Below are 230,686 nucleotides of genomic sequence, written 5' to 3'. Positions count from 1 at the left end.
TCGACGTCGAAATCGATCTCATCCGCCGAATACGCACGAAAGATCGCCAACATATCCGGCACCGGCCGCACATACACTTCCACGCACTCACCATCCGCGGAACGCGAGAACACTTCGGCGGCCGTAGGAAACGGCAAGCGCGCGAACCCTTCCCGATATTCGCATCCCCACTTGTTCTCCCGAAACAGATCGAACAACGACTGCCAATCCTCGACAGACGTGCCCGGTACATGGACATCAGGGAGAACGCCACCGTCACGCGGGTCGAAATGGGTTGCTACGTCTTCCCATGACAGGCTCGTCGCACCCGCGCAGTGCCCGACCGAGCTCATCGGCGTGACCTCCTGTGGCGGGGAAGCGGCACGCACCCGCCTTCTCTCTTGACCCGACACCCCACCTGCCGCCCTTTCCGGTGCGCCTCCCGGCGGTGGGCACCACCAGCAGGAAGATCCTCGCCCGCGTTGTCCCTGTCATTCCTCATGCTCAGGTTGGACGCACCAACCCCGCGTCGGGTTCCATCACTTCTCCTCACTACCTGGGGAGACTTCGGCGCAGCACCTGCCCGATCCCGCCGCGATCGCACCGGCTCTTTCCACCGGTTGAAGTCCTGCGTGTTTGAGGGCTGTTCGCGATATGTGTTCTGGCAGACTTGTGCGGTGCTCGTCACGAGGGGGACCACACCATGGTGTTGACCGCGCGATTCCAGCCGGGAGCTTCCAGCCGCCCGTTCGTCGACCGTGTTCCGGTCCTGACGCGATTCGACCAGCTGCTGACCGAAGCCGCCGAACATCCCCGGGTCATGCTGCTCAGCGGTGTCGGGGGAATCGGCAAGTCACGGCTGATCACCGAGCTGCGCAGGCGGATCGACAAGAAGCATCCCGCGGCCGTGCTCGATTTGCAGGTGCCGAGTCACCGTCAGGCGGCCGAAGGGCTCGCCGTCCTGCGCGTTCAGCTCGGCGCGCAGAAGATCAAGTTCCATCGGTTCGACATAGCGTGCGCGGTGTTGTGGCAGCGATTGCACCCGCATCTGCGCCTGACTTCCGAGTCGCTCGCGCTCGCCGAACACAGCGAGATCCTCACCGAAATCCTCAACGACGCCACGGGGATTCCGGTTTTCGGCACCGCGACCCGGTTGCTCGATCTCGGCGCCCGGCGGGCTGTCCGCACGCACCGGATACGCCACGATCCGGTCCTCCAAGAGCTCGACCAGTTGAGTCTGGCGAGCCTGAAGCAAGCCGTTTCGTACCTGTTCGCGGAGGACCTGAAGGCCGGTACTCAGGGCAAGGAACCCTACGTCATCTTCCTGGACGCCTATGAGGCATTGATGGGCGGCACCGATCGTGAGGGTCGCGCCGCGGCGTCGGATGCCTGGTTACGCGACGTCGTCGCGCAGCTGGACACCGGCCTGGTCGTGATCGCCAGCCGCGAGCCGTTGGGTTGGGAGCGCCACGATCCCGAGTGGACAGCCCGCGTCCGGACCGTGCGGGTCGACGATCTGCCCACCGACGCTCGATTCGAACTACTCGACTCATCGGGGATCGACGGCTCCGCGGAGCGCGCGGCCATCGCGAGATCGAGTGCGGGAGTGCCGTTCTACTTGCACCTGGCCATCGATGCGTGGAATCGAGCGGGATGGGTGGCGCCCGCCGAACTGGTCTCCCCGGAGGCGATTCTCGAACGCTTCCTTCAGCATGTGCGCCCCGAGGAGGTGCGCCTGCTGGAATTGCTCGGTCTGCCAAGAACTTTCGATCAAGAGATATTCACCTCGATCGCGCGGCGGTTCGAGTTACCGGGTCACGTCGCCGCGTGGAAATCGTTGATCGCGTACTCGTTCGTCTACGCCGCGGACGAGGGTGATGGCGGCGAGCGCTATCAACTGCACCAGCTTATGGTGGCGGCGCTGCGGCGGCGCTTGGACGCCGAGGTCGCGCGCACTCTGCACGCGGTTCTGCACGACCTCTGGCTCGCGCGTGCGGAACGGCCGACGGGACGAGACTTGGCATTACGGGAGGCGGGATACCACGGTGTTCGGGCCGGAACGCTTTCCGCCGTAGCGCTGCTCGAGTACACCGATCGGATCGTCGCGGTAGGCGGGAGCCAGGGCATCGGCGGCGTTATCAGCGATCTACACAGCCATCTGAGCGACTCGCATGAGAATCTGGCACGTATGGCGGAGCTCTCGGAACTCGAGCGGTGCTTGGAAGCGGAAGCGGCGCTGTTGATCGGTGACGCCAAGCAAGCCGAGCGGCTCACCCGCGATGTCCCCTTGGACCGGAGCGGCTCGATCGCGGAGCGGCTAGCCGTCGCCGCGGCGAACGCGCGCCGCATCCTTGGCGATACCGACGATGCCTTGGCGATCTACCAGGAAGTATGGTCCCGGGGATCGGGTCGGGCCCGACTCGACGCCGGACTGTGGGCGGCGGACCTGCACATGTGCCAGGGGCGATTCGGCCAGGCACTGTCCCTGTGCGAGGAACTCGTTGCCATGGCCGACCACGACGACCACGCGTTCCTGGGGGATGTGGCGCGGTTGCGTCATCTCGCCTACCGGCTGTCGTTCGATACCGACCGGGCCGCCCAGTATCTGGCCGAGGCCGACGCGCACTACCGAGCAGCGGGCAGCGTCGTCGGCCAAGCCAACGTCGCGACCAACGTGGCAGAACTCCAGGCCCTCACCGACCCGTCGCTGGCGATAGATGCCGCCGCGACCGCCATCGCGCGACAACGCGAGCTCGGCGCCCTGCATGAACTCGGAAAGGCATACACCGCACTCGGTTTGGCGCGATTGGCGCTGGGCGAACTGGACGCCGCTGAGGAGGCACTCGCCGACGCGTGCGAGATCCTCGAGCGGGCTGGGTACCGATCGGGCCGTGCCAGGGCCGAACTGTTCCGCGCCGGGGTCTTCGCGCGTCGTGGAGAGCGCGAGGCAGCCCTGCGCAGCGCGCGCTGGGCGATCTCCGAGTTCGAGGGCGCGAACGTCTACCCGGGACTCGTGCTGGTGGCACGAGCGGTACTGGCGCTGTTCGGCTGGACGGAACCCGATGTCTCTAATGCGGCCAGCGCCGCCCGGATGCGCATCCAGCCGCCGACGCCTGGTCTCAGGATGGATCACTGTGCCGCACAGCTCATCTCGCGAGTGCTGGGCGTCGATGCCGATGAGATGTATACCCGAGCGCTCGCGCAATCACAGTCCGCCGCTGGGTACTACAACCACAACGTCCGACTCGACAGCGCGATCGGCGTGGTGAATGTGCGGATCGCCGTCGACGGCGCCGACATGATGGACCTGCGGCAGTGGCCCGAGCCCGCGGTCCTGATGGCGATCGAGCCGTTCGTCGCGTCGGCGCCGCGGTTGCGGTGGGAATCGGTCCAGCCCGCCTACCAGATCCACGACCACATCGACGGCGACCTGCTGGACCGGATCGCGCCGCGCGGCACGGCTGTTCCGGCCCATGTGCCTAGCGACGTGGCGATGCTGTTCGCCGAGCTGGGGCGTATTCCGCGCGAAATGCTGCCGCCGGTCGAGGACGGCTGGAGCGATGATCCGGCGGCGTTCGGTCGGCGGTTGTCCGCGGTCACCGCCCAGGTGTATCGCGAGAGCAGTCCGGCTTTCGGCGAGCTGTACCGGCGATTGGGTGTGCCCGAACGGCCGCTCGACGGCGTTGTCGACGCATGGAACTCGCTCGAGGCCAGGCCTTTTCGATTGGTGCACGCCGACGTGCATCGAAAGAACATGATCCTGCGAGACGGGCGCGTCGTGTTCCTCGACTGGGAGCTCGCGGTGTTCGGCGACCCGCTGTACGACGTGGCGACTCACCTACACAAGATGGGCTACCTTCCCGAGGAGCAGGAGGCGTTTCTTACCGCGTGGACCGCCGCCGAAACCGAGGCCGCCGGCGGCGAGTGGCTGCGTGATCTGCGGATCTATCTAGAGCATGAGCAGGTGAAGTCGGTCATCGTCGACGCGGTTCGGTACAGCAAAGTGATCGCGCAGGGGAGCGCGGGCGCGGCGAGGGAAGCGGCGTTGGTGGCGAGTATGGCCGGGAAGCTGCAGCTGGCTCGGGAGGTATGGGGGCAGAGCGAGCCGGTCGATGAAAACGTGGTGGAAACCGCTCTGCGCGAACGATATTGAGCCACGCAAAATACTGGCGTCGAAGGAGTGCGGAACCCTTGCCCTAATCGCGGTATACGGTGCGGCGGAGGTGGCTGGACACCCGCCCGGGCATGCAATGCAGTTCGACTGTGATCGTTGGTGGTCCGGCGTGGTCGTTCGCCTGATCCCTCGCGAACTATGCTCCACCGATCCAAGTTCTGTCGATCGGAACTCAAAAGGGGTGGGATGTTGTCTGGCAGATCAATCCTTCGCGTGCTCGCGATGGTCGGTGCGACTGCGCTGCTCAGCGCATGTACGACGCACGAATCCGAGGACGGGAAGCCCGACAATTCGGCCACTGGTCCCGCGAACGTCGTGTCGCTGGCGCCGCATTTCGCGGCGGCGCCAGAGATCGGCCTCGGTGGACCACTCTTATCAGTTGCCACCGGATACCGCGACCATGTCCAGCCGACAACAGCTCTGGCGGATCTCGTCGTACTCGACGAGATGCGCACCATCGACCCGTGTGGCCTGATCGACGAGACGTCGATCTCTGCTGTTGGGCCCGCCCGGATCGTTCCGGCTGAACCTCTCGAACGATGTGTCGTGATGTTCGACTGGCCGACCGAGGGTAAACGGGCCAACGATGTGACCGTCGATATCGAACTGGTGTCGCCCGTACGCGCGCGATCGTCGGATCAACGGCCGATCGAGATCGCCGGGCGGAACGCGAGCGCACTGACCGCCGGCCTGTGCCAATTCTCGATTCCGATCGGCCAACTCACCGACGGTTCCACGGCCGCGATCGTGTACACGCAAGAGTTGGATCCCGATGGGCGGGCGGACTGTTCGGTACTCGAGCAGATCGTCGGAACATCGGTTCGGCTTATCGATACGAAACCGGCTCCGGCGGCGGCGGTTCGCGGCCTGGCGGCGACCGCGGACCCGTGCGCGGCTCTGGCGGCGTTCGTACCGAACCACACACCGTACGTGGTCGATGGAACCTCGCCGTACGAATGCGCTTTCATTCTCGACCGCCCGGATCGATACGCCGAAAAGATCCGAATCCTGCACTCCAACACCAGCCGTGACCAGGCGACAAGTCCGTCGTACCCGCTCTCGAACGGGAAGCGACGGGTCTTGGTCGACGGTGTCCCAGCTGTGGAGGACACCAGCACAGGCTGGTGCCGAATAAAGGTTTTCGTGGGACTACTTCGCCCACTACCTCCAGTGGACTCCAGCATCGTGTACGACATGAATGCTGTGGAAGTCGTCGGCGGTAGCTGCGACAAGATCATCGCCGTGACCCAAGCAGCGGTCGCCGTCTTCCGGGGTCGGTAGGTCAGCGCGGGAAACGTCCGATTGGGCCCAGAGTCGTCCGCCCGATAGGCGGTTCTTCGCCGCAGGGCAGGCGTGAACGGCGTTTTGCGACGTCAGACGTTGGCCGCGACACGGTGGTGCGACAGGTGGGTGAGGATGGCCTGGTTGGCCTCCCAGCCGTCGGGGAATTTCACGGGAACGCCCAAGTGCACGGGTTCGGCGGAGGGATGGGCGTCGAGGAGTTCTGGGATGCCGGCGCGTCCGACGAGGATGCAGGCGTGACGGTGACGGGAGGCGAGGACGCAGAGACGTCCCGCTTCGAGGTGGAACGCACTGGCGTCCCGGCGGCCGGACAGTGGGTGCAGGACCACGGTGACGTCGTATTCGCGGCCTTGCAGGCGGTTGGCGGTGTCGACGGTGACTGTCTCGGCCGGGGTGCCGCGCAGTGCGGTGCGCACGGCATCGGCCTGGTCGCGGTGGGCGGTGCCGACGGCGACTCGTTCGGCGGTCACCGGGCGGGAGCCTTGTTCGGAGTGGGCGGTCGCGCCGCGTTCGAGCAGGCGGCAGGTGATCTCGGCGATCGCGCGGACGGCTTCGCTGTCGGTGCGCAGGGTGTGCCGGGCGGGCAGTTCGTACCAGCCCCAACCGTGTTCGGCCGCTTCATCGAGCACGTCATCGATCGGACCTCGCAAACCGGCTGCCGCGAATTCCATTCGGCGATCGTGGATGCCGGTTCCCGCTCGGAATTCGTTGAAGGGGTAGAACGCCTTCGAGACCACCGGCGCCGCAGTCGCGGACAGCCGCCAGGACACGGGCAGGCTGTGCACGGGGATGTCGTCGTTGTTCGCGAGCATCACTGTGACCGCACTCATCGTGGGATCCCAGTCCAGGCCCGCCCACCGACCGACCTCGACGGTCGCGAACGGATCGAGCTGACCGGGGTCACCGACGAACAGTCCGTGGTCGAAGCGATTCGCGATGCGCAGCAACATGTCCGACCGCATTTGATACGCCTCGTCGACGATCGCGTGCGGCCAGCGACCGTCGTCGATTGTCGCCCATTTGGCGGCGGTGCCGATGAGAATGGTGCTCTCGGTGAGGTCCGTGACCTTCTGTCCGACGGTCACGTTGGGCCGATCGATGCGTTCCGGCTTGAGATAGCCGGTGCGGGAAAGCCTTCCGATACGCAATGCCGGATCGGCGGTGGCGAGGCGGTCGATGAGGTCGTCGACCTGCTCGTTGGTCTGGGCTACGACGATGTGCTGCCCACCGGATTCGGCGAGCTGTCGCGCCGCACGCACCACGAGCGTGGATTTGCCCGCGCCGGGCGGTGAGTCGACCACGACGGCGCGGTGCGAGGTGTCGGCGAGGTCGGTGAGGATGCCGTCGACGGCCGCATCCGCTGTTCGCATCACAGTTCCTCGAGGGGTTCGGAGTCCGGCGTCCACTCCGGCGGCGGACCGCCGTGCGTCCACGGAGTGTCTTCGCGGGCGGGAAGCTTCGCGGGCGGCCCGCCACTACCGATCTTGAAACCGGCGAAGCGGACGATGGCGCCGAGGTCGGGGACGGTCCCTGGACGGGCGGCCTTCCCGGTGCCCATCCCGCCGGACAACTCCAGCACGATGTAGTCGTGATCGCCCTCCACCGGCAACACCGTTCCCGTTTGGCTGGGATTGTCGACATTGCAGAACTCGTCGCCCTCGACCGCGATGATCGGATCGGCGGTGCGCACCTGAAGAATCGGTCGCAGCAGGGGACGGTTCTTCTCACTCATCACCACACGGGCCGGATCGACACCGATCACGGTCCCCACGAAAGCCGTTCCGGTCAAACGGTGTTCGAGCATAATCCGCGGATCGTCGAACGCCTTTTCCGCCTCGTACTTCTCGAGTGCTCGCTCGCGGGCGAGCAACTTCCGCACGGCCGACACCGCCGAATCCCGCCGCGCTTGCGGCACACCTTCGGACACCGATCCGGCGAAGTAGGAGAACGACCCGACGTCCTCGTTCCACCGCCGGGCGACTCGCGCACCAGCCGGGAGTTCACGCAGTAGCGCGAGCCCCTGCCACATGAGCTGCCAGGTCGGCTCGACCTGGGCGTGCAGCGCACGCTCGACGCGTCGTGCCGCAGCGGATTTCGTCGCGTCGTCCTCGGCCGCGTCGTAGGCGGCGATGAGCGGCGCGAGCTCTTCGTTGTCGAAGCCGGGGTCGGTCGCGGGACCGGCAGGCGGCACCGACAGCGGGTCTTCCGCCCGCGCAGCGGCTTCGGCGCCGGTGCTGCCGGGCGGGGGAGCGATCCACCCGAGCAACGCGGCGAGGTTCGCATCCTCGAGGGCGGATTGGCCGGTCGCCCAGTGCGCCGACAGCGCCGAAGTGAGGGGAACCAGCGTGCTGGAGCCGGGATGCTCGGCGCGATCGCAGAACCAGGTGAGCCAACGGCCGAGCAGCGGAATCGATGCTGGGACAGGGTTATCGCCGTCGGTTCGATGAAAACGCACCGAGCGGCCGAGCAGTTTCAGGAACCCTACCCCGCCCGAGTTCGGCACCCACAGCTGAGGTGCGTCGAGGCACCGCTCGTAGGTTTCGCCCGACTTGGTGGTCAGCTCCTCGGTGTTCTCGGCGTAGGTCGCGAGGTATGGGAGCACGATCTCGGCGAGTTCGGCGAGGAAACCCAAGCGCAGCAACCGGTCTCGTGGCTGCGGCACTATCAGCAGTACCGGTGCGGCGGGATCGGTGCCCACCATGATCGCCAGCGGTGCGGCGGCCTCGCCCGCCAGCTTCAGCGGAACCAGGACGAGCGGATTGTCCGAAATGTGGGTGTGGCGCACGTCGGCGATCGGCTGGGCGCGGCCCGCGCGTACCGCGTGCAAGCGAGCGAGGGCGGTCAGGACACTCATTTCCGCGGCTCACCGTCGCCGAGCGTCGGCATGCGTGTCGCGCACCGGCGAGCGATGCACTTGCTCATGCGCCGCTTCCTGATCGGTTCGCCCCTGCCTGCACGTCGCCGACACTCAGTTCCGGCATGTGCGTTGGCACATTGATTCGCTCACTCCGTTTGCTCATCCCGCGATCTCCAGCCGAAGCCGGTCGGCTTCCCTCAGCATCCGGGTGATGTCGGCGAACTCGGGCCCGAGGTCGCGCGAACCGTTCGCGACGGCGAGCACGGTATCGATGTCGTCCAGGCCGCCGAGATCGTCGCAGACACCGCGGCCGAGTACGTCCACCGAGCCGTTCGCCCGCGCGGCGTCGCGGCACGCGAAAGCCAGCTCACACGACGACATACATTCGGGGGCGTAGCGGGCGGGAATATCGGCGATCGTTTTCGCCAGGTGCTCACTGGGCGCGAACGACGCTCCCTCCGAGAGGGTTTCGATCAGCTCGCTGATGGACGTCAGCCGCGACAGCTGACGCGAGATGACCGCGATCTGCTTGCGCAGGTCGACCAGCTCGGCGGTGGGCCGGTTGGTGAAATCCTTGGTGCAGACCAGGATCGCATTGTGCGACACCAGGTCCGGTGACTCGCCGATCTCGGCCATGAGTTCGCGCAGCGCGATGACGTAGACGGCGGACTGCCGCGCGGCGGCGGCGACCTGCACCGGATCGGCCTGGCCGTCGACCACCGGGAACGACTTGATCTCCACCACGTGGAAGCGACCGCCGATCTGCAAGGCGACCACGTCCGGCTCCAGATAGGCCGCGGCGCCCGCGATATCGAGCCGCAGCATCGGATGGTCGAACAGGGTGCCTTCGCCGGAGTTGATCGCGTGGGCGAGCAGCTGACGGGTCCGCTTGTAGCGCACGGCATTACCCGCGTTGTCGCCGACAGAGTTCAGATCGTGATAGCCGACCTCGGGAATCGGGAGGTTCAGCTTGTCGCGCAGCAACGCGAGCAGCTCCGCGCAGCCGTTCTCCTTCACCATCACCTCGAACGCGTTACCGCGCGTGATCGCGAACTGCGACTGACCGAATCGGGGTGGAAAGCCCAGCTCCCTGGCGATGGCGGCCTTGTCGGCCGCTGCCGCGTCCAGCAGTGCGCGCCGCGCGCAGCCGGGGTTCGCCGTCAACGCCGCGATGGTGCGGGCGTTGTGGCGGCACGCCGGCGCTGCACCGCGCAGTTCGTCCAGCCGTGCCGAAAGTGTGTTCATCCCACCTCGTTTCGTCTTCTATTGGCCACGCCGAGCCGGACACCGAACAACCGGGCGGCCTCGTCGAGCTGCTGATTCGCGCGTCGCGCGGCATCGGCGCGGCGGCGCGTGTCCTCCTCGCGGTGGACCTCGAGTTCTCTGGTGGCGGCGTCGATCACCGCCGCATGGTCGATCGTGTCCGGCGAACCCTGCACGCCGGGAACGGTAACCGCCAGCTTCCACAACACCCGCCGTGCACCGGCGCCGCAGTCGGGCTGTGCGGCGATGTGTTCGGCGAGCCGGATTGCCACGCTGAGCAGATCCACGCGCGGGCTGAGTGGCCCGATCATCCGCTGCGCCAACGGCCAAGAGCTCACCGCCATCAGCCCGCGCGCCGGGGCGAGATGATCGGCGGTGAGTGCCGCGCAGATGTAGTACGGGCGCGTGAACGGCGAAGCGCGGAACGAGCGCTCCTCGTCGCGGCGAAGGCTGGTCAGCCGAGCGGGAGCGACGACGCCGGAGAAGAACGATTCATGGACCGCGAGAACCAGTTTCGGCGACGCGGGCACTCCGAGCAGTGTGAGTGCGCGGTGGACGTGCTCGCGGATCGGCATCGCGGTCGCTTCCGTTCGTTCCACGGACTCCTCGATTTGCGGCGCTTCGGCACCCAAAACGGTTGAGTCCCAAGCATCCTCGGTCCGCCGCAACTCGGCTCGAAGTTGACGGGCGGTCGCGCGATCCCCAGCGGTCACCGCTTGCCGCACCTCGGCGCGCAGTTCGGCGATGCGCGCCTCCAGCTTCTCGGCGGCGTCGGTCATGGCGCGAGCGTATCCATATCTTCCAGTGAAATCCAGTAACTTCCAGCATTTGCCCGATGGTGGAACTCGGTGACTGCGGAAGGATGCCCGCACCGTATCCGCAGGGGCCGACAACTTTGTTTCTCCGGTGTGCGCGGAGTTCGCCGTCGGGGGAGGGGTGCCCGCGCCGAAGCGGGCACCCCTGTCGTTCACTCGCAGCCGATGCCGTTGCCGTCGCGATCGAGGCCGTACTCATCGGGACCGATGACCTGGACGCGACCGGTGTAGACGGGACCGTTGCCGCTGCCGCCTTCGCAGTCCACGTCGCTGACGATGGGCAGGCAGGGGATGTAGGAGTCGTGGCAGTTGGACGGTTCGGCGGTGGCCGTCTGCGGGGTTGCGAGAGCGAAGCCGAAGGCGGCGATCGCGGCGGAAGCGAGGGTGACGATGTACTTCATTGTTCTCCATCCAGTTGTGTTGCGGTCGAGAGTTTGCCACGTATCTGCCCACGGATCATGCAGTACCGGGCGGTAATTCACCCCGAACCATCGAGCGAATCGATGTGCTTGTGAACGCCGACGTGATGGCCTCGAATCGCGGACAAACAGCGCCTCCCCCCGACGGGAACAACACCGCACCGGCCCGTTCGCTGCACCAGCCAACTTTCTGCGGTTTCGACGGGATCTGGTAGGGCGCGCATCAGTCACCACCATGCCTGCCGGGCTCAGCACAGGCGGTGACCTGGCGGGCTAGGGCGATCACCGAAGTCCGCGACGGTGTCGTCCTCACGGTCACCGGCTCCGACACCCATTACCACCAGTCGGGTGATCGGTCATCGGAAGCCACACCCGCTGATCGGATTCCAGGATCCGAACCCCGCGTTCTTCGAGCTGGGTCAGCATGTTCGCGCCGAGTTTGCCGCCCCACGCCGGACCAACCGGGAAACCCATTCCCGTTGCGGCCGTGGGTAGCTCACGATCGGTATCGCCGCCCACCGGGTCTGCCTCCTCGAGGACGGCATGCCTTGAGCGCCGAGCCCGGCGGGCATCGTCACCGCGCCCAGGGCGATGAGCGACACTCGCCCGTAGATGCACGGACACCGCCAACCCCAACTCGCGATACACATACGCCACTTCCTGAGCGGAATGGCAACGCTCGAACATCACCGCGCCTCCCTGTGACGCCCCTCGACTCTGGCGCAACCCGTACACGCGATCTGTAGCCGCGGCGTTTCGACTCCGGCAATTGGGCGTCAGCGCGGCCAGCTTTCGCCGCGGCGCTGAACGCGATGATGGACAGCAGCCAGCCGGGCGGATGCGGCTGAACTTTGAGATGGCCGTCCTGTCGGTAGAGGACAGCGAGTGTGGTCATGCGTGCTCCTGGACTATTCGATATTGGAATAGAGACGGCGTGGGTTGTGGCGTACGGTCGGCGCGCGCCAGTCGGCGTGCACTGGATCGAGAGGAGAATGCTGTGAGCGCGACAGCGACCGAGCGGCACAAGCTGGTCGGGGACGTACACCTGGTGCTGGTCGACGAGCAGGGGCGGTACCTATTCGGGCGCCGGGCCAACACGGGATACGAGGACGGGGCCTGGCACTTACCGTCAGGTCACCTAGAGTCCGACGAATCGATCGTCGACGCGCTCGTCCGTGAGGCCGCTGAGGAGATCGGGGTGGTGATCGCTACCGAAGACGTGCGATTCGCGCATGTGATGCACAACTCCAGCTCCGGCGGCCGGGCAGCATTCTTCTTCATGGTCAGCACCTGGGCCGGCACTCCAATCAACCAGGAACCGGACAAGTGCGATGCGCTGGGATGGTTCGCGCCCGCCGAGCTGCCCGATCGGATGATCGGGTACTGCCGGGCGGCGCTGAGTTCGATCGCTGTTGGCGAACCTTTTTCGGTATACGGCTGGTAGGCGGGCGGGTGCCGACCGTGGCACCCGATACCCGTGTCCGACGCTGAGCTAGAGGACCATCCAATCGATGAGCTGGTCGATCACCTCTCGCATCCGTTCGCGCGACATCCGCTTGTTTCGCGAATCATCGTCCGATTCCTCGGCGGCGCCGTACTGCCACCAGGCCGCGCCGGTTGCCGCGTCCATCACGAGGAATCGGTCAGCCACCGCTGGCCTGCGCACCACCAACGACACCGTTCCGGGGTCGGCGACAACGGCGTGGATGGCCTTGTGGCTCAAGGTGTAGGACGAGCCGACGGTCTCCTCGCGAATCTGCACTGCGTGCAGTGTTCCGGGGTGGAGCGAGGAGTCGAGTTCGGCGTCTCTTCGTAGAGCCGGTGAAGGTATCGGTTTCGCAGGATGCGGCTGGACTCTCGAGTTCGTTGAGGGCGCCGACCTACCGGGAGACCAACCACGACAGGTGGCACCGCAGCCGAGCGCGTTCTCGTCTCAACGGCCAGTGGGTTCTCCCCGTCGGCGGTCAGTTGTTCTTCCGGTGATGTGTCGCGGCCACTGATCAATCCCGGCACGACCGGCACACGCTGTGCACACCGGCGCGCGGACCTCCCGTGATTTCCTCCCTGAACCGAAGACTCCCGCACTTGCAGCGCTCCGCGTGTTCCCCGGTGCCCGGCACCCCGGAAATGGTTCGCCGCAACAGTTGGCGATGGACCCCGTCGGCTAGCGCAGGAAGGTCGGTGCGCAGAACCGGGCCGGTGTCGCGGCCGAGTATCGGCCCGGTCGCCGACCACACCACCGAGTCGACCACGACGCATGATTCCCGCACCGGACGCAGCGGGTGCAACGTGGTGTGGTGGTTTCGAAGTGGTGTTTCGACAAGCGATTCGCTGCCCCGGTCGTCGGGTTTGTACCAGATCGCTATCTTCACTTCTTCCGCTGTGGCGAGCAGAGTTTCGACAATGCGACGGGTGAACGGTCCGTCGGTGGCTGCAGTGAAGATGTCGATGCTGCTGGTCGCCCGGGCAAGATCATCGAGCAGGCGAACCAAGTCCGACTCCAGCTCGGCTGGCCCAGCGGCAGAAGCGACCTGTCGCCACTTGCGCACCTCGGCGTATTCGGTCAAGTGGGTGAGGAATTCGTGTACCGGAGTTTGCGGCGGGCAATTCTGGCGCAGGAAGAACATGTCGGCCAGCAAGATCGCTTGTTCGCGGGCACGACTCATCGCCACATTGAGCAGGCGAACACCCTCGCTGCCCATATGTGTTTCGGTGAACCAGCGGTGTGGTGCGAACGAACTGCCTGTGCTGTCGACCGCGTCATAGACGACTACGTCGGATTCGCCGCCCTGGAATCGGTGCACCGTCGATGCCAGAAGGCGTGGATCCTTGGCGGGAGCGAGACTCTGCAACAGGCTGGCTTGAGGCGCGAAGGGACTGATCAGACCGACGCTTGCCGGTTCGCTGGCATCGCGGCTCGCTTGCGCGATCGCGTTCGCGGCAAGTTGTGCGTGCATCAGGTTGTAGCGGGACGCGCTGCCACCTCGGCGAGCGACCGGAGCGAGTAGCCCGGTTGTGTCGACGACGACCAGCTGCGGCTGGTCGGCCGGGATCGTGCGTGCGGACCGTTTGTGCACGCTGGGAGCGGTGCGGAGCCCCGCTTCGGGGTAGAACGCCTCACCGATCGCGTCGCCGATTTGCCGCCGCATGCGGTGCTGTTGATTCAGTGCCACCAGATTCGCGGGCGGTCGACCGGCTCGTACTGCGTCCGCCATGCCCGACTTCTCGAAGACGCTGAGTCCCAACCATTCCCGAGCCTCGGACGTCGTGGCTTGCACGATCGGCGGGAGTTGGCGAAAGTCTCCGGCGATCACCGTATGCCCTTCGCCGGCTCCGGCGACAAGCATAGCCATCGCCGCGGTCACCATGCTGGCCTCATCGATCACGACGGTGTCGAAGTGCTTGCGGTGCAGGTCACGCAGCAGTGCCTGATGGGTGGTGCAGGCGATCAGTTTGGCGTCGCGTATCACCTGATCGCGGAGATCCTGAACCAGTCTCTCGAGGCCCTGCCGGAACTCCGACAAATCAGCGATCTTGCGCGCCAACGCCTGGATCTCAACGGATTTTCCGTCCACGGTGTGAGCGCGCTCACGCAACTCGGTCAGCGATGCTCGCACCTCGACCAGGCGACGCGCGGGCTCCGCTCCGGCCGCGGCGGAGATCTCGTCGAGCACCACCGGCGCACGGAGACCGAGCAGCGCCGGATCGTCGGTGACGCCGATCCGCGCCAGCTCGCCGACGGCGAAACCAGGACTACGAGACAGCAGCGCCTTCAACGCGACATCCACGGCGGCGTTAGTGGGTGCGGTCAACAGCACAGACTTCCCAGCGTCGAGAAGTTCCCCGAGCAGCGCCGCCAGTGTCGTCGTTTTGCCTGTGCCCGGCGGCCCCCACAGCCAGGTAATGCGCGGTTGCAGCCCGTGCGCAACCGCGAGTTGCTGACTTTCGTTCAGGCCGGCGACGGGGTGCGGCGCGATCGGCGGCACCGAGTCGAGCAGGCCGCCGGGTCCGACAGGGCTCAACGCGGCAGCAGTATGGAAACCAGGTGCGCCGTTGCCCGCGAGCTCGTTCAGCGCGGTGACTTGCCGGGAGACCAGCCAGGACAGGTCGCATCGTAGCCGAGCGCGTTGCCGAAAGATGGTGTCGGCAGGTAATTTCAGCGTTATCTCGGGCCCGTATTGGGTGAGCACCTCGGCTTCGACCGCCTCACCGCGTGGTACGGCGCCCTCTTCGGAGACGAGAGTGGCGATGAGACCTTCGCGGACATTGTCGCCGCTTTGGATCTCGTAGCGAACGATCATCCGCGTCGGCGCTTGTTCGATGAGTTCACCTGCCACCAGCGGGATTTCCTGCTGTGACCGGTGGCTGGTGACCGCGTGAAGCTCATGGATCAGAGCTGTCCTCGCTGTCGCGGCTACCGTCGGCCAACTCGGATCGACGGGGTGTCGCGGGGGCTCGGATTCGTCGGACGGACGGAGCACACTGTCGCGTAGGGTCTCGAGCTCACGACGCCGGTCGATGCTGAGCGCTCGGGTCCGCTGTTCCCGCAGTCGTCGTGCGGTATGTCGTGCCGGTTGTGGAGCTTCCGACGTGACGACCGTACCGGGGGCCAACCATTTCCCCGTCGAGCTATCGAAATCCGCGAGGCGATATTCCGTGCAGAGAAGGTACAATTCGCTACTGTCGATACGCAATCCTCGTCCTGCGAGGTCTGCGATGAATTGCTCCGTCGTCAAGGGCCCGCTCGCGATAACCGATTGGATCGCTTGCTGTTTGCGACCGGTTCGGGATTTTGCCACGTGGAACTCCAAAGTTCGGAACATTCGAAGTCGATCTTGCCAGGCAGTTGCAGAGCTCGCGGCCGAATGACTACACCGCACAGCCGCGAAGAGCCACAGGCGCACACGCGGTTGTGAGTCGCCTGAGGCTCCCCGACTGGCCTGTACCTGGTCGGTGCGCACCCTCGTCGTCGCCTACCACACCTTGACATGAAGCTGGCGCAAAGAATCCATCGACTCTGCGGTTTTGGCGCACTACGCCCGCCAGAGCGTTGTTGACGGTGATATCGGTGGCCGACATCAGTAAGACGCGAGGGGCGCCTGCGTCATGGCGGGCGCCCCTTTCGTTCACTCGCAGCCGATGCCGTTGCCGTCGCGATCGAGCCCGTACTCGTCGGGCCCGATGACTCGGACGCGGCCGGTGTAGACGGGACCGTTGCCGCCGCGGGCAGTTCTCCGCGATCTCGATCTATCGGACGCCTATCTCGCGATGGCTGATCTCGACGGCGTAAAACCTCGCGGGAGCGACCTCGACCGGACCACGTTGCTCGGTACAAGCCGCGAAACGCGGACCTGTTCGGTGCCTACCTCCACAAGACCGAGGCTGACGGGTGTGAAGGAGAAGGCGTAGACCACCTATTCCGGGCCAGCTTCGTGAAATCCGCCCTGCGCCAGCGATCTGCGTGCGTGTGGGCTGAGCTGAACCAACCTTCGGCAGGCTGATCTTCGTGGTGCGGAACTCCGATGATGCCATTTCGGTCCGATGGACACCCGCATGAGTGAAGCGCAGCTGTCGATGCCAAAGTCGCTGATGCCCGCGGTGAGGTGCGCTGCCCGGTGCTGGTCGACGGTTGACTCCTTGCGGGTCCGCAATTGAAGGAGTGGTTTGCCGCCATGGGTGCCCCCTACGTAGGCGTGGCGGGGTGACAGCTCCCCTGAACGCGCACCAGGGCTTCGGCGAGCCGGTCGATCGCCGCGCCGAGTGTTTTCTGTGTGCAGAGTCGCGGTGGGATCCGGGACGGGTCAATCATTGGCCGCCTAGACGTCCACCGTGAAAACGAATTTCACTCTGCTATAGCGATTTCACCTGGCGAATTGGAGAGGTGGTGCCGACGCAGCAGCTCCAGTTGGTGGGCGAGCCGCGTCAGCGGGCGACGCCGACGCGATGGCCGCGCGGGCGTATTCAGGACACCCTCATCGCGGTCGGCCATGCCGACGAGAACTTCGCCAATCCACGCCCGTCAAGGTTGCCGAAACGCTATCTACCGGCTGCCCACCGAACAGATCGTCGCCAGAGTCGCCAAGCCCGGCCAGCAACAATCGCCTAGCACTGCAACTCCGCTCGAGTGGTTCGGTGCTGGTACACGTGTCCGGCGGAGTTCCGTCCAGCTGAACTATTTGCCGTGGCCCGCGCGGGTCGGTCTGTTGGCGAGCTGGTTTCGTGTCGAGGCGGCCGCGAGCGCTGCTCGATCGGTCATCGTCCACCATCCCTGCGCGGTTGCGGCGCTGCTGCGTATCAGTCGGCGCGGATCCTTATTATTCCGTTAGGCCCTGCTGAACATCACCGAAAGTGCTCCCATGCAGTTCGACCATCTGGATTCGCTGCGTAGGCACCACCCCGCATGGCGCCTGCTTCGCGCAGACAACGCCCCGCTGGTGCTGTCGTTCCTGGGTACGGTCTTCGTGGATGACAATGTCCGCGCGATCTCGGCGACGGAATTGGCGAGCAGGCTGGACGACGAGCTGTATGCGCTGAACGAACAGCTCGGCGCGGGCACCTTCCCAAAATCACCCATGAGCTACCTCAACGACTGGTCGACACCGGAGGCTGGTTGGTTGCGAAAGTACTATCCGCCTGGTTCCGACGAGGTCCACTTCGACGCGACCCCGGCCGTCGAGAAGGCACTGGCGTGGGTGAAGACTCTGCAAGACCGCGCATTTGTCGGCACTGAGTCACGATTGAACACACTGTTCGAACTGTTGCGGCAGATGGCGTTCGGTGCGGAGGCCGACCCCGAGGTGCGGTTGGCGGAGCTGCGGCGGCGTCGCGCCGCCATCGACGCGGAGATCGATGCGGTCAACGAGGGCCGTTTCGCGCTGCTGGATTCGGCCGCGCTGCGCGACCGATACCAGCAGTTCACCGCGACCGCCGGGGAACTACTCGCCGATTTCCGCGAGGTGGAGGCCAACTTCCGCCAGCTCGACCGGGATTTGCGCGAACAGATCGCGACATGGGCAGGTTCCAAAGGGGCACTTCTCGACGACATGCTGGGCAGTAGGAATGCGATCGCCGATTCTGATCAGGGCCGCAGCTTCCAGGCGTTCTACGACTTCCTGCTCTCGCACGACAGGCAGGTCGAATTCACCGAGATGCTGGCCAAGGTGCAGGACCTGGAGGCCATCGGCGAACCGGACCCACGGATGCGACGTATCCACCACGACTGGCTGGACGCGGGCAGCCGGACCCAGTCGACTGTCCGGCTACTCTCCGAGCAGCTGCGCCGGTTCCTCGATGACCAGGTGTGGCTGGAGAACCGCCGGGTGATGGATATTCTGCGCAGCATCGAATCGAACGCCTTGCGGCTGCGCGAGGTTCGCGAGCCCACGGTGGACTTCGAGATCGACCTGACCGCCCCGTTGATCGTCTTGCCGATGGAGCGTCCGCTGTACCGGCCGCGAGACACCCAGCTGTTGGACAGCGCGGGAATCGCCGACGCGTCCGAGAGTGTGGACGCGGATCTGCTTTTCCAGCAGGTGTTCGTCGATCCGGCGCGACTAGCCGACAACGTGCGCGGTGCGCTGCGCAGCCGGGCGCAAATCGGGCTTGTGAATCTACTCGAGGAATGCCCGCTCGAGCAAGGTCTGGCGGAATTGGTCACCTACTTCTCGTTGACCGATCCGGCCTTCGACGTCATATTCGACGAGGCGAACCGCCAGCGCGTGCAGTGGTGTGATGAGGCGGGCGCCGAACGCAGCGCCGAGATCCCGCGGGTCACCTTCGCCCGCAGCACAGGGAAAGAGGTGTGATGTCGGCCGAGCCGGATCTCTCGCTGGTGGTCGTTCAGCTGATGAAGGGGGTGCTGTATCGCGAAACCCATGACAAGCAGTGGCGGCACCTGCTGGCGTTGCAGACACAGGTCCGCGACTACGTGCGGGTTATCGGGCTGACGGTGATCATCGACGAGTCCGAAGGCTACGCGTACCTGCGTTCGCGCCCAGAGGATGATGATTCTCCCGCCGTACCGAGGCTAATCCCGCGCCGAGCACTGTCGTTCCACGTGAGCCTCTTGCTGGCGCTGTTGCGTAAGAAGCTGGCCGAACACGATGCGAAAGACGGTGATGTGCGGGTGATACTCACTCGCGAGCAGATCGTGGAGATGGTGCGGCTGTTCCGGCCGGAGAGTAGCAACGAAGCAAGGCTTGTCGAGCAGATCGATGCCCAGTTGAACAAGGTGATCGAGCTGGGATTTCTGCGTCGACTCAACGGTCCGGGCGATCAGCAGGTCTTCGAAGTGCGGCGGATTCTGAAGGCATTCGTTGACGGACAGTGGCTTTCGGAGTTCGATCAACGCCTGGCCGAATATGCCGACACCCTGGCGGGAGGAGAGGGCCGGTGATCGAATCACTGGATGCGCCCGAGCCCGGATTTCGGCTCGACCGGCTCGAGGTTTACAACTGGGGTACCTTCGATCAGCGGGTGTGGGCATTCGAACAGCGCGGTCACAACGGCCTGCTGACCGGTGACATCGGTTCTGGCAAGTCGACGGTGGTGGACGCCCTCACTACCTTGCTGGTACCCGCGCACCGCATTTCCTACAACAAGGCCGCGGGTGCGGAGACCAGGGAACGCGACCTGCGTTCCTATGTGCTCGGGTACTACAAGTCCGAACGCAACGAAACCACCGGCGCCAGTAGGCCGGTAGCGTTGCGAGATCGCCGATCGTTCTCGGTGATTCTCGGTGTGTTCGCCAATCGCGGATACGACTCGGTAGTGACTCTTGCCCAGGTCTTCTGGTTCAAGGACCAGGCGGGGCCAGGGCAGCCGGATCGGTTCTACGTCTGCGCCGACGAGGGATTGGCCATCGCCAGCGATTTCGCTGATTTCGGTGGTGACATCACCACGCTCAAGCGCCGACTGCGCAAATCCGGTGCCAACATTTGGGACGGGTTCCCGCAGTACGGCAAGGATTTCCGGCGCCGCCTCGGCATCGAATCCGAGCAGGCGATGGAGCTGTTCCATCAGACGGTCTCTATGAAGTCGGTGGGCAATCTCAACGATTTCGTCCGCAATCACATGCTGGAGCCTTTCGACGCCCAAGCTGCCATCACGGGCCTGGTCGACCATTTCGAGGACCTGACGACGGCGCATGATGCGGTGGTCCGGGCACGCGAGCAACTTGTGCTCTTGGCGCCATTGCTGAGCGACTGCGATGAATACCGCAGGCTTGGTATGGAAATCGAGTCGCTACGTGCCCGCCGAGACGCTCTGCCCTACTATTTCGCCGACCGCAAGCGTGAACTGCTGACGGCACTGATCGACCAGCGCACCGCTAGCCTGGACGAGCTCGTCGCCGAACGGCGCCGGGCAGGGGATCTGGTGACGAGTCTACGCGGCGACCAGCGGCGGCTCGAGCTGGAGCGGGCCGGGCACGGTGGCAACCGGCTCGGCGAGATCGAGCGCGAAATCACCGATTGCGCGAAGAGCCGTGACGAACGCCAGTATCGGGCGAAGCGCTTCGGCGAACTGCTCGGTAAGGCGGGGCTGCGGCCGGTCGAGGTAGCCGAGCAGTTCACCGCGCGCATGCAGGATATCGGCGCGCAGGCGAATACAATCGAAACGCGTAAGGCTGAACAACAGAACCTGCTCACCGAGGTCGCGGTCGCTCTCCGGGATGCCGAAAAGGAGTCCGGAGAGGTCAATGCCGAATTGCGTAGTCTGCGTGAACATCCGAGCAATATTCCGGCGCAGCAACTGCGGTTGCGCCAACGGTTGTGCGCTGAGCTGGGTTTGGACGACACCGATCTTCCCTACGCGGGTGAGCTGATCCAAGTCCATGCCGAGGAGAGGATCTGGGAGGGTGCGGCGGAACGGCTCCTGCACGGTTTCGGCCTGTCCATGCTCGTTGCGGGCGAGCACTACACATCGGTATCCGATTGGATCGACACGAATCACCTCGCTGGGCGGCTCGTCTATTTCAAGGTGCCGACGACCTCCGTGCTCGAACGGCCCATCGAGACCTCCGCGCGCTCGCTCTACTCCAAACTGGAGATCAAAGATTCACCGTTCGCCGAGTGGCTGGATCGGGAGCTGCGGCACCGCGCGGACTATGAGTGTGTCGACTCGATGGCCGAATTCCGCCGCGCCAAGACTGCGGTGACCATCGCCGGTCAGATCAAAGGTGGCCGCGGCAGGCACGAGAAGGACGACCGGCACCGCATCGATGATCGCCGCAACTACGTGCTCGGCTGGAGCAACCAGAGCAAGATAGGTACCCTGCTGGCCGAAGCGACCCGACTCACAGCCGTCCTTGAAGATCTTCGAACCCAACGTGTCGAAGCCAGCGGTGCGCTGGCCGGTCTGGGAAAACTGTCCGAAGTCTTCGCGAAACTCGAGGAGTTTCACAGCTACGAGGAGATCGATTGGGTCGCGATGGTTGGCCGGATCGGTGATCTGGAGTCCGAGCGCGAACAGATCGAGAAGTCATCGGGTGAGCTGCAGCGCCTTTCCGTAATGCTGGAGACGGTCACCGCGCAACTGGAGGAAGCCGATCTCGCGGTGACCGAACTCGACAATGCCAAGGGCGCAGTCGGCAGGGAGATAGAGCAGGCCGAGGCCACGCTCGCCGACGTCGATGCCCTACTGGCGCAAGCGGAATGTCATCAGGCACGCGAACTGTTCCCCGCGGTGGCCGAAACGGCACGCCGCTATCCCGCAGACTCCATCGCCGCCTGCGACGACTCTCGTACTCGACTTACCGCGGACCTCACTCGACGCATCGACACGCTGGGCAAGGAACAGCGTGCCGCAGGTAACCGCGCGATCACCAAGATGACTGGCTTTCGCAGCCGCTACCCCTTGGAAACCGAAGAGCTCGACGACAACCTGGAATCCGCCGACGGCTACCGGGCACTGCACCACAGACTGGCCGACGACGACCTGCCACGTTTCGAGTACCAGTTCAAGACTTACTTGAATACCAATACGATTCGCGACATCGCAGGTTTCCACGCTCAATTGGACAAACAAGTGACCCTCATCAAGGAGCGCGTCGCCACCATCAACGACTCCCTATTCGGCATTCCCTACAACCCTGGCCGCTACATCCGGCTGGAGCTGCAGGCTACCGTCAACGTCGAGATCCGCGACTTCAAAACCCAACTGCGCGAATGCACCAGCGGCACCCTCGATGACAGTGACCAATATTCCGAGCAGAAGTTCCTTCAGGTGAAGGCCATCATCGAGCGGTTCCGCGGCAGGGAAGGCCAGACCGAGGTCGACCGCACCTGGACCCGGCGGGTCACCGACGTGCGCAACTGGTTCGTCTTCGCCGCCTCCGAACGGTGGCTGGAGGACGACACCGAACACGAGAACTACACCGACTCCGGCGGCAAATCCGGCGGTCAAAAGGAAAAACTCGCTTACACCATCCTCGCCGCCTCCTTGGCTTACCAGTTCAAACTCGACTGGGATGTGGAGAAATCGAAGACGTTCCGGTTCGTGGTGATCGACGAGGCATTCGGCCGCGGCTCCGACGAGTCGACCCGGTTCGCGCTCGGGTTGTTCGGCAAACTCGGCCTGCAGCTGCTGATCGTCACGCCGCTGCAGAAGATCCACGTGATCGAGCCGTTCGTGTCGTCGGTGGGATTCGTCGACAACAAGAGCGGCGCGTACTCCCGTGTACAGACCCTCACGATCGAGGAGTACCGGCAGCGCCAACTCGCGCACGCGTTGCGGGCCACCGAGCGCGGGCAGTAGCTTATGGCAGCTTGGACTACGCGTGTCGATGTGATCGCCCGGCTACGCCGACGATGGGATTCCGGCGAGCTCCTCGTCGCATTCGCCGGCGGCACAGCACTATTGCCGCTCGATGTCCCGCTGCGGGGACCAACTGCGCGAGATGTCGCTGCGGACTTCACCGCCGTGCGGGAGTGGGTACAAGGGTGGCGCGCGTCGGATGGGCTGCGCGTCGAGTATCAGGCCGTTGGCGGCAGGGTGGTCGGGGTCAACGAGCTGCCCCGCCGGGTCTGGGTCGATGACTGGAGACGGTTGTGGGCGCTGCTGGGTGTCGGGCGAGCGGTGCGCCTGTTCACCGAGCTGCTCGATGACACCCATGCGGTAGCGCCAACGCTGGCGGAGTGGATGCTCGAGAAGCCGCACGAGGTGCTTGCGCTGGCCGAGGAGTGGCGAAGGATTGTCGAGACCGTGCTGTGGATCGACAGCAAAGCCGATCCTGGTATCTACCTTCGTCAAGTCGATCTGCCCGGCGTCGATACCAAGTTCATCGAACGGCATCAGAAGGTGCTCGCACGGTTGCTGGACAGGCAGCTCGACCCCTCGAGAATCGACTTCGATTGCCCACCTGCGGATTTCATCGGGCGATACGGGTTCCGTCGTAAACCGCGGTATGTCCGGTTCCGCTGGCTGGATCCGGCGGCACGCACCGGTGGATTCACCGAACTCACCGTCCGCGCCGATGAACTCGCCGCGGCACCCCTGCCCGCCGACACAGTCCTGATCGTCGAGAACGAGACGACCTACCTGGCTTTGCCACCGGTTCCCGGAGCTGTGGCGATCTTTGGTGGCGGGTACTCGTTGACCAGACTCGATGAGGTGGGGTGGCTTGTGGATCGCAGGGTCCACTACTGGGGAGATATAGATACCCACGGGTTCGCGATACTCGACCGGTTACGTTCTACGTTTCCACACGTCGAATCGGTGTTGATGGACCGGGAAACGCTCCTGGCTCACGAAGAGCACTGGGTCCAGGAAAAGGCGCCCGTGGTCGCGAGGCTCGAGCATTTGCGTCCGGTGGAAAAGGAGCTGTATCGGGACTTGGTGGAGGACACGTTCGGTGTGGCAGTACGGTTGGAACAGGAACGGATTCGGTATGGCGTAGTGGAGGAAGTTCTTCGGTTCGACCGCAGGGTGAGACCGTAGTCATCGGCGTTGGCCGCGCGTTGCCGACACCGGGGCCGACGGACCGGCAACGACCATGGGACCTGGAGATCCCACTCGACGGATCCCGCGCCCGAACGATCGTCGCAACGGTCGGCGTCGACAACGGCACGTTCGCGCAGTTCCTCAACGATGGGTGTATCGCGGTCGGCAACGACGGTACCGCTGGCAGTCCCGATCCGAGCCCGACCACGCCCGGCCGCCAGGCCGGGCGAGAATCGGGCTCGAGTTCGGTCGAGGGCGACGCCCTACAGCCCGGCAGGAGCCTTCCGGTACCACCCCGCGATCACGCCGACCAAGTGGACGATATTCTGGGTCCGCATGATCGGGGCCGATGCATTCGGTTCGAAGTCGACGTCGGCCGCTGTGGTGCGCCACAGGCTGGTTTCGGTGACCGGTGCGGCCATGTGGGGGTCGAGGCGCTTGAAGAACTCGGCGATATCGCCGAGTTCGGCGGGGGCGTCACTGCTGCGCAGCTCCCGGAACACCCCGCCCAGTACCCGCCACATACCGACCGAACCGAGCAGCGAGCTGCGGCGCAGCTGCTGCGAGAGCGATTCACCGGCGCTGCGTGCCGCCGCCGGATCCTCCTCGGTGATGGCCGCGAGATCGGAGAAGGCTACGGACATGGCGTCGAGGAAGTCCTTGACCTGCTCGATGACCTCGCCGTCGGTCAGCGTCTGCTCGGCCTTCTTGCTGATCCGGCCACCGGCACCGGCAATCACCGCGCGGGTGATGTCGGCGACATGCTTGGCGCCCATCAGGTTCGGATTCTTCAGGGTCATCCGGTCCTGTTCGGCATCGACGCGCCCTTTCAGCAGCGGGTGGTCGATGACGTCGGACAGCGTGCGGTTGGCGACCTTGTAGTTGTCGAACCGAGCCCGGACTGCGCTGCTGATGCCCTTGGCATTGTCGGCGACGTCGACGAACATCTGCTGCGCTTTGATCGGATCAGGTTCGACATAGATGTCGATGCCGACGTACTCCTGCTTCAGCCGGTCCATCTGCCGCACCAGCTTGTCGCGCTCGGCCTGCAGTTTGGCGGCCCGGTCGACGCTGACCTTGCGGGCCAGTTCGCGGTCGATGGTGGAGATCTCGTCGGTGATGCGCTGCTTCTCGATCGAGACGCCGAGGACCCGGTGCTGTCCGTCGATAGTGCGCAAGGTGGCGATGCCGCCGATTGCCCACGGCACGGTGAGGTAGCCAACCCGGCCCTCCTCGTCGGCCTTGGTGAAGACGCAGCCGCCGCCGTCTCGGGCCAGCAGCGTCGGTGCTACCCAGTCCTGCTTGGTGTCGAGGTACTGACCGAACTGCTTGGCGTGCAGGCGATCTACCTTGCGATTGTCCTTGTCGACGTTGTTCGGATCGGGCACGGGCAGGATCGTCGGCAGGTCGAGCAGCGGAACACGGGTGGAGTACACGGCGCGCCCGCCCTGGATCGTTTTCAGAGCCAGGTAGGTGCTGGAGTCCTGCGGCCTCGAGAGCAGGCGGTGGTCGATGGAAATGGTCATGGCGTCTCCTCTGTGTCGTTGTGATGGGGGGTGGTCGAAGCGGTCATGTGGCTTCGAACACGCCAGCGGTGAGCAAGGCAGCTCATCGCTGGCACTGGGACCACCAGACGGTCACGCCGCGTCCGGCGTTCTTCAGTACCGCGTCGAAGTCGGCCTCGGTGAGACTGTTGCCGACCGAGTAGGAGTAGATGCGGCCGACTCGTTTGCCGTTGGAGATACGGTCTCCCGCTGCGACGGCGCCGCACCGGCCGCTCGCGAAGGTCAGGACGATGCGACAGTCGTGCACCGGCGCACTCGATCCGGTGGCCGGCGGGATCCGACGGTCGCAGTTGGTGATCGCGACATGCTTCGCGTCTTCGGGGTCTGCGTAGTTGAATGCGCTGTGCAGCAGCTCGTTGCCAGCGGACACCGCTACAGCCGTCCACCGCGGTGCGTCGGCGTAGGCCGGACTGGCGGCTGCCGTAACGCCGGCGATACAGGTCAGCAGGATTCCGGTGCTGATCGAGATCTTCATCAGTGCGACTTTCGTTGTAGTAGAGGCCATCGGATGGGAAGCGGGCAGCAGCGTCATTTGACGGCGACGCGGGCGCCGCCAGAGAACATCGAGTCGTGAAACTCGATCGCGGCAGGCGAGGTGCCTTTGGGGACGTCGAACGCGAGGATCACCGAGATCTTGTTGCCGGGGTTGATCTCCGATACCAGATGCTCGTTCAGGTTCATCTCGGCGCGGGTGTCATTGCCGAACACCCGTCCGTAGGCATCGACAAGCTTCTGGTTGTCGCCGAAGTAGGTCTGCGGTCTGTCGGCGGTGTTGGTGACCTCGATGTGAACCAGTATGTATTCGCCCTGGGCCACCCGCTTCAAGAACTGGTTGTCGCCCACGGTCTTCACCGGCGCATCGACCTGGGTGACGACAAAGCTGAATTTGCCGTCTCGTACCTCGGTGCCGACGGGCGCGGCGACCGTGCGTTCGCTTTCCTGCTTCGCCACTTCGTGTGCGGCACTGCCGATCAGCAAGGCGCAGCCGCCGAAGAGCAGGAAGATGCAGGCGAGGAAGCCGCCCAGCACCCAGGGCCAGACGCGCCGCTTCTTCTGGGGCGGGTACGGGTAGAACGGTGCCTGCGGCTGGCCGGTCGAAGGCTGCTGAGGTCTCTCCGGGTTGGTCATGATGATGGTGATCCCTTCGTGTCGTGGTGAATTCAGGCAGCACCGCTGTCGAGGATTTCGGTGACTGAGACCGTGAGCCGGTCGTCCGGTCCGCTGGTGCTGACGCCCTCTTCGTCCGCGATCCGGTAGCTGACTTCGTCGGCGGAGTCGCCGCGGGTGAATGTGAAGTTGTTGATCTGCGGACCGTCCTCGCCGCCCCGGATCTCGTAGACCACCGTCCACTTCTTTCCAGCCGGGATCTCCTGTTGGAAGCGGAAATCGGGATCGACGTGGACGTCGACAAGACAACCGGCCGAGCCGAAGCAGCTCTTCTTCACAGTCGTCAGGGATAGCGAGATCTGGTCAGGTGCCGGATGGAACGCCGGCTTCGGTGTTGCTGTGGCCGTCGTAGATCGGCCGGACTGTGTCGTGGACGGCGCCGTCGCCATGCTGGCGGTGTCGGCATCGCAAGCTGACAACGTCGCCATCAGCAGAGCCGCGGTGGCGGCCGAAAGCCGAATCGCGGTCCGCCGCTGGCGCGCTGACCGAGCGGGTTCAGTCCAGGGCAGGCTTGAACCACGATGTTCGAGCATTTGCGATTTCCTCCAAATTTCTGCTACAGAAGCTTGCGACTCTTGATTTCGCGTGTCGTACTGCCGGTTCCGGCGCAGGCGTCATCGGCACTGAAGGGATCAGTGCTGGCAAAGGGGGTACGAAGGTGTGGAACTTGTCGGCGACCGTTTTGGTACCGACTACGTGTGCTGCGAGAAGCTGTTCCTCGCAACCGCAGATATGTGTCTGCCGAAGCTCTTCGGGGGCGCTTTCTGATCACCCCGGGGTGGTGTTGCGATGACTATCCTCGCATGAGGATGTCGATTTTCGCAACTATCCAGGTGGGAGGTGAATTCGATCGCAGCTTGTCGCAAGTTCCGGGTCAGAAAGGGCAGCCTGGTACGACCGGTTCGTACAGCTGCTCTTGTACCGCAAAAAGTTGCCGCTCAACGGTTTCGGCAAGGTTGGGGTTGTCGAGGAACAGGCCGAACTCGACGTTGCGATGTTCGGCGCTCCGCGAGAAGTTGGCGCTGGTCGCCAGCAGGAAACGGTGGTCGATGACCAGGAGTTTCGCGTGATTGCGAACATACTCGCCGCCGTATGTAGTGGTGCGATAGACGGCGGCAGGGCGCAGATGCGAGGCGACTTCCGTTGTCGTCGGCGACCCGGCTTGGGGCGTCTGGTCGGCAGCCCGGGTGTCCAAGTAGATCCGTACGGACACCCCCGGCCGCCGCGCGGCCCGCTGCAATGCGGTCCAGAACCCGGACGAGCGCTGAAAGTTGAAGGTGGAGCAGGTGATCGATTGGCGAGCACCGTCCATCAGCCGGGTCACCTCGCTGGTGAGACGGCCGGACCGGGCCAACTGCCCAGGTAGCGTCCATAACGGGTCGACGGTGGGGCGGATCGACCGCGCACCCTCGATCGCCCGCAACACTGGAACCACAGCCTGTGGCTCCAACGTTTCGAGTATCGCCCCGACGATCGACCGTCGATTCGGCACGATCATCCGCAGGGCCGAGCTCAGCGTGCTGCCGGAGGCCAGCCGGTCGGCGAGATCCTGGGCCTCGGTGCCCGTGAGTAGTTGGCCGAGATTGCGCGCCGGGTCAGCTGGTGAACTCGAAGAAACCAAGGCTGCTCCCCGGCAGGTCGATCAGGAAGCGGCGGTCCAGGAAACGATTCGCACGCTCGCAGGAGGTTTCCGATGCCATGGCACAGCAGTGGCACGCGGCACCGTGCAGGAAGTCCTCCGGATCCTTCGGGGTGCGGGTGGCGCAAATCGGGTCGGACGAACAGCGTTGTGCCCGCCGCAGTGCATTGCCGACGATCTCGTGCAGCCGGTCTTCTTTGCTGAGTTCCACCAGGCCGCCCAGCGTTCCATCGCTGTCGGAGGCGGTAGTGCAGATCAGTAGGCCCGCGGCGGGTTCACGGCCTTTGGCTGCCTGCCAGGCGTAAAGACGCTCGCTCAGACTGGCGGCGTTGTAGCCGCAGGTCATCGCCATTTCCCGAATTAGGATGTGTGAGAAGGTGTGCAGGAGCCAGTAGCGAGGCGGGCGTAGGCGGTCGTCGGGTTTGAGGTCCTTGGCTGCGGTTTCGGAGTAGCGGTTGGTGAAGTTGCGGGCGTGGGCGGCACGGAGCGCAGCCCACAAGGCGCTCTTCAGAATTTGCTGTTCCCAGGCGTCGACTGCCTTCTCGTCGAACTGAAGGAAGATGCCTTCGCCGCGGTCCTCGGTGGCCACTGTCCACTTGGGGCGAGTCGATCGAGTGAGTGGAACCATTCGGTCGGGGAGGTCGTCGACTCGATCGATCTCGTCGATACGGGTGAAGCCGACCAGCGCGTTGACTTTGCGCAGTGATTCCACCGCCAGCACTCGGTCGATTTGACTCGGGAGCGCAGCGTGCTTGTTCCGCCGGGACAGGGTCAGTCCGCTCTGCGAATCCGGGTGCCGATCTCCCAGCGGATCGGACTGCAGGTAGCGCCATTCCGGAACCAAGAGGTCGATCGGGTCCCACCGTTGTTGTTGCTTGTCTGCTGCGGACTCTTCCGGGGGCGCCATTGCGAGGTCCATCAGCTGCTTCAGCCGGTCGTCGCTGTATCCCGCAACGCCGAATCCCTTTTCCTGCAGGATGTCTCGGGCGAAGTCGAGGTTCTCGGCGTACCGCGCCAGCTTGTCGCCCAGCGCGACCCGGATACGGCTGGCGATTTCCTCGTCGAGCATCTCCTCCTGCTCTGGCATCACGATGACCGACTGGGTGGCCGGAAACCACAGGTTTGACGCGCCGACCAGGATCAGCCGGACCTCGTTTTCGCACGGATAGAAGGCGTCGAGGTGTGCATGCCTCCCCCTGCAGCGGGGCAGCTTGTCGCGCGCTGCCTCACCCTGGGCTTCGTTCATCGCCCGGGACAATCCGCAGGCACCGCATTTGATGGTCGCGACGGCGCCCCTACCGAACGACCGGTCACTCATCGTCAGCGGTGCGGTGCCCTGGACGGCCTCCGTGCATGCTCGGCCACGATGCACCCACAGTTCGTACGGGAATTCGTCGACGTGTCCGTCCTCGCAGGCGAGCAGGTAGCGTGCGGGCACCGCTGGATGTGCACTCGCCTTCTTGTGGCTACCTTTCCTGCCACGGCACTTGTGCTCGAACTGGGCCAGGTCGGTCCGGAATGGGTGGGTGTTCACATAGTTGAAGTAGCCGAGGGGGCCGAGGGTGTCGCAGCTGGTGCAGCGCAGCCACTGCGGGAAGATCCGGGCGGGTACGCCGAGATCGTTTCCCTCTTTGCCGAAGTTGCTCCTACTCGCCTGCCACGGGAAGGGACGCAGCTCGATGTCCCGGTGCGCGCCCTTGATCAGCCGCCGCACCGCCTCCCGCAGTCGGGGCGCGTGGATCGTGGGAATGCCGTCGCGGCGCTGCCAGATCCGGTCCCACTCGTCCAACCCGGTGGGCATGATCGTGAAGTTCGGTAGATCCATGACCGAGCCGGGCCCGTAGGTGTAGATCAACGACGACGGCCGCGCGGAGCCGACCTTCGCCCGGTTCTTCAGAGTGCCCTGCGATTGCGCGGATTCCACATCGCCCAACGGGTCGACGACTTGGGCCTCGTCGAAGATCGGTTCGGTGGCAGTGGCTTCGATGGTCATGTGCGCTCCTAGTCCTGCGCCTCGGGCATGTCCCACTGGGGTGCAGATGCGGGGGCGATATAGGGCAGCCGGTCGGGCAGGGGACTGACCAGCAGGTTGATCTCGGGCTGGACCTCGCGCATCGAGTTGGCGACCTCGAACGGTGGGATATCCAGTGACCCGCGCAAGCCCCTCGCATTGTCGGGGCTGATCAGCAGGGTGCCGACGTGATCGTTCGGCTTCTTGTCGTAATTGAGGGTCTTTCCACGGTCGATGAGATTGGCCCTACGTTTGGTCCAGTTGTCGAGGCGGTTGTTGAGCAGTCTTTCAGCCTGTTCCGCCGCGCTTTCGTCCTGCGCGGCCCGCTTCATTCGCTCGACGAGCCGTTCGATGAGGTCTTCAACATACCCGTGCTCGTTATCGATGTTCCCGGCACCGGCTTCCGGCGACATCCCATCGGTGCGGGCTGCATCGCGCACCCGCGCCGCGCTCACCAGTACACCGTCCACCCCGCGCTCCATCGCGGTCAGTGAATACGGGGTCACCGACAGCGCTTCGACTTTCGAGTAGAAGGTCTCGTGGTAGTGCCTGAACTGCTCGAAGTGGGCGAGGTCGCGGGGCCGTGCCCAGTTTCCGAGCGTCACGACCAGTCCAGGGCGTTCCGGGTCTCGGCCGACGCGGGAGGACGCCTGGATGTATTCGGCGGTGTTCTTCGGCTGGCCGACCACGAGCATCAGCCCGAGTCGGGTGACGTCGACACCGACCTGCAGCATCGAGGTGGCCAGGACCGCGTCGTATGGAACAGCGTCCCGCTTGGTGCCTTTGGCGCCGGTTGCGTCGATCGCCGGATCGAACGAAACCGCCATGCTGTCCAGTACTTTGGTGATGTCGGCGCTGCCCACGCGGGAAGTCAGCTCGGCCGTCCTCAGCTCGTCGAATCCGGTGCCGAACCGCCGCGGCAGCCGTGACCACGGACGCCCCTTGCGCAGCATGGTCTGAATGTCGTCACCCATGTACCGGGCCATGCCGGCCAGCTCACGGGTAGCGCTGAAATAGCCCACCAGTGTCATGTACGGGTCGGCACAGATTCCCGAGGTGTTGAGCAGCAGTTGGCCTGCGGCCATAAGCACTTCGGCGACACGGATCTCGGCGGTGGTCACGCGGACGCCGGTGGTGCTGATTCCCACGTACCGGCGGCCTGGCTTGTCCTCCGACACCGGTTCCGCCTTGGAGAAGAAGGTGTCGCCGGCATCGAGGACCTGCGGCGGGAAGATCGTGACATCGCGCCCGTACAGTTTGCGCACCTGGTCGCCTGCTCGGAAAGCCGTTGCCGTGGAGGCGACGAGCAGGGGGCGGACGGGAGCGCCGGAGGGCGTTTGCCAGCTTGTGATCACATCGACGGCCGCCTCGAACAGGCCGACAGTGGTGCCCAGGGCACCGGTGATCAGGTGCAGCTCGTCCTGGATGATCAGGTCCGGTGGGCGCAGCCGACCAGCCGGTCGCCGGGCCGCCGCGGGGTGAATGCCCTTGGCATTGTGCCTGTTACCGTCCTGGAGCGCACACTGATTGTAGTCGGGGTGCACGTAGCCGTGCCGGTCGCAACGTTCGGAGACATAGCCGAACAGGGCGGCTGCTTCACCTTCCCGGGCCAGCCGAGCGAACTTGTCGACCGTGGCGATCACGAACGACGGTGCGAGCCGGTAGATCTCCTCGTCGACGGTGAGCACCGGAAGTCCGTCGTCCACGGCACCGCCTTGGGAGAACGGGCACTCGGCGAGATCGTCGCTGCAGTAGACTCGCACCCGTCGCTGGACTTCATCGGTCTTCACATCGGCTGCTTCGATCCTGTTGCCGCACCACGGGCAACGCTGGATCTGCAGGGCCGTGAGCCGGTGGCCGCGGCCTTCATTGATGTTCTTCAGCTGGTCGCGAGCTTCTTCGAACCACTTCGGGCTGACCTGGGTACCCACCCACAGCCCAATCCGGAATGGCTCGGTGCCCCAGATTTTTTCGTCTTTGCGGCGTGCTACCTCCGCAGCGCAGACCAGAGCGGTGGCGCGCTGGAACTGCTGGGCGGTCAGCAGCCGCAGGGTGTATCGCATGAGCACGGCGACTCCGGAGAGACCATTCAGCGGCCCCTCGGAGCTCTCGACAACACCCTGCCGACGGCGGACCGCGAAGGTGTAGGCCGCCAAGCCGAGGTAGGCCTCGGTCTTACCACCACCGGTAGGGAAGAACAGCAGCTGTGCTTTGGCGAGGCCACTATTGGTCGAAGAGCCGGAGCGGCGCTCCGCGGTGGGGTCGGTCAGCATCGGCAGCTGCATGAGGATGAATGCCAGCTGGAAAGTGCGCCAGGAATGAGCCAGAGCACCCTTGCTTTTCAGGACCGCGGCACGAGCTTCCTCGATGCTCTCGTCGCGATACTCCTTCTTGGCGCGGCGTTCGGCAACCTGACTGTGGATACGCTGCTCGGCCATCACCTCGTTCATGAACTGGAAGCACTGCAGGGCGGTGTCGTCGGTGAGGAGGTGGAACAGGCCTTCGGCGAGCTGCTGGTGAACTTCACGCGCGTCGGCGACAGCCTCGAGTGCTACCGTCCGCAGGTGCGGAGGCAGTTTCTTCGCCCGCTGCTCTTCGCCATCCAGCCATACCGCGTAGTCGGACACGATCGGCTGCAGGCCGGCCCGCAGCTCGCCTTTGGTCGCCTGGGCCAGCAGCGTCATGTCCAGCAGTGCTTGCACTTCGCCGGCTGTGGTTTGTGGAGTTTCGGTGACTGGGAGCCATGTGGTCCACACCTTCCGCGCCCGCGGGGAGCGAGTTGCGGTGTCCCACTGCTCTTTCGCCCACGTGTCGACCTGCCAGTCGACCGAGCAGGTGCGACCGACCGCGTACTCCAGATGCTTGCGGTATTGAAGGTTCAGCCGGGCGCGGTCGTCGTCCAGCTCCTGGTGAACATCGGTTAGCGGGTCGGATGCCGGTAGGAACACATCCGCACCACCCGCATCGATTTCCAGCCTTGTCTGGTACAGCCAGGCCTCGGTGGGGATGTGCCGACCGGTCTCTCGGTCGTTGCACAGCGCGACCTCGACGAGCAGGCGGTCCTTCTCCCTGTAGCTATCGATGCGCAGCACGACGGTGTCACGCAGGGGCTCTTCTATCGTCTCGCCCGGCTGGAGATCGGCAACGGGGATCTTAACGGGGAAGATAAAGGGGGTGCGTTGGAAACGTGGAGTCTTGCGAGGCTGCTCCTGGTCAGTTGCATCTTCGATCTCGCGCGAGACCCGGTTGTATTGGCCCCAAGAGGCGGTAACGGTGAACGACTCCAGGTCGGCTGGGATCTGGAACCGCAGACCCATGGATGCGGGAATCACCAAGCCGCGCTTGGGCGCCGCGTCCTCCGAGTCGTTCGAACCGGAATCCTCGTCGGCTGCGGTGCTGCTGTCATCCACCGCGGTCACCGGGACGCCGCGGGACTGCTGCGCATCCAGGTCGTCACCGACATCGGTGTCTGGCTGGTCGGTGTCCTTGTCGGTCGGAACACCGCGGTCGGTAATCCGGACCGGGGCGATACGGCCGATGAGGTAGGCCTGGTCGGGAGTGGTTTCGAGTATTTCCTTGTCGCCGTTGGCGGGGCCGAGGAGTTCTCGCTGGAGGATGTCGACCAGGTTTTCGCGGGCGGTGTAAGAGCGGGAATTGGGGGTGTGGGTGAGGCGGTAGGCAGTCGCCGCCGAGGGAGTGGGCGTCGTGGCGTCGTCGATCGAGGTTGTCACTGCTCCCTCTCGGTGAATTCGTCGTCGGCTTGGCCCGGGTCAGGTGTCGACGCTGCGCCCTGGGCTGCTGCGCGGCGGTGGTTTTCCTCAAGCAGACGATCCAGGATTTCTACGCGGGCGGCGGGGCTGACGGTCCAGCGTTGCATTTGGCGGTAAGTGTGGAAGCCGTGGTCGAGGGGGACGTCGGACCAGCCGTATGCGGCCATCACCGCGTGGTCAAGTTCGACGTGGATCTCGCGGAGACGGGTGATATCGGGGTCTGATGTGATGGCGGCGTCGTTGGCGAGGTTATAGAGCTTGGTGAGGCCGATTTCGCGGCGGAGCATCATTTCGCGGCGCTCAGAATCGAGCGTGCGGCCGATGGCGTCGAGGAACTCGGTGGGGACTGGGTGAGGGAAGGTGTCGGCAACGTCGGAGGGACTGTAGTTGACGTCTGTCCGCATCGTCGAGCCAAATTTGATCGCCCACATTTGGTGCACACTGGACGACAACACAGCCTGATCGGCGTGGCTTCGAGTTGCAAAGATCCCTAGTTTGTTGCTGAAAACCTGATCGGTATGGACCCTCATCGGCATGACGGTCTTGCTGACCAGTGCGATGACCAATACCTCGTCGAGGTCGGCAATGGCTCTCCGCATGGCAGGGCGCGGGCGGTGAAACAACCACCATGGTGCCTCACGGACAGCCTTCGATTTGCCCAGCCGCTCCCGTTTCACCCGGTCCAGCAAGCGTGTATAGGGCAACTCGTAGGCGGCCGCTACGTTCTCCGGCTGGTCGTTGAAGTCGATCACCCACCGCGATGCGGACGAATCTGGCCGCGAGTTGAGGTCTTCGCCGTTGAGGTAAGGGAAGAGGACATCGCCATTCCTAGGGTCTACGGCGAGCCAGTCTGCTGCCTCGTCGGGCTCCAATATGAAACCCATGCCGGTGACGTCGCAGCCTTTGAACACCGTCCCGCTGTTCTCGGCGAGCCGCATCGGATTTCCGTCCACCCGCCCAGCAGGTTCCAACAGGGGCGAGATCCGCCGGGCGGCGATGCCATCGGCGATCCGTGGAATATCGTCACCGACCGTTACCCGGGTGCCCCAGACGGCGGCGAACTCAAGGTTCGCGCTGGCAGAGGGCCACCTGCGGCTTTGGGTGGCGCGGGTGAGCGTCAAACCGTCGGAGACGAGGGTGTCGAGACCGACTTCGCGGGTGTCGCCTTGAGCGATGGTGTTGGTAGCGATCAAGCCGAGGTTGCCGCGGGTGGTGAGCATTGACGCGGCGCGTAGCAGGAAGTAAGCGACCAGGTCCGCACTGCCGCGCTGACCCGCAGCAAGGACGTTGACGAACCAGTCCCGCACATCAGTGCCCATGGCGCCGGTAAGTTTGTGGCCACCCAGGAAAGGAGGGTTACCCACGACCGCATCGAACCCGCCGTGGTCGAAGACGTCCGGCACGGCAAGAATCCAGTGCAACGGCCGCCACCGTGAATAGTCTGTCGCCACGGTCGGCGTAAGCCCGTCGGACAGAATCCGATCTAGCATCGCCCGATCACCCGGTCCACCATCAACCGGATAGGCATCCGACACAGCCACATCCAGGTTCTGGTACGCAGCGGTCAGCGCGCGCCCAGGCTTCCCGCCATAGGCCAGCCCAGCAGCCACAACCCCATCTGCGATGGTGGTCAACTGCGCCACCAGCTCCTGGTAGTCCCGCCACTGCCGCCGTTTGGTCGTGGTCGCCCGCTGCGGGTCCCGGTCATCGACCTCTGACGCTAGTGACTGCCGCAGAAGTGCCGCCTTCGCCAGCGTCCCATCCACGTCCGCCTCGAAAAACCTGTGCTGGCCTGACACCTCGTCCGGGTAGATATGCAGGGCCTTCAGCTGCCGCGCATCGGTCAATCCCAGCAGCGCGTTCCCCAGCAGCACCTTGTCGTCCACGAAGGAGAACGGCAGTTTCGGATCCAGCGACACCAGCCACAACGACAGCTTGCACATCTCCACCGCCATCGCATTGATGTCGGCCCCGTACAAGCAGTGCGCCACCACCTCACGGATGGCGTGCAACTGGATCTCATGTGGTGTCCCGAAGACACTCCGGTCCTGCTGCCATGCTTCGACCAGTCGCGCCGCAAGGTATCTCGCGGCGGCCACGAGGAATGCTCCTGAGCCGCAAGCAATATCGGCGATCTTCAGGTTCAGAATCGCTTCCGGCCGAATCAGCTTCCACTCACTCTGATCGGCAGTCTGATGCGGCCCCGGCGAATACACCAGCGGTTCCAGCGCATACCGCACCACTTCTTCCGCCAGGGACCGCGGCGTGTAATGTGCGCCGGCGGACGCCCGGGACGCAGTCTCCACCACCACCACGCCACCAGGCAACACCACGTACGGCTTGTTCCGCAGATCGCGCCGGATGATGCCGATCAACGGCCGCAACCGATTCCGCAACTCCTCGTGCCGGGCTACCGACAGCAACGCCCGCTCGGCGTCCTCCACCTCGCCCACACCACGAATCGCCTTGGCGAGAACAGTTTTCGAAACAGACTTGGCGGCTGGCTGATCCTTCTTCGCCCATGCGATAATCGCGTCGGCCAGCTTCACCGGATCGGAATGCCGTGCCGCAAGCTCTTCCAGCGTGGCGAGCGGGATCTCCGGTTCGGCCCCCTTGGCACCGATCAGACCGACCGTGATCTCCTCGACGGTTTCGGTCGAATAGCCCAGCAGACCTTCGTAGATGTACCCGATCTGCTCGACGTCGATGTCGCGGAAGGAGATTCGCCGCGCATCCTGTCCGCGAGGGGTAGCCACCTGCACTGACCGCAGCACCTCCAGCATGACCCGGTCGGAGACGCTGATCGCCAGCGCACCGGATTCGGTGAGCGCGGTGAGGAATCCGAACCGGTCCGGATCGAACAGCGACCCACCGTAGGACGGGATGCGAATGTCCTCGAAGGAGGCGCCCCGGTACAGCGCGTTCGAGGTGGCGAGGAGTCGATGCCAGGTGTGGAAGGTGCCGTCGAGTGCTTCGCTGCCCTCCAGCTCCTTGCGCTGGTCCAGCTCGTCCAGCTGGTCGCTCAGGCCGTACCCGAGGGTGAACAGCTCACCCTGCGGCAGCAACCCACGCTCCTCGGCGAACAGCAGGAATACCACCCGCATCATCACCGTCACCGCGGCCTCGTACACCAAGGACTTCCGCTTTGGGAGCGGATCCTCCAGTCCCTCGAAGACTTCGGCCAGCGCCGCCTCGGACATGGCCTGCACTAGCAGTTCCACGGCCTGGCGCACCTGCACACCGAGTGCCTCGGTGATCTCCTCAGCGGCGGCGACCGACTCCCCGAACAACTCGGTCAGCCGGTCCTCGGCCTTACCGCCGATCAGGCAGCGTCGCTGTAGCAGTTCGACGAACGCGTTGCGGGTCTGCGGCTCCTCGATCCACGTCTGCGCGTTGACGATGCCGGAGGCGACCATGGTGTCCGGGCGAGCGGACACAATTGCCCACCATCGGCCGTCGGTGACCACGCCGATGCGCACATCGGAGGCACGCAGCAACTCTTCCATCCGGTCGACCGGGCCGGCCGCCCACCCGTCGTCGAGCGGATCCCGCAGCGACGACACCGGATCGGTGACCAGTACCAGCGCCCCGATCATCTCACCGCGGATGAGTGCTCCGGTGGCGGTGACCGTGACCTGGTGGTTCGGGGACTTCACCGCGACAGCGCTGCCCGCGGTGTACATCTGCGCCCACCCGAGAACCTCCCGCAGCACGGTGTCGACCCAGGTGTCCCGCGCCGTTCGATACCGCTCCAGGACCGCGTCGTTGTCCCGGTCGGAATCCCATTCCTCCCAAGCCTTCTCGAATGCGGGCTTGGCCTCACGCAGAACGGCCAGCGCCTCGGCATTCATCGCCGGCATGCCGTTCTCCCAGACCCGCTTCAAGGCGGGGATGGACAGGAACGGGCCGTCGGTGTCGACCAGTTCCAGCCATTCGCGGTGCATATCGGCCGCGGTGGAGGTGCTGCGGCGACGGGACTTCTTCAGGGCGGTGGTCATCGCTGCAGTGCTCCGGGTTCGGCGTCGGCGGGAGTCAGGGCGAACACGACGGCCGCCACCGACACGTAGGGCTTGATGTCGGCGTAACGCTCGCCGACGGCGGTGATTTCGCGCTGCTCTTCCTCGTCGAGATTGTCGCGGCGCTGCTGCATCACGTCGATGTCGCGACGCAACTGTTTGCGCTGATCGTCGGTGAAGAACTGAAGTTCCAGTTCGGCTTGCTGCTCGCGCAGCCGCTTCAGCGAATCGTCCAGGTTGTGCCGGAACGCGGCGTAGATCTCGCGGGTGCGGCTGGCGTCCGCGGCGTGGCGTGCCTGCAGGGCCTTGGCTACGTCGTCCTGCTTGCTTTCGGCGCGACGGTTCATCGCGTTGAGCAACCGGCTCTGCAGGCGAGAACCCTCGACGTTCCACAGGCTCGCCAGCGTGGAACGAACCTGCGGGGATGCCAGTTTCAGATCCGTGTTGTCGAGCGTGGCTTCGAGCAGGTTCTCGACCTTCTGCTCGGCCATGTCGTTACCACGGATACGGATGCCGGTGAGGAACACCTCCTCGTGCAGCCGCAGGCCACCGCGGCCCACCAGCACGAGGCGCGATACCACTGCCACACACGACTGCGGCAGGTCATCGACGACTACCGCGGTCACCCGGCTCACATCCGAGCCGACGCCGAGCAGCTTGCTGCGCAGGATTCGCGCCGATCGCTGCACGAGACCGTGACCGAGATGCACGTGGACCAAGTCGTCGCGGTTCTTCGCGGTGCGGTCGTCGAAGGTCACCGGACGCCAGATGCCGGGTGCGAGGTGGGTGTCCAGTCCACGCAGGGCTGGTTGCCACGCCCCACTCAGGCCGGGGATATCGAAGACCTGGCCGGCGCCGGGCGCGTCCTGAGGATCCAAGGAGTCCGGTTCCTCGAGGTCGAAGACCTGCTCGATGTCGGGGTCGATTGTCTCGATCAGGGTCGGCTGGGCCGTCAGCTCCAGGGCGGTGTCCACCACACGGCGCAGGTTCGCAGGCGTGATGTGCATGCGGAACTTGGTTTCGGTGTAGCTGTTCGCGAGCTCGGTAAGGCGCCGATTGAGTTCCCGGCTTCCGGCCATCATGCTCGAGATGGCGGCGGCGGCACCGTCGTCGGGAACCGACTTCTTGCGCCCGCCACGGCGTTTCGCGACGGTCGGGCTGAAATGCTGCTGCACCTCGTCATCAATCACCTGGTTGACGGAACCGAGGTCGCTGTGGACCGTGCCGACCTTCTCTGCGATGCGGCGCAGAAAGTCCTGGTCGGCACCGAACGTGCTGGAAGTGCGGTCCGGGGCGAACTGGTAGATCAACGGCGTCTGCTTCTGGCCGTAGCGATCGATGCGGCCGATGCGCTGCTCGAGCCGGGACGGGTTGAACGGGATGTCGTAGTTCACCAGCCGGTGGCATTGCGCCTGGAGATCGATGCCCTCGCCCGCGGAGTCGGTGGCGAGTAGCACGCGGACTGGTTCCTTGCTCGGGTCGGCGCTGAACCGGGCCCGGATCTTCTCGCGTTCCTCAGCGTCGGTGAAACCCTGGATCACGGCCAGGCGGTCCTTGTAGCCGCGCTGTTCGAGCACGCCTTTGATCCACTCCAAGGTCGCGGCGTATTCGGTGAACACCACCACGCGCTCGTTGGACCAGACCTTGCGGTCCGGGCGGCACACGCTGTCGAGGAACTCGACGAGGGCCTTCAGCTTCGAATCGGGGCGGTGCGCGAAACCGTTGCCCCAGCTGACCAGCCCGGTGATCTCCTGCGGGGCCGCGGCACTCAGCGGGTCCGATCCTTTGCTGCGGCGCAGCGCCGAGAATTCCGGCTGCTCCGTCTCGCCCTCTTCCTCATCCGACTGGCCGCTGCCGAGCACCTCCTGGTAGTACTCGTCGTCATCGTCGTCCATGGTCGGCAGCCGCCCCGAGGAACCCGCTTCCTCGTAGCGTTGCATCGTGAGCGCGAATGACCAAGGGCTGGACAGGAATCGCTTCTTCAACAGCATTGCGACGATATCGCCGGAGCGGCCGCGACCATTGCGGCGGGCGCTCTCGGTGAGGATGCGGTCCAGCACGCTGAACTTGTCTTGCTCGTCGTCGTCCGGGGTGAACGTGATGGTTTTCAGCTGCCGGGTTTTGAAGTTCTTCTCCGGGATGTCGGTCTTGAGTCGGCGGACGGCGACATCCTTCAGCGCGGTTTCGTCGAGGACGACGCCGCGGGTGAACCGGCGGCCGTCGATCATCTCCAGCAGAGCGGTGAACGACTCGGAATACCCGTTGTGCGGAGTCGCCGACAGAAACAGGCGATGCTCACAGCGCTGGGCGAGTTCCCGAGTGGCGATGGTGCGGTTGCTGTCGACCGCGTAACCACGACGGCCGCCCACTGCGGTCGGGCTTGCTGGCGCTACATGGTGCGCCTCGTCAACCACCAGCACATCGAAGGAATACCGGCGGGCGGTGGACGCCTTGCCTGCCGAGGCATACACCTCGCGCAGCATCTGTTGAGCGCGCAGGGATGGCAACCACGCCATGCTGACGATGACCCGCGGAAACAGCCGGAACGGGTTGGCGTTGAGGCCGTGGCTGCGCCGGACCTGGCGAATCAGGTCGCTGTTGACGATGGTGAAGTCCAGGCCGAATTTCTCCCGCATCTCGTCTTGCCACTTCAACGCCAGGCTGGGCGGGCAGACGATGATCACCGAGCGGGCGCGATGCCGCAGGAGCAGTTCCTGCACGACCAGACCGGCCTCGATGGTCTTGCCGAGGCCGACATCGTCCGCCAGCAGCAGGTTCGTACGGGCGGACTGCAGGGCACGGCGCAGTGGTTCCAACTGGTATGCCTCCACGTTGGCGCCACTGCGGTAGGGGGACTGGAAGGCATCGGCATCCGCGGAGGTGACAGCGCCCCAGCGGACGGCATCGACGAATGCGGCCAGGCGGTTCGGGTCATCGAAGTTCTCCGCGGCGATCTGCTCCGGGAGGCCCTGGTCGGGGGCGACCGTGTGACCCACCTCGAGCTCCCACACCACCTCCAGCTCGTCGCCGAGCCGGTCCTCGGCCAGCGACTGCAGCCCGACCACGTGGGTCAGCCGAGGGTCGCCCTCGTCGGCGGGACTACGGGGCAGACCCTGCTGACGGACATCGGTAACCGCCCAGGTCGAACCGCGAACCGTGACGATCTGGCCCGGTTCCGGCACCGGCGGGAGTGTGCGCCGATCGGCAGCGAAGTGGTGCGGGCTCGCGATCGTCATCCTCGGTCAACCTTCCATGCTGTCCATCGGTGCTGCGCTCACTGGGCGGTGCCGCCCCAACCGACCGCAACGGTGCAGGTCACTGGGTGAGTCGAACACGCCGGACACCATAGTGGACCAGTTTTTCGATTATCGCAAGCCGCCTGGGATACCATCCCTCTGTGTCGAGCATTCCAGATCGCGTCCGGGAGATGATCCAGGAGTCGGGTCTGAGTCAGCGTGAGTTCGGCCTGCACATCGGGCTGGACGATTCGAAGCTGTCGAAATCCCTCCGCGGGACCCGTCGGTTCTCCTCTGTCGACCTGGCGCGGATCGCCGAGCTGTGCAACGTCACCGTCGACTGGTTGGTCACAGGCGACGACACTCAGATCGCTGTGGCGGCCCGAACGACCGGCGGCACCGCCGGTACTGCACTCGAGATCGCCAAGCGCTACGGCACATTGCGTACCGATATGGCGAGTCTCGGATATACCCAGCCATGGAGCGGGTCATCGAACCTCTCCGAGGCGGGGTCGTTTCAAGCGCAGGGTACTCGACTGGCGAAAGCCGCTACGAAACGTTTGGCGGTAAAGGGAAGTTCCGTGCTGCAGCCGGACTTGGCGTCGGCAATCGAGTCGGCATTCGGCGTGGATGTTGCCGTGGTGGCACTCGATCAGGATTTCGACGGGCTGGCGGTGTCCTACCCCGACGTTAAGCTGATCATCCTGGCTGCCAGCACAATTCCGGCGCGGCAAAGGTTCACACTCGCGCACGAGTTGGGTCATCTGCTGGCAGGCGACGATCAAGGCGTCCACCTGGACGAGGACGTTTTCGGCAAAGCGCAAAAGCGTGATGGCAGCGAGCTCCGTGCGAACTCCTTTGCTGCGGCGTTTCTCATGCCCGAAGAAATACTGCGAGAGCGATTGATACCGGCGAAATTCAGTGAGGAGTCTTTCGCCGGTCTCGCCTTCGATCTGATGGTGACACCCTCTGCTTTGGCATTCCGATTGCTCGATCTGCATTTGATCGATGCCGGCTTGTGTGACCGGTTCAAGCGCCTCACCGCGGCCAAGGCCGCGAACCTCGTCGGGCGCGGTGTCGCGTTCGGTGAGCGGGTCGTAGCTGCCAGCACGCCACGGGCGCCTGGTCTTCTGGTCAGAGACACCTACGCGGCATACGACTCGGGTGCTGCGACGCTACGTCCGTATGCCAATCTGTTGGACATCGACGTCGAGCAGCTGAGAGAGTCGTTGGAGTCCGACAGGGGGGCGTAGCAGTAGTTGTGAGCGAGTTCCTGTTTCCCGACAGCGCCGTTCTCGGCAACTTCGTGCGGGTGGATCGCCTGGATCTGTTGAAATCGATTCTCGGTACCCGAGGTGTGTGGACCTCTGCGGTGGAATACGAGGTGGCCCGGACACTGCCTGCCAATTCCCAGGCCACTCTCAACGGATGCATGGGCGAACCTGTCGATATCGATGATCCGGCCGAGATCTGTGAGGTCCATCGCCTGCGGCGCGTCGTCTTCGGCGGAGCCGAAACGCGGTCGCTGCAGAACCTCGGGGAGGCCGAGACCTGCTTCGTGCTCACCAAGCGCAAGGAGTTCGCCGGATCCAGGTGGGTTACCGACAACCCGGACGTGCTGCGGTACGCCCAGCACCGTGGCATTGCCACCTGGCGAACTCGCGAACTGATGTCCGAAGCGGTGCTCAACGGGGAGATCGCGCCGGACCAGGCACGGGACATCTTGATCAGGATGCGCAGTCGCAGTTGATCTTTCATGCTTACCGGCTTCTCGGCTTACGCGGCGCTCAAGAGACTCGTCAGTGCTAGCCTTGATCAGTCCGGTAGCTGGGTCATCGCTGCCGGATTGTGTTGGCTCGGAGGCGTACCAGCGCCGGGAAAGTCGGGTTTGCCGAAGGGGGTCGTATGGCGAAACTGGTGATCGACAAGGACTTCCTGCTCGACCTCGGCGCACTGGAAGCGTCCGTGCAGCGCAACGTGCGAGACGTGTTCGCGAAGTTCGCGGCAAGTACCCACACCGGGCTGCACCTGGAGAAGCTCCGTACCGCCTGCAACGATCGATACCGATCGATTCGCATCAACCAGTCGATGCGCGGCATCGTGCTGGCACCTGCTTCCGGCGATACGTATGTTCTGCTGAAGGTGCTTCCGCACGACGATGCGTATGCCTGGGCGGCACGTCGCGACGTCTCGGTCAATCCCGCGTTCGGTGTCGTCGAGATCTGGGATGGTGTCGGCGCCGCCGAAACCATTGCCGCCTTGCCGGAAACGACACTGTCCGAGCCGACGCTGTTGTTCGCCGAATTCGGCGACGCAGTGCTACGCAGGCTGGGCATCGACGACCGGGTTCTTAAAGTCACCCGGTCTCTCACCGACAAGTCGCAGCTGGAGGCGGTGAAGGAGTTCCTCCCCGGTACCCAGTGGCAGGTATTGTCCGGTCTCGCCGAGGGATTCACCCCGGACCAGGTCTGGGAACTACTCGCCGCCGAGCTGACCGCCGAGCCGATCGATCCCGACGACCTGGATGCGGCCATCGCGCGCAGCGGTCATCGGCTGGTCTCGGTCGAAGGGCCTGAGGAGTTGCTCGCAGTTCTCGAGCGCCCGCTGGATTTCTGGCGGGTGTACCTGCACCCCACCCAGCGAGCGATCGCCGACGCCTCGTACCGCGGTCCCGCCCGCGTGACGGGTGGGCCCGGAACCGGCAAGACCGTGGTCGCTCTGCACCGTGCCCATGTCCTTGCGAAGCGCAACGATGGCCGCGTGCTGCTGACCACCTTCACCTCGACACTGACCGATATATTGCAAGCCGGGCTGAACCTGCTGATCGAGGACGAGCGCGTCCGACGGCGAATCGAGGTCGTGAACGTCGACAAGCTTGCCAACAAGATCTTCCGTGAGCATCGCAAGTCGCCGCACATCCTGTCGTCGTCAGAGGAGCGGCAGATCTGGGCATCGGTTATCGAAGACCTGGAACTGCCCTTCACGCCTGGCTTCCTGGGCGACGAATGGCGAGAGGTAGTGCTGGCTCAGCAAATCCAATCAGCTGATCAGTACCTTGCCGCCAAGCGCCGCGGCCGCGGTCGAGCCATGAATGCGCAGACGAAAGCCGCCGTATGGCTGGCGATCTCGGACTTCGAGCGGCGACTCACCGAGACCAGGCAGTGGACCTACGAGACCATCTGCCGTGAAGCCGTCCGTATCATGGAGACGGTCGAAGATCCGATGTACCGACACGTCCTCGTAGACGAAGCGCAAGACCTCAGCCCTGATCAGTGGCGGCTACTGCGGGCCTGCGTACCGCCTGGGACCGACGATCTTTTCCTCGCCGGTGACACCCACCAGCGCATCTACCAAAACCGGGTGACGCTGAAGGACGTCGGGATCCAAGTCGCCGGGCGGTCCACTCGGCTGACCGTCAACTACCGCACTACCGCGGAGATCCTCCGCTGGAGTTTGGAGCTGCTGCGCGGTGAGCGCATCGATGACATGGACGAGGGACTGGATTCCATCGCCGGCTGCCGTTCCGACCTGCATGGCCCCGATCCGGTCATACGCGGATTCGCCTCCGTCGAGGACGAACTGACCCACCTGGTCGAGCAGGTTCAGGGTTGGATCGAACGTGGGGCCGCGCCCGACGAGATCGGGATCGCAACCCGTGCCAACGATCTCGGCACCAAAGCTCGGGCAGCGCTGCGGCACGCCGACATTCCGGTCATCGAGCTGTCGGCAGCGACGGCGGGCGGTGTCGGCGTCGGCAGCATGCACCGGATGAAAGGACTCGAATTTCGCTACCTGGCGGTACTGGGCGTCGGAGAGAAGCAGGTGCCGCCGCCGGTCGCGATCACCTCGGTGGCCGAAGATCCGCACGCTCATCAGCGCGATCTGCAGCGCGAACGCTGCCTGCTGTTCGTCGCCTGCACCCGTGCCCGCGAGGAACTGGTCGTAACGTGGCACGGCGCTCCGAGCGACCTACTTCCGGAAGCCTCGAATGTAGAAAGGTCGTCGTGACGCGCCTGTCCACCCTGCTCGAACAGATCGATGCCGGTACTGTGCTCCTTCCAGAGTTTCAGCGCGGCTATGTGTGGAATCGCGACCAGGTCCGTGGGCTCCTGCGGTCGCTGTACTTGGAGCACCCGGTCGGTGGTTTGTTGTTCTGGGAGACCGATTCCGACGACATCTCGTACCGGGGTGATTCCCGTGCAGCCGCAGGGCCGCGGCGGTTGTTGCTCGATGGACAGCAGCGGGTGACCACCATCTATGGGGTCGTGCGAGGGACCCCGCCACCGTTCTTCGAGGGCGACCCCAAGACGTTCACCGCGCTGCACTTCGATGTGGAAAACGAAGTGTTCGAGTTCTATTCAGCGGCGAAGATGAAAGACAACCCGTTCTGGGTCGACGTCACGGAGCTGTTCAAGCGCGGACCGATGGCCTACCTGCGACGATTCTCCCCCGAGACCCATCCGCAAGTCGATGATGCTCAGCTGGATGTCTACCTCGACCGGCTGAACAAGGTCCGGCAGATCATCAGGTTGTCGTTCAACGAGGAAAAGATCACCGACTCCGGCCGAACTGTCGATGACGTCGTCGAGATCTTCAACCGGGTGAACTCGGGCGGCACGAAGCTGTCGAAAGGCGATCTGGCCCTGGCGAGTCTGTGTGCGCGGCGGCCCGAGGCACGGCAGGAACTGCGCGAGAATCTCGACCGATGGAGCCAGCTGGGGTACAGCTTCAGCCTCGATTGGCTGCTGCGCAACGTCACCGCCGTCGCGACTGGACGCTCTGTGTTCGACGCGCTCGGTAAAGTGACACCGGAGGAGTTCGAGCGTGCACTGCGGTCCGCGGTCGGTCATATCGACACCTTCCTCGATGCGGTTTCTTCCCGGCTCGGACTGGACCACGCCCAGGTGCTGATGGCGCCGGCCTCGCTGCACGTAGCGTCCCGTTTGCTCGAACTCAACGGTGGCCGGTTCGATGACGATGCCCACCGTGATCGCGTCCTCTACTGGTACGTCCATGCCGCATTGTGGGGTCGGTACACCGGTGCGCCAGAGACCGCCCTGCAACAGGATTACGAGGCCGTGGCTCGGGGCGGCGTCGACGCCCTCATCAAGAATATCGAGCGTACCCGGGGTGGCGAACTCGTAATTCGCCCCGATGATTTCACCGGCGCCAATCGTGGCGCCCGGTTCTACCCACTGCTGTACACGTTGACCCGCGCCTGTGGAGCCCGCGACCTCAGCAGCGGACTGGAACTGCAGGCCGAGAACCTCGGCCAGCAGGCCGCATTGGACATCCATCGTCTGTTCCCGAACGAGGAACTCCGCAGGGCCGGATACGAACGCGGCCACATCCAGAACCTGGCCAACTTCTGCATCCTTCCCGCGAACACGGTCGACCTGCTGAAGAAGCGCGCACCGGCCGACTACCTCGCCGAAGTTGAGAGAGATCAACCTGGCGTTCTCGAATCCCAGTGGATTCCAACAGATCCCAAGTTGTGGCGGGTCGATAGGTATCTGGAGTTCCTCCAAGCTCGCCGCAGGCTGGTCACTACGGCGGCACAGAAGTTCCTCGAAAGCCTGCGGGCCGGGGCCGCCCCCAGTACGAACTTGAAGCCGATTCGAGTCCGCGACGAGAGCGAGAACCCGGCCGTCGCCCGCCTCCGTGCTGCGGTCGAGGAATTGGTCGATCAAGGATTCGTCAGGCCGAAACTCGATGTCGAGGTCACCGACCCGCGCACCCGGCGCGAGCTCGTGGTCGCCGACGCGTTGTGGCCGGACGGCCTGCAGCCGGGAATCGGAGACCCGGTAGTTCTGATCAGCGACGGCGACGATGTCGATCTGACCCGGTTGACGCGACTCGGTTACCAGGTCTTCACCTCCCTGGACGAGCTGATGGCCTATGCCAATCGGGGAAGCGAGACGACAGAAGAAGCCTCGGGACCGGATGATCCCGAACCTGTCGAGTCGGTGGTGTCGGTCACCGCGACCGACGTCACCGCCGAGTTCACCGAGACGGTCAACGACGCGATCGCCCGAGCGGTCAACGAAACCGGGTACCGACCGGGGCAGTTTCGTCGGATGGTCGCCGAGATGGGAGCTGTTGCCACCGCGCGCAAGCTGCTGGCGACCAAACAACTCTCCGAGGGCTTCTCCACCTTGTGGGAGTTCGAGCGCTTGGATCTGACGGTGGAAGCCGCAGTGCTCGATGAGCGGTTCGCGGAACTCTTCACCGATCAGGAGCGCGAGACAGCACGGTTCAGGCTCGAGCAGTTCGGGTTTCGTGGATAGCGGAGTTCACCGAGAAACGTAGCCCTGATGGCCATATCCGGCCGAACGATTACTGAATCATGTTGCGCAGTACGGTATTTCGAGTCGATTGTGACTGAATATCGCGTATCGTCGTGCTCGACGGTGCAGACAGCATCGGAGAGCGCGGGGGTTGCTGATGGCGGGTATCGATCGTGAACGCCGAAACCGGTGGGTGGAGCGCAAGCTTGCTACATTTTCGTCCTTGACCGCACATCAACGCAGGTGCCTGTCCGTTCCGCTGGCCGAGCAAGGTTGGCAACTCTTGATCGATCGTGCGGCGGGTGAGGCGGCGCGAGCTACGGCATTTGCGATCGGTCGGACAGGGGTGTTCGCTCTGGTCTTCGCCGGTTCGGTGCCGGATCGGCGCGGGCTGCTTCGCATTCGCAAACATGCCGAGGAGGCGTTCGCGAGCGTGGCCTTCGACCGCGAGCAGTTTGTTCCGCACATGCTCGATGTCGTGGTGCTCGTGGATTCGCCTGCCCGAACCGGATGGCACGACCAGTTCTTCGTCGCCGATGAAGCATCCTTGCGCACCCTGTTGACCGATCGGGACCGCAAGTTGTCGCCACGTCGGGCCCGTGACGTGGCAGCCTCGGTCACCGACCGGCTGAATTCCTACGACTGGATCTCCTCCGATGATGCGCCGCAGTCCGCCACGCCGGAATCCGAGGGTCTTTTCGGGGCGACGGAGCTGCGCGAAGAGGCGCGCGGCGGTGCGCTGACGCGCCGGTTCCAGGATTGGATGATCTTTCTCGATCCCGATCAATTGGCACTGGTCGACGCGAACTTCACCGGACCGGCCCGCTTCAGCGGTCCCGCGGGTACCGGCAAGTCCGTTGTCGCGCTGCACCGCATGGCGCGTTTCGCCAAGCGAAACCCGGGGCGCCTATTGTTCACGAGCTATGTCAGAACCCTGCCCACGTACCACAAATCCGGGTTCGCCCGGCTCGCCCCGCATGCCGTGGACCGCGTGACGTTCGTCGGCCTGCATTCGTGGACGCTGGGCTTCCTCGCCCGCCGTCATGTGCCGTTCAACCTAGATGACGGTGCGCAGGAAGACGCCTTCGCGCGGGCGTGGCAACATGCGCGCGACGTCCTGGGTCGTATCGAGGGCACTGATACCCAGTATTGGCGAGATGAGCTCGACCGGGTGATCAAGGGGCGCGGCCTGAAATCACCGGAGGAGTACCTGGGAATCAGACGCACCGGCCGTGACGGTATTCAGCTGCACGGTAATCGACGGAAGTACGTGTGGGACAACCTCTATCTCCCATACCAGGACAAGCTGCGCGAAAAGAAGGTCGACGACTTCAACGACGTGATCGGCAAAGCACTCGATGAGCTGCGCGTCCGTCCGCTCGACGACACCGAGGACTTCGCGATGGTCGTCGTCGACGAGGTGCAGGACTGTACCTTGACGCAACTGCGCTTGATCCACCAGATCGCAGGCGGTCAGCCGGACGCTCAGTTGCTGCTCGTCGGAGACGGCCAGCAGCAGGTGTACGCGGGTGGTTGGCGGCTCTCCGACGCGGGAATTCCCCTTCCCGGTGGACGCGGCCGAGTGCTGCGTACCAACTACCGCAACCGCGCTGCGGTGCTGGGACTCACCCAACGCATCGAGGCGGGCAATACCGTCGACGACCTCGACGGCGGACCGGGTTTCGTGCTGCGCGATAGCAATTCTGTCCTGGCAGGTGGCACCGCCATCGAGAAGGAAGTGCGCCGCGCTGACATCGATGGCGAACTCGTCCAAGCGATCATCGATTCCGGCCACGCGACCTCGAACACCGCCGTCATCGTGAGCACTCGCAAAGACAGCACGCACTATCTGCGTGTGCTCGAGAAAGCCGGCTTCGCGGCGCTGCCTCTGGAGAAGTACGACGGCACCCAACCCGAGCCCATCAAGGTCGGCACCGTACATCGGGCGAAGGGCATGGACTTTGCCGCCGTTTTCCACATCACGGAGCCGCCCGCCGCGATCGGCTCGCTGACCGGGGGAGCCAGAGATCGCGCGGAACTGCTGGCGCGCCAGAGACTGGTTGCGGCGAGCCGACCGAGAGACTATCTGTGGGTCGCCTACCTGACGGATTGATGAGCGGCTGACGCAGATTCCGAATCATTGGCTGTCCCGGCGGCAACAGGATTCCGAGATTCAGCCGGTGGAATCGACACCGGCACAGATGGTGGGCGCATAGTGTAGTTGGTTGCGCTTGGTAGGGTTCGAACACCTGCCGATGCAGCTCAGAAAGGCGATGAGCCCGGGCGGGTTCGGGGTGAGCGGATAGCAGGGCGAAGGAGCAAACCGACCATGACCACCAGCTTGGGAACCACGCCGACGGCACGGGTCTTCGAAGTCGAGGAGATCGTCGCCATGGTTCGCGAGGGCAAGGTGCGCATCCCGGAGTTTCAGCGTCCGTTCCGCTGGGGTCTCGAGGACGCGCGCCGCCTGTTCGACAGCATCATGCGAGGCTACCCGCTCGGCAGCCTCTTGCTGTGGTCACGGCCCGCTGATGAAGCGCGTATCACGCTGGGTGCGCTCCGTATCGACGCGACCGCGATGGACAACGCGTTGTGGGTCGTCGACGGGCAGCAACGAGTCACCACTCTCGCCAACGCGCTGTCCCCGGAATCACTGGGCGACGAACGGTTCGCCTTGAGCTTCGACCCGGTTTCGGGGCAGATCGTTCCGACGAACGGCGCGAAGAGCCATGCGATTCCGCTGCCGACACTGTTCGACCTGCAGAATCTGATGACGTGGTTCCGCGACTACCCAGACGCAATGCGGCATTTCGACGCCGCGACAGCGGCAGCAAAGAAGATCCGCCAGTTCAAGATCCCGGCGTCGGTCGTCGAAACCCAGGATGAGTCGGTCCTACGCGACATCTTCGACCGGCTCAACAGCTACGGCAAGCGTCTCACGCGAGCTGAAGTCTTCACCGCGTTGCACCCGGCCACAGCGAACGCCGAGCACTCGACGTCGACGGCCATCGAAGGGATCATCGAGCACATCAGCGCCGATCTCGGGTTCGGCACCGTGGACGGCAACACGATCTTCAAAGCGGTGCTCGCCCGCCGAGGCCCGGACGTCACCCGCGAGATGCGCACGGAGTTCGAGGACCGTCGCTCAGGTGAGTTCCCAGGTGAAGACGCCAGCGAGGCGTACCGGCGCACACAGGATGCTCTGGACAGCACCGTGACGTTCCTGCAACAACACGCGGACACACCGCATTTTGCTTTCCTTCCTTATCGGCATTTGCTGGTTGTGCTGACCCGTGTCTTCGGGCACCATCCCGTGCTCGACGCACGACAGACTCAACTGCTGCGGCGCTGGTACTGGCGTGCCGCGGCGGCCGGGACGGCGCTGTTCCCCGGTGGCTCCACCGGAACGACGCGTGCCTTGTGCGCCAAGGTGAACCCCGCTGATCCAGATGTGACGCTCGCCGGTCTGCTGGAGGCGGTTCCGCCGAGCCGGATCAGTTGGCCTGACGTGCGTTATTTCCGCACCAATCACGCCAGCGGAAAAATCATCGCCTGTGCGATGTGGAATCGCCGCCCGCGGTCGTTGCGTGACGGCCGTCGGCTCGATCGCAACGATCTGGTGGATGTGCTGGGCGACGCGCAGACCCCCCGCCCCGCCCTGACCGCCGTGGTATCACGGCGGGTTGCCGCTGCTCTGAAGCAGGATTCGGCCGCGCGATGGCTGCTCGTTCCCGGATTGGAAGCGGCGCCGTCGGAGATCCCGGCCGTGCTCGCCTATCGGCCGATCGACATGGGGGAGGACCCGTGGCAGCGCACTCTCGAATCGCACACTATCGCGCCGGCCATCGCCTCCTGGCTCGATGAGGGACGCGCGCGCGATTTTGTTCAGGTCCGGGAAGGCGCGCTGGCCAGCGTCGTCCAAGATTTTCTGACAACAAGGATGGAACTCGGTTTCGAGGACACCCCGCCGTTGGATCACCTCATCCTCGATGACCTGGAGGCGGAAGACGAATCGCTCGATGAGCCGGGCTGGGACGCCGATGAGTGAATCGGCCCGCCACGCGGTCTGGTTGCACGACCGACGAATCGGCTGGTTGTTCCACCACGACAACTACACCTGGTTCGAATTCACCGAAGACTATCTCGCCGATCCTGTCAGGCCGGTGCTCGGTCTGCGCTTCGAGGAGCATCCTCGGGGCCGTTTCGCCGCCAACGTCCGTCTGCCGCAGTGGTTTTCGAACCTTCTGCCGGAGGGTGCGCTGCGCCAGTGGATCGCGGCGGACCGCGCCGTAGTGCCGGAGCGGGAGATGGAGCTGATCGCACAGGTCGGGCACGATCTGCCCGGAGCAGTGCGCGTGCTGCCCGCCGAACTTGACACGGTGCCTGATGTTGCGGACATGCTCGAGTCCGCGTCGATGTCGGCGGAGCCGGTGCACGGTGACCAACCGTGGAAGTTCTCACTCGCGGGCGTCGGCCTGAAATTCTCGACCCTGCGAGATGGGCAGCGGTTCACCTGCAGCGCGACCGGAGAAGGTGGTGATTGGATTCTCAAGCTTCCGGACAGCCACTACTCCGACGTTCCCCGCAACGAGTACACGATGATGAGGCTCGCCGGAGCCGTCGGGATCGATGTTCCAGAGGTTGCGCTCGTGCACCGCGACAATATCAGCGGTCTCCCCGCGGACGTGTGGCCGTCCGGCGAGGAGTTTGCTTATGCGGTCCGGCGATTCGACCGTGACGAGCAGCGACGGCTGATCCACATCGAGGACTTCGCCCAGGTTCGAGGCGTCTATCCCAGCCAGAAGTACCACGGTAACCTTGAGACCGTCGCGTCACTCGCCTATCGTGGCCGCGATACCGCCGCGCTCCACGAGTTCGTCCGCAGAGTCGTCTTCTTCGTACTCATCGGCAACGGCGACGCTCATTTGAAGAACTGGTCGCTGATCTATCGGGACCAGCGGATGCCGTCGCTTTCTCCTGCTTACGACATCATGTCGACCGAGGTCTACGATATCGGAGACCGTCCGGAAGACCTCGGGCTGAAATTCGCACGCAGTAGGCGCTTCGACGAGGTGCGTGTCTACCGGTTCGACCGGCTGGCCGAGAAGCTCGGGTCCGCTGAGTCACTTACCTCGACTGCGGTGGACACGATCGACAGGGTTCGTGAGCACTGGCCCACGTTCGCGGCGGAACTGGAGGATCTCAGACGGATACGCGAGCGAATCGATGCCGCGATAGCCGCGCGCGCTCACTCACTGTTGCGGAACAGGTGAACAAGCGCGGCGGGATTCGATGTCGGAGATGGGGGCAGCCCCGATTGTCCAATGAACCAGCGACGCGGACGTCCACGCGGACGCGGCACTCCCGCTGGCGAAACTCTAATTCACCCCACACAGTTCGTCAGTGAACTCGCCGCAGCACTTGGGCCCTTTTCACACCGAAGCTGGCGTAAATGCGACTGTCCTGGCCGAGGTTTATGCCCGGTGCGGAAAGTCGCCCGTGATTGAAGCCGCTCGTCAGGACGAGGCTTCCGTTTCCAGGCACTGGCCATACCCGGACTGATCCTGCCCGCGTTGACTCGTCTAAAACTAGGCTGATCCGCGCCGATACATCCCGACGAGTGAAGCAACCACTTCCGAGGCCTGTGGAACTCAGCAGCCAATCCGCTGAACGGGCCACACCGGCAGGGATGAAACCCGGCAGGGCGCCGAAACCGTCCTTGAGTCGTTGGAGAAACTGGCTGAACTTCTCGGTGTGGTCGCTAATACACCGATCTCGACGAAGGACGGCCGCGAATACCAGTTCGCTCGACCTGCCCTAAGCGTAGTGGGTGAACTGCCCTGTGAGTGAACAATTTCGGGTGGATTTGACCGAACTCGACGAGATCGCCACCCATGTCGCCGGGTTCGTCGAATTCCTCAACGAGAGCCTCACCGGGATACAGCAACGAACCACCGTGTTGCGGTCGAAGTGGATCGGGTCGTCCGCGACCGCCGCCATCGAGGCGTTTGCCCAGTAGCTGACCGGAGCACAACGGCCCCGTTCCGGACGGACCGCAGTAGGCGTAACCTGTTGCGCGATCCCGCCATTCGCGCTCAACTCCCGAAGCGGGCGAGGACGGAGGAGGCTTCTTGGGAAGCAGTGCCTTCCTCGGCGAGATGGGCCATGGTGGGGGCGATTTCGCGGCCATGGTGGGCCATCGCCTGGGCGTAGAGGCGGCCTGCGCGGTAGGAGGAGCGGACGAGGGGGCCTGCCATGACTCCGGCGAAGCCGATTTCTTCGGCGACCTTGGAGTGCTCGACGAATTCCTCCGGCTTCACCCAGCGGTCCACGGGGTGGTGGCGGGGGGAGGGGCGGAGGTACTGCGTGATGGTGAGGATGTCGCAGCCCGCCTCGTGCAGGTCGCGCATGGCCTGGGTGACTTCCTCCGGCGTTTCGCCCATACCGAGGATGAGGTTGGACTTCGTGACCAGGCCTGCTTCGCGGGCGGCGGTCAGGACGGCAAGGGAGCGCTCGTAGCGGAACGCCGGGCGGATGCGCTTGAAGATGCGCGGAACCGTTTCGAGGTTGTGCGCCAGGACTTCTGGGCGTGAGGAGAAGACCTCGGCGAGCTGGTCCGGGTCGGCGTTGAAGTCCGGAATCAACAACTCCACGCCGGTGTTGGGGTTCAAAGCCTTGATGGCGCGGACGGTTTCGGCGTAGAGCCAGGCGCCGCCGTCTTCCAGGTCGTCGCGGGCGACGCCGGTGATGGTGGAGTAGCGCAGACCCATGGCCTGGACGCTTTCGGCGACGCGGCGGGGTTCGTCGCGGTCGAGGGCGGCGGGTTTGCCGGTGTCGATCTGGCAGAAGTCGCAGCGGCGGGTGCACTGTTCGCCGCCGATGAGGAAGGTGGCCTCGCGGTCTTCCCAGCATTCGAAGATGTTGGGGCAGCCCGCTTCTTCGCACACGGTGTGCAGACCCTCGCGCTTCACCAGGCCCTTGAGTTCGGTGTACTCGGGGCCCATGGTGGCGCGGGTGCGGATCCACTTGGGTTTGCGCTCGATGGGGGTTTCCGCGTTGCGGGCTTCGATGCGCAGGAGTTTGCGGCCGTTGGGTGCGGACGCGTTGTGCGGTGTCGGGGTGTCGACTGAGGTCACTTGATCGACCTTACGCCTCGGGTGTCGGCCGCCGTCGGGGTGGCGGGAGCCGCGCTGTGGGATGCGTCGATGGCGCGGTCTGGTGTCGAGGCGGAGGCCGCGGCCGCAGGCTCGGTGCCGTTGTCCGCGACCTTCACGTCCGCGGTCGAACTCTTCGGTGCCGCGGAGTCTGCGGCAGCCTCGCCTGCGCCGTCGGCGGCTCTTATGGCGGTCGTGGTCGCCGTGATGCCGGCGGCGGGGCTGGCCGCGGGCCGGTTGATGTCGTGGTCGCTGACCGGGAGATCGCCGTTCAGCGCGCGCACGATCGCATCGGCGACCAGTGGCTTGATTTCGGCGACGGTGACTTCACGGCCGAGTTCGCGGGTCAACGTGGTGACGCCCGCGTCGCGGATGCCGCAGGGGACGATGGCCCCGAAACCGTCCATGGAATTGCAGTTGAACGAAAGGCCGTGCAGGGCAACGCCGCGCTGCACGCGCACACCGATGGCGGCGATCTTGCGTTCGGGGGACCAGTCGTTGGCGGGCAGCCAGACGCCGGAGCGGCCCTCGACGCGGCCGACGATGAGGCCGAGTTCGGTGCACACCGAGATCAGCGCCTCCTCGAGGCGACGCACGTACTGGACGACGTCGACGGGCTCCGCAAGCCGGATGATCGGGTAGCCGACGAGTTGTCCTGGACCGTGCCAGGTGATCTTCCCGCCGCGGTCGACCTGCACCACGGGGCTGCCGTCGATCGGCAGGTCCGCGTCCTCGGTGCGGCGGCCCGCGGTGTAGACGGAGGGGTGTTCGAGGAGCAGCAGGTGGTCGGAGCCGAGGCCTTCGGCACGTTCGGCGGCGATGGTTCGCTGCAGGTCCCAGGCGGCGTGGTAGTCGATGAGACCGAGATCCTCGACGACGATCGGGGTGCGATCGAAGCGGGCGGACCAAGTGGTGCGCGTGTCGTTCACGCCGTTGACGGTACGCCCCGCGGTTTGGAGGCCGGTAGGGACTGGGTGTGCGGTATGCCACAGGCTTGCGGTGCCGCCCGGGTGCGTCCCGTCGGCCGCCGAGGTTCGGGCTCATCCGCCCGAGTGAAATGGTAGGTCCGGACGGAATCGTCAGGGCGCCGCGGGACGTGCTTCGCGCTGCGGGGTGCATCGCCGGAACGGATGGCTCGGTCGGGCTCGGGAGCTCCGCGGGGAAGGGCTTGTCCGGAGCAACTCCGTTCCAGCTGTGAGCATGCCACGGGTCCGGCGAGCGAGTCGCGATGTGGCGTGAGCGCGAGGTAGCCAGCGCGCTGGCAGGGTCTGAAGCGGGTTGGGTGAGTTCTCTCGGTAACGGCGTGGTCGGGAACGGCGGCAGCATCGTCGGCGCGGTGGTCCGTTACGCGGTGACCTAGTTACGACCGAATTCGTGTACGCCAGGGGCTTACCCCGTCAGCTGAAACGGTGCCCGCCTCGATCGGCAGGCAGCGGTCGCCCGCCTCGATGTTGCCGAGGTGGCCGGTGGGCCAGACCTGGTAGTCGGCGAGGGAGCCCGCATCGCCGAGGGCGTCGATGATGGGACGGTTCATCCTAGCGGGCAGCAGACTCTACGGATTTGCCGCGATCCGGTGACGCGGTGGATTCAGCCCACCTCGACCGGCAGCGTCAGCTGCATCAACGTCAAGTCCATCCAGCGGCCGAATTTGTGTCCTACCTCCGGCAATTGGCCGACCACCATGAAACCGAATCGCTCGTGCAGGACGATCGACGCGGCGTTCCCCGATTCGATGGCGGCGATCATCGCGTGCACGCGCCCGGATGTCGCGGCGCGGTCGATCAATTCGGTGAGCAGGGCGCTGGCCAGGCCGCGGCGTTGGAAGCGGTCGGCGATGTAGACCGAGTTCTCCACGGAGTAGCGGTATCCGACCTTCGGCCGCCACTGGCCGTAGCTGGCGTATCCGGCGACTTCACCGTCGACCTCGGCGACGAGGACGGGCATGCCCGCCTCGACCCGGGAGCGGAACCAGGTGTGGCGCTCGTCGATGCCGACTTCGTCGATGTCCCAGATGGCGGTGGAGGTGGCGATGTTGGCGTTGTGGATGTCGAGGATCGCGGGCAGGTCACCTTCGCGCGCGTCGCGGATGACGGTGGCGTGGCGGGTGTCCATGGCGGTCAACGGTGTGCTCCGTGGTTCGGCGAAGGAGGTCGGCGGCGAGCGCGGTGTGTGCGGGCCTACCGTCGGTGTTCGAACCCGATCATCGCGCGTCCGGGAACCTGCGGCAATGCGGGCTGGATCACCTGTCGTCCCCATCGCGGCCGATGGTTGCCGCCAACGCCGCACCGATCGTGGGGTGACGGAAGGGATACCCCGCCTCCTCCAACGCCGTCGGGATCGCCCGCGGCCCGCGCAGGATAGCCTCGTCGGCGAACTCCCCTATGAGCCCACGCAGCGCGAACGCGGGCAACACCAGCGGGGTGGGGCGGTGCAGCGCGCGGCCGAGTGCGCGATTGAATTCGGCGTTGGTGACCGGGGCCGGGCCGACCGTGTTGATCGGCCCGGACACGGTGTCGTTGGTGAGCGCGAAGACGATCGCGCCGATCTCGTCGTCCAGCGAGATCCACGGGGTGTACTGACGCCCGTTGCCCAGCCGTCCGCCGAGGCCGAGCCAGTACAGCGGGTGCAGCATGCCGAGCATCCCGCCGTGCTTGGACAGCACGACGGCGCTGCGCAACAGCACCGTGCGCACGCCCGCGGCGGTGGCGGGACCGGTCGCGGCTTCCCAGTCACGGCACAGCGTGGCGAGGAAACCCGAACCGGCGGGGGAGGATTCGTCCACGACGCGGTCGCCGGTGGCGCCGCCGTAGTAGTGCACGCCGCTGGCGTTGACCAGCACCGGCACGCCCGCGGCGGCCACCTTGTTGGCGAGGACGTCGGTCGGGGTGATGCGGCTGTCGCGCAGCTCCTGTTTGTAGCTGCCGTTCCAGCGGCGTCGCCCGAGGCTCGCCCCGCACAGGTTGACCACCGCGTCCGCTCCGCGCAACGCCCGCTCGTCGAGCTCGGCGCGGGCGGGATTCCAGACGAACTCGTCCGGGGCGGCGGCGGGACGGCGCACCAGCCGAGCCACCTCGTGCCCGTCGCGGCGCAGTGCCGCGACGAGCGCCGTCCCGATCAGCCCGGACGAACCGGCGATCACGACCTTCATGCGGGACGAACCTTCCCCGGGTCAGAGGCCCAGATCGGCCTCGAACGCGGCCTCTTCGAGGCGGTGGCGGATCGTGGTCAGGAAGCGACCGGCGTCCGCGCCGTCGATGAGGCGGTGATCGTAGGTGAGCGGCAGGTAGCACATGGAGCGCACGCCGATCGACTCGTTGCCGGTCTCGTCGGTCACCACCACCGGGCGCTTGACGATCGCGCCGGTGCCGAGCATGCCCGCCTGCGGCGGAAGCAGGATCGGGGTGTCGAACAGCGCGCCCTGGCTGCCGATGTTGGTGATGGTGAAGGTGCCACCGGCAAGCTCGTCCGGCTTCAGGCCACCGTTGCGCGCCCGGTTGGCGATGTCGGCGATGGCGCGGGCCAGACCTGCCAGCGACAGGTCGCTGGCGTTGTGGATCACCGGGGAGAGCAGGCCCTGCTCGGTGTCGACGGCGATGCCGAGGTGCACCGAGGCGTGGTAGGTGATCTCCTTGGTGCTCTCGTCGTAGGACGCGTTGACGTTCGGGTGCACGCCGAGCGCCTCGACGACCGCCTTCGCGAAGAACGGCAGGAACGTCAGGTTCACGCCCTCGCGGTCCTTGAACGCGCTCTTGGCCTGCGCCCGCAGCGCCGCGATCTTGGTGACGTCGGCCTCGTGGACCTGGGTCAGCTGCGCGGTGGTCTGCAGCGATTCGCGGGTCTTGGTGGCGGTGATCTGCCGGATCCGGTTGGCCTTCTGGACGGTTCCGCGCAGGTGCGCCAGCTGCGCGGCGGCCGGAGCCGACGGAGCCTTGGCGGCGGCCGGAGCGGGCGCGGCGGCCGGAGCCGGGGCCTTCTTGGCCTCGGCGGCGGCGAGCACGTCCTGCTTGCGGATGCGGCCGCCGACGCCGGAACCCTGCACGGAGGCCAGGTCGACGTTGTTCTCCTCGGCGAGCTTGCGCACCAGCGGGGTGACGTACGGGGTGGCGCCGTTGCCGTCGGCGGCCGGAGCCTTGGCCGGAGCCGGGGCGGGCTTGGGGGCCGGGGCGGGAGCCGGGGCGGGCTTGGGAGCCGCGGCGGCGGGGGCCGGTTCGGGCTTGGGCTCGGGAGCCGGGGCCGGGGCCGGAGCCGGTTCGGGCTTGGCTTCGGGCGCGGGGGCCGGAGCGGGCGCGGGGGCGGAGGCGGCGGGGGAACCGCTGCCGATCACGCCGAGCTGTCCGCCGACGGAGACCACGTCGTCTTCCTGCGCGGTGATCTCCAGCAGGGTGCCCGCGACGGGCGAGGGGATTTCGGTGTCGACCTTGTCCGTCGAGACCTCGAGCAGCGGCTCGTCGACCTCGATCGTGTCGCCGACCGACTTCAGCCAGCGGGTGACGGTGCCTTCGGTGACCGACTCGCCCAGCTCGGGCATCTTCACCGGAGTGCCGTCGGCGGCGCCTGCCGACGCGGCGGCGGGCTGCTCGGCGGGAACCGGTGCGGCGGGCTCGGGTTCGGGTTCGGCTTCGACCGACTCTTCGGCGGCGGCCGGTGCGGCGGCTTCGGGCGCGGGCGCGGTTTCGGCTGCGGGCGCCTCACCGGCGTCGCTGATCACGCCGAGCTCACCGCCGACCTCGACCACGTCGTCTTCCTGGGCGACGATCTTCGACAGCACACCCGCCGCCGGGGACGGGATCTCGGTGTCGACCTTGTCGGTGGAGACCTCGAGCAGCGGCTCGTCGACCTCGACCGTGTCTCCTTCCTGCTTCAGCCACCTGGTCACCGTTCCCTCGGTGACGCTCTCACCAAGAGCCGGCATCTGGACGGAGAAGGCCATGTCCGTTGACTCCTCTGACTGCTCGACGGGTTCTACAACAGTTGATCTCTGGCGGGTCGCCCTCCGCTGGTCGCGGTGAAAACCCGGAAGCCACCATCATTCTGAGTGGCACCGGAGATCTGTGCGGTTCTTGTACCGCGGTCCATCCTTGCACTCGTCCGCGTGGCGTGTAGCACAGGGCATGTCTCTACCGGGAAGCTGGCAGTATGGGAGGACCGGGTGTGAGCATTTGTCCGGTGTACAAAAGGAGGTCGGCGTCGATGGGTTTGCTGGATCGTTTCCGTGGCGCTCTGAACCGGGGCGGTCCCGCCGCACGTGCGTCGACCTCGGGCAACGACGACGCCCGCTACCTCGCCGACTGGGTGCGCACCCACATCGGTGTCGAGGGGTACTTGGAGCCGAAGACCACTATGACGGATGTCACGGTGGTGTTGGTCGCCGTCGACGGGGAGTGGACGCGACGGATCGTCGGGGAGCGCGGGGCTCAGCGGTTGGCGCGTGATCTGAGCATTCCGGTGTACGAGGTGCGCAAGACGGGGTATCCGCAGCGGATGCGGGATTACGACGCTCGGAAGAGGATTGAGCGGCAGCGGGCGTTCGAGGAGGAGTTGCGGGATTTGTGAGTTCGGCAGTACTGGGCGCGTCGGGTGCCGTACCCGGCTTACCTTCCGCAGTCATTGTGCGGGGGTGCGGCTTCCGGCCGGGTCGACCGGCTCTGGTTGCGTTCAGAGAGCTTTGTCGAAGTGAGTGCCCTTACCTTGTAAACCCCTGACCACCATTTGCCTACTTTCGATTGAGAAATGGATTCGACGGTAGTCATTTGGCGGCAATTGAAGATCGAATAGTAGCCGTTTGACTACCGTCGATTTTCGACGTGTTTCTCCGCCCGCGTATTTCGCCCGTCGCCAGCCTCACGCGACTGGGCTCGTCGAGCAGCTTCGGCGAGGCCGCCAGTATGTGACACTTGCGGCCAGCACCGTTGGCGCAAACCCGGATAACGTGCGCCATTCGCAGGTTCATTCGAGAAACAACGTCTATCAACGCACCGACCGGCAGACACGACGATCGAACGACCGACCCGACCCAAGAAACGCAACCACAGCCGGTCGACCACGGCGCGCTCACCGACTGCGGGAGGTAGGTCGCGTACGGCTCCCAGCGCGCCCAGTCCTGTTCGAGGAATACCTTGGGACGTAATCGATCTGGACACGCATACGCTGGGTGACGTCGCGAACAGCACCGCGCCGGAATTGCTCGCTTTGCCCCCGCCTCGCGCGAAATGCTCGCGGAGCGCGCCGGAATTGCTCGTTCCGCCCCGCACCGCGCCGGAATTGCTCACGCAGCGCGTCAGGACGACGCGGTCAACCCCCGCACCACAGCAGAGAACGAGGAGTGCGCCGCCCGAGACAACCCGAACGGCGCACCCGAACTCACTCCCCGACGATGTCCTCGATCACCGCGATCAACGTCCGCACCGGCACACCGGTCCCACCCTTCCCGATGTACCCGAACGGCCCACCCGTGTTGTACGCGGGCCCCGCGACGTCCAGGTGCGCCCACTCCACGCCCTCCGGCACGAACTCCTTCAGGAACAGCGCCGCGGAGAGCATGCCGCCCCAGCGGTGTTGCGCGACGTTGGCGAGGTCGGCGATCTTGGAGTTCAGGTCGGCGCGGAGTTCGGCGGGAAGGGGCATGGCCCAGCCGTTTTCGCCGACCTCGCGGGAGAGGCGGGCGACGCGGTCGCGGAAGTCGTCGGTGCCCATCACGCCCGGGGTGCGGGTGCCGAGGGCGACCATCTGGGCGCCGGTGAGGGTGGCGACGTCGATGAGGTAGTCGGGGGAGTCCTCGGCGGCGCGGACGATGGCGTCGGCGAGGATCAGGCGGCCCTCGGCGTCGGTGTTGAGCACCTCGACGGTGGTGCCGCCGTACTGGGTGAGCACGTCGCCGGGGCGCTGCGCGGTGGCCGACGGCATGTTCTCGGCCATCGGGACAGTGGCGGTCACGGTGATCGGCAGGCTGAGTCGCGCGGCGAGCAGGGTGGTGGCGATGACCGCGGCGGCGCCCGCCATGTCCGAGGTCATGTTCTCCATGTTCTGCGCGGGCTTGATGGAGATGCCGCCGGTGTCGAAGGTGATGCCCTTGCCGACCAGCGCGATCTTCTTCGGCCCGCCGGAGTAGCTGAGCCGAATCAGGCGCGGCGGCCGCGACGAGCCTTTGCCGACGCCGAGCACGCCGCCGTAACCGCCCGCCTCCAAGGCCTTTTCGTCGAGTACCTCGACCTCGAGACCCGCGGCTTCGGCCAATACCTGGGCGCGCGAGGCGAATTCGGCGGGGAACAGGTGGCTGGGCGGGGTGTTCACGAAATCGCGTGCGGTGGCGACGGCTTCGGCGATCAGCTGGGCGCGGAACAACGCCTCCTCGCCGAAATCCGCTTCGGGGACCAGGAATTCGATGCGGGCGACCGGCTGTTCGTCCGGCTTGGGCGCGGACTTCTCGGACCGGAACGGATTGAACGAGTAGGCGCCGAGGTAGAAGCCCTCCGCGGCGGCGCCGAGATCCAGGCCCGACAGCGTGGTCGCCACCAGTTCGGTGCCGTTGAGCGAGCGACCCGCGACACCCGCGGAGCGGCGGATCTGCTCCGCGTCCACTTTGTCGGCGGCGCCCAGCCCGACGGCGAGCACGCTGGTGACGTTGTCCAGCCCGGCCGGCGCGGGCACCCTGGTCAGCTCTTCGGCCTTGCCCTTGGCGCCCACCGCGCCCAGCTGGTCGAGCAGCTCCGCGCGGACCTCGGCGGTGAGCACATCGCCGAACAGGTCGTCGGGCGCGATCGACGGACCGTTCTCCGAAGACGTCAATCCGATCACCAGCACGTCGGTGTCCGGCCCGATGGTCAGGGTGCGCGCCAATTCCGGTCCGAGTGAGCGATCTGCAACAGCGGTCATTGGCACAGGCTATTCGGTCTGCTTCGACAGCCGCATGGCGACGCCGTCCAGCAGCAGTTCGACGCCGGTGGCGACCAGCGCGTCGAGGTCCAGCTCGGGGCCGGGCGGCCCGTCGGCGAACAGTTTGCGCATGGTCGGCCGGGTGTCGACAAGTTCGGCGAATTCGGCTCGCAGCGACTCGGGCAGCGTCTCGAACTGCTCCCCGCGATCAGAACGCAGCAGCGCCAAGCCTTGAACCAGGCCGGAGTAGGCGAGATAGACCGTGATCACCTCGTCACGAGTGAGGCCGCTGGCGTCCAGCGCGGTGAACGCGCGCTCGAGGACGTCGAAGAGGGCGGGTCCGATCGGCGGTTTGGTGCGGGCCAGCACCGGCAGCACCCACGGATGGCGCTGGTAGAGCAGCCACTCCTGCTCGGCCTCGTGGGTGAGCGCGGCACGCCAGCCGGTCGGGGTGATCGGGGGCGGCGGGCTTTCGGCGAGGACGAGTTCGGTCATCGCGGTCAGCAGCGCTTCCCGGTCGGGGAAGTGCCGGTAGAGAGCGGCCGTCGCGACGCCGAGCTCGCTGGCGAGGCGGCGCATGGTGAGACCGTCGATGCCCTCGCGATCGGTCAGCTCGACCGCGGTCCGGGCGATCGCGACCGCGGTGAGCCGGGCGGGACGCGGACGCGCGGCGGGCACGCGCCGGTCGCGGCGAGCGCGGTAGGCACGGGCCTGACAGGAGCGTGAACAGTAGCGGCGTGACCGGCCGCGGCTCGGCTGGGTCAAAGCCTGTCGGCAGGTGGCGCAGGCCGGTGATTTCGACACACCAACAAGTGTGACGAAATGGTGGCTGAACCGCACCGTGCTCCATAAATTGGCGAACGTTGACGTCGTTCACAACGGGAGGTTGATCATGCAGCCCACAGTTCGCCGAGCGGGAATTCAGGAGATCGACGCCGTCGCGGCCGCCTTCGCGAGAGGGTCAGCAGACGAGGCGGTGACGGCCTGGGTGGTCGCCGACCACCCCGAGGTCGCGGAGGCTTTCCGCACCGAACACGCGCCGCACCTCGTCGAACGCGCGATCCGCGACGACGAGGTCTGGCTCGCGGGAACCGGCGACGAGATCTGGGCGGTCTCGCTCTGGCAGAAGGTGACCTCGGCCGATCGGGTGCTCGCCGAGGCGGCCGAGGCGCGCGCCATGGCGAAGGCGGTCCCGAACGTTCGTCCGATGGAGAGTTTGGTGGCGGTCACGGCGCTGCTCGCGGAACATCATCCGCGCGAGTTCCCGCACCGCTACCTCCAGGCGATCGTCACCGTGCCCGAACACCGCGGCAAAGGCGCGGGCGGCGCCATCCTCGCCGACCGGATCAAGGCGTATTCCGACGCCTCCGAGACCGCTTTCCTGGAGGCGAGCACCGAACGCTCGTCCCGCCTCTATGCCCGCAACGGGTTCGTCCGCACCGGGATCACGCATACGTTGCCCGACAACGGCCCGACGCTGATCCCGATGTGGTTCCGAGGCTGACCAGCAGTGGAGGCGTGCCCCGATTCGTCGAGACCGCCATCACAGATGACTGACGAAATCACCGTTGTAGACGCGGGCGACCCGCAACCTTGGTTGGCCGAAGCTTGCAGCCTCTCCGGTATGGATCGCGATCAGCGAATCCGGCCCTCGCCACCAGGTATCGGCAAGGCCGCGAACATCGGGCACGGGTTCGAAGTCGCGGGGCGGCAGCTGATCGATCGCGTCACCGCGAATTGTGGTGATCTGTCGAGCTCGAGTCGATGCGTGGTGAGCCAGCGCGACCGATTCGATCCAGCCTTCGATGCTCGCGTGCAAGGGCACCCATTGATCTGCGTCGATGCCGAATTCCCCTGCGGGACCGATCATGAACGCGTAGCCCATCGACACACGCTGCACACCCGCGTCGAACCACCCGACACGATCGGGCTTCCCCGCGGGCAGGTCGCCCCACAGCATCTTCGGCCCGCCGTCGTAGTCCACCGACGGCGGCAGGACCAGTCCACCCCAGCGCTTCTGAAAATCCAGGATGCGATCGACCTGTGTTGCGGGAATGCCGAACTCGAGCCACTGGTCCCCCAGCTTCTCGAAACTGGGCGTTTCGACGCGAACACACTGCGTCGAAACAAACCACTCACCCCGACGCGTCAGAGGCTCAGCCGAATCGATGACGGGCCGCATGTCCACGCGACCGACGGTAACCGACTCGCGCGAACACGCGCTGCTGCCGCCCTCCCCGCGAACCTGAACGGTTCCCGTTCGTTGCCGCTGGCACACCCCGAGGTGCGATGGGTTCCCCGGTCGACCCGCGCCCGGCTGTTCGGGTCGCCGTGGCGCGTGCGCCGAGCGGTTAAGCTCGCCGGGTGACCGAGACGAACCTGCTGCAAGGCCCGATTCACCGAGTCCACGTCGAGTTGGGCGCGACGTTCGCGCCGTTCGGCGGGTGGGAGATGCCGGTCTCGTACGCGGGGACGGTCGGGGAACATCAGGCGGTGCGGACTGCCGTCGGGTTGTTCGACGTGAGTCATCTCGGCAAGGCGACGGTCGCGGGTCCCGGTGCGGCGGCGTTCGTGAATTCGGCGCTGACCAACGATCTCGGCCGGATCCGTCCCGGCAAGGCGCAGTACACGCTGTGCTGCACGCCGGAGGGCGGCGTGATCGACGACCTGATCGCCTATTACGTCAGTGACGACGAGATCTTCCTCGTCCCGAACGCGGCCAACACCGCGGCGGTGGTCGCGGCCCTGCGCGCGGCGGCGCCCGAGGGGATCACCGTCACCGACGAGCACCGGGAGTACGCGGTGTTCGCGGTGCAGGGCCCGCGCTCGGCCGAGGTGCTCGGTGCGCTCGGCCTGCCCACCGACATGGAGTACATGGCCTACGCCGACGCCGAGTGGGACGGGCGTCCGGTCCGAGTCTGCCGGACCGGCTACACCGGCGAGCACGGCTACGAGCTGCTGCCGCGCTGGGCCGACGCCGAGGCGGTGTTCCGCGCCCTCGCGGCACAGGTGAAGGCCGCCGACGGCCAGCCCGCCGGTCTCGGCGCGCGCGACACCCTGCGCACCGAGATGGGCTACCCGCTGCACGGACACGAACTGTCCCTGCGCATTTCGCCGGTGCAGGCGCGAGCGGGCTGGGCGGTCGGCTGGAAGAAGCCGGAGTTCTGGGGCAAGTCCGCACTGGAACAGGAGAAGTCGGCGGGACCGCAGCGAACCCTGCTGGGGCTCAAGGCACTCGACCGCGGCGTGCTGCGTCAGGGACAGTCGGTGCTGCGCGATGGCGAACTCGTCGGCGAGACCACCTCGGGCACTTTCTCGCCCACGCTCAAGGTCGGCATCGCGCTCGCCCTGCTGGATACCGATGCCGATCTCCAGCCGGGTGAAGAGGTGGAGGTGGATGTGCGCGGCCGCCGGTTGCGCTGTGAGGTCGTCAAGCCGCCGTTCGTGCAGGCGCGTACCGCCTGAGCGCCGGGCATCCTCGGGCTCGCCGCGCGCTGCGTGTGGTCACTCGGGGCCTACGGTCCAACTGAGGGCGTGACGGCGGGAACCGCGTGGAGGCCGAGCCGAATCCCGACAGGTGGACGGACGCGAATCGGGCACCGATAGGATCACCTGCATGACCGTTGCCGCACAGTTCGCCCATGTTCCCCATCCTGCGCCCGCACCGGCGCAGCGGGTACAGGAGATTCTGGCGGCGCCGGGGTTCGGCCGGTTCTTCACCGATCACATGGTGTCGATCGACTACACCGCGGGTGAGGGCTGGAGCAACGCGCGGGTCGAGCCGTACGGGCCGCTGCCGATGGACCCGGCCACCATGGTCTTCCACTACGGCCAGGCCATCTTCGAGGGGCTGAAGGCGTACCGGCAGAGCGACGGCAGTGTCTCCTGCTTCCGTATCGACGCCAACGCGACCCGCTTCCGCAAGTCCGCGCGCCGCATGGCGATGGCCGAGCTGCCGGAGGAACTGTTCATCGAGTCGGTGCGCCAGCTGCTCGCGGTCGATGAGCGCTGGGTGCCCGCCGCGGGCGGCGAGGATTCGCTCTACTTGCGGCCCTTCATGTTCGCCACCGAAGCGGGACTCGGCGTGAAGCCCGCGGCCGCCTACAAGTACCTGCTGCTGGGATCGCCCGCCGGAGCGTACTTCCCGCGCGGTGTGAAGCCGGTGCGGGTGTGGCTGTCCACGGAGTACGTGCGCGCCGCGCCCGGTGGTACCGGCGAGGCCAAGGTGGCGGGCAATTACGCCGCCTCGCTGCTCGCCCAGGCGCAGGCCTCCGAGAAGGGCTGCGACCAGGTGGTGTGGCTGGACGCGTGCGAGCGCCGCTACGTCGAGGAGATGGGCACCAACAACCTGTTCTTCGTCTTCGGCTCCGGCTCCGAAGCGCGGCTGGTGACCCCCGAACTGTCCGGCTCGCTGCTGCCCGGCATCACCCGAGACTCGCTGCTGACCCTCGCCGCCGACGCGGGCTACCCCGTGGAGGAGCGCAAGATCTCGGTGGAGGAGTGGCGCAAGGGCGCCGAATCCGGCGCGATCACCGAGGTTTTCGCCTGCGGCACCGCCGCCGTGATCACCCCCGTCGGCTGGGTGCGTTCCGCCGAGGGCGAATTCACCATCGGCGGTGGCGAACCGGGTGAGGTCACCATGGCGCTGCGCGACACGTTGACCGGAATCCAGCGCGGTACCTTCGCGGACATCCACGGCTGGATGCGCGGTATGTGAGGAAGACTCGCCCTGAGGGCGGGCCGTAGGGCTCCGGCTGTTGGACAGCCGGGGATTTGGGGATGGGCATCGTGCGTCGATCGATGGTTACCGGAATCGCGTTGCCGAGTCTGGGTGTTTCGGCGTGCAGGGGGTGACGCGTCGGTGCCGGACAACGCAGCACCACCATCGTTGCCGCGCCGACCAGCACCGGGCGTCCCGCCAATCCCGAACCGGTGTGGTCGAAAGCGGCCCTGGGGATCGGCAATTCACCGCTCTCGTGGATCTCGACGGCCGGTGATGCGGTGCTGGTCCCGGCTCAGGACGCGCTGGTCGCGGTGAATCGATCGACCGGTTCCGAGCTGTGGCGCAGGGAACCCAAGCGGCCCGAGAAGTACTCCTACCGGGTGAGCGGCGACGCCGTCGTCTTCCTGGAGGACCAGGGCAAACCCGGCGACCCGGCGTTGATGGAGGTGATCGAGGCCGTTGCCGGATCCTGGCGAGTGGGACGGGAAGCCGGTGCTGGAGTTCCATCGCTGAGCCGGGAAGGTCACCCGCCGCGTTCTCGAGCCTCGGTCGCCGTTTCGTGGTGGCCGTTGCGTGGCCCCCGCCTCGGCGGTCATGCCCGACGCCACCAGGCCCGAATGGGCAGCGCGGGCCCGCTGGACGGCGGGCGTGGCCGGGGTCCGAGGGCGACGCGGGCGGCGGAACGCCACGTCTCGCCGTAGGGCGGCCGAGCGGCCGATGTCGTCGGGTACCGGCAGCGCGGGCCGGCCGAGGATGCCGATGCGTCGCGCGGGCTCAGCCCGGCATCAGCATCTGCCACTGCTCCAGCGTCTGCGGGCGCATGACGTAGTTGTTGTCGCGGATGCTCGACAAGGCGGCGCTGGGCTCGTGGGAGTACCAGTGGCCGGGGTAGACGACCGGGTCGCCGTGCAGGCCGGCGAGGTAGCGCAGGCTGCGGAACATCTCGTCGGAGTCGCCGCCGGGGAAGTCGGTGCGGCCGCAGCCGTCGACGAAGAGGGTGTCGCCCGCGATGAGGCGGTTGTCGAACAGGAAACACTGGCTGCCTGGCGTATGGCCAGGGGTGTGTAATAGCTCGATCTCGAACGCGCCGACCTCGACCTTGTCGCCGTGCTCGTGGCCGGTGAGTTCGCTGGGCGCGATGCCGGTGACGTTGGCGACCCAGGCCAGTTCCTTGTTGTTCACGTGCACCGGGACGCTGGTCTTCTCGAGCAGTTCGCGTACACCGCGCAGGGTGAAGCCGAGCATGGTCCCGCCGACGTGGTCGGGATGGTGGTGGGTGGCGAGGACGCCGGTGAGGCGCAGGCCGTCGGCCTCGGCGATGGACACCAGATCGCCCGCGGCGTACGCCGGATCCACCACAACGCATTCGCCCGTCTCCCGATCACCGATCAAGTAGGCGAAATTTCGCATCTGCGTCGCGATCGGATCACCGACGGCGTAGTCCCGTCCGGACAACAGTTGCCGAAAATAGAGGCGCTCGGAAGACATACCGCACACATTAGATCCTGACCCAGACGGTTCGTGCGCCAAGTGCGTGAAAGATTCCGATAGGTCGGATCATGGCGTGCGCAAACAGGTGGCGAGTGGGTAGGGTCGCCGTCTTCGGGCGCGCGGTGCAGGCCCTGATCGTCGTCGCGCTTGTACCCTGCCGCCACACCGGCGCCGACTTCGGTTGTCTGCCAAAGGTTTTCCGGGCTTGCGCGCCATGCGAGCGAATCGGGCCGCGCGTCGCCGCACCGCGCGACTCCGCCCGAGCCTTCCCGAAAACAGTGGTCAGCGAACCGCCCCGCAACGCCATGCGCCCATTCTCGACGCTCGGAGAAGAGACGAAGTTCATACACTGTCCAACAAGATATGAATTCGCGTGATACCGACGGTTACGTGAATTCGTGAATTATCCGGCGAGCGAGAGTCCGACAGCGGAGAGGGTGACCGAAATCTCGATCGCCGCGCCGAGCACGTCACCGGACAAACCGCCGAACCGGCGCAGCATGTGCCGCACCACCACCGCGGCGATACCGACCGCCACCGCGATCGCGAGCGGTCCGAGCCAGGGATGCTCCGGCACCGCGACGACGCCGCACGCCAGCGCGACGATCACCCACGCCGCCCCGGTCAGCGGGGACTGGGTGTCCGCCACGAGCGCGCCGAAGGCGGTGCCCGGCGCGGCGGGAATGCCGCGGCGACAAGCCAGGACGACGACGACCCGTCCGATCGCGACGGCCAGCGCCACCGCGAACCACCGTCCCGCGTCGGCCAGCGCGGCGAAGGCGAACGCCTGCACCCCGATGGCGAACACCAGCGCGGCCGCCCCGAACGGCCCAACCCCGCCGCTCTTCATGATCTGCCGCGCCCGCTCCGGCGGTCCGTAACTGCCGAGACCGTCCATCGAGTCGGACAAGCCATCGAGGTGCATGCCCCGCGTGAGCAGCGCCAGCGCTGCCACGGTCAGCAGTCCGGACAGCGGGGCGCTCGCCCCGGCCGAGGTCAGCGCCCACGCCAGCCCCGCCGCGATTGCACCGAGCAGCGCACCGACCAGCGGGGCGAGCGCGATCGCGCGGCCCGCCGCGGCCTGATCGACGTCGTCCGGGCCCCGCACCGGGAGCACGGTCAGCCACGAGACGGCCAGGCGAACCCCGGGCGTCATTTGGTCAGATCGGGCGCGGCCGGGATCTCGGCGTCGGAGGTGCTGACGCCCGCCTCGCCGAAGGTGGCCATCTCGGCGAGCGCGGCGACCGCAGCGCGCAGAATCGGCAAGACCGTGAGCGCGCCGGAGCCTTCGCCGAGTCGCATGCTCAGGTCGACCAGCGGTTCCATGCGCAGCTGTTTCAGCGCGAGGTTGTGCGCGGGTTCGGTGGAGCGGTGCCCGGCCAGCCACCACGCGCTCGCGCCCGCGGCCAGATCCTCGGCGACCAAGGCCGCCGCGGTGACCACGACGCCGTCCAGGATCACCGGCGTGCGCCGGGTCGCGGCCTGCGCGAGGAATCCGGCGATGGCGGCGATGTCGGCGCCCGCGGCGACGCGCAGCAAATCCACCGGATCCTTCAGGACGGGCCGAGCGCGGCGCATCGCGTCGCGGATCGCCGCGACCTTGCGCGACCAGCCCGCGTCGTCCACGCCGGTGCCGCGTCCGACCGCGACCACCGGCTCGGTGTCGGTGAGCGTGGCGATGAGCACGGTGGCGGGCGTGGTGTTGCCGATGCCCATGTCGCCCGCGACGAGAAGGTCGGCGCCGCCGTCGATCTCCTCGTCGGCGATGGCCCGGCCCGCGGCGATGGCGGCCTCGACCTCCGCCTGGCTCAGCGCGTCCTCGCGGTCGATGGAACCGCTCGACCTGCGCACCTTGTGCTTGCCCACGAGCGGATCGGTCTCGGCGTCGACCGAGATGTCGGCGACCCGCACGGTCGCACCCGCGACGGCGGCCAGCGCGTTCACCGCCGCGCCGCCCGCGAGGAAGTTGGCGACCATCTGCGCGGTCACCTCGCTCGGATACGCCGACACACCGTGCCGCGCGACGCCGTGATCACCGGCGAAGACGACGACCCTGGCGCGCTCGAACTGCTTCGGCGGGCAGACGCCCTGGCACGCGGCCACCCAATTGCCCAGCGTTTCCAGGCGGCCCAGCGCGCCAGCGGGTTTGGTCAGTTGCGTCTGCCGCTGTTCGGCGGCCGCGCGAATCCGCGCGTCGGGGGGCGCAACCGGTCCGAATCCGTGTGTCACTGTCGAGCCTCTCCGGTCGGGCGGCGTCCGCCGCACGTGCTTCCGACGCCCAATCTTGCCCGGAGCGCGCCGCCCACACCGCACCAACCTCCACCACCGACCGTCGTTTCGCTACCTAGCGAACTCATACGGATTCGACGGGAGCCGCTCGGATCTACTTCAGGCGGAGGGGCAGCCCGGCGACGACGAGGAACGCTTCGTCGCAGACCGCGGCGAGGCGCTGGTTGAGGAGGCCGATCTCGTCGCGGAACAGACGACCGGAGCGAGTCGCGGGGATGACGCCCATGCCGACCTCCGGGCTGACGATGATCAGGCGGTCGCGGTAGTCGGCGACGGCGGAGACCAGGGCGTCGGCATCCGGGCCGACGGTGCCCCGCGGGGAGTCCCAAGCGTTCAGAGCATCGATGCGCGCGGTCAGCCAGGTGCCGATGTCGTCGACCAACGTCGCGGCTCCGGGCGCGGGGTCGGCGAGAACCGCTGCGGCGTCGGCGCTTTCGACCACCGACCAGTCGCCGGGTCTGCGGTCGCGATGGCGGGCGATGCGTTCGGCGAAGTCGTGGTCGTCGGGATCGGGGACCGAGGTCGCCAGGTACCGCACCGCACCCGAGGCCGCGGCGAGTCGCTCCGCGAACGCCGACTTTCCCGAGCGAGCCCCGCCGAGCACAAGCGTCCGCGGAGGACGCGCGGTTCCGGAATCCTGCGACACCCCCGCACGCTATCAACAGGCTTGCCCGAGCCATCCCCGCGACTTTCGACGGAGTGCTGGCAGCCCCGCTCGGGTGTAGCGGCTCGCCCGGCGTCGCCGAGCCGGATGCGGCGATTTCGCGCACCTTTGTGGACGCGGCACTAGCCTTGCCGGGACCTGGCGGCGAGCCCGAGGGCTCGACCTGCTTGCCATTGCCTCGATCGTTGAGCTCGCTGATTGTGGGAGGGGATATGCGGCCATCCGGGCCTGCTGTTCGCCATCATCGGCCCGATGCCGGTGGTTGAGCCGCCGAGGGCGGTGGGCGGTCCCGAGCTAGCTGATCCGAACGTGCCGCGCGTGTCGCACGTTTGCTGATACCGGCTGAGCGGTGCCGAGCGTGAACGGCTGCTCCCGAGACAGGACGGGCGCCGCCGGTCGCAGGCGTCGAAGCGAAACAGGGGAAGGGCGAGCACCCCCGGAACGTCGTTGCGGCCCAAGCACGGGCAGCGGATTCGCCTGCTCCGGTCGCTGTCGGACGGACTCGTCCGCTAGCGGTCGGGCGAATGACTCAGCTAGTCGACGCGGTGGCCCCGAAGCGGCGGCGGTATTCCGTCGGGGAGATGCCGACCAGGCGTTGGAAGTGGTGGCGGAGGAGCGCGCCGGAGCCGAAGCCCGCTCGGGCGGCGATCTGTTCGAGACCCTGTTCGGTGTCTTCCAGCAGGTGCTTGGCGTAGAGGACGCGCTGGTTGGTGAGCCATTTCACCGGTGTCGTCCCGGTCTCGGCGGCGAAGCGGCGGGCGAAGGTGCGCGTCGACATCATCGAGCGCGCGGCCAGGTCGTCGATGGTGTGCGGCAGATCCAGGTTCTCGCTCATCCATTGCAAGGTGGTGGCGAGACTGTCGGAGGTGCAGGCGGGGACCGGGCGTTCGATGAACTGGCGTTGTCCGCCGTCGCGCTGGGGCGGCACCACCATGCGGCGGGCGATGCCGTTGGCGGCGGCGCTGCCGATCTCCCTGCGCACCAGGTGCAGGCAGGCGTCGATGCCCGCGGCGGTGCCCGCGCTGGTGATGAGGTTGCCCTCGTCGACGAAGAGCACGTCCGGGTCCACGGTGGCGGACGGGTAGCGAGCGGCGAGCTGGTCGACGTAGCGCCAGTGCGTGGTGCATTTGCGTCCGTCGAGCAGCCCGGCCGCGCCCGCGACGAACGCGCCCGAGCAGACGGTGAGGATGATCGCGCCCGCCTCCGATGCCGCGCGCACGGCGTCGACGATCCGGGGGTCGAGTCCGTCGGTCAGCGCGGTGGCGGGAGCGGCGGGGATGGCGACCAGATCCGCCTTGGGCAGTTCGTCCAGCGCGAACTCCGGTGTGATCGTCACGCCGGGGGTGGTGGAGCGAAGCGCGCGGCCTGGTTCGGCGCCGCAGACCTTGAAGTCGAAGCCGGGCAGTCCGTCGGCGGTCCGGTCGAGCCCGAAGACCTCGCAGACCACCCCGAACTCGAACATGGCCAGCTTCTCGAACAGCACGACGGCGACCTTCGACAGCATGGTCCGAGGGTACCTGGCTGGATCTTTGCGAACAATGGCTTGGCTGCCACTTTCGGCGGAAAGTTTATAGGCGAAAAATTTCTGCCATGTTGACTTTCCTTCTCATCGCGATCGTCGTGGTAGCTGTTTCCGTCTTCCCGGCGCGCGGGCGGGGACTCGCCGGCTCCGCGCATGTGGTCGACCGGGACGCCCAGCGCCTGCAAGCCGAGCTGAACGCCATTCGCTTCTCGCACCACCGCTGAGAACGAAAACGGGCCGTTCGCGGCACTCGCCACGAACGGCCGAACTTCGGAGTGCCTATGCGCTGCCGGGCACAGTCCGTCGACGGACCGCGCATGGCCGGAGCGAAGGCGGAGGTACGCCTATACGGCCTCGCCGGGTGAGACCCGCGGCTTAGGCGCCCGCATCTTGCGGATCTGCGACGCGCGGACGAAGGCGTACCAGCCGAGACGGAAGCCGGTGTCGGTGTTGTCGGGGAACCGCTCGCGAACCCGGTTGTTCACGATCCGGCCGAGGACGACGCCCTCGATGGCCATGAACAGCATCATCACCAGCATGGCCAACGTCACGATCGTCTGCAGACCGGGCGCGGCGAACATCGACATGATCAGCACCAGCGCCATCGGCATGAACAGGCCGACCAGGTTGCGCCGGGCGTCGACGAGATCGCGCACGTAGGCGCGGACCGGACCCTGGTCGCGCGGCAACAGGTACTTGTCCTCGCCCGCGAGCATGCGGGCCCGGCGCTCCTGGGCCGCCTGCCTACGCTCGGCGCTCGCGGCCTTGCGCTCCTCCTTGGTGCCACGGGTGGCCTTACGGCGGGCCCTGGCCTCCTTGGCGGTCAACGGCGCTGGCGCGACCGGTCCGCGCCGCTTGCCTTCGGCCTCACGGCGTTTCGGGGTGGGGCGGCCCTTGCCCGGGGTGAGCGTGGGGGGCGTCTTGGTGGTGATGGCGGTCGAGCCGCCGTTCGCGTCCGCCGTGCTGTCGGCGGTCGCGTCGGTGGTGCTGGACTCGCCGCGACGGAACAATTTCACAGCAACCAGGCTATTCGATGTGCCAGCCAGCCGGAAATGCGGCCGTGAGTCCGGCCACCGAACACCGAGGTTGTGTCAACGCGCGAGGGGCCGAGTGGCAAGATGGGGAATAGCAGCCCGCTGAGTGGTGTTGACTCCACGAGCCGTGCGCTGTTCACGGGTTGACCCACAGCTGTCCTTAGGAGAGTTCATGACTGTGCCGAACGAGACGACCACCCACGGTGTGACTCTGACGGATGCCGCCGCCTCGAAGGCCAAGGCGCTGCTGGATCAGGAGGGCCGCGACGACCTGGCGCTGCGCATCGCCGTGCAGCCGGGTGGTTGTGCGGGCCTGCGCTACCAGCTCTTCTTCGACGACCGCTCGCTCGACGGCGACCTGACCGTCGACTTCGGCGGCGTCACCCTGGCCGTCGACCGGATGAGCGCCCCCTACGTGCAGGGCGCCTCGATCGACTTCGTCGACACCATCGAGAAGCAGGGTTTCACCATCGACAACCCGAACGCCACGGGCTCCTGCGCCTGCGGCGACTCCTTCAACTGACCCGCGAAAGGCGAACGTCCGCCTTCGCTCCGGCCATGCGCGGAAATCGACGGCCTGTGATTCGGCGCGCAGCCGAGCCGAGCGTTAGCTCGGAGTATGCGCGGCTGTCGACCACCCGCGTGCAGCCGCGCGAGCTGACGCCAGTGCCTCTGTAGCGCACCGCGGATCGGCTACGGTGGGAGCGGGATCTCGATCTCCGCTTCCACCGCCTGCCGCCTACCGTTGAAGGGCTCAGCCTCGTGTCTATCGCCGTGTCCGCGTCCATCGCGACCGACCACCTCATGCGTTTCCCCGGACGGTTCGCCGATGTGCTCCTGGCCGATCAGCTCGACCATGTCTCGCTGAGCTTCCTCGTCGACGACCTGCAGATCCGCCGCGGCGGCGTGGCGGGCAACATCGCCTACGCCATGGGCGTGCTCAACCGCGAGCCGCTGCTGGTCGGCGCGGTCGGCGCCGACTTCGCCGACTACCGCGCCTGGCTGGAGCGGCACGGCGTCGACTGCTCGACCGTGCACATCTCCGATCGCGCGCACACCGCCCGGTTCGTCTGCACCACCGACGACGACATGGCGCAGATCGCGTCCTTCTACCCCGGCGCGATGAGCGAGGCTCGCGACATCTCCCTGGCCGAACTCGCCGAGACGAAGCGGCTGGATCTGGTGCTCGTCGGCGCCAACGATCCCGAGGCGATGCTGCGCCACACCGAGGAATGCCGCGAGCTCGGCATCCCGTTCGCGGCCGACCCCTCTCAGCAGCTGGCCCGCCTGGACGGCGACCAGGCGGTGCGCCTGATCGACGGCGCCGCTTACCTTTTCACCAACAAATACGAGTGGGCGCTGCTGCTGCAGAAGACCGGACTGAGCGAGGACGAGGTCGCCAAGCGCGTCGGCATCCGGATCACCACGCTCAGCGGCGACGGTGTGCAGATCGTCGACAACGACGGCACCGAGATCCACGTCGGCGTGGTCCCCGAGCGCACCAAGGTCGAGCCGACCGGTGTCGGCGACGCCTTCCGCGCCGGCTTCCTCACCGGCCACACCGCCGGACTGAGCCTGGAGCGCTCCGCCCAGCTCGGGTCGCTGGTCGCGGTCCTGGTCCTGGAGACCATGGGCACCCAGGAGTGGACGCTCAACAAGGACGACGCGCTCGAGCGCCTCACCCAGGCGTACGGCGCGGAAGCCGCCGCCGAGATCAAGCCGCTGCTCTGAATGTCGCCTAGCGGCCGTCCGTCGAAAGGCGGCCGCATCGGACAAATCCCCGTCGCAGCACCAGGCTGCGTTGCCCATCGGATGACGCCGGACTCCGGCCGTACAGCACAGCGCCCCTCGGTCTACCGAGGGGCGCTGTCGTATTCGGGGCTTTACACCGCGCGCGTTCGCGCGGGCCTACAGCGACACCGGGTACACCGGCTCCTGGATCTCCGGCTTGATCCGATCCTCGACGAAGATGCCGTGCCACACCATGAACACCAGCAGCGTCCACAGCCGCCTGCTGTGGTCGGAACGACCGGCGCGGTGGTCGTCGAGCATGGTCTTGATCGCGGCCTTGTCCAGCAGGTGGTCGGTCTGCGAGTCGGCGATCTGCACCTGCGCCCAGTCGTAGAGCTCGGTGCCGCGCAGCCAGTGCCGCAGCGGAACCGGGAAGCCCAGCTTGGCGCGGTGCAGCACGTGCGGGGGCACGATGCCCTCCAGCGCCTGGCGCAGCGCGTACTTGGTGGTCTCCTTGGTGATCTTCTGCTCGAAGGGCAGCTGCTCGGCGACCTTCAGCACCTCGGCGTCCAGGAACGGCACCCGCAGCTCGAGCGAGTTGGCCATGGTCATCTTGTCGGCCTTGACCAGGATGTCGCCGCGCAACCAGGTGAACAGGTCCAGGTGCTGCATCCGCGCCACCGGGTCCCAGCCGCGGGACTGGGCATAGAGCGGGGCGGTGACGTCCTGGTGGGTCCACTCCGGGCGGAACTCGCGCAGCACAGCGCGCAGCTGGGCGTCGTTGAAGCTGCGGGCGTTGCCGTAGTAGCGCTCCTCCAGCGTGAGCGAGCCGCGGTGCAGCAGGCTCTTGCCGCGGGTGCCGTCCGGAATGCGCTCGGACAGCTTGCCCGCCAGCTTGCGCACACCCTTCGGTAGGTACTCGAAAGGCTTGAGCGACAAGGGCTCCCGGTAGATGGTGTATCCGCCGAACAGCTCGTCGGCGCCCTCGCCGGAGAGCACCACCTTGACGTGCTTGCGCGCCTCCTTGGCGACGAAGTACAGCGGAACCAGCGCCGGGTCGGCCACGGGGTCGTCCAGGTACCAGACGATCTCGGGGATGGCGGCGGCGAATTCGGCGGGGGAGACCACCTTCACGATGTGGCGAGCGCCGATCGCCTCGGCGCTCTCGGCGGCCACGTCCACCTCGGAGTAGCCCTCGCGCTCGAAGCCGGTGGTGAAGGTGATCAGCTTCGGGTTGTGCCGCATGGCCAGCGCCGCGACCGCGGTGGAGTCGATGCCGCCGGACAGGAACGACCCGACCGTCACGTCGGCGCGCATGTGCTTGGCGACCGAGTCCTCGAGTGCCGCCGCGATCTCGCGATAGCGGGCGGCTTCCGAACCCGCCGCGAACGGACGCACCTTGAAGGACGGCCGGAAGTAGCGGGTGATCTTCGGCTCCGCACCGGGACGGACCGTGGCGTAGGTGCCCGACTCCAGCCGCCGGATGCCCTTGTGCAGCGTCTCGGGCTCCGGGACGTACTGCAGCACCGTGTAGTGCTCCAGCGCGCGCGGGTCGAGCTCGTCGGACGACCGCAGCGCGGGCAGCAGGTCGAGCAGGCTCTTCTTCTCGCTGCCGAAGGCCGTCCCGCCGGGGCCGGTGGCCAGGAACAGCGGCTTGATGCCGAACGGATCGCGGGCCAGGAACAGCTCGCTGGTCTCGGTGTCCCAGATCGCGAAGGCGAACATGCCGCGCAGTCGCCGCACCGCGTCGGCGCCCCAGTAGTGGAAGGCCGCGACGATCGCCTCGCTGTCGCCCTCGGTGGCGAACATCTTCCCGTCCGGGAACTCGGCGCCGTGCGCCGCCGCCAGTTCCTCGCGCAGCTCGATGTAGTTGTAGATCTCGCCGTTGAAGGTCAGCGCGTAGCGCTCCGGGTTTTCGGCGGGACCCCAGCGCAGCGGCTGGTGCGAGTGCTCGATATCGATGATCGACAGGCGGTTGAAGCCGACGACGAGGTGGTCGTCGTGCCAGGTGCCGCGCTCGTCGGGGCCGCGGTGGCGCATGCAGTGCAGCGCGTTGTAGACCTGGTCGACCACGTCGGATGTCGCCGCGTCAGATGTCAGGAATCCGAGCAGTCCGCACACGGTGTCGGCAACCTCGTTTCTCCGGTGGGGACGCCACCCGTCCGGGCGTCCGAAATGGCTGGGGGAGCTGCGGCGCGCGCCACGCACACCGCGGGCCGAAATATTGTGTCCGAGTATGCCGCACGCGGGGGATCCGCGCGGCGCGCGCGTCCTGTCCTGCGCGGATGCGCTGGTGACCGCCCTCGCCCCCGCCCCGGCGGAGTGTCGAGGGCGACCCGACGACAAGGAGGACGCCGGTTTGGTCTACGCTGCGTAGTACTCAGGCCATTCTCAGGCGACGCGTGCGCGGAGTCGAGACGGCCTGACATGTGCTTGGAAAGTGTCGTCAGGGCGATCGCGGCCCCGGCGGCGCACTGTCGGAATGTGTGGCGACCAGGAAGGCGTGAGCGTGGCGCACAAGGCGAGCGAAGAGATCGGGGCACGACCCGTGAAGGGTCGGCAGGGCCGCGTCCTTCGGCGGGCCGGGCTGGCGGTGTCCTTGGGGATCACCGCGATGCTCGTCTCGGGCTGCTCGATCGACAATGTTTGGCTGCGGTTCGGCTGGCCCTCCGGTGTCACGCCGCAGGCCACCCGGATGCGGGAGCTGTGGACCTGGTCGGTCGTCGCCGCGCTGGCGATGGGTGTGCTGGTCTGGGGTCTGACCTTCTGGACGATCGCGTTCCACCGCAAGAAGAAGGACTCCCCGGAGTTCCCGCGGCAGACCGGTTACAACGTGCCGCTCGAGCTGACCTACACGGCGATCCCCTTCGTCATCATCGCCGTGCTGTTCTACTTCACCGTGGTCGTGCAGAACTACGTCCACGAGAAGGTCGACAACCCGGACGTGACGGTCGACGTCACCGCCTTCCAGTGGAACTGGAAGTTCGGCTACCGCGAGGTCGACTTCAAGGACGGCTACCAGTTCAACGGCATCGACTCTGTTCGCGAGGACGCCGCGCAGGCGCAGCTGGCGGAGTACGAGGAGCGGACCAAGGACGGTCACCCGCAGCCGGGCCCGGTGCATGGCAAGCCGGAGAACGACATCCTCTCCTACCTGCACTACGACACCGTCGAGACCGTCGGCTCCAGCAGCGAGATCCCGGTCCTGGTGCTGCCGACCGGCAAGATCATCGAGTTCCAGCTCGCCGCCGCCGACGTGATCCACTCCTTCTGGGTGCCGGAGTTCCTGTTCAAGCGCGACGTGATGCCGAACCCGAAGGAAAACCAGTCGGACAACGTCTTCCAGATCACCAAGATCGAGAAGGAAGGCGCGTTCGTCGGCCGCTGCGCCGAGATGTGCGGTACTTTCCACTCGATGATGAACTTCGAGGTCCGCGCCGTTTCGCCGGAGAAGTTCACCCGGTACCTGGACGAGCGTCGCGCGGGTAAGACCAATGCCCAGGCGCTCGAGGCCATCGGTGAGTCCCCCGTCGCCACCTCCACCCGGCCGTTCAACACCGACCGCTCGGTCAAGAGCGCGGCCGCGCCCGAGACCAAGTGAGGACTGATCTGACATGAAGATCGAAGCGCGCATTTTCGAACTGCTCACGGTGTTCTTCGTCATCGTGGGCGTGGTGTACGGCTTCTTCACCGCCCAGTCGCGCACCGGCGTCGAGTGGGCGGGCACCACCGCGATCGTGCTGACCGCGGGCCTGTCGCTGATCGTCGGCACCTACTTCCGGTTCGTCGCCCGTCGCCTGGATTTGCGTCCGGAGGACTACGAGGACGCCGAGATCGTGGACGGCGCCGGTGACCTCGGCTTCTTCTCGCCGGGCAGCTTCTGGCCCATCACCCTGGCGGCCGCCGGTTCGGTCACCGCCCTTGGCCTGGCCTTCTTCGAGCCGTGGCTGATCGCGGTCGGCGTGCTGTGTGTGCTCGCCGCGGCCGCGGGCCTGGTGTTCGAGTACCACCTCGGTCCCGAGAAGCACTGAGCGTAAGCACCGAGCGCCCCACCGGATTTCCGGTGGGGCGCTTTGCTGTTCCCGGGAGACCTCAGAGGCCGAAAGCGTGCCGAAGGCGAGTGGTGGAGCGGGGCGCGACGCCCGCAAGGCCGCGTAAGGTGCGGGCGAGGCGCGGGTGTTCCTCGTCGCGGGCGGTGATGGCGGTCTCGACCGCGCGGGCGACTTCGGCGGGGTCGCGGTCGTACTGGTCGGCGAATGCCACCTCGGTTCCGGCCGCGGCGCGATCGGAGTGCACGGCCGGATAGTCGATCGCGGTGACCTGGATGCCGTGTGACCCGAGTTCGGCCTCGGCGCACTCGGCGAAGGTGGTCCACGCGGCTTGGGAACTCGCGTAGGAGGCGAAACTGGCTGCCGCCGTGGCGTTGTGGTGCGCCGGGCCGACATTCACGACGTGGCCGGAGCCGGAATTGAGCATCGCTGGCAGCAGGCCGAGGGTCAGCCGCAGCGGGCCGAAGTAGTTGACCGCCATCATGCGCTGATAGTCGCGGAAGCGGTCCAGGGATTGCACGACCGGGCGGTGCTGTGGGCGACCCGCGTTGTTCACCAGGACGTCGACCGAGCCGAACTCGGTGAGCACCCAGGTGACCAGCTGGTCGACATCGCCGAGCGCGGAGATGTCGCACCGGAACCAGTGCGCCCGACCGCCCGCGGACGTGATCTCCGCGCAGGTCGTGATCAGCTGGTCGCCGCGCCGGGCGACCAGTAGCAGTTGGGCGCCCCGGTCGGCCAAGAGAGCGGCGGTGGCGCGGCCGACCTCGGAGCAGGCGTCGGTGACCAGGACGCGCTTGCCCGCGAGGGATTGGTCTGCGCCTGTGTGCTTCCCGGCGGGGCGATCCGTGCTGGGCTGGTCTGTATCGGGCCGATTCGTACCGAGCCGATCTCTACCGGGCCGGTCCGCGCCGCTTCGGCGGCTGCTGGATTGTTCGGCGCGCGATGCTGACGCGCGGAGTTTGCGTTCGACGAAACGGGCCGGGGCGGGGCGGAATTCGAGCATCGATACAGCTACCTTCGCATCCGATGACATGCTGAACGAACCCATCGGCACCCCGCCGACAATGCCGAGTCGACCGCGGTCGCCGAGTGGCTACGGAGCTACCACTCGGCGACCAATACGGTGCGGCACAGTCTAATCGGCCGATTCGTAGCGCATGGCGTGTTCGGAGGCGCAGATCTCATCGATTCCGGCGACGATGTCGCGCAGCAGTTCCGAGGGCAGCGCGGACGGACGCAACCGGCAGGTGAAGGTGATCAGACCGTGGTCCTCGGCGGGCAGACTGCGCGCGGCCGCCTCGGACCGCAGGTAGGTCGAGCGTACGCCGTAGGTCATCGCGGAGATGACGGTGAAGCAGCCGGTGCGTTCCCGGTGGCCGGAGAACAGGTCGTGCAGCCGGTAGAACACCGAGGCGTAGGTCGACAGCGGCGCGAAAATGCCGACGCGATAGGCGGGTCCGCGCTCGGAGGAGCTGATCACGGTGTCGGCGAGGTATTCCGCGTCGCGCAGCGTGAGCACCTTGGGGGCGAACATCAGCGCGCCCGCCGCGGCGTTGCGCACCGGCATGCCCGCCTTGCCGCCCGCGTGCGAGGCGATGGCGCCCAACGACTTCCGGGTACGCGTGCCGACCTCGCGGCGCGCGCGCAGCGAACGGGTCGGCGTGGTGGGGTACAGGCTGGACCACTGGCCGAAGCGCACGGTGCCGAGCTGCACGTGGCCGGTGCCGACCGGCCGGGCCACCTTCAGCGGCGCGGTGTCGACCCAGCGGCCGACCTGCAACGCCGCGTTGCCCGGGCGCAAGATCTCCGAATGCGCGTGCTCGACGAAGGAATCGAAATCGAGGAACCGGTCGGCGTCGGTGGTGAGCCAGGTGTGGTCCTTGTCGATGTCGACCGCGTCCAGGGTGAGCGCGGTGATGATGCCCGCTCGCCCGCCCGCGCCGAGGATGCGGTGGAAGCGCTCGGTGTGGTGGTGGCGTCCGCAGGTGCCGATGCGCCCGTCCGGGTCGACGTATTCCAGATCCACGATCTGGTCGATGAACAGCCCGTACCGGTGCGAGGCGCTGCTCACGCCGCCGACCGAGGCGAACCCGCCCGCGGTGATGTCACGGTGGTCGCCGACGATGGGCAGGCCGAGCCCGTGCGCGCCGAGGCGGCGGTCGATGTCGGAGAGCTTGGCGCCCGCCTGCACGCGGACGGTGCGACGACCCAGGTTGATGTCGAGCACCGAGTTCATCCGGCGCAGCGAGACCACGGTGCGCTGATCGGGCAGCGTCAGGTTGTCGTCGAGCGGCTCGCCGCCGCGGACCGTCAGACGTTCCGCGCGACCGCGTGAATCCCGCACCGTGCGAACGACATCCGCGGTGTCACGAGGTAGATATTCTTCGGCGGAGACAGACTGCGGCGTGCTCATGGCACGACAGCTAACCACAGTCTGGCGCTCGGTGCGCACCCGAAGTCGGAGGCTCTTTCCTCGCACCCGGACAACCCCCTTCGACCTGCGGTTATGCGTATCTCGTCCACCTCGGGAATCGGTCCGCCGGACGCCCGAATCGGTACGGCGCGCATCGGCTTCCGATCGCGGCTCAGCGACCGGGCGCGGGCAGGCGCTGAGCGAACAGCACCGCGCCCGTCGCGTCGCACAGATTCACCGTCAGTTCGGCGGTGCGGCCGTCGATGTGGACCTCGCCGAAATGCTGATAGGCGGCGTCCAGCGGCGAGGTGTTCGGCGCGGGCGGCGCGTGCACGAACACCGCCTCGGGACCGAACGTGGGATCGAGCTGGTTGGGGCCGAAGGCGCCCGCGTTGAGCGGTCCGGAGACGAACTCCCAGAACTCGTCGAAATCGGTGAACACCGCGCGTCCGGGGGAGTAGCGGTGCGCCGCGGTGTAGTGCACGTCGGCGGTCAGCCACACCACGCCGGTCACCCGGTTCGCTTTGATCGCCGAAAGCACCTGCGCGATCTCGCTTTCTCGGCCCGAGGGCGCGTCGGGTGCGCCGTTGGCGGGACCCTCGAACGCGGTCTTGCCGTCCGGCACGATCACGCCGAGCGGCAGGTCGTTGGCGACGATCTTCCAGGTGGCCCGGGAGTCGCGCAGGCCCTCGATCAGCCATTTCGTCTGTGCCGCACCGAAGATCCTGCCCTCGGGCGCGGTGTTGGCGCCGTTGGCGTCCTTGTAGGCGCGCATGTCAAGGACGAACACGTCCAGCAGCGGGCCATAGGAGATCTTGCGATACAGCCTGCCGTCGACGGCTTCCTTCGGATCGAGCGGCATCCACTCGTGGAACGCTTGCCAGGCGCGGGTGGCGAGGGTGTCCATGCTGCGTTCGGTGTAGCCCTTGTCCGCGGCGACGGTGCCGCCGGGGAACCAGTTGTTGACCGTCTCGTGGTCGTCCCACTGGACCAGTTGCGCCACCGAGGAGTTGAACCTTCGATAGTTCTGATCGGTCAGGTTGTAGGCGTACTGGCCGCGGAACTGGTCGAGGGTCTGCGCGACCGCGCTCTTGGCCTCGGTGACGGTGTTGCGCCAGACCCGGCCGTCGGGCAGGGTGACCGACTCCTGGAGCGGGACATCGGCGTAGACGACATCGCCGGAATGCAGGAACAGGTGCGGGTCGCGCGCGGCCATGGTGGCGAAGATCGTCATCCCGCCGAGGTCCGGGTTGATGCCGTACCCCTGGCCCGCGACGTCGCCCGACCACTGAATCCTGATGTCGGACTGGGTGGTCGGCGCGGTGCGGAACACGCCTCGCAGTGGCTCGGAGGTGGCGCCGTCCTCGGCTTCGAGGGTGACGCGGTAATGCACCAGCGAGCCGGAAGGGAGACCGGCGACGCGGACGCGTCCGGTGCCGTCGGTGTCGGGGGTGAGCAGCGGGCCGGTGAAACGGCGCGCGTCGGCGAAGGATTCGGTGGCGGCCGTCTCCACGATCAGCGTGGCGGGCCGGTCCGAGCGGGCCCAGATCAGCGCGCCGTCCGAGCGCGGATCGCCGACCGCGACCCCGTGCGTCAGGGTGGGACGCTGCCGGACCAGCACCGGACCGTCGTCCGTGCCGCAGGCGGCCAGCGCTGGCGCGGCCACCAGACCGAGCGCGGAGGTGCGCAGCAGGGTGCGCCGGGAGAGTTCCGAATGACCGGGAGCCATGGATCTCACCCTCACGCAGGGAATTCAACGCGGGGTGAACGGGTGTGGTCCGTGGGGCCAACAGGTGAGTGGGGTCGCCGCCCGGCGCGCTGGGTTGGGCGGCATAGCCGTTCGCCGCGCTGAAGCATGGGTGGCGGCCATCGGCGCAACTGTCGGTCGCGCGCGCATTCGGCGGCCTTCGTTCACGGCTCGGGTCGGATGTTTGCCGCCCGAGGTCGTCGGTAGTGGTCGCCCATCACGCGGCGGTTTCGACGGCGGCTGTTCAGTTCGTCGGTAGCGCCAGACCTGGCTGCTGGGTTCGGCGGCGCGTGCCTGAAGTCGGGCGGCTCGGCGCGCTCGGTTGTCAGGGGGCGGCCGTCGGGCAACCGGGTGCCGCGAGCTCGGTTGGGCGTTGGGCGTTCAGGGTTCGGGTGGCCGATTGGTCGGTGGCTCGTCGGCAGCGCCAGGTCCGCACGCGGTGGGTGCCCCGGGGCCGAGCGCGGTTGCTGGCCGGGTGGGGTTGGTGGTTGGGGCAGGCGGGGCCACCGACAGTCGTGCGCTCGGTGCGGCTGGACGTACTCGGCGCAGCGGTTCGGTCGGGCGGTCCGGCATCCACGGGGAATTCGCGTCGTCCAGGCCGAGGGCCGCGGTGACGTCCGGGAACCAGCGGATGCATTCGGTGCGCAGGGGCAGTTCGGGCTGGAGTTGCGACATCACGCTCACGCCGGCGAGGAAGGTGCGCAGCATGGGGGTGTGTTCGGCGGGCATGGTGAGCTGGCGGATGACGTTGGACAGGCTCAGGTCCACCGTCGCCGAGACCCGTTTGCGCAGCCAGTCGGTGGTCAGGCGGAAGGTCGGGTCGAGCATGGCGTCGCGCATCGGCGCCAGCTGCTCGAGGACGGTGTGGCTGTCCAGCGCGCGGTCCGGTTCGACGTAACCGCGGCGGCGGATCGCGGCCTCCAGGTCGGTCGGGTCGCCGGAGAGGATCGCGCGGGCGATGTCGGTCAGCGCCTCCAGGTAGCCGGGCGGGAACGGCGCGCACGCGCCGAAATCGACGACCCCCAGTCTGCCGTCGGGCATGATGCGGAAATTGCCGGGATGCGGATCGCCGTACAGCAGACCGGCTTTCGTCGGACCGGAGAGCAGGAAGCGCAGCACGAGCAAACCGATCCGGTCGCGGTCGAACGGCGCGCCCTGCGCGACCATCCGCGACAGCGAGACGCCGTCCAGCCATTCGGTGATCAGCACGTCGCCCTGTTGCGCGACCACGTCGGGCACCACGAAATCCGGGTCGTTCGCGTAGGCCGCGGCGAAGCTGCGCTGGTGCGCGGCCTCGATCTCGTAGTCCAGCTCCTCGCCGATGTAGGCGCACAGCGCCTCGATCACCGCGCGCGAATCCGCGCCGGGCAGCAAGGCGGTGAACAGCGGCGCGATCTGGCGCAGCGCCTGTAGATCGCTGAGCACCGCCTCGCGCGCGCCGGGATACATCACCTTCACCGCCACCCGGCGGCCGTCGTGCCACACCGCGCGGTGCACCTGACCGACCGACGCCGCCGCCGCGTGCCGGTCCTCGAACTCCAGGAACAGCCCGCGCCAGTCCGGACCGAGCTGGGCCGCCAGCGCCGCGTGCACCATCGGGGGCAACATGGCGGGCGCCGAATCCTGCAACTGGTTCAGCGCGTCGCGGTACGGCGCGGCGAAATCCGCGGGCAGCGCCAGCTCGTACAGCGACATCAGCTGCCCGAGCTTGGCCACACAGCCTTTGAGCTCGCCGAGCACGTCGAACAGGTGCTGGGCGGTCCGCGCCTGGATCTCGCGGTTCACCTCGTCGGCGGAACGGCCGAGCATGCGTTTGCCCGCGCCCGCGACCCGCCTGCCCGCGAACGCGACCGGTAGACCGGCCAGCTTCGTGGTGCGGGCGAGTCGGCCCGTCGGCGGATCACCGGCGGGCTCGGCGTCGATACGCCTGGGCAGCTTCAGAATTCGACCACCGTTGTCGCGGCGGGCCATGGTCACCTCACTCGCACGCCGAGAAAGACCACCCCTACCCGTGGTCCCGCGTCGACGTTGTGCGTGACAAGGCTACCAACGAGGCCTCAGTGCGCGAGCCGTGCCAGGCGTTGGTGCAGTTCTCCAGCCCAGTCGACGCCCTCGAGACGCTGGTAGTCGACCCACAGCGCGTCGAAGACGTCGCGGCCCTCGGAGATCCAGCCGCCGCGCTTGTCCGCCTCCAGCACGACGCTCATGCCGGTCTCGGTGGCGATGAAGGTGACCTCCAGCTGGTTCAGCCGCGGATAGTGCGGCGAACCGGCGAACTCGATCTCCTGATAGAACGGCAACGTCTGGGGCGTGTTGTGCACCCGGCCCGACTCCACATCGGCGCTGCGCAGGTGAAAACCCAAGCGCTCCACGGCCGCCAGCAGCACGTGCTGTGCGGGCAGCGCACCGACGCCGATGGGGTCGGTGTCGGCGGCGTCCACCGCGCCGTGGATCTCCACGATCGTGCGCAGCGAGACCACTGTGCCCGGCAGATGCCTGCCGTTGTAGAACGTGATCGGCGTTTCCATCGGCGCGCGCGCCGCGAAACGGAAATCCAGCACCGCGCCGGGCGGCAGGTGCAGCGGACCGTGCACCCCGGTGCGCCCGAACGCGATGTCGCGCAAGCCCTCGTGGTCCTCGTACTCCTGCTCGGCCCTGGTCACGAATTCCACCGCGACCTGCGCGATGTCCTGCCCGACCTGTCCGCCGCGCAGCCGAACCACGCCCTCGACCACCCCGCCCGGCTGCACGCCCGGTGTGAACAACTCGGTCTCGACCTCGGCCCCGCCGACCCCTGCCGCCGCCAACAACTTCTTGAACATGCCCCGCAGTCTCCCCGCCCCGCCTTACCGACACCTTGTCGTTGCCTTGCGCTGTGACCAACGTCATCCGCGGCCCTGCCGTCGTACGCCGCACGAGGTCGCCTCGTGTGCGAAACATAGGGAAGGTCAGGAGAAGGAGCGGCGGGCGGTAGTGACGAAGTCGGCGCAGGCGTCGGGGGACTTGTCGCCGGAGGGGTGCTCGACTCCGCTGTTGACGTCGACGGCGAAGGGGCGGACCGTACGGATGGCGTCGGCGACATTGGCCGTGTTCAGGCCACCCGCGAGGATGACGGGGCGGCCGAGCCCGCGCAGGTCGTCGACGATCGCCGCACTCACTGACCAGTCGTGGGTTCGGCCGGTGCCGCCCAGGCGCTCGGTCGTGCGCGAATCGAGCAGGACCGCATCGCAATTCGCCGCTGCGGAACGGGCGGCGTCCACGGCCTCGGGACCGGTGACGTGCACGGCTCGGATGATCCGGTGCGGCGAGGCCGCGCGAACCTGTCGAACGGTCTCGTCGGTCACCAAGCCGTGGATCTGAACGGCGTCCACGCCGACATGTTCGGCGAGCGCGAGGATCGCCTCGGCGCTCTCCATATGGGTGACCAGAACCCTGGTGACGAACGGCGGCGTCTGCCCGGCGAGCCATGCTGCCCGGTCGGCGTCGAGTGCGTCCTCGCTGACGTGGGTGACGCCCGCGATGAAACCGACCGCGTCGGCGCCCGCCGCGATCGCGATCCGCAAATCACCTTGAGACCTGATTCCGCATAGCTTCGCACGCACCGACACGCGGCCACGATACCGTCGCGGAAACGAGAACGGCCCCGGGACTTTTCGGTCTCCGGGGCCGTTCTCGGGGAGGTCAGCTGGCGGCGGTGTCGGGGATGCGGGCGGCTTCGGGCTTCGAGCCGGAGGGGACGCCCTTGAGGCTGTGGGCGTAGACGTCGACGTATTCCTGGCCGCTCAGTCGCATGAGTTCGTACATGACTTCGTCGGTGACCGCGCGTTCGACGAAGCGGTTGCCGCTCATGCCCTCGTAGCGGGAGAAGTCGATGGGGGCGCCGTACTTGATGGTCACCTTGCGGCGGCGCCACTTGAAGGGGCCGGGCGGGGAGACCTCGTTGGTGCCGATGACCGCGACGGGGATGACGGGCACGCCGGTTTCGAGCGCGAGCCGGGCCAGGCCGGTCTTGCCCTTGTAGAGGCGGCCGTCGGGGGAGCGGGTGCCCTCGGGGTACAGGCCGACCAGACGACCCTCGTCGAGCAGCTTGCGCGCGGCGTTCAGCGCGTCTTCGGCGGCGGAGGCGCCGCTGCGGTCGATCGGGTACTGGCCGGTGCCGCTGAAGAAGAACTTCTGCAGGCGACCCTTGAAGCCGGGAGTGGTGAAGTACTCGGCCTTGGCGAGGTAGTTGATGCGCCGCGGGCTCGATAGCGGAGCGAACAGCCAGTCGGCGAAGGATAGGTGATTACCCGCCATGATGGCCGGCCCATGCGCCGGGATGTTCTCCACGCCTTCTACGGTCGGCCGATTGTAGAGGCGAATGAAGGGTCCCACGAGCACGAACTTCAGCAGCCAGTAGAACATGACGTCCTTCCCCCGGGACCGGGTTAGTAGCGGGCAACCTGCGTCAGTTGCCGACTTTACCGCTGGCTGGAGATCACATCCAATTCCAGCGGTGTATCTCACCACAATCGGGTCGAAGCGGCTCTCGAAGGTCCCTCCGCCGCCGATTGATTCGAACGGGTGTGCCCTTGCGCACCGAAGTCAGCGCCCGCTGCGCGCGACACGCGACGGCCGCCGCCCCGGCTCGTCGAGCACCGCGCGGGCCAGTTCGGCGGCGCCGATCATGCCCGCCGCTTCGCCGAGCTGGGTGGTGCGAATGCGAGCCAGCGGTCGGTGGCCCGCGCCGGTGAGGGCGCGGGCGTACTCCTCGCGCGCCTCGTCGAGGAACAGCGGAGCCGAACTGCTCACTCCGCCCGCGATGACGACCAGATCGGGATCGAAGATGTCGCTGACGAACGCGAGCCCGAGCCCCAGCCAGCGCGCGAAATCGGCCATCGCGGCGAGTGCGACCGGATCGCCGTCCTGGGCAGCGCCCGCCACCCGACGACCCGTCAGCGAACCGGGATCTCGGTAGACCTCCCTGGCCAGCACCGTCGAGCGCCCGGGGTCGGTGGCAAGCAGCTCGATCGCGGTGTCGGCGAGCGCCGTTCCGCTGCAATACCTTTCCCAGCAACCGTGCTTGCCGCACGGGCAGACCCGTCCCTGCGGCACCACCTGCAGATGACCGAGTTCCGGCGCGACGCCGTGCGAGCCGCGATAGAGCTTGCCCTCGATGAGCAGCGCCGCCCCGATGCCGGTGCCGATCGCGACGAGCACGACGTTGTGCCCGCCCGCCGCCGCGCCGAACCGGTACTCGGCCCACGCCGCGGCGTTGGCGTCGTGCTCGAGGATGACCGGCAGCTCGAGGCGCTCGCCGAGCCGCGCCGCGACGGGCGCGTCCTGCCAGGGCAGGTGCGGTGCGAACCGGACGGTGGAGCGATCGTCGTTGATGAAACCGGCGACGGCCAGACCGACCGCGCCGATGGGGTGGCGGCGGCACAGCTCGCGCACGGCGCGGTCGAGCGCGTCCTCCAGTGCGCGAGCGCTGTGCGGGGTCGGCGACTGCACGGTGTCGAGCACCTCGCCGTCGCCGTCCACCACCGAGGCGCGAATGTTGGTGCCGCCGACGTCGATACCGACGGTCAGCGGAGGCGCGGCTGCCACCTGGTGCGTCATGCCTTGATCGTCACGGGGATACCGACGTATCCGGACCGTTTGCTTCGGGCGGAGGAAGGCGCGTCGGACGACAGCGGTGTGTTGGTGCGCTGGTCGGGCGGTGCGCCGGAGCTGTCGCTGCGCTCGTCGTCTGAGCGAGCGGCGTTACGCGGACCGCTCGAGTGGGCCTCGTCGCTGTGTCGATTTCCGGAGCGGGACGCCGTGCCTCGGACGTCACCCGCCTTGTTCTTCCGGCCACCGACGGAAACATGCGCGCCGCTCGACCGCGACGCATTGCCGTGCCGGTGACCGTCCCGCGATGTAGCCGTGCTCGGGCCATCCGAGGGGGACCCGGCGTCGTGTCGATCGGCCGCGCCAGTGCGCTGGTGAGCCGAACGGTGCGCCGCACCCGACCGACCGTCCCCGGCGCCGCGCCGCGCATCCGACCGCGTCCCATCACCGCCTCCCGGATGACGATGCCCCACACCGCTTTCCGCATCCTCGTCGTCCGGAAGCAGCGGATCCACCGGCACCCCGGCCAGCGCCTCGCGCAGCACCGTGACGATGGCGGTGCCGTGATCGGCGATGGCCGCGACCACGTCGTGGTGTTCCCCGCGCACCAGCGCCGCGGCCGCGCAGACCGGGCACCAGCTGCACGCCGACCAGTCCGGCTGACCCTGCGCCGCGCTGCGCCGCAGCACCGGCTCGACGCGTTCGAGCACCGCTTCCGCCAGCAGCTTGAGTTCCGCGGCGAATTCGCTGAAGCCGTCGTCGGACGGCATCTCGCGCTCCATCTCAGCGGCCCTCGGACGTCAGCGGCCACACGTCCGGGTCCGGGCGGAACCGCACGACCAGGTAGCCGCTGTCGAGTTCGGCGTCGTCGACCGTGCACCGCCGCAATACCGGCGCCAGGCGCAACCGGCGCCGCACACCGTCCGCTCCCACGATCAAATCGTCCTCCACTCGTCCCAGTCGCAGCGTCGCCGGATCGACGACGGGCAGGTGCATCCGCATCGCGTACACCGAATGCAGACCCGTGCCCGATTCCAATCGAACCACCGGTTCACCGGAACGTGTGCGAACCTCCGCCGGATTGTCGCCCAGCATAGGTGCAGTTTCGGTGTCCGACGCGGCGGAACCGACGCCGAAGGACAGCGCCTGCAGCGACCCGAGACCCACCGGTTCCGCGCCGGTGTGCTGGGCGATCAGCACCGGAATGTCGCGCATGGCCTTGCCGAGCGCCTCGATCACGTCGAACTGCTCGGCCCTGCGGTTGTGATACCAGTGCACCGCGGGATGCGCCTCCTCGGCCGGGCCGGTCGGTTCGGGCATCGGCGGCAGCACCTTGTTGACGATCACCGCGTCCAGCCGCAGCCCGAGCAACGCGGTCGCCGAACGCACCCGCCCGGACTCGGCGAGGGCGACCCGCTCGGCGACAGTGACCAGTCGCGCGCCGGTGCGGTCGTGGTCGGCGAGCAGGTCGCGCACCTCGCCGACCGCCTTGACGATCCGGTCCACGGTGGCGGCGAGCACCGCCCGGCGCAGGTCGGTGCTGATGGTGCTCATCGCCCGCGCGTGCGGGGGCCAGATGCGTTCCAGGTAGCCGAGCAGGGTGTCGGGCGCGGTGACGATGCGCAGCATGTCCGCCGAGGGTGGGCAGTCCACGACGACGACGTCCCACTCGTCGTCGTCGGCGAACTGGGCGATCTCCACCAGCATCAGCAGTTCCTGCACGCCGGGCAGGCCGGTCAGCTCGGCGGGGTCGAGCGCGGCCAGATCGATGCCGTGGTCGTGGGTATGCGCGCCGCCCGCCGACAGCATGCGGGTCACCTCGCGGAACCGATCCTCCAGCAGCGCCAGGGAATCCACCTCGATGACGTCGAGTCCCGGCAGCACCCTGGTGATTCCGGTGACCGTGCCCGGATCGTGCGGGAAACGGAAACCGAGCGCGTCGCCGAGCGAATGCGCCTGATCGAGGGAGGCCAGCAGCACGGTCTGCCCGGTGCGGGCGTAGGACATGGCGGTGGCGCACGCCAGGGTCGTCTTGCCGACGCCGCCTTTGCCGACGAACAGCTCGAGCCGGGTCCGCTCGCCGGGCTTCCGCTGCCCGGTCAGCCTTCGACCCGTTTCTTCAGTTCCTTCAGCGCGGTATCGGTGATGACCTTCTCGGCCTTGCGCTTGAACATGCCGATCATCGGGATGTTGAGATCCACGGTGAGCTCGTAGATCACCTGGGTGCTTCCGTCGGGCTGGTCGACGAGTTCGTAGGTCCCGTCCTGCGCCTTCTGCAGATCACCGCTGATCAGCTTCCAGCTGACCGCCTTGTCGTCGGCGCGCCAGGTGTAGGTCAGCACGTAAGTGTCCTTGACGACGCCCGCGTCGAGCACGAAGCGGGCGGTGCGCGCCCGGCCGTCCGCGCCCTTGTCCAGCACCTCGACGGACTTCGCCGCCGAGACCCACTCCGGGTAGGACTCCAGGTCGGCGATGACGGCCATCACCCGCTGCGAGGGGGCCTCGATGAGGATCGACCTCTGGGTCCGGTCGGCCATGGTGGTCAACGGTTCCTTTCGGTGTTGAGTGGCCGCGCGGGCGCGGCCTGCGTGCCGCCCGTCCTCAGGCTGCGGGTGTCGCGGCGGGCGTCACCCCGGCCGGGCGGCCCGCCTCGAGCCGCGCCTTGATCTCGAAGGACATCTTCTTGCCCGCGACGCGGCGGGCCCGGTTGGCGGCGAGCAACTCGCGTGGCGACATCCGTTCGGCACCCTGCGGTTCGCAGTGCAGGAAGTAATGCAGGATCACCCCGTCCAGCGAGGCTTCCAGCCACACCTCCATGCTGCCCGTCAGCGCTCCGGACACCGACCAGCGAATTCCCTTGTCGCCGCGGTCCTCCCGCACCTCGAGGGTGAGATCCGGCCACCACTGGCGCCATTTGTTCGGACCATCGAGCACTTCGGCGACCGCCGCGCCCGAGGCGGCGACGAACGTCTGGTCCGCGACCTGAATGCTGCTCACACCGCTGAGCGTAGTTGATCGGGGTTCACTCAGCGGAGGAGGTGGCGGAGGCGCGCGCCGAGGGTGTCCCAGCGCCAGTTCTGCTCCACCCACGCGCGTCCCGCGGCGCCCATGGCCGCGGCGGCGTCGCGGTCGGCGAGGATGTCGACGAGCGCGTCGGCGATCTCGGTGACCTTGCGTCCGTCCACCACTCGGCCGGTCTTGCCCTCCAGCACGGTTTCCGGCGCGCCGCCGGAGCGGCCCGCGACCACCGGGACGCCAGTGGCCGAGGCCTCCAGGTAGACGATGCCGAGACCTTCGACGTCGAGTCCGGCGCCGCGGGTGCGGCACGGCATGGCGAAGACGTCGGCGATGGTGTGGTGCGCGGCGAGTTCGGCCGACGGGACCCGGCCGGTGAAGACCACACTGTCGCTCACCTCGAGCGCGGCCGCCAGACCACGCAGCTTGTCCTCGTAGGGTCCGCCGCCCGCGATGACCAGCACCGCGCCGTCGACGCGATCGCGGATCTCGCGCATCGCCGCGATCAGCACGTCCTGGCCTTTGCGCGGGACGAGCCGGGAGAGGCACAGGATGGTCGGGCGATCGCCGAGCCCGTAGCGCTCGCGCAGTTCGGTGCGGGCCGCGGGATCGGGGCGGAACGTCTCGGTGTCGACGCCCGGCGGCAGGTATTCCAGCGCCGCGCCGGCGCCGAAGGCCGAGGCGAACCGGCCCCGGGTGTACTTGCTGACGTAGGTGACGACGTCGGTGTGGTCGCCGATCGCGCGCAGCGCCTGTCTCGCGCCCGGCAGCATCGACCAGCCGACCTCGTGTCCGTGCGTGCTGGCCAGGATTCGCTCGGCGCCCGCCCGGCGCAGCCGTGGTGAGAGCAGGGCGAGCGGCGCCGCCGCGCCGAACCAGACAGTGTCGCACTTCTCGTCGCGCAGCAGCCGCGCGGCCCGGCGCAGGACCAGCGGCGTCGGCAGCATCAGGGTGGTGGGATGGCGTACCACCTGGAACTTCTGCTTGGCATCGAACTTCAGGTGCGAGTCACCGCGCCAGCGCGGCGCGTAGACCACCAGATCGTCGGGCGGCAGCTCGCCGGCGAGCGTCTGCAGATACGACTGGATACCGCCCGGCCGTGGCGGGAAATCATTGGTAACCAGCAGAGTTCGGGCCATGGGGACAACCTACTTGGTGCGATCGGCTCGCCGCCGATCCGGTCGGGCTGCGCGGAGGCCTGCTCACATGGCCTGAGCGGAGAGCCAAGCGCGCCAGTCCGCGACGAAATCGGCGCGCCCGACGCCGAGCACCTCGCGCAGGACGCGATCCTCGCCCGCGGCGTCCAGGCGGTCCGCGGCGATGCGCCGGTAGAGCTCGACGAGGCGGTGTTCGTCGTACTTCTCGGCGACGAACGCGGAGACCGTCCAGGCCTCCTCGTAGGCGGCGACGGCAGTGCCACCGGCGAACGCGGTGTCCCGCGGCAGGTCGGCGGGCAGCGTCCCGGCGCGCAGTGCGGCGTCCAGCGTCGGCGCGATGTCGGCGAAGGTGTGGCCCTGGCCGCGGTGGGCGGCGTACTCGGCGAAGCCCTCCAGCATCCACTGCGGAGCGCCGTCGGCGGTCACGGCGCGGGCCGCGATATGCGTCAGTTCGTGGCGCAGCAGCGTGCGCAATCCGGCGGGGGACAGACGCCGACCCGCGTCGGGGCTGAAAACCACTCGCTGACCGGTCGGTTGGCTCCCGCGCACGAACGGGTCAGCCACCGAGGCCGCGGCGACCTCTTCGGGCATGTCGGCGCCCGACCGCACCAGCGCGGCGAACTCCGACGGATTGGCGGCGACCAGGACGAGCGCCGACTGCGCCCAGTCCGGTCCCCACAGTTCGGTGATCGCGGCCGTGGCGTCGGGCAGCTCGCGCGCGAGAATCTCGAGCTCGGCGCGGTGACCGGGGTGGCCGACCACCAGCGATTCCGCGCCGTCACCGCCGGGGACGCGCAGCGTTTCGATCGGCCCGAACGGTTCCAGGGTGCGGCGCACCGCGGCCAGGCGCGGGTCGTCGGCGGGCGCTTGCCCGAGGCTCTCGGTGGAGACGTGCTGGGCGGCGCGGATTTTCGGCATCGCCCACTTGGGCGCCATAGCCAGTGCGCAGCAGGTGCCCGTCAACAAGGTGATCATCGCGACGGTGAGAACGAACTGACACCGCCCCTTGGCCATGCACCAGCCGCGTGCCCGTCGCCAACCCTCCATAGCGGATCAGTATCGCCTAGCGGAGTGGAACGGTGTCGTCCCCATGGGCGCTACGGCCACCGGCACGCCGAAAGTGGAGGCGTGCAACATGAGTCCGTTGCCCGCGTAGATGCCGACATGCGAGATGTCGGAGTAGAAGAACACCACGTCGCCGGGCTGCATGTTCTCCTTCGACACGGGCGTGCCGTAGGACGCCTGCGCGGAACTGGTGCGCGGCACGTTCTTGCCGACCTGTTTGAACGCCCACTGCACCAGGCCCGAGCAGTCGAACTGGTCCGGTCCGGTCGCGCCCCAGACGTACGGGTCGCCGACGCGGGTGAGCCCGGCGGCCAGCGCGCTGGTTCCGCTGCCGGGAACCAGTCCCTGCAGCAACGTGTCCCGATCGAAGCCGGGCGGGAACGGCGATCCGGCCAGCGCGGACCTGTCCTTGACGGACAGCGAGCTCCACGCCTCGATCACCTGGGCGATCGCGCCGCCCAGCTCGCTGCGCTTGCGTTCCAGATCGGCGCGCACCTGCTCGGCCTTCTCGGCGGCGCCGCGGGCCGCGTCGGCGGCGGCGCGCGCGGCGGACTCGGCGGTCTCGGCCGCGTCGGTCGCCTTCTTGAATTCTTTGAGCTGATCGGCGGTCTGCGCGCTGAGCACGTCCAGCGTGGACATCTGGTCGAGCAGCTGCTGCGGGGAATCGCTGACCAGCACGGCGTACATGCGGTTGGTGCGCGCGCCTGTGTAAGTGGCGATCGCGGTGCGGTCGATGACCGGCTGGAACTTGCGGACCTCGGCGCGGGCGGCGTCGGCGACCTGGGTGGTCGCGGCCAGCTTCGCGTCGGCTTCCTCTTGCACCGCGAGTTTGGCGTCGAGCTCGTCCTGCGCGCTGAGCGCCTGCTGATTGAGTTGCTCGGACTGACGCGAGAGATCGATCATGCGCTGCACCGCCTCGCTCGCGGTGCTCGGCAGTGCCACGGGGTCGGCGACCGCGGGACCGCTCGCGTAGAGGGCCGTGGCCAGTACTCCCGCCGCCAGTACTCCACTCACCAGACGATTGGTGCGCGGTCTCCGGTGACCAGCAGTCACTGGCGTGCCCCGTTCTCTCGTAATGCCGAATCGTGAAATCGAAAGCGACGCTGTCGTCCATACCGCGGTTCGCGGAAACGGGTTCGGCGGCTCCGCAAGCCGGGCATGTCTCATTTAGGTTACGAAACGGCAGCGGTCGGTGTCCAGTGGGGAACGAACCGATCACGGCCGCGGGGAGATCGAGCCGGGCCGCTGGGCGGCCCGGCTCGACCGGAATCAGAAGCGGCGCGCGCCCGCGACCGGCATGGAGTCCATCGAGGCGATCATCACCGGGGTGCCGGAGGTGGAGGCGTGGATGATGTTGCCGTCGCCCGCGTACAGACCTGAGTGGCCGCCGCCGTAGAACGACACCAGGTCGCCCGGCTGCAGGTCGTTCAGCGAGACCGGGGTGCCGGAGGCCAGCTGGGCGCCGCTGGTGCGCGGCAGCTCCATGCCCGCCTGGCGGTAGGACCACTGCACCAGGCCGGAGCAGTCGAAGGCGTTGGGGCCCGCGGCGCCGTACACGTACGGGGCGCCGAGCTTGGACATGGCCGCGTCGAGCGCGACCTCGCCGAGGGTCTTCTGCGGCGCGACGAACGGCAGGGGAGCGCCGCCGGGCGGGGTGCCCAGCTGCAAGCCCGGGATCTCGGCCGGGATCGGGATCTCGTTCGGAACATCGAACGTGCCCACCCCGGGGATGGTCACCGGCTGAGCCGACGCGGGGGCGGCCGGAAGGAGGAACGCGCCGATGGTGGCAGCGCCGACGGCTCCGGCGGCAACGGCACGCTGCGCCTGTCGCTTGACGGTGTTGGTCGCCATGATGCGGTTACTTCCAATCTGCCCCACGACGCCACACCCGGTGGTGCAGCGGACTGCGTGCTGCCGCTCCGTTCGGTGCGGCGGACTCCGTGAGGTCTCGAAAAGGTTACGAACACATCACGGTGTTTTGTAAAGCCCAGGGCATCCGAAATGGCGATGATCAACAATTTCCGCCAGGCATATCTGCGAGGTATCTCACACCAATCACGAAACGATAACGAGGGCCGGTTATCGGCGGGCGTCCCCGTCGCTACCCTCAGCTGTCCCAGGTGGTCGCCCTGTCCATGCACGGCGTGCATGACCGCTGTTTTCGCAGGTGAGAGCGCTCACGCTGGTGCTTGACGCGTCCTTCATCCGGGCGGTTGGCCAGAGTGGCCCAGCGGTGCCGCAGCATGTCCAGGACGACTGGTCTGCTGTACCGGACACGCCCGGCCGCTGATTCATTCGCGGCGGAAATGTGATCTGGATCGCTTTTCGGTGATCTAGATCATTTCGGGGGTATCGCAATGAGAACCTCGCGCGACAAATCGGACGAATGGTGCATGGTTTCGCGCGCCCGGAAGTTGTCGTACCGGGGCCCTACGCTGCTCGCCGTGCCCGACCCCGTGCCGCGCCAGGCCGCCGCCAAGCAGCTGGCCTTCGACGAACTCGATACGCCGCTCTACGACACCACCTTCGTGGTCGTCGACCTGGAGACCACGGGAACCCGCGCGGACGGCGACGCCATCACCGAGATCGGCGCGGTCAAGGTGCGCGGCGGCGAGGTGCTCGGCGAGTTCGCGACGCTGGTGAATCCCGGCAGGGAGATTCCGCCCGCGGTCGTGCACGTCACCGGGATCACCACGGCCATGGTCTATGCCGCGCCGCGCATCGAGTCGGTGCTGCCGGGATTCCTCGAGTTCGCGGCCGGCGCGGTGCTGGTCGCGCACAACGCCCGATTCGACATGGCCTTCCTGCGCGCGGCCGCGGCGCGCTGCGAGACCGAGTGGCCCAAGGCTCCGGTGCTGTGCACGGTGAAGCTGGCGCGGCGGGTGCTCGGCAGGGACGAGGCGCCCTCGGTCCGGCTCGCGTCGCTGGCCCGGTTGCTCGGCGCGAGCACGCAGCCGACGCACCGCGCACTGGACGACGCGCGCGCCACCGTCGACGTGCTGCACGCGCTGATCGCCCGGGTGGGAAACCAAGGCGTGCACAGCCTCACCGAGCTGATGGACTATCTGCCGGACGTGAGTTCCGGGCAGCGCGCCAAGCGGGTGTTCGCCACCGACCTGCCCGCCGAGCCTGGGGTCTACCTCTTCCGCGGTCCCACCGACGAGGTCCTCTATATAGGCACCGCGGTGAATCTGCGTCGCCGCGTGCGCAATTACTTCACCGGCTCGGAGACGAGGGGCCGGATGAAGGAGATGGTCGCGCTGGCGACTCGCGTCGACCACGTGGTGTGCGCGCACGCGCTGGAGGCCGGGGTGCGCGAGCTGCGGCTGCTCGTCGCGCATGCCCCGCCCTACAACCGGCGCTCGAAGTTCCCCAAGCGGGGATGGTGGATCGCGTTGACCGACGAGCCGTTCCCGCGGTTCGCGATCGTCCGTACGCCGACGCGGGACGCGCTGGGCCCCTTCACTTCTCGGCTGGATGCCGCCGACGTCGCGGCCACCGTCGCCGAGCACGCCGGACTGCGCACCTGCACTACCCGACTGCCCCGCGACGGCCGCCACGACTGCCCGCCCGCGGTGGTCGGCGGCTGCCCTGCGGCGACCCCTTCCGGAATCCCTATAGATACAAAGGAATACGCACCCGCTCCCGCCGCGGTGCGCGCGCTGTTCCGCGGCGATTCCGACGCCACTGTGCGGGTGATGCTCGACCGCATCGAAACGCACTCCGCCGCCGAACATTTCGAGGCCGCCGCGCGCCTGCGCGATCGCACCGTCGCGGTGATCAGGGCGCTGCGGCGCACCCAGCGGCTCGCGGCGGTCGCCCGGATCACCGAGTTGATCGCCGCCCACCCGGACGGCGCGGGCGGCTGGGAGTTCGCCGTCATCCGCTACGGCCGCCTCGCGGGATCGGGGGTGGCGCGGCGCGGCACGCCACCGATGGCGATCGTGGAGCAGATCGTCGCGGCTGCGGAGACGGTCGTCCCGGACGGTGCGGGCGGCGCGGGAGGCGCGGATCCGGACGACGCGCCCCCGCTGCGCGGCGCTTCGCCCGAGGAGGCGGGCCTCGTCACGCGCTGGCTGGCGCGGCCCGGCGTGCGCATCGTGCGGACCACGGACGGGTATCACGAGCCGCGCTACGGCGCGGGCCGATGGCTGGGCTGGGCCGAGGTGGCCGACACTGCGGCCAGGACGCGATCCGCCGAGGCGGACTACGCCGAGCGTTAGGCGTAGATGCGCATTCGCTTCGAGCCATGCGCGGTCTGGGGCGGCCTGCATTCGACTCGGATGACGGGCGATCAGACCTCGGTGAACCAGTCCTCGACGCCCGCCGCGAGCAGCTACACCCACTCGGCGGGTGCCGGGCAGCTCCTCGGGAAACTCGCCGGGGCCGCCCGCCCAGATCAGCGCCCTGGCATCGGCGAGGTCGCTCCGCGTCGCGCCACCTTCGGTGACCGCCTTTTCGAGCGAGGTCGGCGCGGGCTGGGTGGGGCGCCCGTCGGGCATCCCTGCGTATTCGCTGTGGCCGTGCGCGGTCGGTGGGCGGCTGCGTCCGGTTGTGTCCGTCGGGCGTTCTGCGCATTTGCTCTGGCCGTGCACGGTCGGTGGGCGGCTGCGTCCGGTTGCGCCCGTCAGGCGTACCTCCGCATTCGCTCCGGCCGTGCACGGTCCGAGGACGGACTTCGGCCGACAGCGCCGATTACGCTGGCAGCATGATTAACGCGATCGTGCTGATCCACGCCGACAACGGCCGTATCCCGGAGACCGCGCAGGCGGTCGCCGACACCGAAGGCGTCACCGAGGTGTACTCCTGCGCGGGCGATGTGGACCTGATCGCGATCGTGCGGGTGCGCGATCACGAGCAGGTCGCCGAGGTGGTGACGCACCGGATCGACAAGACGCCCGGCGTGCTGCGCACAACCACCCACATCGCGTTCAAGTCGTACTCCCGCGCCGACGTGGAGGCCGGTTTCTCGCTGGGAGAATGACCGGTCAGGACGCGCTGATGGACCAGCCGGTGACCGAGCGGGTCTCACCCGGGTCGACCATCGCGGCCGCGTCGCCCGTGCACTGGTCGTCGGTATACACGCTGATGACCTTGTCCGTGTTGTTCTCCACGGAGAGCTCATCCGGTTGGTCGGCGACCTGAACACAGCCCACCGGGGCCTGGATCGCCTTCCCGTTCACGATCACGTCGCCTTCTTGGGCGTTGGCTGTCGGCGCGGCCAGCAGCAGGCCGGCAGCCATGATTCCGAGTAGTGCGCGCTTCATAGTCGGCTCCTCACGTGTCGGACCGGACGGCACACCGATTCGCGTCGGGATGCCGTGCCGGAGAGGTGCCCGGCGGTCGGATAACCGCCGGGATCGTGATATGCAGACTCGTTGCCGCGGGCGCATCGCTGCGGTCGATCCATCCCGCGCCGGGTCAGTCTAGCCGTCTGTTACGTGCGTGGAAGAGGTTCGGCGACAATCGGATCGAGCGTTTGCCTGAAGTTCACCGATCGCCGAGCGTGTTCGAGAGTTTGATCCAGCTGTCCAGTAGCGCGGCCGCCTGACCACCGTCGATCGCGGCGGCCGCGCGCTCGATACCGGCGGCAAGCGCGCCGTGTACGTCGGCCTCGGGATCGCCCTCCCCGCGCGAGAGGTCGTAGGCGACGATGGCCGCCGCGGAGTTCACCAGTACCGCGTCGCGCACGGGGCCCGGCGCGCCCGCGAACACCGACCGCGCCACACCGGCGTTGGTCTCGGCGTCACCGCCGCGCAGCGCGTCCAGTTCGACGCGTGGGATGCCGAGGCGGGTCGGGTCGATGGTGGTCTGTCGCTTCCGGCCGCCCGACACCACCCAGGCGTCGGTGGTGTCGGAGGTGGTGATCTCGTCGAGCCCGTCGTTGCCGCGCACCACGAGGGCGCTCGCCCCGCGCTCGGCGAACACGCCCGCGACCACCGGAAGCAGATCGGGGAAGGCGCAACCCACCAGGCCCGCGCGCGGCTGAGCCGGGTTGGTCAGCGGACCGAGCACGTTGAAGACAGTGGGAATCCCGATCTCCTTGCGCGCCGGGCCCGCGAAGCGCAGCGCGGGATGGAACAGCGGCGCGAAGCAGAAGCCGATCCCGACCTCGCGGACGCACTGCGCCACCGCGTCCGGACCGAGGGTGAGCCGCACGCCGAGCGCCTCGAGCACGTCGGCTCCGCCGCTCTTGGACGAGGCGGCGCGATTGCCGTGCTTGACCACCGGCACCCCGGCCGAGGCGACCACGACCGAGGACATGGTGGAGATGTTCACCGAGCCGGAGCGGTCGCCGCCGGTGCCGACGATGTCGACCGCGTCGCCGTCGATGTGCACGAGACGGGCGTGCGAGAGCATGCCGGCGGCCAGTCCACCCAGCTCCTCGGGAGTCGGTCCCTTGATCTTCATCGCGACACCGAACGCGGCGATCTGCGCCGAAGTCGCGTGATCGGACATGATCTCGTTCATGGCCCACGCCGTCTCGTCCGCGGCCAGGTCGCCGCCATCGGCGAGGGTTCCGAGCACCTGGGGCCAGCTGCGCACGCTCATTCCATTTCTCCCGTCACTTCTGTAGCAAGCAGCCTAATGGCGCAGCCGGACCGAGTCCGTCGATAGCAAGGGACGCTGACGAGCGCGCGGCCGGACCGAGGTTGCCGACTACTCGGCACCGCCGCAGCGTAAGCGGGGGCGCGCCCGGCCGGAAAGGCGTTTTCAGCGCGGAGTGGCCGCCCCACCCGGTTGCAGCACGTCCCACCCGTCGGCGAAACCGTCGTGGCGCTGCGCCAGCCCGGCCATCCTCGACCGCTCCTGCGAACAATGCAGCGCGTCGACGAGCTGCACCCGCTGCAGGATCAACATCTCCAGTGCATCGCCCGTCGCATCGGGTCGCGGGGCGGGCGCGTACCCCTCCTGCGCCGCGATCTCGCACACCCGCTCGACCTGCTCCGCCGGAATCCGCAGGTGATGCCGCAGCACCGCGGGCGCGTCCTCGGTCAGCCCTTCGGCCCTGGCCAGCGCGGCCGAGCAGGCCTCGGCGTCGTCGAAACTGGCCGCGACCACCACCAGGTCCGCACGGGCCGGGTCCAGCGGCGCCGGTGCGTCGCGCCCGAACAACCGCCGCCAGATACGCGGTGCCACATCCGCCTCCTCGTCTCAGCTTCTACTTACTCTCGCCTGTCATCATGACCGCGTCCGCGCAGGTCGGCGCGTTCGGTGCGGCGGCTTCCCGTGGATCGGACTCGGACATGCCAGTCCCGGTCCGTCCGTGCGTTTTCCGACACGGACGGCCAAGTTTCGTACCCGCCTACTGCTGTCGTACTACGACGAGTCATACTTACCCCCGTGACGACCGCAGTAGGGACCCCAGGATCGGCCATTACCCAGCGTGTGCACTCGCTGAACCGGCCCAACATGGTCAGCGTCGGTACCATCATCTGGCTGTCGAGCGAGCTGATGTTCTTCGCCGGCCTCTTCGCCATGTACTTCGTCGCGCGCGCCCAGGCCCACGGCAACTGGCCGCCGGAACCGACCGAGCTGAACCTGAAGCTCGCCGTGCCGGTCACGGCCGTGCTGGTCGCGTCGTCGTTCACCTGCCAGATGGGTGTGTTCGCCGCGGAGAAGGGCGACGTGTTCGGCCTGCGCCGCTGGTACGTCCTCACCTTCCTGATGGGCGCGTTCTTCGTCGGCGGCCAGGCCTACGAGTACTACCACCTGGTCCACGAGGGCACCTCGATCTCGAGCAGCGCCTACGGCTCGGTGTTCTACATCACCACCGGCTTCCACGGTCTGCACGTCATCGGTGGTCTGATCGCCTTCGTGTTCCTGCTGATCCGCACCAAGCTCAGCAAGTTCACGCCCGCGCAGGCCACCGCCGCGATCGTCGTCTCGTACTACTGGCACTTCGTCGACATCGTGTGGATCGGGCTGTTCGCCACGATCTACTTCGTCCGCTGAGCCAGCCCCGAATCTTTTGCACAAGTCGGTTCCGTCTACTCCAAAGGGACACAGATGAGTTCATCTCCCCCGTCAGCGCCTGAGCCCGCCAGCCCCGGGAACGGCGAGGCCAGCAAGACCCGCAAGCAGCGTCGCCTTCGCAGGCGCATCGCGGGCGGTCTCGCGCTCCTGGTGGGTCTGGTCGGAGCCGGCTTCCTCGCGACGGCTCTCACGCCCGAGCCCCAGGTGGCGACGGCCCACCAGGACCAGTCCGCGCTGATCCGCGAGGGCAAGCAGCTCTACGACACGTCCTGCATCACCTGCCACGGCGCGAACCTGCAGGGTGTGCAGGACCGCGGCCCCAGCCTGATCGGCGTCGGCGAGGCCGCCGTCTACTTCCAGGTGTCCTCCGGGCGCATGCCGCTGGCCGCCAACCAGGCGCAGGCCACGCGCAAGCCCGCGAAGTTCGACGCCCAGCAGATCGACGCGCTCGGCGCCTACATCGCCGCGAACGGCGGCGGCCCGTCCGTGGTGCGCGACGCCAACGGCGAGATCGCCCAGGAATCGCTGCGCGGCGACGACATCGCCCGCGGTTCCGAGCTGTTCCGCATGAACTGCGCGTCCTGCCACAACTTCACCGGCAAGGGCGGCGCGCTGTCCTCCGGCAAGTACGCGCCGCCGCTGGAGCCCGCCAGCGAGCAGCAGATCTACGCGGCCATGCTGACCGGCCCGGAGAACATGCCGAAGTTCTCCGACCGCCAGCTCACGCCCGAAGAGAAGCGCGACATCATCGCGTACATCAAGAACGCCGCCGAAGAGAAGACCCCCGGTGGCTACGGCCTCGGCGGCTTCGGCCCCGCGACCGAGGGTCTGGCGATCTGGGTGGTCGGCATCGTGCTCACCGTCGGTGCGGCTATGTGGATCGGGTCCCGGTCATGAGTGAACAGGAGCGAGACGACGTGAGTCGCCCGGATGAGGGGACCGAGCTGTCGAAGAAGGGGCCGGTGAACACCCCCGCCGACCCGACCGAAGACGAACTGGACGCGATGTCGCGTGACGAGCTGGTCAAGCTCGGCACCGAGCGCGACGGCGTCGACGTCGCCTACCGGCGCGAGCGCTTCCCGATCCCGGGCACCCGGGCCGAGAAGCGGGCCGAGCGCGAAGTCACCTTCTGGTTCGCCATCTCCGGTCTCGCGGCGGCCGCGCTTGTCGGTGTCTTCCTGTTCTGGCCCTGGGAGTTCAAGGGAACGAACGAGGAAGGCCACAACGCCTACTCGCTGTTCACGCCGCTGGTCGGCCTGACCTTCGGCATCTCGGTGCTGGTCATCGGCATCGCCGTGGTGCTGATCCGCAAGAAGTTCATCCCGGCCGAGATCTCCATCCAGGACCGTCACGACGGTCGGTCGCCGGAGGTCGAGCGGCGCACCCTGGTGGCCGAGCTGTCGGACGCGCTCGACACCTCCACGCTGGGTCGTCGCAAGATGATCACCCGCACCGCGGGCGCGGGCGTCGGTATCCTCGGCCTCGGCTCGCTGTTCCTCTTCGTCGGCGGCATGATCAAGAACCCGTGGGCCAAGGGCGACAAGTCGCCGCTGTGGGTCTCGGGCTGGACGCCGGACTTCCCTGGCGAGACCATCTACCTGCGCCGCGACACCGGCCGTCCGGAGGACATCGTGCTGGTGCGTCCGGAGGACCTGGACGCGGGCAGCATGGAGACGGTGTTCCCGTGGAAGGAGAAGTGGCGCGGCGACTCCCACGAGATGCTGCAGTCGCTGCGCGGCATCCGCAACGCGGTCATGCTGATCCGTCTGCGCACCGAGGACGCCGAGTCGGCGATCAAGCGCAAGGGCCAGGAGAGCTTCAACTTCGGCGACTACTTCGCCTACTCGAAGATCTGCACCCACCTCGGCTGCCCGACCTCGCTGTTCGAGCAGCAGACCAACCGGATCCTCTGCCCCTGCCACCAGTCGCAGTTCTCGGCGACCGAATGGGGTAAGCCGATCTTCGGTCCCGCCGCTCGCGCACTGCCGCAGCTGCCGATCACCGTCAACTCCGAGGGCTTCCTCGTCGCCAACGGCGACTTCATCGAGCCGCTCGGACCGGCCTACTGGGAGCGTCGTTCATGAGCGAACGGAGTGAACGAATCATGTTTCAGCGCGCTGGGCGCATGACGGAACCGAGCGCCAGCGAGGTGCAGGCATGAGCCCTTCAGTCGCAGCCCAAGCCAACGAGATGGACGAGCGGTATCGCGCCGCGGCGTTCGTGAAGCGGTCGATCAACAAGGTCTTCCCGACCCACTGGTCGTTCCTGCTGGGTGAGATCGCGCTCTACAGCTTCATCATCCTGCTGCTGTCGGGCGTCTATCTCACGCTGTACTTCGACCCGTCGATGGCGCACGTCACCTACGACGGCGCCTACCAGCCGCTACGCGGCGTCGGCATGTCACGGGCCTACGAGACCGCGCTGAACATCTCCTTCGAGGTGCGCGGCGGTCTGTTCGTGCGCCAAGTCCATCACTGGGCGGCGCTGCTGTTCGCGGCCTCGATCATCGTGCACCTGTTCCGTATCTTCTTCACCGGCGCGTTCCGCAAGCCGCGTGAGGCGAACTGGGTGATCGGCTCGCTGCTGCTGATCCTGGCGATGTTCGAAGGCTTCTTCGGCTACTCGCTGCCCGACGACCTGCTCTCCGGCACCGGCCTGCGCGCCGCGTTCTCCGGCATCACCATCTCCATTCCGGTGATCGGCACCTGGATGCACTGGCTGATGTTCGGCGGCGACTTCCCCGGCGACATCATCATCCCGCGCCTCTACATCGCCCACGTGCTGCTCTTCCCGGGCATCATCCTGGCGCTGATCGCGGCGCACGTCGCGCTGGTCTGGTACCAGAAGCACACCCAGTTCCCCGGCCCCGGCCGCACCGAGAACAACGTGGTCGGCGCCCGCATCGTGCCGGTGTTCGCCGCGGACCAGGGCGCGTTCTTCGCCTTCACCCTCGGCATCGTGGGCATCATGGGCGGCGTCCTGCAGATCAACCCGATCTGGAACCTCGGCCCGTACAACCCGGCTCAGGTCTCCGCGGGTTCGCAGCCAGACTTCTACATGATGTGGACCGACGGTATGGCGCGTCTGATGCCGCCGTGGGAGCTCTACATCGGCAACTACACGGTTCCCGCCGTATTCTGGGTCGCGCTGATCATGGGTCTGGTGTTCACGCTGCTGATCGCCTACCCGTGGATCGAGAAGCGCCTCACCGGCGACGACGCGCACCACAACCTGCTGCAGCGTCCGCGCGACGTGCCGGTCCGTACCGCGATCGGCGCCATGGCGATCGCCTTCTACGTGGTGCTGACGCTGTCCTGCGTCAACGACATCATCGCGCTGAAGTTCGACATCTCGCTGAACGCGACGACCTGGATCGGTCGTATCGGTCTGCTCGTGGCCCCGCCGGTGGCGTACTTCCTCACCTACCGGTTCTGCATCGGCCTCCAGCGCAGCGACCGGGCGGTGCTCGAGCACGGCATCGAGACCGGCGTGATCAAGCGCCTGCCGCACGGTGAGTACATCGAGGTGCACCAGCCGCTCGGCCCGGTCGACGACCACGGCCACCCGATCCCGCTGGCATACCAGGGCGCCCCGGTGCCCAAGAAGATGAACCAGCTGGGTTCGGCGGGCAAGCCGGGCACCGGTAGCTTCCTGCGCCCCGACCCGCACGAGGAGTCGGAGCGGAACTTCGAGCTCGACCACGCCGAGGAACACCGGCAGCTGGCGGTGCTCCAGAAGGCCCAGGAGAAGGCCAACGGCAAGCACGGCCACTGAGCCACGGTAGGCGGGAAGGCCCCGAGTCGACTACGACTCGGGGCCTTCCCCTTTTTCGAACACGAAGGCCCCGAGTCCGGACCCGGGGCCTGTCACCTGGGGGCCTCAGCGCCTGCGCGCGGCTTCGATGGCCTCGAATTTGGCGTAGTTGTGGCGGGCGTCGGCGAGCGCGTCGTGCGCGTCCGGCGGGACCGGCGGCAGTGCGGGGCGGCCGTGTGCCTCCCAGTGCTGGCGCAGTTCGTTGGTGTAGCGGGGGAGGGCGGTGGGCAGGTCGACCATCGAACCCCAGAGCTGGCACAGCGCCACGTGGTCGTATGCGCCGACCCAGGCCCACAGCTCCGGCTGCACGGAGGGCCGCGGAATCAGGAACTTGTAGAGGTCGTCGCGGATCTGTTCGCGGCTGCGCCAGCGCGGCGAGGCGGGCGGAGGTAGCTGCGGAAGCACGAACTTGCGCACCCACGGCCCCGCGCGCTCGGGGTCGAATTCGGTGGACACCGCGTAGTATTCGCGGCCGTCCTCGCAGACGACGCCGATGGACACCAGGTCGATGACGACCCCGTCCTCGATGAACTCGCAATCATAGAAATACCTCAGCGAGATCGACCTCTCCTCGATCGGGCGGGCGGTGGCATGTGCCGGTCGTTGTCACCCTATGCGGCGATGTGGGCGGCGTACGCGAGGGGCTACCGCGGGTGGGGATCGCCCACACCTCCGGGGATCGATATCCACCCCTACCTCTGCTGTCTGCACGACCGCGCGGTCCGTATTCTGAACTCGTGAACTGGACCGTCGACGTACCCATCGATCGCCTGCCGGAACTGCCACCGCTGCCCGCCGAGCTGCGCCGGAGATTGGACGAGGCGCTGGCCCGGCCCGCGCTACAGCAGCCGTCGTGGGATCCCGAACAGGCGGCGATGATGCGCACCGTGCTGGAGAGCGTGCCGCCGATCTGCGTGCCTGCCGAGGTGGAGGAGCTGCGCGGCCAGCTCGCCGAGGTCGCGCGGGGCGAGGCGTTCCTGATGCAGGGCGGTGACTGCGCGGAGACGTTCGCCGACAACACCGAACCGCACATCCGCGGCAATATCCGCACGCTGTTGCAGATGGCCGTGGTGCTGACCTACGGCGCCAGCCTTCCCGTGGTGAAGGTGGCGCGCATCGCGGGCCAGTACGCGAAGCCGCGCTCCTCCGACACCGATGCGCTCGGCCTGAAGTCCTACCGGGGCGACATGGTGAACGCGCTGGTGGCCGACGAGAAGATGCGCGAGCACGACCCGTCCCGCCTGGTGCGCGCCTACGCCAACGCCAGCGCGGCGATGAACCTGGTCCGCGCGCTGACCAGCGCGGGCATGGCCGACCTGCACAAGGTGCACGACTGGAACCGCGACTTCGTCGCGCAGTCCCCGGCGGGCGCGCGGTACGAGGCGCTGGCCGAGGAGATCGACCGCGGTCTCGCGTTCATGACCGCCTGCCGCGTGAACGACCCCAGCTTGCAGTCGGCCCGCATCTACGCCAGCCACGAGGCGCTCGTTCTCGATTACGAGCGCGCCATGCTGCGTCTGAGCGAGCACCCGGTCTCGGGCGAGCCGGTGCTCTACGACCTGTCGGCGCACTTCCTGTGGATCGGTGAGCGCACCCGTCAGCTCGACGGCGCGCACATCGCGCTGGCGGAACTGCTCGCCAACCCGATCGGCCTCAAGATCGGCCCGACCACCACACCGGACCAGGCCGTGGAGTACGTCGAGCGGCTGGATCCGAACAACGAGCCGGGCCGCCTCACCATCGTCTCGCGCATGGGCAACGCCAAGGTCCGCGACGTGCTGCCGCCCATCATCGAGAAGGTGCAGGCGACCGGCCACCAGGTGATCTGGCAGTGCGACCCGATGCACGGCAACACCCACGAGGCCTCCACCGGCTTCAAGACCCGCCACTTCGACCGCATCGTCGACGAGGTGCAGGGCTTCTTCGAGGTGCACCGCGCGCTCGGCACCCACCCCGGCGGCCTGCACATCGAGTTGACCGGCGAGGACGTCACCGAGTGCCTCGGCGGCGCCCAGGACATCTCCGATCTGGACCTGTCCGGCCGCTACGAGACCGCCTGCGACCCGCGCCTGAACACCCAGCAGTCGCTGGAGCTGTCGTTCCTGGTCGCCGAAATGCTGCGCTGAGGTCGAAACACCGCGCGGGTAGGTCTAATTCGATACATCGAGATCCGCACTGTCGTCCTGGCAGTGCGGATCTCTTTGCGCAGTCAGCTGTTTCGACGCTTTCGAACCAAATCGCCGCGAGCGCGGTAGCTCTCAGCCCCGCGTCGCGTCGAAGCGCGCGCGCAACTGCTCCGAATCGTTCAACTCGCCGAGGACCGCATAGAGCAGGTCGCGCCGTTCCTCGGGCAGGTCGGCGAACATCTCCTCGTGCACCTCGCGCAGGGCGGTCTGGATGCCCGCGAGCGTTTCGCCGCCCTTGTCGGTGAGGATGACCAGGTAGCGCCTGCGGTCGCCAGGATCGCGTTGCCGCTCGGCGTAGCCATGGCGTTCCAGGTCGTCGAGGGTGGAGACCATGGTGGCCGCGTCGATGCGCAGGTAGCCGCCGAGTTCGGCCTGCGCCATGCCGCCGCGGTCGGCCAGCGCCTGGAGCACGCTGTAGTGCCGTACCCGCAGGCCGAGGCCGAGCAGACGTTCCTCGGCCAGCCGGAAGGCGACCTGTCCCATCTTCTGTAGCAGGCACACCGTGTGCGCCGCGATGGTCCCAGGAACCAGCGCCGAGTCTTCGGACATCGTTCACCTCCCGTCACATCATGCCCAGCGGCCGGTGCCCTTGACAAACCGTTGCGTCTATAAAAGGGTAGTAGCGCAAACGATTTGTTGAGCCAATTATATGCGTTGCTCAACGCCGTGGCGCCGGGCGCACGAATGCGCAGCCGCCGCCGACACCGAAAGGCACCTCGTGACTCCACAGACTCTGTCCGGCCGCACCCTGGTGATGTCCGGCGGCAGCCGGGGCATCGGCCTGGCCATCGCACTCGCGGCCGCCCGGCGCGGCGCCGATATCGTGCTGCTCGCCAAAACCGATGTCCCGCACCCGAAGCTGGACGGCACCGTGCACACCGCGGCCGCGGAGATCGAGGCCGCGGGCGGATCGGCGCTCGCCGTGGTCGGCGACGTGCGCGACGAAGACTCGGTGCAGGCCGCCGTCGACCAGGCCGTCGACCGCTTCGGCGGCATCGACATCGTGGTCAACAACGCCAGCGCCATCGATCTGCAGGGCACCGAGACGTTGCCCGCGAAGAAGTTCGACCTGATGCAGCAGATCCAGCTGCGCGGCACCTTCCTGCTCACCCGCGCCGCGCTGCCGCACCTGCGCAAGTCGGCGAACCCGCACGTGCTGTCGCTCTCGCCGCCGCTGAACCTGGACCCGAAGTGGCTCGGCGCGCACCCGCCCTACATGCTGGCCAAGTACGGCATGACCCTGCTGACGCTCGGTGTGGCGGCCGAACACCGCGAGTCGGGCATCGCCGCGAACTGCCTGTGGCCGGAGACGCTCATCGCCACCGCCGCGGTGCGCAACCTGCTCGGCGGCGAGGAGGTCGCCGCCACTGCGCGCACCCCGGAGATCGTCGCCGACGCCGCGGCGCTGATCCTGGAGAGCCCGGCCGCGACGACCACCGGCAACACCTACCTGGACGTGGAAGTCCTCGCCGCCCACGGCATCACGGATCTGTCCGGCTACGGCCCGAGCGGCGAGCTCGGCTACGACATCTTCGTCGATCCGCCCGCCTGAACCGAAACACATCGCACCCTTGGAGTATTCATGCCTCACCTACGCCGCGAAGACGCCGTCTTCGTGCTCGATCTCGGCGAACCGGATCAGCTCGACACCGAGAACCGCTTCACCCCCGAATGGATGGACGCCGTCCACGCCTGCCTCGACGAAGTGCAGGCAGCCGACGGGCCGAAGGCGCTGGTCACCACCGGATCGGGCAAGTTCTTCTCGAACGGTTTCGAGCCCGAGCGGTTCCTGCGGCCGGACGTCGCCGACTACCTGATGGCCGGACAGCGGGTGTTCGAGCGCCTGCTGACCTTTCCCGCGCCGACCGTCGCGGCGGTCCAGGGGCACGCGTTCGGTGCGGGCGCGATCCTCGCCATGGCCCACGACGGGCGGGTCATGCGCGGTGATCGCGGCTTCTTCTGCCTGCCCGAGATCACCTTGCCACTGGCCGCATCCGACGACGGCCTCGTCATCCCCGGCGGCATGGCCGACCTGCTGACCGCTCGGCTGGGGCCCGCCGCGCACGAGGCGATGCTGACCGGCCGCCGCTACGGCGGGCCCGACGCGCTGGCCGCGGGCATCGTGGACGCGGTCGAGGAGCACGATCGGGTGCTGTCGGTCGCGCTGGCCAGGGCGGGCGCGCTGGCAGGCACCGCGGGTCCCGCGCTCGCGGCGATGAAGCGGTGGATGTACCGCGATGTCGTCGCCGCGCTCGGCAAGGTCACGCTGACCCTCTAGGGCCTAGCGGCGCGGCCGACACCGCCGATAGATGTCCGCCGACGCAGCTCAGGGCAGTGCGGTGAGGGTGACCGTGCTCCCCGGCTGGACCTTGGCCGACGCGCCGGGGCTCTGGCCGATGACCACGGAGTTGTCCGACGGGGTCAGCTGCTGGACCTGGACGCGCAGGCCGAGGCCCTCCAGCTTCTGGCGGGCCTCGCCGACGCTGTCGCCGACCAGCAGCGGCAGTTTGACCGCGTTGGAGACGATCAGCGCGACGCCCTCGCCCGAGTTCACCGTGCTGCCCGCAGCCGGGTCGGTGCCGATGACCTCGTCGGCCGCGATGGCCTTGTCGTATTCGGAGCGAGTCTCACGAACCTTGATGCCCGCCGCGCTGAGCGCCGCAACGGCTTCTTCGGTGGTCTTGCCGCGTACGTCCGGCACCTTCACCGGCTGCGCGCCGTTGCTGCGGTAGACCTTGACCTGTCCGCCCGTCGGCAGCACCGTGCCCGGCGCGGGCTCGACCTTGGCCAGCGAGCCCTTGGGCGCCTGACTGCCGACCTCGCCCGCGTCGACGGGCTGGAGTCCGGCGTCCTTGATGAGCTGGTTCACCTTGCGCACGTCGTCACCGGGATTGATGTCGGGCACCCGGGGCTTGCCGCTGGAGACCAGCACCGACACCGTGGAGCCCTTGGTGAGCTTGGATCCGGCCGACGGGTCGCTGCCGACCACGCCCCCCACCGGGATGGTGTCCGAGGCCTTCTGCCTGATCTCGGTTTCGAAGCCCGCCTCCTGGAGCTTCGCGGTGGCCTGCTCGCTGCTCAGCCCCGCGATCGGCGGCACCGGCTCGTAGCGGCCCGCGCCGAACCACCAGCCGCCGATACCGACGACCAGCGTGAGGATCGCGACGATCGCCACCCACAGCAGCGTGGTCCGGCGCGACTTGCGCCGGTCGTCGTCGTACGGCTGATACGGCGGTTGGCGCAGGCCGCTGGTCTGCGGGTCGTAGTCGGAAGGCGGCCCGTACTCCCCGGACGGTCCGTAGTCGGGAACCCGCGGTCGCGCCGCGGTGACCACCTTGGTGTGCTGCGTCGCCTGCGGTGTGTGCGGGTCCGGCGCGGGGGCGGGACGCGACGGTGCGGGTCGGCCGCCGTGATCGGGCAACGCGCGGAAGCTCGCGCTCAGATGCTCGGCCGACTCTCGGGGCGCGGGCACCCGGTAGGGCGGCAGATTCAGCTCCGCGGCGATCGAGCGCAGCTGCGCGGCCATCTCGTTGGCGTCGGCGAAGCGGTGCGCGGGCTCCCGGTTGGTCGCGCGGGCCACCAGCTCGTCGAACTCCGGCGGAACGCCCGAGATGAACTGGCTCGGGCTCGGCACGTCGTTCTCGATCCGCTGATACGCCACCGATATCGAGGTGTCGCCGGTGAACGGGACCCGGCCGGTGAGCAACTCGAAGATCAGTACGCCGAACGAGTACACGTCGCTGCGCGAGTCGGCGGTGCCGCTGGTCACCTGCTCGGGGGAGAGGTAGGCGGCGGTGCCGAGGATGACGCTCGCCGAGGTGGTCGTCGCGGCGGCCACCGCGCGCACCAGGCCGAAGTCGGCGATCTTCACCTCGCCGGAATCGGAGATGAGCACGTTCTCCGGCTTGACGTCGCGGTGCACCAGGCCGGCGGAGTGCGCGACGCCGATCGCGGCGAGCACCGGTTCGGCGACGGCGCGCACGGCGTGCGGCGGCATCGGTCCACGTTCGCGCAGCAGCTCGCGCAGGGTGCCGCCCTCGACGAGCTCCATGATCAGGAACGGATGGTCGCCGTCCACGCCTTGGTCGTACACCGCCACCAGCGACGGATGCTTGAGCTTGGCGACGGCGCGGGCCTCGAACTCGAACCGGGAAAGGAACTGCGGATCCGCGGCGAACTTGGGGTCCATCACCTTGATCGCGACCGGACGGTCCAAGCGGGTGTCCTCGCCGCGGAAGACCATCGACATCCCGCCCCGAGCAATCGGCGCGTCAATCCGGTAGCGCCCTTCCAGCATCTGCCCGATCAAGTGATGTCCTCCGGCTTTCACAAAAGTGCTCACCCCTCGCTTGTGACGCGAACAGCGACAGGCCGCCCCGTGCGGCCCCCACGATCGTAACCGTGCCGAGCGGCCGAACCGGTCTGTCGCCCGGGTGTCACACGACGCGCGCCGCCACACCGTCTACCGTTGTGCGGGTGAGTGCATTTCCCTGCAGCGAGGATGTCCTTCCGGATTCCGTGGCCGTGCTGCCGCTGCCCGAGGTGGCCGACCGCCTCGGGATCGTGGTGACGCGGGTGCACCAGATGCTGCGTGACCATCAGCTCCTCGCCCTGCGCCGCAATGGAGTGGCGAGTGTTCCGGAGGTCTTCTTCGACGACACCGGCGCGGTCGTCAAGCCCCTACCCGGGCTGATCACCGTCATGAAGGACGCCAAGTACACCGACGAGGAGATCCTCGAGTGGATCTTCACCGACGACGCCAGCCTTCCCGGCAAGCCCATCGACGCCCTGCACGGCCCGCTCGCCCGTGAGGTGCTGCGCCGCGCCGCCGCCGACCCCTTCTGAACTCCAGGTTTCGCACGCCGCGCAGGGCCGGTGGCGCTGTGCGGCGTGTGAACGACACCGCACGGGAAGTCACCGTCAACGGCGGTGGAACGCGCCCGCCACGAATTCGGTACCCGCGACGAGCAGCCGCCGCCCGGTCGGCACCACCGCTCGCCCCTGGAACACCGCGTACCCGGATTCCTCGATCCGGTCGAGAATTCCCGCGTAGAGCGCGCTCGCCGCGCGAATGGCAGGCCGGACCCGCGGGTTCAGCAGGTCGATCCCTGGATCGGCGGTGCGGTAGACGCCGCGGTTGATCGCTATCAGATGCGCCAGCGCGCGGCGTACCCGCGGATCGGTGCGGCCGGTGTGGCGGCAATGGGCGAGCAGGTCGTCGTCCACGCCGAAGGCGGCCAGGTGGTCGCCGGGCAGGTAGACGCGGCCGCGATCGAGATCCTCGCCGATATCGCGCAGGAAGTTGGTGAGCTGGAACGCCTCACCGAGCGCGGCGGCCGCGGGTTCGGCCTCGGCGGGCGGCGCGACGGTGCCGAGCACCGGAAGCAGCTGCAAGCCGATGGCGGCCGCCGAGCCGCGCATGTACTCGCGCAGCTCGGCCAGCGTGGCGTAGCGAGTGCGGAAGTGCGGCGTGCCGGCGACGTCCATGCGCATGGAGTCCAAGAAGGTCCAGAAGTGCGCGGGATCGATGGCGTAGCGGTCGACGGTGTCGGCGAGCGCGGCCAGCACCAGGGCGCGTAGCGGCGGAACCGGTTCCGTGGGTGTGCGGTGATCGAGGGCGACGCGCAGTTGTTTCTCGATCAGGTCGAGTTCGGCCGAGGGGCTCGACTGCCGCGTCTTCGCCGGGCTCTGGCGCAATGTCTCCGCCGGATTCGGCCGCCGTCCATGGCTCGCGTCCGCGTGGTCGACGATGTCGTCCACCATCCGCGCGAAGGCGTAGAGCGCGTGCACGGCGGGTCTTCGCGGAGCCGACAACAGCCTGGTCGCGAGGAAGTACGTGCGGCCGTGCTCGGCGGCGATCGCCCGGCACGCGCGGTAGGCGTCCGCTAGGCGAATCTCCGCCTCGGCTCGAGCTGTTCCCGCGAGATCGGACGAGATGCCGGGCCGAGCTTCGGTCGTGTCGAGCGGACCGCGGCCGACACCGGCTAGGTCTGAGTCCTTCCCGGGTCTCGCGGTGCTCATGGTCGCGAAGCGGTGGCCGCGACTTCACTCCGCGGGGTCTCCGCCTGCGGCGTGGAACGCAGCCGCAGTGGATCCACCGTGCGCAGCGAGAGCGCGGCGACGACCGCGGCGAACGTCGCCGCGGCCACGTGCCAGAAGTTGTACAGACCGATCGATCCGTCCGGCTGGAAAACCAGCATCAGCCAGGTACACAGGCCGACGAGCACCATGAGCGTCGTGGTGGACAGCGCGAACGCGGCGGCCAGCGCCAGCGGCCACGAGTAGTACCAGGGCAGCGCGGCGGGGGAGAGGATGACGATGCCGACGAACGCGATGAGGATGCCGAACACCGCCTCGCGCTCGCTGTGCCGGAACCGCCACCAGGTCCACACCAGCACCGCGACCAGTGCGAGCGCGCACAGCGCGCGGGTCACGGTGAGCACCGATTCCATGCGCAGCGGGGTGATCCAGGTGGTGGTGTGCGCCATGATCGTCGGCAGCGACAGCCAGTTGATGATCTTCTTCGAGCCCGACAGCGCGGTCAGCCAGCCGATGCCGACGCCCGCGATGGCCGACGCCGCGACGAACACCGCCGCGAACACGCTCAGTCCCAGGCCCGCGATCTTGGCGAACGTCATGGCCGGATGCGGCATGTCCGGTCCCGCCTTCGCGGCGTCCGGGGCGCCGTTGGCCGGGGTGGAGTTCGGATCGGCCGGTGCGTTCGGGTCCGCGGCCGCGCGTTCGGCGGCGCGGCGTTCCCGCTCGTGCAACATCCAGATCCAGACGAGGAACGGCAGCGCGATGCCCGCGGTGGCCTTGATCGCCACGCCGATCGCGACGACGACGATGCCCGCCACGTGGTGGCGCTCCAGCACCAGCGCGATGCCCGCGCACATCAGGCCGACCATCAGCATCTCGTTGTGCACACCGCCGATGAGGTGGATGAGCACCAGCGGGTTGAGCACCGCGAGCCACAGCGCCACCGTCGGCTTGCCGCCGAGATGTTTGGTCAGATACGGGACCGCCCACATCATCAGCGCGAGACCGGGCAACATCACGAAGCGCAGCGCGATGGTGCCCGCGACGACGTTGTCGCCGGTGATGGCGGTGATGGCGCGGCCGAGCAGCAGGAACACCGGGCCGTACGGCGCGGTGGTGGTGGTCCAGACGGGGCTCACATTGTCCAGCAGCACACCGGGATTCGCGACGGGACCCACCTGGTAGGGATCGAAACCGTCGCGCAGCAGCGCGCCCTGGGCCAGGTAGGAGTAGGCGTCGCGGCTGAACATCGGCACCGCGAAGAGCAGCGGGAAGATCCAGATGCCGACGATCGCGCGCAGTTCGTTCAGCGTCACCGCCGCGCCCGCCCGGTTGCCGAGCCCGAGTGTGGTGCGGCCCAACCGAACCCACGCGGTGATCATCAGCAGCACGCCGACCCAGATGAGCATGCTCGACAGCGCGTAGCCGTGCCCGAACCGCAGCCAGGACAGGTTCATCGCCTCGAGCAGCGGATCGCGCTGGCGTACGCTGCCCGCGCCGAGACCGCCGAAGGTGATCATCACCGCACCGAAGAAGCCGAGCAGCGCGGCGTGGCCCTCGGGACTGCGCGCGAAATCGGCGTAGGTCTGCATCCGGTCCCGGATGTCGTTCCGGTCGGCGCCGTCGCCGGAGTATCGCGCTGTGCTGGATCCGGTGGCGCTCGAGGTGCCGCGACTCGACGCGCGACGCGCGGTGTCGGTCGGCGTGGCGGCTGCGGCGCTCGTCTCGGGGGGATGCATGTCGTGTCGGTCCCCCCGGCAAGGTCGGCGGTCGCAACCGCGAGTGAATAGGTCGGCGATCAGTTTAATGGTTCGCGCGGAACACTATCCCGCTGGTACGCGCGGTTCATCCCGGAGATCGGCCGCGGCGCCGGTAATGCGGTTTGCCGCCAGTTTCCCGGAGAGCAGCGCCGTCGGCACGCCGACGCCCGGCGTGGTGCCGCAACCGGCGATAACCACATTGTCGCTGAAACGCGGGAAATTCCGCGGTCGGAACGGACCGGTCTGCCGGAAAAGGTGGGCGACGGAGAACGGCGTGCCCGCGATCATCCCCTGCGCCAGCCAGGTCGCCGGGGTGTCCAGGTGATCGACGGTGAAGTGTTGGGCGATCCCGCGGTAGCCGCGCGTCTCCAGTACCTCGAGCAGTTCGCGTAGGTAAGGGCCCGCCAACCGGTCCCAGTCGAGCGGGGCGCTCGCCAGGTTGGGGCAGGGCGCGAGCAGCGAGAACGGCTCGTGCCTGCCGTCGGGCCGGTCGATGTAGAGCGTGGGATCGGTCAGCGCGGGGCGGGTCAGCAGCAGCGACGGGTCGCGCATCAGCCGTCCGCGCGCGGTGAGCCTGCCGCCGCGGCGCGGCGCGACGGCGATCTCGTCGAAGGTGGTGTCCCACGCCGCGCCGAAATCGATGGTGTGGTGCGCCTGCACCGGCCAGCTCGCGGCGACGTCGGCCGGAATCGTGCCGTGCGCGACCACAGCGGACGGCGCGGCCCGCAGTCCCCGTCGGCGGCGCACGCCGAAGCGTTCGATCGAGCCGAGATCCGCGGTGAGGACCACCGCGTCGCAGTCGACCGTGCGTCCGTCGGTGGTGCGCACCCGGCGGGCGCGTCGGCCTTCGTACTCGATCCCGGCCACCTCGGTGTTCAGGTGCAGCGTCCCGCCCGCGGCGGTGAACGCCTCGGCCATGGTGGCGGCGATGGCGCGCATCCCGCCTTCGGGGAAGTAGACGCCGAGCGAGGTGTCCATGTGCGGGATCGCGCCGTAGACCGCGAGCGCGTCGGCGGGCGCCATGCCCGCGTAGAGCGCCTGGAAGGTGAACAGCCGAGCCAGTCGGCGGTCGGTGAGTATCCGGCCGACGCGCGGTCCGAGTCTGCCGAACCCGCCGAGCCGCACCAGTTCGAGCAGCGCGGCGCGTTTGCGCGGAGAGCGCACCATGTCCAGCGGCGAGTCGAAGTTGGTGTCCATGAACTCGGTGAACTCGGCGCGGTAGACACGGGCCAGCCAGTCCCGCAGCTGTCGGTAGCGGCGCGCCTCGTCGCGGCCGCAGGTGCGGGCGACCTCCTCGGCCATCGCGTCCGGGTCCGCGAACACCCGGATGGTGGAATCGTCGGCGAAGCGGGCGTGATAGCTCGGCGCGAGCCGGTGGATGCGCAGCGGTGTCGGTCCCGACTCGAGGGTCCGGCCCACCGCGGCCAAGGCGTCGGTGATCAGTTCCGGAAGCGTCAGCACCGTCGCGCCGTTGTCGATCTCGTAATCGGGCCCCCGGTACCTGCCGACCCGGCCGCCGGGATGATCGGCCCGTTCCAGCAGCGTGACCGACCGCCCCGCGCCGGTGAGATACAGCGCGGCGGCAAGCCCGGACAGGCCCGCGCCCACGACGACCACCCGATCGGTCGGTCCCGCAACGGTTTTCATCTGACTTCTCCTCGACCGCCGGGCACGGCGGTACTGCACACGACACTCTGCCTCGGCCCGCGCCGCGTCCGTTCCAGTGGAACGCGGCCGTTCGCACGCCGCGGCGGGCCGGTGCGGCGTGCGTTTCGCGCACCACGGTGATTCCCGTGCCTGCCGGTCGGTAGGTGGATCGCTACGCGGTGCGCGCCGCCGGTCGCCTCGCGACGTCCGGCGTTGAAAGACGCAGATTCAGTCCTCGGCCGACTCGGTGTCCCGCGGCGCCGAGCACGCGCGGGGGACACGGACGCCGCGCCGGGTCGGCAGGGCGGCGCCGAGAATCAGTCGACGTTCGGTCAGCGCGGCGGTGGACTTCCCGCGGCGCTTGGCGGTGCTGCGCGGGGCCGGTCCTGCGCCGACGGCGATCACGCGATCGGCTGGTCCCACAACGGCTTTCATGCGGTCCTCCTGGTTGCGGCCAGTGCCATGCCGCGTAGTTGCTCTTTGGCGGCGGGGGTGGCCGAGCTGGAATCGATGGCGGCTAGGCCGCGGTCGGTGAGGTCGGCGATGCGGTGTTCCACGTCGTCGACGGCGCCGAGCTCGGTGAGCACGGCGCGCAGGCGCGTAACGTCCTCGGCGCCGAGATCGGTGCCGATGCTGGTGCGCAGCAGGTGCGCGGCGGACGGATCGGTGGCGTCGGCGCGGCGCAGCGCCTCGGCGAGCAGCACGGTGCGCTTGCCCTCGCGCAGGTCGTCGCCGGAGGGTTTGCCGGTGACCTCCGGATCGCCGAACACGCCGAGCAGGTCGTCGCGCAGCTGGAAGGCGATCCCGATGTCGGTGCCGAAGGTGCGGTAGGCCGCGATCAGATCCGGGTCGGCGTCGGCGATGGCGGCGCCCAGGTGCAGCGGGCGCTCCACGGTGTAGGCGGCGGTCTTGTAGCGGTTGATGCGCAACGCGGCATCCACCGACTCGTCGCCGACCGCTTCGCCGTTGATGTCGAGCAGCTGCCCACCGAGCACCTCGGTGCGCATCATCGCCCAGACCGGCGCGAACCGCGCGAGCGCCGCCGGGTCGAGACCGGAGGCGTGCACCAGGTCGTCGGCCCAGGCCAGGGCGAGATCGCCGATCAGGATCGCGACGCTGACGCCGAAGTGCGCGGCGTCGCCCGCCGAGCCGCGCTCGCGGTGGCGCTGCTCGAAATCGACGTGCACCGTGGGGAAACGGCGGCGGGTCCGCGAGGAATCGATGATGTCGTCGTGGATCAGCGCGCACGCCTGCACCAGTTCGAGCGCCGAGCAGGCGGCGAGCACCGCACCAGCTTCCGCGCTGTCCGGGTCGCCGCCCGCGCCGAGCCAGCCGGTCCAGGCGAACGCGGGCCTGGTGCGCTTGCCGCCGCGGAGCACGAACATCTCCAGCGCGTCGGCGGCGTCGACGAAGACCGGGCCGAGCGGCTCGACGATCGGCCGCCGGGTGGCGAAGAACGCGGTGAGCCGGTCCTGCACGGCGGCGACGAAGTCGGGCGTGCCGGGACTCGGCGTCCGTGGCGCGTCGGCGACGGGCGTTGCCGGGGTTCTTGTCGGAGTACCGGGTCCGGCGGACAGAGGAACCTCCAGGGTCACGGGTGTGGTCGCGCCGGTCGAGCGCGACTGGTTCGTTGTGTGGGCGAGCGCGCGTCACCGCCGCCCGGTTCGGCGCGATCGCGGCGCACGTCCGGTCCGGCCGCAGCGATAGTGGTGCCGTATCAGAGAATACGCGGCCTTTCGATCCCGTCGTCGACCAACCTCCACGCCGGGAAATCCCGTGCCGACACGGCCGTACGGCCGTCCCACTACACTGAACCGGTGACTTTCGATTCCGTGCGGGGACGTTCGACCCCAGGGCGACCGTCGCCGACGCCACCGATCGTCTCGGGAACACCTTCGGTCGTGCAGAGCTTGCAGGTGCATTCCGGCCGGATGGTGCCGTTCTCCGTCGAGTTCAACCCGCCGCGCGACGCCGCGGGCGAGGCTCGGCTCTGGCGCGCGGTACGCGAGTTCGAGCGCATGCATCCGGCGTTCGTGTCGATGACCTACGGCGCGGGCGGTTCCACCAAGGATCGCACCGTGCGGGTGACCGGTGAGCTCGCGCAGGAGACCACCCTGCTGCCGGTGGCGCACCTGACCGCCGTCGGGCACAGCGTGGCCGAGCTGCGCTCACTGGTCGGCGCGTACGCCGACTCCGGCATCCGCAACATCCTCGTGCTGCGCGGCGACCCGCCCGGCGACCCGCTCGGCGAGTGGCACAAGCACCCGCAGGGCGTGGAGTACGCCGAGGAACTGGTCCGCATCGTGCGCGATCTCGGCGATTTCCACGTCGGCGTCGCCTCGTTCCCGCAGGGGCACCACCGCTCGCCGGACCTGGACTCCGACACCGCCTACCTGGCCGCGAAACTGCGTGCGGGCGCGGAGTATTCGATCACCCAGATGTTCTTCGAGGTCGACCACTACCTGCGTCTGCGGGATCGGGTCGTCGCGATGGATCCGGTCGAGGGCGCCAAGCCGATCATCCCGGAGCTGATGCCGATCACCTCGCTGCGCACCGTGGCTAGGGCCGAGGAGTTGTGCGGTCGCGAGCTGCCCGCCTTGGTGCTGGAGCGGCTGCGCAAGGCGGCGGGCGACGGTCCGGAGGAGGACCGGGCGGCGGTCCGCGAGGTCGGCATCGAGATCGCCACCGAGATGGCGCAGCGGCTGATCGACGAGGGCGCGCCGTGCCTGCACTTCATCACGCTGAATTTCGCCAAGGCGACGAGCGAGGTGCTGACGAACCTCGGCTACGGGGTCACCGCCGCGCCCATGAGCGCCTGAAGAATGCCCCGCCGACCCGGCGGGGCATTCGCGTATCAAGCCGCCCGCGCCGCCCGCGACCTCCACGCCTCGGCCAGCAGACGATGGGATTCCAGCCGGTCGGCGTGATCATGCGTGACGCTGGTCACCAGCAGTTCGTTCGCGCCGGTCACCCGTTGCAGCGCGGCGAGCCGTTCCACCACCGTGCCCGGCGACCCGACGAACTGGGTCGCCAGCCGGTCGTCCACCAGCCGCAGCTGGTCCGGGGTGAGCGGACCCGCGGTCTCCGGTGCGAGGAACTCGGTCGCGCCCGTTCCGGCGCGAATGCCGTATACCCAGTGCCCGTAGCCCGCGGCCAGTCGTTCGGCCTTCGCGTCGTCGGCGGCGACGACCACGTCGGCCGAGACGACCACGTACGGTTCGGCCAGGTACTCGGACGGATGGAACGCCGCGCGGTAGGCGGCGACGGCGTCCAGCGCGGTCCCCGGCGCCACGTGGTAGGCCGCGGCGAACGGCAGACCGAGACGGCCGGCGAGTTCCGCGCTCTCGCCGCCCGAGCTGCCGAACAGCCACAGCTGCACCTGTGCGTTCTCACCCGGCGTCGCGTGCAGCGGGATGCCGTCCGCGCTGGTGTAGGTGCCCGCGAGCAGGGCGCGCACCTCGTCGAGCTGGTCGGCGAAGTCCGGCGCCTGTGCGCCCGGCTGTTGCAACGCGCGCAGCGATGCCAGGTAGCGGGACCGGTCGACGATGCGACCCGGATCGAACGGCGGCGGGATCACCACGCCGTCCCGGATCTCGGTGCGCCCGGTGGCGGTGTCGACCACCGGGCGCCCGCCCTTGGGATGTTCCGGCTCCGAACCGAATTGAGCCCGCCGATGCCCCGAACGCCCGAGCCCGAGGTCCAGACGTCCGGGATACAGGGCGTCGATGGTGCCGAACGCCTCGACGATCGACGCCGAGGTGTGGTGGCCGATCTGCACCGCCGCCGAACCCACCCGAATCCGGGAGGTGTTGGCCGCGACCAGCCCGATCAGGGTGATCGAGCTGGAACTGGCCACCGCGACGAAGTGGTGTTCGGCGAGCCAATACCGGTGGTAGCCCCACTGTTCGGCGCGCTGGGCCAGTTCGACGGTGTTGCGCAGCGCCTGCTGCGCGGTCGAACCGGCGCTGATCGGAGCCAGGTCGAGGATGGAGAGAAGGACCGTCACGCCTGCCCCTTTCCGAGCCGCGGATCCTGCTCGCCCGCCTCGATGGCCACCCGCAGCCGGTTCTGCACGGGCGCCACCGGGCAGGTGGCGAAATCGGTGAAGGCGCAGGGCAGATTGGCCGCCCGGTTGAAGTCGAGCAGCACCGCGCCGTCGGCGTCGGGCGCGGCGATGCTCAGTGACCTGGCCGCGGGGTAGGTGGTGACGCCGCTGGTGGCGTCGGTGAACAGGATGCGCAGTTCGGCGCCGGCCTGGAACGCGACTACGCGCTCGGTGACCGCGCCGAGGGTGAATTCGATGGTGCCCGTGGCGGTGTGGTGATGTTCGAGGCCGTCGACCACGGCCGCGGTGACGACGTCCTGCGGCTCGGCGAACGCCTCGAAGCGGCCGGGCACGATCCAGCGCTGATCCGGCTGGTACGTGGGAATGCCCGCGAACGCGGCCAGCGACGGGGCGGCGGGGTCGTGGACCCGCACCGCGTAGCGCCCGGTGCGCCGGATGACCTCGAGCACGCGCTGTTCGTGGCGCACCTCGAGTCCCGGCGCGCCTTCGGCGGGGGTGAGGATCTGCACGCCGGCGATGCCGGTGCCGTCGAAGACGAGCCGGTCGGCCGGTTGGGCGGTGATGAACACCTTGTTGTCGGTGACCCACCAGGTGCCGGGCAGGCCGGGCAGCCGTTCGGGTTGGTCGGTGAGCCAGTGCAGCGCGGTCAGGCTCAGGAAGCCGAGCCGGTCGCGCAGCCGGTCCTCCCTGGCGTCGTGCCAGGCGGCCCACTCGGAGTCGAAAGTGGTTGCGGTGGTTGCGGTCATGACGCTCTGGCTCCTTCGTGGACGGATGTGCGGTGACGTGGATGACGCAGGCCGAGATGGTCGCGCAGGGTGTCGCCGGTGTACTCGGTGCGGAAGCTGCCGCGCTCTTGTAGCTCCGGGACGACGCGGTCGACGAACTCGTCGAGCCCGCCGGGGGTGAGATGGGGGACGAGGATGAAACCGTCGGCGGCGTCGGTCTGCACGTATTCATCGATGCGCTCGGCGACCTCGGCGGGGGTGCCGACGAACTGCTGGCGCGCGGTGACCTCGATGATCAGCTCGCGGATGCTGAGCTTCTCGGCCTCGGCCTTGGCGCGCCACGCCTCGGCGACCGCGCGCGGATCCTTCGCGTGACGCACCCGTCCCCTGGTGATGTTCACGTCGCCGGAGGGATCGACGTCGGGCAGCGGTCCGTCCGGGTCATAGCCGGAAAGATCACGGCCCCAGACCTGTTCGAGGAACGCGATGGCGGTTTGCGGACCCACCTGCTGGTAGCGGATGTGCCTGGCCCGGTCCTCGGCCTCGGTGGCGGTGTCGCCGAGCACGAAGGTGGCGGCGGGCAGGATCTTCAGTTCGTCGGGTCCGCGGCCGTATTTGGCCAGGCGGCCCTTCATGTCGGCGTAGAAGGTGCGTCCGGCCTCGAGGGTGCCGTGGCCGGTGAAGATGGCGTCGGCGGTGGCGGCGCCGAATTCGCGGCCGTCGTCGGAATCGCCCGCCTGCAACAGCACCGGATGGCCCTGCGGGCTCGGCGGCAGCACGAAGCGCGCGGCGATGTCGAATTGCGCGCCGCGGTGGCGGGTTTCGGGAATGTTCCTGGCGAACACGCCCGCGTCGCGATCGACGGCCAGCGCGTCGGCGGGCCAGCTGTCCCACAGCGCGCGCGCCACCTCGATGGTCTCGGCCGCGCGGCGGTAGCGGTCGGCGTGCTCCAGATATCCACCGCGGCGGAAGTTCTCGCCGGTGAACGCGTCGGAGGAGGTGACGACGTTCCACGCCGCGCGTCCGCCGGACAGGTGATCCAGCGACGCGAACTGCTTGGCCAGCTCGAACGGTTCGTTGTAGGTGGAGTTGATGGTGCCCGCCAGTCCGAGCTTCTCGGTGACACCGGCCAGCGCGTTGAGCACCGCGAAGGTGTCCGGTCTGCCGACCACGTCCAGATCGTGGATGCGCCCGAGGTGTTCGCGCAGCCGCAGACCTTCGGCGAGGAAGAAGAAGTCGAACAGGCCGCGCTCGGCGGTGCGGGCCAAGTGGACGAAGGACTCGAAGTCGATCTGGCTCTTGGACGCCGGATCGCTCCAGACCGTGGTGTTGTTCACCCCGGGGAAGTGCGCGGCCAGATGGACGATCTTGCGCGGCTTGGCGGAACTCACGACGGTGTTCCTTCCTGAATCGTGGCGTAGCGGCTCGGCGGGCGCGGCAGATCGAGCCCCTCGCGCAGGGTGGTGGCCGGTGCGTGCGGGGCGGTCGGTAGGTGGCGCAGGGTGGCCTGGACCGCGAGCGGACGCAGCACCACGCCGTCGGCGGCATCCGAATCGGCGACGGCCGCGAGTAGTTCGGTGAGCGAGTCGCCGGTGCCGATGTGACGAAGCACCGAGCCGGTCGCCCTTGTGCCGACGTGCGGCGCTGTGTGTTCGGCACCGCCTTGCGGCGCTGTGTGTTTGGCACCGCCTTGCGGCGCTGTGTACTTGGCACCACCTTGCGGCGCGATGGGCTCGGCGCCGCCTCGCGACGAGGCGGGCGCGCCGGACAGCGGCGCGGTGGCCGACGCCGACCAGCGGTCCAGCTCGGCCAGTTCCTCGTACGCGCGCTCGGCGGTATCGGCCAGGTGGATATCGATGTCGATCAGCACCCGCACCGCGTCCGGGTCGCGATCCGCGCCGAGCAAGGCGCTGCGCAGCACGGCCCGCCTGGCGTGCGCGGCGTCGAGATCCAGTGGGGCGACGCGGATCAGGTCGGCGCGGCGCACCGCGACCTGGATGCTCGGCCCTTCGTCGGCGCGGACCGCGATGATCGGCTGACCCTGCGGCGAGCGCGGCGTGATCGACGGCCCCTTCACCGAGAAGTTGTCGCCCGCGTAATCGATGTAGTGCAGCTTGTCTCTGTCGATGAAGCGCCCGGTCGGCAAGTCGCGGATCTCCGCGTCGTCCTCCCAGGAATCCCACAGCCGGGTGACCACCTCGACGGCTTCGTCCGCCTCGTGCCACAGCGCCGCGGGGTCGCGAGCGCCCTTGCGGCCGAACGCCTTCGTCTGCTCGGCGCCCTCGGACACGGTGACCTCCCAGCCCGCACGGCCGAAGGTGGCGAAATCGAGACTGGCGATCGCCTTGGACAGGTGGAACGGCTCGGTGTGGGTGACCGGGGCCTGCGGCAGCAGACCGATGCGGTGCGTTGCGGCGGCGACCCGTGCCGCGATGGCGACCGCGTCGAGTCTGCCCTGTGCGGTCGCGGCGCCGCCTGGCTGCAACCCGAAAGAGTCGGGCAGGAAAACCGCGTCCGCCCCGGCCTTTTCGACGGCGGTGATCGCGTCGACCCAGTACGCGGCGGTGAACAGGTCCTCGGCGCGCGAATCCCGGCGTCGCCACGACGCGGGATGCGCGCCGGTCCCGGCGAGTTCCACCGCGAGGAAGAAATCCGAATCCGGCATCATGCAGTCCTTTCCGTTGCGAAATCCACGCTCCCCGTGCGGACGGCGGGGATCGCGGCGAGCAGTTCCCTGGTGTAGTCGTGGCGCGGATCAGCGAAGAGGCGTGCGGTGCGGCCGTATTCGACGATGCGGCCGCGGCGCAGCACCGCCACGTGATCGCTGATCCGCCGCACCACGGCCAGGTCGTGCGAGATGAACAGGTAACTCAGGTCGAGCTCGGACTGCAGGCGGTCGAGGAGGTCGAGGATCTGCGCCTGCACCGAGGCGTCCAGCGCGGAGACCGGTTCGTCGAGCACCAGCAGGTCGGGGTGCAGTGCGAGCGCACGGGCGATGGCCACCCGCTGGCGCTGTCCCCCGGACAGTTCGGCGGGGCGACGCTCGGCGAAACGCTCCGGAAGCGCGACGTGCCCGAGCAGTTCCCGCACCCGGTCGCGGCGGGCGGCGCGATCGCCGATCCCATACGCGCGCAGCGGTTCCTCGATGATCGCGCCGACGCGCCAGCGCGGATCCAGTGAGGAGTACGGGTTCTGGTACACCACCTGGAACCGGCGCCGCAGTGCCCGTAGCCTGCCGCGGCGGGCCGCGAGCAGATTCTCGCCGTCGAAGACGACGCTGCCATGGTCGGCGTCGGTGAGCCGCAATGCGATCCGCGCGGTTGTCGACTTTCCGGAGCCGGATTCGCCCACCAGGGCCAGGGTTTCGCCGCGGCCGAGCTCGAATCCGATGCCGTCGACCGCCGTGACGGCGTCGCCGGAGCGGGTGTGGAAGCGCTTGCGCACCTCGCGCAGCACGAGCAGCGGTTCCCCGTCGCGCGGCCGTTCCGGTCGCGGCGGGCCGGGTGCCAGGCTCGGCGACGAGCTCAGCAGCCGTTTGGTGTAGGGGTGGTGCGGCGCGGCGAGGATCTCCGCCGTCGGCCCGGACTCGACCACTTCGCCCCCCGCGAGCACCACCAGCCGATCGGCGCGTTCCGCGGCCATCGCCAGATCGTGGGTGATGAGCAGCACCGCCGTGCCGCGCGCGGCGGTGCGCTCGGCGAGCCGGTCGAGCACCCGGCGCGCCACCGTGGCGTCCAGCGCGCTGGTCGGCTCGTCGGCGATGATCAGCTCCGGTCCGCAGGCCAGGGCGATGGCGATCAGCACCCGCTGGCGTTGCCCGCCGGACAGCTCGTGCGGATATTGATCCGCCCGTGACTCCGGACGATCCAGGCCGACCTCGGTCAGCAGCTCCAGCACACGGGCCCGCGCGCCCCGCCGGGCGACGAGCCGGTGCACGAGCAGCGCCTCCGCCACTTGATCGCCGACGCGCCGAACAGGATTCAGCGAGAGGCCGGGGTCCTGCGGTACGAACCCGATCCGCACCCCGCGCAGCCTGCGCAGCGCCCGTTCCGAGCTCGTGTCGACCTGTTCACCGTCGAAAGTGATGGTGCCCGAGGTGATCTCGGCAGTCGCTCCGAGCAATCCGATCACCGAATGCGCCAGTGTCGACTTCCCGGAACCGGACTCGCCGACCAGCGCCACCACCTCGCCGCGGGCGATACGCAGCGAGGCGGCCGTCAGCGCCGTGACCGGCCCGCCCGAAGAGCGATAGTCGACCCGGAGCCGATCCACCTGCAACAGGGCGTCTTCGGCGCGACCCTCGTCCTGACGTCGATCGAGAGTTGGGCTGCCCTCGTCCTGACGTCGATCGGGACGCGCTGTGTCGTTGTCGGTGCTCGATCGGGTCGAGGCGCCCGTCGGTGGCCCGGTCGTCTCGGGGCGGGCTGATCGCGTAGCGCGACTCGTGTCCGTGGCCGCCCGGCTCTCGGATTCGCGGTCACCGGGCGGTGACTCCACATTCGGCCATTCGCTTTTGACATCACCTAGCGGGACTGATCGAGTTTCCGAGCGCGCTGCCTGTTCGTCCGAAACGGGCTGTGCCGAGGGCGATTCGCGCTCTTCGGTCGGAGCTCGGCTGTCCAGTCGGACGTCGGTCAGCGCATCAGCGGCGGTCTGTGCACCGGTATCGGGTGTCGCGGCGACGCCGTGTTCGGCGGGTTGCCGGTCGGCGCGGGCGGTGGTCGGATCGCTCACGGCTGATCGGTCCTTCCTGCGGCGCGGCCGAGGCGCTGGGCGGCCAGCACGACGGCGATGATCACCAGTCCGGGCAGTGTGGTGAGCCACCAGGCGGTGGCAAGGTAGTTGCGGCCCTCGGAGATGAGCGAGCCCCACTCCGGCGTGGGCGGTTCGGCGCCGTAGCCGAGGAAGCTGAGCGCCGAGACCGAGAGCACCGCCATGCCGAACTCGACCGCGGCGAGCGCCAGCACGGGCTGGTAGGAGTTCGGCAGGATGTGCCGGGCGAGCACCGTGTACCAGCGCACCCCGGAGGCGTGCGCCGCCTCGACGTACACCGCGCGCCGCACCCGCAGCACTTCCGAGCGCATCACCCGCGCGAAGTTGGCGATCAACGAAACACCCACGGCGATAGCCACATTGCGCGTTCCGAAGCCGAGCGCGGTAACCAGCGCCAGGGAAAGCAGTAGCGACGGAATGGAGAGCAGTACGTCCACCACGCGCATGGCGACCGCGTCGACCACCCCGCCGGTCGCACCGGCCAGCAGACCGAGCAGCGAGCCGACCACCACGGCCAGCGCGACGGCGGACAGCGTGGCGGTGAGCGACAGCCCCGCGCCGTGCACCATCCGCGTGTACAGATCACGCCCGAGGTTGTCGGTGCCGAACCAATGCTGCGCGCTGGGAGCCTGGAACTTCTCGGCGGGTACCCCGATGAGCGGGTCACCACTGGCGAACAGCGACGGCGCCAGCGCCCACCCGAGCACCAGCAGCGCCACCGCCGCCGACAGAATCAGCGCGGCGTTGCGCCGGAGGTCGTCCGGGCTCGGCAGGCGGAGTCCGGGCAGTGCGATGCGGCGAGTCTTGTCCAAGTCGAGCACGTCAGGCACGGACGAGCACCTCCTCCGCGATGTCCTCCGCGTCCGTCGCGCCGTCGTCCGCCGACCGTGCGCCACGCGCCGCGATCCGCGGGTCCAGCAGCGGATACAGCAGATCCACCGCCAGATTCACCGCGACGAATACCAGCGAGGTCAGCAGCACGATGCCCTGCACCACCGGAATGTCCTGGGCCAGCACGGATATCTGGGTCAGTCTGCCGACGCCCGTGCGGGCGAACACCGTCTCCACCACGACCGAACCGGCGAGCAGATTGCCGACCAGTACACCGGCGATGGTGAACGCGGGCACGCTGGCGGGCCGGGCCACGTGCCTGCGCTGCACCCACCAGCGCGACGCGCCCTTGGCCAGCGCGACTTCCGTGAACGGCTGCCGCCAGGTCGACTCCAATCCGGCCGCGAGCACCTGCGCGATCACCGCGCCGATCGGTAGGGCCAGCGTCAGCGCGGGCAGCACCGTGCCGCGCAGCCCCTCCCCGCCGAACGCGGGCGCCAGCCGCCAGTGGAACGAGAACAGTTGCAGCAGGATGAGTCCCGTCCAGAACGTCGGCACCGCGACACCGAGCGGCGGTAGCGCGGCGAGCAGGTCGCGCAGCCACGGCTTGCGCGTGTAGGTGGCGGCGAAGGCCAGCGTCACACCGCCCACGGTCGCGAAAAGCAAGGCGAGCGCGGCCAATCCGAGTGTCGAGGGCACGGCTTCGCCGATCGCCTCGGTGACCGGACGGCCGGTCGAGATGGACAGCCCGAGATCGCCCTGGATCGCGTTCCCCAGCGCGGTCGAGTACTGGTCCCACAGTGGACGATCCAGACCGTAGCGGGCCTGCATCTCGGCTATCGCGGCCTTGTCCACCGTCGCGCCCCCGCCGCCGTCGGCCGCGATGGAGACCGGATCGGCGGGCAGCAGGTAGAGCACCACGAACGAGATGCTGAACGCGGCCCACAGCACCCACATCGCCTGCAGGACGCGCAGCGCCAGATAACGGACCATCTCAGTGCCCGCTCAGCCAGGTGTCGAAGAACTGCAGCCGCGCCGACGCCTCGAACTTCAGGTCCCTGGTGTTCGCGGCGGCGCCGATGGCCTGGGAGAGTTCGATGGTCGGGATCCACAGCCCGGCGTCGAGAACCTGCTGCTGGGCGGTGCGGACGAACGCGGTGCGGGCGGTGGAATCGGCCGCGCTGAGCTGCCCCTCGAGGGCGTCGTCCAACGCCGGAATACGTTCGCGGGCATTGAGATTGCGGCCGTCGACACCGAACACCGCGCGCAGGATGTCACCGTCGGCGCGGGTGGTGTTGTAGTAGGTGATGTCGAAGTCTTTGGCGTTCTGCCGCGCGGTGTAGTCCGGCGTGGACACCAGGTCCAGCTTCAACTCGACGCCCACCTGTCGCAGCTGCTGCTGCGTCAGCTCCAGAATGGCCTGGTTTCCGGCGAAGACCTGGCTGAACAGCACCGAGAACGACAGGCGCTCACCGTTCTTCGCGCGGATACCGTCGGCGCCCGGCGCCCAGCCCGCCTGGTCGAGAACGCCCTTGGCCTTGGCCGGGTCGTAGGCCAGCCGGGCCGAGAAGTCCTGGTAGCCGGGTGTGGTGCTGGACAGCGGACCCGAAGCCGGATTGAACTGGGGACCGAGCACGGTGTCCACCAGCTGCTTTCGGTCGATGGCGGGCAGCAGTGCCTGGCGCACCGCCGGGTCGCGCAACGGACCGCGGGTCACGTTGGCCTGGAAACCGAACGGCACACCGGGGTTCACCGTGGTGAGCAGTCGCGCGCCCGCGGCTTCCAGCTGCGGCAGGTCCTGCGGCAGTGCGTCGCTGATCGCGTCGAGCTGACCGGAGACGAGACTGCCGGTGCGCACGCCGGATTCGGGCACCACCGTGAACTCGATCCCGTCCAGGTAGGCCTCGCCCTGGTGCGCGAACACCGCCGAGCCCCAGCGGTAGCCGGCGCGTTTGGCCAGCTTCGCCGACTGATCCTGTCGCCAGGCCGCGTAGGTGAACGGCCCGGTGCCGATGTTGTCACCGAGGCAGCGCTGCTCGGCGGGCTCGGCTGTCGTCGCGTCGGCGAGAATGCCCAGCTGCGTGGTCGAGGAGGCTTGCAGGAACTGGGCATTGGGCTTGCTGAATTCCACGCGCGCCGTCAGCCGGTCCACGGCGGTAGTGCCCACGTAGTTGGTGAGATAGCTGGCGCCGAGCGGAGCCTTCACCCCGCCGAGCCGCTGCACCGAATCGAAGGTGTTGCGCACCGACTCCGCGGTGAGCGGGGTGCCGTCACTGAAGGTGACGCCGTCGGCGAGGTGGAAGGTGAACACCTTGGCGTCCGGACTGATCTCCCAGCTGCGCGCGAGCCACGGCCTGATCTCGCCGGTCCGCGGATCCTGGTCGGTGAGCGAATCGACGATCTGGCGTGTCACGTAGAGGGTTTGGTTGGTTCCGGCCTGCGCCGGATCGGAGCAGGTCGGCGCCTGGGACAGGCCGTAGCGCAGCGTGCCGCCGGGGCGCGGCGGGCCCGCGTCGTCCCCCGGCGCGCTCGAATCGCTGCCGCAGGCGGCCAGGGCGCTCGTCGCGGCGAGCGCGCCGACCAGCGCGAGAATTCGATGGCGGGTTCGGATCACGATGTCGCTCCAATGAGTTCGGTGCTCGAGGCCAACGGCCTGCTGGGGATGCGGCGGCGCAGTTCCGGCGCCACTTCGGTTTGGAAGAGTTCGAGGCTTTCGCGGTGTTCGGCGACGCCGCGTCCGTCGCGCTCGGCGGACAGGTGGATGACCTCGTGGCCGAACCGCTCGTGCTGGCGGCCGACCTTGTCCACGATTTGTTCCGGGCTGCCGATCAACGCCGAACTGCGCGCGACGAAGTCGTCGAGTGTCTCGAAGACGATGGGCAGACCGAGCTTCCGGCTCAACGCCAGCCGCGCTTCGAAGATCGGCCGGTAGGCGGCCAGCGCCTGCTGCGAGGTCCGTGCCACGTGGAAGCCCGCTGTACCGGCCCCGACCAGCGCCTCGGCCGGATCGTGGCCGTAGTGCTCCCACCGCTCCCGGTAGTGGCGCACAAGCTCGGCGTAGGGCTCGATCGGGTTGGTGACGTTGGCCGAGAACAGCGGATCACCGCGGCGCGCGGCGAGTTCCACCGAATCGCGGCTGGTAGCGCTGCCGTGCCAGATCCGGATCCGGGGCTGGAACGGGCGCGGCAGTGCCTTGGCCCGCTCCAGCGGCGGACGGAACCGCCCCGACCAGGTGACGCTGTCGCTGGCGGATCCTCGTGCCGCTCACCGACGGCGAAACCGTCGTAGCCGAGATCCTCGGCGAGCCTGGCCTGTTCGACTACCGAACGCAACCGTTGCCTGGTGTCGGGCAGCACCCCGGTTCGCGGCTCGGGCACCCGCGTCACCAGCGTGAACAACAGGAATTTCATGCCGTCGCCTCCCATTCGCCGAGGTCGAGGAACTTCTCGAAGGGGTGCGGGCCGACCTCTTCCGCGGGCAGCGCGGGGTCGTAGAGCGCGGTGTACCCGGCCGCCAGGTACAGCCCGACCGCCTCGGGCTGGCGCGGTCCGGTCGTCAGGTAGACGCGCCGGTACCCGCGGACGGCGATCTCGGTCTCCAATCGCTCCAGAACGAATCGGCCGAGACCGCGCCTGCGGTGCTCGCGTGCGGTCCAGATCCGTTTCAGCTCGGCGGTTGTCGCGTCGAACTGCTGAAAAGCGCCGCCCGCCACCGGCTCTCCGTCCTGGATGACCATGAGCAGCCCGCCCCCGGGCGGGGCGAAGTGCGCGGCCGGATATCCGCGCAGGTCGGAGTGCACCTCGCCGGGAGTGCGGCCGTAGCGGCTGCTGTACTCGAGCGCCAGCTCGGCCAGCAGCGGCGCGGCCAGCGGGTCGTCCTGGGCGACCCAGTGCGCCCGGCGGATCGTCGAAATTCCCCGTGTCATCGGATCACCGCTGCTTCGGTAGACCGGGCGGGTTGATCCGCGATTCGGTGACTGCCTCGGTCCGCAGTCCCCAGCGATCGATGACCCGCTGGTAGAGGCCGGACTCGATGGCATGCCGCAGCGCCTTCTGGACGGCGCCGATCAGGCCGTTGTTCTTCTTCGTCAGCACGCCGATCTCGCCTTGCAGCGCCTCGCCCGCGCCGGAGAACGTAGCCACGATCTTGGTCTGGTTCGCCGTGCTCACGTGATAGATCGCGGTCGGATTCGGGCCGAGGTAGCCGTCGAGCCGCTGCGAGGCGAGCGCGAGATAGTAGTCGCTGGTCTTGTCGTAGTAGGCGATCTCGATGGCGGGCAGCCCCTCGGCGCGGTTCTGCTCGTTCCATTTCACCAGGAGCTGTTCCTGGTTGGTTCCGGTGCCGACGCCGATCCGCCTGCCCGCCAGGCTCTTCCGGTCCTGGTACTGGAGATCGCTCTTGGCGGGCACCTCCAGCGCGACGTTGTCGTGGCGGTAGGTGGCGAAGTCGTACTTCTCCTTGCGCTCCTCGGTGACGGTCACGTTCGAGATGAAGGCGTCCACCTCACCGGAGTCGACGCGCACGAAGTTCTGCGACCAATCCGCCACACTCGCGACCAATCGCAGTCCGAGGATGTCGGCGACCAGCGAAGCGAAGTCGACCTCGGAGCCGACCACCGTCTTGTCGTCGGTGGCGTAGAAGCGCAGTGGCGGCGCGGTGCCCGACGCGCCGGTCACCACCAGGGTCCCTCGGTCGCGGATGGCCTGCGGGACCTCGGCGGCGATGGCGTCGACCTTGTCCGCGCGCACGCGGCCGGACTGCTCGGGGGACAGATCGAAGGCGACCGTGCCGTCGGAGGAGACCTGGCGGTCTTCGTCGGGGTCGGTGCCGCACGCGGTGACCAGCAGCGCGGCCGCGGCGAGCGCGGCGGCCATGGCGGGGAACTTCATCGGAAACCTGTTCGTGGAGGGGAGGCTGGGGCGCTGGATGGGACCGGCGTCGCGGCGCTCATCGGACTCGGGACAGAAAGGCGCGGGTGCGCGGATGGCTCGGGTTGTCCAAAACCTCGGCGGGCGTGCCCTGTTCGACGATCACGCCCGCGTCGAGGAAGACCACCGTGTCGGCGACCTCGCGGGCGAAACCGATTTCGTGCGTGACGATCACCAGCGCGGTGCCGTCCTCGGCCAGATCGCGGATCACGTCCAGCACCTCGCCGACCAGCTCGGGATCCAGCGCCGAGGTCGGCTCGTCGAAGAGGATCACCCGCGGCCGCACGGCCAGCGCCCTGGCGATCGCCACCCGCTGCTGCTGTCCGCCGGACAGCCTGCGCGGATAGGCGTCGGCGAGTTCGCCGATGCCGACACGCTCCAGCAGCGCCTTCGCCTCGCGCTCGACCTCGCCGCGGTCCCTGCGCTGGGCCGTGAGCGGCGCGAGGGTGACGTTGTCCAGCACCGTCAGATGCGGGAAGAGGTTGAACTGCTGGAAGACGAAACCGATGCGGGAGCGCTGTTTACGGACCTCGCGATCCGGCAGCGGATACAAGACGTCGCGCCGAAGCCGGTAGCCGATCAGCTCGCCATCGATGTGCACGGTGCCCGCGTCGACCGGCTCCAGGTGGTTGAGCACCCGCAGCAGTGTCGACTTGCCGGAGCCGGACGGGCCGATCACCGCGACCACCTCGCCCGCGCGCACCGTCAGATCGATGCCGTGCAGGATCTCGGTGCGACCGAAGGACTTCCGCACGCCGGTGAGCCGCACGGCGGGCGTCTCGAGCGCGGTCATCGGGTGGCTCCCCGCGGCGCGGCGGAACCCAGCTCGGCGATCTCGCGGACCCTGCGGCGCAGCCTCTGCAGCGGGGTCGGCGGCGGGGTGCGCTGGGCGCCCTTGGCGTAATGGCGCTCGATGTAGTACTGCGCCACCGTGAGAATCGTGGTCAGCACGATGTACCAGACCGTCGCCACCATGAGCAGCGGCACCACCCGGCCGTTGCGGCCGTAGATCACCTGCACCTGGTAGAAGAGCTCCGCGATCGCCATCACCGAGACGATCGAGGTGCCCTTGAACAGGCTGATCACCTCGTTGGTCGCGTTCGGCAGGATCGAGCGCATCGCCTGCGGCACGACGATCGTGCGGAACTGCCGCCAGCGCGGAATCCCCAGCGCCGCCGCCGCTTCCAGTTGACCGGGATCGACCGAGATGAGCCCGGCGCGGATGATCTCGGCCGAATACGCGGCTTGGTGCAGCGCGAGACCGATCACGGCGGCGCTGAATCCGGTGATCACACCGTTGACTTCGAAGGTGAGGAACGCGGGTCCGAACGGAATCCCCAGCGAGAGAGTCTGATACAGGTAAGCGATGTTGAACCAGAACAGCAGCTGCACGATCATCGGAATCGAGCGGAACGCCCAGATGTAGACCCACGCGATCACCCGCAGCACCGGATTGTTCGACAGCCGCGCTACGGCGAGCAGAGTGCCGATGAGGAAACCGAGCGCGGTGCCCCACAGCGTCAGCTCCAGAGTCACCCGCAGCGCTGTCAGCACCGACCGTGCGGTGAAGTACTTCGCGAACGTCGGCCAATCCCAGCCCGGGTTGGTGGCCAGGCCGTGCGCGAATTGGGCGAGCAGCACCAAAGCGGCGGCGCTGATCACCCAGCGCCACGGGTGGTACGTGCGCGCGATTCTGGGGGTGGGTCGAGTGCCGGTTGCCGTGATAGTTGCATTCGGCTGTCCGGCGGCATCCGGGTAACCCGCAGCAGAGGTTGTGACAGACGGGGTTTCGCTGACTGTCGAGCCAGGTCGGTCGGCGGTTTCGCCGAGCCGATCCGGGGGTGCGGCGGGTTGGTTCGCCGCTGTGCCAGGTTCGGCTACGCCCGAGCCGAGCTGGTCGGTGGCAGCACCGCGTCGGTTCGCGGCTGAGCCGAGTCGGTCGCCGGTGGCGGCGGGTCCGCTCACGTCTGAGCTGGGTTGGTTTGCTGTGACGGACCGGTTGGCGGAGCCGGGGGGATCGGCGTCTTCCGCCGCCGCCGCATCGGATGCGAGGGACGCACTCATTTCGGGCCCTTCGGGAGATTCGAACGCGACCGCGCAACGCGCTGGTCACCGCACCCGGCCAGCGACGGGTGCACGGTCTGGCGCTGGATCAGCGCGGACAGCTGGCTGAGGTTCGGCGGCAGGACTCGGTGTGGCGTCGGGTCCGGCGGGCGGCGTTGCGTGGGCGAATCATTCGGTCCTCCATCGTTCCTGGCGGAAGCACCCGCACCCGGTTGTCCGGGGGGTTGCTGCGACGTCGGCGAGCCAGGTCTCTCGGTCGCTCTGGATGGTGTTGCGGACCCCGGTCCGCTCCGGGCGCAGCAGGGGTCGAGCCGAATCATCATGCGGAGCAGGGCATGCGCCGGACAAGGTTAGAAATCAGGGTGAGCGCAGCCCTGGTTCCGGACGGAACGACCGGTGATCATTGCGCGGGTCGGCCGGTCGGCTGCCCGAAAACGCTCTGAGATGCGGGTGCAAGCCGACGCGCCGAAAACTTGCCGATTGCCGAAACGGCTGCTGAGCGAGTTTGCCGGAGTACCGTGTCCTCACCGTGCCGACGATGAGGAGCACCGCTGTGACCCTGTTGCGCCGCTTCACCACTCTCACCGCCGCCGCGACCGGTTCGGTCGCGCTGGCGTTCGGCGTCTGCGCCCCCGCCGTGGCGGCGCCCGCCCCCGCACCCGCCGCACCCTCGGCCGCCACCGAACTGGCGGGCAAACAGCAGGCCGCCGCACCGGGCGACCTGCTCGGCGCCTACCAGTCCACCGTGGAGGCGCTGCGCGGATTCGGGATGGACCCGTTCCTGTACCCGACCGCCGCGGCGTTCTGCGGCAACGGCAGCACCTTCGGTCTGGTGCCCGCCGTCGCGGGCGCGATGCCGGGACCGTGGCCCAAGACCACGGTGTCCATTCCCGGTCTGGATCTGACGGCCGTGAAGTCCGGCCAGACCATGTTCACCTTCGTGCCCTACGGCGTGAACCAGGACAGCCGCAATACCGCGGGGATGCAAGTGGCCTGGCTGAACATCAGCAACGGCCGCAGCGGCATCACCAAAATGGGCCCGCTCGCCGACATCTTCCGCGCGATGATCCCCGCCGAGGTGCCCGCCGACCTGCGCCCGCACGCCGAACGCGCCGTCCAGGAGTTCTTCTTCGCGGCACTCCCCGTCGGCGGCATCCGCGCCGTCCCCGTCGACACCGGCAAGGGCACCGTGCTCGCCGCCGTCTTCGGCACCGTCGACAACGGCAACCAGTCCTGCTTCTTCCTCCCGACCGTCGGTATCACCTCGGTCCCGTAAGGCTCCGGCCTCCGACGACTCCGGCTCGGTCCTGTGACCGAGCCGGAGTCGTCTTCTGCGCCAGCAGGATGTTCCCCGCCACGTCTCGGGTGCAGGGGCGCTGGAAATCGGCGGTAGTGCTCAACGATCCTCGGGTTCGAGGGGTTGATGGGGCGCGCCTGCTCAGGTGGTCTCGGGCAGCGCGCGGCCCTTCCAGCGCAGTGCCCCACGGCTTTTCGCGCGGTGGGAGCGGAGGATCAGGCGCTGATAGGCGGCGACCGATACGGGATGGGCCAGGCCCGCGAGCACGTCGGCGCGGCGGAGGGCGCCGCCGGATTCGAGGGATCGGGCGAGGAGTCGACCGGTGACCGCGGCGGCGTAGCCGAGCGCGCCGGTGCGGCGGGTCGGTCCGCTGCCGAACAGGGCGGCGAGCGGGGGAAGCCAATAACCGAGTGCGAGGGCGGTTCCCACGGCGGCGGCCGCCGCGGGTGAGCCGCCGTAGGCGGACCAGAGCCAGCGCGTGTACCCGGCCTCGATCTCCGCCGCGCCGCGGTACATGCGGGTGCGGGCGAGGTGCCCGGCGGCGACGAGATGGGTGGTGTGGCCGGCGCGGCGGAGGGCGCGGGCGATGTCGAGGTCCTCGACGGGGCTGTGCGCCACCGAGGCGTGCCCGCCGATGGCGCGGTAGGCGGCGGTGTCGAAGGCGAGGAACTGGCCACAGGCGACCGCCGTCGAGGGACGGTGGCCGCGGTTGCCGAGCACGATGGGCAGCGTCGACGCCCAGGACCAGCAGAGCAGCGGCTGCACCAGCGCCTCGGCGATGGACTCGGCTCGCTGCGTCGGCCACGGCGAGACCAAAGCCGCGCCCCGATCGCGAACCGCGCGTGCCGCCGCGGCGATGGCTCGCGGGGCCAGCCGCACATCGGCGTCCAGGAAAACCAGGATCGGCGTGTCGACGGATTCGGAAAGGCGGGCGCACGCGGCGGCTTTGCCGGTCCATCCTGCGGGCGGTTCGGCCTCCGAACGGATGACCTCGAAGCGGGGATCACCCGCGATCGCCTCCCGCGCGGCCGCCGCGGTGCCGTCGGTGGAACCGTCGTCGAGGATCAGCACCCGAAGGCCGGGCACGCCGGTCTGCGCGCGCAGATCGGCGAGCAACGCGGGGAGCCGCTCCGCTTCGTCACGAGCCGGTACGCACACGGTAACCGCCTCGGCCACTTCGGCATTCGCATCCAATCGCGGCGTCGAGAGCCGATTGATCAGCGCGGTACCGCAACCCGCGAGTGCGATGGCCGTGCCGATCCGCACCAGCGCGATCAGCGGAACTGCTTGACCGTCCGCCACCAACGCCGCCAGGAGAACTGGTGCTCGGGAACTTCCGGCGCGGCGGGGTTGCGGTCCATGTACGCCATGGCCGCGACGATGGCGGCGACCGCGAGGGTGATGCCGCCGACGATGCCCGCCCAACCCGCGAACGAGCGCGTGTTCGGGTCGGCGTAGTGGACCTCGGCGAGCACCCTGGACACCTCGCCGGGCGGCAGCTTCCAGGAGACGGTGGAATCGCCCTCGCGGTTACCGTTGGTCTTGGCTACCCGGGCCGGGAACGCGATGGTGAACTGCACGTCGGAGCCGTGCGGCGGCACCGACTTCAGGTCGACCCGCCCCTCCAGGCTGACCAGATCGCCGGTGCGCTTGAAGTTCAGCTGGAACATGCCCTGCGTCTGATCGGACAACATGCCGAGCTGCTGCACCTCACCGAAGGACAGGTCCTCGAAGAACACCTTGCTGCCCAGGTAACCGTCCTGGTTGTAGGGCTCGACCCGCACCTTCGCCGCCAGGGTTTCGGGCGCCTTCAGCTGCGGACCCTTGTCCTCGGGACTCGCGGGCACCACCGCGGCGATGATCCGCCCGGACACCCGGTCGTTGGACGACACACCCATCGACACCTGCACCCGCAGGCACCCCGCCAGCATCGGAGCCAACAGCACGGCGAGCAGCACGCCCGCGGTTACCCGCACCCTGGTACGGGGTGCGCGCGGCGACGGTCGGACCGGAACTTCGGGCATCGTGGCGGCGGGACTCGGTTGCACGGCTCACATCGTGCCAGGCCCGACGTCCGAATCGCCACGCGGCGGGCGCGACACGACGACACACCCCGTCCCGCCTCGCCTGTGCCGGGCCGAATGGATCAGGAGCGGCACGCCGAGCGGCGCCATGCCGAGGGCGCCATACCAGGCCGAGTAGGGAAGATCGAGGAAGACGGCGTGGGCGAGAATGGAGCCGAGCCAGGTCCAGAGGAAGATCGCGACGGGCACGGTCAGCGAGGCGCCGGAGCGGGGTCGGGTGGGGGCGGGCGCGGCGCGGTCCCAGACTTCGAGCAGCAGCGCCATCAGCAGGCCGACGCAGAACCAGCCGAGGTAGTTGGTGAGCGGGATATGGGCCAGGCCCGGCAGCCCGGAATCGGTATCGCACCAGGTCCATTGACCGTCGGCCACCATCTGCGGATCGAGGAACAGGTCCCACCCCACCGCCCCGACCGTGGTGAGGACGACCCGGCCCACGGTCCCGCGGCTGACGATCCCGGCCACGATCCACACTGGATACATCCCGCCGGTCCAGGCCAGCGGCACCAGCAGCGGCACGCCCGCCAGCGACGGCCCGATCCGGTCCTGCGCGTACTCGTAACAGCCGAAGGGGATTCCGGTCGCCACGCCGAGCATCTCGGCGAGCAGGCCGAGCCCCGAGACGATCACCACAAACCCCAGCGCGTACCGAGTTCCGCGCGTCGCGGCGGCATGCGTGAGGGCCGTGCCCGCGGACAACAGCACGATCACCACGGTGATCCGATCCCGCGCCGCGCCCTCGGTGAGCGGATAGCCGATCTGCGCGAGCACGAGCGAGGCCGCGAGCAGCACCGGCACGGGGTGCCGCACCGGCCGAATCATCGACCGAGCCTGTCGCACGCTCTCGTGTTCCGGCGTCCGCATCATCGGGTCCGTCATCGCTTGCGTGCGAAGGGGAACCGCCTGCGCCGAGCGTCGCGCAGGGCGAGCCGCGCCGCCGTCCGTCCGCTGGCGCCCGAGACGCCGCCGCCGGGATGGGTGGACGCCCCCGTCAGATACAGTCCGGGCGCACCGGGCACCCGCTGACCCGAGAGTTCCGGCAGCGGCCGCCACAGCATCATCTGGTCCAGCGACATCTCCACGTGCATCACATTGCCGCCGCGTAGCCCCATCTCCCGTTCCAGGTCGACCGGCGTCTGCACGAACCGCTCGCGCACGCTCGAGGCGAAACCCGGTGCGTACGAGTCGACCTCGGCGATGATCCGATCGCCCTCGCGATCGGCGTGCGCGGCCCAGTCGCTGCCGTCGGCCAGCCGATAGGGATGCCACTGCGCCCACAGCGAGAGCTGGTGCTCGCCCGGCGGCGCGATGCTCGGATCGAGCGCGCTGAAACTCATCGCCAGCACCACCGGCCGCGGCGGCAGATCGCCCGCCAGCGCCGCGCCGTGCGCGCGCCGCAGCTGCGCGCGGTCGGAGACGAGGAATTGCAGGCCGCGCGCGGATGCAGCCGGGGAGGCACCGGGATAACCCGGCAGCGCGTTCGTCGCGACCCGCACCACCATGCCGATGCCGGGCCCGACCCGGATGCGGCGCTGCCAGTCGTCCAGCGTCGCCTCGTCGAATCCGCCCGCGCGCAGCAGGTCCAGCGTGGTCAGGACGTGCGCGCCCGCGATCACCGCGTCGGCGCGCAGGTTCCGCCCGGACGCGGTGCGCACCACCCAGCCCTCGCCCGCGCGCCCGATCGAGGTGACGGCGTCACCCGCCGTCACCGTCGCACCGTCGGCGCGCAGCCGCGCGACCAGCGCCGCGCTCAACGCGCCACTGCCGCCGACCGCCCGCCCCGGCGGCAGCGTGTGCATCAGCGCCGCGAAGCCGACCATCGGCGCCGTGCCCGGTTCCGACATCGGCGGACCGGACTGCGCACCGAACCAGGCCAGCGACGCCTTGAGCCGTTCGTCGCGAAACAAGCTGTCCAGCAACGCGTCACCGGACTGCAGGAACTCCCTGGACAGCGCGCTGCCCCCGGCCTCGGCGTCCAGCCCCCAGAACGAGCGCAGCAGATGACCGGGCCCCGGCGCGCCGCCGAACGCGCGCATCACCCGCGCGCTGCGCGGACCCCACACCGCGACGAACCGCCGATACGCCTCGGCGTCGGCCGTCCCGCACGCCGCCGCGATGGACGCGCAGGTCGCGTCGACGTCGCGGTGGAAGACGAGCGGCGGCCGCCCCTCGGCATCGGCGGGCGTGAAACCCCACGGATCGCAATCGATATAACGCAGTCCGAAGCGCTCCAGCTCGAGCTCCTCGACGATCCCGGTGTGCCGGATCATGATGTGCGCCGAGGAGCCGCGGTCCACCAGGTGTCCCGGGAAACGCTCGACCGTCGACACCGCGCCGCCGAGCACCTCGTCGCGCTCCAGCACCTCGACCCGATGACCCTCGCGCGCCAGATAACAGGCCGCCACCAGGGCGTTGTGGCCGGAACCGACGACCACCACGTTCACAGCGGCAGCCGCCTGCCGAGAATCGCGAAGGGCCGGTTGTCGCCCGCGAAGACGAAATGCCGGATGACGTCGGCGAATCCCTCCCTGCGGTAGAGCCGCCACGCGCGGTTCTCCTCGCCCGCCACCTCCGGCGTGGACAGCAGCACCGCGCTCTCGGTCCGGTCCTGGAGCAGCCTGCGCAGCAGAGTGGCGCCGATGCCGCGGCCCTGCGCGCTCGGGTGCACGTGCAACTCGGTCAGCTCGAAATAGTCCGAAAGCAGTTCGCGCGCCGAATGTTCCGGCCAGCCGGAGCGGCGCATCCCGCTGTGCACCTGCTGGTGCCACCACTGGTGCGGCGCGCCGCGGTAGCCGTAGGCGATGGCGACGATGGGCGAGGTGCGCAGGTCGACGCGGCCGTCCTCGTCGGGAAGCAGCGCGGCGACCGCCTGCCAGCCCGCGCGGGTGGTGTGCTCGGTCCACATCGGCGCGCGATGGTTCTCGGTGCCGCGCGGATAGTCCATCGCGGCGACATAGACCGCTAGCGCGTCGTGCAGCCGGTAGCGCAGATCCGCGACCGAGAGGTCGACGACGACGGGTGCGGGTGAGTGATGTGGCTTGACGGCTGTCATGGCTCTCGTCGGACCGCGCGGACGCGGAAAGTTGTCGGTGGGCGTCACTATATTCAAGCTCAATTCAAACGTTCGAATACCTGTTCGGTCCGCGCGGTGCACGGGGACCAGAGGTGTACGAGTGCGGAGGGACGAGCCGATGAGTCGGATCGAGCAGCCGGGCCAGCCCGGCAAGGCGGGGAAACTGCTGAAGAAGGCCGACGGACTGCTGTTGCAGGCGGCAGGGGAGACCGATCCGCGGGAGCGCTTCCGTACCGCGTACCTCGCCGCGCTGCGCGGCGCGGGCGCGGTGCTCGCGTTCACCGGCGCCGACGCCGCGCCGCGGGCCCGCTCGCGCAACGCTTGGGTGCTGTTGCAGCGCGCCGCGCCCGAGTTCGTCATGTGGGCCGATTACTTCAGCGCGCGCTCGGAACTGCGCGCCGCGCTGGAGGCCGGACTGGACCGCGAAGTGGACGAGCGGCAGGCCGACGAGTTCTCTTCGCGGGTGGGGGCATTCCTGCACGACGTGGAAGATCTGCTGAAGTCGGCCGCCCGGTTGCGGCCCGCGCCGGGATGGGGCGGAGGCATGACCGCTTAGTTATCACCGAGAAGGTGGTACGGCCCTGATCGAACTCGTATCATTGGTGACAGATAGCCGCCAAGGTCGGCTATCTGTCGCCTACCCGGAGGCGACAAGCCACGTCCTAGTGCCGGGGGAGGTACCGTGCCACTCTCCGAGCACGAGCAGCGCATGCTCGAACAGATCGAGAGCGCGCTCTATGCTGAGGATCCGAAGTTCGCCTCGTCCGTCCGCGGCGGACGCCTTCGCTCGACCTCGAGTCGTCGCAGACTCCAGGCCGCGGCCTTGTTCGTCCTCGGTCTGTTTCTACTGGTCGCCGGTATCGCCGCTCCGGTGAAGCCCGGTGGCTTTCCGATCATCAGCCTGATCGGATTCATCGTCATGTTCGGCGCCGGCGTGCTGCTGCTGCTCGGCAATTCCAAGGGCGCCGCCCGTGGCGCGCGTTCCGGCGAGGCGCCCTCCAGCGGGCCGGGCGGTGGCGGATCGAGCGGACATGGGCGTCAGCGCAAGTCCGGTGGTTTCTCCGAACGCATGGAGGATCGCTTCCGGAGACGGTTCGAGCAGGAGTAGCTCGGCTGTAGCCCCGATATCTTCATACGGCAGGCGACGCCGCACCATGCGATGGTGCGGCGTCGCCTGCTCGCGTTCAGGCCCTGCCGCGCCACGGTAGGGGACGCGTCTTCGTAGGTGATCGCCGCACTCGCACCGGCCGTGCGCGGTCTTCGTACGGACTCCCATACGGCTGTTCCTTTGGACGTACCTCCCCCTTCCCCGAGACGGTTCCCACTTCTCCCCACGGCGTCCCCCACCTTCCCCCAGCACCACCCCCGATACGCTCGAGAGCCTTGGCTACCAGGGCGGTTTGCTGGATGTTTCCGGGCCGTCACGCGCCGGTGCCCGCGTGTCGGCACAACATGCAAAAAGTTCCCCACCCCGGTGATAGCTGGGATGACCTGCGAAATCGTCTCGGCGGGGAGCCAGATCACCTCCACTTTCGATTGAAAGTGGGGGAAAGTGGGGTAATGTGGAGCGCGCACTACAGGAGAGGCCATCCAGAGAGGTGATCCAGTAGGGAGGTATCGAGATGTTTCTCGGTACCTACACACCTCGACTGGATGACAAAGGGCGACTCACGTTGCCTGCGAAGTTTCGAGACGATCTGGCGGGAGGGTTGATGGTCACGAAGGGTCAGGACCACAGCCTTGCCGTGTACCCCAAGGAAGAGTTCACCGCGCTCGCTCGACGAGCCGCGGCGGCGTCTCGCAGCAATCCGCAGGCCCGCGCGTTCGTCAGGGCACTCGCGGCCGGAACCGACGAACAGCGTCCGGACGCACAGGGCCGCATCACGTTGTCAGCGGATCATCGGCGCTACGCGAACCTGGACCGGGATTGCGTGGTGATCGGCTCCGTCGACTTCCTCGAGATTTGGGACAAGCAGGCGTGGGAGTCCTACCTCGCCGAGCACGAGGAGGATTACGCGCAAGCGAGAGACGAGTCGCTGGGCGGAATCTTCTAGCCCGAGCGGACGAGTGCCACGCGGCCTCTGCCCGGACGCGGACCCTGGCGTACTTCCCCGACGCCAGGTGCCGTTGTTCGGTCAGAGACCACGGGGCATTCGTTCTCGACAGCAGCTTCTTTATCAAAAGCACTGTGGAACAAGGCGACCCGTGTGCGATGGTCGAACGTTCGGCCACCGGCGCTCGCCATCCGGTGCAAAGCGACGACGCGAGGCAGGATCCGGGAGGTCGAGGTGAACCGCGAACAGGACGGCCCCCGGCATGTCCCGGTTCTCCTGGGCCGAGCCGACGAACTGCTCGGTCCCGCGCTCACCGAGCCCGGCGCCGTCTACGTCGACGCCACCCTCGGCCTCGGCGGTCACGCCGAACACTTCCTGCGCACCTATCCCGAGCTGCGACTGGTCGGGCTGGACAGGGACACGAACGCGCTGCGCTTGGCCGAGGAGCGGCTGCGCCCGTTCGCGGACCGAATCACGTTGGTGCACACCACCTATGACGGCATCGCCGGCGCGCTGACCCAGGCCGGGCTCGATCAGCTCGGCTCGGTGAGCGGCATCCTGATGGACCTCGGCGTCTCCTCGATGCAGCTGGACGAGGCCGACCGCGGGTTCGCCTACTCCGTCGACGCCCCGCTGGACATGCGGATGGATCCGACGACCGGCATCACCGCCGCCGACGTGCTGAACACCTACAGCCACGGCGATCTCGCCAGGGTGCTGAAGACCTACGGCGAGGAGCGTTTCGCGGGGAAGATCGCCTCGGCGGTGGTGCGCCGCCGTCAGCAGCGGCCGTTCACCACGAGCGCCGAACTCGTCGAACTGCTCTACGCGACCATTCCGGCCGCGACAAGGCGGACCGGCGGTCATCCCGCCAAGCGCACTTTCCAGGCGCTGCGAGTGGAGGTGAACGGCGAACTCGACTCGCTACGCGCCGCGCTACCCGCCGCACTGGACTCCCTACGGCTCGGCGGCCGGATCGTGATCATGTCCTACCAGTCGCTGGAGGACAAGGTCGTCAAGCAGGAGCTCGCGCCGCGGATCACCTCGCGCACGCCGGTGGACCTACCGGTCGAATTGCCGGGCATGGGACCGGAATTCCGAATGCTCACCCGCGGCGCCGAGAAGGCGACCGAGCGGGAAATAGACGAGAACCCGCGGGCCGCGCCCGTGCGCATGCGGGCGGCCGAACGGATTCAGGAAAGGGGATGAGGGTGACGACATCGAGCCAGACCTCGAGTGCCGTCGCGCTCATCGGACGTCGGTCCGCGACCGGAGGCGCACCGCGCGCGCCGATCGTCGCGGGCCGCACGACGTCGACGGGGCGGGGGTGTTCTTGCGGAACAGAGGAGGCGACGACACCATGAGTATCCGGACGCGCACGGTCCAGTCGCCGGGCCGGGTCGCCCGTCGCGTGCAGGCTGCCGAGCGGGTCAAATCCGGTGCGGCGCAACGCGCCTACGCCAAGCGCAAGACGCGTGCCGAGCAGCGCGCCGACGCGGGACCGCGGCTGCCGACCCGCCGGTCGGTGATGGCCGCGCGGATACCGTTCGTCGCGGCGATCATCGCGATGCTCGGCTGTGGCCTCGCGCTCACCCTGCTGCTCACCACCAGGGCGGCCGAGGACAGTTACCAGCTCGGTGACGCCAGGGAACTCAACAGGAAGCTCTCCGAGGAGCGCGCCGCGCTGCAGCGCGAGGTCGAGTCCGCCGACTCCGCGCCCGAACTCGCCGCGCGCGCCCGCGAACTGGGCATGATCCCGGCGAAGGATCCGGCCCGGCTGGTGATCGGCCCGGACGGCACCGTGACGGTGATCGGCAAGGAGACCCCGGCGCAGGGCCCGCCCGTGCCGCCGTTGAACGTCACGCCGTCCGCGCGCCCGTCCCCCCAGCCCGGGCACGCCCAGGCGCAGGGTGAGCGCGTCGTGCCGGTGTCGACTACGCCGGGCAGGCCGAGCGCCGAGCAGGCCAACGGCAACACGCCGAGCCCCACACCCGCCGCACCGGCTCCCGGGGCGGTCGCGGTTCAGCCGTCGCCGCTACCTCCGCCGCCCGCCGAGGTGCCGCAACCGGCGGCCCAGAATCCGGCAGCGCCGCAACCCGCGGCCCAGAATCCGGCAGCGGACCCAGCCGCGCCGCAGCCCGCCGCCCAAGAGCCCGCCGTGGCACCGGATCCGGCGCCGCAGCCGGTGGCGCAAGTCCCAGCCGGTCAGCAGCCCGCACCGCCGGGCGCGCAGGTCGCACCGCAAGATCAACCCGGAGGCATCCGATGACCCAGACCAGGCCCGCGCCGCGCAAGCGGCGCGGGCCGGTGGCATCGAGGCCGTCGAGATCGCGCGCCGCCGCCGATCGACCCGTTCGGCTGCGCCTCGGAGTCGGCCGGATCGTCATGCTGGTCGCGTTGGCCGTCGTCGTGCTCCAATTGCTGTGGATCCAAGGTATTTCCGCCCCCGGACTCTCGGCGCAGGCGGCCAGTCAGCGCACCGTGCGGCTGACCGACCAGGCCACCCGCGGCCCGATCACCGACCGCAACGGCAAGTCGCTCGCCTTCACCACCACCGCCGTGGAACTGCACTTCCAGCCCGTGCGGGTGCGCAAGGATCTGGAGGACGCGAAGGCCAAGAGCGACAAGGCTCCCGACCCGGACGAGCGGCTGCAAGCCATCGCCAAGACCATTCACGAGAAGCTGGGCAAGAACGCGCCGGCGGAATCGGCGTTGCTCGACAAACTGCGCAGTGACGAGACGTTCGTCTATCTGGCGCGCAATGTCGACCCGCGTGTCGCGACGGACATCACCGTGCAGTTCCCGGAGGTGGGCGCGGATTCGCAGCCGCGGCGCGAGTACCCGGGCGGATCGCTGGCCGCCAACATCCTCGGCGCCACCGGGTGGGACGGGCACGGCCTGATCGGCCTGGAATCCTCGCTGGACTCGGTGCTCGCGGGCACCGACGGCTCGCACACCTACGACCGCGGTTCGGACGGCGCCGTCATTCCCGGCAGCTGGCGCGACAAGCAGCCCGCCGTGAACGGCCACGGCGTCGAGCTCACCCTCGACTCCGATCTGCAGTACTACGTGCAGCAGCAGGTGCAGCAGGCCAGGCAGATGTCCGGCGCCCAGGGCGCCTCGGCGGTGGTCCTGGACGCCAAGACGGGCCAGGTGCTCGCCATGGCCAACGACAGCACGTTCAACCCGACGCTGGGCCCGCAGAACTGGAGCTCGGCCAAGACGAGCAACCCGTCGGTGAGCGACCCGTTCGAACCCGGCTCGGTGAACAAGATCGTCACCGCGGCCGCGGCCATCGAATACGGGCTGACGCACCCCGACGAGGTCCATCAGGTCCCCGGCTCGATCCGGATGGCGGGCGTCACCGTCGGCGACGCCTGGGGCCACGGCGTGGCGCCGTACACGACCACCGGCATCTTCGCGAAGTCGTCCAACGTCGGCACCCTGATGCTGGCCCAGCGCGTCGGCGAGGATCGCTACGCGGACATGCTGTACCGCTTCGGCCTCGGCCAGCGCACCGGCGTCGGCCTGCCGGGCGAGACCGGAGGCCAGGTACCGTCGCGTGATCAGTGGTCCGGCGGCACCTTCGCCAATCTGCCCATCGGACAGGGCCTTTCGATGTCCACGCTACAGATGACGGGAATGTACCAGGCCATCGCGAACGACGGCCTGCGCATCCCGCCGCGCATCGTGAGGGCCGAGATCGCACCGGACGGCGCTCGCACCGAAGAGCCCCAGCCGGAGGGCGTGCGGGTGGTCAGCCCGCAGACCGCGCAGACGCTGCGGCACATGTTCCAAGCCGTCGTGCAGCGCGATCCGATGAACGCCGACCAGAACGGCACCGGTTGGCCCGCCGCGATCGAGGGCTACCGGATCGCGGGCAAGACCGGCACAGCGCAGAAGATCGATCCGGGTTGCAAGTGCTACTCGTCCTCCAGCTACTGGATCACCTTCGCGGGCATGGCCCCCGCCGACAACCCGCGGTACGTGATCGGCATGATGCTGGACAACCCGGTGCGCAGCTCCGACGGCAGCGGCGGCCAGTCCGCGGCGCCGCTGTTCCACAGCATCGCGTCGTGGGCGCTGCAGCGCGACCGGATCCCACCGTCGACCGCGCCCGCGGAGAAGTTCGTCCTGCAGGCCGGTGTGTGATTCCGGCATTGTCGAACGTGGTATTTCGCCCGCCCCGGCGCGCCATCGGCGCGGCAACACCGAGGCGCGTTGTTCACCGATGAGTCAGCGTCGGTAACCTGACTCGTCACCAGCAATCCGTGCCGTCTACAGATGTCCTGTCAGAGAGGAGCGAGGTGCCCGCGCAGTCCAGCCAGCCCGTGCTGCGGCCGGTCGACCCGCCGTCGACACCGCTGACCACCGTGCTGGAGCTGACCGGCGCCCGCCCGTCGGCGACGGTTCCCGGCGATCTCGTGGTCACCGGAATCGAGCAGCGTTCGAACGCGGTGCGGCCCGGCGATCTGTTCGCCGCGCTGCCCGGCTCGCAGTCGCACGGCGCGCGCTTCGCCGCCGACGCCGTCGCGCGCGGCGCGGTGGCCGTGTTCACCGACGCCGAGGGGGCCGCGCTGGCCGGGGAACTCGGCGTTCCCGTGCTGGTGCGCGAACGGCCGCGCGAGGTGCTCGGCGAACTCTCCGCGGCCCTGTACGGCAACCCCTCCGAGCGCCTGCGCATCGTCGGCATCACCGGCACCTCCGGCAAGACCACCACCTCCTATCTGGTGGAGGCGGGCCTGGCGGCGGGCGGCCTGTCCACGGCGCTGATCGGCACCATCGAGACCAGGATCGGCGGCCGCCGGGTGCCGAGCGCGCTGACCACCCCCGAGGCGCCGCAGCTGCACGCGATGTTCGCGCTGATGGTCGAGCAGGGCGTGGACGCGGTGGTGATGGAGGTGTCCAGCCACGCGCTGGCGCTCGGCCGGGTCGACGGCGTGCGCTTCGCGGTGGGCGCGTTCACCAATCTGTCCCAGGATCACCTGGACTTCCACGCCGATTTCGAGGACTACTTCGGCGCCAAGCGCAGGCTGTTCGAGCCGGGCTCGGCCGTCGCCGCGCGCACCGCGGTGATCTGCGTCGACGACGAGTGGGGCCGCAGGCTGGCCGCGAGCCTGCCCGCGCCGACCACGGTCGCGACCACCGGACCCGCGGACTGGCACGTGGCGGGCGCGGTCGCCGCGCACGGCCCGGAGCAGCGGTTCACCGCCGCCGGTCCGGACACGAATGTCGATGTGCGCCTTCGTCTTCCCGGCCGCTACAACGTCGCCAACGCGCTGCTCGCGGTGGCCGTGTGCGCTGCCGCCGGTGTCGATCCCGCCGCTGCCGCGGCCGCGCTGGCCGCCGTCGACGTGCCGGGCCGGATGCAGCGCGTCGAGCGCGGCCAGGACTTCCTCGCCGTGGTGGACTACGCGCACAAGCCCGCGGCGCTGGAGTCGGTGATCGCCACCCTGCGCGTGCACCTGGCCGCCGACAACCCGGCCGCGCCCGGGCGCCTGGCCGTGGTGGTCGGCGCGGGCGGCGATCGCGACGCGGGTAAGCGACCGCTGATGGGCGAGGTCGCGGCCAGGGGCGCCGACCTGCTCGTCATCACCGACGACAACCCGCGTTCGGAGGACCCCGCCACGATCCGGGCCGCGATCGGCGCCGGCGCGCTGGCCGTGCCCGCCGACGAGCGCGGCGAGGTCCGCGAGATCGGCGACCGGGCCGCGGCCATCGCCGCCGCGGTGGACTGGGCACGGCCCGGCGACGCCGTGCTGATCGCGGGCAAGGGCCACGAGACGGGCCAGGAGATCCAGGGTGTGAAACACCCTTTCGACGATCGCGATGTCGTGGCGGACGCCTTGTCGCGCAAGGTGGCCGCGGAGGCGCGGGCATGAACTTTCAGGCGGCACAGCATGTTCAGCGAGCACAGCGAAGTCCGCACGGGACGGACGCGGAGGACTTGACGGTTTCATGATCGAGATGACACTGCGGGAGATCGCGGAGGTCGTCGGCGGCACGCTGCACGACGTACCCGACCCGGAGGCGCGAGTCACCGGTTCGGTCGAATTCGATTCGCGCCGAATCGGTTCCGGTGGTCTCTTCCTGGCCCTGCCGGGTGAGCGAGCCGACGGACACGAGTACGCGACGGCCGCGGTGGCCGCGGGCGCCGTGGCGGTGCTCGCCGCGCGCCCGGTCGGCGTGCCCGCCATCGTGGTGACCCCGAGCCCGGGCAGGGTGCCCGCGACTTCCGTTGCCCTGACCCATGATTCGGACGGCTCCGGCGCCGCGGTGCTGGCCGCGCTCGCCGCGTTGGCGCGCGCCAGCGTCGAACGGCTTGCCGCGGCGGGAGCGACGGGCCCGGAGGCGGTAGCGCAGCGTGACCACGCAGGGACCCGCGAGCGCCGCCAATCGGACACGGCCGAAGGCAGCCTGACGGTCGTCGGGGTCACCGGTTCCTCCGGCAAGACCTCGACCAAGGACCTGCTCGCCGCGGTGCTCGCGCCGCTCGGCCCGGTCGTCGCGCCGCCCGGTTCGTTCAACAACGAGCTCGGCCACCCCTGGACCGCGCTGCGCGCCGACGAGAAGACGCGATTCCTGGTGCTCGAGCTGTCCGCGCGCGGGCCTGGTCACATCGCCGCGCTCGCCCGGGTCGCGCCGCCGAGCATCGGCGTCGTGCTCAATGTCGGCACCGCGCACCTCGGCGAGTTCGGCAGCCGCGAGGCCATCGCGCAGACCAAGGGCGAACTCGTCGAGGCGCTGCCCGAGACCGGTCTGGCCGTGCTCAACGCCGACGACCAGCAGGTGGCCGCGATGGCGAGTCGGACGAAAGCCAAGGTGGTTCGAGTCGGGCAGGCCGCCAACGCCGACATCAGGGCCACCGACGTGCGCCTCGATTCCGAGGCGCGCGCCGGGTTCACGCTGCACACCCCGGCGGGCAGCACGCCGATCCAGCTGGCCGTGCACGGCGAGCATCAGGTCGGCAACGCGCTGTCCGCCGTCGCGGTCGCGCTGGCCTGCGGCGCCGACCTGGACACCATCGCGCAGGCGCTGTCCGGCGCCCAGCGGGTGTCGGAGCGCCGGATGGACGTGCGCACCACCGCCGACGGCGTCACCGTCGTCAACGACTCCTACAACGCCAACCCCGACTCGGTGCGCGCCGCGCTCAAGGCGCTGGTGACGATGTCGCGCGCGGGCGACGAGCCGCGGCGTAGCTGGGCCGTGCTCGGCGAGATGGCCGAACTCGGCGAGGAATCCGTGATCGAGCACGACGGCATCGGCAGGCTCGCGGTGCGTCTCGACGTGGACCGTCTCGTCGTCGTCGGCACCGGAAGGCCCTCCCGCGCGATGCACCAGGGAGCGGTGATGGAAGGCTCATGGGGCGAGGAGTCGGTCCTCGTGCCCGATATCGGCGCGGCCATCGCGCTGCTCGACGACGAGGTCGAAGCGGGCGATGTGGTGCTGGTCAAGGCGTCCAAGTCGGTCGGCCTCTGGGCGGTCGCCGAACACTTGACCGGCGCGGAACGTGCCACGGGGCGCGGGGGCAGTAGCGCGGAGGCAGGGCAGTGAGCGAGCGGAGCGAACGAACAATGGGCACAGCGGCCTTCGGTCGAACGACCGAGCCGAGTGTTAGCGAGGCGCGGTCGTGAGACAGATTCTCTTCGCGGCGGCGATCGCGCTCGCGGTGTCGATCCTGCTGACCCCGCTGCTGATCAAGTTCTTCGCCAAGCAGGGCTTCGGCCAGGAGATCCGGGTCGACGGCCCGGCCAGCCACCAGGCCAAGCGCGGCACGCCCACCATGGGCGGCGTCGCCATCCTGATCGGTATGTGGGCCGGTTACCTCGGCTCCCACCTGATCGGCATCGGCTACGACGCCGAGGGACCGACCGCGTCGGGCATGCTCGTCCTCGGACTGGCCACCGCGCTGGGCGCCGTCGGCTTCACCGACGACTTCATCAAGCTGCGCAAGCAGCGCAACCTCGGTCTCACCGCCGCGGGCAAGTACATCGGCCAGCTCACCTCGGCCGTCATCTTCGGTGTGCTCGCGCTCCAGTTCCGCGGCGAGAACGGTTTGACGCCCGCCAGCCGCCACCTGTCCTACGTGCGCGACATCAACACGGTGTCGGCCGGGGTGATCATCTTCCTGGCGTTCGTGTGCTTCGTGGTCGTCGCCTGGTCCAACGTCGTGAATCTCACCGACGGTCTGGACGGACTCGCCGCGGGCTCGATGAGCCTGGTGCTCGGCGGCTACGTGATCATCACGTTCTGGCAGTACTACCACGCGTGCGCGACCAAGCCCGAGACCGGTTGCTACAACGTGCGCGACCCGCTGGACCTCGCGCTGGTCTGCGCGGCGGGCGCCGCGGCGTGCATCGGCTTCCTGTGGTGGAACGCCGCGCCCGCCAAGATCTTCATGGGCGACACCGGGTCGCTGGCGCTCGGCGGTCTGCTGGCGGGCATCTCGATCACCACCCGCACCGAGCTGCTGATGATCGTGATGGGCGCGCTGTTCGTCGCCGAGGGCGTGTCGGTGGTGTTGCAGGTGGCGGTCTTCCGCACCACCCGCAACCGGCTGTTCAAGATGGCGCCGTTCCATCATCACTTCGAGCTCAGCAAATGGGCCGAGACGACTGTGATCATTCGGTTCTGGCTCTTGGCCGCCATGGCCTCCGCAGTCGGCCTCGGTCTGTTCTACAGCGAATACCTCTCCGCGGTCGGGTGAACTAGCGATGGTCGAACATTCTCCGCGGGCCCTGCGATCTCCGGGGCCCATGCTCGAATTCCTCCGTGGCCGTGACGTGCTCGTCGCGGGCTGGGGCGTCTCCGGCCGCTCGCTGGTGGAACCGCTGCGCGATATCGGCGCGCATCCGGTTGTCACCGACGCGGGCGCGAAGGCGCTCGCCGAGGCGTCCGAACTCGGCCTGGAGGTGGCCACCTGCGTCGACCTGGAGTCGGCCGATCTGAGCCGCTTCGCGCTGGTGATCACCAGCCCGGGCTGGCGGCCGGACTCGCCGGTCCTGGTCTCCGCGGTCACCGAGGGCATCCCGGTGTGGGGCGACGTCGAATTCGCCTGGTGGGTCGATCAAGCCAGGATCTACGGGCCGGTCCGCAAGTGGCTGGTCATCACCGGGACCAACGGCAAGACCACCACCACCCAGATGACCCACGCCATCCTGCGCGCCGCGGGCATCGCCAGCGTCGCCTGCGGCAACATCGGCACCCCGATCCTGGACGCGCTGCGCCGCAATCCCGGCCCGCAGGTGCTCGCGGTGGAACTGTCCTCGTTCCAGCTGCACTGGGCGCCGTCGGTGCGGCCGGAGGCCGGCGTCGTGCTGAATGTGGCCGAGGATCACCTGGATTGGCACGGCGGCCTGGACGCCTACGCGGCCGCCAAGGCGCGGGCGCTGGTCGGGCGGGTCGGCGTGGTCGGCCTGGACGATCCGGTGGCGGCCTCGCTGGCCCGTCGCTCCAAGGCCCGCCGCACCGTCGGCTTCCGCATCGGCGTGCCCGCCGACGGCGAACTCGGCGTGGTGGACGGCAAACTGCTCGATCGCGCGTTCACCAAGGCCGCGATTCTCGCCGAGGTCGGCGACATCAGCCCGCAGGGACCGGCGGGCGTCGCCGACGCGCTGGCCGCCGCCGCGCTGACCAGGGCCATCGACGTGGCGCCGCAGTTCGTCAAGGAGGGACTGCAGGAGCACAAGGTCGGCCCGCACCGGGCGGCCTTCGTGCGCGAGCTGGCCGGCGTCGATTTCATCGATGACTCCAAAGCCACGAATCCGCACGCCGCGCGATCGTCGATCCTGGCGCACCCGCACGTCATCTGGATCGCGGGCGGGCAGCTCAAGGGCGCCGGTGTGGAAGACCTGATCGAGGAGGTCGCCGACCGGCTCGTCGCCGCGGTGCTCATCGGGTCCGACGCGCCGGTGCTCGCGGCCGCGTTGGCGCGACACGCGCCCGAGGTCCCGGTCGTCGAGGTGCGCGCGGGGGACGATGCTGTGATGGCTGACGACCCGTCGAGATCCGACAAGGCCGACGCCGTCATGGCGCAAGCCGTCCGCGCCGCCGCCGAATTCGCCCGCTCGGGTGACACCGTGCTGCTGGCGCCCGCGGCGGCCTCCCTCGATATGTTCGCCGATTACACCCACCGCGGACGCAGTTTCGCCACCGCGGTGCACACGCTGGAAGACGGTGACATCGGGCGGCGGCTATGACGGAGACGACGCGAGTGCCCGCGGCCAGGTTCGTTGCTTGGCTGGCGCGCCCGCTCGCGTCGTTCCATCTGATCGTCACCATCGCCACCCTGCTCACCGTGCTCGGACTGGTGATGGTGCTGTCGGCCTCCAGCGTCGAGGCCTATGCCGAACGCGGATCGGCGTACTCGCTGTTCGTCCAGCAGGCTATGTTCGCCGCCATCGGCTGCGTGCTGTTCTATGTCGCGCTGCGCATTCCGATGCGCAGGCTGCGGCAGTGGTCGTTCCCGGTGTTCGCGCTGTCGGTGCTCGCGTTGGTGCTGGTGCTGATTCCCGGCATCGGCAGCGAGGTGCAGGGCTCGCGGCGCTGGATCGACCTCGGCGCGGTGTCGGTGCAGCCCTCCGAAATCGTCAAGGTGACGCTGGTCGTGTGGGGCGCGCACCTGCTCGCCTCGCGCCGGTCGGAGCAGGCGGCGCTGAAAGACATTCTGGTGCCGCTGGTTCCGGCGGGCATGCTGGTGTGTCTGCTCGTGGTGCTCGAGCCCAACCTGTCCACCACCATCGCGCTCGGCATCGTGCTCGCGGCGCTGCTGTGGTTCGGCGGGCTGCCGGTGCGGCTGTTCGTCACCATCGCGGTGTCCGGCGTCGTGGCCGCGGCGGTGCTCGCCCTCTCCGCGGGTTATCGCTCGGACCGCATGCGCGCCTTCTTCAATCCCGGCGAGGACCCGCAGGGCATCGGCTATCAGGCGCGGCAGGCGCAGTACTCGCTGGCCGACGGCGGCATCTGGGGCCGCGGGCTCGGGCAGAGCCGGGCCAAGTGGAGCTACCTGCCCAACTCGCACAACGACTTCATCTTTGCCATCATCGGCGAGGAACTCGGCTTTCTCGGCTGCGCGCTGGTGCTCGGGCTGTTCGCGCTGTTCGTCTACACCGGTCTGCGCATCGCCAGCCGGTCGGTGGACCCGTTCCTGCGGCTGCTCACCGCGACCGCGACCACCTGGATCACCGCGCAGGCGCTGATCAACGTCGGTTACGTCGTCGGCTTGCTTCCGGTGACCGGTCTGCAGCTGCCGCTGGTCTCGGCGGGCGGTTCCTCGCTGGCCATTACGTTGTTCATGTTCGGCATCATCGCCAACGCCGCACGGCACGAGCCGGAGGCGGTGTCGGCGCTGCAGGCCGGGCAGGACGGGCGGTTCAGCCGTCTGCTCCGACTACCCAAGCCCGAGGTGTACTCGCCCGCCAAGGCGGAGGCGGCCAGGGCGCGCAACGCCGCCAAGGCCGCCGCGCAGCGGGCCCGCACCGAGCGGTCCAAGTCGCGCCAAGCGCCGCCGCGGCGCGGACAATCCGGCGGGCAGCCGCGACGCCGCTCGCCGGAGAGCCGGGGCACCAGTTCGCTGCGTGCCACCAGGGCTTGGGAGCCGAACTATCCGATGCCACACGCTAGAGAACGGGGAAGATCCAGGTGAATGCGGGACCCGGGAGTACCGCCGACGCAACACAGCGGTCCGCGAAGGGATCCGGGCTTTCGGTGATCGTGGCGGGCGGTGGCACGGCCGGACATGTCGAACCGGCCCTCGCCGTGGCGGACGCGCTGCGGCGCCTCGACGATTCGATCCGGGTGACGGCACTGGGCACCGAACGCGGTCTGGAGACCCGGCTGGTGCCCGAGCGCGGCTATCCGCTCGAGCTGATCCCGCCGGTGCCGTTGCCGCGCAAGCCGACCGCGGATCTGCTGCGGCTGCCCGGCCGGGTGCGCGCCGCGGTGGCCCAGACCAGGGCCGTCATCGATATGGTGCGGGCCGACGTCGTCATCGGCTTCGGCGGCTATGTCGCGCTGCCCGCCTACCTGGCCGCGGGCCGGGGAGTGCTGCGGCGCAGGCGCGCGGTGCCGGTCGTCGTGCACGAGGCCAACGCGAAGGCGGGCATCGCGAACAAGGTCGGCGCCCGGCGCGCCGCGCGGGTGCTCGCCGCGGTGCCGGATTCCGGCCTGCCGCGCGCCGAGGTGGTCGGCATCCCGGTCCGCGAGGCCATCACCTCGCTGGATCGCCCGGCGCTGCGCGCCGAGGCCCGCGCGCACTTCGGCCTGCCCGCCGAGGGGCCGGTGCTGCTGGTGTTCGGCGGATCGCAGGGCGCGCGCAGCCTGAACGAGGCGGTGTCGGGCGCCGCGCCGCAGCTGGCGGCGGCGGGCGTCTCGGTGCTGCACGCGCACGGCCCGAAGAACACGCTCGAGGTCGCCGCGGGCGACGACGCCGCGCGCTACGTGGCGGTGCCGTATCTGTCCAGGATGGATCTGGCCTACGCCGCCGCCGACGCGGTGGTGTGCCGGTCCGGCGCGATGACGGTCGCCGAGGTGTCCGCCGTCGGCCTGCCCGCGTTCTACGTGCCGCTGCCGCACGGCAACGGCGAACAGGAATTCAATGCCCGTCCCGTGGTCGCACAGGGCGGTGGCAGAATTGTCCCCGATGCCGAACTGTCCGCGAAGTACGTGATCGACGAGGTGATACCGCTGCTCATGGACCCCGCACGGTTGACCGAGATGGGCCGCGCCGCGGCAGGCGCCGGGCACCGCGACGCCGCCGACGAAGTGGCGCGGATCGTGGTGGAATTGGGGCGGGGCCGATGACCGACGAGCGTTCGGCACTGCCGCCCGAGCTGGAGCGGGTGCACATGGTGGGCATCGGCGGCGCCGGGATGTCCGGCATCGCCCGCATCCTGCTCTCCCGCGGCGGCTCGGTGTCGGGTTCGGACGCCAAGGAGAGCCGCGGCGTGCTCGCGCTGCGTGCTCGCGGCGCGCAGGTCAACATCGGTCACGACGCGGCGGCGCTCGATCTGCTGCCCGGCGGCCCGACCGCGGTGGTGACCACCTACGCGGCCATCCCGAAGACCAATCCCGAGCTGGTGGAAGCGAATCGGCGCGACATCCCGGTGCTGCTCCGCCCCGCGGTGCTGGCCTCGCTGATGCGCGGGCACCGCACCCTGCTCGTCTCGGGCACGCACGGCAAGACGTCGACGACCTCGATGCTGATCGTCTCGCTGCAGCACTGCGGCCTGGATCCGTCCTTCGCGGTCGGCGGCGAACTCAACGAGGCGGGCACCAACGCCCACCACGGCACCGGCGAGGTCTTCGTGGCCGAGGCCGACGAGAGCGACGGCTCGCTGCTGCAGTACGACCCCGACGTCGCGGTGGTCACCAACATCGAGTCCGATCACCTCGACTTCTTCGGCACCGACGCCGCCTACGTGCAGGTCTTCGACGATTTCGCGGACCGGCTCGCCGCGGGCGGCCTGCTGGTGGTGTGCCTGGACGATCCGGGCTCACGGGCGCTGGCCGAGCGGGTCGGAACCCGTTTGGCGGACAAGGGCGTTCGGGTGCTCGGCTACGGCTCCGGCGAACTCGCCGACGCCCCGGTCCCGGTCGGCGTCCGGCTGCACAGCTGGGAGCCGCGCGACGTGGGCGGGCTCGCTCAATTCCAGCTGGCCGACGAACCCGCGCCGCGCACGCTGCGACTCTCGGTGCCTGGGCGGCACATGGCGCTCAACGCGCTGGCCGCGCTGCTCGCGGCTCGGGCGGCGGGCGCCGACGTGGACGAGATCCTCCAGGGCCTGGAGGGTTTCGGCGGCGTGCACCGGCGGTTCCAGTTCGTCGGCAGGGAGAACGGCGTGCGGGTCTTCGACGACTACGCGCACCATCCCACCGAGGTGCGCGCGGTGCTCGGCGCCGCGGCCGAACTGGTGCAGCAGGAGGCGCGCGACGGCGCGCGGTCGCGCCAGGGCCGGGTGATCGTGGTCTTCCAGCCGCACCTGTACAGCCGCACCGCCACCTTCGCCGAGGACTTCGGCCTCGCGCTGAGCCTGGCCGACGAGGTCGTCGTGCTGGACGTCTACGGCGCGCGGGAGAAGCCGCTGCCCGGCGTGAACGGTGCGCTCGTCGCCCAGTCGGTCACCAAACCCGTGCATTACCAACCGGATATGTCCCGGGTCGGACGCCAGGTGGCCGGGCTCGCGCTGCCGGGCGATGTCGTGATCACGATGGGCGCGGGCGATGTCACCATGCTCGGCAGCCAGATACTCGACGGGCTACGGGCGCGTCCCCAGTACGGGCGGTGAGCCGCGATGCGGCCGGGGGGTGAGCGGCGCGCGGCCGCGAGCTGGCTCGATCGGTTCGACCTGCTGCGCCGCCCCGGCGGTCCGGCCCGGCTGCGCCGGATGCGGCTGTGGGGATTGCTGGGCGTGTGCGTGCTTACCGTCGTCCTGTTGGTCTCCTGGTTCACGCCGGTGCTCTCGGTGCGCACCGTCGAGATCGAAGGGCTCGTCGAGGTGCAGGAGGCGCAAGTGCGCGAGCGACTCGAAATTCCTTCGGGCCGCTCGATGTTGCGCATCGATACCGACGCCATGGCGCGGCGGGTGGCGAGTATTCCGAAAGTCAGTTCGGCGCGGGTGCAGCGGGTGTACCCGTCGACCGTCAAGGTGACCATTGTCGAGCGGTCGCCGGTGTTGTTCTTCGAGACCGAGGAAGGCGCGCATCTACTGGATGCCGGAAGCGTCGAATTCGCCATCGAGGCCGCGCCCATCGGGGTGCCGAAGTTGATCACCGATCGACCCGGCGGCGCCGATCCGTTGACCCGCGCGGCGGTCGCGGTGCTCGCGGTGTTGCCGCCCGCCCTGAATATCCAGGTGGGCGAGGTTGTCGCACGGTCGATTTCGGATATCTCCTTGAATCTGCACGACGGGCGCACGGTACTCTGGGGCAGTGCGAACGATGCCGAACGCAAGGCGGCCGTGGTGTTGCCGCTGTTGACGCGGGAGGGAACGGTGTTCGACGTGTCGAGCCCGAATCTGGTCACGGTAAAGTGATCGACACCCATTGTGCCCAGGGAATTTTCGGGGGCGCTCTGCCGCGAGGCGCAGGGCCGTCGCCGGGATGGGGCTCGGGGGGCAACCGTCCAACCATACGGTGTGTGAAGTGGCGACCGAGAGGGATCACACAAGATTCTGTCACTCGTGTCGGCGCGCCTGCGCCCGTATCGCGGCGGCTGCGAATAGCGTTCCGCACCAGTCGGATACTTGACATAACGCTAACCCTGTGGTTGAGGTTTAGGGTTTGCCCGGCCGCGGATCGTGGAGTGAACCGGTCCCGGGCAAAACAACCGAGGATGCCATAGCGAAATGTCCTGAGTCCGAAAATGACAGGCTTTAGATCGAAGGAAGGCGAGAGCCCATGACGCCCCCGCACAACTACCTTGCGGTGATCAAGGTCGTCGGTATCGGCGGCGGCGGCGTGAATGCCGTCAACCGGATGATCGAACAGGGACTCAAGGGAGTCGAGTTCATCGCGGTCAACACCGACGCGCAGGCGCTGCTGATGAGCGATGCCGACGTCAAGCTCGACGTCGGCCGTGAACTCACCCGCGGTCTCGGCGCGGGTGCGGACCCGGAGGTCGGCCGCAAGGCCGCCGAGGACCACAAGGACGAGATCGAAGAGGTGCTCAAGGGTGCCGACATGGTCTTCGTCACCGCGGGCGAGGGCGGCGGCACCGGTACCGGTGGCGCGCCGGTCGTCGCGAGCATCGCGCGCAAGCTCGGCGCGCTTACCATCGGCGTGGTCACCCGGCCGTTCTCCTTCGAGGGCAAGCGCCGCGGCAACCAGGCCGAGGTGGGCATCAACCTGCTGCGCGAGTCCTGCGACACCCTCATCGTCATCCCGAACGACCGGCTCCTGCAGCTCGGCGACGCCGCGGTCAGCCTGATGGACGCCTTCCGCTCCGCCGACGAGGTGCTGCTCAACGGTGTTCAGGGCATCACCGATCTGATCACCACCCCTGGTCTGATCAACGTCGACTTCGCCGACGTCAAGAGCGTCATGTCCGGCGCGGGCAGCGCGCTCATGGGCATCGGCTCGGCGCGCGGCGAGGGCCGGTCGGTGAAGGCGGCCGAGGCGGCGATCAACTCGCCGCTGCTCGAGGCATCGATGGACGGAGCGCACGGCGTGCTGCTCTCCATCGCGGGCGGGTCGGACCTCGGTCTGTTCGAGATCAACGAGGCGGCCTCGCTGGTACAGGAAGCCGCGCACATCGAGGCCAACATCATCTTCGGTACCGTCATCGACGATTCGCTCGGCGACGAAGTGCGGGTCACCGTGATCGCGGCCGGATTCGACGGCGGCGGCCCGGCCCGGCGCACCTTCGACCCGGCGACCGTCCGCGGTTCGATCGGTTCGGGACGGGCGGGCGAGATCGGCCAGAGCAGCAGGCCGAGCGAGATCGCCGCGTCCACGCGCAGCACCGACACCACTTCGGCGGGCACCTCGAGCAGCGTGACCCGCGGCGCCGTGCCGAGCTACCACAGCGACCGCGTCCGGCCCGCCGAGCCGACGGTCTCGCACAACAGCCGCTCCCACATCCAGCCCCCGGACGACGGCGGTGACGACGATGACGATGTCGACGTGCCGATCTTCATGCGCCGCTGATCCGATCGTCCCGGGTGCACCGGGACGACGGTCGCGGGCCGCGGGCGGTTGTCGCGCGAGGTGAGGTTCGCCGCACGGCGTGCCGTCCCGCGCCGCGCCGCATACGCGAATCCGCCGACCGAGCACGAGGATTCGCCGAGCGCGCGGTTCGACGCCCGTTGCGCGAGCCGCCGCGGCACCCTCCGAAGCCACTAGGCTCGGAGGCATGACTGCTGCCCACACACTCACCGTCCGACGGGTCACGACGACCAGGGCGGGCGGCTTCTCCGCCCCGCCCTACGACTCGTTCAACCTCGGCGACCACGTGGGCGACGATCCGGCGGCCGTGCGCCGCAACCGCGAGCGCCTCGCCGCGGGCATCGGCCTCACCCCGGACCGGCTGGTCTGGATGGAGCAGATTCACGGGCGCGCCGTCGAAATCGTCGACGGCCCCCGCACCGAGCCGGTGCCCGCCACCGACGCTCTCGTCACCACCGTGCCGAACCTGGCGCTGGTCACACTCAGCGCCGACTGCGTTCCGATCCTGCTCTCCGACGACGAGGCTGGCGTCATCGCCGCCGTGCACGCCGGCCGTATCGGCGCGCGCATCGGCATCGTGCCGCGCGTGCTGGACGCGATGGTGTCGGTGGGCGCCAGGCTCGACCGGGTCGGCGCGTTCCTCGGCCCGGCCGCCTCGGGCAGGCAGTACGAGGTGCCCGCCGCCATGCGCGACGATGTGGAAAAGCACCTGCCGGGCAGCGCGACGACTACCGTGCGCGGTACGCCCGCGCTCGACCTGCGCGCGGGAATCCGCAGGCAACTGACCGAGGCGGGGATCGCCGCGGTCGCCGAGGACCCGCGCTGCACCATCGAGGACAAGACGCTCTTCAGCCACCGCCGTGGCGCGCCGACCGGACGCATCGCGGGCGTGATCTGGATCGAGGGGCCGCGATGACCTGGCCCGGTGAAACGACGGAAACCGTTGCGGCACAGTCCGACGCGCGCACCGCGGAGCTGGCGGGCAGGCTGGACGGTCTGCTCGAGCGGATCGATGCCGCGTGCCGGGCGTCGGGGCGCGAGCCGGGTTCGGTGCGTTTGCTGCCGGTGACGAAGTTCTTTCCGGCCGCCGACGTCGCGATTCTGTACGGCCTCGGCCGTAGGGAGTTCGGTGAATCGCGCGAACAAGAGGCCACCGCGAAGGTCGCGGAACTGGGCAACCGCCCGGATATCCGCTGGCACATGATCGGTCGCCTGCAGCGCAACAAGGCCAAAGTGGTCGCGCGCTGGGCACACACCGTGCATTCGGTGGACAGCGAACGGTTGGCAACGGCTCTTGACAGGGGTGCGATCGCCGCGCTGGAGGCGAACGAGCGCACCGAGCCGCTGCGGGTGTTGCTCCAGGTGAGCCTGGACGAAGACCCGGAGCGAGGCGGCGTCACCGAAGATGATCTCGAGCGCCTCGCGGACCATGTCGCGGCGGCGGAAGGACTGCAGCTCGGAGGCCTGATGGCGATTCCGCCACTCGACGCCGAGCCTCATAGCGCCTTTGCGCGGCTTGCGACTTTGCACACGCGGCTACTCGCCCGTCACCCCGCCGCAACCGAGCTTTCCGCAGGTATGTCGGGTGATCTGGAATCGGCGATCGAACACGGCTCGACGGTTGTGCGTGTCGGTACCGCCCTGATGGGTACTCGACCGATAACCTCGGGCTAGCAAAGAAACCTCATCAGTCACATTCGACACATAAGATTGGGACAGACGAGGGCTGAGCAAGACTTCAACACCCGGCCGCCACCGGGGCCGAAGGAAGGTCGACCAGAATGAGCGAGCGCAGCGAGCATGGACTCGACGCAGCCACCATCGTGGTCATCACCGAGTCGAGCGACGGGGAGGGGTAAGTGTATGAGCACGCTGCATAAGTTCAAGGCGTACTTCGGCATGGTGCCGCTCGAGGATTACGAAGACGATTACGTCGACGATCGCGCCCCGCGCGCGACCGAGCGCGGTGGCGCGCGCCCGCGCAACTACTCCGATCGCGGCGGCTACGGCGCCGACCGGTACACCGAAGATCGTTACGGCGCAGACCGTTTCGGCCAGGACCGGTTCGACGAGGACGCCGACTACCCCGAGCCCGCCTACAAGTCGCCCTACCAGGCCGGCTACCCGGCGGCGCGCCGCGACGAGTACGCCGACGAGCCCTACGGCGACGAGCGCTACGAGTCGTCGCGGCGTCCCACCCGTATCGATGCGGCCGGGTCGTCCGGCCGGTTCCGCGCGGGCGGCGGCGCAGGCATGTTGCGGGGAGCCACCAGGGGTGCGCTCGCCGTCGATCCCGACGCCGAGGAGCGGCGGCTCGAGGAGCGCGTGCGCCCCGAGCCCGCACCCGCTCGCCGGCCGGGGATCTTCGAGGACGGAGGCCCCTTGTCCAAGATCACGACGCTGCGCCCGCGCGATTACAGTGAGGCCCGCATCATCGGCGAGCGTTTCCGCGAGGGAAATCCGGTGATCATGGACCTGGTCGACCTGAGCAACGCCGACGCCAAGCGGCTCGTCGACTTCGCGGCCGGCCTAGCCTTCGCCCTGCGTGGCTCGTTCGACAAGGTGGCGACCAAAGTGTTCCTGCTCTCACCGGCCGATGTCGACGTATCAGCCGAGGAGCGGCGCAGGATCGCCGAAACGGGCTTCTACAACCAGAAATAGCGGTCTGATCCGGGGGGTTCGTCGGTCTTGTCGCGCGCGGGGCGGTGTGGTCATTTTGCGCAACGCCGATTTTCGGGCAGAGTGAAGTCGTGGCCTTGTTCGCGGTGCTGTACTTCGTACTGTTCATCTTCTGGCTGTTGCTGATCAGCCGGGTGATCGTCGAGTTCGTTCGTAGCTTCGCCCGTGACTGGCGACCGACCGGTGTCGTTGTCGTCATCCTGGAGGTGATCTTCACGATCACGGACCCTCCGGTGAAACTACTGAGACGGCTGATACCACCGGTGTCCCTGGGGGGAATTCGCCTGGATCTGTCGATTATGGTCCTGCTATTCATCGTCTTCATCCTGATGTCGATCGTGAGCAGGCTCGGGCAACCGGTAGCTCCGGTGTGACAGAATGGGCCAAGATACCTTGCTAGATCTGCTCGATCTCCAAAAGACGCGTGAAGGGATCCTTCCATGCCGCTGACCCCAGCCGATGTGCACAACGTCGCGTTCAGCAAACCGCCGATCGGGAAGCGCGGCTACAACGAGGATGAAGTCGACGCCTTCTTGGATCTCGTGGAGCAGGAGCTCTCGCGTCTGATCGAGGAGAACGCCGACCTGCGCCAGCGGGTCGCCGAACTCGATGCGGAACTGGCCGACGCCAAGAAGAACCGGCAGGCGGCCCCGGCAACGGTCAAGGCCCCGGTACAGCAGGCTCCGCCTCCTGAACCGATCAAACCCCCGGTGCCCGCACCGCCGCCGGCCCCGATGCCCGCGGCCGCTCCCGTGCCGAAGGACGCCCCCGGCGCCGATGCGAACCTGCAGGCGGCCAAGGTCCTCAGCCTCGCCCAGGAGATGGCGGACCGGCTGACCAGCGACGCGAAGACCGAGGCGGAGAACCTGCTCTCCAACGCGCGGGCGAACTCCGAGCGACTGGTCGGCGACGCCAGGACCCGGTCCGAGGCGATGATCGCGGACGCCCGGCAGAAGTCGGACGCGATGCTGTCGGACGCGCAGACCCGCTCGGACAGCCAGCTGCGTCAGGCCAAGGAGAAGGCCGACGCGCTGCAGGCCGACGCCGAGCGCAAGCACACCGAGATCATGGCGACCATCACCCAGCAGCGCAGCGTGCTGGAGAGCCGGATCGAGCAGCTCAAGACCTTCGAGCGCGAGTACCGCGTGCGGCTGAAGTCGTACCTGGAGTCGCAGCTCGAGGAGCTGGAGAACCGCGGCTCGGCGGTCCCGGTGGACGGCGGCGAGGCGTTCGCCGACACGAACACCGCGAGCAACCTCGCGCCCGCCTCGTTCGCCAAGGGCGGCAAGTAATACCACCCTCGGCGGTCCTGCGCCGTCGCGAAAGCAGTTGTTCGAGTCGTCATCAGAGGTAAAGTCGAATCGCCTGGCATGCCCGGCGGACCCAGCCGGACGACGCGTGTCACAGCCCGTGCATGGCCGTAGCGAAGGCGGAGGTACGCCGAGGGGGTCATCATGCTCGTTCTGACACTCGTCCTGGCGGCGATCGGCTTTGCCCTGCTCGTCACGGCGCTGACCACCGGGTCGGTGCTGTGGGCGTGGGGGTGCATCGTCGTCTGCGTCATCGGCGCGGTGCTGCTGCTGGCGAGCGCGCTGTCCATGCGCAGCCCGGAGAACGGCGCACCACCGCCGCCGGGGCGGCACGCCAAACGCTGAGCCGGGTGCGGGGAATATCGCTTGTCCCGGCTGGTTAGAATCGAAACAGAACGGCGTCGATCCGGCCATCACCGGGGAGCCTTCGGAAGAACGGCGCCGAGGCGCTCAGTAGAACCGAACGGGTGAGCCCGTCACAGCTCACAACGAGTGGTCCGGCGGCCCCGGTGGGGCAGACCAGGACAAACGGGGTGGTACCGCGGTTTCGGCGCACCGAGCGCCGGGGTCGTCCCCGTGCCAACCACTGATACGCGCCTGCGGCGCGGTGGCACGAGGAGACGCATCCGCGATGGCGGACGACAGCAAGAGCGCATACCCCCGCGTGGATCTGGGCGCAGGCTCCGGGGCGGGCTTTCCCGAGCTGGAAGAACGCGTGCTCGACGCATGGGCGGCCGACGACACCTTCCGCGCCAGCATCGAGAACCGTTCGGGTGCTGCCGAGTTCGTCTTCTACGACGGCCCACCCTTTGCCAACGGTCTGCCGCATTATGGTCATTTGCTCACCGGCTATGTGAAGGATTTGATCCCACGTTTCCAGACGATGCGCGGCAAGCGCGTCGATCGGCGTTTCGGATGGGACTGTCACGGCCTTCCCGCGGAAATCGAAGCGGAAAAGCAGCTCGGTATCACGGACAAATCACAGATCGACGCCATGGGGTTGGCGGAATTCAATGCCGCGTGCAAATCCTCGGTGCTGCGCTACACCGGGGAATGGCGCGACTACGTCACCCGCCAGGCTCGCTGGGTCGACTTCGACAACGACTACAAGACCCTCGATCTCGACTTCATGGAGTCGGTCATGTGGGCCTTCAAGTCGCTCTACGACAAGGGCCTGATCTACCAGGGCTTCCGTGTGCTGCCCTACAGCTGGTACGAGCAGACGCCGCTGTCGAACCAGGAGACCCGCCTGGACGACGCCTACAAGATGCGCCAGGACCCGGCCGTCACCGTCGACATGGCGCTGCGCGTGCTCGACGACCATCCGCTGCGCGAACTCGACGGCGCCAACGCGCTGATCTGGACCACCACGCCGTGGACCCTGCCGTCCAACCTGGCCATCGCCGTACACCCCAACGTGCGCTACGTGCACCTGAGCGCCGCCGACGGCAAGCGCTACCTGCTGGCCGCCGAGCGCGTCTCGCACTACGCGCGGGAGTTCGGCGAGGAGCCACAGGTGCTCGGCGAGTTCGACGGCGCGGCGCTGGCCGGACTGTCCTACGCCCCGCCCTTCGACTTCTTCGTCGGCCACCCGAACGCGCACCGCGTGCTCACCGCCGACTACGTGACCACCGACTCCGGCACCGGCATCGTGCACCTGGCTCCCGCCTTCGGTGAGGAGGACATGGAGGTCGCCACGGCCAACGGCATCGAGATCGTGCAGCCGCTGGATCCGGGCGGCAAGTTCACCTCGATGGTGCCGCCGTACGAGGGCTTGATGGTCTTCGACGCCAATCCGGTGATCATCAAGGACCTCAAGGCCGCCGGAAAGCTGTTGCGGCACGAGACGATCGAGCACTCCTACCCGCACAGCTGGCGCTCCGGGCAGCCGCTGATCTACATGGCGGTGCCGTCCTGGTTCGTCGCGGTCACCAAGTTCCGCGACCGGATGGTCGAGCTGAACAAGCAGATCACCTGGGTGCCCGAGCACATCCGCGACGGTCAGTTCGGCAAGTGGCTGGAGGGCGCGCGCGACTGGAACATCAGCCGCAACCGCTACTGGGGCAGCCCGATCCCGGTGTGGGTCTCCGACGATCCGGCCTACCCCCGGGTCGACGTGTACGGCTCGCTGGACGAGCTCGAGCGCGACTTCGGTGTGCGCCCGACCGACCTGCACCGGCCCATGATCGACGAGCTGACTCGGCCGAACCCCGACGACCCGACCGGCAAGTCGACCATGCGCCGGGTGCCGGAGGTGCTGGACTGCTGGTTCGAGTCCGGCTCGATGCCCTACGCGCAGGTGCACTACCCGTTCGAGAACAAGGACTGGTTCGACGGGCACTTCCCGGGCGACTTCATCGTCGAGTACAACGGGCAGACCCGCGGCTGGTTCTACACCCTGCACGTCCTCTCGACCGCGCTCTTCGACAGCCCGGCCTTCAAAACGGTTGCGGCGCACGGCATCGTGCTCGGTGACGACGGGCTGAAGATGAGCAAGTCGAAGGGCAACTACCCGGACGTGAACGAGGTGTTCCACCGGGACGGCTCCGACGCGATGCGCTGGTTCCTGATGAGCTCGCCGATCCTGCGCGGCGGCAATCTCATCGTCACCGAGCGCGGCATCCGCGAGGGCGTCGGCCACGCGCTGCGTCCGCTGTGGAACGCGTGGAGCTTCCTGCAGCTGTACGCCTCGAAGCCCGGCGTGTGGCGCACCGATTCGCCGCATGTGCTGGACCGCTACATCCTGGCGAAGCTGGCGCAAACCCGCGATGTGATGACCGACGCACTGGAGGCCTACGACATCGCGGGCGCCTGCGAGGAGCTGCGCTCGTTCGCCGACGCGCTCACGAATTGGTATGTGCGCCGGTCGCGTTCGCGCTTCTGGTCGGAGGATCGCGACGCGGTCGACACCCTGCACACCGTGCTCGAGGTGGTCTCCAGGCTGGCCGCGCCGCTGCTGCCGCTGATCGCCGAGGTGATCTGGCGCGGGCTCACCGGCGATCGTTCGGTGCACCTGGCCGACTGGCCGAAGGAGGGCGAGCTGCCGGAGGATCCGGAGCTGGTCGCCGCCATGGACGAGGTGCGCACGGTCTGCTCGACGGTGCTCAGCCTGCGCAAGGCACAGAACCTGCGGGTGCGGCTGCCGCTGGCCGAGGTGACCATCGCGGCGGGCGACGCCGAGCGGTTGCGCCCGTACGCCGACATCATCGCCGACGAGGTCAACGTCAAGAAGGTCGACCTGACCACCGACATCGCCGTGCACGGTCGCTTCGAGCTGGCGGTGAACGCCCGCGCCGCGGGTCCGCGCCTGGGCAAGGACGTGCAGACGGTGATCAAGGCGGTCAAGGCGGGCGAGTGGTCCGAGGATGCCGCCGGTGTCGTCAGCGCCGCCGGAATCACCTTGTTCCCCGAGGAATACACCCAGCGGCTGGTCGCCGCCGAGCCCGAGTCCACCGCGGCGCTGCCCGGCAACGCGGGTCTGGTGGTGCTGAACTCGGTGGTCACCGAGGAGCTGGAGGCCGAGGGCTGGGCCCGCGACCTGATCCGCGACCTCCAGGAGACCCGCAAGTCGCTCGGCTTGGACGTCTCCGACCGGATCACCGTGGTCCTCGAGGTCCCGGCCGAGCGCCTGGCTTGGGCGCAGACCCACCGGGATCTGATCGCGGGCGAAATCCTCGCCACGGCACTCGATTTCGGCACCGCGGGCGCCGACGCCGCCGAACTCGCCGGTGGTGTGAAGGCCGCGGTCGCCAAGGCCTGAGCCGGTCGTCGGGGTGGGCGTCGTCGTCCACCCCGACGACGCGGCTCGACCGAGTGGCGGTCGAGACCATGCAGTGATAGTGATCTAGATCACACGCTGGGAATTTGCTGGAAACCTCTCCTGTCTCCGAAAAGCCCGGCAGAATCGGGCGTGTTGCTGTTGGTGCGCAGATCGATCAGTGGTACCGCAGTGATCCTCGTGAGGCATGTTCTACCTGATGTGCGCTGTTCGGCGGGCTGTGAAGCCGGATAGGCGCGGAGGTCGGTGGCTCCACCCCGATGACGAGGGTGGCGCCGCGCGTCAGCGCGGCCGCTTGTCGCGGCCTGTTCGCCGGACCCACAGGAGAGGTGCGTTTCGTGATCAGAAAATCGTTGTGCCGGATATTCGCCGGCCTTGTCGTCACCGCGATCGTCACCCTGCTGCTCGCCGGACCCGCCTGGTCCGACACCGGCAGCGGCCCCGTTTCGGCGGCCGGTTCGGGCTCCGGAGGTTCGAGCGCCTCGGCGGGTCTGCCGCTGCCCAGTCCACGGGGCCTCGCCGCGCTGGCCATCGCCACGACCCAGACCGGTAAGCCCTATGTATGGGGCGGCACCGGCCCGCACGGCTGGGACTGCTCCGGGCTCGTCCAGTGGGCGTTCCGGCAGGTCGGCGTCGACATGCCGAGGACGACCTGGCAGCAGGCGACGGCGGGCACCGCCGTGCCGGTCCGCGCGATGGCGCCGGGCGACGTCGTCGTGCTGAACGACGACGGCTCGCACGTCGGCATCTACGCCGGCTTCGGGCAGATCTTCAACGCCTACGGTCGCGGCGTCCCGGTCGGCCTCGCGCCGCTCCGGAAGTTCACCATCTACGCCGTCCGCCGGTTCTGACGGCGCGAAAACCGTTGCGGTTCAGGCGAGGTGGTCGGTGGCCAGACCGCGAAGCAGCGGACCGTACTCCGGATGCGCCAGCGCCGAGGCGAACTGGGCGACCAGGTAGTCGCCGGGATTGCCGGTGTCGTACCAGCGGCCGCGAATCACCTGACCGAACACCGGATTCTCCGCGGCGTGCACGTTGATGGCGTCGGTCAGGTAGACCTCGCCGGTGCGGTGCTCGTACCAGGCCGCGGTCTGCCTGCGCAGCTCGTCGACGATGCCCGGGGTCACCACGTAGCCGCCGATGGCGGCGTAGGCCGAGGGCGCGTCTTCGGGCTTGGGCTTCTCCATGAGGCCGGTGATGCGCAGCAGGCCGTTGCCCTGATTGTCGGCGACGACCGGGACGCCGTAGCGCTTGGACTCGGCCGGGTTCATCGGCATCAGCGCGAGCACCGGCGCCGCGGTGGCCTCGTAGGCGTCGATGAGCTGCTGTGCGCGCGGCACCTCGGCCACGAACACGTCGTCGGGCCAGAGCACGAGCATCGGCTCGTCACCGGCGTTGCGCGCGGCGTTGAGCACCGGGGTGCCGTTGCCGTAGGGGCCGTGCTGGTCGAGATAGGTGATGTGGCCGAGGCGGGACAGTTCCCCGACCTCCTCGACGGCGTCGGCGTAGGCGGTCTTTCCGTCCGCGCGCAACTGCGCGACGAGGGCCGGATTGGGGCGGAAGTGGTCCTGGATCAACGACTTTCCGCCGCTGACCACGATGGTGATGTCGGTGATGCCGGAGGCGACCAGCTCGCGGACGGTGTGCTCGATGACCGGCTTGTCGCCGACCGGCAGCATCTCTTTCGGGATGGCCTTGGTCAGCGGGAGCAACCGGGAGCCGATACCGGCCGCCGGGATGACTGCCTTACGGATCTTCATGGGTCCGATCATCACATACGAACCGGCGGGCAAGGCGCGATCCCCGTCGTTCGTTGCCGTGTCGAAAAACCTGGCGCGCGAGGTATCGGCCCAGGTCAAGACTGCTGGATCGCGGTGTCGGCGGCTGCCGGGACGCTCCGCAGATCCGCAGCAATCGATCAGGCAACACCCAGCCGCCGCGGCGGCGAACATGTCGGTGGGTTGGCGTAGATTCCGGTCGTGCGGACGGATCGGGCGACGGAGAAGGCGGCGGTCGGCCGCACCTCCAAGCGCTGGGTGCTGCACATAGATATGGACGCGTTCTTCGCCTCGGTCGAGCAGCTGACTCGCCCGACGCTTCGCGGCAGACCGGTGCTCGTCGGCGGCACCGGGGGACGCGGCGTCGTCGCGGGGGCCAGCTACGAGGCGCGGGTCTTCGGCGCGCGTTCCGCGATGCCGATGCACCAGGCCAAGCGCCTGGTCGGGGTCACGGCCGTGGTGGTGCCGCCCCGCGGGGCGGTCTACGGGGTGGTCAGCGGGCGGGTGTTCGAGGCGCTGCGCAGCCGCATCCCGGTGCTGGAGACGCTCTCGTTCGACGAGGCGTTCGGCGAACCGGAGGAGCTGGCGGGCGCCGACGCGGAGCGGGTCTACGACTTCTGCGCGGAGTTGCGCGCGCTGGTGCGCGAACGCACCGGTCTGGTCGCCTCGGTCGGCGCGGGCAGCGGCAAGCAGCTCGCCAAGATCGCCTCCGGCCTGGCCAAACCCGACGGCATCCGGGTGGTCGCGCCCGACGAGCAGCAGGCACTGCTCGCCGGGCTGCCGGTGCGCAAGCTGTGGGGGATCGGCCCGGTCGCCGAGGGCAGGCTGCGTTCGCTCGGCATCGAGACGGTCGGCGCCTTCGCCGCGCTGCCCGAATCGGAGGTGGTGTCCTTGCTCGGCGGCAGCGTCGGGGCGGCGCTGCACCGGCTGGCCCGCGGCATCGACGACCGGCCGGTCGCCGAGCGCGCCGAGGCCAAGCAGATCAGCGCCGAGAACACCTACGAGACCGACATCGTCACCTTGGCCCAGCTGCGACCCGCGATCGAGACCATGGCCGCGGCCGCGCACGCCAGGCTCGGCAAGGACGGCCGGGCCGCGCGCACCGTGGTGCTGAAACTACGGAAGTCGGATATGAGCGTGGTGACGCGCTCGTTCACCCTGCCCTACGCCACCACCGACCTGGCCACGCTGACCACCGCCGCCCAGCGGTCGGCGATCGATCCCGCCGAGCTCGGCCCGATCCGCCTGGTCGGCGTCGGCTTCGGCGGGCTGTCCACGGTGCGACAGGAATCGCTCTTCCCGGAACTGGATCAGAGCCCGGTCGACGACACGCTCGATCCCGAATGGGAACCGAGCGAGCCAGCGCCGCCCGCCGCCGAGCCGAGTCCGTCCGCGCGCCTCTGGTACCCGGGAATGGATGTGGCGCACCCGGATTACGGACACGGGTGGGTGCAGGGAGCGGGGCACGGCGTGGTCACCGTGCGCTTCGAGACCAGTTCGACAGGGCCGGGCCCGGCGCGTACCTTCAGCGCCGACGACATCAGTCTGTCCCGGGCGGATCCGCTCGGCAGTCTCGACTGACCGGTAGCCTGATGCCTCGGGCGGTGCCGCCGGTTCTTGGTGGACGCTGCCGCGGTTACGACACGGACCCCTCCTCGAACGCAAAGGACGAGCAGTTGAAGCTTCGTACGACTGGACGCATCGCGATCGCTGGCCTCGCCATCGTTGCCACCCTGGGCCTGACCGCCTGCGGCGGCGACGATTCGAGCGACACCGCCAAGACGGCCAAGACGACGACCAGCGCCAAGGCGACCACCGCTCAGGCGAACCTGCCCGCGGTGCCCACCGCGGCGGAGCTGAACACGCAGCTGCAGAAGGCGCTCGACCCGGCGGTGCCGAACGAGGAGAAGCTGGCGATGATTCAGGGCGCCGAGGCCGATCCCGAGCTGCCCGCCCGGCTGTCCGAGGCCTACAAGGCGACCGGCGCCACCGTCGAGGTGACCGAGGTGACCGCGTTCGGCGACACCATCAACGCCAAGGCCAAGATCGTGCTGAACGGCCAGGAGAACATCGCCGACGTGCCGTTCGTCGCCGAGGACGGCAAGTGGAAGGTCCAGAAGGCGTGGGCCTGCCAAATGCTGACCGCGCTCGGCCAGCAGTCGGCCGCCTGCGCCTGATCCGCGGTGTCGCGGCCCGGCCCGAATCCGGGCCGCGACGATCCCGCTTCGCGGCGGCCGAGTCGGTCCGCCGAAGTGATGCGTGGGCGAGAATCCGCAGATCAGCCGCCTGATTCGCCCGTGGAACCGCGCTCGGAACAGGCTTCGGGTTTCGCTCTCAGTTTCGATCGTTACTATCTGGCCTCGTGGCTGACACTATGGTGTGGGCGGGGCAGCCGTCCGTCGAGGATCCCAGACCCGGGACGGCACAGCGGAATACGAGCGGGGGATGGGCGCGGCCCGTCGCTTTGCTCGCGGCGTTGATCGGCGCGCTGTGCGCGGTGGCGGTGCCCTTGCTCCCGATCCGGGTGGACGAGGCGACGCTGTCCTGGCCGCAGGCGGGTTCGGCGCGCAGCGTGGAGGCGCCGCTGGTGGCCTACGCGCCGTCGACCTTCGACGCCACCCTGCCGTGCGCGGCCATCGGGCAGCTGGCCGTCAACGGCGGCACCCTCGCCGCCACCGCGCCAGACGGCGCGCCGGACCGCGAGCGCTACGGCTTCCTCGCACGGGTGACCACGCCCACCGCCGACGCATCGGCCCGGCTCGACGTCATCCTGCGTAACCAAGCGCTGCTCAGCACGCCAGTCGATCAACTGCCCGCCGGGTGCGAACTCGCCGTGCACGCCGACACCACCCGGGCGACGGCGACCATGCCGGGATTCACCGCCCCCGGCTTCCCGGTGACGCTCGACGGCGATTTCCGCCCCCAGCTCGTCGGCATCTACAGCGACCTGGCCGCCGCCGACGGCGCGACCGTCACCGCGGCCCTGGACACCCGCTTCACCTCCAGCCCGACTCCCGTCAAACGGGCCGCCATCTGGCTCGCCGTGCTGGCCACGATCGTCGCGCTGGTCGCCCTCTATCGGATCGACCGCGAGGACGGCAGGCGAACCCGCCGCCTGCTGCCGCAGCGCTGGTGGACGTTCTCGGTGCTGGACGGCGTGGTGCTCGGCGTGCTGGTGCTCTGGCACTTCATCGGCGCCACCACCTCCGACGACGGCTACCAGTTCGGCATGGCCCGCACGTCCGGTGCGGCGGGCTACATGTCCAACTACTTCGCCTACTTCGGCGTCCCCGAGAACCCGATCGGCACACCGTATTACGACCTGATCCGGATCATGGCCGAGGTGACGACCGCCAGCCCGTGGGTGCGCCTGCCCGCGCTGGCCTGCGGTGTGCTGCTGTGGCTGTTGCTGAGCCGCGAGGTGGTGCCGCGCTTGGGCGTGGCGGTGCGGCACGACAAGATCGCGCTGTGGACCGGCGCGCTCGGCTTCCTCGTGGTCTGGCTGCCCTACGACAACGGCCTGCGTCCCGAACCGCCCGTCGCGCTGGGGCTGCTGCTCACCTGGTGTTCGGTGGAGCGCGCGATCGCCACCCGGCGGTTGCTGCCCGCCGCGCTCGCGGTTCTGGTCGCGGCGTTCACCGTCACCGCGGGTCCGTCCGGCCTGATCTGTATCGCCGCGCTGCTGTCCGGCCTGCGTCCGGTCGCCAGGATCGTGATGGACAAGGTCGGCTCGGGCACCGTCCGGCAGCGCGTACTCGGTTACCTGACACTGCTCGCACCGCTCGGCGCGGCCGGTGCGCTCGTGCTGGCGATCGCGTTCGCCGACCAGCCGCTGTCCGCCGCCTTGGAGATGCAGCGGGTGCACCACGACATCGGTCCCGACGTGCCGTGGTTCCAGGAATATCTGCGCTACCAGTACCTGTTCCAGGGCGAGGTCGACGGTTCGGTCGGTCGCCGGATCGGCATCCTGGCCATGCTGATCGGCATCGTGGTGTGTGTCGCCGTGCTGTTGCGCAAGGGCGGGCGGATTCCGCTGACCGCCGCGGGCCCGTCGCGGCGCATCCTCGGGACGACGGCGGGCGCCCTGTTGCTGATCATGGTCACGCCGACCAAATGGACCCACCACTTCGGCGTGTTCGCCGGTGTCGCGGGCTGTGTGGCGGTGCTGACCGCGATGGCGGTCGGCCCCAAGGTGCTGCGGTCGCCGCGCAACCGCGCGCTGTTCGCCGCGCTGATCGCGTTCCTGCTCGCGCTGGTGTTCTCCGGGCCCAACGGCTGGTGGTACGTCTCCGCGTACGGCATGCCGTGGTGGGACAAGCCGCCGTCGGTGGCCGGTCTGATGCTGAACGACCTGTTCCGGGTGGCCGCGGTCGCGCTGCTGGCGGTGGCCGCCTGGTGGCATGTGCACGCGCCGGAACCCGGTACCCCGCAGCGGGTTTCGCGGATCGGGTGGCGGGTGTCGCTGCTTCCTCCGTTAACCATCGCGCTCGCGCTGCTGGTGGTGTGGGACATCGGGTCCTTCGCCAAAGCGGCGGTGGCGCAGGGGCAGTCGTTCTCGCTGGCGCGTTCGAACATCGAAGCGGTGACCGGCAAGCCGTACGGGCTCGCCGGTCACGTCCTGGTCGAGACCGATCCGAACGAGGGCATGCTCGCGCCGCTCACCGGTGACGCGCAGAGCACGCTCGCGGGCAACGCGACCGGGTTCACGCCGGGCGGAGTGGCCGAGGACCTGCGGCCGGACGACGAGGGCAGCAGTTCGACGGGCAGCATCGCCGACGCGCTCGCCACCAAGTCCTCGTCGGAGGACGAAGCCGGAACCGCTACCGCCGCATTGCCTTTCGGCCTGGACCCGGCCCGGGTCCCGGTGCTCGGCAGCTACCGTTCCGGTGACGCGGGCCCGGCCGAGCTGACCACCGGCTGGTACCGGCTGCCCGATCCGGGCGACCGCGCCGGGATCATCGCGCTGAGCGCCGCGGGCCGCATCTGGTCGGTGGACGCCGACGGTGTGGTGACGCCCGGCCAGTCGTTGCAGATCGAGTACGGCGCAACGGATTCCGCGTCCACCGCGCAGCCGATGGGCCGGGTCGTCCCGATCGACATCGGACCTGCGCCGTCCTGGCGCAACCTGCGGGTGCCGTTCGCCGACATTCCGGCGCAGGCCGACGTCATCCGTCTGGTCGCCGTCGACCGCGATCGCAATCCGAAGCAGTGGCTGGCCGTGACGCCGCCGCGGGTGCCGAAGACCAAGACGCTGAACGAAGTGGTCGGCACGACGCCCGCCCTGGTGGACTGGATGGTCGGGCTGCAATTCCCGAATCAGCGGCCGTTCGATCATCGAGGCGGCATCGCCGAGGTCCCCGGCTATCGCATCCTGCCCGACCGCCCCGGCGCCGCCGTCACCAACCTGTGGCAGAGCCACGACGGCGGCGGTCCGCTCGGCTGGACCGGAATGCTGTTGCGCGCACGGTCATTGGCCACGTATCTGAACGAGGACTGGGACCGCGACTGGGGTGATCTCCAGCTGTTCACGCGGATCGATGACAGCGCCGTTCCGGCCGAACCCGCGATCACCCAGCGCGATCACTCCGGGCTGTGGAGTCCGGGGCCGATCAATACGAACTACTGAGTTCGACCGGCGCGTCCCACGAGAGCTCTGTCGGCGTGCGGACCGTGGTTCGCGCCTCGAGCTCGGCCCGCTCGGAATTGTGGGAGTCGCAGCCGTTGCCGATTCACCAGGGATTTGTTGGCAGCGACGGGTTATCCGGCGTCTCAGGCGTTGCTGTTCGCCGTGACGATACGTGTGGCGAGGGCGACCAGGTCCTCGCCGGTCAGGCCGGGATAGCCGTGCAGCTTGGTGCGCCAGCGGACGGGGACGGCGGAGGCGCCCCAGCGGGCGCCGAGCAGCCCGCCCGCGATGGCGGCGGTGGTGTCGGTGTCGCCGCCCGCGCGGACGCAGAGTTCGAGCGCCAGCGGGAGATGTTCGGGGCCGGAGGCGTCGGCGGTGGTGATCGCCCACCAGGCGGTCTGTAGCGCGTGCACGACCCAGCCGTTGTTCGGAAAGTGCGCGGGCGCGCCGTTTTCGGCCTGGTCGAGCAGCCGGTTCCAGTAGTCGGCGCTGTCGGTGGCGGCGACGTACTCGCGGACGCCGTCGAGGGTCGCGGTCAGCACCGCGTGGCGGACGGCGTAGGTCCAGATCTTGCACGCCTCGACGGCCTGCTGATCGTGATGGGTGAGCAGGCCGACCGCTCCCGCCATCCGCACGCACTCCGCGGCGTCGTCCAGGTAGGACAGCGCGATCGGCGCGGTGCGCATCAGCGAACCGTTCCCGCCGGTCAGCCCGTCCAACGACATGGCCTGCTGGTGCATGGCCCGCGCGGAGGCCGGTCGCGCGGCGAGCACCCGGTTGGTCTGGACGCCGATGTCTTTCGGGTCGGAGTCGTACCACCGCACGAAACCCGCTGCCACCGCGTCGAGTTCGAGTCCGGGGCCGTCCGCGGCGGCTTGGGCGATCACCACGGCCATCGCGGTGTCGTCGGTCCATTCGCCGGGCTCCCAGCGGCAGGCCCCGCCGCCGATCATGTCGATCTCCTGTTCCGGTCCCGGCCGGGTGAACTCGTATCCGGCGCCGAGCGCGTCGCCCGCCGCGGTGCCGAGCAGCACACCCGCCGCCCTGTCGAGTCGCCCGTCGTCCAGCATCGTGAAAACCTTTCCGGTCCCGCGTCGATCGCGGCAAATGTATCGGCTTGCCGTGTGCGGGCCCGCTGTCGAATCGGACAAGCGTCGGCCGCGTTCTCTGTGCCGACACGACGAAAGTCCGGTCAGGGCGGCCGGTTCGGTGCACGGCGGTCGTGCTCTGCCTGCCTGTGCCCGTCCGATGGCGGTCGAGACGCGCACTCGAATGCCTCCTCACGAAGGGCAGTGGCGGGGGGTGACGGCGGGGTGGCGCCGCACTCAGGGGGCGGGCGTTTCGGCGGGTGACACCGGAGTCGGTGTGCGGCGACCGCGCCGGGCGCGCAGCAGCGCGTCGGCGGTGAAGATCGCCAGCGCCGCCCAGATGAGCGCGAATCCGGCCCAGCGGGACGCGGGCATCGGTTCGTGCACGACGGCGACGCCCCAGGCCATCTGGAGCGCCGGGGTGAGGTATTGCAGCAAACCCATGGTGGACAGCGGAACTCGTTGCGCGGCGATGGCGAACAGCAGCAGCGGCACCAGCGTGACCGGCCCGGTCGACATCAGCAGCGCGGCGTGTCCCGCGCCGGAGGTGAACTCGCTGCGGCCGGTGAACAGCAGCACGAGGACGAACGCGAGGGCGAACGGCGCGGCGACGATGCCCTCGGCCGCGATGCCGCGCAGCGCGTCGAGCGGTATGACCTTCTTCACCAGCCCGTACAGCGCGAACGAGCAGGCGAGGGCGAGGGCGATCACCGGCGGCCTGCCGTAGTCGACGGTGAGCACCGCGACCGCCGCCGCGCCGAGCCCGAGCGCGGCCCACTGCGCCCGCCGCAGCCGCTCGCGGAAGATGATCACGCCGAAGCCGACGGTCACCAGCGGGTTGACGAAGTATCCGAGCGCGCACTCCACCACGTGCCCGGAGGTGACGCCGTAGACGTAGACGCCCCAGTTGATCGAGATCGCCGCCGAGGCGAGCGCGGCCAACCGCCAGGTCCGCGCGTCGATGCTCGCCATCTCGCGCAGCCGTCCGGTGACGACCAGCACGGCGAGCACCACCACGAGCGTCCACAGGATCCGCTGCGCGAGCACCTCCACCGGGCTCGCGAACGCCAGCAGACCGAAGAACGCGGCGAACAAACCCCAGATCAGATAGGCACTGGTGCCGAAGGCAACACCGGGGATGGATCTGATTCGCCGCACCGTGCCAGGTTAGTGGGCGGGCGTTGTTCATGGGATGAATTATCGGTGCGGCGGGCTGTGGATGGTCTGGAGTTGTCCACAGCCCCGCGCACGGCCGAAGCCGATGCTGAGGTCCGCCTACTACGCTGACGACCATGTCGATAACCGTTCAGGCATCGGGCGCCACCGGACTCACCACGGCGGAGGTCGAGCAGCGTCGCCGCGACGGGCTCACCAACGACGTGCCGGACCGGGCCAGCCGCTCGGTACGCGACATCGTCCGCGCCAATGTCTTCACCAGGATCAACGCCATCCTCGGTGTGCTGTTCATCCTGGTGCTGTCGACCGGTTCGATCATCGACGGCATGTTCGGTCTGCTGATCGTGGCCAACAGCGCGGTCGGCATCATCCAGGAGATCCGGGCGAAGCGGACGCTGGACCAGCTGGCCATCGTCAGCCAGGCCAGGCCGACCGTGCGCCGCGACGGCGTCGCGCACGAGGTCGCGCCGAAGGACGTGGTGCTCGACGACCTGATCGAGCTGGGTCCCGGCGACCAGATCGTGGTGGACGGCGTGGTCGAGGAGGCCGCGCTGCTGGAGATCGACGAATCGCTGCTCACCGGCGAGGCAGACCCGATCGACAAAGCCATCGGCGCGGAGGTGATGTCCGGCAGCTACGTGGTGTCCGGCTCCGGCGCCTACCGCGCCACCAAGGTCGGCCGCGACGCCTACGCCGCGAAGCTGGCCGAGGAGGCGAGCAAGTTCACCCTGGTGCACTCCGAGTTACGCAGCGGCATCGACAAGATCCTGAAGTTCATCACCTACCTGTTGATCCCCGCCGGACTGCTCAGCATCTACAACCAGCTGTTCTCCAGTGGCGAGAGCTGGCGTCCCGCGGTGACGGGCATGGTGGCCGCGCTGGTGCCGATGGTGCCCGAGGGCCTGGTGCTGATGACCTCCATCGCGTTCGCGGTGGGTGTGGTGCGGCTCGGCCGTCGCCAGTGCCTCGTCCAGGAGCTGCCCGCGATCGAGGGCCTGGCCCGCGTGGACGTGGTGTGCGCGGACAAGACCGGCACGCTGACCGAGAACGGCATGCGGCTGTCCGACATCAAGATCATCGACGGGTTCGACGACGGCGAAGTGCGCAAGGCACTGGCCGCGATGGCGGGCGACGACCCGCGCCCCAACGCCAGCGTGCAGGCCATCGCCGAGGAGCTGACCGATCGGCCCGGCTGGCAGCACACCGCGGTCGCGCCGTTCTCCTCGGCCAAGAAGTGGAGCGGCTTCTCCTACGGCGAGCACGGCGACTGGCTGCTCGGCGCGCCCGACGTACTGCTGGACCCGGGCTCGGAGGAGGCGCGCACGGCCGAGGAACTCGGCTCCTCGGGTCTGCGCATTCTGCTGCTCGCACAGAGCGACCGTCCGGTGGACTCGCCCGACGCGCCGGGCGCGGTGCGGCCCGCGGCGCTCGTCGTGCTCGAGCAGAAGATCCGGCCCGATGCGCGCGACACGCTCGATTACTTCGCCAGCCAAGACGTGTCGATCAAGGTGATCTCCGGCGACAACGCCGTCTCGGTGGGCGCGGTGGCCTCCTCGCTCGACCTGCCCGGCGGTGATCACGCCGTCGACGCGCGCCGGTTGCCCGAGGACCGTGAGCAACTGGCCGACGTGCTCGAGCACGAGACCACCTTCGGCCGGGTCCGCCCGGATCAGAAGCGCGCCATGGTGGGTGCGCTCCAGTCGCGCGGTCACACCGTCGCGATGACCGGCGACGGCGTGAACGACGTACTGGCGCTGAAGGATTCCGACATCGGCGTCGCGATGGGCGCGGGCAGCCCGGCGACCCGCGCGGTGGCGCAGATCGTGTTGCTGGACAACAAGTTCGCGACGCTGCCCTACGTCGTCGGCGAGGGCCGCCGGGTGATCGGCAACATCGAGCGCGTCTCGAATCTGTTCCTCACCAAGACCGTGTACTCGGTGCTGCTCGCGTTCTTGATCGGTCTGGCCGGCGTCGGCTCGCAGATCTTCGGCTACGAGCCGATCGGCTATCCGTTCCTGCCGCGTCACGTCACCATCGCCGCCTGGTTCACCATCGGCATTCCGGCATTCATCCTCTCGCTCGCCCCGAACAACGAGCGCGCGCGCACCGGATTCGTCTCGCGCGTCATGCGTTTGGCGATTCCGTCCGGCGTGGTGATCGGCGTCGCGACGTTCGTGGCGTACCTCATCGCCTACGCGGGACCGGAAGCCAGCGAGACACAGAAGGAGCAGGCGGGCACCACCGCGCTCATCACGCTGATCATGATCGCGGTGTGGGTGCTGGCCATCGTCGCCCGGCCGTACGTGTGGTGGAAGGTGGTGCTGATCGCGGCGTCCATGGCGGCCTACGTCGTGCTGTTCACGGTGCCGTTCACCCGCGAGTTCTTCAAGCTCGACCCCTCCAATGTGGCGCTCACGACCTCGGCGTTCGTCTGCGGCGCCATCGGCATCGTGTTGGTGGAGGCGATCTGGTGGATCAGCGCCGCGCTGCACGGTGAGCAGCGCAGGCTCATCCCGGCCACGCCGGGCGGCAGCGCGTAAACCTCGCCCACCTGCCCGGTTTCGGCGCGAGAAGCCTTGTGCGAAGCGGTCATTCGGGGTTGGAGTACCTTCTCCGAATATGGAGGTACTGCTGCACCAGATCGACGCGTTCGCCGACGCACCGTTCTCGGGCAATCCGGCGGCCGTGATGCCGCTGACGTCGTGGTTGCCGGATGAGCTGCTGCAAAATCTGGCCGAGGAGAACAACCTCGCCGAAACCGCCTTCTATACCTCGCAGTTACCTCCGGAGGCGGTCGGCCCGCCCGTGGATCATCCGGTGTTCCACCTGCGCTGGTTCACTCCGGCGGCGGAGGTCGACATGTGCGGGCACGCCACCCTGGCCGCCGCGGCCCAGGTCTTGGAGGACATGCATCCCGGCGCCGACCGGGTGAGCTTCTTCACCAGGAGCGGCTGGCTGCACGTCGACCGCACCGACGACGACGAGTACATCCTCGATCTGCCGACGGTGGCGTCCGTCGAGGTGGAGCCCGACCCGGCGCTGGTCGCGGCGTTGGGGGTGACGCCGGTGCGCGCCTTCTCCGGCACCGACGAGGTCGTCGTCCTCGCCTCGGAAGACGAAGTGCGCCGGGCCCGTCCGCTGCTGAGCGCCTTTCCGCCGCTGCCGCGCGCGGCCGTTCTCACCGCCCGAGGCGCGGAAGTCGATTTCGTCTCACGGGTTTTCGCGCCCGGTCTCGGCGTGCCGGAGGATCCGGTCACCGGATCGGCGCACGCCCAACTGGTTCCGCTGTGGGCCGCCGAGTTCGGGCGCACCGAACTGACGGCCCGTCAGCTGTCCCGCCGCGGCGGCGCGCTGCGCTGCGCGCTGGTCGACGATCGGGTTCTGCTGCTCGGTCGCTGCCGCCGCTACCTCGACGGCGTGGTCACGCTGCCCGACTGACCACATCCGGCTGGCTCTCGTCGAAACGAGAGCCAGCCGCCTTCGTGTTCTACCGTGCCGCCACCGTCTCCGGTTCGACAGACGCGGACGAGACGAGGGGTCGCGACATCCGGGACGGCCACCACACCCGGTCTCCCGCGATCAGCGTGAGCGCGGGAACCAGGACCGATCGAACCAGCAAGGTGTCCAGCAGGACGCCGAAGGCCACCGCGAACCCGAGCTGGGCCAGCGAGACCAGGGGCAGGGTCACCAGCACCGCGAAGGTGGCGGCCAGCACGATGCCCGCCGAGGTGATCACGCCGCCGGTGACCGAGAGGCTGCGCAGGATGCCCTGCCTGGTGCCGTGCCGCACCGACTCTTCCCTCGCCCTGCTCACGAGGAAGATGTTGTAGTCCACGCCGAGGGCGACCAGGAAGAGGAACGCCAGCAGGATCAGGCCGGAATCCAGGCCACCGAAGCCGAAGACGTGCTCGAAGGCGAAAACGCTTGCGCCGAGCGCGGATCCGAACGACAGCACCACGGTGAGCACCAGTCCGATGGGCGCGGCGAGCGACCGCAACAGCAGCCCGAGGACCGCGGTGACCACGAGCAGCACCAGCGGAATCACCACCCACCGGTCGCGCGCCGACGCCGTCGCGATGTCGCGGTTCGCCGCGCTGAGGCCGCCGACCACCGTGCCGGGCGCGACCTCGCCGAGGGTGTCGCGCAACCGCTCGATGGTCGCGTATTCGGCGGTGGAATCGGCCGGGTCGCGCGGGATCGCGACGATCTCGCCCGCGGTCGGCCCGGACCGTCCCGCTTCGACCGCGCCGATGCCGGGATCCGCCGCGACCGCCGACATCGCCGCGTCGCGAACGCCGTTGGGCGCGAGGATCAGCAGCGGCGTGCCCGCGCGGTCCGGGAAGTGCGCGGCGATCAGCGACTGCCCCTGGACGGATTCCGGTGTGTTCACGAACTGTTCGGCCCGGCCCAGCGAGTCGGTGTTGCCGAGCAGGCCGAGGCTCAGCAGTGCCAGCACCGCGACCGAGGCGAGCGCGGAGAGCACCGGCTTGCGGGCGATGGCCGCACCGATCCGGTCCCACATCGTTGGGGCCGTGGTCGTTTCGGTCCGCACGCGGGGCACCCGAGGCCAGAAGATCCACCGTCCGCACACCACCAGCAGGGCCGGGAACAGTGTCACCATCACCGCGAGCGTGCACACGATGCCCGCCGCGCCCACCGGACCCATGCCCGCGGCGTTGTTCATGTCGGCGGCCAGCAGGCACAGCAGCCCGAGGCTGACGGTGGCGGCGGAGGCCGCGATCGCGGGCACCGAGCGCCGCAGCGCCGCCAGCATCGCCTCGCCCACCTCGATGCGGCGGTGTAGTTCCTCGCGGTAGCGCGCGACGATCAACAGCGCGTAATCGGTGCCGACGCCGAACACCAGAATGGTGAGCACCGCGGCGCTCTGATCGTTGACGGTGACGTCGAATGCCTTGGCAAGCCCGTAGACCGCCGCCATGGACAGCACGTTCGCCCCCGCGACGGCGACCAGCGGCACCAGCCACAGCAGCGGGCTGCGGTAGGTCAGCAGCAGGATCACGGTGACCACGAGGGCGGTCACCAGGAGCAGTCGCTCATCGATGCCCTCGAACGCGCCCTCGAAATCCGCTTGCAGCGCACCGGGTCCGGCGACCTGGACGGTGAGTCCGCCGGGATGCTCGGCGACCGTCGCGCGGAACTCCTCGATGTATTCCGCCGTCTCACCGTGTGATTCGCCGACCGCGACCGGAAACAGCAGCGCCGCACCGTCGTCGGAAGACAGTGGCCGCTCGGGTCCGCCCAGCACGCCGTACTTCGTGCGCAGTGCGGCGTAGTGCGCGGCGGCGGTGGCTCGGTCGGCCGCTGTGACGCCGTTCGCGCGGTGGTACACCACCAGGAACACATTCTCGGTGCCGCCGGGCAGGGTGGTCTCCAGTTCGGCAGCCATCGTCGACTGTGCCGAGGCGGGAAGATAGTCGATCTCCCGATCGGATTTCACATCGTCCAACCCGCTCGCCCACGGTGTCGACGCGGCGAGCACCGCGATCCACAGGCCGATCAGCAACCACGCCCTGCTCTTCATCCCCATCACTGTCTCCTCGTTTCGGACATGCCAAGCAGCGTCGCGGGAAGGCGGATCGAAAGCGTCCGCCCCCGGAAGGCTGTTGGAGATACGCCGCGCGGAGTACGCCGGGCGCGGTCGGCTGCCGGAGAATGGCGGGATGAACAGACGGTGGGTGGCCGACGGTGCGCTGGCCGGTGCGCTGGTGGTCGTCGAGCTGATCGCCGCGGGGCCGCTGGCGGGTCCGCGGCCACTGGACGCCTTCGGTGCGGTGCTGCTCACGTTGTCGACAGCGGTGCTGGTGGCGCGCCGAACCTGGCCGCTCGGGGTGTTGTTCGCGCATCTGGTGCTGGTGATTCCCTACCACGCCAACGAATTTCCGCACGAGGCCGTCGTGCCCGCGACCATCGTCGCGCTCTACACGGTGGCCAGGTACGGCAATCGGGCGCGCACGGCACTGGTGATCGCGGTGGTCCTCGTGTTCGGCCTCGGTGGAATCCTGCTGTCGCGCACCGAGAACGAGAACACGGCGCTGCAAGCGTTCGGCGCCGTCGGCTGGATCGTGCTGGCCTGCGTGGCGGGCGAGGCCGTGCGGCTCCACCGCGCCTACATCGCCGAGGCACTGGACCGGGCCGAACGCGCCGAACGCTCGCGCGATGCCGAGGCGCGCAGGCAGGTGGCGGAGGAACGGCTGCGCATCGCCAGAGATCTGCACGATCTGCTCGCCCACACCATCACCGTGATCCAGGTGCAGGCCGGGGTGGCCGCGCACCTGCTCACCGAAGGACGGGCCGAACGAGCCACCGTCGTCGCCGCCCTGGACACCATCGCGGACGCGTGTGCCGACGCGCGCGCCGAATTGGCCGCGACCGTCGGCGTGTTGCGCACCCCGGGCGGGGAGCCCCGCGGCCCGCTGCCCGCGCTGGCGCAACTGTCCGCGCTGGCCGAACCGGCCGAGGCGGCGGGTGCGGTGGTGGAGTTCGAGACGCTGGGCGAGGTGCGTGCGCTCGCGCCGACCGTCGAGATGGTCGCCTACCGGATCGTGCAGGAGGCGCTCACCAACGTCGCCAAGCACTCGCGGGCCACTCGCGCGTCAGTGCTGCTCGACTATCAGGCCGATCGGCTGATCGTGCGCGTCACCGACGACGGTCACGGAACTTGCGACGGGGCCCAGGGTTTCGGCGTTCGCGGCATGGTCGAGCGAGCGGAGGCCGTCGGCGGTTCGCTCCGGACGCTCGGCACGGACGCGGGGTTCGCCGTGATCGCCGCGCTGCCGATTCCGGGAGTGCCGGAAGAGGGTGGGGCGGTGGATGCTTCGTTGGCCTCGGCCGCCGACGCGCGACGGGACGGCGCGCGGGAATGGGCGAGCGGCATCGATCGGAGCGAGACCAGCGGAGTCGCTTTGTGATCCGGGTGCTGCTGGCCGATGACCAGGCGCTGGTGCGCGGGGCGTTCGCGCTGTTGGTCGCGTCCGCGCCCGATATGACGGTGGTGGGGGAGGCGGCGACCGGGCGCGAGGCGGTGGCGTTGGCTCGTGCCGAACGGGCCGACGTGGTCGTGATGGACATCCGCATGCCGGATCTGGACGGCATCGCCGCGACCACGTCCATCGCCGCGGACGAGAACCTCGCGGGCGTCCGGGTGCTGGTGCTCACCACCTACGACACCGACGACAACGTGCTCGCCGCCCTGCGCGCGGGCGCGAGCGGGTTTCTCATCAAGGACACCAAGCCCGCCGCGCTGCTGGACGCGATCCGCACGGTGGCGGCCGGGGAGGCGCTGCTGTCGCCGAGCGCGACCGCCGCCGTCATCGCGCGGGTCAGGTCCGCGCCGGATCCAGCGCCGCGCCCGACGCTTGGCACGCTCACCGACCGCGAGCTCGATGTGCTCGTCCTCGTCGCGCGCGGTCTGACCAACGCCGAGATCGCCGAGACCCTCGTGCTCAGCCCGCTGACGGTGAAGACCCACGTCAGCCGGATCCTGGCGAAACTGCTCGCCCGCGACCGCGTCCAGCTCGTCATCGCAGCCTACGAGGCGGGACTCGTCACGCCCGCCACCTGAGAACCTCTGCGGTGCACAAGCTCGACCAGATGCGCGCACTCGGTGTGCAGCCCGTCGCCACGAACAACCCGGCGCTGAATCTCGGTCAGTTGTCGGGGACCGGGGCGTCGTCCGGTCCGGGGACGACGGTCTCGGTGTGCTCCGGCAGCAACGGGTTCACCGCGAAGTGGCCCGCCACGGCGTCGGCGGGCAGGGCTTCGACCGCGCGGATGCCGTTGGCGGCGGCCAGGTTTCGCAGCTCCGGGAGGGTGCCGCGGACGACGAGGCCGACGGTGCAGGCGCATCCGGCCCGCAGGCGGGAGATGGCGACCGTCATGACCCGCGTGTAGCGCTCGTCGATCGGCCCGGTTTGCTCCAGTTGGGCGAGCAGCTGCCACGCGGCCGCGTCGGCGGAAGCCACGGCGACCGCGTCGCCCGCGGGCACCTGCACCGCGACCAGTGGCGTCTGCACGCGCGATATCGGAACACGGTGCAGCACTTGGCCGATCCGCAGACCGCCGCTGTGCGCCGGAATCGCCTGCGGCGCGATCGGTTCGGTGAACGAGACCAGCGCCCAGTGCTGCTCGGTATCGGAACCGGAGAGCGAATCGCGCGCTCTGACAAGGTAGTCGGCGACCGGCTCGGCGCGGTCCGGGCCGAGCCGATCGGTGCCGACGCCGAGCTCGCGCGGCGGATTCAGCGCACCGAGCACGGCCATGAATCCGATGACGGCGACCGCGAGGATTCCGGCGAGCACGGCCCGCAGCACCCGGGCGCGTGGTCCGCGGAATCCTGCAGCGCGCGGGTGGTTCGTTGCCGGGCTCTCGGATCCGCCGGCAACGCCACCTTCGCGACGCTCCGCACCGGACTCCGAGCGCTCACGCATTGCGCAGGACGTCCAGCGCGTTCTTCAGATCGTCCGGGTACTCACTGGTGATCTCGATCCAGCGCCCGTCGGCGGGATGGGCGAAGCCGAGCGAGCGGGCGTGCAACCACTGCCGTTGCAGACCGAGGCGTTCGGCGAGGCGCGGGTCGGCGCCGTAGGTGAGATCACCGCAGCATGGGTGCCGGATCGCCGAGAAGTGCACGCGAATCTGGTGGGTGCGCCCGGTCTCCAGGTGGATGTCCAGCAGGCTGGCCGCCTGGAACGCCTCGACGGTGTCGTAGTGGGTGACGCTCGGCCGTCCGTCGGCGGTGACCGCGAACTTCCAGTCGTTGCCGCGGGCCCGGCCGATAGGCGCGTCGATGGTGCCGCTGCTCGGATCGGGATGTCCCTGCACCAGCGCGTGATAGCGCTTGTCGACGGTGCGCTGCTTGAACGCCCGCTTGAGGACGGTGTAGGCGTGCTCGGACTGGGCGACCACCATCACACCGGAGGTGCCGACGTCGAGCCGGTGCACGATGCCTTGGCGCTCGTGCGCGCCGGAGGTGGAGATCCGGTATCCGGCCGCGGCCAGCCCGCCGACCACGGTCGGGCCCGTCCAGCCGACGCCGGTGTGCGCCGCGACGCCGACCGGCTTGTCCACCGCGACGATGTCGTCGTCGGCGTAGAGGATCTTCATGCCCTCCACCGGCGCGGCCTCGATGGTGAGTTCCCGCTTGGGCTCGGGGAATTCGACCTCCAGCCAGGCGCCCGCGACGAGCCGGTCGGACTTGCCCGCGGGCACGCCGTCCAGCTGCACCGAGCCCTCGGCGGTGAGCGCGGCCACCGCGGTGCGCGACAACCCGAGCAGGCGGGAGAGGCCCGCGTCGACCCGCATGCCGTCGAGCCCGTCGGGCACGGGCATGGTTCTGGTCTCTCTCATGCCGCGTTCTCCTCTTCGGCGCCGCCCGGCGTGTCTTTGTTCGGCTCAGCTTTCTTCGGCTCGTCCTTCTCGGGTTCGGCCTCCGCGAGCGGTTCGGGTCGTGCCGTCGCGGCCTCCTCCTCGTCCGCGTCGTGGCCGGTCCGGGTGCCGTCGGGCTCGAAGCCGAACACGGTCAGCACCACGAGCAGGATCGCGCCGCAGACGATCGCCGAGTCCGCCACGTTGAACACCGGCCACCAGCCGATCGCGACGAAGTCGACGACGTGGCCCTGCAACGGTCCCGGCGCGCGGAAGAGCCGGTCGACCAGGTTGCCCAGCGCGCCGCCGAGCACCATGCCGAGCCCGATCGCCCACCACAGCGAGCGCAGCGTGCGCCCGATGCGGATCACGCCGATCACCACGGCGGCGGCGACCAGCGTCAGCAGCCAGGTCATGCCGGTGGCCATGGAGAACGCGGCGCCGGGATTGCGCACCAGAGTGAACCGCGCGAAATCGCCGATCAGATACACCGGCTCGCCCGGCCGGAGCTTGGCCACCGCGATCGTCTTGGTGAGCAGATCGAGGCCGAACAGCACCGCGGCGATGATCAGCAGGGTCCGCAACCGTAGCGGCGGGGTCGTCTTTCGCACCGTGTCGGCGGTGTTGTCCTCGGGCGGCCGGTCGTCACTCACGCCGATCATCATCTCTCGAGCGCCGCGCGCGCCGCGCCGCGCCTCCTCGCGGCGTGTTCGCAACGCGCCCGGCGGCACGCAAGGCGAATGTCCCAGCTGACACTCAGGAAGCGGTCGTATCGTGTTGCTCGTGACGGTGTTGTCTTCTTCTCACCTGCCCCGGTTCGCGCGCTCGAGTGTGTTGCTCGTCGTGCTCGCGGTCGGGCTTTCCGCCTTCGGCGTCGCCTGCGGCGACGACACCGAGGCGCCCGCGGCCACCGAAGGGACCGAGCCGCTGGGCATGCCCAAGGAAGTGACCGTGCCGATCTCGGCCGCGGCGGCGACGCTCCTCTCGCCCGGCGCCGAGCCGCGCGACGTGCTGCGGCCGCATTTCGTCGTCGGCACCGACCAGCGGGTGACCCTGCGCACCGATCACCGCATCGAGCAGCAGATCAACGACCAGCCCAGGCGCGACTTCTCCACGCCCGCGCTGACCATCCCGATGACCGCCGAGACCAGCGCCGAGGGCGTCGACCTCGTCATCGGCGCGGTATCCACGCCCGACCCGCTGTTGAACAAGGCGCTCACCGCCGCCGACGGCTCGCACGCCGGCTTCGATTTCAGCGACGACGGCGCCATCACCGCGCTGCGGCTCGCCCCGTCACCGGACACCTCCAACGCCGCGCGCGCCGCGCTGGAGCAAGCGTTCTACCAGGCCGTCTATCGCTCGATCATGTTCCCCGACGAGCCGGTGGGCGAGGGCGCGGTGTGGACCGTGCACCAAGAGGTGACCGGCGGCGTGACGCTCGACCAGGTCACCACCGCGACGCTGACCGAGCGCGACGGCGACCGGCTGACCATCCAGCTGAACGTGACGCAGACCCCGAAGTCCGCGAAGTGGTCGCTGCCCAACAACGCGGGCACCCTCGACATCGAGGACTACGTGATGCAGGGCACCGGGACCATCACCGTCGACTTGCGCTTGCCGCTGCCGGTGGCGGGCTCCATCACCGTCGGCGGTCATCAGGCCTACCGTGATCCGCGCAGCGCGAGCATGTTGCAGCAGACCATCACCACGCAGGTCTCGTGGGCGGAGTGAAACGGGGCCTGCTGCTCGCGGTGACGAGTGCGGCGGTGATCGCGGGCTGCGGATCGGAGCAGGAGCAACCGTCCGCTCCCGACCTGCCGCCGCTCGGTCCCGCGGTCGCGGCGGCTGCGGTGCCGGGTCCGCCGCTGATCGATCCGGACGAGCTGGCCCGCCGCCTGCTCGGTCCCGCCGACCTGCCCGGCATGACGCCGGTGCTCGATTCCCGGTCGCCGGGACAGGCCCAGACCGCCGGACCCACGGCCGAGACGCGCCCCGCCCGGTGCGCTCAGGTGCTGCTGCCGCTGGCCGAGCAGGGCACCGAACCGCTGACCTGGAATACCGTCGCCTACAACGGTCCGAGCTTCTCCAGTATCGATATCGATGCCGCGAGTTATGCGCCGGAGAAATTGGCGGACGCCTTTTCTTCGGTGCAGCGGACATTGCGCGAATGCACCCATTATTCCGGCAACGACGCGGACGGGACGTCGATCGAATACCGGCTCGGCGGTCTGGCACAACCGGCCGTCGGTGACGCCTCGACGGCATTCCAGCTGCGGACCTCCAGCGCCGGGTTCACCCTGGTCTCGGTCGTCTCGATCGTTCAGGTGGGTTCGGTATTGGCGCAGGTCACCATTACCGCACCGGACTCGGTGGAGCCCGCGGCGCTGACCGAGCTGACGGCCGATCAGGTGGACAGGTTGCGCGGTGTCGCCGGGCCGTGAGCACCGCGCGTAGCTCCGGGCTGGATTCGATAGATCTTTCGGCCGATCGGGCGATTTCGGCGGGCTCTCGGGAATAGGCTCGCCCTATCCGAGACAACGCCTCGATCGGAGGTCCCCCAATGTCCGATGTGAAACCCGTCCCCGACGGATATCCGGCGGTATCGCCGGGCCTGGCGATCGACGGCGCCGCGGCCGCGATCGATTTCTACAAGCAGGTGTTCGGCGCCGCGGAGCGGATGCGTATGCCGCGCCCTGACGGCAAGATCGCGCACTGCGAGCTCACGCTCGGCGATTCGGTCATCATGCTCGGCGACCCGGCGCCGGACATGGAATTCCTCGATCCCAAGACGGTCGGCGGCACGCCCGTCAACATCTACGTCTACGTCGAGGACGCCGACGCGTCCTTCGCGGCCGCCATCGCGGGCGGCGCCAGGGAACTGACTCCGATGACCACCCAGTTCTACGGTGACCGCAGCGGTGCGTTCGAAGACCCGTGGGGACACCGTTGGACGGTGGCCACGCACGTGGAGGACATCTCCCCGGAGGAGATGGACCGGCGCATGGCGGAGATGTTCGGCGACGACTGAAGTCATCCAGAGACGACCGAATCACCCTCCACCCGAACAACTTTGGATGTCAGCGGGCGCTGGGCCGGGCCGGCGACGACGGAACCGTCCAGGCCGAACTTGCTGCCGTGACAGAGACAGTTGACGGTGCCGCCGGTCACCTCGCCGACTCGGCAGCCCGCGTGCGTGCAGGTGCTGTCCAAACCGACGAAGACGCCCGCGCTCGGCTGGGTGACCACCGTGTCACCCGCGATCACGCCGCCGCCGACAGGAACGTCGGCGGTCTTGACCAGAACCGTCGGGCCACCGGACCGCGCCGCGGACGCTGCCGTGTCGTTCCCGGAGGCGCCGCACGCCGCGAGCGCGGTGGCGGCCAGCACTCCGGCTCCGACTACCACGGTGCGGCGGTCGAGTAGCGAATCGTTGTCGTCCCTGGTGCTTTTCATGCGGATCTCCTCGAACTCAGCCGCGCCGGTGCCGAGCCGATCCCGCCCGAACCGACGTCCTCACCTACCACGTCCCAGGAGCCGCAACGGTTCAGCTGCCGCCGGGTTCACAGCCGAGCACCTCGGAGACCGATTCGGCAGCGACGCCTACGCTGGCGAGATGCTGGTTTGGATCAACGGTCCGTTCGGTGGCGGAAAGACGCAGACGGCGCACGAGCTGGCGCGGCGGGTGCCGGGTGCGGTGCTCTGCGATCCAGAACACGTCGGTTTCGGGCTGCACCGGATGGCGCCGCCGGACTTGCGCGCCGACTTCCAGGATTTCGCGAGCTGGCGGCACGGTGTGCGCGAGGTGCTCGAACTGGCGCTGACGAGGCACGGCGGGCCGGTGTTCGCGCCGATGACGGTGGTGGAACCGAAGTACCTCGCCGAGATTCTCGACCCGCTGCGCGAAAGGGGCCACGAGGTGCACCATTTCGCCCTGCTGGCGCAGCGCGAGGTGGTGTTGCGACGACTGCGGGAGCGCGGCTTCGGGCATCTCGCGCAGAAGCTCACCGGACGCGACGCTCCGCTGTGGCGGGAGAGCTGGGCGGTGTCCAAGCTGGACCTGTGTCTGGAGCGGTTGGTGGGCCCCGAGTTCGCGGCGCAGATCTGGACCGACGAAATGACGGTGCCCGAAGTCGCCGACCGTATCGGTGCGGCGGTGGGTCTTTCGCTGCGACCCAATACCGACAGCGAGCTACGCGGAGCCCTCCGCCGTGCCTGGGTCGGCGTCCGTCACATCCGCTTCGGCTGAGCGGCAACGCATTCCGCTGCCGACACCGGAGTGCTTTTCGGCGGCGCGAGGGCGGCGGACCCGATCCCCCTCACGGACCGGGTACGCCGCCCGCGCGCCGGGTCAGCCGCGGGCGATGGCCTCGAAGACCTTGGGGTCGACCAGGGTGGAGGTGTCGCCGAGTTCGCGGCCTTCGGCGACGTCGCGCAGCAGGCGGCGCATGATTTTGCCGCTGCGGGTTTTGGGGAGTTCCGGGACGACGTGGATTTCGCGTGGTTTGGCGATGGGGCTGATCTCGCGGGCGACTTCGGCTTTGAGTTCGTCGACGAGTGTTTGGCCGGTGTCTTTGGCTTCGGCGGTGAGGATGACGAAGGCGACGATGCCTTGGCCGGTGGTGGTGTCGGTGGCGCCGACGACGGCGGCTTCGGCGACGCCGGAGTGTCCGACGAGGGCGGATTCGACTTCGGCGGTGGAGATGCGGTGGCCGGAGACGTTCATGACGTCGTCGACCCGGCCGAGCACCCAGAGCGCCCCGTCCTCGTCCACCTTCGCGCCGTCACCGGCGAAGTACCAGCCGTCGGAAGCGAAACGTGCCCAATAGGTTTCGCGGAACCGGTCCATGTCGCCCCAGATGCCGCGCAGCATGGACGGCCACGGCTGGTCCAGCACCAGGAGACCGGAGCGGCCGCGCTCGAGGCCGGTGCCGTCGTCGTCGACGACCTGCGCGGAGATGCCGGGCAGCGGGGTCATCGCGGCGCCGGGTTTGGCGGCGGTGACGCCGGGCAGCGGGGAGATCATGATCGCGCCGGTCTCGGTCTGCCACCAGGTGTCCACGATGGGTGTGGCGTTCGCGCCGACGACCTCGCGGTACCAGCGCCATGCCTCCGGGTTGATCGGCTCGCCGACCGAGCCGAGCAGCCGGATGCTGGACAGGTCGTGCGCGGCGGGGATCTCGCGGCCCCACTTCATGAAGGTGCGCACGAGCGTGGGGGCGGTGTAATAGATGGTGACGCCGTACTTTTCGACGATCTGCCAGTGGCGGTGTTCGTCGGGGAAGTTGGGGGTGCCTTCGTAGACGACCTGGGTGGCGCGGTTGGACAGGGGTCCGTAGACGATGTAGCTGTGGCCGGTGACCCAGCCGATGTCGGCGGTGCACCAGTAGACGTCTTGTCCTGGTTTGTGGTCGAAGACGTAGTGGTGGGTGTAGGAGGTTTGGGTGAGGTAGCCGCCGGAGGTGTGCAGGATGCCTTTGGGTTTTCCGGTGGTGCCGGAGGTGTAGAGGATGAACAGCGGGTGCTCGGCGTCGAAGGGCTGGGCTTCGTGCTCAGGAGAAGCGGCCTCGACGGTCTCGTGCCACCACAGGTCGCGCCCCTCGGTCCAGGGCACCTCGACGCCCGTCCGGCGCACCACCAGCACGTGCTCGACGCTGTGTCCATTTTCGCCCGAGCGGGCGCCCTCCGTGGGAACTCCCTCCTCCTGGCCCTGACCGTCCGGGCGGGGCGGCACATCCCCATGCGCGTGGAGCGCTTCGTCCACGGCTTCCTTGAGCGGCGCCGACTTGCCGCGGCGCCACTGCCCGTCGGTGGTGATGACGAGCCGGGCGCGCGCGTCGTCGACGCGCTGGCGCAGGGCGGTGGGGGAGAAGCCCGCGAACACCACCGAGTGGGTGAGCCCGAGGCGGGCGCAGGCCAGGATGGACACGATGGCCTCGGGGACCATGGGCATGTAGATGGCGACCCGGTCGCCCGCCTCGAGCCCGAGCTCGGTCAGGTAGTTGGCGGCCTGGGACACCTCGTCGAGCAGCTGCCGGTAGGTGATGTCGCGGGAGTCGCCCGGTTCGCCTTCCCAGTGGATGGCGACCTGGTCGCCGTGACCATCGAGGACGTGACGGTCCACGCAGTTGTAGGCGACGTTGAGCTCGCCCCCGTCGAACCACTTGGCCACGGGAGCGTCGCTCCAGTCCAGCACCCGGTTCCACTTGCGATGCCAGTGCAGTCGCTCGGCCTGCTCGGCCCAGAACGCGTCGCGATCGTCGGCGGCCGCCCGGTACAGCGAGGCGTCGGCGTTCGCCGCGGCGGCGAACTCGGCGCCGGGCGGGTAGACCACGGGGATCGCGGTGCCGGGTTCGGTGGTGGCGCTGGTCAAGTTACATCTCCAATCGAAAAAGCCTGAGCGGCAACGGGGCAGGTGTCGGGCCCCGGTGTTGCCGGGACCCGACGGGCGCCGCGCCGTTGCGGCGAGTCCTGCGGTGGTCCCGGCGGGACGGGACCAGAAGGTCAGTGCACGACCGCCTTCTCCGCGCCCACTCCGGTGAGCGAGCGAACCTCCATCTCGGCGGCCTTCGCGGGGTTCTCCGGTGTGCGGCCGCCGACGAGGGTGCCGATCACGCCGAGCGCGAATGCCAGAGGGATGGAGACGATTCCGGGATTCGACAGGGGGAACCAGTCGAAATCCGAGCCGGGCAGCATGGCGCTCTTGCTGCCCGACACCGCGGGCGAGAACACGATGAGCACGATGGTCGAGATCAGGCCCCCGTACATACTCCACAGCGCGCCGGTGGTGTTGAACCGCCGCCAGAACAGCGAATACACGATCGTCGGCAGGTTCGCCGCCGCGGCGACCGCGAAGGCCAGTGCCACCAGGAACGCGATGTTCTGCCCGTTGGCCAGGATGCCGAGGCCGATGGCGAGCACGCCGATCACCACCGCGGTGATGCGCGAAACTCGCACCTGCGCTGACTCGTCCGCCTTGCCGCGCTCGAGCACGCTGCCGTAGATGTCGTGCGCGAACGAGGCCGCCGCGGTGATGGTGAGCCCCGCGACCACCGCGAGGATGGTGGCGAAGGCGACCGCGGAGATGATGCCGAGCAGCACCACACCGCCCAGTTCGAAGGCCAGCAGCGGCGCCGCCGAATTCTGGCCGCCCGCGGCGGCGAGGATGCGGTCCGGGCCGACGATCGCGGCCGCACCGTAGCCGAGCACCAGCGTGAACAGGTAGAACGCGCCGATCAGGGCGATCGCCCACACCACCGAGCGGCGGGCCTCCTTGGCGGTCGGCACGGTGTAGAAGCGCATCAGCACGTGCGGCAGGCCCGCGGTGCCGAGCACGAGGGCCAAGCCGAGGGAGACGAAGTTCAGCTTGGAGGTCTCGTTCGCGCCGTACTGCGCGCCGGGGGCGAGCACGTCACGCGAGGCGACGGCCTTGTTGGTGGAATCGGAGACCATCTGCTGCGCCGAGCCGAGGATGTCGGAGAAGTTGAACCCGAACTTGGCCAGCACCATCACGGTCATCAGCGCGGCGCCGGTGATGAGCAGCACCGCCTTGATGATCTGCACCCACGTCGTGCCCTTCATGCCGCCGACCAGCACGTAGACGATCATCAGCACGCCGACCACTGCGATCACCACCGACTGTCCGGCGCGGTCGTCGATGTCGAGCAGCAGCGCGACCAAGCCGCCTGCGCCCGCCATCTGCGCCAGCAGGTAGAACAGCGAGACGGTCAGCGTGGACAGCGCCGCGGCGGTGCGCACCGGCCGTTCCCGCAGCCGGAAGCTCAGCACGTCGGCCATGGTGAATTTGCCGGTGTTCCTGAGCATTTCGGCCACCATCAGCAGCGCGACCAGCCAGGCCACCAGGAATCCGATGGAGTACAAGAAGCCGTCGTAGCCGTACACGGCGATAGCGCCCGCGATGCCGAGAAAGCTTGCTGCCGAAAGGTAGTCGCCCGCGATGGCGATGCCGTTCTGCGGGCCGGAGAAGCCACGTCCGCCGGTGAAGTAGTCCGCGGCGCTGGCGTTGTTGCGGCTGGCCCTGATCACCACCACCATCGTGACGGCCACGAACAGGCCGAAGATGGCGATGTTCGCGAGGGGATTGCCGACCGTGTCGGCGGCGAGGTACTGCGTCATCATGCCCGCTCACCCTCCAGGTAGTCGCGGATGGACGCGGCACGCGGATCCAGTTCCTTGTTGGCGAAGCGGACGTAGAGCGCGGTGATCACGAAGGTGGACACGAACTGGCCGAGACCGAGCAGCAGCCCGACGTTGATATCGCCGACGACCTTGCTCGCCATGAAGTCGTGCGCGTACGCGCCGAGCAGGACGTAGCTGAGGTACCAGACCAGGAACAGCGCCGTCATCGGGAACACGAAACGGCGCAGTCGGTTGCGCAGCTCCTGGAATTGCGGACTGGCCTGCACGGCCGCGAAGTCCTCGGCGCTCGGCGCGCGCGGTGGCTTGGTGCCGTCGAGGTCGATACTTGTCATCGGAGCGTCCTAGCTTGTGACGTGGATTACTGCGGTGAAGGTAGACCGCGCCGAGCTCCGATATGCGTTGTGGCGCAGGTCACTCTGTGAAGGCGGGGATCTGTGCGGTGAACGGTCGGCTCGGCGCGACGAACGGTCGGCGGCCGAACGGCTCGGCGGTCAGCCCGCGCGCAGTCCGCGCTCGCGGTCGGCGCCCATGCCGAGCCGTTCCGGCGCGTGCATGCGCACGAAGATCCGTCGCACCGTGCGCGGAGTTTGGCCCCGCGTCAGCTTGCTCACCAGAATCATCGTCAGGAAGGCCAGCGGCACGCTGATCGCCGCGGGATAGCCGAGGATCGCGGCGAGCCATCCGTCGGCCACCGCCTCGGACGCGCCGCTGAGCACCGACACCGCCGTCGCCCCGCCCGCGACGAGACCGCCCGCGGTCAGGCCCGCGCCGGCGCCCTTCGCGGTCAGCCCGCGCCACCAGATGCCCAGCACCAGCAGCGGACACAGCGTCGACGCGGCCACCGAGAAGGCCAGGGCGACCGTGCGGGAAAGGTCGAGCGAGGCGACGGTGAGCGACAGCGCGAGCGGCACAGTGCCCGCCGCCAGCGCCGCCATCCGGAAGTCCCGGATCCGGCCGCGCAGCATGTCCGTGCTGAGCACACCAGCGATGCTGACCAGCAGGCCGGAGGACGTCGAGAGGAACGCGGCGATCGCGCCCGCCGCCGCCAGCGCCGCCAGCAGTTGCCCGGGCAATCCGCCGAGCACCGAACCCGGCAGCAACAGCACCGCCGCATCGGAGGTCCCGGTGATCAGCAACTGCGGCACGTACAGCCGCGCGAACACCCCGAGCAGGATCGGGAACAGGTAGAACGTGCCGACCAGACCGATGACGGCGAGCGCGGTGGCGCGCGCGGCCCGGCCGTCGGGATTGGTGTAGAAGCGCACCAGCACGTGCGGCAACCCCATGGTGCCGAGGAAAGTGGCGATGATCAGCGAATACACCTGGTAGGTCGGGTGCGAGCCGCCGAAGCCGCCGCCGGGCGACAACCAGCTCGCGCCGTCGGCCGGAGCACCCGCGACCACCGGGACCGCGGAACCGGATTCGAGCACCATCTCGGTGCCCGCGGCCAGTTCGTGTTCGCCGGGCGTCAACGCCACCGGGCCGTCGACGCGGCGGCCGTCCACCGTGCCCGTGATCGAGACCTGTTGGCCGACACCGACCTGCACCACCACGTCGGTGGTGACGTCCACCGTGGTGCGCTCGGTGACGATCGGCGGCGCGGCCGTGCCGAGCTCGCGGTCCTGCGCCAGGAAATGACCGAGCAGCACCAGGGCGGGCAGCGCGACCGCGGTGAACTTCAGCCAGTATTGGAACGCCTGGACCAGCGTGATCGACCGCATCCCGCCGCCGGTGACATTGGCGATGACGATGGCGCCGACCGCGACGGCCCCGACCCAGCTGGGCACGCCGAGCAGAATCCGCAGCGTCAACCCGGCCCCTTGGAACTGCGGGATCAGATAGACCGCGCACACCAGCACCACCACGACTGCGGCCAACTTGCGCAAACGCACCGAGCCGAGCCGGAATTCGGCGAAATCCGGCACCGTGTAGGCCCCGGAGCGGCGCAGCGGCGCCGCGACGAACAGCAGCAGCGCCAGATAGCCCGCGGTGAATCCGACCGGGTACCACAGCGCGTCGGCGCCGTACTTGGCGATCAGCCCCGCGACACCGAGAAACGAAGCGGCCGAGAGGTATTCGCCGGAGATCGCCGCGGCGTTCCACCCGGGGCCGACGCTGCGCGAGGCGACGAGGAAATCGGAGGTGGTGCGCGCCAGCCGCACACCGTAGGCGCCGATCGCCACGGTGGCGAACGCGGCGAGCAGCAGCGCCGCGAGGGTCAGGGCGGGCGCGCCCACGTCAGTCCCCGGCCAGGTCGAGGAAATCCTCCTCGTTGCGTTCGGACAGATGGATATACAGCCGCCCGACGACGTACAGCGCGGGGAACACCGTGACACCGAGCAATAGCCAGGGCAGCCGGACACCGAGCACGACGGCCGAGGCGAGCGCGTCGATACCGAGCAGCAGCGGAATCGCGCCGAGCGCCAGCACCGTGACCACCGCGAGGCGCAGCGCCAGGCCGAGCTGGGCGCGGATGAGACCGCCGATCAACGCCTCACCGATCTCGGTCTGCTCGGCCACCTCCACGCGGGTGCGCACCCGCCGCGCGCCGCGCCGCTCGGCGAGCACCACCCGCTGGCGCGCGGGCCGCTGCGGGCCGGTCACCGAGCGGTCCAGTTGTGCCGCGGTCCGTGCACCAGCCGCTGCTTGAGCTCGCGCACTTGGCGGCGGCTGACCGGCAGCTCCACCGCCGCCGCGCTGCCCTCGGCGCGCAGGCACACCACGGTGCCGCTGCCCACCGTGCGCAAGCCCGTCACCAACCGCAGCGCCACCAGGTAGGAGCGGTGCACGCGCAGGAACCCGGCGTTCTCCCAGCGGGTTTCGAGTGCGGTGAGTGGGATGCGCACCAGGTGCGAGCCCGCGCTGGTGTGCAGGCGCGCGTAGTCGCCGTCCGCCTCGACCCAGCTCACACTGGAGCGATGCACCAGGGTGGTGACGCCGCCGAGTTCGACGGGGATCACTTCGTTCGGGTCGGTGCGCGGCGCCGCGGGCGGCGGGGGAGCGGCGCGCGTCTGGGTGATGCGCCGCACCGCCTCGGCCAGGCGCGCCTCGCGCAGTGGCTTGAGCAGATAGTCCACCGCGCCGAGGTCGAAGGCGCTCACCGCCCGGTCGTCGTGCGCGGTCACGAACACCACCGCGGGCGGGTTGGCGAACTCGGAGAGGATGCCCGCCAACTCCATGCCGTCGAGGCCGGGCATGTTGATGTCGAGGAACACCGCGTCCACCGGATGGGTGCGCAGCACCCGAAGCGCGCTGGTCGCCTCGCCCGCGGTGTGGATCTCGCCGACGCCGCGCTGGGTGCGCAGCAGGTACACCAGCTCGTCCAGAGCGGGCTTCTCGTCATCCACGGCGAGCACGCGCAGCGGGCCCGCCGAGCCATCGGTGTTCTGCGTCACAACCGCTCCATCGTAAGGGCATGGTGAGCGGCGATGTTTCGGATACCCCCGACCTGGCCCGGCGTCGCGTCAGGCGCGCACGCCGGGGCGGAACTTCGGCACCCGCAGACTGACCTTGGTGCCCGCGCCCGGCGCGGTCTCGACGATCAACCCGTAGTCGTTGCCGAAGGCCGCGCGCAGCCGGTCGTCCACGTTCGCCAGCCCGACGTGCGCGGATTCGCCGGAACCCGCGGGGCCGGAACCCGTTTCGACCGCGTCGAGCGCGCCGGAGCGCAGCAGATCGGGGTCCATGCCCGCGCCGTCGTCCTCGACGCTGATCAGGCAGTCGGTGCCCGCGTCGGTGGCCACGATGGCGATGGTTCCGCCGCCCTGCCTGCCCGCGATGCCGTGCCGCACCGCGTTCTCCACCAGCGGTTGCAGGGCGAGGAAGGGCAGCACCACGCCGAGCACCTCGGGCGCGATACGCAGCCGCACCTGTAGCGCGTCGCCGAAGCGCGCCCGTTCCAGCGCGAGGTAGCGCTCGATGTTGCGCAGTTCGTCGGACAGCACGGTGAATTCCCCCGCGGCGCGGAACGAGTAGCGGGTGAAGTCGGCGAACTCGAGGATGAGTTCCCTGGCTCGATCCGGATCGGTGCGCACGAACGACGCGATGGTGTTGAGCGCGTTGTAGATGAAGTGCGGACTGATCTGGGCGCGCAGCGCGCGCACCTCGGCGCGGTCCAGCCGGGCGCGCGAAGCGTCTAGATCGGCGAGTTCCAGCTGGCCGCAGGCGTAACGGGCCACCTCGGCGAGCGCGCCGAGCAGTCCTGGCCCCGGCTTGCCGTTGGCGACCACGCCGAGCGCGCCCGCCGCGCCGCTGTTCTCGATCAGCAACGGCTGCGCGACCAGCGTCCGCGCGCCGTGCTCACCCTGCCCGGGACCGGCCACCAGCACCGGTCGTTCGCTCGCGGCCGCCCGCCGCGCGGCGTCGGCGAAGACCTCGGCGAGATCGGCATGGGGTCCGTCCCAGGCGAGCACCTCGCCGTCGGGATCCGCGACGCCGAGCGCGTCCGCGCCGGTCAGCGCGCGCAAATGGGGCGCGGCCTCCCGCGCGGATTGGTCGGTGAGCCCGCGGCGCAGCGGCACGGCGGCCAGCGAGGCGGTGTGCAGCGCCGAGTGCACGGCGCGTTCGGCGGGTGTGGTGACCACCCGCCGCGTGCGCAGCCACACCAACAGCGCGCCGCCCGCCACCAGCGCCGCCGTGACGACGGCGACGACGGTCGCGGTCACCGGACCACGGCCAGGTATCGCCCGATCATGGTCCGATTATGGACGCGCGTTACGAGTGCGGGTCAGCCCTGGTACGGGGCGACCGCGAACTGGATCGTGCCGGGCTGCGGCAGGTGCGCCGCGCCGACCGTGATCGTCGCGGTGAATTTCCCGACGCCCGGGCTGAAGACCGCCGACTTGCCGTCGTTCATCCAGAAGCCCGGACCGTTGGGCGTCTGGGTGACCTTCCCCGTCTCGCCGGTCTCGGTGTTGCGCCAGTTCAGCGTCACCGGGACACTGCACGGCCCGAGGCCCCACATGTTCGAGGCGACGGTGAAGGCCGCGGACTGCGGGTACGCGTTGCCGTTGACGGAGGCGTCGATCTGCGCGAGGCACGCTCCGTTGGTCAGCGAGTAGACGGTCGTGAACTCGCCGCCGTTGGCCACGGCGGGGGCCGCGGTGACGGCGAGCGCGGCCGCGGACAGCGCGGCCGCCAAGGGAACTGTCTTGACTAGCGTGCTGGTCATCTTGGTGGTCATCCTCGAACCTCGTCCAGGTAGTTGCGGATTCTTGGACCTGCGTACGCGGAAGCGAGATTACCAAGATCGAGCTCACGGTCCGCACGCTTTCGATCGATCTCGCCGCTCGCGAGCGCGCTGTCGTCCTCGTCGGCGGGGCGCCTTCGCGACGGCTCTTTCCGGCCGATCTGGGCGGCCGATCGCGACGCGCCGGTGATCTTCTTCACGACGCGCCGATGATCATCCTGGCGGCGCGTGCCGGTGCGAATTCGTGTCGCAGGGGGCGCTTAGACTCGGTGCACCAACCCCCGTCGAGACCTTGGGAGGAAGGACTGTCTTGGCCGAGTCCGGATCGTTCGTTCACCTGCACAACCACACCGAGTACTCCATGCTCGACGGCGCGGCCAAGATCTCTCCGCTGTTCACCGAGGCGAAGCGACTCGGGATGACGGCGGTCGGCATGACCGACCACGGCAACATGTACGGCGCGGCCGAGTTCTACAACTCCGCCAAGAAACACGACATCAAGCCGATCATCGGCATCGAGGCCTACATCGCGCCCGGCTCCCGCTTCGACACCAAGCGCGTGCAGTGGGGCGACCCGAGCCAGAAGGGCGACGACGTCTCCGGCTCGGGCGCCTACACCCACATGACGATGGTCGCCGAGACCGCGACCGGTCTGCGCAACCTGTTCAAGCTCTCCTCGCTGGCCTCCATCGAAGGACAGCTCGGCAAGTGGGCGCGCATGGACGAGGAGATCATCGCCCAGTACGCCGAGGGCATCATCGCGACCACCGGCTGCCCGTCCGGCGAGGTCCAGACCCGGCTGCGCCTCGGCCACGAGCGCGAGGCGCTGGAGGCCGCGGCCAAGTGGCAGGAGATCTTCGGCAAGGACAACTTCTTCCTCGAGGTGATGGACCACGGTCTGTCCATCGAGCGACGGGTCCGCGAGGGCCTGCTGCGCATCGGCAAGCAGCTCGACATTCCGCCGTTGGCCACCAACGACTGTCACTACGTGACCAAGGACCAGTCGGCCAACCACGAGGCGCTGCTGTGCGTGCAGACCGGTAAGACCCTCTCGGATCCGACCCGGTTCAAGTTCGACGGTGACGGCTACTACCTGAAGTCGGCCGCCGAGATGCGCGCGCTGTGGGACGCGGAAGTGCCTGGCGCGTGCGAGAACACGGTGCGCATCGGCGAGCGCGTGCAGTCCTACGACGACGTGTGGAACTTCAAGGACCGCATGCCGGTGTTCCCGGTGCCGGAGGGCGAGACCCAGGACTCGTGGTTGCGCAAAGAAGTGGACCGCGGGCTGGCCCGCCGGTTCCCCGACGGCGTGCCGCAGGAGTACTACGACCGCGCCTACTTCGAGCTCGATGTCATCCGGCAGAAGGGTTTTCCCGCCTACTTCCTCGTCGTCGGCGACCTCGTCACGCACGCGAAAGAGGTCGGCATCCGCGTCGGCCCCGGTCGTGGTTCGGCGGCCGGTTCGCTGGTGGCCTACGCGCTCGGCATCACCAATATCGACCCGATTCCGCACGGCCTGCTGTTCGAGCGGTTCCTGAACCCCGAGCGCCCCTCCGCGCCCGATATCGATATCGACTTCGACGATCGCCGCCGCGGTGAGATGGTGCGATACGCCACCGAGAAGTGGGGCAGCGACCGGGTCGCCCAGGTGATCACCTTCGGCACCATCAAAACGAAGGCCGCCATCAAGGACTCGGCGCGAGTTCAGTTCGGCCAGCCCGGTTTCGCCATCGCCGACCAGATCTCCAAGGCGCTGCCGCCGCCGATCATGGCCAAGGACATCCCGCTCTCGGGCATCATGGATCCCGATCACGAGCGGTACAAGGAGGCCGCCGAGGTCCGCGAGCTCATCGGCAACAACCCCGATGTCGCCAAGATCTACGAGACGGCCCGCGGCCTGGAGGGCCTGATCCGCAACGCGGGCGTGCACGCCTGCGCGGTGATCATGTCCTCCGAGCCGCTGATGGACGCGATTCCGGTGTGGCGCCGCCCCCAGGACGGCGCGATCATCACCGGCTGGGACTACCCGTCCTGCGAGGCCATCGGCCTGCTGAAGATGGACTTCCTCGGCCTGCGCAACCTCACCGTCATCGGTGACGCGCTGGACAACATCAAGGCCAATCGCGGCATCGACCTGGACATGGACAACCTGCCGCTCGACGATCCCGCCACCTACGAATTGCTCTCGCGCGGTGACACTCTCGGCGTCTTCCAGCTCGACGGCGGGCCGATGCGCGACCTGCTGCGCCGCATGCAGCCCACCGGGTTCAACGACATCGTCGCCGTGCTCGCGCTGTACCGCCCCGGCCCGATGGGCATGAACGCGCACAACGACTACGCCGACCGAAAGAACGGCCGCCAGCCGATCAAGCCGATCCATCCGGAACTCGAGGAACCGCTGAAGGACATCCTCGCCGAGACCTACGGCCTGATCGTCTATCAAGAGCAGATCATGTTCATCGCGCAGAAGGTCGCCTCCTACTCCATGGGCAAGGCCGACGCGCTGCGCAAGGCCATGGGTAAGAAGAAGCTCGAGGTGCTGGAGGCCGAGTACAAGGGCTTCCACGAGGGCATGACCGCGAACGGGTTCTCCGAGGGCGCGGTGAAAGCGCTGTGGGACACCATCCTTCCGTTCGCCGGCTACGCGTTCAACAAGTCGCACGCCGCGGGCTACGGTCTGGTCTCCTTCTGGACCGCCTACCTCAAGGCCAACTACCCGGCCGAATACATGGCGGGTCTGCTCACCTCCGTCGGCGACGACAAGGACAAGGCGGCGGTCTACCTGTCGGACTGCCGCAGGCTCGGCATCACGGTGCTGCCGCCGGACGTCAACGAGTCCGAGCAGAACTTCGCCTCGGTGGGCAAGGACATCCGCTTCGGTCTCGGCGCGGTGCGCAACGTCGGCGCGAACGTGGTGGCCTCGATAATCCAGGCGCGCAAGGAGAAATCGAAGTTCACCGATTTCTCCGACTACCTGAACAAGATCGACGCCATCGCCTGCACCAAGAAGGTCACCGAATCCCTCATCAAGGCCGGCGGTTTCGACTCGCTCGGGCATCCGCGCAAGGGCCTGATGCTGATCCACTCCGACGCCATCGACGCGGTGATGACCACCAAGAAGGCCGAGGCCATCGGACAGTTCGACCTGTTCGGCGGCATGGACGCCGACGAGTCGGTGGCCTCGGTGTTCAATGTCGCGGTGCCGGACGAGGAATGGGAGTCCAAGCACAAGCTGGCGCTGGAACGCGAGATGCTCGGCCTCTACGTCTCCGGGCATCCGCTCAACGGCGTGGAGCACGTGCTCGCCGCGCAGGCCGACACCCCGATCCCCACCATCCTCGAAGGCGACGTGAAGGACGGCGCGCAGGTCACCATCGGCGGCATCCTCGCCTCGGTGAACCGGCGCATCAACAAGAACGGTCTGGCCTGGGCCTCGGCCCAGCTCGAGGACCTGACCGGTGGCATCGAGGTGCTGTTCTTCCCGCAGGCGTACTCGGTGTACGGCGCCGACGTCGTGGAGGACGCGGTGGTGCTGGTGAAGGCGCGCGTCTCGGTGCGCGACGACCGAATCTCATTGATCGCCAACGACCTCGCCGTCCCCGACCTGTCCTCCATCGGCGTCGCCAAACCGCTCGCGGTCACCATCTCCACCCGGATGTGCACCCCGGACAAGATCGGCGAACTCAAGCGCGTCCTCTCCCGCCACCCCGGCACCTCCGACGTACACGTCCGCCACGTCGGCGCTCGCGAGAAGACCACCTTGCTCAAACTCGACGACAGCCTGCGCGTCTCCCCGTCCTCGGCCCTCTTCGGCGACCTCAAGGCCCTGCTCGGCCCGAGCTGCCTGACGAGCTGAGCCCGACGCTGCCGCGTTGACTCGAGTCGGCGCGGCACAGTGGTCTTCGCAAAGGTCCTGCCGTCGGCCGCTCGATGTCGTCGTGTCCGGGCAGACTGCGGTCACGCCGGATGATCATCGGCCGGGGGCGGGGCGGTGGGTGATCCTCGGCTTCACTCAGTGCTGGATTCCGCCGTCGGCTGTGCCGATCCCGTCGGCGGAGCTGGCGTCTGCCGCGGCGTGCCGGATGACTTCGGAGTAGTGCTGGAACATCCGGGGCCAGGAATCGAGGTCGTAACGCATCAGTCGCGCCCAGCAAGTGGCCAGGACCGCCCGGGCTCGCGTGCCCGGCCAGGGCTGGGGCAGCAGTTGCGGGGGCAGCAGCGGGTCGTACTCGGTGGCCCTGGTGAATTCGGCGGCGAGTTCGACGAGCACGGTCAATACCTCCGACTGTGACAGCTCGGCTGGACCGGTCAGCCGGTCGAGGCGAGCGCGCGCCACGCCCAGCAGTCGCTCGTGCCCGGCCGCGATCTTGTCCAGCGGCCACAGCCGTGCGGCGATCCGCCGGGGGGAGTCCAGGTCGCCGACGCGCAGGTCTGTCGTGGTGAGCCGCGTCAGGTACTCGCCGACGTCCAGCCGGTCCGTCACGGTGTCGATGTAGGGTTCCCAGGCGTTCGGTGAGACGTAGAGGCCGCCCTGGATCGCGGCGCCGCCCAGGCGAACGATGCCGTCGCGCACGGCATCACGATCGGCACGTCGCGTTTCGGGAACAGCGAAGCCGACCAGATGCCAGACACCGTCCCACTCGGCCTGGCCGCGGTCCTGGTCGTACATGAAGCGCACGAACTCGACATTCGGCCCGATCGAACTCTGCATCTCGGCGCCGACCCGCAACGAGGCCTTGCGTCCTCGCCCCTCCTGGGTGATCAGCCCGTCGGCGACCAAACGCCTGATATGCAGACGGACCTGCTGATCCGACATCCCCAGTGCGTTGGCCACCGCGTACAGCTCACCGGCATCGATGGTCGCGTCCTCGCGGATCATGCTCTCCACCAACACCCTGGTCGGAATCTCGACCGTCTCCTCCACACGCTCTCCAGGCATGTGGTTAGCCTATCTCCAATCATCGTTCGAACTGGGAACGATAGTTTTGAAAATGACCTGCATGGATCGTGCGCCCACTCGCCGACACCGCCGGTCGGCCTCGACGGCAGCGACACGAGGGTGTTCGGCGTCAGAGGTGTCTTTCACGACAGTCGAGTTCTGTGTCGGGTGACGGAAACGGTCGGCTGACTCATCCTGAGGGATGATCGAAGCTACGCCGAAAGGCGCTGCGGGATGGGGCTGTTGGGGGGATTCGGAGATCTCGCGTCTCCGATACTGTGCGGCGAACCGAGTGGCTGACCCGCTCGGGCCGATGGCAGGCCTCGGCCACGCCGTCGGGGCGGCATGCGGGCTGCGCTATGCCGAACTCGTGCGGCAACGCCTCAGCGACCCGCTGGGCCTCGAAACCATGTCGGTGCCGGCGTCGGCCGCTGAACTACGGTCGTCTGCGGTGGAAGGTCGGGGCCCTTTCGGTCGGCCGCGGCAGCCGTGGGCGGGTGAGGCGGTGGGGCCTGCGGGCGGTATCCGTGCCTCGATCCGTGACATGTCGCGTCTGACCGCCGCGATACTCGACGGCAGCGCACCGGGGATCGGCGCGCTCGAACCGGTCCCGCAGACGGCGGGGCGGCCGATCCGGATCGGTGCGGCATGGCTGACTGTGCGGCACCGGGGGCAGACGATCACCTGGCACAACGGCGGAACCGGTGGCTTCCGTTCTTTCATGGGTTTCGATCGCGCCGCCCACGCCGGAGTCGTGGTGCTCTCAGCCGCCACCGCTTCGGTCGACCGAGCAGGATTCACCCTGCTCCAGCAGTTCGCCGGGAACTGAACGGGGGCCGGTCGCCGGTCGCCTGCGCGAAGCCCGAGATCGGCAGTCCAGCAGGGGGAATGGAGAAGCCAGGGTTGGCGGCGTGTCCGCCGAGGTGAGTTCCGAAGTGCCCAGGGCGAAGATCGAGATGCCGAGGATCGGTTGCGGAACCCCGCCGTACGATCTACCCGGTCGCCCCGCGGAACAAGCGTGTGACCGGCGCTTTAACCGCGTCTTCAGCCGACGACAAGCCGCCGTGGGAAGACTTGGCGGCGTTCGACATTCCCCTCTCACCACAGGACAACGATCATGGCAACGATCCTCCGCCCCTTCCGTGCCGCACTCCTCGCGCTCACCGCCCTGGCGGCCACCCTCGTGTTCGCCGTCGCGGGCGCGGGCGCCGCGCAGGCCGGGGTGTATACGGAAATCGAGTTCGCGCCGGGCGCCAGCGAGGCGACCGTGGACGGAGCGGTCGTGCGCGGCGACGCGGACAGCTACCTGCTCGAGGCGCGCGGTGGGCAGTTGCTCTACACCGCGATCGTCGCGCTGGAGGACAACGTGAACTTCAGCATCTCCGCCCCGGACGGCCTGGTGCTGGTCGTCGAGGAGACCGCCACCGAGATCGTGTTGCCCTACGACGGCCTCTACCGTGTGCTCGTCGCGCCGACCCGTGGCAACGCCAGCTACACGCTGCACGTCGAAATCCACTGAGACGTAGCTCGCGCCGTGCGCGGTCGGTCGATCCATCGACCGGCCGCGTCCAGACGCTGATCGGCGCTGGCGGGCGTACTTCCGCCGAACAAGCGCTGCCGGACGGAGTCTGTGGAAAGCCCCGCGCATGGTCGAGCGAAGGCGGAGGAACGCTTACGCCGAGACCGCGACGCCGAGTGTCAGCGCGGCGAGGAACTTCGGTCCCTCGCCGTAGAAGACGTCCACGTCGCGGACCTCGAACCCGGCGGCGCGCACCAAACCGAGGATGTCGCGATCGAGGTTGCACCCGCCCGCGATCGTCTTCTGGATCGGATTGAGCCGGTGCTGCCAGGCCTGGACCTTGGCGTCCGGCGCGAGCCCGTGCTCGACGAAATGGAACGTCCCACCCGGCACCAGCACCCGGCGCACTTCCGCGAGCGCGGTCGCCACATCCGGGATGGTGCACATCGTCCAGGTCGACAGCGCCGAGTCGAAAGTGTTGTCCGGGAACGGCAGCGACTGGCCGTCCAGCCCGGCACGCTCGATCGGCACCGATGCCCGTTCCAGGCGCTTGCCCGCCAGTTTCCAGCCCAGATCCGCCGGTTCCACCGCGCTGATCGACCGCACCGTGTCCGGATAGAACGGCACGTTGAGCCCGGAGCCGAAGCCGATCTCCACCACCCGGCCGTGCAGACCGGCACACGCCCGTTGCCGCTGCGGTTCGTTGATCCGCATGCCGCAGGCGAATTCCACCAACCGGGGCACGACCTGATTCTCGTACAGTCCCACGCGTTCACTCTGGCAGCCCGAGTGCCGCTGCGCCAGTGCGCTCGGAGGACCGACGCCAGTGCGCTCGGAGGACCGACGCCAGTGCGCTCGACGGACCCGGCGTCAGTGTGTTCGGCGGGCCTGGCGTCAGTGTGTTCGGCGGGCCTGGCGCCGATGTGTTCGAGGGGCACGGCCCACTCCGTTTCGAAGGACGCGGCGCCAGTGCGCTGGAAGGCCGCGGCCCCACTCCGTTTCGAAGGACCGGCCCCAGTGCGCTCGATGGGCGCCGCGCCGGTGCCGCTCGATGGGCGCCGCACCGGTGCCGCTCGGCGGCGGCCTCGCCAGGATGAGCCGGTATCGCCCAACGTGCGATGCTGGCGCGGTGACTGTCTTCGAGGTGTGGGCGCCCAAGGCCGGCACGGTGCGGCTCGAGCTCGACGGCGACGTGCACCCGATGCGGGGCTCCGCCGACGGCTGGTGGCGCGTCGAGCGGGACGCGGCCGACGGCGCGCGGTACGGATACCTGCTCGACGACGATCCCACCGTGCTGCCCGACCCGCGCTCGGCCCGTCAGCCGGACGGCGTGCACGGACGCTCCGCGCTGCACACGCTGGATCCGGGCGGGTGGACCGACCGGGACTGGACCGGACGGCCGCTGGCGGGATCGGTCTTCTACGAACTGCACATCGGCGCGTTCACTCCCGAGGGCACCTTCGACGCGGCGATCGGACGCTTGGACCACCTCGTCGACCTGGGCGTCACCGTGGTGGAGCTGATGCCGGTCACCGCCTTCGACGGCACCCACAACTGGGGCTACGACGGCGTGCTCTGGTACGCGGTGCAGGAGAGCTACGGCGGGCCGGACGGGCTGCAACGGTTCGTGAACGCCTGTCACACGCGCGGTTTGGCGGTCTGCCTCGACGTCGTCTACAACCACCTCGGGCCGTCCGGCAACTATCTGCCCCGCTTCGGTCCCTATCTCACCGAAGGCCGCAACACGTGGGGGCTCAGCCTCAACCTGGACGGTCCGGCCTCGGACGAGGTGCGCCGCTACATCATCGGCAACGCGCTGCGCTGGTTGCGCGACTTCCACATCGACGCGCTGCGGCTGGACGCGGTGCACGCCTTGGTCGACCGCACCGCCACCCATCTGCTCGCCGAGCTGGCCGCCGAGACCGAACGCCTCGCCGCGCACGTGCGCAGGCCGCTGACCTTGATCGCGGAGAGCGATCTCAACGACCCGCGGCTGATCACGGCGCGCGCGGCAGGCGGCCACGGGCTGACCGGGCAGTGGAACGACGACCTGCACCACGCCGTGCACGCCGCGGTCTCCGGCGAGCGGCAGGGCTACTACGCCGATTTCGGTTCGATGGCCTGTCTGGCACGGACGCTGACGCACGGCTTCTTCCACGCGGGCACGTTCTCCAGCTTCCGCGGCCGCGTCCACGGTCGCCCGCTGGATCGTTCCGTGGTCCCCGGTTCGGCGCTGCTCGCCTACACCTGCACCCACGATCAGGTCGGCAACCGAGCGCTGGGCGACCGGCCGAGCGCCTACCTGACCGACGGCCAGCTCGCCGTCAAGGCGGCGCTGGTGCTGTGCTCGGCGTACACCCCGATGCTGTTCATGGGCGAGGAATGGGGCGCGCGCACGCCGTTTCAGTTCTTCACCTCGCACACCGACCCGCAGATCGGCGCGGCCACCGCGGCCGGACGCAAGGAGGAGTTCGCCGAGCACGGCTGGCCCAGCGAGGACGTGCCCGACCCGCAGGACCCCGCCACCTTCCACCGATCCAAGCTGGACTGGTCCGAACTCGCCGATCCCGCCCGGGCCAGGCTGCTCGCCTGCTACCGGGCCCTGCTCGCGATCCGCAGGGCGCACCCGGATCTCACCGATTCGTCGCTGCCGCACGTACGGGTGGACTACGATGAACGGTCCCGATGGCTCGTACTGCACCGCGGGACGCTGCACCTGGTGTGCAACCTCTCCGAAGACCCGGTGCGGGTGCCGGTAACCGGGTTCTCGCTGCTGTCCTGGGAGCCGCCGACCGAAGGGCCAACGGGCACAACGATTCCCGCGCACTCGTTCGCGCTGCTCGCCGACTCGCTCCCGGCCGCGAAAGCGCCGTGACCGCACCGAATCCCGGGTAACGGTCCGCCAACTGTCCGGGACAGGCCCATTGCCCGGTTTGTCCGTCGCCATTACCGTGGAGTGATGAGCAACGTGGCTTCAGTCAGCGGCAGCGCCGCCGCCGAATTCGGACCGCTGGTACGCGCTTTCACCAGGGCGTTCGGAAATCGTCGCGGCGCGGGTGGCGCGTTGGCGGTGCATTTGAACGGCGAACCCCTTGTCGACATCTGCACCGGCACCGCGGGCGAGGGGGTCTGGACCCGCGAAACCGGCTCGATCATCTTCTCCGCGACCAAGGGCATCACCGCCACCGTCATCCACCGGTTGGCCGACCGCGGATTGCTCGACTACAACGCTCCCGTCGCCGAGTACTGGCCCGCGTTCGCCGCCAACGGCAAGGGCGGCATCACGGTGCGGCAGGTGATGACGCACAGCGCGGGCCTCTCGGCGCTGGCGCCGATCGCGAAGAGCCCCGACGACATCCTCGACCACGAGCTCATGGAGCGGCGCCTGGCCGCCGCCAAACCCGATCGAAAACTCGGCGTGCCGACCTATCACGCGCTGACCTACGGCTGGCTGCTCGCGGGCATCGCCCGCGGGATCACCGGCAAGAGCATGGGCGAATTGTTCCGCACCGAGGTGTCCGAGCCGCTCGGCATCGACGGGCTGCACCTGGGTCTGCCGCCCGCCGAGTCGGCCACCGTGTACGCGCCGCTGGCGGGCAGCCAGCTCAGCCTGCTCGGCAAACCGCTCGGCGCCCTCTTGCTCGGCCGCAGCCACCTCATTCCCGGTGCGTTGGGCGCGGCGACCCGCTGCCTGTTCCTGCCCGGGTTGCACGCCATCCTGGAGGGCGACGGACCGTCGATCCTGCGCACCGAACTGCCCGCGGGCAACGGCGTGGCCACCGCGTCCGCGCTCGCCACCATGTACGGCTCGGTCGCGAGCGGTCTGACGCCGGGCGGCCTGCCGTTCCTGTCACCCGCGACGATCAGGGAACTGAGCAAGGTGCGCACCTACCGCCTCGACCACGCGCTGTTCTACGCGCCGATGATGTGGCATCTCGGCTACCACTCGCTGCCGATGCCCGGCGCTCGCGGCGGCCTCGGCCACATCGGGCTCGGCGGCTCGTTCGGCTGGGCCGAACCGCGCATGGGCCTCTCGGTCGGTTTCGTGCACAACCGGCTCTCGGCCGGTCAGCTGGGCGTGGACCAGTTCTCGGCCATGTGGCTGTTGCCGCTGATCCTCAACTGCCTGCGCGCCACCCGGCGGGTCACGCTCGACGAGACGCGCGACGCGGCGGCCTGACCGACGCGGCTTCGCGTCGGCGAATGGAACGACGGTCGGCCCGCGCGAGCCGGTGTGGTCGGCCGACCGCCGTGAGCGACCGGCCGTCCCCGCTCTGGAGCGGACAGAGCGGGGCAGGGTGTCAGGTCAGATACCGGTACGCCGGTGAACCGGGCTCCAGCCGCTCGCACTGGATGGGGGAGGCGGCCATCCGCTCCAGCACCGACTCCAGACCGTCCGGCGTGCCGAGTTCGATGCCGACCAGCGCGGCCCCGGTCTCCCGGTTGTTGCGCTTGACGTACTCGAACAGGGTGATGTCGTCGTCCGGGCCGAGCACCTCGTTGAGGAAGCGGCGCAGCGCGCCGGGCTCCTGCGGGAAGTCGACGAGGAAGTAGTGCTTCAGGCCGCGGTGCACCAGCGAGCGTTCGATGATCTCGCCGTAGCGCGAGACGTCGTTGTTGCCGCCCGACACCAGGCACACCACCGTCGAGCCCGGCGTGACGTCGACCTCGGCGAGCGCGGCCACCGCGAGCGCGCCCGCGGGTTCGGCGATGATGCCCTCGTTCTGGTACAGGTCGAGCATGGTGGTGCAGATCGCGCCCTCGTCGACCTGGAGCAGACGGAAAGCGCCTGCGCCGCTGCGGGATTCGGTCGCGGTCAGTAACGGCAGCGAGCCGTGCGAGACGACCCGCCCGCCGAAGCCCGCGACCGCGGCGTAGGGCACCGCGCCGATCCTGCGCACCGCGGCGCCGTCGACGAACGGGTCGATCTCCGGCAGCGTCACCGGTCCGCCCGCGACCAGTGCCGCGGTCATCGAGGCCGCGCCCGCCGGTTCGGCGCCGAGGATGCCGGTCTGCGGCGCGCGCTCGCGCAGGTAGGTGCCGACACCGGCCAGGCAGCCGCCGCCGCCCACCGGAACGACCACGAGGTCGGGCGCGGCGCCGAGCTGCTCGAGGATCTCGGCGGCGATGGTGCCCTGGCCCGCGGCGGTGCGCGGGTCGTCGAACGGGGGAACCATGGTCGCGCCGGTGCGCTCGACGTCGGCGGCCGCGGCCGCCGCGGCGGCGTCGTAGGTCTCGCCGACCGCGATCAGCTCGACGAACTCGCCGCCGTGCACCCGGATCCGGTCGCGCTTCTGCTTCGGGGTGGTGGTCGGCACGTAGATGCGGCCGGTGATGCCCATGGCCTGGCAGGCGTAGGCGACGCCCTGGGCGTGGTTGCCCGCGCTGGCGGCGACAACGCCCGCGGCCCGCTCCTCAGCGCTGAGCTGGACGATGAGGTTGTAGGCCCCGCGCAGCTTGTAGGAGCGCACGGCGGAGAGGTCCTCGCGCTTGAGGTAGACCTGCGCGCCCGTCAGCGCGGATAGCCGCGGGCTGAGCTGGAGCGGGGTCGGGTCGATAATGTCGGCAATTCGCTTGGCGGCGGCATCGATCTCGTCCGCGCTCAGTGCGGGACGGGCGGCCGACAAGTGATCGATCACATCAAGCGGATTGGACACTCGAAATATGCTGCCACCCGCCGCGACGCAAGCGCGCGGCGGGTGGGGCGCTCGCTTGTCGGATCAGCGCGGGGTGAGCACGAAAACGGGGATCTGGCGGGTCGTCTTCGTCTGATAGTTGGCGTAATCGGGCCACACCTCGACGGCGCGGTCCCACCACACCCGCTTCTCCTCGCCGAAGACCTCGCGCGCGGTGTAGTCCTTGCTGACCTCGCCGTCGCGCAGTTCGACGTGCGGTTCGGCCTTGATGTTGTAGTACCAGACCGGGTGCTTGGGCGCGCCGCCCAGTGAGGCGACCACGGCGTACTCGCCGTCGTGCTCCACCCGCATCAGCGGGGTCTTGCGGAGCTTCCCGGTCTTGGCGCCCTTGGTGGTGAGCAGGATGACGGGCTTGCCCATCATCGACGTGCCCTTGGTACCGCCGGACTTCTCGTAGGTCTCCGCCTGCTTACGGGCCCAGTCGGATGTGCTCGGTGCGTACTCTCCGGAAAGTGGCATACGAGCGGCAACACCGCACCGGCTACCGGTGTTCCCGGGCGGAAATGTTCGGTGGCCCGAAATTCACCTTCCGTATATCCTGATGGCATGGCAACGGCTCACCCCACCAGCGTGGACATCGCGGGCACCGCGTGGCCCGTGTACAAGCTCGAGGCGCTGGCCGCCGGGCTGGTGGCCGGTGCGCTGCTCCTGCTGATCACCGGCGTCCCGCAGGTCGCCGTGCTGGCCGCCGCCGCGGTCGCGGCTCTGCGCTGGACCGTCGGTCACGTGACGGCGCGGCGGGGGACTGCGATCCGCCGCCCCCGGGAGCTGGCCACGCACTGATCGCGCGGCGCCCGCGGTAGCTCTCCGCTCTCGATCGAGTTCGGCCGTCGGTGGCGCATCGGTCTCGGTGGTCCACGCCCGGTAAGTACCTGGCTCGATCGGCGTCTCCGCCGCTACGAATCAGTCCCCGCCCAACGGCAACGCCGCCAGTTCCCCGCGCGAGACGACACCGAGCTTCGGATACGCCTTGTACAGGTGATGGCCGACCGTCCGCGGGCTCAGGAACAGCTGCGCGGCGATGTCCCGATTCGTCATTCCCTGCGCCGCGAGCCGCACGATCTGCAATTCCTGCGGGGTGAGCGCGGCGAGCATCCCCGATCCGGCCCGAGCCGCCGCCCCGACGCCGAGCGCGCCGAGTTCCACGCGGGCGCGCTCGGCCCACGGCGCGGCGTCCAAGCGCTCGAAGATCTCCAACGCCGGTTGCAGCTGACTCCTGGCGTCCACCTTGCGGCGGTTGCGGCGCAGCCACTCCCCGTAGAGCAGCTGCGTGCGGGCGCGCTCGAACGGACGGCCACCGAGCTCGAGCGAGGCGCGGAAATGCTCCTCGGCCTCCGCGTCCGGACCGAGCAGGGCGCGAGCGCGTGCGGCGAGCGCGGCGACCCAATCCTGGCGCGAGGCCGCGGCCCAGTGCTCGAGCCGGTCCAGCGCGTCGCCTGCCCGGGCCGGGTCCCCGAGCCGCACCGCCGCTTCTACGAGATCGGGTAGCGAGCGCAGTCCGATGACCATGTGCCGGGACGGTTCCTCGGTCAGCGACTCGAGCCGTGCGATAGCGCTGTCCACCCGGCCGAGCCCGAGATCGAGCAGGCCGAGCGCCGCGTGTGCCCAGCTGGCGCCCGGCGCGTCGGCGCCGCCGAACCGCTCGGCCAGCGCGTGCTCGGCCGCCGCGCGGCAGTCCGCTTCCCGGCCAGCGAGGGCCGCCAGATAGGCGAGCATGGCCGAGAGCTGGCCGACCCAATGGTCCTGCCCGGTGTCTTGCGCGATTCGCGCCCCTTCGGTCGCGATGACCAGCGCCTCGCGCGGTCGGCCGAGGAAGCACTCGGCTTCGGAGTGGAAGAACAGCAGCGTCGGCAGCGGGCCGATCCTGCCCTCGTCGCGACATGTCGCGACCAACTCGTCCGCCAGTTCCGCCACCTGCTCGTCCTGTCCGACCACGAGACCGACGCCGGACAACTGCACCAGGTCGCGCACGTCCGCGCCCGTGGCGCGGGCCTTGTCGGCCGCCGCGCGCAGGTCGACGTGGAACCGCCCGTGCACGCCGTCGAGCACGTACGCGGTGGTGTGCGCCAGCGAATCGTCTTGGGGCAGCGGCAGTGTGGCCAGGCGCCGGGTGACTTCATCGAGTTCGTCGGCGCCCAGATACCACGCGGTGTGTATCGCGACCATCAGGATGCGCGCCGCGAGCAGCGGTTCCCCTGGCGCCGAGTCGGCCGCCGCGACCAGCCGCCGGTGCGCCGGAAGTCGTTTGCCCGCACCGAATTCCGCGAGGCCGCGAACCAGGTCGAGGCGCGCGGCGAGCAGCGGGTCGGCGGTCTGTGTCACCGCGCGCTCGGCCAGCCGGTCCGCCAGCTCGTACATGCCCGTCTCGCCCGCGGTTTCGGCGGCGAGCACCAGCCTGCCCACCCGCGCCGCGGGGTCGGTGCTGAGCGTGGCCGCGCGCTCGTAGGCGGCCACCGCGCCGTGATAGCCGTTGCGGGCGCGCGCCCGATCGGCGGTAGCGGCCAGCGCGGCGGCGATGGCTTCGTCCGGGCCGGTGGCGGCCGAAGCCAGATGCCAGGCGCGCAGGTCGGCGTCCTCGGGTGCGGTGAGCGTCGCGGCGAGCGCGCCGTGCGCGGCGAGCCGCTGGGCGAGCGGCGCGCCCTGATAGATCGCCGAACGCAGCAGCGGATGACGGAAGGTGAGCGTGCGGCCGTCGGTGTGCACCAGGTCGTCGTCCTCGGCGGGCTGTAGATCGGCGGGACCGGCGCCGAGGGTCGCCGCCGCCCGCAGCACCGGATCGATCTCGGCCGCGCCCGCCGCCGCGGCGATCAGCAGCAGGGTCCGCGTTGCTTCGGGCAGCCTGCTGACCCGGCCGTGGAAGGCGACCTGAAGCCGCTGGGTGAGCGGCAGCGGATTCGGCCCGGAGTCGGCGGACTCGGCGGCCAGCACCGCGGGAAGTTCGCGCAGTGCCAGCGGGTTGCCGCCCGCCTCGGTGAGCAGCCGGTAGCGCAGCGCGGGGGCGAGATCCGGTGCGTCCGCGTCCACCAGCGCGGCGGCCGCGTCCTGGCGCAGCGCGGGCACGAGCAGCTCCGGCAGACCGGGCGCCGGGAAATCGTTCGCGCCCGCGCGGGTCGCGAAGATCATCGCGACGCCTTCCGCGTCCAGGCGGCGCGCGGCGAAGAGCAGAGTCTCCGCGGTCGCGCGGTCCAGCCAGTGCGCGTCGTCGATCAGACACAGCAGCGGTCCGTCGGCCGCCTCCTCCGCCAACAGCGAGAGCACCGCCAAGCCGATGAGCAGCCGGTCGCCGGGTTCCTGCGCTCCGAGCCCGAACGCGCCGAGCAACGCCGCGCGCTGTCGCTCGGGCAGCGTGTCCGCCAGCGCCATGCCGGGCCGGACCATCAGGTGCAGTCCAGCGAAGGGCAGCTCGGCCTCCGACTCGACACCCGCGCTGCGCACCGACGGAATCCCTTGTGCCGCAGCGTAATCGAGTAGCGCCGTCTTGCCGATACCCGGTTCGCCGCGCAGCACGAGGACGCCGCTGCGCCCCGCCCGTGCGTCGGCGAGCAGTCGATCGATGCGGGCCTGTTCGGCCTCGCGTCCGTGCAGCATCCGTTCACCGTATCGGTCACCGACGTGCGGTACGTAGGTCATCGGTCGCGGTGCGTAGGTCATCGGTCACGGAAAGTACTTATAGGTGACTGATTCGGCGACCCCTCGCACCGCCATACCTTGTTCTCACAGCGCAACACAGCGCAGGGAAATACAAGGGAGACAACGATGAACGACCTGGTCGCGCAGTACCTGGAGATCTGGAACACCACCGACGCCGCCGCCCGCTCGGCCGCCATCGCCCGGGTCTTCACCGACGAGCCGCGCTACGTCGACCCGCTCATGGCCGTCACCGGGCGCGAGGCGCTGGACGCGGGGATCGCCGCGGTGCAGGCGCAGTTCCCCGGCATGGTGTTCCGCTTGGCGGGCCCGGTCGACGGACACCACGACCAGGTGCGCTTCACCTGGGAGCTGGGTCCGGCCGATGGTCCCGCGCTGGTGGTCGGGTTCGACGTCGCGGTGCTCGACCAGGGCCGCATCGCCGACGTGTACGGCTTCCTCGACAAGGTCCCCGCCGCCGCCTGATCCTCCCGAAAATCGCTATCCAGAAAAGAGATTCGTCATGACCACCACCACCGCCCCCGGTTACCTGTCCACCCTGCTCGCCTCCGGCGACAAGCTGCTGCGGACCTCGCTGCGCTTGGACGCGGTGATCACCGGAGCGAACGGAATCGCCTACCTGGCACTGTCCGGCCCGCTCGAGTCGCTGCTCGGCCTCGACCGGGGCCTCGGCCTCGCGATCGGCGTCTTCCTCACGCTCTACGGCCTCGGCGTCGCGGTGATCGGGTCGACGAAGTCGATCAACCCCGTCGCCGCCCGCGCGGTGATCGGCCTGAACGCCGCCTGGGTCCTGGTCAGCCTGGCCGCGCTCGCCGAGGGCGCGCTCGACTTGAACCTCGTCGGCTCGGTCTGGACGGTCATGCAGGCCGCGACGGTCGGCGGCTTCGCGGCCCTCCAGTACCTGGGTCTGCGCAAGACTCGGTGACGCCGAACCTTCTCTCCGACAACAGCATCGACCACCGCACGGCCCCGGCGACCCTCCGGGGCCGTCGCCTTGTGCGTCCGCACACGCCTCGAAGACGGTAGCCGCGCAGATCAGCGAGGGTTTCGGATCCGGCAGCAGCGTCGAGGCGGGTAGCGTCGGACGCATGACAGAGGGACCTGTGGAAGCTCCGTCTTTTCACTCGGATCGGATCGACGCCGATCGGATCGATGAGCTGATCGAGATCCTCGACTTGCAGGCCGACCTGCCCGGCATCCGCCGGATGCGGCAGTGGGCGCACGAGGCGCTCGCGGTCCGCGCGGGGGAGCGGACCCTCGACATCGGGGCGGGCACCGGATCGGAGGCGCTGGTCTTCGCCGAGCGGGTGGGCGCCGAGGGCGCGGCGGTCGGCCTGGATCCGAACCCCGCGATGCTGGCCATCGCGCGGCGGCGGGCCGAGGCCGCCGGGTCGTCCGCGCGGTTCGTGCACGGCTCGGTCTATCACCTGCCGTTTCCGGACGCGTCCTTCGACGCGGTCCGCTGCGAGCGCGTCTACCAGCATCTCGACGATCCCGCCGCGGCCACCGCCGAAATCGCCAGGGTGCTGTGCCCCGGCGGCCGGGTCCTGCTGATCGACAGCGACTGGTACACCGCCATCACCCACCCGGGCGATCCGGCCGTCGTCGAGGCGCTCGGCACCGCGATGCTCGCGGACGTCCCCAACCCCGCGTCCGGCCGTAGGCTGCGCGGACTGCTGGCGGGCCAGGGTCTCGTCATCGACGATCAGGGATCCGAGGCGGTGATCTGGGATCCGGTGACCGCGCGACCGCTTTACCAGCAGATGAACGAGCAAGCGTCGAGATACGGCACCGTCACCGCCGAGGAGTTCGAGCGGTTTCTCGCCGACCTGGACGCGGGCATCGAGCGCGGCGACTTCCACCTGTCGGTGACGATGTTCGCGGTGCTCGCCCACAAGCCGTGACCGTGTCGCGTGTTCGGATATAGCGAGCGTCTAACTACTGTCGGCGCCATGCCGTCGCTCTTCGGGAAAGCGGCCCTCGTCGTCGGAAGAGGTCGGCGACAGCGGCGCCGTGTCAGGCGACCCGGCTCGGCTCCGCGTAGCGCGCACGCGAAAAATTCCGGATCGACCGGGGTATCTTCGTCGAAACGCATTGAAAGACAGCGTTTTCATTAACGGGGTCGGGCGCGGGGGCGATGATTCGAGTAGTCCAGTACGCGGGTTTCCGACGCGAATTCGAGGGGAGAATTTCGCCATGAAACGCCTGGTGGTGTGTTGCGACGGCACGTGGAAAGCCGAGAACAGCAGCACGGTATCCAACATCGTCAAAATCGCACAGACCGTCCGCATGGAGGCCGCGGGCCCCGACGGGCAGCCGATCCGCCAGCACGTGATCTACGTATCCGGGCCCGGCGCACGGGGTTTCACCGCCGACCGGCTGTTCGGCGGCGCCTTCGGCTTGGGTCTGGAGGCGAACCTGTCCGCCGCCTACTGGCAGATCGCCGTCAACTGGGAGCCCGGCGACGAGCTCTACATCTTCGGCTTCAGCCGCGGCGCGTACACCGCGCGCAGCCTGGTCGGCCTGATCGACTGCATCGGCATCATGAAACCCGGCTCGATGATCGCCGGGCACTACCCGAAGGCCTTCAAGATGTACCGCCGCCGCGGCCGCAAGAAGCCGATGTGGTGGCGCACGCCGCCCACCGACCAGCAGCTGCGCGACTTCCGTCGCGAGCACAGCCATCGCAGGCGGGTCATCGACTTCATCGGCGTGTTCGACACCGTCGGCGCGCTCGGCGTCCCCGGCCTGACCTCGTGGCGGCACCGCTTCCACGACGTCAAGCTCTCGCCACGGGTGCTGTGCGCACGACAAGCCCTCGCCATCGACGAACGGCGGCGCAACTTCGAGCCCTGCCTCTGGGAGGTGCCGGTCGAACTCGGCATCAAATATCGCCGGATCAAGGACCGCAAGGCCGACCGTGTCAAGCAGGTCTGGTTCGAGGGCGTGCACAGCGACATCGGCGGCGGCTACGCCCAGTGCGGGCTGTCCGACATCACGCTGCGCTGGATGGTCGCCGAGGCGGAGGCCGAAGGCCTCGTATTCAACACCGAACTGCTCGAGGAGCTTTCGGCCAAGTGCGCGGGGCAGGAGAACCACATGGAGCGGCACAAGTCGTGCGGGCCCGGCTACACCCTCCTGAACGTGGTGCGGACCCTCCGAAGCCCGCTGCGGGCGCGGTTCTATTGGAACTCCCTGCGCCGCCTGCGGGTGGAGACAGACAACGGCGTCCTGCTCGCCTCGACGGTGCACGACAAGGGCGAATACCGGCCCTACAACCTGCGGCGCTGGCAGGAGGACCTGGGCGGCGAGTTCCCGGCCGAGCTGATCGAAAAGATCAGCCCGCTCGATGCCTCAACGCACCAGCAGGGCGACGGGGAGCCGAGCGAACAGCTTCTCTAGGCGCGCCCTGCCCTGGAAGGTGTGGCCGGTGAGCCGGTCGGTCCAGTTGCCCTGCGGCAGGTCGAGCGCGGTATCGCCCCAGCCGGTGTCGGTGAGGCCGACGCTGTGCCTGGTGGCCGCGACGATCACTTCGGGCGCCTCGCCGACTCGGGCGCGCGCGTAGGACACCAGCCGGGCGGCTTGCTCACCGGTGGCGAACAGCGGCAGGTAGGCGCCGCCGACGAAGCAGTCGGGGCGCTCCCTGCGCAGCCACAGCGCGTAGGCGACGATCCACATCTTCGCCGCGCCGGAGGTGTCCAAAGCCGGTGTGCCGGTGAGCGATTGCAACATGCCTGTGCGCGCGGGGAAGTCGACGGGGCGGCGGTTGTCCGGGTCGACCAGCGAGTCCTCCCACAGCTCGCAGCCCTGGTACAGGTCGGGGATACCCGGACCGCACAGCTGAAGCAGCTTCTGCGACAACGCGTCCGACCAGGCGTGCGGCGCCAGATCGTGCACCAGATCACTGAGCTCCGCGCCGACCGGTCCGTCGATCACCGCGTCCATCCACGCGTGCACGGCCGCCTCGAACTCGCCGTCCGGCTCCTCCCACGAGGTGCGGGTGCCCGCCTCGCGCATCGCCTTCTCGGCGAACAGGTGCAGCCGCTCGCGCAGTCCCGGCACCGAGGAGGCCGGGCGGCCGTCGGCGGGCCAGACGCCGAACATGTTCTGCAACAGGAAGAGCGCCGTCGCGCCGTCCGGTGCGGGCGTCTTGTCCATCCAGGTCTCGACCGACCGAGCCCAGGTCCTCGCGACCTGGGAGAGCACCCCGATCCTGGCGCGCACGTCCTCGCCGCGCTTGGTGTCGTGGGTGGACAGCGTGGTCATCGTGGCGGGCCAACGCTGCGCGCGTTCGACGTTGGCGAGATGGAACTCGTTGAGCGAGTGGCCGAATCGGGCCGGATTGCCGCCCACCTCTTGTAGCGAGACCAGCCGGGCCGCCTGGTAGAACATGGTGTCCTCGACGGCCTTCGCGGTGATCGCGCCGCACACCTGGTGGAAACGGGCGGCCGCCTCCGCGTCGGCGGCGAGCGCGCTCACCAGCACGTTCAGCGGCGCGGTGAGCTCGCTGTTGCGCTTCTCCACCTCGGCGATCACCGCACCGGTCATGCCGGCCAGCGGCGCGTAGTCGGCGCGGTAGACCGGCATGAAGGCGAGCACCTCGATGGTGGCGTTGGTCAGCGCCATCGTGTCGAAGCTGTCCGCTCGCGCGTCGCGTTTGATCGCGCCGACCAGCCGCCGAATCTCCGGCGCCAGAAGGCTTTCGGCGACGGCGCGTTTGATCCGGTGCTCGGTCTCGCCGATCCAGGCGCGGTCGCTGCCGTGTCCGGCGAAGCGCCGCGACAGCTCGGTCAGCGTCTGTTCGCCGTCGGGATCGATGAGCACGCCGCCGAGACCGGCCAGCGCGTCGTAGCCGGTGGTGCCGTCGATGGGCAGCGTCGCATCCAGCGGTTCACGGTTGGCCAGGATCTTCTCCACCAGCAGCAGCCGCTGCGGGCCGATCAGCTGGCGCAGGCGGCTCAAATACGCCGCGGGATAGGACAATCCGTCCGGATGATCCACCCGGACGCCGTCGATCAGGTCGTGTTCGCACCAGGCCGCGAGTTCGCGGTGGGTGAGGTCGAAGACCTCCGGGTCCTCCTGACGCACCGCCGCCAGGCTGCTCACCGCGAAGAACCGCCGGTAGGTGCAGAGTCCGGCTTTCCAGCTCACCAGGCGGTAGTGCTGCTTGTCGTGGATGCGCAGCGCGTTGTCGCCGTCGGTGCCCGGCGCGATCGGGAAACGCAGATCGTGCAGCGCCAGCATCGGTTCCGGGCCGGAGCGATCCACGGTCAGCGCGGCGGGATCGTTCTCGCTCTGCAACACCGGCAGCGCCAGCCGGCCGCCCGCGCCGTTGCCCGGGCTCCAGTCGATGTCGAAGAACCGCGCGAACGGCGAATCCTTGCCGTTGCGCAGCACGTCCCACCACCACGGGTTCTGCCGCGGATCGGCGACACCGACGTGGTTGGGCACCAGGTCCACGATCAGTCCCATGCCCCTGGTGCGCACCTCGTCGGAGAGCGCCTTGAGCCCGAGCGGGCCGCCGAGCGCCGCCGAGACGGTGCTGGGATCGGTGACGTCGTAGCCGTGCGTGGACCCGTGCGTCGCGGTCAGGATCGGCGACAGGTACAGGTGCGAGATGCCGAGCTGCTGAAGGTATTCCGCGATCGCTCTGGCGTCGGCGAAGGTGAGCGCGTCGGGGCGCAGTTGCAGCCGGTAGGTGCTGCGCACGGTGGTCTGCCGCGCGAGCGCGCGCCCGCGGGCGATGGGGTCGGTGTGGTGTGTCTCGATCGGTGCGTTCGATGCGGTCATGTGCGTGTCGGTCATGCGGGGCAGCGGAGGACGAGCAGACAACGGGCAGGGACGGAGATCGTGGCGGCGGCCGGATAGGTGGCCTCGGCTCGGCCGTCGGCCGACGAGCAGTCCAGCGCCACCGTCCACGGTCCTCCGTAATCGGTGCCGGGCAAGGCGAAATCGAGGGCCGAGTCGTGGGCGTTGAAGCACAGCAGGAACGAATCGTCGGTGATGCGTTCACCGCGCGGTCCCGGCTCGGGAATGCCCTGGCCGTTCAGATAGACCATGAGCGCTTTGGCGAAACCGCTCTCCCAGTCCGCGGCGGTCATCTCCGCACCGGCGGGCGTCAGCCAGGCGATGTCGCCGGCTCGGTCCTTGGCGCGAATCGGTTGTCCCGCGAGGAATCTGCGGCGGCGGAAGACGGGATGCTCGGTGCGCAGCGCGATGACCGAGCGGGTGAACGCGAGCAGATCGGCGTTGGTCTCGGCCAGCGACCAGTCCATCCAGGCCAGCGGCGAATCCTGGCAGTACACATTGTTGTTGCCCAGCTGGCTGCGGCCCATCTCGTCGCCGTGGGCCAGCATCGGGGTGCCCTGGCTCAGCACCAGCGTGGCCAGCATGTTGCGGGTCTGCTTGGCGCGCAGGGCGTTGATCTCCGGATCGTCGGTCGGGCCCTCGACGCCGCAGTTCCACGACCGGTTGTAGCTCTCGCCGTCGCGATTGCCCTCACCGTTGGCATCGTTGTGCTTCTCGTTGTAGGACACCAGGTCCCGCAGCGTGAAACCGTCGTGCGCGGTGACGAAATTGATGCTGGCGCTCGGCCTGCGGCCGGTGGCTTCGTACAGATCCGAGGAGCCAGCAAGCCGAGAGGCGAACTCGCCCAGGGTGGCCGGTTCCCCGCGCCAGTAGTCGCGGACGGTGTCGCGGTACTTGCCGTTCCACTCCGTCCACAGCCCGGGGAAGTTGCCCACCTGGTAGCCGCCCTCGCCGACGTCCCACGGCTCGGCGATCAGCTTGACCTGGCTGACCACCGGATCCTGTTGCACCAGATCGAAGAACGTGGACAGCCGGTCCACGTCGTGCAGTTCGCGGGCCAGGGTGGCGGCCAGATCGAAGCGGAAACCGTCGACGTGCATGTCCAGGATCCAGTACCGCAACGAGTCCATGATCAGCTGCAAGGTGTGCGGATGCCGGACGTTGAGGCTGTTGCCGGTGCCGGTGTAATCCATGTAGCGGCCCGGATCACCGTCCAGCAGACGGTAATACGCGGCGTTGTCGATACCGCGGAAGCCCAGCGTCGGTCCGAGGTGGTTGCCCTCGGCGGTGTGGTTGTAGACCACGTCGAGGATCACCTCGATACCCTCGGCGTGCAGCGCGCGCACCATCGCCTTGAACTCGGTCACCGCCGCGCCGCCGCGCGGACTCGCCGCGTACTCGTTGTGCGGCGCCAGATAGCCGAAGCTGTTGTAGCCCCAGTAGTTTCGCAAGCCCTGGTCGAGCAGCACCCGGTCGTGCAGGAATTGGTGCACCGGCATCAGCTCGATCGCGGTGATGCCGAGGCTCTTCAAATGCTCGACGATCGCCGGGTGCGCGATGCCCGCGTAGGTGCCGCGCAGTTCCTCCGGCACCTCGGGGTGCGTCATCGTCATGCCCTTGACGTGCGCCTCGTAGATGACCGTCTCGTGGTAGGGCCGGTTCGGCGCGCGGTCGGCGCCCCAGTCGAAGAACGGGTTGATGACGACGCCGGTCATGGTGTGGCCCAGCGAATCCAGGCCGTGGGTATAGAGGGAGGGGTCGTTGTCGAACTCGCCGTCGAAGGCCTTGCCGTACGGGTCCAGCAGCAGTTTGCTCGGATCGCAGCGCAGACCGCGGTCCGGGTCGTAGGGACCGTGCACGCGGAAGCCGTAGCGCTGACCGGGGCCGATCGTCGGCAGGTAGGCGTGCCAGACGTAGCCGTCCACCTCGTCGAGCGCGATTCTCGTCTCGCCGCCGTCCTTGGCGATCAGGCACAGCTCGACGGATTCGGCGATCTCGGAGAAGACCGAGAAGTTGGTGCCCGCGCCGTCGTAGGTCGCCCCGAGAGGGTAGGCGGTGCCTGGCCAGACACCTAATGGGGTCACCTCACCGGGCGCTGCGTCGGGCTGAGCCATGGCAACGACAGTAGCGTGAGGCATTTGCCGGGTCGGCGCACGGCCGTACTCCTCGCCGCGACACTGCGTGCCCCTCTCATTCAGCGGACAACCAGCGGCGCTCGTAACCGAGCCGCCGCGCGACCCGCGCCAGCCCGCCGAGCAGTGCGCGTTGCGGCCGAGCGGGGATGCCCGCGAGGTAACCGTCCTGGTAGTCCCACAGCAGCGCCAGCGCCAGCGGGTCGCGCGGAACCCGTCCCGCGGTGGTCTTGCCCGCCGCGTCGAGAGCACGCCAGAGCCGGAACATCTCCCAGTGCCGCAGCGGCGGGCGGATCTCGTGCTCGAACCGAGTGTCGGGGGCCTCGCTCCAGAACTCGTGCACGGCGCGCGGCGGGGCGGTCACCGTGTCGCCGGGATCGGCGACGATCTCGACGCCGTCGACGCGAAACCGCAGGCGGCCTTCCCGCACGGTCCAACTCTCGGCCAGCACGGGATGCCAGTGCGGTCCCGCCTGCCGCTCGACCTTTCGCACCAGGTGTTCCAGTCGCAGGTACGGCCCCAGCTCGTCGATCCCGCGATCGACGAGGGTGACTCGATGGCCGTTGGCGAAGGAGAGGACGGTATCGCGCATAACTCAGATATAAAGGTAAACTTTGTATTATGTCAACGGCCGATACCTTGCTGAAGCTGCTCGTCCAGGCGACCCGTTCCTATGAAACGGCGTTGAACCGTGAGCTGCGCGCCGAACTCGACCCCGAGCTGCGACCGGCGCACTACGCCGTCTTCCGTCATCTGGATCCCGAAGGCTCGCGCGTCACGGCGTTGGCAGAGGCGGCGGGCATGACCCAGCAGTCGATGGGGGAGCTGGTGACGCACCTCGAGCGCTTCGGTTATGTCGAGCGGACGGTCGATCCCGCCGACCGTCGCGCCCGAATCGTCGTCACCACCGCGGCGGGCCGCCGCGCGCTCGCTCTCGCCGCCGACCGAATCGCGGGGATCGAGCGGATGCTCGCGGACGAACTCGGAGACGACGCACTTCGAGCGCTGCGGACGTCTTTGGCCAGGGTGCCGGGATTGATCGACAGCGATGTGCGGGAGGCGTAAGTCGGCAGAGTGATCGGGTCCGCGGTAGCGACGGTCGAACTGTCGAGCCGCAGGGCACGGTGTCGGAGCGAACTACGCCGGAGTGAGCGGCCGCCGCCAGGTCTGGCCGACCAAATCCTTGCCGAAACTGTGGTGCGGCGCCGATTCGACGAGCTCGAATCCCGCGCGTTCGTAGATGCGGCGCGCTGCGGTGAGAACGTCGTTGGTCCACAACACCATCTCGCGGTAGCCGACCTCCGTCGCGAAGCGCAGGCATTCCGCGACCAGCCCGGCGCCGACGCCGAGCCCGCGGGCGCTCGGGTCCACGAGCAGCAGGCGGAGGCGGGCGGTGGTCTCGCTGTCGGCTACGCAGAAAACGCAGCCCACCGGCACCCCGCCGTACTCGGCGATCCACGCGCGCTCGCGTCGATCATCGTGCCCGGCAAGGAAATTCGCGACGATCTCGGCGACCAGCGCCTCGTACCGGATGTCCCAGCCGTACTCCGCTGCGTACAAGGCGGCATTGCGCTGGATCACCCAGCCGTAGTCGCCCGGCAGCGGCGCGCGCAGCGTGAACTGCCGCGCGGCGGGTTCGGCCGGACGGTCGAGCAGGCGCTGGATGGTGCGCATCGCGTCGACGAGCCGGGCCCGGTCGCCGGGTGGGTGCGCCGCGAGCAGCTTGCCCACGTCGGCCCCGGAGCGTTGGTTCAGCACCGCGAAGGCGGCCCGTCCCTTGTCGGTGAGCCGCACCTCTTGGCGGCGCCCGTCGCTGCTGGAACGTCCGCTCTCGATCAGCCCGCGGTTCTTGAATCGGGTCAGGATCCGGCTGAGGTAGCCGGGGTCCAGGTCCAGCGCGCGGCGCAGCCGGACCGCTTCGGCGGAACCGGTGGTCGCCAGTTCGAACAGGATTCGCGCCTCGGTCAGGGAGAACTCCGTGTCCACGAGTCCCTCGGCGAGCACGCCGATGACCCGCGTGTAATGGCGGTTGAACTCGCGCACGGCGGCGATGTCGGTGGGAAGGACGGCGGTCACGAGAGCTCCAATCGTTGACTGAGTCAAACAATATCCGGAATCGGTCGCGGCCGGGAGAATTCCCGGACTCCGGTCGGATCGACAGAGCTCGACTGGTAACTTGAACACCGTTCAAGCCCGTCGAACCGGGAGGAATTCCTGTGGCACTGACCCCCGACGAGATCACCGCCATCGACGCCGAACACGTCTGGCATCCCTACGGCGGATTCCCGGCTTCGACGCCGCCGCTCGTGGTGGCCGAGGCGTCCGGCGCGCGGCTCACCCTGGCCGACGGCCGCGAACTCGTCGACGGCATGAGCTCGTGGTGGGCGGCCGTGCACGGCTATCGGCACCCGGTGCTCGACGCCGCGTTGCTCGCGCAGTCGCGGCGGATGAGCCACGTCATGTTCGGCGGGCTCACCCACGAACCGGCCGCGCGCCTGTCCCAGCTGCTGGTCGAGCACACACCCGCTGGGTTGGAGAAAGTCTTCCTATGCGACTCCGGCTCGGTCTCGGTCGAGGTCGCCACCAAGATGTGTCTGCAGTATTGGCGCAGTGTCGGCAAACCCGAGAAGCGGCGCCTGCTCACCTGGCGCGGCGGCTACCACGGCGACACCTTCACCCCGATGAGCGTGTGCGACCCCGAGGGCGGCATGCACTCGCTGTGGACCGACGTCCTCGTCGAACAGATCTTCGTCGCGGCGCCGCCGCGCGACCATCGCGCCGACTACGTCGCCGAACTGGAACGCGCGATCACCGCGCACGCCGGCGAACTCGCGGCCGTCATCGTGGAACCGGTCGTCCAGGGCGCGGGCGGTATGCGCTGGCACGACCCGCGCTACCTCGCCGACCTGCGCCGCCTCTGCGACGCCAACGACGTGCTGCTCGTCTTCGACGAGATCGCCACCGGCTTCGGTCGCACCGGCGAGTTGTTCGCGGCCGACCACGCTGGCGTCGCCCCCGACGTCATGTGCGTCGGCAAGGCGCTGACCGGCGGCTACCTGACGCTGGCCGCGACACTGTGCACCGCGCGCATCGCCGAGACCATCAGCGCGGCGCACGGCGGGCTGATGCACGGACCCACCTTCATGGGCAACCCGCTGGCTTGCGCGGTGGCCGTCGCGTCGATCGAGCTGCTGCTCTCGCGCGATTGGCGTGGCGAGGTGGCGCGGATCGAATCCGAACTCGTCGCGGGCTTGGCCCCCGCGCGGGAGTTGCCCGGCGTCGCGGACGTCCGGGTGCTCGGCGCGATCGGCGTCGTCGAACTCGAACGGTCGGTCGACATGCGCGCCGCCACCGCGGCCGCGGTCGACGCAGGCGTCTGGCTGCGGCCGTTCCGGAACCTCATCTACACCATGCCGCCGTTCATCAGCGGCACCGAGGAAGTCGCCACGATCACCTCGGGGATGTGCGCGGCGGCCGCGGCGCACATCCCGGCCGGGCTGCCATCCTGAACGGTGTTCAAGTATGCTGCGGAGCTGTGACTACCGATCCGTTGAGCTGGTTGGACGAACGGGCCGCAGAGCGGGTGACCGCCGGATTGCGCCGGGAGCTCCGGCCGCGGGATCCGCACTCGCCGTCGATCGATCTGGCCTCCAATGACTATCTCGGCCTCACCAAGCACCCCGAGGTGATCGAGGGCGCGATCGAGGCCGTGCGGCGCTGGGGCGCGGGTTCCACCGGCTCGCGACTGGTCACCGGGACCACCGCCGATCACGAGCGCTTGGAAGCCGAACTCGCCGAATTCGTCGGCGCCGAGGCGGGTCTCGTGTTCGCCTCCGGCTACGCCGCCAACCTCGGCGCGGTCACCGCGCTCGCCGGACGCGGCGCGTTGATCGTCTCCGACGCGGGCAGTCACGCCTCGCTGGTCGACGCCTGCCGCCTCTCCCGCGCCAGGGTGGAGATCGCACCGCACTGTGATGTCGAGGCCGTGCACCGGCTGCTCGCAGCGCGCACCGAGGAGCGTGCGCTCGTTCTCACCGATTCCGTCTTCAGCGCCGATGGCGACTTGGCCCCGCTGGCCGAGTTGCACCGGGTGACCCGCGCGAACGGCGCGGTCCTCGTCGTCGACGAGGCGCACGGGCTCGGTGTGCGGAGTAAGGGAGGCCGTGGACTCGTCCACGAACTAGGCCTCGCGGGCGAGCCGGATGTCGTCGTGACCGCGACGCTGTCCAAGGCCTTCGCCGCGCAGGGCGGCGCGGTGCTCGCCAGCGAACGGGTTCGCGCGCACCTCATCGACGCGGCGCGCACCTTCATCTTCGACACCGGTCTCGCGCCCGCCGCGGTCGGCGCCGCCCGCGCGGCCCTCGGGCTACTACGCCGCGAGCCCGCGATGGCGACGCGTGTGCTGGACCGCGCGGCCGACATCGCGCGGATCGCGGGTGTGCCCGCGCCGGACTCGGCGGTCGTCTCCGTGGTGCTCGGCGAGGCGCAGGTGGCCTACGACGCGGCCCAGGAATGTCGCGCGCGTGGACTGGACGTCGGCTGCTTCCGTCCGCCGTCGGTACCGGAGGGCACCTCGCGACTGCGGCTCACCGCCCGCGCCAACCTCACTAGCGCGGAGCTCGACACCATCGCCGACGTGCTCGGCTCGGTGCTGGCCGAGGCGCGCGGACTGGACGTGGTGCCCGCGTGAGTCTGTTGCTGGTCACCGGAACCTCGACCGATGTCGGGAAGACCGTCGTCACCGCCGCGCTTGCCGCGACGGCGCGCGCGGCGGGACTGTCGGTCGCGGTATGCAAGCCCGCCCAAACCGGCATCGCGCCCGGCGAACCCGGCGACCTCGCCGAGGTCGAGCGGCTGGCCGGTCCGGTCAAGACGCTCGAACTCGCCCGCTACCCGGAGCCGCTCGCACCGGACACCGCGGCCCTTCGCTGCGGCCAACCGCTGCTCACGCTGAAGGAGACCGCCGCCGCCGTGCGCTCGCTGGACGACGCGGACCTCACCTTGGTCGAGGGCGCGGGCGGGCTGTTGGTGCGGGTCGGCGAGTTCACCCTGGTGGATCTCGCGCGTGAACTCGACGCGCCCGTGGTCGTCGTAGCGGCCGCGGGCCTCGGCACCCTCAATCACAGCGAGCTGACCGCCCGTGCGCTGGAGTCGGCGGGGGTCCGCTGCGCCGGCCTGGTGATCGGGGCATGGCCCGCCGAGCCGGATCTCGCCGCCGAATGCAACCGGACCGATCTTCCGCGCGTGACGGGTGTCGACGTGGTCGGCGTCGTACCGGCGGGCGCGGGTAGTTGGGATCAGGAGCGGTTCGTCGCGACGGCGCCGGAATGGTTCGTTCCGGGGTGGTCCGCGCTCCGCTGAGCGTGCGTCTCGCCGTGTCCATTCCGCGTTAAGTGTCGGTTTACCGCTTCTACCAGCGGATTTGACATCGTGCTCATCGCTACGTAACTTTATCCAAGTCAGAGCGACACGGACACCGACCCGGAGCCGAGACGCCAAGCCGAGAGGCTGAGCGTGGACCGGGAAACGAGGTAGTACGAGGAGCGCCTGGCGGTCACACTAGCTCGATTGGGACCCCGATTTGGTTTCGGGTTACTGGCCGCGCTAAGCTGTAAAAGTTGCCTCACCGATTGATCGGGGGAATCCCCCGGGAGATGGTGTGTGCGTGTGTTCTTTGAGAACTCAATAGTGTGTCGATGAATGTCAGTGCCAAATTTTGAAATTTGGTTCCGGCTCTTCACCCCCCGTGTGGAGGGCTGGACATTTAAGTCAGCTAATTTCCGGCTGGCGATTGGTTTGCTAGGTTTTCGGACTCTAGTTTAGATCTGATTGCACCTTTTGGGTGTG

General features: G+C 68.6%; 187 protein-coding genes, 2 pseudogenes and 1 riboswitch (1 of these 190 cut by a window edge). Of the genes and pseudogenes, 86 read left to right on the top strand and 103 right to left on the bottom strand.

The window, feature by feature from the left end:
• Positions 1-332 carry the 5' portion of a hypothetical protein gene (locus tag T333_RS15765; protein WP_496424915.1) on the bottom strand. 181 nt of this gene lie to the left of the window's left edge, so 332 of the gene's 513 nt are visible here — the first part of the coding sequence; its start codon is at positions 330-332; its stop codon lies beyond the left edge, outside the window.
• A gap of 350 nt (positions 333-682) precedes the next feature.
• On the opposite strand from T333_RS15765, the gene T333_RS15760 reads away from it, so the two are divergent.
• Both T333_RS15760 and T333_RS15755 read left to right on the top strand, forming a co-directional pair.
• Positions 683-4,132 (top strand): phosphotransferase, encoded by a 3,450-nt coding sequence (locus T333_RS15760; RefSeq protein WP_496424914.1) that lies wholly within the window; start codon positions 683-685, stop codon positions 4,130-4,132.
• Positions 4,133-4,366: 234 nt separating this feature from the next.
• Positions 4,367-5,434 (top strand): hypothetical protein, encoded by a 1,068-nt coding sequence (locus tag T333_RS15755; RefSeq protein WP_496424913.1) that lies wholly within the window; start codon positions 4,367-4,369, stop codon positions 5,432-5,434.
• A gap of 92 nt (positions 5,435-5,526) precedes the next feature.
• Here T333_RS15755 and T333_RS15750 read toward each other — a convergent pair whose 3' ends face one another.
• The 5 genes from T333_RS15750 to T333_RS15730 all read right to left on the bottom strand — a co-directional run bounded on the left by T333_RS15750 (position 5,527) and on the right by T333_RS15730 (position 10,791).
• Positions 5,527-6,825: an AAA domain-containing protein gene (locus tag T333_RS15750; RefSeq protein WP_496424912.1), complete on the bottom strand. Its 1,299-nt coding sequence runs from the start codon at positions 6,823-6,825 to the stop codon at positions 5,527-5,529.
• Positions 6,825-8,309 carry a hypothetical protein gene (locus T333_RS15745; protein ID WP_496424911.1) on the bottom strand — a complete coding sequence of 495 codons (1,485 nt, stop codon included), beginning with the start codon at positions 8,307-8,309 and terminating at the stop codon, positions 6,825-6,827. The genes T333_RS15750 and T333_RS15745 overlap by 1 nt, the downstream gene beginning before the upstream one ends.
• Before the next feature lie 162 nt (positions 8,310-8,471).
• Entirely contained in the window at positions 8,472-9,557 is a 1,086-nt protein-coding gene (locus tag T333_RS15740; RefSeq protein ID WP_496424910.1) for a hypothetical protein, read from the bottom strand.
• Positions 9,554-10,354, bottom strand: a complete 801-nt coding sequence (locus T333_RS15735) for a hypothetical protein (protein ID WP_496424909.1) — start codon at positions 10,352-10,354, stop codon at positions 9,554-9,556. Before T333_RS15735 ends, T333_RS15740 begins: the two co-directional genes overlap by 4 nt.
• A gap of 188 nt (positions 10,355-10,542) precedes the next feature.
• Positions 10,543-10,791: a hypothetical protein gene (locus T333_RS15730; protein WP_355000583.1), complete on the bottom strand. Its 249-nt coding sequence runs from the start codon at positions 10,789-10,791 to the stop codon at positions 10,543-10,545.
• 1,015 nt (positions 10,792-11,806) lie between these two features.
• On the opposite strand from T333_RS15730, the gene T333_RS15725 reads away from it, so the two are divergent.
• Positions 11,807-12,253: an NUDIX hydrolase gene (locus T333_RS15725; RefSeq protein WP_496424908.1), complete on the top strand. Its 447-nt coding sequence runs from the start codon at positions 11,807-11,809 to the stop codon at positions 12,251-12,253.
• Positions 12,254-12,301: 48 nt separating this feature from the next.
• Here T333_RS15725 and T333_RS15720 read toward each other — a convergent pair whose 3' ends face one another.
• Together T333_RS15720 and T333_RS15715 are read right to left on the bottom strand one after the other, a co-directional pair.
• A complete protein-coding gene (locus tag T333_RS15720; protein ID WP_496424907.1) occupies positions 12,302-12,571 on the bottom strand; it encodes a hypothetical protein in 270 nt (89 codons plus the stop codon).
• A gap of 238 nt (positions 12,572-12,809) precedes the next feature.
• Positions 12,810-15,608 carry a DEAD/DEAH box helicase gene (locus tag T333_RS15715; protein WP_496424906.1) on the bottom strand — a complete coding sequence of 933 codons (2,799 nt, stop codon included), beginning with the start codon at positions 15,606-15,608 and terminating at the stop codon, positions 12,810-12,812.
• A gap of 415 nt (positions 15,609-16,023) precedes the next feature.
• On the opposite strand from T333_RS15715, the gene T333_RS15710 reads away from it, so the two are divergent.
• From T333_RS15710 to T333_RS15690, 5 genes are all read left to right on the top strand, one after another.
• Positions 16,024-16,218, top strand: coding sequence for a pentapeptide repeat-containing protein (locus T333_RS15710; RefSeq protein ID WP_496424905.1), 195 nt, complete (start codon positions 16,024-16,026; stop codon positions 16,216-16,218).
• Between the two features lie 947 nt (positions 16,219-17,165).
• Positions 17,166-18,614: a DUF3375 domain-containing protein gene (locus T333_RS15705; protein WP_496424904.1), complete on the top strand. Its 1,449-nt coding sequence runs from the start codon at positions 17,166-17,168 to the stop codon at positions 18,612-18,614.
• Positions 18,614-19,204, top strand: a complete 591-nt coding sequence (locus tag T333_RS15700; RefSeq protein ID WP_496425308.1) for a DUF4194 domain-containing protein — start codon at positions 18,614-18,616, stop codon at positions 19,202-19,204. Before T333_RS15705 ends, T333_RS15700 begins: the two co-directional genes overlap by 1 nt.
• The gene (locus tag T333_RS15695; protein WP_496424903.1) at positions 19,201-22,563 is read left to right on the top strand and encodes an ATP-binding protein; all 3,363 of its coding nucleotides are present in this window, start codon (positions 19,201-19,203) and stop codon (positions 22,561-22,563) included. The genes T333_RS15700 and T333_RS15695 overlap by 4 nt, the downstream gene beginning before the upstream one ends.
• 30 nt (positions 22,564-22,593) lie before the next feature.
• Positions 22,594-23,745 (top strand): Wadjet anti-phage system protein JetD domain-containing protein, encoded by a 1,152-nt coding sequence (locus tag T333_RS15690; protein ID WP_496424902.1) that lies wholly within the window; start codon positions 22,594-22,596, stop codon positions 23,743-23,745.
• 266 nt (positions 23,746-24,011) lie between these two features.
• On the opposite strand, the gene T333_RS15685 is transcribed toward T333_RS15690, so the two are convergent.
• The 9 genes from T333_RS15685 to drmD form a co-directional block, all read right to left on the bottom strand.
• On the bottom strand, positions 24,012-25,274 hold the full coding sequence (locus T333_RS15685; RefSeq protein ID WP_496424901.1) for a DNA sulfur modification protein DndB: 1,263 nt from the start codon (positions 25,272-25,274) through the stop codon (positions 24,012-24,014).
• An 82-nt stretch (positions 25,275-25,356) separates the two neighbouring features.
• Positions 25,357-25,788, bottom strand: a complete 432-nt coding sequence (locus T333_RS15680) for a DUF4189 domain-containing protein (protein WP_496424900.1) — start codon at positions 25,786-25,788, stop codon at positions 25,357-25,359.
• A 53-nt stretch (positions 25,789-25,841) separates the two neighbouring features.
• Positions 25,842-26,441 carry a DUF4352 domain-containing protein gene (locus T333_RS15675; RefSeq protein WP_496424899.1) on the bottom strand — a complete coding sequence of 200 codons (600 nt, stop codon included), beginning with the start codon at positions 26,439-26,441 and terminating at the stop codon, positions 25,842-25,844.
• A 32-nt stretch (positions 26,442-26,473) separates the two neighbouring features.
• A complete protein-coding gene (locus T333_RS15670; RefSeq protein ID WP_496424898.1) occupies positions 26,474-27,013 on the bottom strand; it encodes a hypothetical protein in 540 nt (179 codons plus the stop codon).
• 341 nt (positions 27,014-27,354) lie between these two features.
• Positions 27,355-28,101, bottom strand: coding sequence for a DISARM system phospholipase D-like protein DrmC (gene drmC, locus T333_RS15665; RefSeq protein WP_496424897.1), 747 nt, complete (start codon positions 28,099-28,101; stop codon positions 27,355-27,357).
• Positions 28,076-30,112: a DrmB family protein gene (gene drmB, locus T333_RS15660; protein ID WP_496424896.1), complete on the bottom strand. Its 2,037-nt coding sequence runs from the start codon at positions 30,110-30,112 to the stop codon at positions 28,076-28,078. Before drmB ends, drmC begins: the two co-directional genes overlap by 26 nt.
• A gap of 8 nt (positions 30,113-30,120) precedes the next feature.
• A complete protein-coding gene (gene drmA / locus T333_RS15655; protein ID WP_496424895.1) occupies positions 30,121-33,861 on the bottom strand; it encodes a DISARM system helicase DrmA in 3,741 nt (1,246 codons plus the stop codon).
• Complete coding sequence (locus tag T333_RS15650; RefSeq protein WP_496424894.1) at positions 33,858-37,898, bottom strand: DNA methyltransferase; 4,041 nt, start codon at positions 37,896-37,898, stop codon at positions 33,858-33,860. Before T333_RS15650 ends, drmA begins: the two co-directional genes overlap by 4 nt.
• The gene (gene drmD / locus T333_RS15645) at positions 37,895-41,152 is read right to left on the bottom strand and encodes a DISARM system SNF2-like helicase DrmD (protein ID WP_496424893.1); all 3,258 of its coding nucleotides are present in this window, start codon (positions 41,150-41,152) and stop codon (positions 37,895-37,897) included. The genes T333_RS15650 and drmD overlap by 4 nt, the downstream gene beginning before the upstream one ends.
• A 161-nt stretch (positions 41,153-41,313) precedes the next feature.
• Between drmD and T333_RS15640 the strand changes: the two genes are divergently transcribed.
• The 8 genes from T333_RS15640 to T333_RS15605 all read left to right on the top strand — a co-directional run bounded on the left by T333_RS15640 (position 41,314) and on the right by T333_RS15605 (position 53,458).
• Entirely contained in the window at positions 41,314-42,405 is a 1,092-nt protein-coding gene (locus T333_RS15640) for a helix-turn-helix domain-containing protein (protein WP_496424892.1), read from the top strand.
• 8 nt (positions 42,406-42,413) lie between these two features.
• Complete coding sequence (locus T333_RS15635; protein ID WP_496424891.1) at positions 42,414-42,902, top strand: hypothetical protein; 489 nt, start codon at positions 42,414-42,416, stop codon at positions 42,900-42,902.
• Positions 42,903-43,240: 338 nt separating this feature from the next.
• Positions 43,241-45,160 (top strand): UvrD-helicase domain-containing protein, encoded by a 1,920-nt coding sequence (locus T333_RS15630; RefSeq protein ID WP_496424890.1) that lies wholly within the window; start codon positions 43,241-43,243, stop codon positions 45,158-45,160.
• Positions 45,157-47,439: a GmrSD restriction endonuclease domain-containing protein gene (locus T333_RS15625; protein WP_496424889.1), complete on the top strand. Its 2,283-nt coding sequence runs from the start codon at positions 45,157-45,159 to the stop codon at positions 47,437-47,439. The genes T333_RS15630 and T333_RS15625 overlap by 4 nt, the downstream gene beginning before the upstream one ends.
• Positions 47,440-47,662: 223 nt before the next feature.
• The gene (locus T333_RS15620) at positions 47,663-49,552 is read left to right on the top strand and encodes a UvrD-helicase domain-containing protein (protein WP_496424888.1); all 1,890 of its coding nucleotides are present in this window, start codon (positions 47,663-47,665) and stop codon (positions 49,550-49,552) included.
• Between the two features lie 216 nt (positions 49,553-49,768).
• Positions 49,769-51,487 (top strand): DUF262 domain-containing protein, encoded by a 1,719-nt coding sequence (locus T333_RS15615; protein ID WP_496424887.1) that lies wholly within the window; start codon positions 49,769-49,771, stop codon positions 51,485-51,487.
• Positions 51,480-52,712, top strand: a complete 1,233-nt coding sequence (locus tag T333_RS15610) for a type II toxin-antitoxin system HipA family toxin (protein WP_496424886.1) — start codon at positions 51,480-51,482, stop codon at positions 52,710-52,712. Before T333_RS15615 ends, T333_RS15610 begins: the two co-directional genes overlap by 8 nt.
• A gap of 569 nt (positions 52,713-53,281) precedes the next feature.
• Positions 53,282-53,458 carry a WXG100 family type VII secretion target gene (locus tag T333_RS15605; protein WP_496424885.1) on the top strand — a complete coding sequence of 59 codons (177 nt, stop codon included), beginning with the start codon at positions 53,282-53,284 and terminating at the stop codon, positions 53,456-53,458.
• Positions 53,459-53,534: 76 nt separating this feature from the next.
• Here T333_RS15605 and lipA read toward each other — a convergent pair whose 3' ends face one another.
• The 5 genes and pseudogenes from lipA to sucB form a co-directional block, all read right to left on the bottom strand.
• Positions 53,535-54,575: a lipoyl synthase gene (gene lipA, locus T333_RS15600; protein WP_496424884.1), complete on the bottom strand. Its 1,041-nt coding sequence runs from the start codon at positions 54,573-54,575 to the stop codon at positions 53,535-53,537.
• A gap of 215 nt (positions 54,576-54,790) precedes the next feature.
• Positions 54,791-55,522 (bottom strand): annotated as a pseudogene (lipB, locus tag T333_RS15595) (lipoyl(octanoyl) transferase LipB); the annotation flags it as partial.
• Between the two features lie 658 nt (positions 55,523-56,180).
• A complete protein-coding gene (locus tag T333_RS15590) occupies positions 56,181-56,705 on the bottom strand; it encodes a GNAT family N-acetyltransferase (protein WP_496425307.1) in 525 nt (174 codons plus the stop codon).
• A gap of 127 nt (positions 56,706-56,832) precedes the next feature.
• The gene (locus T333_RS15585) at positions 56,833-57,741 is read right to left on the bottom strand and encodes a TIGR01777 family oxidoreductase (protein WP_357254716.1); all 909 of its coding nucleotides are present in this window, start codon (positions 57,739-57,741) and stop codon (positions 56,833-56,835) included.
• A 21-nt stretch (positions 57,742-57,762) separates the two neighbouring features.
• Positions 57,763-59,523, bottom strand: a complete 1,761-nt coding sequence (gene sucB / locus T333_RS15580) for a 2-oxoglutarate dehydrogenase, E2 component, dihydrolipoamide succinyltransferase (RefSeq protein ID WP_496424883.1) — start codon at positions 59,521-59,523, stop codon at positions 57,763-57,765.
• A gap of 260 nt (positions 59,524-59,783) precedes the next feature.
• Here sucB and T333_RS15575 point away from each other — a divergent pair, with 260 nt between their 5' ends.
• A complete protein-coding gene (locus T333_RS15575; protein WP_496424882.1) occupies positions 59,784-60,146 on the top strand; it encodes an oxidoreductase in 363 nt (120 codons plus the stop codon).
• 807 nt (positions 60,147-60,953) lie between these two features.
• Here the strand turns inward: T333_RS15575 and T333_RS15570 are convergent.
• Entirely contained in the window at positions 60,954-62,465 is a 1,512-nt protein-coding gene (locus tag T333_RS15570; RefSeq protein WP_355004182.1) for a leucyl aminopeptidase, read from the bottom strand.
• A 9-nt stretch (positions 62,466-62,474) separates the two neighbouring features.
• Entirely contained in the window at positions 62,475-63,269 is a 795-nt protein-coding gene (locus tag T333_RS15565) for a TetR/AcrR family transcriptional regulator (protein WP_496424881.1), read from the bottom strand.
• Positions 63,270-63,357: 88 nt separating this feature from the next.
• Between T333_RS15565 and T333_RS15560 the strand changes: the two genes are divergently transcribed.
• On the top strand, positions 63,358-63,969 hold the full coding sequence (locus T333_RS15560; protein ID WP_496424880.1) for a GNAT family N-acetyltransferase: 612 nt from the start codon (positions 63,358-63,360) through the stop codon (positions 63,967-63,969).
• A 39-nt stretch (positions 63,970-64,008) separates the two neighbouring features.
• On the opposite strand, the gene T333_RS15555 is transcribed toward T333_RS15560, so the two are convergent.
• A complete protein-coding gene (locus T333_RS15555; RefSeq protein WP_496424879.1) occupies positions 64,009-64,653 on the bottom strand; it encodes a hypothetical protein in 645 nt (214 codons plus the stop codon).
• A 176-nt stretch (positions 64,654-64,829) separates the two neighbouring features.
• Here T333_RS15555 and gcvT point away from each other — a divergent pair, with 176 nt between their 5' ends.
• From gcvT to T333_RS15540, 3 genes are all read left to right on the top strand, one after another.
• Positions 64,830-65,930 carry a glycine cleavage system aminomethyltransferase GcvT gene (gcvT, locus tag T333_RS15550; RefSeq protein WP_496424878.1) on the top strand — a complete coding sequence of 367 codons (1,101 nt, stop codon included), beginning with the start codon at positions 64,830-64,832 and terminating at the stop codon, positions 65,928-65,930.
• Positions 65,931-66,081: 151 nt separating this feature from the next.
• Positions 66,082-67,182, top strand: a complete 1,101-nt coding sequence (locus T333_RS15545; protein ID WP_355004187.1) for a branched-chain amino acid aminotransferase — start codon at positions 66,082-66,084, stop codon at positions 67,180-67,182.
• A gap of 284 nt (positions 67,183-67,466) precedes the next feature.
• A complete protein-coding gene (locus T333_RS15540) occupies positions 67,467-67,889 on the top strand; it encodes a hypothetical protein (RefSeq protein WP_496424877.1) in 423 nt (140 codons plus the stop codon).
• A gap of 73 nt (positions 67,890-67,962) precedes the next feature.
• Here the strand turns inward: T333_RS15540 and T333_RS15535 are convergent, their stop codons facing one another.
• The 5 genes from T333_RS15535 to T333_RS15515 form a co-directional block, all read right to left on the bottom strand.
• Positions 67,963-68,676, bottom strand: coding sequence for an MBL fold metallo-hydrolase (locus tag T333_RS15535; protein ID WP_496424876.1), 714 nt, complete (start codon positions 68,674-68,676; stop codon positions 67,963-67,965).
• A 406-nt stretch (positions 68,677-69,082) separates the two neighbouring features.
• Entirely contained in the window at positions 69,083-69,835 is a 753-nt protein-coding gene (locus tag T333_RS15530; RefSeq protein WP_496424875.1) for an adenosylcobinamide-GDP ribazoletransferase, read from the bottom strand.
• Positions 69,832-70,908 (bottom strand): nicotinate-nucleotide--dimethylbenzimidazole phosphoribosyltransferase, encoded by a 1,077-nt coding sequence (cobT, locus tag T333_RS15525; protein ID WP_496424874.1) that lies wholly within the window; start codon positions 70,906-70,908, stop codon positions 69,832-69,834. The genes T333_RS15530 and cobT overlap by 4 nt, the downstream gene beginning before the upstream one ends.
• 154 nt (positions 70,909-71,062) lie before the next feature.
• Positions 71,063-71,614 (bottom strand): bifunctional adenosylcobinamide kinase/adenosylcobinamide-phosphate guanylyltransferase, encoded by a 552-nt coding sequence (cobU, locus tag T333_RS15520; RefSeq protein ID WP_496424873.1) that lies wholly within the window; start codon positions 71,612-71,614, stop codon positions 71,063-71,065.
• Between the two features lie 547 nt (positions 71,615-72,161).
• Complete coding sequence (locus T333_RS15515) at positions 72,162-73,136, bottom strand: helix-turn-helix domain-containing protein (RefSeq protein ID WP_357254738.1); 975 nt, start codon at positions 73,134-73,136, stop codon at positions 72,162-72,164.
• Positions 73,137-73,222: 86 nt separating this feature from the next.
• Between T333_RS15515 and T333_RS15510 the strand changes: the two genes are divergently transcribed.
• Complete coding sequence (locus T333_RS15510) at positions 73,223-73,378, top strand: hypothetical protein (RefSeq protein WP_496424872.1); 156 nt, start codon at positions 73,223-73,225, stop codon at positions 73,376-73,378.
• Between the two features lie 120 nt (positions 73,379-73,498).
• On the opposite strand, the gene T333_RS15505 is transcribed toward T333_RS15510, so the two are convergent.
• Positions 73,499-74,170 (bottom strand): DUF3043 domain-containing protein, encoded by a 672-nt coding sequence (locus T333_RS15505; RefSeq protein ID WP_355004196.1) that lies wholly within the window; start codon positions 74,168-74,170, stop codon positions 73,499-73,501.
• 190 nt (positions 74,171-74,360) lie between these two features.
• Here T333_RS15505 and T333_RS15500 point away from each other — a divergent pair, with 190 nt between their 5' ends.
• Complete coding sequence (locus tag T333_RS15500) at positions 74,361-74,711, top strand: HesB/IscA family protein (protein WP_067785873.1); 351 nt, start codon at positions 74,361-74,363, stop codon at positions 74,709-74,711.
• Positions 74,712-74,950: 239 nt separating this feature from the next.
• Positions 74,951-75,919: a carbohydrate kinase family protein gene (locus T333_RS15495; RefSeq protein ID WP_357254741.1), complete on the top strand. Its 969-nt coding sequence runs from the start codon at positions 74,951-74,953 to the stop codon at positions 75,917-75,919.
• A gap of 177 nt (positions 75,920-76,096) precedes the next feature.
• Here T333_RS15495 and asnB read toward each other — a convergent pair whose 3' ends face one another.
• Positions 76,097-78,040 carry an asparagine synthase (glutamine-hydrolyzing) gene (gene asnB / locus T333_RS15490; protein ID WP_357254743.1) on the bottom strand — a complete coding sequence of 648 codons (1,944 nt, stop codon included), beginning with the start codon at positions 78,038-78,040 and terminating at the stop codon, positions 76,097-76,099.
• 427 nt (positions 78,041-78,467) lie between these two features.
• Between asnB and ctaC the strand changes: the two genes are divergently transcribed.
• A complete protein-coding gene (gene ctaC, locus T333_RS15485; RefSeq protein WP_357254854.1) occupies positions 78,468-79,520 on the top strand; it encodes an aa3-type cytochrome oxidase subunit II in 1,053 nt (350 codons plus the stop codon).
• A 13-nt stretch (positions 79,521-79,533) separates the two neighbouring features.
• The gene (locus tag T333_RS15480) at positions 79,534-79,950 is read left to right on the top strand and encodes a cytochrome c oxidase subunit 4 (protein WP_355004199.1); all 417 of its coding nucleotides are present in this window, start codon (positions 79,534-79,536) and stop codon (positions 79,948-79,950) included.
• A gap of 61 nt (positions 79,951-80,011) precedes the next feature.
• Here T333_RS15480 and T333_RS15475 read toward each other — a convergent pair whose 3' ends face one another.
• The 16 genes from T333_RS15475 to T333_RS15400 all read right to left on the bottom strand — a co-directional run bounded on the left by T333_RS15475 (position 80,012) and on the right by T333_RS15400 (position 96,808).
• The gene (locus tag T333_RS15475) at positions 80,012-80,974 is read right to left on the bottom strand and encodes an SDR family NAD(P)-dependent oxidoreductase (protein ID WP_496424871.1); all 963 of its coding nucleotides are present in this window, start codon (positions 80,972-80,974) and stop codon (positions 80,012-80,014) included.
• Positions 80,975-81,106: 132 nt separating this feature from the next.
• Positions 81,107-82,384: an FAD-binding oxidoreductase gene (locus T333_RS15470; RefSeq protein WP_355004201.1), complete on the bottom strand. Its 1,278-nt coding sequence runs from the start codon at positions 82,382-82,384 to the stop codon at positions 81,107-81,109.
• A 172-nt stretch (positions 82,385-82,556) separates the two neighbouring features.
• Positions 82,557-84,113, bottom strand: coding sequence for an alkaline phosphatase D family protein (locus tag T333_RS15465; RefSeq protein ID WP_496424870.1), 1,557 nt, complete (start codon positions 84,111-84,113; stop codon positions 82,557-82,559).
• Positions 84,114-84,512: 399 nt separating this feature from the next.
• Positions 84,513-86,102 carry an ABC1 kinase family protein gene (locus T333_RS15460; RefSeq protein WP_496424869.1) on the bottom strand — a complete coding sequence of 530 codons (1,590 nt, stop codon included), beginning with the start codon at positions 86,100-86,102 and terminating at the stop codon, positions 84,513-84,515.
• Positions 86,103-86,188: 86 nt separating this feature from the next.
• Positions 86,189-86,953 carry a sporulation protein gene (locus tag T333_RS15455; RefSeq protein WP_357254751.1) on the bottom strand — a complete coding sequence of 255 codons (765 nt, stop codon included), beginning with the start codon at positions 86,951-86,953 and terminating at the stop codon, positions 86,189-86,191.
• Between the two features lie 126 nt (positions 86,954-87,079).
• Positions 87,080-87,733: a phosphoribosylanthranilate isomerase gene (locus tag T333_RS15450; RefSeq protein WP_496425306.1), complete on the bottom strand. Its 654-nt coding sequence runs from the start codon at positions 87,731-87,733 to the stop codon at positions 87,080-87,082.
• Between the two features lie 79 nt (positions 87,734-87,812).
• Complete coding sequence (locus T333_RS15445) at positions 87,813-88,535, bottom strand: lysophospholipid acyltransferase family protein (protein WP_355004207.1); 723 nt, start codon at positions 88,533-88,535, stop codon at positions 87,813-87,815.
• Between the two features lie 180 nt (positions 88,536-88,715).
• Complete coding sequence (locus T333_RS15440; protein ID WP_496424868.1) at positions 88,716-89,729, bottom strand: ROK family protein; 1,014 nt, start codon at positions 89,727-89,729, stop codon at positions 88,716-88,718.
• Entirely contained in the window at positions 89,726-90,490 is a 765-nt protein-coding gene (locus T333_RS15435) for a hypothetical protein (protein WP_496424867.1), read from the bottom strand. Before T333_RS15435 ends, T333_RS15440 begins: the two co-directional genes overlap by 4 nt.
• A 13-nt stretch (positions 90,491-90,503) precedes the next feature.
• Positions 90,504-91,727 carry an ArsA family ATPase gene (locus tag T333_RS15430; RefSeq protein WP_496424866.1) on the bottom strand — a complete coding sequence of 408 codons (1,224 nt, stop codon included), beginning with the start codon at positions 91,725-91,727 and terminating at the stop codon, positions 90,504-90,506.
• Positions 91,728-91,819: 92 nt separating this feature from the next.
• Positions 91,820-92,257, bottom strand: a complete 438-nt coding sequence (locus T333_RS15425) for an SRPBCC family protein (protein WP_355004210.1) — start codon at positions 92,255-92,257, stop codon at positions 91,820-91,822.
• Between the two features lie 64 nt (positions 92,258-92,321).
• Positions 92,322-92,717 carry a polyketide cyclase / dehydrase and lipid transport gene (locus T333_RS15420; RefSeq protein ID WP_496424865.1) on the bottom strand — a complete coding sequence of 132 codons (396 nt, stop codon included), beginning with the start codon at positions 92,715-92,717 and terminating at the stop codon, positions 92,322-92,324.
• A 29-nt stretch (positions 92,718-92,746) separates the two neighbouring features.
• Positions 92,747-93,874 carry a glycosyltransferase family 4 protein gene (locus tag T333_RS15415; protein WP_496424864.1) on the bottom strand — a complete coding sequence of 376 codons (1,128 nt, stop codon included), beginning with the start codon at positions 93,872-93,874 and terminating at the stop codon, positions 92,747-92,749.
• A gap of 63 nt (positions 93,875-93,937) precedes the next feature.
• Positions 93,938-94,939 (bottom strand): hypothetical protein, encoded by a 1,002-nt coding sequence (locus T333_RS15410; RefSeq protein WP_496424863.1) that lies wholly within the window; start codon positions 94,937-94,939, stop codon positions 93,938-93,940.
• A 6-nt stretch (positions 94,940-94,945) separates the two neighbouring features.
• Positions 94,946-95,971 (bottom strand): NlpC/P60 family protein, encoded by a 1,026-nt coding sequence (locus tag T333_RS15405; RefSeq protein WP_496424862.1) that lies wholly within the window; start codon positions 95,969-95,971, stop codon positions 94,946-94,948.
• Between the two features lie 255 nt (positions 95,972-96,226).
• Positions 96,227-96,808: a C40 family peptidase gene (locus tag T333_RS15400; protein ID WP_496424861.1), complete on the bottom strand. Its 582-nt coding sequence runs from the start codon at positions 96,806-96,808 to the stop codon at positions 96,227-96,229.
• Between the two features lie 593 nt (positions 96,809-97,401).
• Between T333_RS15400 and T333_RS15395 the strand changes: the two genes are divergently transcribed.
• Positions 97,402-99,180: a DEDD exonuclease domain-containing protein gene (locus T333_RS15395; protein ID WP_496424860.1), complete on the top strand. Its 1,779-nt coding sequence runs from the start codon at positions 97,402-97,404 to the stop codon at positions 99,178-99,180.
• Between the two features lie 485 nt (positions 99,181-99,665).
• Positions 99,666-99,941, top strand: a complete 276-nt coding sequence (locus T333_RS15390; protein ID WP_067785820.1) for an Lrp/AsnC family transcriptional regulator — start codon at positions 99,666-99,668, stop codon at positions 99,939-99,941.
• 4 nt (positions 99,942-99,945) lie between these two features.
• Here the strand turns inward: T333_RS15390 and T333_RS15385 are convergent, their stop codons facing one another.
• The 3 genes from T333_RS15385 to T333_RS15375 form a co-directional block, all read right to left on the bottom strand.
• Positions 99,946-100,224 (bottom strand): hypothetical protein, encoded by a 279-nt coding sequence (locus T333_RS15385; protein ID WP_496424859.1) that lies wholly within the window; start codon positions 100,222-100,224, stop codon positions 99,946-99,948.
• A 223-nt stretch (positions 100,225-100,447) separates the two neighbouring features.
• Entirely contained in the window at positions 100,448-101,509 is a 1,062-nt protein-coding gene (gene trpD / locus T333_RS15380; protein ID WP_496424858.1) for an anthranilate phosphoribosyltransferase, read from the bottom strand.
• Positions 101,510-101,671: 162 nt separating this feature from the next.
• Complete coding sequence (locus T333_RS15375; protein ID WP_357254770.1) at positions 101,672-102,097, bottom strand: ribonuclease E inhibitor RraB; 426 nt, start codon at positions 102,095-102,097, stop codon at positions 101,672-101,674.
• A gap of 204 nt (positions 102,098-102,301) precedes the next feature.
• Here T333_RS15375 and ctaE point away from each other — a divergent pair, with 204 nt between their 5' ends.
• From ctaE to qcrB, 4 genes are all read left to right on the top strand, one after another.
• Positions 102,302-102,913 carry an aa3-type cytochrome oxidase subunit III gene (gene ctaE, locus T333_RS15370; RefSeq protein WP_355004221.1) on the top strand — a complete coding sequence of 204 codons (612 nt, stop codon included), beginning with the start codon at positions 102,302-102,304 and terminating at the stop codon, positions 102,911-102,913.
• 54 nt (positions 102,914-102,967) lie between these two features.
• Positions 102,968-103,831 (top strand): cytochrome bc1 complex diheme cytochrome c subunit, encoded by an 864-nt coding sequence (gene qcrC / locus T333_RS15365; protein ID WP_355004222.1) that lies wholly within the window; start codon positions 102,968-102,970, stop codon positions 103,829-103,831.
• Positions 103,828-105,018 (top strand): cytochrome bc1 complex Rieske iron-sulfur subunit, encoded by a 1,191-nt coding sequence (gene qcrA, locus T333_RS15360; RefSeq protein ID WP_355004223.1) that lies wholly within the window; start codon positions 103,828-103,830, stop codon positions 105,016-105,018. The genes qcrC and qcrA overlap by 4 nt, the downstream gene beginning before the upstream one ends.
• A gap of 73 nt (positions 105,019-105,091) precedes the next feature.
• On the top strand, positions 105,092-106,708 hold the full coding sequence (gene qcrB, locus T333_RS15355; RefSeq protein ID WP_357254773.1) for a cytochrome bc1 complex cytochrome b subunit: 1,617 nt from the start codon (positions 105,092-105,094) through the stop codon (positions 106,706-106,708).
• 105 nt (positions 106,709-106,813) lie between these two features.
• Here qcrB and T333_RS15350 read toward each other — a convergent pair whose 3' ends face one another.
• On the bottom strand, positions 106,814-107,302 hold the full coding sequence (locus T333_RS15350) for a polyadenylate-specific 3'-exoribonuclease AS (protein WP_141812579.1): 489 nt from the start codon (positions 107,300-107,302) through the stop codon (positions 106,814-106,816).
• Between the two features lie 182 nt (positions 107,303-107,484).
• On the opposite strand from T333_RS15350, the gene T333_RS15345 reads away from it, so the two are divergent.
• Positions 107,485-108,873, top strand: coding sequence for a class II 3-deoxy-7-phosphoheptulonate synthase (locus T333_RS15345; protein ID WP_355004225.1), 1,389 nt, complete (start codon positions 107,485-107,487; stop codon positions 108,871-108,873).
• Between the two features lie 132 nt (positions 108,874-109,005).
• Here the strand turns inward: T333_RS15345 and T333_RS15340 are convergent, their stop codons facing one another.
• Entirely contained in the window at positions 109,006-109,482 is a 477-nt protein-coding gene (locus T333_RS15340; protein ID WP_355004226.1) for a MarR family winged helix-turn-helix transcriptional regulator, read from the bottom strand.
• A gap of 169 nt (positions 109,483-109,651) precedes the next feature.
• On the opposite strand from T333_RS15340, the gene T333_RS15335 reads away from it, so the two are divergent.
• Both T333_RS15335 and T333_RS15330 read left to right on the top strand, forming a co-directional pair.
• On the top strand, positions 109,652-110,485 hold the full coding sequence (locus tag T333_RS15335) for an SDR family oxidoreductase (RefSeq protein WP_357254777.1): 834 nt from the start codon (positions 109,652-109,654) through the stop codon (positions 110,483-110,485).
• 30 nt (positions 110,486-110,515) lie between these two features.
• A complete protein-coding gene (locus T333_RS15330) occupies positions 110,516-111,211 on the top strand; it encodes an enoyl-CoA hydratase/isomerase family protein (RefSeq protein WP_496424857.1) in 696 nt (231 codons plus the stop codon).
• 48 nt (positions 111,212-111,259) lie between these two features.
• On the opposite strand, the gene pknB is transcribed toward T333_RS15330, so the two are convergent.
• The gene (gene pknB / locus T333_RS15325) at positions 111,260-113,242 is read right to left on the bottom strand and encodes a Stk1 family PASTA domain-containing Ser/Thr kinase (RefSeq protein WP_355004229.1); all 1,983 of its coding nucleotides are present in this window, start codon (positions 113,240-113,242) and stop codon (positions 111,260-111,262) included.
• Positions 113,243-113,409: 167 nt separating this feature from the next.
• Between pknB and T333_RS15320 the strand changes: the two genes are divergently transcribed.
• Positions 113,410-113,778, top strand: a complete 369-nt coding sequence (locus T333_RS15320) for an Rv2175c family DNA-binding protein (protein WP_355004230.1) — start codon at positions 113,410-113,412, stop codon at positions 113,776-113,778.
• Positions 113,779-113,853: 75 nt separating this feature from the next.
• On the opposite strand, the gene T333_RS15315 is transcribed toward T333_RS15320, so the two are convergent.
• From T333_RS15315 to T333_RS15295, 5 genes are all read right to left on the bottom strand, one after another.
• Positions 113,854-114,954 carry a phytoene/squalene synthase family protein gene (locus T333_RS15315; protein WP_496424856.1) on the bottom strand — a complete coding sequence of 367 codons (1,101 nt, stop codon included), beginning with the start codon at positions 114,952-114,954 and terminating at the stop codon, positions 113,854-113,856.
• Entirely contained in the window at positions 114,951-116,711 is a 1,761-nt protein-coding gene (locus T333_RS15310) for an alpha-(1->6)-mannopyranosyltransferase A (protein WP_496424855.1), read from the bottom strand. The genes T333_RS15315 and T333_RS15310 overlap by 4 nt, the downstream gene beginning before the upstream one ends.
• An 84-nt stretch (positions 116,712-116,795) precedes the next feature.
• Positions 116,796-118,379, bottom strand: a complete 1,584-nt coding sequence (gene crtI, locus T333_RS15305; protein ID WP_496424854.1) for a phytoene desaturase family protein — start codon at positions 118,377-118,379, stop codon at positions 116,796-116,798.
• 228 nt (positions 118,380-118,607) lie between these two features.
• Positions 118,608-118,814: a hypothetical protein gene (locus T333_RS15300; RefSeq protein ID WP_355004233.1), complete on the bottom strand. Its 207-nt coding sequence runs from the start codon at positions 118,812-118,814 to the stop codon at positions 118,608-118,610.
• On the bottom strand, positions 118,811-119,968 hold the full coding sequence (locus T333_RS15295) for a polyprenyl synthetase family protein (RefSeq protein ID WP_496425305.1): 1,158 nt from the start codon (positions 119,966-119,968) through the stop codon (positions 118,811-118,813). The genes T333_RS15300 and T333_RS15295 overlap by 4 nt, the downstream gene beginning before the upstream one ends.
• A 228-nt stretch (positions 119,969-120,196) precedes the next feature.
• On the opposite strand from T333_RS15295, the gene T333_RS15290 reads away from it, so the two are divergent.
• Complete coding sequence (locus tag T333_RS15290; protein WP_496424853.1) at positions 120,197-121,198, top strand: methylenetetrahydrofolate reductase; 1,002 nt, start codon at positions 120,197-120,199, stop codon at positions 121,196-121,198.
• A gap of 35 nt (positions 121,199-121,233) precedes the next feature.
• Here the strand turns inward: T333_RS15290 and T333_RS15285 are convergent, their stop codons facing one another.
• The 13 genes and pseudogenes from T333_RS15285 to T333_RS15225 all read right to left on the bottom strand — a co-directional run bounded on the left by T333_RS15285 (position 121,234) and on the right by T333_RS15225 (position 135,427).
• Positions 121,234-122,385 carry an LLM class flavin-dependent oxidoreductase gene (locus T333_RS15285; protein WP_496424852.1) on the bottom strand — a complete coding sequence of 384 codons (1,152 nt, stop codon included), beginning with the start codon at positions 122,383-122,385 and terminating at the stop codon, positions 121,234-121,236.
• Positions 122,382-123,191 carry a DUF1684 domain-containing protein gene (locus T333_RS15280; protein ID WP_357254787.1) on the bottom strand — a complete coding sequence of 270 codons (810 nt, stop codon included), beginning with the start codon at positions 123,189-123,191 and terminating at the stop codon, positions 122,382-122,384. The genes T333_RS15285 and T333_RS15280 overlap by 4 nt, the downstream gene beginning before the upstream one ends.
• A complete protein-coding gene (locus tag T333_RS15275; RefSeq protein WP_496424851.1) occupies positions 123,188-124,561 on the bottom strand; it encodes an NtaA/DmoA family FMN-dependent monooxygenase in 1,374 nt (457 codons plus the stop codon). The genes T333_RS15280 and T333_RS15275 overlap by 4 nt, the downstream gene beginning before the upstream one ends.
• Complete coding sequence (locus T333_RS15270) at positions 124,558-125,835, bottom strand: LLM class flavin-dependent oxidoreductase (RefSeq protein WP_496424850.1); 1,278 nt, start codon at positions 125,833-125,835, stop codon at positions 124,558-124,560. Before T333_RS15270 ends, T333_RS15275 begins: the two co-directional genes overlap by 4 nt.
• Positions 125,835-127,451, bottom strand: a complete 1,617-nt coding sequence (locus T333_RS15265; protein ID WP_496425304.1) for a dipeptide ABC transporter ATP-binding protein — start codon at positions 127,449-127,451, stop codon at positions 125,835-125,837. The genes T333_RS15270 and T333_RS15265 overlap by 1 nt, the downstream gene beginning before the upstream one ends.
• A 449-nt stretch (positions 127,452-127,900) precedes the next feature.
• Entirely contained in the window at positions 127,901-128,737 is an 837-nt protein-coding gene (locus tag T333_RS15260) for an ABC transporter permease (RefSeq protein ID WP_355004292.1), read from the bottom strand.
• A gap of 28 nt (positions 128,738-128,765) precedes the next feature.
• Positions 128,766-129,767, bottom strand: a complete 1,002-nt coding sequence (locus T333_RS15255) for an ABC transporter permease (protein ID WP_496424849.1) — start codon at positions 129,765-129,767, stop codon at positions 128,766-128,768.
• A gap of 1 nt (position 129,768) precedes the next feature.
• Complete coding sequence (locus T333_RS15250) at positions 129,769-131,391, bottom strand: ABC transporter substrate-binding protein (RefSeq protein WP_496425303.1); 1,623 nt, start codon at positions 131,389-131,391, stop codon at positions 129,769-129,771.
• Positions 131,385-132,184: pseudogene (locus T333_RS15245) on the bottom strand (LLM class flavin-dependent oxidoreductase). The gene T333_RS15250 and the pseudogene T333_RS15245 overlap by 7 nt, the downstream one beginning before the upstream one ends.
• A complete protein-coding gene (locus tag T333_RS15240) occupies positions 132,181-132,699 on the bottom strand; it encodes a GNAT family N-acetyltransferase (RefSeq protein ID WP_496424848.1) in 519 nt (172 codons plus the stop codon). Before T333_RS15240 ends, T333_RS15245 begins: the two are co-directional and overlap by 4 nt.
• Before the next feature lie 4 nt (positions 132,700-132,703).
• Positions 132,704-133,663: an ABC transporter substrate-binding protein gene (locus T333_RS15235; protein WP_496424847.1), complete on the bottom strand. Its 960-nt coding sequence runs from the start codon at positions 133,661-133,663 to the stop codon at positions 132,704-132,706.
• A gap of 58 nt (positions 133,664-133,721) precedes the next feature.
• Complete coding sequence (locus T333_RS15230; protein WP_496424846.1) at positions 133,722-134,495, bottom strand: amino acid ABC transporter ATP-binding protein; 774 nt, start codon at positions 134,493-134,495, stop codon at positions 133,722-133,724.
• Positions 134,492-135,427 carry an amino acid ABC transporter permease gene (locus T333_RS15225; protein WP_496425302.1) on the bottom strand — a complete coding sequence of 312 codons (936 nt, stop codon included), beginning with the start codon at positions 135,425-135,427 and terminating at the stop codon, positions 134,492-134,494. The genes T333_RS15230 and T333_RS15225 overlap by 4 nt, the downstream gene beginning before the upstream one ends.
• Before the next feature lie 516 nt (positions 135,428-135,943).
• Positions 135,944-136,038: riboswitch (SAM riboswitch) on the bottom strand.
• A gap of 266 nt (positions 136,039-136,304) precedes the next feature.
• Between T333_RS15225 and T333_RS15220 the strand changes: the two genes are divergently transcribed.
• Complete coding sequence (locus tag T333_RS15220) at positions 136,305-137,042, top strand: hypothetical protein (protein WP_496424845.1); 738 nt, start codon at positions 136,305-136,307, stop codon at positions 137,040-137,042.
• A gap of 162 nt (positions 137,043-137,204) precedes the next feature.
• Here the strand turns inward: T333_RS15220 and T333_RS15215 are convergent, their stop codons facing one another.
• From T333_RS15215 to T333_RS15195, 5 genes are read right to left on the bottom strand one after another with little or no spacing between them, the layout of a single operon-like run.
• Complete coding sequence (locus T333_RS15215; RefSeq protein ID WP_496424844.1) at positions 137,205-138,365, bottom strand: glycosyltransferase family 2 protein; 1,161 nt, start codon at positions 138,363-138,365, stop codon at positions 137,205-137,207.
• Entirely contained in the window at positions 138,338-139,087 is a 750-nt protein-coding gene (locus T333_RS15210; RefSeq protein WP_496425301.1) for an LppM family (lipo)protein, read from the bottom strand. The genes T333_RS15215 and T333_RS15210 overlap by 28 nt, the downstream gene beginning before the upstream one ends.
• Before the next feature lie 27 nt (positions 139,088-139,114).
• Positions 139,115-139,966, bottom strand: a complete 852-nt coding sequence (locus T333_RS15205; protein ID WP_357254799.1) for a carotenoid biosynthesis protein — start codon at positions 139,964-139,966, stop codon at positions 139,115-139,117.
• 53 nt (positions 139,967-140,019) lie between these two features.
• Positions 140,020-141,588 carry a phytoene desaturase family protein gene (locus T333_RS15200; protein WP_496424843.1) on the bottom strand — a complete coding sequence of 523 codons (1,569 nt, stop codon included), beginning with the start codon at positions 141,586-141,588 and terminating at the stop codon, positions 140,020-140,022.
• Entirely contained in the window at positions 141,585-142,196 is a 612-nt protein-coding gene (locus T333_RS15195) for a GNAT family N-acetyltransferase (protein WP_355004247.1), read from the bottom strand. The genes T333_RS15200 and T333_RS15195 overlap by 4 nt, the downstream gene beginning before the upstream one ends.
• Positions 142,197-142,335: 139 nt before the next feature.
• Here T333_RS15195 and T333_RS15190 point away from each other — a divergent pair, with 139 nt between their 5' ends.
• The 23 genes from T333_RS15190 (at position 142,336) to T333_RS15080 (ending at position 169,551) form a co-directional block, all read left to right on the top strand.
• Positions 142,336-142,773, top strand: a complete 438-nt coding sequence (locus T333_RS15190; protein WP_355004248.1) for an SAV_6107 family HEPN domain-containing protein — start codon at positions 142,336-142,338, stop codon at positions 142,771-142,773.
• A 126-nt stretch (positions 142,774-142,899) separates the two neighbouring features.
• A complete protein-coding gene (locus T333_RS15185; protein WP_355004249.1) occupies positions 142,900-143,325 on the top strand; it encodes an SCO2097 family morphological protein in 426 nt (141 codons plus the stop codon).
• A gap of 514 nt (positions 143,326-143,839) precedes the next feature.
• On the top strand, positions 143,840-144,271 hold the full coding sequence (gene mraZ, locus T333_RS15180) for a division/cell wall cluster transcriptional repressor MraZ (RefSeq protein ID WP_067785767.1): 432 nt from the start codon (positions 143,840-143,842) through the stop codon (positions 144,269-144,271).
• Positions 144,272-144,490: 219 nt separating this feature from the next.
• Positions 144,491-145,480 carry a 16S rRNA (cytosine(1402)-N(4))-methyltransferase RsmH gene (gene rsmH, locus T333_RS15175; protein ID WP_355004296.1) on the top strand — a complete coding sequence of 330 codons (990 nt, stop codon included), beginning with the start codon at positions 144,491-144,493 and terminating at the stop codon, positions 145,478-145,480.
• Positions 145,481-145,631: 151 nt separating this feature from the next.
• Positions 145,632-146,540, top strand: coding sequence for a cell division protein FtsL (ftsL, locus tag T333_RS15170; protein WP_357254806.1), 909 nt, complete (start codon positions 145,632-145,634; stop codon positions 146,538-146,540).
• The gene (locus tag T333_RS15165) at positions 146,537-148,423 is read left to right on the top strand and encodes a peptidoglycan D,D-transpeptidase FtsI family protein (protein ID WP_496424842.1); all 1,887 of its coding nucleotides are present in this window, start codon (positions 146,537-146,539) and stop codon (positions 148,421-148,423) included. Before ftsL ends, T333_RS15165 begins: the two co-directional genes overlap by 4 nt.
• 155 nt (positions 148,424-148,578) lie before the next feature.
• On the top strand, positions 148,579-150,153 hold the full coding sequence (locus T333_RS15160) for a UDP-N-acetylmuramoyl-L-alanyl-D-glutamate--2,6-diaminopimelate ligase (RefSeq protein WP_357254810.1): 1,575 nt from the start codon (positions 148,579-148,581) through the stop codon (positions 150,151-150,153).
• Between the two features lie 76 nt (positions 150,154-150,229).
• Positions 150,230-151,825, top strand: a complete 1,596-nt coding sequence (locus T333_RS15155) for a UDP-N-acetylmuramoyl-tripeptide--D-alanyl-D-alanine ligase (RefSeq protein WP_496424841.1) — start codon at positions 150,230-150,232, stop codon at positions 151,823-151,825.
• A 76-nt stretch (positions 151,826-151,901) separates the two neighbouring features.
• Positions 151,902-152,978, top strand: coding sequence for a phospho-N-acetylmuramoyl-pentapeptide-transferase (gene mraY, locus T333_RS15150; protein WP_067849178.1), 1,077 nt, complete (start codon positions 151,902-151,904; stop codon positions 152,976-152,978).
• 49 nt (positions 152,979-153,027) lie between these two features.
• Positions 153,028-154,470, top strand: coding sequence for a UDP-N-acetylmuramoyl-L-alanine--D-glutamate ligase (gene murD / locus T333_RS15145; RefSeq protein ID WP_355004254.1), 1,443 nt, complete (start codon positions 153,028-153,030; stop codon positions 154,468-154,470).
• Complete coding sequence (gene ftsW / locus T333_RS15140; protein ID WP_355004255.1) at positions 154,467-155,915, top strand: putative lipid II flippase FtsW; 1,449 nt, start codon at positions 154,467-154,469, stop codon at positions 155,913-155,915. Before murD ends, ftsW begins: the two co-directional genes overlap by 4 nt.
• Positions 155,912-157,072, top strand: coding sequence for an undecaprenyldiphospho-muramoylpentapeptide beta-N-acetylglucosaminyltransferase (gene murG, locus T333_RS15135; RefSeq protein ID WP_355004256.1), 1,161 nt, complete (start codon positions 155,912-155,914; stop codon positions 157,070-157,072). Before ftsW ends, murG begins: the two co-directional genes overlap by 4 nt.
• Positions 157,069-158,556, top strand: a complete 1,488-nt coding sequence (gene murC / locus T333_RS15130) for a UDP-N-acetylmuramate--L-alanine ligase (RefSeq protein ID WP_355004257.1) — start codon at positions 157,069-157,071, stop codon at positions 158,554-158,556. The genes murG and murC overlap by 4 nt, the downstream gene beginning before the upstream one ends.
• A 6-nt stretch (positions 158,557-158,562) precedes the next feature.
• Positions 158,563-159,303, top strand: coding sequence for a cell division protein FtsQ/DivIB (locus T333_RS15125; RefSeq protein ID WP_496424840.1), 741 nt, complete (start codon positions 158,563-158,565; stop codon positions 159,301-159,303).
• A gap of 364 nt (positions 159,304-159,667) precedes the next feature.
• Complete coding sequence (ftsZ, locus tag T333_RS15120) at positions 159,668-160,915, top strand: cell division protein FtsZ (RefSeq protein WP_496424839.1); 1,248 nt, start codon at positions 159,668-159,670, stop codon at positions 160,913-160,915.
• A gap of 205 nt (positions 160,916-161,120) precedes the next feature.
• A complete protein-coding gene (gene pgeF / locus T333_RS15115) occupies positions 161,121-161,849 on the top strand; it encodes a peptidoglycan editing factor PgeF (RefSeq protein ID WP_355004260.1) in 729 nt (242 codons plus the stop codon).
• Positions 161,846-162,607 (top strand): YggS family pyridoxal phosphate-dependent enzyme, encoded by a 762-nt coding sequence (locus tag T333_RS15110; protein ID WP_357254818.1) that lies wholly within the window; start codon positions 161,846-161,848, stop codon positions 162,605-162,607. The genes pgeF and T333_RS15110 overlap by 4 nt, the downstream gene beginning before the upstream one ends.
• Positions 162,608-162,796: 189 nt before the next feature.
• On the top strand, positions 162,797-163,594 hold the full coding sequence (locus T333_RS15105; RefSeq protein WP_355004262.1) for a cell division protein SepF: 798 nt from the start codon (positions 162,797-162,799) through the stop codon (positions 163,592-163,594).
• Between the two features lie 89 nt (positions 163,595-163,683).
• Positions 163,684-163,986 carry a YggT family protein gene (locus T333_RS15100; protein WP_067785731.1) on the top strand — a complete coding sequence of 101 codons (303 nt, stop codon included), beginning with the start codon at positions 163,684-163,686 and terminating at the stop codon, positions 163,984-163,986.
• Positions 163,987-164,052: 66 nt separating this feature from the next.
• Positions 164,053-164,904 carry a DivIVA-like cell division protein Wag31 gene (wag31, locus tag T333_RS15095; protein WP_496424838.1) on the top strand — a complete coding sequence of 284 codons (852 nt, stop codon included), beginning with the start codon at positions 164,053-164,055 and terminating at the stop codon, positions 164,902-164,904.
• A 162-nt stretch (positions 164,905-165,066) separates the two neighbouring features.
• Complete coding sequence (locus T333_RS15090; RefSeq protein WP_355004264.1) at positions 165,067-165,267, top strand: hypothetical protein; 201 nt, start codon at positions 165,067-165,069, stop codon at positions 165,265-165,267.
• Positions 165,268-165,553: 286 nt separating this feature from the next.
• Positions 165,554-168,682, top strand: a complete 3,129-nt coding sequence (ileS, locus tag T333_RS15085; RefSeq protein ID WP_496424837.1) for an isoleucine--tRNA ligase — start codon at positions 165,554-165,556, stop codon at positions 168,680-168,682.
• A gap of 359 nt (positions 168,683-169,041) precedes the next feature.
• Positions 169,042-169,551, top strand: coding sequence for a C40 family peptidase (locus T333_RS15080; protein WP_496425300.1), 510 nt, complete (start codon positions 169,042-169,044; stop codon positions 169,549-169,551).
• A gap of 21 nt (positions 169,552-169,572) precedes the next feature.
• Here T333_RS15080 and T333_RS15075 read toward each other — a convergent pair whose 3' ends face one another.
• Positions 169,573-170,460, bottom strand: a complete 888-nt coding sequence (locus T333_RS15075; protein WP_496424836.1) for a UTP--glucose-1-phosphate uridylyltransferase — start codon at positions 170,458-170,460, stop codon at positions 169,573-169,575.
• A 291-nt stretch (positions 170,461-170,751) separates the two neighbouring features.
• Between T333_RS15075 and T333_RS15070 the strand changes: the two genes are divergently transcribed.
• The 3 genes from T333_RS15070 to T333_RS15060 all read left to right on the top strand — a co-directional run bounded on the left by T333_RS15070 (position 170,752) and on the right by T333_RS15060 (position 176,104).
• A complete protein-coding gene (locus T333_RS15070; RefSeq protein WP_496425299.1) occupies positions 170,752-172,059 on the top strand; it encodes a DNA polymerase IV in 1,308 nt (435 codons plus the stop codon).
• A 95-nt stretch (positions 172,060-172,154) separates the two neighbouring features.
• Entirely contained in the window at positions 172,155-172,655 is a 501-nt protein-coding gene (locus T333_RS15065) for a WKL family lipoprotein (RefSeq protein WP_355004268.1), read from the top strand.
• A gap of 185 nt (positions 172,656-172,840) precedes the next feature.
• Positions 172,841-176,104 (top strand): arabinosyltransferase domain-containing protein, encoded by a 3,264-nt coding sequence (locus T333_RS15060; protein ID WP_496424835.1) that lies wholly within the window; start codon positions 172,841-172,843, stop codon positions 176,102-176,104.
• Between the two features lie 143 nt (positions 176,105-176,247).
• Here T333_RS15060 and T333_RS15055 read toward each other — a convergent pair whose 3' ends face one another.
• A complete protein-coding gene (locus T333_RS15055) occupies positions 176,248-177,174 on the bottom strand; it encodes an ADP-ribosylglycohydrolase family protein (RefSeq protein WP_496424834.1) in 927 nt (308 codons plus the stop codon).
• 255 nt (positions 177,175-177,429) lie between these two features.
• A complete protein-coding gene (gene rarD, locus T333_RS15050; RefSeq protein ID WP_496424833.1) occupies positions 177,430-178,350 on the bottom strand; it encodes an EamA family transporter RarD in 921 nt (306 codons plus the stop codon).
• Positions 178,351-178,484: 134 nt separating this feature from the next.
• Here rarD and T333_RS15045 point away from each other — a divergent pair, with 134 nt between their 5' ends.
• Positions 178,485-180,908 (top strand): cation-translocating P-type ATPase, encoded by a 2,424-nt coding sequence (locus T333_RS15045; RefSeq protein ID WP_496424832.1) that lies wholly within the window; start codon positions 178,485-178,487, stop codon positions 180,906-180,908.
• 79 nt (positions 180,909-180,987) lie between these two features.
• Entirely contained in the window at positions 180,988-181,806 is an 819-nt protein-coding gene (locus T333_RS15040) for a PhzF family phenazine biosynthesis protein (protein ID WP_496424831.1), read from the top strand.
• A gap of 49 nt (positions 181,807-181,855) precedes the next feature.
• On the opposite strand, the gene T333_RS15035 is transcribed toward T333_RS15040, so the two are convergent.
• Positions 181,856-183,916 (bottom strand): MMPL family transporter, encoded by a 2,061-nt coding sequence (locus T333_RS15035; RefSeq protein ID WP_496424830.1) that lies wholly within the window; start codon positions 183,914-183,916, stop codon positions 181,856-181,858.
• A 133-nt stretch (positions 183,917-184,049) separates the two neighbouring features.
• On the opposite strand from T333_RS15035, the gene T333_RS15030 reads away from it, so the two are divergent.
• Positions 184,050-185,297, top strand: a complete 1,248-nt coding sequence (locus T333_RS15030) for a sensor histidine kinase (RefSeq protein ID WP_496424829.1) — start codon at positions 184,050-184,052, stop codon at positions 185,295-185,297.
• Positions 185,294-185,950, top strand: a complete 657-nt coding sequence (locus T333_RS15025; RefSeq protein ID WP_355004276.1) for a response regulator — start codon at positions 185,294-185,296, stop codon at positions 185,948-185,950. The genes T333_RS15030 and T333_RS15025 overlap by 4 nt, the downstream gene beginning before the upstream one ends.
• Before the next feature lie 85 nt (positions 185,951-186,035).
• Here T333_RS15025 and T333_RS15020 read toward each other — a convergent pair whose 3' ends face one another.
• From T333_RS15020 to lspA, 3 genes are all read right to left on the bottom strand, one after another.
• Positions 186,036-186,698 carry a hypothetical protein gene (locus tag T333_RS15020; protein WP_496424828.1) on the bottom strand — a complete coding sequence of 221 codons (663 nt, stop codon included), beginning with the start codon at positions 186,696-186,698 and terminating at the stop codon, positions 186,036-186,038.
• A gap of 109 nt (positions 186,699-186,807) precedes the next feature.
• Positions 186,808-187,734 carry an RluA family pseudouridine synthase gene (locus T333_RS15015; RefSeq protein ID WP_355004278.1) on the bottom strand — a complete coding sequence of 309 codons (927 nt, stop codon included), beginning with the start codon at positions 187,732-187,734 and terminating at the stop codon, positions 186,808-186,810.
• Positions 187,731-188,417, bottom strand: coding sequence for a signal peptidase II (gene lspA, locus T333_RS15010; protein ID WP_355004279.1), 687 nt, complete (start codon positions 188,415-188,417; stop codon positions 187,731-187,733). Before lspA ends, T333_RS15015 begins: the two co-directional genes overlap by 4 nt.
• Positions 188,418-188,541: 124 nt before the next feature.
• Here lspA and T333_RS15005 point away from each other — a divergent pair, with 124 nt between their 5' ends.
• The 3 genes from T333_RS15005 to T333_RS14995 all read left to right on the top strand — a co-directional run bounded on the left by T333_RS15005 (position 188,542) and on the right by T333_RS14995 (position 190,780).
• On the top strand, positions 188,542-189,483 hold the full coding sequence (locus T333_RS15005) for a hypothetical protein (RefSeq protein ID WP_496425298.1): 942 nt from the start codon (positions 188,542-188,544) through the stop codon (positions 189,481-189,483).
• The gene (locus T333_RS15000; protein ID WP_496424827.1) at positions 189,480-190,193 is read left to right on the top strand and encodes a hypothetical protein; all 714 of its coding nucleotides are present in this window, start codon (positions 189,480-189,482) and stop codon (positions 190,191-190,193) included. Before T333_RS15005 ends, T333_RS15000 begins: the two co-directional genes overlap by 4 nt.
• A gap of 119 nt (positions 190,194-190,312) precedes the next feature.
• A complete protein-coding gene (locus T333_RS14995) occupies positions 190,313-190,780 on the top strand; it encodes a VOC family protein (RefSeq protein ID WP_355004282.1) in 468 nt (155 codons plus the stop codon).
• Positions 190,781-190,782: 2 nt separating this feature from the next.
• On the opposite strand, the gene T333_RS14990 is transcribed toward T333_RS14995, so the two are convergent.
• A complete protein-coding gene (locus T333_RS14990) occupies positions 190,783-191,205 on the bottom strand; it encodes a Rieske (2Fe-2S) protein (protein ID WP_355004283.1) in 423 nt (140 codons plus the stop codon).
• Between the two features lie 160 nt (positions 191,206-191,365).
• Between T333_RS14990 and T333_RS14985 the strand changes: the two genes are divergently transcribed.
• Positions 191,366-191,998 (top strand): AAA family ATPase, encoded by a 633-nt coding sequence (locus T333_RS14985; protein ID WP_496424826.1) that lies wholly within the window; start codon positions 191,366-191,368, stop codon positions 191,996-191,998.
• A gap of 102 nt (positions 191,999-192,100) precedes the next feature.
• On the opposite strand, the gene T333_RS14980 is transcribed toward T333_RS14985, so the two are convergent.
• From T333_RS14980 to T333_RS14940, 9 genes are all read right to left on the bottom strand, one after another.
• On the bottom strand, positions 192,101-194,122 hold the full coding sequence (locus T333_RS14980; RefSeq protein ID WP_496424825.1) for an acetate--CoA ligase: 2,022 nt from the start codon (positions 194,120-194,122) through the stop codon (positions 192,101-192,103).
• A 131-nt stretch (positions 194,123-194,253) separates the two neighbouring features.
• Positions 194,254-195,888, bottom strand: coding sequence for a monocarboxylic acid transporter (locus T333_RS14975; RefSeq protein WP_496424824.1), 1,635 nt, complete (start codon positions 195,886-195,888; stop codon positions 194,254-194,256).
• Entirely contained in the window at positions 195,885-196,241 is a 357-nt protein-coding gene (locus T333_RS14970) for a DUF485 domain-containing protein (protein WP_355004359.1), read from the bottom strand. Before T333_RS14970 ends, T333_RS14975 begins: the two co-directional genes overlap by 4 nt.
• 159 nt (positions 196,242-196,400) lie before the next feature.
• On the bottom strand, positions 196,401-198,146 hold the full coding sequence (locus T333_RS14965; RefSeq protein WP_496424823.1) for a sodium/solute symporter: 1,746 nt from the start codon (positions 198,144-198,146) through the stop codon (positions 196,401-196,403).
• 1 nt (position 198,147) lies between these two features.
• Positions 198,148-198,513, bottom strand: a complete 366-nt coding sequence (locus tag T333_RS14960) for a hypothetical protein (protein WP_496424822.1) — start codon at positions 198,511-198,513, stop codon at positions 198,148-198,150.
• Positions 198,510-199,304: a LytR/AlgR family response regulator transcription factor gene (locus T333_RS14955; protein WP_355004356.1), complete on the bottom strand. Its 795-nt coding sequence runs from the start codon at positions 199,302-199,304 to the stop codon at positions 198,510-198,512. The genes T333_RS14960 and T333_RS14955 overlap by 4 nt, the downstream gene beginning before the upstream one ends.
• Before the next feature lie 69 nt (positions 199,305-199,373).
• Complete coding sequence (locus tag T333_RS14950; RefSeq protein WP_496424821.1) at positions 199,374-200,573, bottom strand: sensor histidine kinase; 1,200 nt, start codon at positions 200,571-200,573, stop codon at positions 199,374-199,376.
• 62 nt (positions 200,574-200,635) lie between these two features.
• The gene (locus T333_RS14945; RefSeq protein WP_355004354.1) at positions 200,636-201,079 is read right to left on the bottom strand and encodes a hypothetical protein; all 444 of its coding nucleotides are present in this window, start codon (positions 201,077-201,079) and stop codon (positions 200,636-200,638) included.
• A gap of 8 nt (positions 201,080-201,087) precedes the next feature.
• Entirely contained in the window at positions 201,088-201,297 is a 210-nt protein-coding gene (locus T333_RS14940; protein WP_357256967.1) for a hypothetical protein, read from the bottom strand.
• Positions 201,298-201,407: 110 nt separating this feature from the next.
• Between T333_RS14940 and dnaE the strand changes: the two genes are divergently transcribed.
• Complete coding sequence (gene dnaE, locus T333_RS14935; RefSeq protein ID WP_355004352.1) at positions 201,408-204,953, top strand: DNA polymerase III subunit alpha; 3,546 nt, start codon at positions 201,408-201,410, stop codon at positions 204,951-204,953.
• 156 nt (positions 204,954-205,109) lie between these two features.
• Here dnaE and T333_RS14930 read toward each other — a convergent pair whose 3' ends face one another.
• On the bottom strand, positions 205,110-206,036 hold the full coding sequence (locus tag T333_RS14930; RefSeq protein WP_496424820.1) for a PaaX family transcriptional regulator C-terminal domain-containing protein: 927 nt from the start codon (positions 206,034-206,036) through the stop codon (positions 205,110-205,112).
• A 202-nt stretch (positions 206,037-206,238) separates the two neighbouring features.
• On the opposite strand from T333_RS14930, the gene T333_RS14925 reads away from it, so the two are divergent.
• Together T333_RS14925 and T333_RS14920 are read left to right on the top strand one after the other, a co-directional pair.
• Positions 206,239-206,865, top strand: coding sequence for a serine hydrolase domain-containing protein (locus T333_RS14925; protein WP_496424819.1), 627 nt, complete (start codon positions 206,239-206,241; stop codon positions 206,863-206,865).
• Between the two features lie 288 nt (positions 206,866-207,153).
• Positions 207,154-207,555 (top strand): hypothetical protein, encoded by a 402-nt coding sequence (locus tag T333_RS14920; protein WP_355004349.1) that lies wholly within the window; start codon positions 207,154-207,156, stop codon positions 207,553-207,555.
• Between the two features lie 153 nt (positions 207,556-207,708).
• On the opposite strand, the gene T333_RS14915 is transcribed toward T333_RS14920, so the two are convergent.
• Positions 207,709-208,323: a class I SAM-dependent methyltransferase gene (locus T333_RS14915; protein ID WP_357256972.1), complete on the bottom strand. Its 615-nt coding sequence runs from the start codon at positions 208,321-208,323 to the stop codon at positions 207,709-207,711.
• 361 nt (positions 208,324-208,684) lie between these two features.
• Between T333_RS14915 and treZ the strand changes: the two genes are divergently transcribed.
• Both treZ and T333_RS14905 read left to right on the top strand, forming a co-directional pair.
• A complete protein-coding gene (gene treZ / locus T333_RS14910; RefSeq protein ID WP_496424818.1) occupies positions 208,685-210,430 on the top strand; it encodes a malto-oligosyltrehalose trehalohydrolase in 1,746 nt (581 codons plus the stop codon).
• Between the two features lie 84 nt (positions 210,431-210,514).
• The gene (locus T333_RS14905) at positions 210,515-211,735 is read left to right on the top strand and encodes a serine hydrolase domain-containing protein (RefSeq protein WP_496424817.1); all 1,221 of its coding nucleotides are present in this window, start codon (positions 210,515-210,517) and stop codon (positions 211,733-211,735) included.
• 121 nt (positions 211,736-211,856) lie between these two features.
• On the opposite strand, the gene ilvA is transcribed toward T333_RS14905, so the two are convergent.
• Both ilvA and T333_RS14895 read right to left on the bottom strand, forming a co-directional pair.
• Positions 211,857-213,212: a threonine ammonia-lyase IlvA gene (ilvA, locus tag T333_RS14900; protein WP_357256978.1), complete on the bottom strand. Its 1,356-nt coding sequence runs from the start codon at positions 213,210-213,212 to the stop codon at positions 211,857-211,859.
• 63 nt (positions 213,213-213,275) lie between these two features.
• On the bottom strand, positions 213,276-213,710 hold the full coding sequence (locus tag T333_RS14895; protein ID WP_355004344.1) for a nitroreductase family deazaflavin-dependent oxidoreductase: 435 nt from the start codon (positions 213,708-213,710) through the stop codon (positions 213,276-213,278).
• 87 nt (positions 213,711-213,797) lie between these two features.
• Here T333_RS14895 and T333_RS14890 point away from each other — a divergent pair, with 87 nt between their 5' ends.
• Positions 213,798-214,034 (top strand): hypothetical protein, encoded by a 237-nt coding sequence (locus T333_RS14890; protein ID WP_357256980.1) that lies wholly within the window; start codon positions 213,798-213,800, stop codon positions 214,032-214,034.
• A gap of 120 nt (positions 214,035-214,154) precedes the next feature.
• Here the strand turns inward: T333_RS14890 and T333_RS14885 are convergent, their stop codons facing one another.
• Positions 214,155-216,902 carry a helix-turn-helix transcriptional regulator gene (locus T333_RS14885; protein ID WP_496424816.1) on the bottom strand — a complete coding sequence of 916 codons (2,748 nt, stop codon included), beginning with the start codon at positions 216,900-216,902 and terminating at the stop codon, positions 214,155-214,157.
• Positions 216,903-217,007: 105 nt separating this feature from the next.
• Here T333_RS14885 and T333_RS14880 point away from each other — a divergent pair, with 105 nt between their 5' ends.
• The 4 genes from T333_RS14880 to T333_RS14865 all read left to right on the top strand — a co-directional run bounded on the left by T333_RS14880 (position 217,008) and on the right by T333_RS14865 (position 220,301).
• On the top strand, positions 217,008-217,364 hold the full coding sequence (locus tag T333_RS14880; protein WP_141812651.1) for a nuclear transport factor 2 family protein: 357 nt from the start codon (positions 217,008-217,010) through the stop codon (positions 217,362-217,364).
• 37 nt (positions 217,365-217,401) lie between these two features.
• Positions 217,402-217,824 (top strand): hypothetical protein, encoded by a 423-nt coding sequence (locus T333_RS14875; protein WP_496424815.1) that lies wholly within the window; start codon positions 217,402-217,404, stop codon positions 217,822-217,824.
• Positions 217,825-217,987: 163 nt separating this feature from the next.
• Positions 217,988-218,803: a methyltransferase domain-containing protein gene (locus T333_RS14870; RefSeq protein WP_496424814.1), complete on the top strand. Its 816-nt coding sequence runs from the start codon at positions 217,988-217,990 to the stop codon at positions 218,801-218,803.
• Between the two features lie 190 nt (positions 218,804-218,993).
• Positions 218,994-220,301: a T6SS phospholipase effector Tle1-like catalytic domain-containing protein gene (locus T333_RS14865; RefSeq protein ID WP_496424813.1), complete on the top strand. Its 1,308-nt coding sequence runs from the start codon at positions 218,994-218,996 to the stop codon at positions 220,299-220,301.
• Here the strand turns inward: T333_RS14865 and treY are convergent.
• The 3 genes from treY to T333_RS14850 form a co-directional block, all read right to left on the bottom strand.
• The gene (gene treY, locus T333_RS14860) at positions 220,254-222,704 is read right to left on the bottom strand and encodes a malto-oligosyltrehalose synthase (protein WP_496424812.1); all 2,451 of its coding nucleotides are present in this window, start codon (positions 222,702-222,704) and stop codon (positions 220,254-220,256) included. The genes T333_RS14865 and treY overlap by 48 nt on opposite strands.
• Positions 222,701-224,821, bottom strand: coding sequence for a glycogen debranching protein GlgX (gene glgX / locus T333_RS14855; protein WP_357256991.1), 2,121 nt, complete (start codon positions 224,819-224,821; stop codon positions 222,701-222,703). The genes treY and glgX overlap by 4 nt, the downstream gene beginning before the upstream one ends.
• Before the next feature lie 76 nt (positions 224,822-224,897).
• On the bottom strand, positions 224,898-225,431 hold the full coding sequence (locus T333_RS14850; protein WP_357256993.1) for a cupin domain-containing protein: 534 nt from the start codon (positions 225,429-225,431) through the stop codon (positions 224,898-224,900).
• 29 nt (positions 225,432-225,460) lie between these two features.
• Here T333_RS14850 and T333_RS14845 point away from each other — a divergent pair, with 29 nt between their 5' ends.
• Positions 225,461-225,904, top strand: a complete 444-nt coding sequence (locus T333_RS14845) for a MarR family winged helix-turn-helix transcriptional regulator (protein WP_496424811.1) — start codon at positions 225,461-225,463, stop codon at positions 225,902-225,904.
• A 72-nt stretch (positions 225,905-225,976) separates the two neighbouring features.
• Here the strand turns inward: T333_RS14845 and T333_RS14840 are convergent, their stop codons facing one another.
• Complete coding sequence (locus T333_RS14840) at positions 225,977-226,915, bottom strand: bifunctional helix-turn-helix transcriptional regulator/GNAT family N-acetyltransferase (protein WP_496424810.1); 939 nt, start codon at positions 226,913-226,915, stop codon at positions 225,977-225,979.
• A 140-nt stretch (positions 226,916-227,055) separates the two neighbouring features.
• Here T333_RS14840 and T333_RS14835 point away from each other — a divergent pair, with 140 nt between their 5' ends.
• From T333_RS14835 to bioD, 3 genes are read left to right on the top strand one after another with little or no spacing between them, the layout of a single operon-like run.
• Positions 227,056-228,348 carry an adenosylmethionine--8-amino-7-oxononanoate transaminase gene (locus tag T333_RS14835; protein WP_496424809.1) on the top strand — a complete coding sequence of 431 codons (1,293 nt, stop codon included), beginning with the start codon at positions 227,056-227,058 and terminating at the stop codon, positions 228,346-228,348.
• Between the two features lie 26 nt (positions 228,349-228,374).
• Positions 228,375-229,529 (top strand): 8-amino-7-oxononanoate synthase, encoded by a 1,155-nt coding sequence (locus tag T333_RS14830; protein ID WP_496424808.1) that lies wholly within the window; start codon positions 228,375-228,377, stop codon positions 229,527-229,529.
• Entirely contained in the window at positions 229,526-230,200 is a 675-nt protein-coding gene (bioD, locus tag T333_RS14825; protein WP_496424807.1) for a dethiobiotin synthase, read from the top strand. Before T333_RS14830 ends, bioD begins: the two co-directional genes overlap by 4 nt.
• Positions 230,201-230,686: the final 486 nt, after the last annotated feature.

The sequence above is a fragment of the Nocardia sp. CNS-044 genome (assembly GCF_059570515.1).
This window is presented reverse-complemented; position numbering and strand designations above follow the sequence as displayed.

What these genes read in the sequence shown, in the direction of transcription:
- T333_RS15545 (WP_355004187.1), top strand. Translation starts at nt 66,082, where the DNA reads ATGACCGTTGCCGCACAGTTCGCCCATGTTCCCCATCCTGCGCCCGCA.
- T333_RS15400 (WP_496424861.1), bottom strand. Translation starts at nt 96,808, where the DNA reads ATGGCGACCAACACCGTCAAGCGACAGGCGCAGCGTGCCGTTGCCGCC.
- T333_RS15680 (WP_496424900.1), bottom strand. Translation starts at nt 25,788, where the DNA reads ATGAAGATCTCGATCAGCACCGGAATCCTGCTGACCTGTATCGCCGGC.
- T333_RS15035 (WP_496424830.1), bottom strand. Translation starts at nt 183,916, where the DNA reads ATGGGGATGAAGAGCAGGGCGTGGTTGCTGATCGGCCTGTGGATCGCG.
- T333_RS15745 (WP_496424911.1), bottom strand. Translation starts at nt 8,309, where the DNA reads ATGAGTGTCCTGACCGCCCTCGCTCGCTTGCACGCGGTACGCGCGGGC.
- T333_RS15155 (WP_496424841.1), top strand. Translation starts at nt 150,230, where the DNA reads ATGATCGAGATGACACTGCGGGAGATCGCGGAGGTCGTCGGCGGCACG.
- T333_RS15385 (WP_496424859.1), bottom strand. Translation starts at nt 100,224, where the DNA reads ATGAAGCGCGCACTACTCGGAATCATGGCTGCCGGCCTGCTGCTGGCC.
- T333_RS15685 (WP_496424901.1), bottom strand. Translation starts at nt 25,274, where the DNA reads ATGACCATTTCCATCGACCACCGCCTGCTCTCGAGGCCGCAGGACTCC.
- T333_RS15270 (WP_496424850.1), bottom strand. Translation starts at nt 125,835, where the DNA reads ATGCCGGATTCGGATTTCTTCCTCGCGGTGGAACTCGCCGGGACCGGC.
- T333_RS14850 (WP_357256993.1), bottom strand. Translation starts at nt 225,431, where the DNA reads ATGCGCGATACCGTCCTCTCCTTCGCCAACGGCCATCGAGTCACCCTC.
- T333_RS14875 (WP_496424815.1), top strand. Translation starts at nt 217,402, where the DNA reads ATGACCACCACCACCGCCCCCGGTTACCTGTCCACCCTGCTCGCCTCC.
- T333_RS15030 (WP_496424829.1), top strand. Translation starts at nt 184,050, where the DNA reads ATGAACAGACGGTGGGTGGCCGACGGTGCGCTGGCCGGTGCGCTGGTG.
- T333_RS15445 (WP_355004207.1), bottom strand. Translation starts at nt 88,535, where the DNA reads ATGTTCTACTGGCTGCTGAAGTTCGTGCTCGTGGGACCCTTCATTCGC.
- T333_RS14895 (WP_355004344.1), bottom strand. Translation starts at nt 213,710, where the DNA reads ATGCCACTTTCCGGAGAGTACGCACCGAGCACATCCGACTGGGCCCGT.
- wag31 (WP_496424838.1), top strand. Translation starts at nt 164,053, where the DNA reads ATGCCGCTGACCCCAGCCGATGTGCACAACGTCGCGTTCAGCAAACCG.
- T333_RS15075 (WP_496424836.1), bottom strand. Translation starts at nt 170,460, where the DNA reads ATGAAGATCCGTAAGGCAGTCATCCCGGCGGCCGGTATCGGCTCCCGG.
- T333_RS15125 (WP_496424840.1), top strand. Translation starts at nt 158,563, where the DNA reads ATGCGGCCGGGGGGTGAGCGGCGCGCGGCCGCGAGCTGGCTCGATCGG.
- T333_RS15105 (WP_355004262.1), top strand. Translation starts at nt 162,797, where the DNA reads ATGAGCACGCTGCATAAGTTCAAGGCGTACTTCGGCATGGTGCCGCTC.
- T333_RS15055 (WP_496424834.1), bottom strand. Translation starts at nt 177,174, where the DNA reads ATGCTGGACGACGGGCGACTCGACAGGGCGGCGGGTGTGCTGCTCGGC.
- T333_RS15510 (WP_496424872.1), top strand. Translation starts at nt 73,223, where the DNA reads ATGTTGACTTTCCTTCTCATCGCGATCGTCGTGGTAGCTGTTTCCGTC.
- drmD (WP_496424893.1), bottom strand. Translation starts at nt 41,152, where the DNA reads ATGACGATCGCGAGCCCGCACCACTTCGCTGCCGATCGGCGCACACTC.
- sucB (WP_496424883.1), bottom strand. Translation starts at nt 59,523, where the DNA reads ATGGCCTTCTCCGTCCAGATGCCGGCTCTTGGTGAGAGCGTCACCGAG.
- glgX (WP_357256991.1), bottom strand. Translation starts at nt 224,821, where the DNA reads ATGGCTCAGCCCGACGCAGCGCCCGGTGAGGTGACCCCATTAGGTGTC.
- trpD (WP_496424858.1), bottom strand. Translation starts at nt 101,509, where the DNA reads ATGAGCGTGCGCAGCTGGCCCCAGGTGCTCGGAACCCTCGCCGATGGC.
- T333_RS15090 (WP_355004264.1), top strand. Translation starts at nt 165,067, where the DNA reads ATGCTCGTTCTGACACTCGTCCTGGCGGCGATCGGCTTTGCCCTGCTC.
- T333_RS15610 (WP_496424886.1), top strand. Translation starts at nt 51,480, where the DNA reads ATGAGTGAATCGGCCCGCCACGCGGTCTGGTTGCACGACCGACGAATC.
- T333_RS15110 (WP_357254818.1), top strand. Translation starts at nt 161,846, where the DNA reads ATGACCTGGCCCGGTGAAACGACGGAAACCGTTGCGGCACAGTCCGAC.
- T333_RS14905 (WP_496424817.1), top strand. Translation starts at nt 210,515, where the DNA reads ATGAGCAACGTGGCTTCAGTCAGCGGCAGCGCCGCCGCCGAATTCGGA.
- T333_RS15220 (WP_496424845.1), top strand. Translation starts at nt 136,305, where the DNA reads ATGAGGAGCACCGCTGTGACCCTGTTGCGCCGCTTCACCACTCTCACC.
- T333_RS14885 (WP_496424816.1), bottom strand. Translation starts at nt 216,902, where the DNA reads ATGACCTACGCACCGCGACCGATGACCTACGTACCGCACGTCGGTGAC.
- T333_RS15340 (WP_355004226.1), bottom strand. Translation starts at nt 109,482, where the DNA reads ATGTCCGAAGACTCGGCGCTGGTTCCTGGGACCATCGCGGCGCACACG.
- ftsZ (WP_496424839.1), top strand. Translation starts at nt 159,668, where the DNA reads ATGACGCCCCCGCACAACTACCTTGCGGTGATCAAGGTCGTCGGTATC.
- T333_RS14880 (WP_141812651.1), top strand. Translation starts at nt 217,008, where the DNA reads ATGAACGACCTGGTCGCGCAGTACCTGGAGATCTGGAACACCACCGAC.
- pgeF (WP_355004260.1), top strand. Translation starts at nt 161,121, where the DNA reads ATGACTGCTGCCCACACACTCACCGTCCGACGGGTCACGACGACCAGG.
- T333_RS15435 (WP_496424867.1), bottom strand. Translation starts at nt 90,490, where the DNA reads ATGCCGTCCGACGACGGCTTCAGCGAATTCGCCGCGGAACTCAAGCTG.
- T333_RS15210 (WP_496425301.1), bottom strand. Translation starts at nt 139,087, where the DNA reads ATGCCCGAAGTTCCGGTCCGACCGTCGCCGCGCGCACCCCGTACCAGG.
- T333_RS15705 (WP_496424904.1), top strand. Translation starts at nt 17,166, where the DNA reads ATGCAGTTCGACCATCTGGATTCGCTGCGTAGGCACCACCCCGCATGG.
- T333_RS15205 (WP_357254799.1), bottom strand. Translation starts at nt 139,966, where the DNA reads ATGATTCGGCCGGTGCGGCACCCCGTGCCGGTGCTGCTCGCGGCCTCG.
- T333_RS15750 (WP_496424912.1), bottom strand. Translation starts at nt 6,825, where the DNA reads ATGCGAACAGCGGATGCGGCCGTCGACGGCATCCTCACCGACCTCGCC.
- crtI (WP_496424854.1), bottom strand. Translation starts at nt 118,379, where the DNA reads ATGAAAACCGTTGCGGGACCGACCGATCGGGTGGTCGTCGTGGGCGCG.
- T333_RS15650 (WP_496424894.1), bottom strand. Translation starts at nt 37,898, where the DNA reads ATGACCACCGCCCTGAAGAAGTCCCGTCGCCGCAGCACCTCCACCGCG.
- T333_RS14975 (WP_496424824.1), bottom strand. Translation starts at nt 195,888, where the DNA reads ATGATGACGCAGTACCTCGCCGCCGACACGGTCGGCAATCCCCTCGCG.
- T333_RS15230 (WP_496424846.1), bottom strand. Translation starts at nt 134,495, where the DNA reads ATGACCGCGCTCGAGACGCCCGCCGTGCGGCTCACCGGCGTGCGGAAG.
- drmB (WP_496424896.1), bottom strand. Translation starts at nt 30,112, where the DNA reads ATGACCATCGAAGCCACTGCCACCGAACCGATCTTCGACGAGGCCCAA.
- T333_RS15390 (WP_067785820.1), top strand. Translation starts at nt 99,666, where the DNA reads ATGATTAACGCGATCGTGCTGATCCACGCCGACAACGGCCGTATCCCG.
- ftsL (WP_357254806.1), top strand. Translation starts at nt 145,632, where the DNA reads ATGAGTATCCGGACGCGCACGGTCCAGTCGCCGGGCCGGGTCGCCCGT.
- T333_RS15760 (WP_496424914.1), top strand. Translation starts at nt 683, where the DNA reads ATGGTGTTGACCGCGCGATTCCAGCCGGGAGCTTCCAGCCGCCCGTTC.
- T333_RS15530 (WP_496424875.1), bottom strand. Translation starts at nt 69,835, where the DNA reads ATGACGCCCGGGGTTCGCCTGGCCGTCTCGTGGCTGACCGTGCTCCCG.
- T333_RS15235 (WP_496424847.1), bottom strand. Translation starts at nt 133,663, where the DNA reads ATGAAGTTCCCCGCCATGGCCGCCGCGCTCGCCGCGGCCGCGCTGCTG.
- T333_RS15740 (WP_496424910.1), bottom strand. Translation starts at nt 9,557, where the DNA reads ATGAACACACTTTCGGCACGGCTGGACGAACTGCGCGGTGCAGCGCCG.
- T333_RS15735 (WP_496424909.1), bottom strand. Translation starts at nt 10,354, where the DNA reads ATGACCGACGCCGCCGAGAAGCTGGAGGCGCGCATCGCCGAACTGCGC.
- T333_RS14990 (WP_355004283.1), bottom strand. Translation starts at nt 191,205, where the DNA reads ATGAAAAGCACCAGGGACGACAACGATTCGCTACTCGACCGCCGCACC.
- T333_RS15460 (WP_496424869.1), bottom strand. Translation starts at nt 86,102, where the DNA reads ATGGCCCGCCGCGACAACGGTGGTCGAATTCTGAAGCTGCCCAGGCGT.
- T333_RS15330 (WP_496424857.1), top strand. Translation starts at nt 110,516, where the DNA reads ATGCCTCACCTACGCCGCGAAGACGCCGTCTTCGTGCTCGATCTCGGC.
- T333_RS15470 (WP_355004201.1), bottom strand. Translation starts at nt 82,384, where the DNA reads ATGAGCACGCCGCAGTCTGTCTCCGCCGAAGAATATCTACCTCGTGAC.
- T333_RS14945 (WP_355004354.1), bottom strand. Translation starts at nt 201,079, where the DNA reads ATGACCAGCACGCTAGTCAAGACAGTTCCCTTGGCGGCCGCGCTGTCC.
- T333_RS15670 (WP_496424898.1), bottom strand. Translation starts at nt 27,013, where the DNA reads ATGCTCGAACATCGTGGTTCAAGCCTGCCCTGGACTGAACCCGCTCGG.
- T333_RS15480 (WP_355004199.1), top strand. Translation starts at nt 79,534, where the DNA reads ATGAAGATCGAAGCGCGCATTTTCGAACTGCTCACGGTGTTCTTCGTC.
- qcrC (WP_355004222.1), top strand. Translation starts at nt 102,968, where the DNA reads ATGAGTTCATCTCCCCCGTCAGCGCCTGAGCCCGCCAGCCCCGGGAAC.
- T333_RS15730 (WP_355000583.1), bottom strand. Translation starts at nt 10,791, where the DNA reads ATGAAGTACATCGTCACCCTCGCTTCCGCCGCGATCGCCGCCTTCGGC.
- T333_RS15475 (WP_496424871.1), bottom strand. Translation starts at nt 80,974, where the DNA reads ATGCTCGAATTCCGCCCCGCCCCGGCCCGTTTCGTCGAACGCAAACTC.
- murD (WP_355004254.1), top strand. Translation starts at nt 153,028, where the DNA reads ATGCTCGAATTCCTCCGTGGCCGTGACGTGCTCGTCGCGGGCTGGGGC.
- T333_RS15570 (WP_355004182.1), bottom strand. Translation starts at nt 62,465, where the DNA reads ATGACCGCTGTTGCAGATCGCTCACTCGGACCGGAATTGGCGCGCACC.
- T333_RS14985 (WP_496424826.1), top strand. Translation starts at nt 191,366, where the DNA reads ATGCTGGTTTGGATCAACGGTCCGTTCGGTGGCGGAAAGACGCAGACG.
- T333_RS15575 (WP_496424882.1), top strand. Translation starts at nt 59,784, where the DNA reads ATGGGTTTGCTGGATCGTTTCCGTGGCGCTCTGAACCGGGGCGGTCCC.
- T333_RS14925 (WP_496424819.1), top strand. Translation starts at nt 206,239, where the DNA reads ATGATCGAAGCTACGCCGAAAGGCGCTGCGGGATGGGGCTGTTGGGGG.
- T333_RS15255 (WP_496424849.1), bottom strand. Translation starts at nt 129,767, where the DNA reads ATGGTCCGTTATCTGGCGCTGCGCGTCCTGCAGGCGATGTGGGTGCTG.
- T333_RS15040 (WP_496424831.1), top strand. Translation starts at nt 180,988, where the DNA reads ATGGAGGTACTGCTGCACCAGATCGACGCGTTCGCCGACGCACCGTTC.
- mraZ (WP_067785767.1), top strand. Translation starts at nt 143,840, where the DNA reads ATGTTTCTCGGTACCTACACACCTCGACTGGATGACAAAGGGCGACTC.
- T333_RS15280 (WP_357254787.1), bottom strand. Translation starts at nt 123,191, where the DNA reads ATGACCGCAACCACCGCAACCACTTTCGACTCCGAGTGGGCCGCCTGG.
- T333_RS15310 (WP_496424855.1), bottom strand. Translation starts at nt 116,711, where the DNA reads ATGCATCCCCCCGAGACGAGCGCCGCAGCCGCCACGCCGACCGACACC.
- T333_RS15515 (WP_357254738.1), bottom strand. Translation starts at nt 73,136, where the DNA reads ATGCTGTCGAAGGTCGCCGTCGTGCTGTTCGAGAAGCTGGCCATGTTC.
- T333_RS14920 (WP_355004349.1), top strand. Translation starts at nt 207,154, where the DNA reads ATGGCAACGATCCTCCGCCCCTTCCGTGCCGCACTCCTCGCGCTCACC.
- T333_RS15615 (WP_496424887.1), top strand. Translation starts at nt 49,769, where the DNA reads ATGACCACCAGCTTGGGAACCACGCCGACGGCACGGGTCTTCGAAGTC.
- T333_RS15590 (WP_496425307.1), bottom strand. Translation starts at nt 56,705, where the DNA reads ATGGACACCCGCCACGCCACCGTCATCCGCGACGCGCGCGAAGGTGAC.
- T333_RS15015 (WP_355004278.1), bottom strand. Translation starts at nt 187,734, where the DNA reads ATGAGAGAGACCAGAACCATGCCCGTGCCCGACGGGCTCGACGGCATG.
- T333_RS15585 (WP_357254716.1), bottom strand. Translation starts at nt 57,741, where the DNA reads ATGAAGGTCGTGATCGCCGGTTCGTCCGGGCTGATCGGGACGGCGCTC.
- T333_RS15500 (WP_067785873.1), top strand. Translation starts at nt 74,361, where the DNA reads ATGACTGTGCCGAACGAGACGACCACCCACGGTGTGACTCTGACGGAT.
- T333_RS14890 (WP_357256980.1), top strand. Translation starts at nt 213,798, where the DNA reads ATGGCAACGGCTCACCCCACCAGCGTGGACATCGCGGGCACCGCGTGG.
- qcrB (WP_357254773.1), top strand. Translation starts at nt 105,092, where the DNA reads ATGAGCCCTTCAGTCGCAGCCCAAGCCAACGAGATGGACGAGCGGTAT.
- T333_RS15430 (WP_496424866.1), bottom strand. Translation starts at nt 91,727, where the DNA reads ATGTCCTACGCCCGCACCGGGCAGACCGTGCTGCTGGCCTCCCTCGAT.
- T333_RS15675 (WP_496424899.1), bottom strand. Translation starts at nt 26,441, where the DNA reads ATGACCAACCCGGAGAGACCTCAGCAGCCTTCGACCGGCCAGCCGCAG.
- T333_RS15455 (WP_357254751.1), bottom strand. Translation starts at nt 86,953, where the DNA reads ATGTTCAAGAAGTTGTTGGCGGCGGCAGGGGTCGGCGGGGCCGAGGTC.
- murC (WP_355004257.1), top strand. Translation starts at nt 157,069, where the DNA reads ATGACCGACGAGCGTTCGGCACTGCCGCCCGAGCTGGAGCGGGTGCAC.
- T333_RS15070 (WP_496425299.1), top strand. Translation starts at nt 170,752, where the DNA reads ATGGACGCGTTCTTCGCCTCGGTCGAGCAGCTGACTCGCCCGACGCTT.
- ftsW (WP_355004255.1), top strand. Translation starts at nt 154,467, where the DNA reads ATGACGGAGACGACGCGAGTGCCCGCGGCCAGGTTCGTTGCTTGGCTG.
- T333_RS14870 (WP_496424814.1), top strand. Translation starts at nt 217,988, where the DNA reads ATGACAGAGGGACCTGTGGAAGCTCCGTCTTTTCACTCGGATCGGATC.
- T333_RS15300 (WP_355004233.1), bottom strand. Translation starts at nt 118,814, where the DNA reads ATGAAAGCCGTTGTGGGACCAGCCGATCGCGTGATCGCCGTCGGCGCA.
- T333_RS15045 (WP_496424832.1), top strand. Translation starts at nt 178,485, where the DNA reads ATGTCGATAACCGTTCAGGCATCGGGCGCCACCGGACTCACCACGGCG.
- T333_RS15535 (WP_496424876.1), bottom strand. Translation starts at nt 68,676, where the DNA reads ATGTCTTCCGAGCGCCTCTATTTTCGGCAACTGTTGTCCGGACGGGAC.
- T333_RS15190 (WP_355004248.1), top strand. Translation starts at nt 142,336, where the DNA reads ATGAGTCGGATCGAGCAGCCGGGCCAGCCCGGCAAGGCGGGGAAACTG.
- T333_RS14970 (WP_355004359.1), bottom strand. Translation starts at nt 196,241, where the DNA reads ATGACAAGTATCGACCTCGACGGCACCAAGCCACCGCGCGCGCCGAGC.
- T333_RS14930 (WP_496424820.1), bottom strand. Translation starts at nt 206,036, where the DNA reads ATGCCTGGAGAGCGTGTGGAGGAGACGGTCGAGATTCCGACCAGGGTG.
- T333_RS15410 (WP_496424863.1), bottom strand. Translation starts at nt 94,939, where the DNA reads ATGGAGGGTTGGCGACGGGCACGCGGCTGGTGCATGGCCAAGGGGCGG.
- T333_RS15415 (WP_496424864.1), bottom strand. Translation starts at nt 93,874, where the DNA reads ATGGCCCGAACTCTGCTGGTTACCAATGATTTCCCGCCACGGCCGGGC.
- T333_RS15195 (WP_355004247.1), bottom strand. Translation starts at nt 142,196, where the DNA reads ATGACAGCCGTCAAGCCACATCACTCACCCGCACCCGTCGTCGTCGAC.
- lspA (WP_355004279.1), bottom strand. Translation starts at nt 188,417, where the DNA reads ATGATGATCGGCGTGAGTGACGACCGGCCGCCCGAGGACAACACCGCC.
- T333_RS15630 (WP_496424890.1), top strand. Translation starts at nt 43,241, where the DNA reads ATGCGCGGCATCGTGCTGGCACCTGCTTCCGGCGATACGTATGTTCTG.
- T333_RS14845 (WP_496424811.1), top strand. Translation starts at nt 225,461, where the DNA reads ATGTCAACGGCCGATACCTTGCTGAAGCTGCTCGTCCAGGCGACCCGT.
- T333_RS15440 (WP_496424868.1), bottom strand. Translation starts at nt 89,729, where the DNA reads ATGACGCACCAGGTGGCAGCCGCGCCTCCGCTGACCGTCGGTATCGAC.
- T333_RS15240 (WP_496424848.1), bottom strand. Translation starts at nt 132,699, where the DNA reads ATGACACGGGGAATTTCGACGATCCGCCGGGCGCACTGGGTCGCCCAG.
- T333_RS15465 (WP_496424870.1), bottom strand. Translation starts at nt 84,113, where the DNA reads ATGGCTCCCGGTCATTCGGAACTCTCCCGGCGCACCCTGCTGCGCACC.
- T333_RS14995 (WP_355004282.1), top strand. Translation starts at nt 190,313, where the DNA reads ATGTCCGATGTGAAACCCGTCCCCGACGGATATCCGGCGGTATCGCCG.
- T333_RS15700 (WP_496425308.1), top strand. Translation starts at nt 18,614, where the DNA reads ATGTCGGCCGAGCCGGATCTCTCGCTGGTGGTCGTTCAGCTGATGAAG.
- ileS (WP_496424837.1), top strand. Translation starts at nt 165,554, where the DNA reads ATGGCGGACGACAGCAAGAGCGCATACCCCCGCGTGGATCTGGGCGCA.
- qcrA (WP_355004223.1), top strand. Translation starts at nt 103,828, where the DNA reads ATGAGTGAACAGGAGCGAGACGACGTGAGTCGCCCGGATGAGGGGACC.
- treY (WP_496424812.1), bottom strand. Translation starts at nt 222,704, where the DNA reads ATGACCGACACGCACATGACCGCATCGAACGCACCGATCGAGACACAC.
- T333_RS15315 (WP_496424856.1), bottom strand. Translation starts at nt 114,954, where the DNA reads ATGAGCACCGCGAGACCCGGGAAGGACTCAGACCTAGCCGGTGTCGGC.
- T333_RS15425 (WP_355004210.1), bottom strand. Translation starts at nt 92,257, where the DNA reads ATGGCCGACCGGACCCAGAGGTCGATCCTCATCGAGGCCCCCTCGCAG.
- T333_RS15165 (WP_496424842.1), top strand. Translation starts at nt 146,537, where the DNA reads ATGACCCAGACCAGGCCCGCGCCGCGCAAGCGGCGCGGGCCGGTGGCA.
- T333_RS15560 (WP_496424880.1), top strand. Translation starts at nt 63,358, where the DNA reads ATGCAGCCCACAGTTCGCCGAGCGGGAATTCAGGAGATCGACGCCGTC.